Source organism: Thainema salinarum CENA647, assembly GCF_057732415.1.
Map to the genome: position 1 here is coordinate 5,812,046 of NZ_JBYJZJ010000022.1, position 230,686 is coordinate 6,042,731.

The 230,686-nt window shown below is 50.6% G+C and carries 225 protein-coding genes, 1 tRNA gene and 4 pseudogenes (2 of these 230 cut by a window edge); 122 read left to right on the forward strand and 108 right to left on the reverse strand.

The features are described 5' to 3' along the window. On the forward strand, positions 1-1,281 hold the 3' portion of the coding sequence (locus AC286M_RS32220; RefSeq protein WP_488208300.1) for a nucleobase:cation symporter-2 family protein. 180 nt of this gene lie to the left of the window's left edge; the window shows 1,281 of its 1,461 coding nt (coding positions 181-1,461); the start codon falls outside the window, past its left edge; its stop codon occupies positions 1,279-1,281. A gap of 100 nt (positions 1,282-1,381) precedes the next feature. Here the strand turns inward: AC286M_RS32220 and psbZ are convergent, their stop codons facing one another. After that, the gene (gene psbZ, locus AC286M_RS32225) at positions 1,382-1,573 is read right to left on the reverse strand and encodes a photosystem II reaction center protein PsbZ (RefSeq protein WP_488208301.1); all 192 of its coding nucleotides are present in this window, start codon (positions 1,571-1,573) and stop codon (positions 1,382-1,384) included. A gap of 335 nt (positions 1,574-1,908) precedes the next feature. Further along, on the reverse strand, positions 1,909-2,709 hold the full coding sequence (locus AC286M_RS32230; protein WP_488208302.1) for a DUF1449 domain-containing protein: 801 nt from the start codon (positions 2,707-2,709) through the stop codon (positions 1,909-1,911). A 758-nt stretch (positions 2,710-3,467) separates the two neighbouring features. Here AC286M_RS32230 and AC286M_RS32235 point away from each other — a divergent pair. From AC286M_RS32235 to AC286M_RS32245, 3 genes are read left to right on the forward strand one after another with little or no spacing between them, the layout of a single operon-like run. Continuing rightward, complete coding sequence (locus AC286M_RS32235; RefSeq protein ID WP_488208303.1) at positions 3,468-3,818, forward strand: DUF4327 family protein; 351 nt, start codon at positions 3,468-3,470, stop codon at positions 3,816-3,818. Positions 3,819-3,863: 45 nt separating this feature from the next. Next, the gene (locus AC286M_RS32240) at positions 3,864-4,661 is read left to right on the forward strand and encodes an LmeA family phospholipid-binding protein (RefSeq protein ID WP_488208304.1); all 798 of its coding nucleotides are present in this window, start codon (positions 3,864-3,866) and stop codon (positions 4,659-4,661) included. 50 nt (positions 4,662-4,711) lie between these two features. Further along, positions 4,712-5,329, forward strand: coding sequence for a GerMN domain-containing protein (locus AC286M_RS32245; protein ID WP_488208305.1), 618 nt, complete (start codon positions 4,712-4,714; stop codon positions 5,327-5,329). 101 nt (positions 5,330-5,430) lie between these two features. On the opposite strand, the gene AC286M_RS32250 is transcribed toward AC286M_RS32245, so the two are convergent. The 4 genes from AC286M_RS32250 to AC286M_RS32265 form a co-directional block, all read right to left on the reverse strand. Beyond that, positions 5,431-5,784: an ArsR/SmtB family transcription factor gene (locus AC286M_RS32250; RefSeq protein WP_488208306.1), complete on the reverse strand. Its 354-nt coding sequence runs from the start codon at positions 5,782-5,784 to the stop codon at positions 5,431-5,433. A gap of 173 nt (positions 5,785-5,957) precedes the next feature. Then, the gene (locus AC286M_RS32255) at positions 5,958-6,431 is read right to left on the reverse strand and encodes a hypothetical protein (RefSeq protein ID WP_488208307.1); all 474 of its coding nucleotides are present in this window, start codon (positions 6,429-6,431) and stop codon (positions 5,958-5,960) included. Then, positions 6,406-6,993: a transposase gene (locus AC286M_RS32260; RefSeq protein WP_488203438.1), complete on the reverse strand. Its 588-nt coding sequence runs from the start codon at positions 6,991-6,993 to the stop codon at positions 6,406-6,408. The genes AC286M_RS32255 and AC286M_RS32260 overlap by 26 nt, the downstream gene beginning before the upstream one ends. Next, positions 6,945-7,436, reverse strand: a complete 492-nt coding sequence (locus tag AC286M_RS32265) for a helix-turn-helix domain-containing protein (protein ID WP_488203817.1) — start codon at positions 7,434-7,436, stop codon at positions 6,945-6,947. Before AC286M_RS32265 ends, AC286M_RS32260 begins: the two co-directional genes overlap by 49 nt. Positions 7,437-8,170: 734 nt before the next feature. Here AC286M_RS32265 and AC286M_RS32270 point away from each other — a divergent pair. Then, complete coding sequence (locus tag AC286M_RS32270; protein ID WP_488208308.1) at positions 8,171-9,139, forward strand: glycosyltransferase family 2 protein; 969 nt, start codon at positions 8,171-8,173, stop codon at positions 9,137-9,139. Between the two features lie 34 nt (positions 9,140-9,173). On the opposite strand, the gene AC286M_RS32275 is transcribed toward AC286M_RS32270, so the two are convergent. Beyond that, positions 9,174-9,704, reverse strand: coding sequence for a hypothetical protein (locus AC286M_RS32275; RefSeq protein WP_488208309.1), 531 nt, complete (start codon positions 9,702-9,704; stop codon positions 9,174-9,176). Between the two features lie 333 nt (positions 9,705-10,037). Here AC286M_RS32275 and deoC point away from each other — a divergent pair, with 333 nt between their 5' ends. The 4 genes from deoC to AC286M_RS32295 all read left to right on the forward strand — a co-directional run bounded on the left by deoC (position 10,038) and on the right by AC286M_RS32295 (position 14,945). Beyond that, positions 10,038-10,730 (forward strand): deoxyribose-phosphate aldolase, encoded by a 693-nt coding sequence (gene deoC, locus AC286M_RS32280; protein WP_488208310.1) that lies wholly within the window; start codon positions 10,038-10,040, stop codon positions 10,728-10,730. A gap of 31 nt (positions 10,731-10,761) precedes the next feature. Further along, positions 10,762-11,814 carry a DNA repair protein RecO gene (gene recO, locus AC286M_RS32285; RefSeq protein WP_488208311.1) on the forward strand — a complete coding sequence of 351 codons (1,053 nt, stop codon included), beginning with the start codon at positions 10,762-10,764 and terminating at the stop codon, positions 11,812-11,814. A 58-nt stretch (positions 11,815-11,872) separates the two neighbouring features. Then, positions 11,873-13,648, forward strand: a complete 1,776-nt coding sequence (locus AC286M_RS32290; RefSeq protein ID WP_488208312.1) for an MFS transporter — start codon at positions 11,873-11,875, stop codon at positions 13,646-13,648. Between the two features lie 151 nt (positions 13,649-13,799). Continuing rightward, positions 13,800-14,945: a glycosyltransferase family 4 protein gene (locus AC286M_RS32295; RefSeq protein ID WP_488208313.1), complete on the forward strand. Its 1,146-nt coding sequence runs from the start codon at positions 13,800-13,802 to the stop codon at positions 14,943-14,945. Positions 14,946-15,136: 191 nt separating this feature from the next. Here the strand turns inward: AC286M_RS32295 and uvsE are convergent, their stop codons facing one another. After that, positions 15,137-16,096, reverse strand: a complete 960-nt coding sequence (gene uvsE, locus AC286M_RS32300; protein ID WP_488208314.1) for a UV DNA damage repair endonuclease UvsE — start codon at positions 16,094-16,096, stop codon at positions 15,137-15,139. A 37-nt stretch (positions 16,097-16,133) separates the two neighbouring features. Then, positions 16,134-17,297, reverse strand: a complete 1,164-nt coding sequence (locus AC286M_RS32305) for a spore photoproduct lyase family protein (protein WP_488208315.1) — start codon at positions 17,295-17,297, stop codon at positions 16,134-16,136. Between the two features lie 198 nt (positions 17,298-17,495). Here AC286M_RS32305 and AC286M_RS32310 point away from each other — a divergent pair, with 198 nt between their 5' ends. The 7 genes from AC286M_RS32310 to AC286M_RS32340 all read left to right on the forward strand — a co-directional run bounded on the left by AC286M_RS32310 (position 17,496) and on the right by AC286M_RS32340 (position 22,068). Beyond that, positions 17,496-18,143, forward strand: a complete 648-nt coding sequence (locus tag AC286M_RS32310) for a DUF1294 domain-containing protein (RefSeq protein ID WP_488208316.1) — start codon at positions 17,496-17,498, stop codon at positions 18,141-18,143. Positions 18,144-18,148: 5 nt separating this feature from the next. Then, positions 18,149-18,541 carry a YdeI/OmpD-associated family protein gene (locus AC286M_RS32315; protein ID WP_488208317.1) on the forward strand — a complete coding sequence of 131 codons (393 nt, stop codon included), beginning with the start codon at positions 18,149-18,151 and terminating at the stop codon, positions 18,539-18,541. Next, positions 18,526-18,723, forward strand: coding sequence for a YdeI/OmpD-associated family protein (locus tag AC286M_RS32320; RefSeq protein WP_488208878.1), 198 nt, complete (start codon positions 18,526-18,528; stop codon positions 18,721-18,723). Before AC286M_RS32315 ends, AC286M_RS32320 begins: the two co-directional genes overlap by 16 nt. Before the next feature lie 59 nt (positions 18,724-18,782). Then, positions 18,783-19,364: a hypothetical protein gene (locus AC286M_RS32325; RefSeq protein ID WP_488208318.1), complete on the forward strand. Its 582-nt coding sequence runs from the start codon at positions 18,783-18,785 to the stop codon at positions 19,362-19,364. A gap of 115 nt (positions 19,365-19,479) precedes the next feature. Next, positions 19,480-20,628, forward strand: a complete 1,149-nt coding sequence (locus AC286M_RS32330) for a transposase (RefSeq protein WP_488203420.1) — start codon at positions 19,480-19,482, stop codon at positions 20,626-20,628. 37 nt (positions 20,629-20,665) lie between these two features. Next, positions 20,666-21,313, forward strand: a complete 648-nt coding sequence (locus AC286M_RS32335; protein WP_488208319.1) for a Shedu anti-phage system protein SduA domain-containing protein — start codon at positions 20,666-20,668, stop codon at positions 21,311-21,313. A gap of 110 nt (positions 21,314-21,423) precedes the next feature. Further along, positions 21,424-22,068: a sulfotransferase family 2 domain-containing protein gene (locus AC286M_RS32340; protein ID WP_488208320.1), complete on the forward strand. Its 645-nt coding sequence runs from the start codon at positions 21,424-21,426 to the stop codon at positions 22,066-22,068. Positions 22,069-22,102: 34 nt separating this feature from the next. Here the strand turns inward: AC286M_RS32340 and AC286M_RS32345 are convergent, their stop codons facing one another. The 4 genes from AC286M_RS32345 to AC286M_RS32360 all read right to left on the reverse strand — a co-directional run bounded on the left by AC286M_RS32345 (position 22,103) and on the right by AC286M_RS32360 (position 23,447). Beyond that, positions 22,103-22,453, reverse strand: coding sequence for a DUF5615 family PIN-like protein (locus tag AC286M_RS32345; RefSeq protein WP_488208321.1), 351 nt, complete (start codon positions 22,451-22,453; stop codon positions 22,103-22,105). Positions 22,454-22,457: 4 nt separating this feature from the next. Beyond that, positions 22,458-22,790 carry a DUF433 domain-containing protein gene (locus AC286M_RS32350; protein ID WP_488208322.1) on the reverse strand — a complete coding sequence of 111 codons (333 nt, stop codon included), beginning with the start codon at positions 22,788-22,790 and terminating at the stop codon, positions 22,458-22,460. Between the two features lie 42 nt (positions 22,791-22,832). Further along, complete coding sequence (locus AC286M_RS32355) at positions 22,833-23,141, reverse strand: DUF2442 domain-containing protein (protein WP_488208323.1); 309 nt, start codon at positions 23,139-23,141, stop codon at positions 22,833-22,835. Positions 23,142-23,276: 135 nt separating this feature from the next. After that, a complete protein-coding gene (locus AC286M_RS32360) occupies positions 23,277-23,447 on the reverse strand; it encodes a hypothetical protein (protein WP_488208324.1) in 171 nt (56 codons plus the stop codon). Between the two features lie 129 nt (positions 23,448-23,576). On the opposite strand from AC286M_RS32360, the gene AC286M_RS32365 reads away from it, so the two are divergent. The 8 genes and pseudogenes from AC286M_RS32365 (at position 23,577) to AC286M_RS32400 (ending at position 31,907) form a co-directional block, all read left to right on the forward strand. Continuing rightward, positions 23,577-24,083 (forward strand): hypothetical protein, encoded by a 507-nt coding sequence (locus AC286M_RS32365; protein WP_488208325.1) that lies wholly within the window; start codon positions 23,577-23,579, stop codon positions 24,081-24,083. Between the two features lie 126 nt (positions 24,084-24,209). Further along, entirely contained in the window at positions 24,210-24,626 is a 417-nt protein-coding gene (locus tag AC286M_RS32370; protein ID WP_488208326.1) for a gp25 family contractile injection system sheath assembly initiator, read from the forward strand. Positions 24,627-24,979: 353 nt separating this feature from the next. Then, entirely contained in the window at positions 24,980-25,276 is a 297-nt protein-coding gene (locus AC286M_RS32375) for an IS110 family transposase (protein ID WP_488208327.1), read from the forward strand. Between the two features lie 177 nt (positions 25,277-25,453). Further along, positions 25,454-26,515 (forward strand): annotated as a pseudogene (gene istA / locus AC286M_RS32380) (IS21 family transposase); the annotation flags it as partial. A gap of 379 nt (positions 26,516-26,894) precedes the next feature. Then, positions 26,895-27,692 carry an IS21-like element helper ATPase IstB gene (istB, locus tag AC286M_RS32385; RefSeq protein WP_488203569.1) on the forward strand — a complete coding sequence of 266 codons (798 nt, stop codon included), beginning with the start codon at positions 26,895-26,897 and terminating at the stop codon, positions 27,690-27,692. A gap of 129 nt (positions 27,693-27,821) precedes the next feature. Beyond that, positions 27,822-28,523, forward strand: coding sequence for an IS110 family RNA-guided transposase (locus tag AC286M_RS32390; protein WP_488208328.1), 702 nt, complete (start codon positions 27,822-27,824; stop codon positions 28,521-28,523). Between the two features lie 66 nt (positions 28,524-28,589). After that, complete coding sequence (locus tag AC286M_RS32395) at positions 28,590-30,800, forward strand: putative baseplate assembly protein (protein ID WP_488208329.1); 2,211 nt, start codon at positions 28,590-28,592, stop codon at positions 30,798-30,800. 21 nt (positions 30,801-30,821) lie between these two features. Further along, a complete protein-coding gene (locus tag AC286M_RS32400) occupies positions 30,822-31,907 on the forward strand; it encodes a phage tail protein (protein WP_488208330.1) in 1,086 nt (361 codons plus the stop codon). Positions 31,908-32,048: 141 nt separating this feature from the next. On the opposite strand, the gene AC286M_RS32405 is transcribed toward AC286M_RS32400, so the two are convergent. Further along, a complete protein-coding gene (locus tag AC286M_RS32405) occupies positions 32,049-33,464 on the reverse strand; it encodes an IS4 family transposase (protein WP_488203605.1) in 1,416 nt (471 codons plus the stop codon). A gap of 84 nt (positions 33,465-33,548) precedes the next feature. Between AC286M_RS32405 and AC286M_RS32410 the strand changes: the two genes are divergently transcribed. The 6 genes from AC286M_RS32410 (at position 33,549) to AC286M_RS32435 (ending at position 45,182) form a co-directional block, all read left to right on the forward strand. Continuing rightward, a complete protein-coding gene (locus tag AC286M_RS32410; RefSeq protein WP_488208331.1) occupies positions 33,549-34,163 on the forward strand; it encodes a hypothetical protein in 615 nt (204 codons plus the stop codon). A 71-nt stretch (positions 34,164-34,234) separates the two neighbouring features. Then, complete coding sequence (locus AC286M_RS32415; protein ID WP_488208332.1) at positions 34,235-35,077, forward strand: hypothetical protein; 843 nt, start codon at positions 34,235-34,237, stop codon at positions 35,075-35,077. A 34-nt stretch (positions 35,078-35,111) separates the two neighbouring features. After that, positions 35,112-36,044, forward strand: coding sequence for a transposase family protein (locus AC286M_RS32420; RefSeq protein WP_488206180.1), 933 nt, complete (start codon positions 35,112-35,114; stop codon positions 36,042-36,044). A gap of 208 nt (positions 36,045-36,252) precedes the next feature. Further along, a complete protein-coding gene (locus AC286M_RS32425; protein ID WP_488208333.1) occupies positions 36,253-38,616 on the forward strand; it encodes a hypothetical protein in 2,364 nt (787 codons plus the stop codon). A 200-nt stretch (positions 38,617-38,816) separates the two neighbouring features. After that, positions 38,817-41,669: a COG1470 family protein gene (locus tag AC286M_RS32430; protein ID WP_488208334.1), complete on the forward strand. Its 2,853-nt coding sequence runs from the start codon at positions 38,817-38,819 to the stop codon at positions 41,667-41,669. A gap of 627 nt (positions 41,670-42,296) precedes the next feature. Beyond that, complete coding sequence (locus AC286M_RS32435; RefSeq protein ID WP_488208335.1) at positions 42,297-45,182, forward strand: hypothetical protein; 2,886 nt, start codon at positions 42,297-42,299, stop codon at positions 45,180-45,182. A gap of 97 nt (positions 45,183-45,279) precedes the next feature. On the opposite strand, the gene AC286M_RS32440 is transcribed toward AC286M_RS32435, so the two are convergent. Next, positions 45,280-45,738: a saccharopine dehydrogenase family protein gene (locus AC286M_RS32440; RefSeq protein WP_488208336.1), complete on the reverse strand. Its 459-nt coding sequence runs from the start codon at positions 45,736-45,738 to the stop codon at positions 45,280-45,282. A 12-nt stretch (positions 45,739-45,750) separates the two neighbouring features. Then, the gene (locus tag AC286M_RS32445) at positions 45,751-46,386 is read right to left on the reverse strand and encodes a saccharopine dehydrogenase family protein (RefSeq protein WP_488208337.1); all 636 of its coding nucleotides are present in this window, start codon (positions 46,384-46,386) and stop codon (positions 45,751-45,753) included. A 191-nt stretch (positions 46,387-46,577) separates the two neighbouring features. Between AC286M_RS32445 and AC286M_RS32450 the strand changes: the two genes are divergently transcribed. Further along, positions 46,578-47,780 (forward strand): WG repeat-containing protein, encoded by a 1,203-nt coding sequence (locus tag AC286M_RS32450; protein ID WP_488208338.1) that lies wholly within the window; start codon positions 46,578-46,580, stop codon positions 47,778-47,780. A 29-nt stretch (positions 47,781-47,809) separates the two neighbouring features. Here AC286M_RS32450 and AC286M_RS32455 read toward each other — a convergent pair whose 3' ends face one another. From AC286M_RS32455 to AC286M_RS32465, 3 genes are all read right to left on the reverse strand, one after another. Next, complete coding sequence (locus AC286M_RS32455; RefSeq protein WP_488208339.1) at positions 47,810-48,295, reverse strand: hypothetical protein; 486 nt, start codon at positions 48,293-48,295, stop codon at positions 47,810-47,812. A 21-nt stretch (positions 48,296-48,316) separates the two neighbouring features. Further along, on the reverse strand, positions 48,317-48,913 hold the full coding sequence (locus tag AC286M_RS32460) for a hypothetical protein (protein WP_488208340.1): 597 nt from the start codon (positions 48,911-48,913) through the stop codon (positions 48,317-48,319). Positions 48,914-49,071: 158 nt separating this feature from the next. Further along, a complete protein-coding gene (locus tag AC286M_RS32465) occupies positions 49,072-49,482 on the reverse strand; it encodes a hypothetical protein (protein WP_488208341.1) in 411 nt (136 codons plus the stop codon). Positions 49,483-49,599: 117 nt separating this feature from the next. On the opposite strand from AC286M_RS32465, the gene AC286M_RS32470 reads away from it, so the two are divergent. The 3 genes from AC286M_RS32470 to AC286M_RS32480 all read left to right on the forward strand — a co-directional run bounded on the left by AC286M_RS32470 (position 49,600) and on the right by AC286M_RS32480 (position 51,290). Continuing rightward, on the forward strand, positions 49,600-50,031 hold the full coding sequence (locus AC286M_RS32470; RefSeq protein ID WP_488208342.1) for a hypothetical protein: 432 nt from the start codon (positions 49,600-49,602) through the stop codon (positions 50,029-50,031). Positions 50,032-50,217: 186 nt separating this feature from the next. Continuing rightward, positions 50,218-50,904: a response regulator gene (locus AC286M_RS32475; protein ID WP_488208343.1), complete on the forward strand. Its 687-nt coding sequence runs from the start codon at positions 50,218-50,220 to the stop codon at positions 50,902-50,904. 98 nt (positions 50,905-51,002) lie between these two features. Further along, positions 51,003-51,290 (forward strand): hypothetical protein, encoded by a 288-nt coding sequence (locus AC286M_RS32480; protein WP_488208344.1) that lies wholly within the window; start codon positions 51,003-51,005, stop codon positions 51,288-51,290. 267 nt (positions 51,291-51,557) lie between these two features. On the opposite strand, the pseudogene AC286M_RS32485 reads toward AC286M_RS32480, so the two are convergent. Both AC286M_RS32485 and AC286M_RS32490 read right to left on the reverse strand, forming a co-directional pair. Next, positions 51,558-52,118 (reverse strand): annotated as a pseudogene (locus tag AC286M_RS32485) (IS630 family transposase); the annotation flags it as partial. A gap of 22 nt (positions 52,119-52,140) precedes the next feature. Beyond that, positions 52,141-52,512, reverse strand: coding sequence for a helix-turn-helix domain-containing protein (locus AC286M_RS32490; RefSeq protein ID WP_488202941.1), 372 nt, complete (start codon positions 52,510-52,512; stop codon positions 52,141-52,143). Positions 52,513-52,900: 388 nt separating this feature from the next. On the opposite strand from AC286M_RS32490, the gene AC286M_RS32495 reads away from it, so the two are divergent. Next, positions 52,901-54,610 (forward strand): phosphatase PAP2 family protein, encoded by a 1,710-nt coding sequence (locus AC286M_RS32495; protein ID WP_488208345.1) that lies wholly within the window; start codon positions 52,901-52,903, stop codon positions 54,608-54,610. 91 nt (positions 54,611-54,701) lie between these two features. Here the strand turns inward: AC286M_RS32495 and AC286M_RS32500 are convergent, their stop codons facing one another. The 3 genes from AC286M_RS32500 to AC286M_RS32510 all read right to left on the reverse strand — a co-directional run bounded on the left by AC286M_RS32500 (position 54,702) and on the right by AC286M_RS32510 (position 57,862). Then, positions 54,702-55,280, reverse strand: coding sequence for a Uma2 family endonuclease (locus AC286M_RS32500; protein ID WP_488208346.1), 579 nt, complete (start codon positions 55,278-55,280; stop codon positions 54,702-54,704). A gap of 74 nt (positions 55,281-55,354) precedes the next feature. Beyond that, positions 55,355-56,008: an SMI1/KNR4 family protein gene (locus AC286M_RS32505; RefSeq protein ID WP_488208347.1), complete on the reverse strand. Its 654-nt coding sequence runs from the start codon at positions 56,006-56,008 to the stop codon at positions 55,355-55,357. Positions 56,009-56,077: 69 nt separating this feature from the next. Continuing rightward, the gene (locus tag AC286M_RS32510) at positions 56,078-57,862 is read right to left on the reverse strand and encodes a metallophosphoesterase family protein (protein ID WP_488208348.1); all 1,785 of its coding nucleotides are present in this window, start codon (positions 57,860-57,862) and stop codon (positions 56,078-56,080) included. A gap of 536 nt (positions 57,863-58,398) precedes the next feature. On the opposite strand from AC286M_RS32510, the gene AC286M_RS32515 reads away from it, so the two are divergent. Then, positions 58,399-59,979: a cation:proton antiporter gene (locus AC286M_RS32515; RefSeq protein ID WP_488208349.1), complete on the forward strand. Its 1,581-nt coding sequence runs from the start codon at positions 58,399-58,401 to the stop codon at positions 59,977-59,979. Between the two features lie 60 nt (positions 59,980-60,039). Beyond that, positions 60,040-60,657: a Uma2 family endonuclease gene (locus AC286M_RS32520; protein WP_488208350.1), complete on the forward strand. Its 618-nt coding sequence runs from the start codon at positions 60,040-60,042 to the stop codon at positions 60,655-60,657. On the opposite strand, the gene AC286M_RS32525 is transcribed toward AC286M_RS32520, so the two are convergent. Beyond that, positions 60,654-61,142 (reverse strand): DUF8738 domain-containing protein, encoded by a 489-nt coding sequence (locus AC286M_RS32525; protein WP_488208351.1) that lies wholly within the window; start codon positions 61,140-61,142, stop codon positions 60,654-60,656. The genes AC286M_RS32520 and AC286M_RS32525 overlap by 4 nt on opposite strands. 36 nt (positions 61,143-61,178) lie before the next feature. Then, positions 61,179-61,919, reverse strand: coding sequence for a hypothetical protein (locus tag AC286M_RS32530; RefSeq protein ID WP_488208352.1), 741 nt, complete (start codon positions 61,917-61,919; stop codon positions 61,179-61,181). Between the two features lie 376 nt (positions 61,920-62,295). On the opposite strand from AC286M_RS32530, the gene AC286M_RS32535 reads away from it, so the two are divergent. After that, entirely contained in the window at positions 62,296-63,561 is a 1,266-nt protein-coding gene (locus AC286M_RS32535) for a metallophosphoesterase family protein (protein WP_488208353.1), read from the forward strand. A gap of 62 nt (positions 63,562-63,623) precedes the next feature. Here the strand turns inward: AC286M_RS32535 and AC286M_RS32540 are convergent, their stop codons facing one another. The 4 genes from AC286M_RS32540 to hemW all read right to left on the reverse strand — a co-directional run bounded on the left by AC286M_RS32540 (position 63,624) and on the right by hemW (position 67,541). Further along, complete coding sequence (locus AC286M_RS32540; protein ID WP_488208354.1) at positions 63,624-63,809, reverse strand: PCP reductase family protein; 186 nt, start codon at positions 63,807-63,809, stop codon at positions 63,624-63,626. Positions 63,810-63,867: 58 nt separating this feature from the next. Beyond that, positions 63,868-64,041 (reverse strand): hypothetical protein, encoded by a 174-nt coding sequence (locus AC286M_RS32545; protein WP_488208355.1) that lies wholly within the window; start codon positions 64,039-64,041, stop codon positions 63,868-63,870. Positions 64,042-64,082: 41 nt separating this feature from the next. Further along, positions 64,083-65,987 (reverse strand): molecular chaperone DnaK, encoded by a 1,905-nt coding sequence (gene dnaK / locus AC286M_RS32550; protein WP_488208356.1) that lies wholly within the window; start codon positions 65,985-65,987, stop codon positions 64,083-64,085. A gap of 237 nt (positions 65,988-66,224) precedes the next feature. Further along, on the reverse strand, positions 66,225-67,541 hold the full coding sequence (hemW, locus tag AC286M_RS32555; protein ID WP_488208357.1) for a radical SAM family heme chaperone HemW: 1,317 nt from the start codon (positions 67,539-67,541) through the stop codon (positions 66,225-66,227). A 137-nt stretch (positions 67,542-67,678) separates the two neighbouring features. Here hemW and AC286M_RS32560 point away from each other — a divergent pair, with 137 nt between their 5' ends. Further along, on the forward strand, positions 67,679-68,758 hold the full coding sequence (locus AC286M_RS32560) for a PIN/TRAM domain-containing protein (RefSeq protein WP_488208358.1): 1,080 nt from the start codon (positions 67,679-67,681) through the stop codon (positions 68,756-68,758). A 140-nt stretch (positions 68,759-68,898) separates the two neighbouring features. Here the strand turns inward: AC286M_RS32560 and AC286M_RS32565 are convergent, their stop codons facing one another. Together AC286M_RS32565 and AC286M_RS32570 are read right to left on the reverse strand one after the other, a co-directional pair. Next, a complete protein-coding gene (locus tag AC286M_RS32565; protein ID WP_488208359.1) occupies positions 68,899-69,726 on the reverse strand; it encodes a PD-(D/E)XK nuclease family protein in 828 nt (275 codons plus the stop codon). A gap of 22 nt (positions 69,727-69,748) precedes the next feature. Next, positions 69,749-70,306 carry a Uma2 family endonuclease gene (locus AC286M_RS32570; RefSeq protein ID WP_488208360.1) on the reverse strand — a complete coding sequence of 186 codons (558 nt, stop codon included), beginning with the start codon at positions 70,304-70,306 and terminating at the stop codon, positions 69,749-69,751. Between the two features lie 177 nt (positions 70,307-70,483). Between AC286M_RS32570 and AC286M_RS32575 the strand changes: the two genes are divergently transcribed. From AC286M_RS32575 to AC286M_RS32590, 4 genes are read left to right on the forward strand one after another with little or no spacing between them, the layout of a single operon-like run. After that, the gene (locus tag AC286M_RS32575) at positions 70,484-71,182 is read left to right on the forward strand and encodes an SAM-dependent methyltransferase (RefSeq protein ID WP_488208361.1); all 699 of its coding nucleotides are present in this window, start codon (positions 70,484-70,486) and stop codon (positions 71,180-71,182) included. Between the two features lie 58 nt (positions 71,183-71,240). Continuing rightward, complete coding sequence (locus tag AC286M_RS32580; protein ID WP_488208362.1) at positions 71,241-71,702, forward strand: cupin domain-containing protein; 462 nt, start codon at positions 71,241-71,243, stop codon at positions 71,700-71,702. Between the two features lie 59 nt (positions 71,703-71,761). Continuing rightward, positions 71,762-72,031, forward strand: a complete 270-nt coding sequence (locus AC286M_RS32585; protein ID WP_488208363.1) for a type II toxin-antitoxin system Phd/YefM family antitoxin — start codon at positions 71,762-71,764, stop codon at positions 72,029-72,031. Further along, entirely contained in the window at positions 72,009-72,266 is a 258-nt protein-coding gene (locus AC286M_RS32590; protein ID WP_488208364.1) for a Txe/YoeB family addiction module toxin, read from the forward strand. Before AC286M_RS32585 ends, AC286M_RS32590 begins: the two co-directional genes overlap by 23 nt. A 23-nt stretch (positions 72,267-72,289) precedes the next feature. Here the strand turns inward: AC286M_RS32590 and AC286M_RS32595 are convergent, their stop codons facing one another. The 4 genes from AC286M_RS32595 to AC286M_RS32610 all read right to left on the reverse strand — a co-directional run bounded on the left by AC286M_RS32595 (position 72,290) and on the right by AC286M_RS32610 (position 75,231). After that, on the reverse strand, positions 72,290-72,937 hold the full coding sequence (locus AC286M_RS32595) for a methyltransferase family protein (RefSeq protein ID WP_488208365.1): 648 nt from the start codon (positions 72,935-72,937) through the stop codon (positions 72,290-72,292). A 295-nt stretch (positions 72,938-73,232) separates the two neighbouring features. Next, positions 73,233-73,499 carry an FmdB family zinc ribbon protein gene (locus AC286M_RS32600; RefSeq protein ID WP_488208366.1) on the reverse strand — a complete coding sequence of 89 codons (267 nt, stop codon included), beginning with the start codon at positions 73,497-73,499 and terminating at the stop codon, positions 73,233-73,235. 274 nt (positions 73,500-73,773) lie between these two features. Then, positions 73,774-74,979, reverse strand: a complete 1,206-nt coding sequence (fmdA, locus tag AC286M_RS32605) for a formamidase (protein WP_488208367.1) — start codon at positions 74,977-74,979, stop codon at positions 73,774-73,776. A 93-nt stretch (positions 74,980-75,072) separates the two neighbouring features. After that, the gene (locus AC286M_RS32610; RefSeq protein ID WP_488208368.1) at positions 75,073-75,231 is read right to left on the reverse strand and encodes a hypothetical protein; all 159 of its coding nucleotides are present in this window, start codon (positions 75,229-75,231) and stop codon (positions 75,073-75,075) included. A gap of 753 nt (positions 75,232-75,984) precedes the next feature. On the opposite strand from AC286M_RS32610, the gene AC286M_RS32615 reads away from it, so the two are divergent. Both AC286M_RS32615 and AC286M_RS32620 read left to right on the forward strand, forming a co-directional pair. Next, positions 75,985-77,184 (forward strand): glycosyltransferase family 4 protein, encoded by a 1,200-nt coding sequence (locus AC286M_RS32615; RefSeq protein WP_488208369.1) that lies wholly within the window; start codon positions 75,985-75,987, stop codon positions 77,182-77,184. Positions 77,185-77,326: 142 nt separating this feature from the next. Further along, a complete protein-coding gene (locus tag AC286M_RS32620; RefSeq protein ID WP_488208370.1) occupies positions 77,327-77,755 on the forward strand; it encodes a phospholipase D-like domain-containing protein in 429 nt (142 codons plus the stop codon). A gap of 4 nt (positions 77,756-77,759) precedes the next feature. Here the strand turns inward: AC286M_RS32620 and tnpC are convergent, their stop codons facing one another. Beyond that, positions 77,760-78,932 carry an IS66 family transposase gene (gene tnpC / locus AC286M_RS32625; protein WP_488208371.1) on the reverse strand — a complete coding sequence of 391 codons (1,173 nt, stop codon included), beginning with the start codon at positions 78,930-78,932 and terminating at the stop codon, positions 77,760-77,762. A 274-nt stretch (positions 78,933-79,206) separates the two neighbouring features. Between tnpC and istA (AC286M_RS32630) the strand changes: the two are divergent. The 3 genes and pseudogenes from istA (AC286M_RS32630) to istB (AC286M_RS32640) all read left to right on the forward strand — a co-directional run. Continuing rightward, positions 79,207-80,268 (forward strand): annotated as a pseudogene (istA, locus tag AC286M_RS32630) (IS21 family transposase); the annotation flags it as partial. 499 nt (positions 80,269-80,767) lie between these two features. Further along, entirely contained in the window at positions 80,768-81,019 is a 252-nt protein-coding gene (locus AC286M_RS32635; RefSeq protein ID WP_488208372.1) for an ATP-binding protein, read from the forward strand. Continuing rightward, on the forward strand, positions 80,901-81,446 hold the full coding sequence (gene istB / locus AC286M_RS32640; protein WP_488208373.1) for an IS21-like element helper ATPase IstB: 546 nt from the start codon (positions 80,901-80,903) through the stop codon (positions 81,444-81,446). Before AC286M_RS32635 ends, istB (AC286M_RS32640) begins: the two co-directional genes overlap by 119 nt. Positions 81,447-81,508: 62 nt before the next feature. On the opposite strand, the gene AC286M_RS32645 is transcribed toward istB (AC286M_RS32640), so the two are convergent. Then, positions 81,509-81,691, reverse strand: coding sequence for a hypothetical protein (locus tag AC286M_RS32645; RefSeq protein ID WP_488208374.1), 183 nt, complete (start codon positions 81,689-81,691; stop codon positions 81,509-81,511). A gap of 48 nt (positions 81,692-81,739) precedes the next feature. Between AC286M_RS32645 and AC286M_RS32650 the strand changes: the two genes are divergently transcribed. From AC286M_RS32650 to AC286M_RS32670, 5 genes are all read left to right on the forward strand, one after another. After that, positions 81,740-82,318 carry a phospholipase D-like domain-containing protein gene (locus AC286M_RS32650; protein WP_488208375.1) on the forward strand — a complete coding sequence of 193 codons (579 nt, stop codon included), beginning with the start codon at positions 81,740-81,742 and terminating at the stop codon, positions 82,316-82,318. Then, on the forward strand, positions 82,279-83,199 hold the full coding sequence (locus tag AC286M_RS32655) for a DEAD/DEAH box helicase (protein ID WP_488208376.1): 921 nt from the start codon (positions 82,279-82,281) through the stop codon (positions 83,197-83,199). Before AC286M_RS32650 ends, AC286M_RS32655 begins: the two co-directional genes overlap by 40 nt. An 11-nt stretch (positions 83,200-83,210) precedes the next feature. Next, entirely contained in the window at positions 83,211-83,405 is a 195-nt protein-coding gene (locus AC286M_RS32660) for a DUF2281 domain-containing protein (RefSeq protein ID WP_488208377.1), read from the forward strand. A gap of 80 nt (positions 83,406-83,485) precedes the next feature. Beyond that, positions 83,486-83,809 (forward strand): nucleotidyltransferase family protein, encoded by a 324-nt coding sequence (locus AC286M_RS32665; protein WP_488208378.1) that lies wholly within the window; start codon positions 83,486-83,488, stop codon positions 83,807-83,809. Positions 83,810-83,904: 95 nt separating this feature from the next. Next, complete coding sequence (locus tag AC286M_RS32670; RefSeq protein ID WP_488205777.1) at positions 83,905-85,062, forward strand: transposase; 1,158 nt, start codon at positions 83,905-83,907, stop codon at positions 85,060-85,062. A gap of 79 nt (positions 85,063-85,141) precedes the next feature. On the opposite strand, the gene AC286M_RS32675 is transcribed toward AC286M_RS32670, so the two are convergent. Together AC286M_RS32675 and AC286M_RS32680 are read right to left on the reverse strand one after the other, a co-directional pair. Next, positions 85,142-85,729 carry a transposase gene (locus AC286M_RS32675; RefSeq protein ID WP_488203438.1) on the reverse strand — a complete coding sequence of 196 codons (588 nt, stop codon included), beginning with the start codon at positions 85,727-85,729 and terminating at the stop codon, positions 85,142-85,144. Beyond that, positions 85,681-86,172, reverse strand: a complete 492-nt coding sequence (locus AC286M_RS32680) for a helix-turn-helix domain-containing protein (protein ID WP_488203439.1) — start codon at positions 86,170-86,172, stop codon at positions 85,681-85,683. The genes AC286M_RS32675 and AC286M_RS32680 overlap by 49 nt, the downstream gene beginning before the upstream one ends. Before the next feature lie 76 nt (positions 86,173-86,248). Between AC286M_RS32680 and AC286M_RS32685 the strand changes: the two genes are divergently transcribed. The 3 genes from AC286M_RS32685 (at position 86,249) to AC286M_RS32695 (ending at position 88,109) form a co-directional block, all read left to right on the forward strand. After that, positions 86,249-86,503: a hypothetical protein gene (locus AC286M_RS32685; protein ID WP_488208379.1), complete on the forward strand. Its 255-nt coding sequence runs from the start codon at positions 86,249-86,251 to the stop codon at positions 86,501-86,503. 64 nt (positions 86,504-86,567) lie between these two features. After that, entirely contained in the window at positions 86,568-87,131 is a 564-nt protein-coding gene (locus AC286M_RS32690; RefSeq protein WP_488208380.1) for a hypothetical protein, read from the forward strand. An 18-nt stretch (positions 87,132-87,149) separates the two neighbouring features. Then, a complete protein-coding gene (locus AC286M_RS32695; protein ID WP_488208381.1) occupies positions 87,150-88,109 on the forward strand; it encodes an HNH endonuclease in 960 nt (319 codons plus the stop codon). Positions 88,110-88,486: 377 nt separating this feature from the next. Here the strand turns inward: AC286M_RS32695 and AC286M_RS32700 are convergent, their stop codons facing one another. Continuing rightward, on the reverse strand, positions 88,487-88,819 hold the full coding sequence (locus AC286M_RS32700) for a helix-turn-helix domain-containing protein (protein WP_488208382.1): 333 nt from the start codon (positions 88,817-88,819) through the stop codon (positions 88,487-88,489). A gap of 17 nt (positions 88,820-88,836) precedes the next feature. Between AC286M_RS32700 and AC286M_RS32705 the strand changes: the two genes are divergently transcribed. From AC286M_RS32705 to dndE, 3 genes are all read left to right on the forward strand, one after another. Then, positions 88,837-89,127 carry a hypothetical protein gene (locus AC286M_RS32705; RefSeq protein WP_488208383.1) on the forward strand — a complete coding sequence of 97 codons (291 nt, stop codon included), beginning with the start codon at positions 88,837-88,839 and terminating at the stop codon, positions 89,125-89,127. Positions 89,128-89,285: 158 nt separating this feature from the next. Then, positions 89,286-89,912, forward strand: coding sequence for a hypothetical protein (locus AC286M_RS32710; RefSeq protein WP_488208384.1), 627 nt, complete (start codon positions 89,286-89,288; stop codon positions 89,910-89,912). Between the two features lie 16 nt (positions 89,913-89,928). Then, a complete protein-coding gene (gene dndE, locus AC286M_RS32715; protein ID WP_488208385.1) occupies positions 89,929-90,321 on the forward strand; it encodes a DNA sulfur modification protein DndE in 393 nt (130 codons plus the stop codon). On the opposite strand, the gene AC286M_RS32720 is transcribed toward dndE, so the two are convergent. Genes AC286M_RS32720 through AC286M_RS32730 form a run of 3 tightly spaced genes read right to left on the reverse strand, consistent with a single transcriptional unit; the run spans position 90,316 to position 93,602 of the window. After that, the gene (locus AC286M_RS32720) at positions 90,316-91,713 is read right to left on the reverse strand and encodes a Uma2 family endonuclease (RefSeq protein ID WP_488208386.1); all 1,398 of its coding nucleotides are present in this window, start codon (positions 91,711-91,713) and stop codon (positions 90,316-90,318) included. The genes dndE and AC286M_RS32720 overlap by 6 nt on opposite strands. 10 nt (positions 91,714-91,723) lie before the next feature. Continuing rightward, on the reverse strand, positions 91,724-92,374 hold the full coding sequence (locus AC286M_RS32725) for a Uma2 family endonuclease (protein WP_488208387.1): 651 nt from the start codon (positions 92,372-92,374) through the stop codon (positions 91,724-91,726). A gap of 13 nt (positions 92,375-92,387) precedes the next feature. Beyond that, positions 92,388-93,602: a phosphoadenosine phosphosulfate reductase domain-containing protein gene (locus tag AC286M_RS32730; protein WP_488208388.1), complete on the reverse strand. Its 1,215-nt coding sequence runs from the start codon at positions 93,600-93,602 to the stop codon at positions 92,388-92,390. Between the two features lie 221 nt (positions 93,603-93,823). On the opposite strand from AC286M_RS32730, the gene AC286M_RS32735 reads away from it, so the two are divergent. The 5 genes from AC286M_RS32735 to AC286M_RS32755 are packed head-to-tail and all read left to right on the forward strand — an operon-like array spanning position 93,824 to position 98,087. Further along, entirely contained in the window at positions 93,824-95,947 is a 2,124-nt protein-coding gene (locus tag AC286M_RS32735) for a DNA phosphorothioation-associated putative methyltransferase (protein ID WP_488208389.1), read from the forward strand. Positions 95,948-95,970: 23 nt separating this feature from the next. Continuing rightward, positions 95,971-96,723 (forward strand): winged helix-turn-helix domain-containing protein, encoded by a 753-nt coding sequence (locus AC286M_RS32740; RefSeq protein ID WP_488208390.1) that lies wholly within the window; start codon positions 95,971-95,973, stop codon positions 96,721-96,723. A gap of 52 nt (positions 96,724-96,775) precedes the next feature. Then, the gene (locus AC286M_RS32745; RefSeq protein WP_488204802.1) at positions 96,776-97,213 is read left to right on the forward strand and encodes a transposase family protein; all 438 of its coding nucleotides are present in this window, start codon (positions 96,776-96,778) and stop codon (positions 97,211-97,213) included. Beyond that, entirely contained in the window at positions 97,213-97,611 is a 399-nt protein-coding gene (locus AC286M_RS32750) for a transposase family protein (RefSeq protein WP_488204803.1), read from the forward strand. The genes AC286M_RS32745 and AC286M_RS32750 overlap by 1 nt, the downstream gene beginning before the upstream one ends. 23 nt (positions 97,612-97,634) lie before the next feature. Further along, positions 97,635-98,087: a HEPN domain-containing protein gene (locus AC286M_RS32755; RefSeq protein WP_488208391.1), complete on the forward strand. Its 453-nt coding sequence runs from the start codon at positions 97,635-97,637 to the stop codon at positions 98,085-98,087. A gap of 9 nt (positions 98,088-98,096) precedes the next feature. Here the strand turns inward: AC286M_RS32755 and AC286M_RS32760 are convergent, their stop codons facing one another. Continuing rightward, the gene (locus AC286M_RS32760) at positions 98,097-98,675 is read right to left on the reverse strand and encodes a hypothetical protein (protein ID WP_488208392.1); all 579 of its coding nucleotides are present in this window, start codon (positions 98,673-98,675) and stop codon (positions 98,097-98,099) included. Positions 98,676-98,692: 17 nt separating this feature from the next. After that, positions 98,693-98,765, reverse strand: a tRNA-Val gene (locus AC286M_RS32765). A gap of 240 nt (positions 98,766-99,005) precedes the next feature. On the opposite strand from AC286M_RS32765, the gene AC286M_RS32770 reads away from it, so the two are divergent. After that, on the forward strand, positions 99,006-99,581 hold the full coding sequence (locus tag AC286M_RS32770; RefSeq protein WP_488208393.1) for a metal-binding protein: 576 nt from the start codon (positions 99,006-99,008) through the stop codon (positions 99,579-99,581). Positions 99,582-99,943: 362 nt separating this feature from the next. Next, on the forward strand, positions 99,944-100,807 hold the full coding sequence (gene mazG / locus AC286M_RS32775; RefSeq protein ID WP_488208394.1) for a nucleoside triphosphate pyrophosphohydrolase: 864 nt from the start codon (positions 99,944-99,946) through the stop codon (positions 100,805-100,807). Positions 100,808-101,383: 576 nt separating this feature from the next. Here mazG and AC286M_RS32780 read toward each other — a convergent pair. Next, positions 101,384-101,560, reverse strand: coding sequence for a hypothetical protein (locus AC286M_RS32780; protein WP_488208395.1), 177 nt, complete (start codon positions 101,558-101,560; stop codon positions 101,384-101,386). 17 nt (positions 101,561-101,577) lie between these two features. On the opposite strand from AC286M_RS32780, the gene AC286M_RS32785 reads away from it, so the two are divergent. Further along, positions 101,578-102,510, forward strand: coding sequence for a fatty acid desaturase family protein (locus AC286M_RS32785; protein WP_488208396.1), 933 nt, complete (start codon positions 101,578-101,580; stop codon positions 102,508-102,510). A gap of 141 nt (positions 102,511-102,651) precedes the next feature. Here AC286M_RS32785 and AC286M_RS32790 read toward each other — a convergent pair whose 3' ends face one another. The 5 genes and pseudogenes from AC286M_RS32790 to AC286M_RS32810 form a co-directional block, all read right to left on the reverse strand. Next, a complete protein-coding gene (locus AC286M_RS32790; protein ID WP_488208397.1) occupies positions 102,652-105,093 on the reverse strand; it encodes a hypothetical protein in 2,442 nt (813 codons plus the stop codon). An 81-nt stretch (positions 105,094-105,174) separates the two neighbouring features. Continuing rightward, the gene (locus AC286M_RS32795) at positions 105,175-105,681 is read right to left on the reverse strand and encodes a glycosyltransferase family 4 protein (protein ID WP_488208398.1); all 507 of its coding nucleotides are present in this window, start codon (positions 105,679-105,681) and stop codon (positions 105,175-105,177) included. Positions 105,682-105,797: 116 nt separating this feature from the next. Then, positions 105,798-106,388, reverse strand: a pseudogene (locus AC286M_RS32800) (glycosyltransferase); the annotation flags it as partial. A 93-nt stretch (positions 106,389-106,481) separates the two neighbouring features. Further along, positions 106,482-107,000 carry a hypothetical protein gene (locus AC286M_RS32805; RefSeq protein WP_488208399.1) on the reverse strand — a complete coding sequence of 173 codons (519 nt, stop codon included), beginning with the start codon at positions 106,998-107,000 and terminating at the stop codon, positions 106,482-106,484. A gap of 84 nt (positions 107,001-107,084) precedes the next feature. Further along, positions 107,085-107,294 carry a toxin-antitoxin system, antitoxin component, Xre family protein gene (locus AC286M_RS32810; protein WP_488208400.1) on the reverse strand — a complete coding sequence of 70 codons (210 nt, stop codon included), beginning with the start codon at positions 107,292-107,294 and terminating at the stop codon, positions 107,085-107,087. Between the two features lie 78 nt (positions 107,295-107,372). On the opposite strand from AC286M_RS32810, the gene AC286M_RS32815 reads away from it, so the two are divergent. From AC286M_RS32815 to serS, 4 genes are all read left to right on the forward strand, one after another. After that, positions 107,373-108,311, forward strand: a complete 939-nt coding sequence (locus AC286M_RS32815; RefSeq protein WP_488208401.1) for a glycosyltransferase family 2 protein — start codon at positions 107,373-107,375, stop codon at positions 108,309-108,311. Positions 108,312-108,346: 35 nt separating this feature from the next. Beyond that, complete coding sequence (locus AC286M_RS32820; protein WP_488208402.1) at positions 108,347-109,258, forward strand: hypothetical protein; 912 nt, start codon at positions 108,347-108,349, stop codon at positions 109,256-109,258. Positions 109,259-109,312: 54 nt separating this feature from the next. Further along, positions 109,313-109,717 (forward strand): single-stranded DNA-binding protein, encoded by a 405-nt coding sequence (locus AC286M_RS32825; protein WP_488208403.1) that lies wholly within the window; start codon positions 109,313-109,315, stop codon positions 109,715-109,717. A 419-nt stretch (positions 109,718-110,136) separates the two neighbouring features. Then, complete coding sequence (serS, locus tag AC286M_RS32830) at positions 110,137-111,417, forward strand: serine--tRNA ligase (protein ID WP_488208404.1); 1,281 nt, start codon at positions 110,137-110,139, stop codon at positions 111,415-111,417. 65 nt (positions 111,418-111,482) lie between these two features. Here serS and AC286M_RS32835 read toward each other — a convergent pair whose 3' ends face one another. Continuing rightward, positions 111,483-115,004 (reverse strand): DNA polymerase III subunit alpha, encoded by a 3,522-nt coding sequence (locus tag AC286M_RS32835; protein WP_488208405.1) that lies wholly within the window; start codon positions 115,002-115,004, stop codon positions 111,483-111,485. Positions 115,005-115,168: 164 nt separating this feature from the next. On the opposite strand from AC286M_RS32835, the gene AC286M_RS32840 reads away from it, so the two are divergent. Together AC286M_RS32840 and AC286M_RS32845 are read left to right on the forward strand one after the other, a co-directional pair. Next, entirely contained in the window at positions 115,169-115,390 is a 222-nt protein-coding gene (locus AC286M_RS32840) for a hypothetical protein (protein ID WP_488208406.1), read from the forward strand. A gap of 39 nt (positions 115,391-115,429) precedes the next feature. Next, the gene (locus AC286M_RS32845; protein WP_488208879.1) at positions 115,430-115,975 is read left to right on the forward strand and encodes a Uma2 family endonuclease; all 546 of its coding nucleotides are present in this window, start codon (positions 115,430-115,432) and stop codon (positions 115,973-115,975) included. Positions 115,976-115,996: 21 nt separating this feature from the next. Here AC286M_RS32845 and AC286M_RS32850 read toward each other — a convergent pair whose 3' ends face one another. From AC286M_RS32850 to AC286M_RS32875, 6 genes are all read right to left on the reverse strand, one after another. Further along, a complete protein-coding gene (locus tag AC286M_RS32850; protein WP_488208407.1) occupies positions 115,997-116,989 on the reverse strand; it encodes a DUF4435 domain-containing protein in 993 nt (330 codons plus the stop codon). A 64-nt stretch (positions 116,990-117,053) separates the two neighbouring features. Continuing rightward, positions 117,054-118,502, reverse strand: a complete 1,449-nt coding sequence (locus tag AC286M_RS32855; protein ID WP_488208408.1) for an AAA family ATPase — start codon at positions 118,500-118,502, stop codon at positions 117,054-117,056. Between the two features lie 124 nt (positions 118,503-118,626). Next, on the reverse strand, positions 118,627-119,784 hold the full coding sequence (locus tag AC286M_RS32860; RefSeq protein ID WP_488205777.1) for a transposase: 1,158 nt from the start codon (positions 119,782-119,784) through the stop codon (positions 118,627-118,629). 222 nt (positions 119,785-120,006) lie between these two features. Next, on the reverse strand, positions 120,007-120,372 hold the full coding sequence (locus AC286M_RS32865; protein ID WP_488208409.1) for a DUF5615 family PIN-like protein: 366 nt from the start codon (positions 120,370-120,372) through the stop codon (positions 120,007-120,009). Then, complete coding sequence (locus tag AC286M_RS32870) at positions 120,369-120,608, reverse strand: DUF433 domain-containing protein (RefSeq protein WP_488208410.1); 240 nt, start codon at positions 120,606-120,608, stop codon at positions 120,369-120,371. Before AC286M_RS32870 ends, AC286M_RS32865 begins: the two co-directional genes overlap by 4 nt. A gap of 120 nt (positions 120,609-120,728) precedes the next feature. Next, complete coding sequence (locus AC286M_RS32875; RefSeq protein ID WP_488208411.1) at positions 120,729-121,019, reverse strand: nucleotidyltransferase family protein; 291 nt, start codon at positions 121,017-121,019, stop codon at positions 120,729-120,731. 186 nt (positions 121,020-121,205) lie between these two features. On the opposite strand from AC286M_RS32875, the gene AC286M_RS32880 reads away from it, so the two are divergent. Continuing rightward, positions 121,206-121,565, forward strand: a complete 360-nt coding sequence (locus AC286M_RS32880; protein ID WP_488208412.1) for a Uma2 family endonuclease — start codon at positions 121,206-121,208, stop codon at positions 121,563-121,565. Between the two features lie 130 nt (positions 121,566-121,695). Here the strand turns inward: AC286M_RS32880 and AC286M_RS32885 are convergent, their stop codons facing one another. Beyond that, the gene (locus AC286M_RS32885) at positions 121,696-122,163 is read right to left on the reverse strand and encodes a hypothetical protein (RefSeq protein ID WP_488208413.1); all 468 of its coding nucleotides are present in this window, start codon (positions 122,161-122,163) and stop codon (positions 121,696-121,698) included. A 700-nt stretch (positions 122,164-122,863) separates the two neighbouring features. Here AC286M_RS32885 and AC286M_RS32890 point away from each other — a divergent pair. The 3 genes from AC286M_RS32890 to AC286M_RS32900 all read left to right on the forward strand — a co-directional run bounded on the left by AC286M_RS32890 (position 122,864) and on the right by AC286M_RS32900 (position 124,476). Beyond that, positions 122,864-123,337, forward strand: coding sequence for a hypothetical protein (locus AC286M_RS32890; RefSeq protein WP_488208414.1), 474 nt, complete (start codon positions 122,864-122,866; stop codon positions 123,335-123,337). A 50-nt stretch (positions 123,338-123,387) separates the two neighbouring features. Then, positions 123,388-124,131 carry a hypothetical protein gene (locus tag AC286M_RS32895; RefSeq protein WP_488204065.1) on the forward strand — a complete coding sequence of 248 codons (744 nt, stop codon included), beginning with the start codon at positions 123,388-123,390 and terminating at the stop codon, positions 124,129-124,131. A gap of 138 nt (positions 124,132-124,269) precedes the next feature. Beyond that, positions 124,270-124,476, forward strand: coding sequence for a DUF2283 domain-containing protein (locus AC286M_RS32900; protein WP_488208415.1), 207 nt, complete (start codon positions 124,270-124,272; stop codon positions 124,474-124,476). A gap of 13 nt (positions 124,477-124,489) precedes the next feature. Here the strand turns inward: AC286M_RS32900 and AC286M_RS32905 are convergent, their stop codons facing one another. Beyond that, on the reverse strand, positions 124,490-124,702 hold the full coding sequence (locus tag AC286M_RS32905; protein WP_488208416.1) for a hypothetical protein: 213 nt from the start codon (positions 124,700-124,702) through the stop codon (positions 124,490-124,492). Between AC286M_RS32905 and AC286M_RS32910 the strand changes: the two genes are divergently transcribed. From AC286M_RS32910 to AC286M_RS32940, 7 genes are all read left to right on the forward strand, one after another. Further along, complete coding sequence (locus AC286M_RS32910) at positions 124,701-124,961, forward strand: ParB N-terminal domain-containing protein (RefSeq protein WP_488208417.1); 261 nt, start codon at positions 124,701-124,703, stop codon at positions 124,959-124,961. The two genes, AC286M_RS32905 and AC286M_RS32910, sit on opposite strands and share 2 nt — an antisense overlap. Positions 124,962-125,034: 73 nt before the next feature. Then, a complete protein-coding gene (grpE, locus tag AC286M_RS32915) occupies positions 125,035-125,751 on the forward strand; it encodes a nucleotide exchange factor GrpE (protein ID WP_488208418.1) in 717 nt (238 codons plus the stop codon). A 198-nt stretch (positions 125,752-125,949) separates the two neighbouring features. After that, the gene (gene recN / locus AC286M_RS32920; protein ID WP_488208419.1) at positions 125,950-127,836 is read left to right on the forward strand and encodes a DNA repair protein RecN; all 1,887 of its coding nucleotides are present in this window, start codon (positions 125,950-125,952) and stop codon (positions 127,834-127,836) included. A gap of 22 nt (positions 127,837-127,858) precedes the next feature. Beyond that, positions 127,859-129,331: a sensor histidine kinase gene (locus AC286M_RS32925; protein WP_488208420.1), complete on the forward strand. Its 1,473-nt coding sequence runs from the start codon at positions 127,859-127,861 to the stop codon at positions 129,329-129,331. Positions 129,332-129,599: 268 nt separating this feature from the next. Continuing rightward, a complete protein-coding gene (locus tag AC286M_RS32930; protein WP_488208421.1) occupies positions 129,600-130,466 on the forward strand; it encodes a DUF2267 domain-containing protein in 867 nt (288 codons plus the stop codon). 165 nt (positions 130,467-130,631) lie between these two features. After that, positions 130,632-132,098: a GUN4 domain-containing protein gene (locus tag AC286M_RS32935; RefSeq protein WP_488208422.1), complete on the forward strand. Its 1,467-nt coding sequence runs from the start codon at positions 130,632-130,634 to the stop codon at positions 132,096-132,098. A gap of 575 nt (positions 132,099-132,673) precedes the next feature. Next, positions 132,674-132,868 carry a hypothetical protein gene (locus tag AC286M_RS32940; protein ID WP_488208423.1) on the forward strand — a complete coding sequence of 65 codons (195 nt, stop codon included), beginning with the start codon at positions 132,674-132,676 and terminating at the stop codon, positions 132,866-132,868. Between the two features lie 247 nt (positions 132,869-133,115). Here the strand turns inward: AC286M_RS32940 and AC286M_RS32945 are convergent, their stop codons facing one another. Together AC286M_RS32945 and AC286M_RS32950 are read right to left on the reverse strand one after the other, a co-directional pair. Further along, entirely contained in the window at positions 133,116-133,640 is a 525-nt protein-coding gene (locus tag AC286M_RS32945; RefSeq protein ID WP_488208424.1) for an orange carotenoid protein N-terminal domain-containing protein, read from the reverse strand. Between the two features lie 133 nt (positions 133,641-133,773). Further along, a complete protein-coding gene (locus AC286M_RS32950) occupies positions 133,774-134,706 on the reverse strand; it encodes a histone deacetylase family protein (protein ID WP_488208425.1) in 933 nt (310 codons plus the stop codon). Between the two features lie 304 nt (positions 134,707-135,010). Between AC286M_RS32950 and AC286M_RS32955 the strand changes: the two genes are divergently transcribed. Both AC286M_RS32955 and AC286M_RS32960 read left to right on the forward strand, forming a co-directional pair. Then, positions 135,011-135,973, forward strand: coding sequence for a hypothetical protein (locus tag AC286M_RS32955; RefSeq protein WP_488208426.1), 963 nt, complete (start codon positions 135,011-135,013; stop codon positions 135,971-135,973). 181 nt (positions 135,974-136,154) lie between these two features. Then, entirely contained in the window at positions 136,155-137,279 is a 1,125-nt protein-coding gene (locus AC286M_RS32960; RefSeq protein ID WP_488208427.1) for a WD40 repeat domain-containing protein, read from the forward strand. A 72-nt stretch (positions 137,280-137,351) separates the two neighbouring features. Here the strand turns inward: AC286M_RS32960 and rpiA are convergent, their stop codons facing one another. The 5 genes from rpiA to AC286M_RS32985 all read right to left on the reverse strand — a co-directional run bounded on the left by rpiA (position 137,352) and on the right by AC286M_RS32985 (position 142,961). Beyond that, positions 137,352-138,047: a ribose-5-phosphate isomerase RpiA gene (gene rpiA / locus AC286M_RS32965; protein WP_488208428.1), complete on the reverse strand. Its 696-nt coding sequence runs from the start codon at positions 138,045-138,047 to the stop codon at positions 137,352-137,354. A 216-nt stretch (positions 138,048-138,263) separates the two neighbouring features. Continuing rightward, positions 138,264-139,547: an MSMEG_0569 family flavin-dependent oxidoreductase gene (locus AC286M_RS32970; RefSeq protein WP_488208429.1), complete on the reverse strand. Its 1,284-nt coding sequence runs from the start codon at positions 139,545-139,547 to the stop codon at positions 138,264-138,266. A gap of 346 nt (positions 139,548-139,893) precedes the next feature. Further along, on the reverse strand, positions 139,894-140,529 hold the full coding sequence (locus AC286M_RS32975; protein ID WP_488208430.1) for a Crp/Fnr family transcriptional regulator: 636 nt from the start codon (positions 140,527-140,529) through the stop codon (positions 139,894-139,896). A 161-nt stretch (positions 140,530-140,690) separates the two neighbouring features. Continuing rightward, positions 140,691-142,226, reverse strand: a complete 1,536-nt coding sequence (trpE, locus tag AC286M_RS32980; RefSeq protein ID WP_488208431.1) for an anthranilate synthase component I — start codon at positions 142,224-142,226, stop codon at positions 140,691-140,693. Positions 142,227-142,532: 306 nt separating this feature from the next. Further along, complete coding sequence (locus AC286M_RS32985) at positions 142,533-142,961, reverse strand: photosystem I reaction center subunit II PsaD (RefSeq protein ID WP_488208432.1); 429 nt, start codon at positions 142,959-142,961, stop codon at positions 142,533-142,535. Positions 142,962-143,362: 401 nt separating this feature from the next. Between AC286M_RS32985 and AC286M_RS32990 the strand changes: the two genes are divergently transcribed. Both AC286M_RS32990 and mgtE read left to right on the forward strand, forming a co-directional pair. Then, the gene (locus AC286M_RS32990; RefSeq protein ID WP_488208433.1) at positions 143,363-145,762 is read left to right on the forward strand and encodes a CHASE2 domain-containing protein; all 2,400 of its coding nucleotides are present in this window, start codon (positions 143,363-143,365) and stop codon (positions 145,760-145,762) included. Positions 145,763-146,018: 256 nt separating this feature from the next. After that, complete coding sequence (gene mgtE / locus AC286M_RS32995) at positions 146,019-147,431, forward strand: magnesium transporter (protein ID WP_488208434.1); 1,413 nt, start codon at positions 146,019-146,021, stop codon at positions 147,429-147,431. A gap of 115 nt (positions 147,432-147,546) precedes the next feature. Here the strand turns inward: mgtE and AC286M_RS33000 are convergent, their stop codons facing one another. The 6 genes from AC286M_RS33000 to serA form a co-directional block, all read right to left on the reverse strand. After that, positions 147,547-147,789 carry a NifU family protein gene (locus tag AC286M_RS33000; RefSeq protein WP_488208435.1) on the reverse strand — a complete coding sequence of 81 codons (243 nt, stop codon included), beginning with the start codon at positions 147,787-147,789 and terminating at the stop codon, positions 147,547-147,549. A gap of 191 nt (positions 147,790-147,980) precedes the next feature. Then, positions 147,981-149,120, reverse strand: a complete 1,140-nt coding sequence (gshA, locus tag AC286M_RS33005) for a glutamate--cysteine ligase (protein ID WP_488208436.1) — start codon at positions 149,118-149,120, stop codon at positions 147,981-147,983. Between the two features lie 387 nt (positions 149,121-149,507). Beyond that, complete coding sequence (locus tag AC286M_RS33010) at positions 149,508-149,789, reverse strand: hypothetical protein (protein ID WP_488208437.1); 282 nt, start codon at positions 149,787-149,789, stop codon at positions 149,508-149,510. A 134-nt stretch (positions 149,790-149,923) separates the two neighbouring features. Then, complete coding sequence (locus AC286M_RS33015) at positions 149,924-151,087, reverse strand: IscS subfamily cysteine desulfurase (protein WP_488208438.1); 1,164 nt, start codon at positions 151,085-151,087, stop codon at positions 149,924-149,926. A 99-nt stretch (positions 151,088-151,186) separates the two neighbouring features. Then, positions 151,187-152,131, reverse strand: a complete 945-nt coding sequence (locus tag AC286M_RS33020; RefSeq protein ID WP_488208439.1) for a ribosomal protein L11 methyltransferase — start codon at positions 152,129-152,131, stop codon at positions 151,187-151,189. A 409-nt stretch (positions 152,132-152,540) separates the two neighbouring features. Continuing rightward, positions 152,541-154,121: a phosphoglycerate dehydrogenase gene (gene serA, locus AC286M_RS33025; RefSeq protein ID WP_488208440.1), complete on the reverse strand. Its 1,581-nt coding sequence runs from the start codon at positions 154,119-154,121 to the stop codon at positions 152,541-152,543. Positions 154,122-154,349: 228 nt separating this feature from the next. On the opposite strand from serA, the gene AC286M_RS33030 reads away from it, so the two are divergent. From AC286M_RS33030 to AC286M_RS33040, 3 genes are all read left to right on the forward strand, one after another. Continuing rightward, positions 154,350-154,868 (forward strand): hypothetical protein, encoded by a 519-nt coding sequence (locus AC286M_RS33030; protein WP_488208441.1) that lies wholly within the window; start codon positions 154,350-154,352, stop codon positions 154,866-154,868. A 76-nt stretch (positions 154,869-154,944) separates the two neighbouring features. Then, positions 154,945-156,207, forward strand: a complete 1,263-nt coding sequence (gene trpB, locus AC286M_RS33035) for a tryptophan synthase subunit beta (protein WP_488208442.1) — start codon at positions 154,945-154,947, stop codon at positions 156,205-156,207. 85 nt (positions 156,208-156,292) lie between these two features. Continuing rightward, positions 156,293-156,922 carry a ribonuclease H-like domain-containing protein gene (locus AC286M_RS33040; protein WP_488208443.1) on the forward strand — a complete coding sequence of 210 codons (630 nt, stop codon included), beginning with the start codon at positions 156,293-156,295 and terminating at the stop codon, positions 156,920-156,922. A 33-nt stretch (positions 156,923-156,955) separates the two neighbouring features. Here AC286M_RS33040 and AC286M_RS33045 read toward each other — a convergent pair whose 3' ends face one another. After that, on the reverse strand, positions 156,956-157,474 hold the full coding sequence (locus AC286M_RS33045) for a hypothetical protein (RefSeq protein WP_488208444.1): 519 nt from the start codon (positions 157,472-157,474) through the stop codon (positions 156,956-156,958). A 233-nt stretch (positions 157,475-157,707) separates the two neighbouring features. After that, positions 157,708-158,055: a DUF305 domain-containing protein gene (locus AC286M_RS33050; protein WP_488208445.1), complete on the reverse strand. Its 348-nt coding sequence runs from the start codon at positions 158,053-158,055 to the stop codon at positions 157,708-157,710. A gap of 74 nt (positions 158,056-158,129) precedes the next feature. Here AC286M_RS33050 and AC286M_RS33055 point away from each other — a divergent pair, with 74 nt between their 5' ends. After that, positions 158,130-158,621, forward strand: a complete 492-nt coding sequence (locus tag AC286M_RS33055; protein ID WP_488203817.1) for a helix-turn-helix domain-containing protein — start codon at positions 158,130-158,132, stop codon at positions 158,619-158,621. Then, the gene (locus AC286M_RS33060; RefSeq protein ID WP_488203438.1) at positions 158,573-159,160 is read left to right on the forward strand and encodes a transposase; all 588 of its coding nucleotides are present in this window, start codon (positions 158,573-158,575) and stop codon (positions 159,158-159,160) included. The genes AC286M_RS33055 and AC286M_RS33060 overlap by 49 nt, the downstream gene beginning before the upstream one ends. Positions 159,161-159,791: 631 nt before the next feature. On the opposite strand, the gene AC286M_RS33065 is transcribed toward AC286M_RS33060, so the two are convergent. Then, on the reverse strand, positions 159,792-160,637 hold the full coding sequence (locus AC286M_RS33065) for a GNAT family N-acetyltransferase (RefSeq protein WP_488208446.1): 846 nt from the start codon (positions 160,635-160,637) through the stop codon (positions 159,792-159,794). 119 nt (positions 160,638-160,756) lie between these two features. Beyond that, positions 160,757-161,305, reverse strand: a complete 549-nt coding sequence (locus AC286M_RS33070; protein WP_488208447.1) for an RNA 2'-phosphotransferase — start codon at positions 161,303-161,305, stop codon at positions 160,757-160,759. 272 nt (positions 161,306-161,577) lie between these two features. On the opposite strand from AC286M_RS33070, the gene AC286M_RS33075 reads away from it, so the two are divergent. Next, complete coding sequence (locus tag AC286M_RS33075; protein ID WP_488208448.1) at positions 161,578-163,023, forward strand: DUF262 domain-containing protein; 1,446 nt, start codon at positions 161,578-161,580, stop codon at positions 163,021-163,023. On the opposite strand, the gene AC286M_RS33080 is transcribed toward AC286M_RS33075, so the two are convergent. Beyond that, positions 163,002-164,086 (reverse strand): ISKra4 family transposase gene (locus AC286M_RS33080; RefSeq protein ID WP_488203071.1). Its coding sequence is split into 2 segments (ribosomal slippage): positions 163,002-163,900 and positions 163,900-164,086, totalling 1,086 coding nucleotides; the frame shifts between segments, so codons are not numbered across the junction. The genes AC286M_RS33075 and AC286M_RS33080 overlap by 22 nt on opposite strands. Before the next feature lie 57 nt (positions 164,087-164,143). On the opposite strand from AC286M_RS33080, the gene AC286M_RS33085 reads away from it, so the two are divergent. After that, positions 164,144-164,587 (forward strand): GmrSD restriction endonuclease domain-containing protein, encoded by a 444-nt coding sequence (locus AC286M_RS33085; RefSeq protein WP_488208449.1) that lies wholly within the window; start codon positions 164,144-164,146, stop codon positions 164,585-164,587. A gap of 171 nt (positions 164,588-164,758) precedes the next feature. Here AC286M_RS33085 and cobN read toward each other — a convergent pair whose 3' ends face one another. Then, complete coding sequence (gene cobN, locus AC286M_RS33090) at positions 164,759-168,892, reverse strand: cobaltochelatase subunit CobN (RefSeq protein WP_488208450.1); 4,134 nt, start codon at positions 168,890-168,892, stop codon at positions 164,759-164,761. A gap of 240 nt (positions 168,893-169,132) precedes the next feature. Between cobN and AC286M_RS33095 the strand changes: the two genes are divergently transcribed. Both AC286M_RS33095 and AC286M_RS33100 read left to right on the forward strand, forming a co-directional pair. Continuing rightward, positions 169,133-171,655 carry a hybrid sensor histidine kinase/response regulator gene (locus AC286M_RS33095; RefSeq protein WP_488208451.1) on the forward strand — a complete coding sequence of 841 codons (2,523 nt, stop codon included), beginning with the start codon at positions 169,133-169,135 and terminating at the stop codon, positions 171,653-171,655. Between the two features lie 357 nt (positions 171,656-172,012). Next, the gene (locus AC286M_RS33100; RefSeq protein WP_488208452.1) at positions 172,013-172,729 is read left to right on the forward strand and encodes an N-acetylmannosamine-6-phosphate 2-epimerase; all 717 of its coding nucleotides are present in this window, start codon (positions 172,013-172,015) and stop codon (positions 172,727-172,729) included. 30 nt (positions 172,730-172,759) lie between these two features. On the opposite strand, the gene AC286M_RS33105 is transcribed toward AC286M_RS33100, so the two are convergent. Further along, entirely contained in the window at positions 172,760-173,749 is a 990-nt protein-coding gene (locus AC286M_RS33105; protein WP_488208453.1) for a hypothetical protein, read from the reverse strand. 130 nt (positions 173,750-173,879) lie between these two features. Here AC286M_RS33105 and AC286M_RS33110 point away from each other — a divergent pair, with 130 nt between their 5' ends. Next, complete coding sequence (locus tag AC286M_RS33110) at positions 173,880-174,935, forward strand: peptidoglycan-binding domain-containing protein (protein ID WP_488208454.1); 1,056 nt, start codon at positions 173,880-173,882, stop codon at positions 174,933-174,935. A gap of 245 nt (positions 174,936-175,180) precedes the next feature. Here AC286M_RS33110 and AC286M_RS33115 read toward each other — a convergent pair whose 3' ends face one another. Next, positions 175,181-176,305, reverse strand: coding sequence for an NAD(P)/FAD-dependent oxidoreductase (locus AC286M_RS33115; protein WP_488208455.1), 1,125 nt, complete (start codon positions 176,303-176,305; stop codon positions 175,181-175,183). Positions 176,306-176,499: 194 nt separating this feature from the next. Continuing rightward, a complete protein-coding gene (locus tag AC286M_RS33120; protein WP_488208456.1) occupies positions 176,500-177,117 on the reverse strand; it encodes a hypothetical protein in 618 nt (205 codons plus the stop codon). Positions 177,118-177,386: 269 nt separating this feature from the next. Here AC286M_RS33120 and AC286M_RS33125 point away from each other — a divergent pair, with 269 nt between their 5' ends. Next, positions 177,387-178,583 (forward strand): Coenzyme F420 hydrogenase/dehydrogenase, beta subunit C-terminal domain, encoded by a 1,197-nt coding sequence (locus AC286M_RS33125; protein WP_488208457.1) that lies wholly within the window; start codon positions 177,387-177,389, stop codon positions 178,581-178,583. 106 nt (positions 178,584-178,689) lie between these two features. Here AC286M_RS33125 and AC286M_RS33130 read toward each other — a convergent pair whose 3' ends face one another. Both AC286M_RS33130 and AC286M_RS33135 read right to left on the reverse strand, forming a co-directional pair. Next, complete coding sequence (locus tag AC286M_RS33130) at positions 178,690-179,097, reverse strand: hypothetical protein (RefSeq protein ID WP_488208458.1); 408 nt, start codon at positions 179,095-179,097, stop codon at positions 178,690-178,692. Between the two features lie 80 nt (positions 179,098-179,177). Next, positions 179,178-180,287, reverse strand: a complete 1,110-nt coding sequence (locus tag AC286M_RS33135; RefSeq protein WP_488208459.1) for an ABC transporter ATP-binding protein — start codon at positions 180,285-180,287, stop codon at positions 179,178-179,180. Positions 180,288-180,480: 193 nt separating this feature from the next. Between AC286M_RS33135 and AC286M_RS33140 the strand changes: the two genes are divergently transcribed. Continuing rightward, entirely contained in the window at positions 180,481-180,897 is a 417-nt protein-coding gene (locus tag AC286M_RS33140) for a hypothetical protein (protein ID WP_488208460.1), read from the forward strand. Positions 180,898-181,137: 240 nt separating this feature from the next. Further along, positions 181,138-181,590 carry an endonuclease domain-containing protein gene (locus AC286M_RS33145; RefSeq protein ID WP_488208461.1) on the forward strand — a complete coding sequence of 151 codons (453 nt, stop codon included), beginning with the start codon at positions 181,138-181,140 and terminating at the stop codon, positions 181,588-181,590. 112 nt (positions 181,591-181,702) lie between these two features. Here the strand turns inward: AC286M_RS33145 and AC286M_RS33150 are convergent, their stop codons facing one another. From AC286M_RS33150 to mutY, 5 genes are all read right to left on the reverse strand, one after another. Next, positions 181,703-182,329 carry a class I SAM-dependent methyltransferase gene (locus AC286M_RS33150; RefSeq protein ID WP_488208462.1) on the reverse strand — a complete coding sequence of 209 codons (627 nt, stop codon included), beginning with the start codon at positions 182,327-182,329 and terminating at the stop codon, positions 181,703-181,705. Between the two features lie 87 nt (positions 182,330-182,416). Next, on the reverse strand, positions 182,417-182,956 hold the full coding sequence (locus tag AC286M_RS33155; protein ID WP_488208463.1) for a hypothetical protein: 540 nt from the start codon (positions 182,954-182,956) through the stop codon (positions 182,417-182,419). Next, a complete protein-coding gene (gene tnpA, locus AC286M_RS33160) occupies positions 182,953-183,396 on the reverse strand; it encodes an IS200/IS605 family transposase (RefSeq protein ID WP_488202591.1) in 444 nt (147 codons plus the stop codon). The genes AC286M_RS33155 and tnpA overlap by 4 nt, the downstream gene beginning before the upstream one ends. A 9-nt stretch (positions 183,397-183,405) precedes the next feature. Next, positions 183,406-183,555 (reverse strand): hypothetical protein, encoded by a 150-nt coding sequence (locus tag AC286M_RS33165; RefSeq protein WP_488208464.1) that lies wholly within the window; start codon positions 183,553-183,555, stop codon positions 183,406-183,408. Positions 183,556-183,596: 41 nt separating this feature from the next. Further along, positions 183,597-184,751 (reverse strand): A/G-specific adenine glycosylase, encoded by a 1,155-nt coding sequence (gene mutY, locus AC286M_RS33170; protein ID WP_488208465.1) that lies wholly within the window; start codon positions 184,749-184,751, stop codon positions 183,597-183,599. Between the two features lie 13 nt (positions 184,752-184,764). On the opposite strand from mutY, the gene AC286M_RS33175 reads away from it, so the two are divergent. Both AC286M_RS33175 and AC286M_RS33180 read left to right on the forward strand, forming a co-directional pair. Beyond that, positions 184,765-185,238, forward strand: coding sequence for a hypothetical protein (locus tag AC286M_RS33175; RefSeq protein WP_488208466.1), 474 nt, complete (start codon positions 184,765-184,767; stop codon positions 185,236-185,238). Between the two features lie 60 nt (positions 185,239-185,298). Next, positions 185,299-186,021, forward strand: a complete 723-nt coding sequence (locus AC286M_RS33180; protein ID WP_488208467.1) for a hypothetical protein — start codon at positions 185,299-185,301, stop codon at positions 186,019-186,021. A gap of 135 nt (positions 186,022-186,156) precedes the next feature. Here AC286M_RS33180 and AC286M_RS33185 read toward each other — a convergent pair whose 3' ends face one another. Both AC286M_RS33185 and AC286M_RS33190 read right to left on the reverse strand, forming a co-directional pair. Next, positions 186,157-186,732: a Uma2 family endonuclease gene (locus tag AC286M_RS33185; protein ID WP_488208468.1), complete on the reverse strand. Its 576-nt coding sequence runs from the start codon at positions 186,730-186,732 to the stop codon at positions 186,157-186,159. Between the two features lie 147 nt (positions 186,733-186,879). Then, complete coding sequence (locus AC286M_RS33190) at positions 186,880-188,370, reverse strand: CHAT domain-containing protein (RefSeq protein ID WP_488208469.1); 1,491 nt, start codon at positions 188,368-188,370, stop codon at positions 186,880-186,882. Positions 188,371-188,721: 351 nt separating this feature from the next. Here AC286M_RS33190 and AC286M_RS33195 point away from each other — a divergent pair, with 351 nt between their 5' ends. The 3 genes from AC286M_RS33195 to AC286M_RS33205 all read left to right on the forward strand — a co-directional run bounded on the left by AC286M_RS33195 (position 188,722) and on the right by AC286M_RS33205 (position 193,736). Then, entirely contained in the window at positions 188,722-188,946 is a 225-nt protein-coding gene (locus tag AC286M_RS33195; RefSeq protein ID WP_488208470.1) for a hypothetical protein, read from the forward strand. Between the two features lie 671 nt (positions 188,947-189,617). Next, the gene (ppsA, locus tag AC286M_RS33200) at positions 189,618-192,161 is read left to right on the forward strand and encodes a phosphoenolpyruvate synthase (RefSeq protein ID WP_488208471.1); all 2,544 of its coding nucleotides are present in this window, start codon (positions 189,618-189,620) and stop codon (positions 192,159-192,161) included. A 381-nt stretch (positions 192,162-192,542) separates the two neighbouring features. Continuing rightward, positions 192,543-193,736: a hypothetical protein gene (locus AC286M_RS33205; RefSeq protein WP_488208472.1), complete on the forward strand. Its 1,194-nt coding sequence runs from the start codon at positions 192,543-192,545 to the stop codon at positions 193,734-193,736. A 2-nt stretch (positions 193,737-193,738) separates the two neighbouring features. On the opposite strand, the gene AC286M_RS33210 is transcribed toward AC286M_RS33205, so the two are convergent. After that, the gene (locus AC286M_RS33210) at positions 193,739-195,061 is read right to left on the reverse strand and encodes an IS701 family transposase (protein WP_488202758.1); all 1,323 of its coding nucleotides are present in this window, start codon (positions 195,059-195,061) and stop codon (positions 193,739-193,741) included. 111 nt (positions 195,062-195,172) lie between these two features. Here AC286M_RS33210 and AC286M_RS33215 point away from each other — a divergent pair, with 111 nt between their 5' ends. From AC286M_RS33215 to AC286M_RS33225, 3 genes are all read left to right on the forward strand, one after another. Further along, a complete protein-coding gene (locus AC286M_RS33215; protein WP_488208473.1) occupies positions 195,173-196,036 on the forward strand; it encodes a hypothetical protein in 864 nt (287 codons plus the stop codon). Then, positions 196,033-197,745, forward strand: coding sequence for a hypothetical protein (locus AC286M_RS33220; RefSeq protein WP_488208474.1), 1,713 nt, complete (start codon positions 196,033-196,035; stop codon positions 197,743-197,745). The genes AC286M_RS33215 and AC286M_RS33220 overlap by 4 nt, the downstream gene beginning before the upstream one ends. A 193-nt stretch (positions 197,746-197,938) precedes the next feature. Then, the gene (locus tag AC286M_RS33225) at positions 197,939-198,151 is read left to right on the forward strand and encodes a hypothetical protein (protein WP_488208475.1); all 213 of its coding nucleotides are present in this window, start codon (positions 197,939-197,941) and stop codon (positions 198,149-198,151) included. Positions 198,152-198,354: 203 nt separating this feature from the next. Here the strand turns inward: AC286M_RS33225 and AC286M_RS33230 are convergent, their stop codons facing one another. After that, positions 198,355-198,597 (reverse strand): hypothetical protein, encoded by a 243-nt coding sequence (locus AC286M_RS33230; RefSeq protein ID WP_488208476.1) that lies wholly within the window; start codon positions 198,595-198,597, stop codon positions 198,355-198,357. A 103-nt stretch (positions 198,598-198,700) separates the two neighbouring features. Here AC286M_RS33230 and AC286M_RS33235 point away from each other — a divergent pair, with 103 nt between their 5' ends. The 4 genes from AC286M_RS33235 (at position 198,701) to AC286M_RS33250 (ending at position 203,164) form a co-directional block, all read left to right on the forward strand. Then, positions 198,701-198,931, forward strand: coding sequence for a helix-turn-helix domain-containing protein (locus tag AC286M_RS33235; protein ID WP_488208477.1), 231 nt, complete (start codon positions 198,701-198,703; stop codon positions 198,929-198,931). Positions 198,932-198,985: 54 nt separating this feature from the next. Then, a complete protein-coding gene (locus AC286M_RS33240) occupies positions 198,986-199,189 on the forward strand; it encodes a hypothetical protein (RefSeq protein WP_488208478.1) in 204 nt (67 codons plus the stop codon). Positions 199,190-199,583: 394 nt separating this feature from the next. Next, a complete protein-coding gene (gene leuA, locus AC286M_RS33245) occupies positions 199,584-201,269 on the forward strand; it encodes a 2-isopropylmalate synthase (RefSeq protein WP_488208479.1) in 1,686 nt (561 codons plus the stop codon). Positions 201,270-201,658: 389 nt separating this feature from the next. Beyond that, positions 201,659-203,164, forward strand: a complete 1,506-nt coding sequence (locus AC286M_RS33250; RefSeq protein WP_488208480.1) for a Sll1247 family protein — start codon at positions 201,659-201,661, stop codon at positions 203,162-203,164. On the opposite strand, the gene AC286M_RS33255 is transcribed toward AC286M_RS33250, so the two are convergent. Then, on the reverse strand, positions 203,165-205,048 hold the full coding sequence (locus AC286M_RS33255; protein WP_488208481.1) for an AAA family ATPase: 1,884 nt from the start codon (positions 205,046-205,048) through the stop codon (positions 203,165-203,167). A gap of 84 nt (positions 205,049-205,132) precedes the next feature. Between AC286M_RS33255 and AC286M_RS33260 the strand changes: the two genes are divergently transcribed. Continuing rightward, entirely contained in the window at positions 205,133-207,049 is a 1,917-nt protein-coding gene (locus AC286M_RS33260) for an ArsA family ATPase (RefSeq protein ID WP_488208482.1), read from the forward strand. Between the two features lie 20 nt (positions 207,050-207,069). Continuing rightward, complete coding sequence (locus AC286M_RS33265) at positions 207,070-209,766, forward strand: sensor domain-containing diguanylate cyclase (RefSeq protein WP_488208483.1); 2,697 nt, start codon at positions 207,070-207,072, stop codon at positions 209,764-209,766. Between the two features lie 212 nt (positions 209,767-209,978). Here AC286M_RS33265 and AC286M_RS33270 read toward each other — a convergent pair whose 3' ends face one another. Further along, positions 209,979-211,394 carry an IS4 family transposase gene (locus AC286M_RS33270; protein WP_488203605.1) on the reverse strand — a complete coding sequence of 472 codons (1,416 nt, stop codon included), beginning with the start codon at positions 211,392-211,394 and terminating at the stop codon, positions 209,979-209,981. 26 nt (positions 211,395-211,420) lie between these two features. Between AC286M_RS33270 and AC286M_RS33275 the strand changes: the two genes are divergently transcribed. The 4 genes from AC286M_RS33275 (at position 211,421) to AC286M_RS33290 (ending at position 216,461) form a co-directional block, all read left to right on the forward strand. Then, complete coding sequence (locus AC286M_RS33275) at positions 211,421-212,182, forward strand: MinD/ParA family ATP-binding protein (protein WP_488208484.1); 762 nt, start codon at positions 211,421-211,423, stop codon at positions 212,180-212,182. 61 nt (positions 212,183-212,243) lie between these two features. Continuing rightward, the gene (gene glsA / locus AC286M_RS33280) at positions 212,244-213,371 is read left to right on the forward strand and encodes a glutaminase A (RefSeq protein ID WP_488208485.1); all 1,128 of its coding nucleotides are present in this window, start codon (positions 212,244-212,246) and stop codon (positions 213,369-213,371) included. Positions 213,372-213,464: 93 nt separating this feature from the next. Next, positions 213,465-215,636 carry a PAS domain S-box protein gene (locus tag AC286M_RS33285; protein WP_488208486.1) on the forward strand — a complete coding sequence of 724 codons (2,172 nt, stop codon included), beginning with the start codon at positions 213,465-213,467 and terminating at the stop codon, positions 215,634-215,636. Positions 215,637-215,819: 183 nt separating this feature from the next. After that, on the forward strand, positions 215,820-216,461 hold the full coding sequence (locus tag AC286M_RS33290) for a PAP/fibrillin family protein (RefSeq protein WP_488208487.1): 642 nt from the start codon (positions 215,820-215,822) through the stop codon (positions 216,459-216,461). Between the two features lie 229 nt (positions 216,462-216,690). Here the strand turns inward: AC286M_RS33290 and cpcG4 are convergent, their stop codons facing one another. From cpcG4 to AC286M_RS33345, 11 genes are all read right to left on the reverse strand, one after another. After that, entirely contained in the window at positions 216,691-217,446 is a 756-nt protein-coding gene (cpcG4, locus tag AC286M_RS33295; RefSeq protein WP_488208488.1) for a phycobilisome rod-core linker protein CpcG4, read from the reverse strand. A gap of 191 nt (positions 217,447-217,637) precedes the next feature. After that, the gene (locus tag AC286M_RS33300; protein WP_488208489.1) at positions 217,638-218,393 is read right to left on the reverse strand and encodes a phycobilisome rod-core linker polypeptide; all 756 of its coding nucleotides are present in this window, start codon (positions 218,391-218,393) and stop codon (positions 217,638-217,640) included. 213 nt (positions 218,394-218,606) lie between these two features. Further along, positions 218,607-219,350 carry a phycobilisome rod-core linker protein CpcG2 gene (gene cpcG2, locus AC286M_RS33305; protein WP_488208490.1) on the reverse strand — a complete coding sequence of 248 codons (744 nt, stop codon included), beginning with the start codon at positions 219,348-219,350 and terminating at the stop codon, positions 218,607-218,609. 68 nt (positions 219,351-219,418) lie between these two features. Beyond that, on the reverse strand, positions 219,419-220,258 hold the full coding sequence (gene cpcG1 / locus AC286M_RS33310) for a phycobilisome rod-core linker protein CpcG1 (protein ID WP_488208491.1): 840 nt from the start codon (positions 220,256-220,258) through the stop codon (positions 219,419-219,421). Positions 220,259-220,389: 131 nt separating this feature from the next. Beyond that, a complete protein-coding gene (gene cpcF / locus AC286M_RS33315; protein ID WP_488208492.1) occupies positions 220,390-221,031 on the reverse strand; it encodes a C-phycocyanin alpha-cysteine-84 phycocyanobilin lyase subunit CpcF in 642 nt (213 codons plus the stop codon). Between the two features lie 179 nt (positions 221,032-221,210). Next, complete coding sequence (gene cpcE, locus AC286M_RS33320; protein ID WP_488208493.1) at positions 221,211-222,044, reverse strand: C-phycocyanin alpha-cysteine-84 phycocyanobilin lyase subunit CpcE; 834 nt, start codon at positions 222,042-222,044, stop codon at positions 221,211-221,213. 44 nt (positions 222,045-222,088) lie between these two features. Then, a complete protein-coding gene (gene cpcD, locus AC286M_RS33325) occupies positions 222,089-222,370 on the reverse strand; it encodes a rod-capping linker protein CpcD (RefSeq protein WP_488208494.1) in 282 nt (93 codons plus the stop codon). A 240-nt stretch (positions 222,371-222,610) separates the two neighbouring features. After that, positions 222,611-223,471 (reverse strand): phycobilisome rod-core linker polypeptide, encoded by an 861-nt coding sequence (locus AC286M_RS33330; RefSeq protein WP_488208495.1) that lies wholly within the window; start codon positions 223,469-223,471, stop codon positions 222,611-222,613. A 168-nt stretch (positions 223,472-223,639) separates the two neighbouring features. Beyond that, on the reverse strand, positions 223,640-224,128 hold the full coding sequence (gene cpcA / locus AC286M_RS33335; protein ID WP_488208496.1) for a C-phycocyanin subunit alpha: 489 nt from the start codon (positions 224,126-224,128) through the stop codon (positions 223,640-223,642). A gap of 138 nt (positions 224,129-224,266) precedes the next feature. After that, on the reverse strand, positions 224,267-224,785 hold the full coding sequence (gene cpcB, locus AC286M_RS33340) for a C-phycocyanin subunit beta (protein ID WP_488208497.1): 519 nt from the start codon (positions 224,783-224,785) through the stop codon (positions 224,267-224,269). A gap of 999 nt (positions 224,786-225,784) precedes the next feature. Next, positions 225,785-226,447 carry an ABC transporter ATP-binding protein gene (locus AC286M_RS33345; RefSeq protein ID WP_488208498.1) on the reverse strand — a complete coding sequence of 221 codons (663 nt, stop codon included), beginning with the start codon at positions 226,445-226,447 and terminating at the stop codon, positions 225,785-225,787. A 273-nt stretch (positions 226,448-226,720) separates the two neighbouring features. On the opposite strand from AC286M_RS33345, the gene AC286M_RS33350 reads away from it, so the two are divergent. Continuing rightward, complete coding sequence (locus tag AC286M_RS33350; RefSeq protein WP_488208499.1) at positions 226,721-227,710, forward strand: Sll0314/Alr1548 family TPR repeat-containing protein; 990 nt, start codon at positions 226,721-226,723, stop codon at positions 227,708-227,710. Positions 227,711-227,846: 136 nt separating this feature from the next. Here the strand turns inward: AC286M_RS33350 and cobS are convergent, their stop codons facing one another. Continuing rightward, a complete protein-coding gene (gene cobS, locus AC286M_RS33355) occupies positions 227,847-228,674 on the reverse strand; it encodes an adenosylcobinamide-GDP ribazoletransferase (RefSeq protein WP_488208500.1) in 828 nt (275 codons plus the stop codon). Positions 228,675-229,249: 575 nt separating this feature from the next. Between cobS and AC286M_RS33360 the strand changes: the two genes are divergently transcribed. Beyond that, the gene (locus AC286M_RS33360) at positions 229,250-229,708 is read left to right on the forward strand and encodes a hypothetical protein (protein WP_488208501.1); all 459 of its coding nucleotides are present in this window, start codon (positions 229,250-229,252) and stop codon (positions 229,706-229,708) included. A gap of 202 nt (positions 229,709-229,910) precedes the next feature. Beyond that, on the forward strand, positions 229,911-230,686 hold the 5' portion of the coding sequence (gene tgt, locus AC286M_RS33365) for a tRNA guanosine(34) transglycosylase Tgt (RefSeq protein ID WP_488208502.1). It continues 370 nt past the right edge of the window; only the first 776 of its 1,146 coding nucleotides appear in the window; its start codon is at positions 229,911-229,913; the stop codon falls past the right edge of the window.

Consider the following 230,686-nt stretch of genomic DNA (forward strand, 5'->3'; position numbering starts at 1 on the left):
ATCTTCGCAGCCGTTCAGCACGTGCTCGCGATGTTTGTCGGCATTATTACCCCACCGCTGATCATCAGCGGCGCATTAGGGCTGGAGCCAGTGGCTGCGACCTATATTGTCAGCATGTCGCTGTTTATTTCGGGCGTCGCCAGTTTCATTCAAGCGCGTCGGTTTGGCCCACTTGGATCAGGACTACTCAGCATTCAGGGCACCAGTTTCACCTTTCTTGGCCCCATCATTGCTACTGGTCTAGCAGCCATTGAGGGTGGTACAACACCAGAGGCCGCATTGGCTACCATTTTCGGTGTATGCTTCGTCGGTGCATTTATCGAGATGGCGCTGAGCCGTTTCCTCGATTTAGCTCAGCGGATCATTACTCCATTGGTTACGGGAACCGTGGTAACACTGATTGGCCTAACGCTGATTAACACAGGCATGATCAGCATTGCAGGTGGCGTACCGGCTCAAGGTACGGATGCCTTTGGCAGTCCCACCAACCTGGGTTTAGCCGCAATGGTACTGGTGATTATCATCGTGCTCAACATTGCCCGCAATCCGTTTCTCCGGATGGCCTCAGTTGCGATCGGTCTCATCGCAGGCTACGTCGTCTCTATCCCCTTGGGCTTAGTCAATTTCAGCAACTTAAGCGGTTTGCCCTTGTTTTCGTTCCCGATTCCATTCCGATTTGGGTTCGGGTTCAACTTCGGCTCCTTTATTCCCTTTATCTTTCTGTACCTGATCACCACCATTGAATCGATTGGCGACATGACGGCGACTTCAGTGCTAACCAATCAGCCAATCCGAGGGCCGCTTTATTTCCGCCGCATCAAAGGCGGCGTTTTGGGCGATGGCTTCAATTCCGCGTTGGCAGCAGTGTTCAACACTTTTCCAAACACCACGTTTAGCCAAAATAACGGAGTGATTCAACTTACAGGTGTGGGTAGCCGCTATGTTGGCTACTATGTTGCAGCCATTTTGGCGCTGTTGGGACTGTTTCCCATTGTCGGCGGTGTATTTCAGGCGATTCCGCAGCCCGTTTTGGGCGGTGCCACCATTATCATGTTTGGCTCAGTCGCAGTGGCAGGCTTGCGGATTATCTCTACCGTTGAAATCGATCGGCGAGCAGCGATTATCCTGGCGGTTTCACTCGGTTTGGGTCTTGGCGTCACGTTTGTTCCTGAAGCGCTCGATCAGACGCCAAGCTTGGTCAAGAGTATCTTCGCGTCGGGTATCACCACGGGCGGCATGTCGGCACTGATCTTAAATCTGATTTTGCCTGGACGAAATTAATTCTTGGATCTTGCACAACACAGCAAAAAAAGAGCGCTGAAACCTAGGGTTTTAGCGCCTTTCTTTATGAGATCTAGCTCTCAGTCTGATTCCTAGCGGTTTAGGCCACAAGATAGTTGAGTCCACCGACCAGGATCACCAAACCAGCCCAAGCAAATGAACCCAACAAAATAAGACGCTTGGATTGTTCCCAGTTTGAAGGGGAGGCGTAGGCCACTGGCACACCGACTACCATTACGAAGGACAAAATGACCAGAGCCGTTAATGCGAGTTGAAACAGAATTGTTAACATCGTTTCCCTTTCCAATACACAGCAGAGCAGTGAACCTGCATTTTTCAATTGAGACAGTTGGCAGGGAACTTAGCTGGATACAGTCCCGGCTAAATTATCCCTAAAGATTCTTGCTTCTAATAATCTACCCTGAAGCGGATCAATCGCATAGATGTTGGGTGGGTTGGAAGGTAGGGAACGGAGAGCAGGGAGTGGGGAGTGAGAGGTTGTAAAGGGAGTCGAGGGTGGAAGGGCTGTGTAGGAAATGCATGCCGTAGGGTGCATTCGCGCAATAATGCACCACGCCCAAAGGTGAGAAAGCGAGAGATACAGCAATAAAGGAAGTGCCGCAGTTCTCAGGGGTTCAGGAGATTAGAGTCTTGGGGCTGTTGGGAGGTTATAGAATCTTGGGATTGCTCGAATGTGCCGTTGAGCCAGTTTTGCTGGTCGATGCTGTTTTGGGCGATGACGACATAGCCCTTGGTGTGGCGTTCGATGACGAGGACTTTTGCGCCGCGTCGAAGAGAAATTTGAGCCCAGGTAGGTAAAACAGCGCTGACGGTAACGAGGTTGTGAGCAGCGTCGTACACATCAATTTGGCCAATTTTGCCGGAGTCACTGAAGGGAATAGAGGCCGAGATGACGGTGCCGAGGCAGCCAATTAAGCGATCGCAACTGGAGTCTTCTGTAAAGGAAGCAAAAATGCGGCCAATGGGGCGAGCAATCAGGCCACCGACATTGAGCGCAATGATTAAAGACAGGATGAGAATGCCAATTTCTGCGATCGCACCGCCAATTTCGCCCATCAGGCCAGCAATAACGACATTCAGCGTCCAGCCAGCCAACCCCCAGAGGCAGAGGTCAAGGGCGATCAGCAGAATCAGCGGCGCTTTGCCAATGCCGAACCAGCCGAGCACTTGGGCGGTGCCGAAGTCACCGTTGCTATCAACATCGCCATCGGCATCCAAATCTAGGAGCTGACTGCCGCCCGCATCCACCTCGGCATCTAGATCAAAATCGGCATCAATATCCGCATCCACGTCCATATCGGCGTCTAAGTCATCGTCGCCGCCACCGGACAAGATGACAAAGAGAAACAAAACGACACCGGAACCGAGAAAAATCCAATAGGGCAAATTCGCCAGCGCAAAGAGCATAAACAGTCTGTCCTAGTAAGTTGTAACCTGTAGCGCTTAATCTCCCAGCATCCCCAAAATAGCCAGATCAATGCTAAATGTCGGCAAGCTGATATGGTTTGTAACGTGCCTAAATGAGAATCAAAAGAGATATTTCGCTGCGGTCAGACCGTGAATACCTAACTCTTTTGGCTGACTAGAATGTCTATCCTAATCACTATCTCTGTTTCGATAACTATTGCGAAAGCTTTACGGAATAAGGGCTTCAGGAACCAGGAGGACTAACAACACGTTCCTCAATGCCATATATCAACATTCATTGCAGTGCGTGAATGATGTCTAAGTATTTCGACTTAACCAGATACAATAATTGATAATGAAATTGAGTCAGGAAATCACTACATTCAATTCCATTTGATTTTGTTTACAACCTAAAACTGGCTCAGTGTCACTCATCTTGTGGGTTCTGTATTTGTTGTTTTGTCGAAGTGTTTGATTAATCTGTGATCTGCGATCGCACCGCTTGATTGCAAAACCAAATATTCCAGCGTCATCAGCAACGATTCTAAGCAACTACCCTACAGAACAGGCGATTCGGCTCTCGGGCCTGCGCGTACGTCTATCTAATCGATTTTGTCACCATTGATCTGTTATTGATGGGCTCTGCAAGCAATCGGTTGAGGTAGAGGTCGATCCTGCGATCGCAGCTTTTAAGCCAATGATGACCAACAGCCGAACCGTCAATCTGCTAGCAATCCGCTGTCAGGAGACACGCCAGTATGAACTTTACATCATTATTTTCTGCTACGCCCACCGTTATACCTGCATCAACGACAACTACATCCGTTGCAAATATAGCCACCGCTAAAGCTAAACGGCCAACAACGACCGCTCAGCCGGACAGTGTGGAATGCTCTAGAGTCCGCTACTCCATTGACATGATCCGCGATGAAGTACGCCACCTGGTGCAGCAGGGCAAGCTCAGTCGCTATCAGCCGCTTTACGCGCTGTGCCAATACGTTCCGGCACGAGAATGGGTCTGCATTGAGCAAACCCTGGAGGAGCATGAGTTCTTGCTGCGGGAGCAAATTTTGGATTTAATCGGTCGTGAAGATTGGGAAAATGACTAGCATCTTCCCGTAGGATCTTCACTGATAGTTGGGTAACAAACGGATATGGAATTTTTGAGCGTTTTGTTGTCGGTGCTGCTGGGCATTTTGTCACCGGGCGGCTTTGCTGTGGATCAAATCGTGGAGGATGCGATTCGCGCAAACGTCAACCAGATCGAAACCTTGGATGTCCGTATCGACAACACGCCCAGCTTTCAACTGGTTCAGGGCAAAGTCAACAAAATTCGAATTGCCGGATCCGGAATCTATCCCATACCGAATCTGCGAATTGCCACAGTCGAAGTGGAAACCGATCCGATTGACGTTAATATTCGCAGCGTCCGACAGGGGCACATTCAGTTTGACCAACCGTTTCAATCGGCAGCACGGGTAACACTGACGGCTGAGGACATCAACCAGCTTCTTCGGTCGCCTCGCTTTACTGAAACTGTGCGTAGTTTTAGTCTGCGGTTTTTGAGCGCGCCACAAGCGATTCGGGCACAGCAGTATGAGTTCTTAAACCCCAGCGTGACGTTTTTGCCCAATGGCCGCATCTTAGGCGAAGTCTCGATTCGAGATACGCGATCACAAGAGCAGCTTGATATTGAACTGGAAACGGGACTGAACATTGTGGAAGGCCGACAGCTCCAGCTCGTTGATCCACGCATTGTGGCCAATGGGGAAGCGGTTCCCCAGCAGTTTATTAATGCGCTTTCAGAGGGAATCAGCCGTCGTCTGGATCTGCGATCGCTACAGGAGCAGGGCATTACTGTTCGCATTTTGCAGTTGAACATTCAGCCAGAACAGATTGAAGCAATCGCCTTTGTTCGAGTTGAGCCTGAAACGACTCTTTCCGGAAAATAAGTCACTGAGCGTGTAGATCAAGATCTAAAGATCTATAAGAGGAAGCTCCCATGGAAAGCCGTCATCGCACACATCGCATTCCCTTGGGCGTCGTGGCTGGGCTTTCAGCGGTTGTCGTTGCCGTGGGTGGCAGCACAGCCTGGTTGACTTGGCATTCGCTCACCTCAGTTGAGTCAAATTCGACCGTTACCGCAACTGATCCAACCTCAAATGCTCCCGATACTCCAATTGCAGCGGTTGAACAAACGGTACAGCTCTACTGGCTAGAGGATACCGGCCAAAGCTTAACCCTCAGTCCCGCCGACATCACCATCCAGGGCGAAAGCCAGCCTGAAGATCTACTAACGACTGCGTTCAATGCCCTTCTAACCGGGCCGGATTCCACCAACGCATTCTCCACAATTCCGCCCGGAACTCAGCTACTGGACTTACGGGTTGAACCAGACGGAATTCATGTCGATTTATCGAATGAATTTGGACTCGGTGGTGGCAGTGCAGCCATGTCTGGTCGATTAGGGCAAGTTCTCTACACAGCGACTGCGCTGGATGCCGATGCGCCCGTCTGGATTTCGGTAGAAGGTCAACCGCTAAAAGTACTCGGTGGCGAAGGTCTGATTGTTGAACAGCCGATGACCCGCAGCGATTTTGAGCGGGAATTTCAGCTCTAGGGTGTGGCAATTACATCAAGTCCGCCTATAAGAACCCAATTTATTATTTGTGAGACGCCTGCTGACAAGCGTCTCACAAACAACGAATCATAGGGGTTAGTCTACTGCTTGCTGGCCAGGCTAAAGGCGCGGAAGTGCTGGGCCTGTTGCTCAATGCGGGTCGCTAAGCGATCGCAAACCAGATTACACAGTTCAAAAATCAAATCGTCAGAAACGCTGTAGTAGGCAGATGTGCCTTCGCTTCGGCGGCTGAGGATGCCAGCTTGCAGCATCACTTTCAAGTGCTTTGAAACATTAGCCTGACTCGTTTCAGTGGCTTCAACGAGTTCTTGTACGCATTTTTCACCATCGCGCAGCAGGTTTAGTAACCGTAAACGCATGGGTTCGCCCAACACACTAAAGTATTCAGCAACCTGTTGTACAACCTCGGCTGAAACGGGTTCCTTTGGAGTCATGCCAATTTACCCTTAAACACGATCCTTTTATCGTAGCAGTTTAATAGTTAATGCCAATACAGTGATGATTGGCTCACACAAATCAAATCATGAAACTAGGGGACAATCTCACCGATTGGAACGGTAAGATTGCCCCCTGAGTTTTGATCAACGAGATTGGTTAGACTAAGTCTCTACTCGCTTTCAACTTGCAGTCGCTGCATCATGAAGCGAACAGAGTTTTCATAACCTTCGTCTTCCATTGCCATAGGTGAGAGACGGCCAGATTCGACACCTGCTGCAATCAGGTCTTCTGCATCCGTATCACCAAGTTCAATGTTTTGCAGCAGCGTGCTGTAGCTTTCAATGCCCTGGTCTTCCAGATAGCCGCTGTAAGCAAGGTAGGTTAGCTCAAACGGGCTGGTGCGATAGCCAGACATGTCGTTTGCCTCGTCACGACGAGAGAAATCATCGTAGACGCTGGGCGTATTAGAATCCATCTCGTAGTTGTTGTCACCCGTGTTGGCATCATCTACGTTGGGGGTGTCATAGGTATAACCTGGGCCACCATCAGATGGATCACCATAAACTTGGGTATCCTGTTCTGCTTTAACTGCTGTCGCAGTACCTGCTACAGCAATCTCAAACAGGACATGAACAGTAACCATACATGAAGGCTTTCTCAAAGATGAAGGTTTGCAGATGAGTCGCCAGATAAAAGAGGAGTTTGACCGAGCGAAAGGAGTGGCACAAGCGGGCAAATTTACGACTAAATCGCTTGGCCTGTAACCAAACATCTTCGACCGGATTTTGCTCGGGTGCATTAGGCGCAAGCTGAATGCAAGTGAGTTTCCAGTGCTGCTCTCGAGTACCATGATTCTGTTGACTCAGGTAGTTGCGAACCACCTTGGAACGGTGGTAGCTGGCTCCATCCCAGATGATGAAAAAGCGAGTGGACTCATCATACTGAGATTGAAGATACTTCAGAAAGGCCACGGTATTGTGCTGATTGCCTGCCTCATACTCATGAATAACAAAGCTCTTGCTCAAATAGTCCAAGGCTCCATAGTAGGTCTGCCGCTCTCGAATGGAGGCAATGGGGATGTCCACTCGCTGATTGCGCCGACTCCATCCATATCCACGGAGGTCTCCCCAGAGCAGATGGCACTCATCGAGAAACATCACTCGCACCTGCCCACTGGCAATCTCGGCTCGCCACTGGACCAGCAACTGTTGAATCTCGGCTTTTTTGCCTCGACTTTGGCCTCCTCTTGGCCCGGATGCACCGAGTGGGATTTCTTCCAGCTAAACCCTGCGTCTTTGAGCAGTTGGGTATAGCTTTGGGCTGAGCGATAGAGCACTCCATAGCGCTCTTCAATCTGCTCAACAAGCTCCTCTAGTGTCCACCAGTTTTTCTGCTGCAACCACTCAAAGATGTCCTGTTTCTGCTCGGCGCTTAAATAGCCTTGGGTGCCCCAGTAGTGGGATTTCAGTCCCTCGACTCCTCGCTCTTCATAGCGCTGGTGACTCGCACTAATAAATCCCAGAGAAACCTGTAGGATATCTCGGATCGCCCGATAGCTTTGACCTCTCTGGTGCAGTTGCACGGCCAAGGCGCGTTTCAGTTCTTGGGCAGAGGGATTACTTTGGATAAATTCTTCCAGGGAGGTCATGGCTGATTTACTTCGGTGAGGATAACTCTTTATTCTATTCTCCCTCGTTCATTACCTATTTGTGATTGCTGTACAGCAAGTACAGAAAGTATTCCGATAAATAGGCGTTTCATATGTAGTCTCCTAATCTGCGTCGTTTAGTTGGCCTGAACTGCTCATGACTAGACATTTCGAGCAATGTGTAATGCAGTCAGTACTCAGAATTTTCCACTCAAACTTCTCTGCTCAAACCTGATGGAAAAACACCAGCATTTGTCCAAGCTAGGTGCAACCAGTCTCAAGATCGAAAAGAAGGATATAGAAAAATCTGAACACTGCCACAACCTTGTCATTCGCTTGTTTGCAGCAACCGAACACTCTTATCGTGACAAATAGCGTCTAAAACGTTATCTCCCGCACTAAGTAACCTGCTTCGCTGTTAGTTCGGTCAATAGTCACAGCAATGAATCATTCTATTGGGCATGGTTAATCATGCGCATTCGATATTACACGCTATATCTAGTAGTCTGTCAGCTTTGTTTTGATAGTTCCCAGGGTTGAGGAGTCGCGCAAGGCGCGACTCCTCAACCCTCAATCCAAACCTGACACAGCACTAGTGCGGGTTGGGGTACTGGTTTGGCAAGATGTCAAGTGAGAACCAGTATGAGATGATTCGTTCGGGCAAGGATCAAAATACCAGTTGCAGATGGGCACTCTATGGAAGATGTGAACAGATGGGCTGAAGGATAGCAAACGTGGCAGTTTCAAATGCGGCTTTAACTCAAGTGCAGGCTTCCGTCATCATTCCCATTTACAACGGAGAAGCGGATTTACCCGATCTGCTAGCAGGGCTGCGATCTCAATCCTATCCGCAATCAGCGGTTGAATATTGCCTGGTCGATAACGGCAGTTGCGATCGCACCTTGGAACAGCTCAAAATTGCCCAATCCCAATTCCAGGAATTGGGCTGGACGCTACACGTTTTGAGCGAACCTAATATTCAAAGTTCTTACGCCGCCCGCAATGCGGGCATCCGCGCCGCAGCGGGTGAAATTCTAATTTTTACCGATGCCGACTGTCGGCCTCAGCCCGATTGGGTTGAGCGCATGGTGCAGCCGTTTGCCGATCCACAAGTTGGGTTGGTCGCAGGCGAAATTAAAGCCCTACCGGGCCAAACCTGGCTGGAGCACCATGCTGAGCAGCAGGAAACGCTGTCGCAGAAGCATACGCTGGCCCATTCATTTTTGCCCTATGGTCAAACGGCCAATCTAGCTGTGCGTCGGGCCGCATTCGAGCAAGCAGGGCTATTTCGGCCCTATTTAACGACGGGTGGCGACGCTGATCTATGCTGGCGGGTGCTGCAAACAGGAGACTGGCGAATTGAATTCCAGCCAGATGCGGTTGTGCGCCATCGCCATCGCTCTAATTTGTCTGACCTAGTGAGCCAATGGCGGCGCTATGGACGCTCCAATCGCTATCTGCATGAACTGCACGAGGTTGATCTGATGCGGGATTTAACTCAGCAGGAATATCTACATAGTGTGGGCCGTTGGCTGCTCAAAGAACTACCCAAAGGTTTGCTCAAGAGCACTACAGGCCGAGCGACCCGAGCGGACTGGCTGGGTACTCCGGTATCGCTCCTATGTGCCAATGCGCGATCGCAGGGGCAGCGACAGGCTAAGCTACCCGAAAAAGCGGCTCAAATTGAGTGGCTTGAGCCTTAATCATTGGAGTCCTAACCCTTAACGATGGCAAGTACTAATTCAAAAATGCCGCCATTGTTGCCTCATCGAACCAGCCGCGAGCGACCAGGATTTCTTCGATCGCCATGCCGGTTGCGGCTTGATCATACTGCACTACCTCTTTCTGCACAGCACTCAGTAAACCCGCCTGCACCAGTTGTTCAATGGCATTTGCAGGACTTTGAGTTTGACTTTCAGGTTGATGATGAACTTGATAATTCAACTGTGATTGAGAGCCGGGAGCTGGTTGAGCCAGTGATGCTGTCTGAATGGGTACTGTCTGAACGGGTACTATCTGAGTGGGGGTTGTGTGAGCAGGGATAGCTAACTGGGCGGGTGAAGTTGAAGAAGCGGGTGACGGCGATTCTGTCTTAGGCTGCGACTCACGATGTTCACTGGGAACCTGACCACGTTTAACTTGAGCATTTCCACTGGGGAAAACATAGATGACGGTTTGACCCGTTTTACCCAAAATCTCGACATCTGGCTGTTCTGCCTGATGGGCTGGATCATGCCGCCTTGCCGCCGTATATTCTTTATTTTTCATACCTTCTAGCCGTCCATTCCGGGAATCTCTCTATCTACCATCTTAGGTAGCCTGCCGAATTTTGAAGTATTTATTCAATTAAGATAGCTTTCTGGCATGTAAATTTTCGGTTTTTCGCATTCGTATTAAATGCTACATCAGAAGAATAAATCAGGTCATAGCAGATAGTGAGTAAAATCTGCTTCAGGAAAAACCCGGATTTTTGGGGTGCGATCTCAGAACGAATTCTACCCTCAGCGTGATTTAGATGAGAAAAGTTTAAATTTCATGAAAATATTTGGTAGAAGTGAGAATAAGTCTTTTATCCGTGTAAGTTCACCTGTGTAAATCATTATGGCTATTGGTGCTGCTGCCGAAATCGATATTGCTCCATTTATTGACCATGCCCTGCTGATTCCGACAGCAACGCCGGAGCAAGTCGAGCAGTGCTGCGCCGAAAGCGAGCGGTTTCGGTTTGCTGCCGTGTGCGTCTTACCCGCCCACGTCCAGCGGGCCGCCACGCTATTGCACGGTAAAGCGCCTAAAGTATGCACCGTCATTGGGTTTCCGCTAGGGGCCTCAACGTCAGCTACTAAGCTATATGAAGCGCAGGAAGCCGTTGAGTATGGCGCAGCCGAGCTGGATGTGGTGATTAACTTAGGCTGGGTGAAAGCCGGACTAGCCGATAAAGTGCATCGCGAAATTGCAGAAATCTGTGATGCGACGGGCGTTGTGGTCAAGGCTATTTTGGAAACGACCCTATTGACACCTCCAGAGAAGCAGCTGGCCGCAGAATTGTGCTTGGACGCAGGCGTCAGCTTTTTGAAGACCAGCACGGGTTGGTATGGTGGGGCCACCATTGCTGATGTTCGTTTTCTGCACGATTTGACGAAAGGTCGCATTGGCATCAAAGCATCGGGCGGCATCCGCACCTATCAGCAGGCCACCGATTTAATTTTGGCCGGAGCCACTCGACTGGGCACATCCCGTGGCCCCGACTTGATTCGTTCGCGCGATAATGTAAAAGAAGAACGCGAGGAACAGTAACAGTAAAAGTTAAGCCCCTCTCCATCTATTCATGAGTCGAACATACAAAGCAACTGGTATCAATCTGAGAAGCATACCCTTTGGTGAGTATGATCGATTGCTGACGGTACTGACACTAGAACACGGGCTGCTGCGTGCGATCGCACCTGGCTCCCGCAAGCACAATTCCCGCCTCAGTGCCCGCAGTGGGCTCTTTGTAGTCAATCAGCTTCTAATTGTTAAAGGTAAGAGCCTCGATAAAATCATTCAGGCTGAGACGGTGACCTCCTATCCAGGGTTAAGTCAGGATTTGTGCAAGCTGACGGCCAGCCAGTACTTGGCTGAGCTGGTGCTGTATCAGGCGCTAAGTGATCAGCCACAAGAAGACCTGTTTGATCAGCTTCAACGCTATTTGCAGCAGATTGAGCAGGCCTCTTCAGCAACCAGCCTGGTGTACTTGGTACACGGCGTTTTTCACTTGCTGCTGATGGCTGGGGTGGAGCCACAGATTTTTGACTGCTGCATGACGCAGGAACCGATTGTGCCCAATTTCGATATTGCAGATTGGCAAACGGGATTCAGCGTCGCTGCGGGCGGCGTATTGAGTCTGCCTGCCTTGGAGCAGCTTGAAGCTGAGCGATATCAGCACATGCAGGCAGAAGGCATAAGCAATCCGGTAGGGGCAAGTAATCCGGTAGGGGCAAATAGAGTGGCCCATCGCGATCGCACATCCATCCCAGCCACTCAAGCCGTTACCAGATCCACAGCGTCTGCCATGCCATCTGCGATCGCAAATGAAGAAACAGGGCGGTATCAAACTGAGCATCACGCTCAGCCGCTCGCCGACGTTGATTATCGTCTCAATGCGCGCGAACTCAAAATCTTGCAGGAAATGGCCCAAACCGAGCTAAGCGAATCTGTTTCTTTAGCGGCAGTGGCAACTGAACTGCGCGATCGCTTTAGCTGTCGCGGCCCAGACTGGCTCAAAATGGAGCAGCTTTTGCGCAAATACGCTCAGTATCACTTTGAGCAGCCGATTCGTTCCGCTGCGCTCGTTGAAACTTGTTTCTTACCCTATGTCACAAAGTCCGTGAATCCCCCATAATCATGGAAGAGGATAAATTTCTTTCAATGATTTGATTTTCTAAAAAGTATTGTCAGTCATGGCGCTGTCTACAGGTCATGCTGGCAGGCAATCATTAACTCATCTGTCGCATATTTATATTTCGGTGATGCAATTGTTTGATTCAGAGTCTAAACAGACCCGTTCAACCCGTGGAGCAGTCTCCAATCGGCGGGGTGAGCTAGATTCGTCGCCAGACTTCGAATCCGACCGCTTTTCTGATCATTCGTTCTCAACAACCAAACCATCCTCGCCCAGCCGTTTTGCATCACCGCCCCAATCCCCTCGTTCAAATACCAACCCCAATCGATCGCCGAGCAAGTCCGATCATTCAAAATCAGCCACGCCAGATTCCAAGACTGTATCAGCGGCAGCTTCTGCCAAATCTAAAGCGACTGCAGAGGTTCAACCTACCCATAAAAAACAGCAGCCAGCTGTCGCTCAGAATAGAGACGACGGCAACGGCCATCACCCTTCAGCCCCCCCGACAGAACCGGCTTCGGAAGTTGTAACCAACTTAACGGAATCCAGTGGCTTTCTGGCTGTCTTAAAAAATCGCAATTTTTTAGCCCTTTGGAGCGGCCAGGTTTTCTCGCAATTAGCCGATAAGGTTTACCTGGTGCTGATGATTGCGCTGATTTCCACTCGATTCCAGGCCGCTGACCAGACGATTAGCGGTTGGGTTTCGGCGATTATGATTGCGTTTACGATTCCAGCCGTGCTGTTTGGCTCCATTGCGGGGGTGTACGTTGACCGCTGGCCTAAGAAAGGGGTACTCGTAGCCACCAACTTAGTGCGAGGCGTACTCGTGCTGGCACTGCCGTTCCTGCTGTGGCTGTCCCAGGACTGGGGTGCGATCGCAGGTTTGCCCATCGGTTTTTGCCTGATGCTGGTGATTACGTTCTTGGTATCCACCCTGACCCAGTTTTTTGCCCCCGCTGAGCAGTCGGCCATTCCCCTGATCGTCAAGCGCCAGAATTTACTCTCGGCCAATTCGCTCTATACGACGACAATGATGGCGTCAGTGATCATCGGTTTTGCCATTGGCGAACCGCTGTTAGAAGTGGCCGATCTGTGGCTGGATAAGCTGGATGGCGGTAGCGGCATTGGTAAAGAACTGCTGGTGGGCGGCAGCTATGCGATCGCAGGTTTAATCTTAGTTGTGATCAACACAGGCGAGAAGGCTCAACACCGCGATCAAGAGCAACCCCACGTTTGGGCCGATATTCGCGATGGCTTGCGCTATCTCGGCAAGCAACCCCTGGTGCGTAACGCGATTATTCAGCTCGTTTTGCTGTTCTCCGTGTTTGCGGCATTGGCGGTATTGGCGGTGCGCTTAGCGGAAGTGATACCGGAAATCAGCTCGTCTCAATTTGGTTTCCTGCTGGCCGCTGCGGGCGCAGGTATGGCCGTAGGTGCAGGTGTTATTGGCCAGTTCGGCCAGAAATTTTCGCGATCGCAGCTTAGCCTCTACGGTTCGATTGGCATGGCTGCATCATTAAGTGGATTGGCCTACTACACTGAACGACTCTGGCCTGCACTGATTCTGATTGGCATCCTGGGCACCTTCGCCGCCATTATTGGCATTCCCATGCAGACCACCATTCAGGAAGAAACGCCGGAAGCAATGCGGGGTAAAATCTTTGGCCTGCAAAATAATGCCGTGAATATCGCGCTGAGTCTGCCGCTCGCGCTGGCAGGTGTAGCCGAAACCCTTTGGGGATTAGAACCCGTTTTGCTGGGATTAGCCACCATCGTGCTCACAGGCGGACTGCTAACTTGGTATATTTCCGATACAAGGACTTCTACCTTGTAAGTGAGTCGTCATAAAAAACTCAAATTAAATGCCGGGAAGCGCTTTGGACAAACGTTTCCCCGGTTTTGAGTGGGCCGCGGGCAGCGACTAATCCCTTTTGCAGGAGTCGTTCCTCCTCTAATATATTTAGCAATCCTACAGTGATCCCTGAATGCACATTGCATGGCTCGGTAAAAAATCCCCGTTTTGCGGCAATGTTACCTACGGTCGAGAGATAACCAATGCTTTGCTAGAACGCGGACATCAAGTGAGTTTTCTTCATTTTGCCCAGGAAAGCGATAATTCCCAGTCGCATTCTGAGTTCAATGAGGTATCCATCCCATTTCTCTACAAGTCGCAGATTTATACCATTCCATCCCTAAAATCTAGTAAGGTTTTAGCCCAGTCTCTCAAAAACCTGAAGCCGGATCTGGTTCACGCCTCCTTAACGCTTTCTCCGCTGGACTTTCTGCTGCCAGAAATCTGTGAGGAACTCAATATTCCTCTGGTAGCGACCTTTCATCCGCCGTTTGATCACAAGCGTCGCAATTTGACGTCAGGAACTCAGCACCTGACATATCAGGTGTATGCGCCCTTCTTGGCTCGCTATCAGCGCGTAATTGTGTTTTCCAAAATTCAGCAAGACCTGCTGGTGCGACTGGGAGTCCCCATCGAGAAAGTAGCGGTGATTCCCAATGGCGTGGAGCCAATGAAGTATATGCCCGGCCCTTCTACGCTCAAACACGAACTCAATGCCGATCGCGTTTTTGTTTACCAGGGACGCTTGGCACCCGAAAAAAATGTGGAAGCGATGCTGAAGGCTTGGCGACAGGCGGAGATGCGTCCTGGCAGCAAACTCGTGATTGTTGGCAACGGCATTCTCGCCGCTTCTTTAATGTCCCTCTATGGTGCCGAAGATGGCATCGTGTGGCTGGGGTTTGTGGCCGACGAACAGCGGCGGATTGAGATTTTGCAGGCGGCAGATGTGTTTATTTTGCCGTCACTTGTAGAAGGGCTATCCCTCTCGTTACTAGAAGCGATGTCCTGTGGAGCGGCCTGTCTGGCGACCGATGTCGGAGCCGATGGTGAAGTGCTGGAAGATGGCGCAGGCATCATCCTGAATCCGCAGCGAGTCACGTCTCAGCTCCATACCCTGTTTCCAGTTCTGCAAGATCATCCTGAAATTACGACTCTGCTGGGTCAGAAAGCCCGTCAGCGCGTCTTGGAGCGGTACACCCTAAGCGACAACATTCGCCAAGTCGAGGCTATGTATTATCAACTGCTTGACCGCCCACAATTGTCTCTAACTCAAACTTGATGTTGATCAGCGACAAATCGCTTTTAGCACTTGAACAAGTGAGGTGAGAGGAGTGAGGGCGTTGCTTAATCTGGATGTGAATGTGATGTGGGGGCGGTGCTCCCACATCACAATTCATACTTAAAATCAGCAATCCCGAGTGAGAGGGTAAGAACCAAAAAGGGCTGTAAAGGATTTCCCAGAGCGCAAACTCAGGATGCGTTCTGAGCAGGTTGCCAATTCTGCCGCAGGTGCTCAATTGCCAATTCCTTTTGTTTTGCTTCTACCTCAATCCAAGGCACAAACTGAAACGATTGCGGCATATCCCAAATTAGATCACTGTGGCGTGGGTCGTGGAGTGAATCGCGTCCGTTCGAAATATGCACCAGTTGCCAAGCCGGATCAGGCCAGGTGTCACGCGCTAATGCCAAAGCCTGTCCTACACTGGCATCGTCGTAGCTATCAAGCTGCTCATGTACCAGGTGATGGTGAGCGTCAAACACCATCGACACGCCAGCCGCCTGACAAATTTGCGCGATCGCAGTTGCACTGTAGGTGTACTCGTCATTTTCCAGCGTCAGCCGAGAGCGAACTGAATCCGGTAACTCATGAATGGACGCAATCAGCCGCTCCGCCCGATCGCCCTTGCCGCCGTGGATGTTAATCGCCGCCCAAGGCGTTTGCGGCAGTCCCATCCGGTCAAACACCTGCGCGTGAGTACTCAAAATTTTGACGCTGTTCTGAATCACCGTAGGCTTATCAGAGTTCAACACCACAAACTGGTCGGGATGCAGCACCAACCGAATTTCCAGCGCCTGCGCCTGCTTGCCAATTTCTCGGAGCTGATCCTGACGTGATTCCAGTACGGGCTGACCAACCTCCGTATCCGCGAAGGGAAACAGATTGGAAATCATCCGATACAGATGGATCTGGTTGCGATCGCAAAATTCAACCGCTCCCCGCAGCCGCCTCAGATTTTCGTCATACAGCACCGTCAGCGCCTCCACCTGCTGGGCCGGACTCATCGTCAACAGCCGCTTCCGGGTCAAGGTCTTAAACCGCACATCCGGAGACGTGGTAATGCAGACCAAGCCGAGTTGAGGCTGAATCGCCGCCTCATCGAACGGAGGAGTTTGAATAACGGGTGTTTGGGAAGGAATCGTTGAAATCATATTTGGGTGGATGGATGATGGGGTAGATGGAGTGTCTTCACGTCCAGTACAAAATCTCGGCTTTGGGAAAACGATTTGCGATCGCAGTTTCAAAGAACGACCGTAAAACTTTCATCGTGTCTTTGTCGTAGACATACTTGGTGCCGCCGAATTTGTTGCGCTTGACGGTGCGGGTGGATTCGTCTAAATCCAGCTTGCTGTTGGGATACCACTCCTGCAAAACGCCTTTCGAGCCGGGAGTGAAGCGGTGTGAAATCAGCTCGAACGTCAGGTCGCAGTCAAAATCGAGTGCAGCAGCGGCCATGTCCAGAAGCTGGCTGTATTCGTCTTGCCAGTTTTCAATCGGCATGATGGGTGCAACCACGAAGCCAATTGGATAGCCGCCGCCACCTTGGTTTGTAGGTAGTGCTAGCTTACGCGCTGCTTGCAGTCGCTCTACCACTGAAGCCGTTCCACCCTCCAACGTGCGGGAAATCGGTAGGGCATTAATGCTAAACCGACAGCGGGTGTGGCCGTTATGGTCGAGATTGAGCAGATCATCTATCGCATCGAACTTGGAAACCCAGCGTAATCGGGCGCGATCGCGGGTGCCAAAATAGCGAATGCATTCCGCCAAACTGCCCGTCAAATGTTCAATGCCCAACGGATCGGTGTAGCAGCTTACTTCGTAAGTCGTGATTGGCTTTTCGGGATCTTCGTAATCCTTTAGGTTCTCCAAAACCTGCGGCAGGTTGGCATAGACCCGAATCACGGGTGGCCCCTGCAAGCTGCCAGCTAGATAGCAATATTGGCAGTGAGCCGGACAGCCCTGAGCTAGGTGAAACTGCCAATCGGCAGAGGGCGGAATGGGACTGAGTTTGAGCTGGCTAGCAGGAGCCGTAACAACCGCTAGCGTTCGCTTGGCATTTGCATATGTCTCGCGCTCTGTTTCGCCCCGCAAACCCGTAATTCGATTCTGCTCCAGCTTCTGCACAGGTAAGCCTAGCGTCTCTACTCGTTCTAAAATTTGCTGTCCCCAAGCCTCATCCAGTGCTGCTGGAGTAAACAGTACCTGCTCTGGCATCCAGCGGCGACGCCGATAGGCCGTATTCATCACAGCGGACTGCGTTGCAGGCAGGGTTGGCGCATAGGGCACATTTTGCAAGTTGGCAGCGCCAGAAGTATTTGCGATCGCAGATTCAGACAAAGCGGATTCAGACAAAACAGTATAGGGAAATAACAACGATGGAACTTGTTCTTTCAATGTGCCGATTCTCAGCGTTCCACCCATCCATAACTTGAAAGAAACTCTCTTCGTCCAAAGAGGGAGTTTCCTAACAGCACAAGTTAGAGACGCAAATTTTGTAGTACTGTCTGAATTTGGGCAATCTAATCTGAGCTATTAATCAGCCGCTACGCTATGAAACCTGTCCTGAATCAAGGCATTCTCATCACCTGGAAAGACGAAAAAGGCTTTGGATTTATTCGCCCTAAAAATGGCGGCGAAGATATTTTTCTGCATATCTATGAGCTAAAAGACGCAACTCGTCGGCCCCAAGAAGGCGACACTATTTATTACTACGTCACAACGCAAGATGGCAAAACGCGAGCTTGTAATGCTTTCATCGCAGGTGCCCGACGTAAGCAAACTGAGTCCGCTGCAAACAAAAGCTCAAATCAAGGCAGTGGGGCTTATGTCTTACAGAAAGCTCCTTTCCCAATCCTCGAAGTATCTCTACTTTCAATTTTTCCAATAGTTAGTTCAGTCATCCTTTTAATTACGACAGCTAATCCGCTCCCGCTAGTTCTGTACCCTGTAATGAGCGTTGCAGCCTTTTATATTTATGCAAATGATAAGCGGCGAGCCAAAACCAACCAGCGTCGAATCGCAGAAAAAACTTTGCATTCCTACGAAATTCTAGGTGGGTGGATTGGTGGGTTTGCCGCTCAGCGCTGCTTTCGGCACAAGAATAAAAAGAAATCCTATCAATTAGCGTTTTGGATCATTGTGGTCGCCCACTATATAGCTTGGATCTATTGGTGGTTATGGTTCTTATTTGCTAGTTAATCGGCATGACTGACAACTGCGATCGCATCCAAATCGAGCATCGCCAAGAACTACGCGCTTGGTTCGTGGCAAACTATGATCGCGTGGACGGTCTCTGGGTGGTCACGTTCAAGAAACACTGTGGCGAGAAATATGTGTCCTACGATGACGTGGTTGAAGAAGCGCTTTGCTTCGGCTGGATCGATAGTCTACCGCGTAAGCTAGATTGCGATCGCACAATGCTGTGGCTCGCGCCGCGCAAACCGGGTAGCGGCTGGTCAAAGTTGAACAAAGAGCGGGTAGAAAAACTGCTGGAGGCTGAGCAAATGACGCCTGCGGGGATGTTGAAGCCGCGAAACAAGACGGATCGTGGTCTGCGCTGGATGAGATTGAAGCACTTGTCATTCCAGATGATCTAGACGCGGCGTTTGCCACCTATGATGCCGCACGCCAAAACTTTGAAGCGTTTCCTCGCTCAGCTAAACGCGGCATTCTAGAGTGGATTGCCAATGCCAAACGTCCGGCAACTCGCGCCAAGCGCATCGAAGAAACGGCCCGCCTTGCTCAGGACAATATTCGTGCCAATCAGTGGCGTTACTAGAAGTTTGTTTAGTATGATCATCAAGGCTTGATTCTATTTAATTTTATTTCTTACAGCATATGGATGAAGAGTTTATTAGACGCTTATGCGAAAAAACCAGTCGATTAAATAATCTTACTTTTAGAAAAATCCACAACTCTCTACAAGAGAATCCTAGTCTTAGATCTATCCTGAATCCAGCCTTTCCTTTTCCTAAGAAAATTCGTTTCGGTTTACTAAGAGGTTATCTAACTGTTGAATATATTGGGCCAAATCAACCAGAAAGCGCTTATTTTACCGTGACGGCTGATTTCCATGATAATCTGCTTGACTTCTTAGACATCAGTATTTCTCATCTCCCATATAGAACCATTCCAAAAGGTATTCCAAAATTAGACAGATTTTGGGATCTTGATAACAGAGTAGAAAATATAAATTTCTTCTTGGGCAATTCGATTGATAGACTATGTGACTATTCATACAAGTTTTTTCACGAGAATGAAAGCGCTGTATTTGAGGGTATACCCGATTTTAGGACAGCGGAGAACCCTTTTTATATTTCCAACTCTACTTTTTTCTGGACAGATGAATTAGGAAATCTAAAAGTAACAACAGTCCGGACAGTTTTTGGGAGAGTGCGAAGAAAGCTATCCACCGTGTAGAGTGCGAATGTACCTAACATGTCGCACCAATGGATAGCCTCAATCGGATTCTAACCGGTTTGCTGGAGACAGCAGGCCATTTGGTAAACCCCAACAACAGTTTTTGTTGACCTTGATGACCACAATTTTCGTGGTCTGTGGCAAGGTGAACTACGCCAACCTCAGTCGTTACAGTGACTTAAGCGAGCGAAGTTACCGTCGACACTTCGAACGGGGTATTGGCTTCGAAGGACTCAATCAAGCACTGATAGAACCATTAAGACGAGACGAGGCGGTTCAGGTCGCAGTGGTCGATTGCACCTTTATGGAAAAAAGTGGACGGCACACCTACGGTCTAGACCAGTTCTACAACGGTAAAACCCAGCGTCCAGAACGGGGCTTAGAACTGTCAGTGGTGGCGATTGTCGATCTGGAGCAGAATACAGGGTACACGCTGTCTGCCCAGCAAACCGAGGCAGACTTACCTCATTTGAGAGCGTCTTCGAAACAGGGAAAGGGCGCGAAGGGCAACCGGATTGACTTCTATCTGGGGCATCTGGCCTACTGCCTGACGTTCTTCCCCACTTGGATTCGCTACATTGTCGCCGACGGGTTTTACAGCAAGTACAAGTGGGTCACTGGCGTGGTGCAACTCGGGTTTCATGCGATTGGCAAACTGCGCTGTGATGCCAACCTCAAGTTCCTCTATGAGGGGCCATACCAAGGGCGAGGTGCTCCTCGACGCTTTGACGGCAAGGTCAACCTGCAAGACCACCGACGATTTCAGTTGGTCAAACGCTTGGACGATGGAGTTTATCTTTATACCGCCATCGTTTGGTCGGTCAGCCTCAAGCGCAACATCCGGTTGGCCTATCTGCTCAAAGAGCATCGGGGTCGCCGCAGTTATGTCGTGCTGTTTTCTACCGACCTCAACATTGACCCGTTCCTCCTTTACCGGTGCTACACGGCCCGATTTCAGATTGAATTTATTTTCCGTGATGCTCGTCAGTTTACCGGGTTAGTGGACTGTCAAGCTCGCTCTGCCGAAGCGATAGACACCCATGTCAATGCCAGTTTGATGGCACTGAACCTGGCTAAAGTCGCGTTGCAAAACAACCAGAAAGACGATGATTCGCTGAGCTTCTCGCTCGCCTCTTTCAAACGACTGGCCCTCAACCAACATCTTTTAGACCGATTTATTGACCAGTTTGACTTGGAGCCGACTTTAATTAAATCCCATCCTAATTACCAAAAGCTGCTTGATTACGGGGCGATAGTCTCCTAAATCTGTCCGGAGTGTTGAAGTAAGGCGTGTTGATTTTTTGGAAGCATGGCCTTTAGAAAATGGGTACTGGGTTTATCCTACTAGACCAGAGAAGCTAGCTGATCTCATATTAGCTTGTACTTTGCCTAAGTATGACATAGAACTTCATGGAAAACTCAATCAATTTATTGAACTTGTTGGTGATACAAGCAATAGTGAAACACAACTAACAAAATTCATCGAAAAGAATCCAGAAATATTACAGCTTGGGCTTGGTGTGCGTGAAATCAACCCACAGATTTTGCTTAAGTGGCAGTATCCTAACGGAAAACCTAACCTCAAGCCAGATTTTATGCCTACTGATAGCGATGGATATGCAAATATTTTAGATTTCAAGCTACCTAAACTCCAATCTAGACCTTTGGTTGGAAATAATATACGTTCACATCCATCGTTCGAGGTTGATCATGCATTAGCGCAAATTGATGAATATGAACAATGGTGCTCTCAAGAAATCAATCAGAAATGGCTTTTTGAGACAAAAGGCATCAGAGTTAAACATCCAAGAAAGTATCTAGTAATTGGGCATAGCAGCGACTTTCCTCCTGAGGAAAGACAAAATTTGCGAAGGACAAGAGATGCATCAATTATCACTTATGATGAATTAATTTCTATGGCTAGGTTTCAGTTATACCGTATCAAATAAAAATATTGATAAAGTGCATACTAATCATTTTTGACCTTTTGATTGATTTTGATTAGCATATTGGGCACTCTAAAGCTGTTAGCAGTTCACTCATCTCACGTAGGACGCTCATGATGGCGCAACTCAAACAGTTGATTCCGGTTGCATTGAAAGATCGGGCCCGCGAGTTTTACTGGCATCTCAAATCTGATCCAGCCTCAGTCGATTACATCTTTGTTCATATCAACAAAAACGGTGGCACCAGCATCGAACGCGCCATCCGTCTCCCCCAACGCCATCGCACCGTACAGGAACTGAAGGCCGAAATCAGCGAAGACCGCTGGCAGAAAGCGTTTAAGTTCACCATCGTCCGTAATCCCTGGGGGCGGGTTGTGTCGCTTTACCATTACCGGATGCGCAATAACCAAACGGGCTTAGGAGAAGAGAACGTCAGCTTTGAGAATTGGCTCAAGCGTACCCTGGTTGAGCAAGATCCGCAGTATTACGACAAGCCCAAGATGTTTCTGCCCCAGGTAGACTGGCTCGTCAATGAGAACGACCAAATCGACGTGGATTTCATTGGTCGCTTCGAGCGCTTAAATGAAGACTTTGATGTGATTGCCCAACGGATCGGCACCAAGGCCAAACTCCCCCACGTCAACGCCTCCCAGCACAAGCACTACAGCGCCTACTATTCCGACGAAGCAGTAGAAATCGTCCGCAACTGGTACGCCAAAGATATCGCCGAATTTGGCTATCAGTTCGAGCGAGCATGACACTTGCGGTCAGTCGTGATTAGAGCTTGAACTGTTATAGCGGTAGATACAGTACAATCCCCTGCCACTCTGCCTGCTCACTACAGTCGATTAGCAGCAGCAATTCATCTATTGCCTGTCGAATTGGCATTCGATCATTGACGACAAACATCCCTGCCATTGCCTCCCCTCCAACCAAACGGTTGTAGGCAAAATCTGGCATTGTTGCTCGGTCATGTGTCAGAAGAATACGCTCGTTGTCTGCTGCCCAAGCTAAAATTGCCGGATCATCGATTTTTCGCAAACCAACATCTTGAACTCGCAATAGATCTAGATCAGGTTGGCGCAGAAACAATCCTCGAACGATATCACCATTGAAGTTCTCATCGCTCAACAATTTCAGCATACCCCTACTGCTGTTTTTGCCGAGAGAGTAGACGAGCACGGATCGACGTTAAATCTGGCTGAATACTAGATAGACGTTGCTGCACTGCTTCAGCCATCTGTTCTCTCTGGTTTAAATACACTTCGACAGAATCCTGATGTCGCAGATAATAACCAATAGTGTTATAAACATCTGCTAAAGAAAGAGTTGAGTACCGATGAACAATCGATTCAGGTGATGCACCATCCTGAAACGCTCGCACGACAGTCTCCAGCAGCACTCTGGAAGTTCCGACTCGAATGGCTCCGGTTTCATCCTCACGCAGCGGTGGTGTTTCGCGTTCCAAAATGAGACTCATAAATCAAGCTTCCTGATTTCTGATACTTTTACTCAAGCACGATTAAGTCATTGCTGCGCGATTTTCTAGCCATCGTTGAAATGATTTTTGACTTTCTCCTGATAGTTGTCCAAGAATAAGATTTTTGATGCTGATATCTTCGTCGAGTTCTGCCCAGTGAATGCCTTCACCGTTGCCAATCAAACGCCATTGGCTGCGTTCTTCCACGGAACCATGCAGAAGACGTGGATACCATGCTAGTGGAACAGATATCGTACGCCCATCAGACAAATCGGCAGATAGCGTGTCCTCTGTAATCGTCACGCTTTGAATTTGAGGTATTTCGAGCAGTTCAATCGTTAAAGAGTTCATCACGGTCGCCCGCGTAACAGAAGAAGCGATAGGGGCCGACTATTAACAGAGTTGGCATTCAAAACAAGTGATTGGGATGTTTCAAATATAGCTGACACAGCAGATGTCAACTGTTCTCGATTGAATGGCTAGAACTTAAAACTTCAATGCTTCTGTTCCGGCGAAGTGCCCGAAGATACGTTCGGAATAGTCCCAGAGTTTTGGGTGCTGGAAGAGCTGACGGTAGCGTTCATCGTCTAGAAAATGCTTCCAGCGGTTGGTGACATCCATTTGGTGGGCGCGAATGTAGTGTTTCAGGATAATCATCGCATCCCAAGATCAAACGCTGATTTCGTTCATTCATGCTCCAAGACCAGCTTCCATCATTCAAAGTAGAAATTAGAGGCAAGTGCGATCGCACTTCCTTTTTTATCGATGTTGAATCAGGAGGCAGTCATGGCAATAGATAACGGACTGGTGATAGCGCTATTTATTGCGATCTCAACTAGCATCGCCATTGGTTATGGCTACGGCGTTAAAACGCAACGGCTGCCCTTTTCCGCCGAAATTGGCTTCAACGACAAACAGGGGGCATTTCTGAAAGCTTGGGTCAAGCTGGCGTCGGTTTTGGGAGTTTTAGTCCCACTGGCCTTGTGGATTCAAGCTCGGCAGCAACCTGCCGCTTTGTCATTCTGGAGTAGCTATGTTCTAGTCGTAGTCGTACAGCTCCTCTCAGAGTCAACGTTCAGCCGCTGGCTCGTTGCTAGCGTCGTCGTGCCCATCGGCTTTTGCTATACCGCGTTTCGACTGTGGCAGTTATTTGATGGCTTCAACCAGCTCTCGCTCTCCCATTTAGAGTTGCTTGGCTTTACCAGCATCGTGCTGTTCTGGCTCGCCAACCTGATGATGTTGCTAACAATAGCCATTCCGACCATCTATCAAAAACAGACGGTTCAAAATTAGTATGCTCACATCTTGCACCAACCAAGGGTGATTACCCTCACCTCCGTATTCGACTTTTGGCGAATAGGAACCCAGAAACCAGATGGCTAAGCTGGCGGCAGTCAGTGGTATAGGTGGCCGTCAGCAATGCCGAATTTTGCCGAGTCTACACAACCCGATGCCCATCTGGGGCGTGGCTGGTGTTTCCCCATGCGGATAAGCGTCCAGGGTGATTTACAGCTCAGCGCAGGTCGCACAAATATCGAAGAATCGATTCAGATTATTCTGCGAACGCGGATTGGCGAACGAGTTTATCGGCCCGACTTCGGCTGTCGGCTGTCCGAACTCACCTTCATGCCCATGAGCACCGAAACCCTGCTGCTAGTAAGGCTCCACGTCCAAGAAGCTCTCGAAAAATGGGAACCGCGCATCATCCTTGACCAAATCACCACCGAACCCGATCCGCTACGCGGTCGCGTGGACATCATCATCCAGTACCACCCCAAAAACAACCCTGTCCGCCGCAGCATTGTTTACCCCTTTTATCTCATGTCTCCTGAGTGAAGGGGTGAGGAGTAAGGCGAGAGGAGTGAGGCTTAAGAAGTCTGGTGCGTTACGGCTAACGCCTAACACACCCTACACAACTCCTACCCATCTACCTTCCCACCCATATACCCCCCTCTCCCTTAGTCTCCCACCCATCTACCCCCTCACCCATCCACCCTCCCACTCCTTGTATGTTGAGAGAAGAGAGGTAGACCGACCCTCCTGAGATGCGAGACATCGTGCGAGAGCCAGGGTCGCCTCTCAACTTGATACCCCAAACTCGGATCATCGGCAGGGACAAAGAGATCCCGAATGACGCAAGGCTGAGTTGTGTGTATCGTCCATCTAGAATTCGCTACAAGGAGAGTACTATGTGCGCGCAATCAACCGACTCAAGGTCATCAGCCGTCAAGCAGTGGGTCGGCATTGATGTGTGTAAACGGTGGCTGGATGTTTATGTTAGACCGTCTGGAGAGAACTTCCGAGTGAGCAACAGCAGTGAGGGAATTGAGGATTTAACCCGTCGGTTGGCCAAGCCGTCGCAGGTGGGTCGCATCATCGTTGAAGCCACAGGTGGCTATGAGCGACACATCGCGCTTGCAGCACAGCAGCAGGGCTATGCACTAGCGGTGATCAACGCCAAGCAAGCTCGCAACTTTGCCTATTAGACGACAATGACATAGGCGGGTGAGACCTGCCGACGACAGTTACACAGCCGGGTAGAGAGCACCATTTTTTATCACCTGTTCCAGTTGTCGTCATAGAAAAAGACACTAGAGGCATCTCCCAAGAATGTGGGGAAGCCACCAGTGCCCAAACAAACTATTCAAAGTTATCAAATCAAAGTGTATAAGAAAGCGCGAGAGCTCGGCCTAACGCAGAGTGATGCAGCTGCGATTGCCGACTTTTCAGACCGAACCGGTCAACGAATTGAAGCAGGGACGCATCAACCCAATCGAGGTCGCTTGCGGGATTGGCGCACCAGCGCCGACCCGTTAGCTGGGGTATGGGAAGACGAGTTGGAACCGATGTTGCGGCGTGAGCCAAGACTGAAGCCAATGACGTTGTTCGAGTACTTACAAGAGCGCTATCCCGGTCAATATCCGCAAGTGCTGCGCACCCTGCAACGGCGAGTGAAAACGTGGAAAGCATTGTATGGTGAAGCACCGGAAGTGATGTTTGAACTACGCCACGAGCCTGGGGTGATGGGCATCTCCGACTTCACGGAACTCAAAGGCGTTGAGATTACGATTAACGGTCAACCGTTTGAGCATCTGCTCTACCACTACCGCTTGGCCTATAGCGGTTGGCGCTATGCCCAAGTGATTCAAGGGGGCGAGAGCTTTATCGCTTTATCGGAAGGGTTGCAGAATGCGCTGTTTGCCAGTGGTGGAGCCCCCAAGGAGCATCGCACCGATAGCCTGAGCGCCGCCTATCGCAATACCGGTGGCACAGGTCGCAAACCGTTGACTCGCCTGTATGATGACCTGTGCCACCACTACCGTCTAGAACCGACGCGCAATAACAAAGGGATTGCTCACGAGAATGGCGCGATTGAGTCTCCGCATGGCCATCTGAAAAACCGCATCACCCAAGCGTTGTATCTGCGGGGCAGCCATGACTTTGAGAATGTGGCCGCCTATCAAGCGTTCATTGCGGCTTCGGTTGATAAGCTCAATCAGCAGCACCAAGCCAAGTTTACCGAAGAGCAGAAGCATTTACAGCCCCTGCCCAATCATCGGGTGGCTGATTATGAAGTCCTCACCGCCCGCGTGAGCACGCGCAGCACCATTGACGTGCGCTGCATCCTCTACACGGTGCCCTCCCGGTTAATTGGTCGTCAGCTCGAACTGCATCTGTATCATGACCGCATCTGTGGCTACCTGGAGCGCCAGTTGGTGGTGGAACTGCCACGGGTGCGCGTGACGGCCAACGATAAACGGCGCGCCCGGTGCGTCAACTATCGCCATGTTATCGAAGGTCTCAGGCGCAAACCCCGCGCCTTCCTCTACTGCACATGGCAGCACGACTTATTGCCCAATGACCACTATCGCTCTCTATGGCACCAACTGGAGACGTCTTTTGACCGCGATTCTGCCGCTCGGTTAATGGTTGAAGCACTCTACATTGCGGCCACGCAAAACCGAGAAGCGGCAGTGGCTCAGTATCTAGACGCGCAATTAGCCGCTGGCACAGTAACGCTGAGCGCGCTGCGTCAACACTTTCAACTCCTGAGCGAGTCCGTCCTGCCGAACATCCAGGTGCAACAACATAACCTCCAAGACTATGACCAACTCCTCCGAGCCGACGCCACCGATCAGTCCTTACCAGAGCCTGAGTCTGCACCTCAAACAACTGCGGCTTTCTCACATGCTCCAGCATTGGGAAAGCCTCGAACATCAAGCCATGCAAGACCAGTGGTCTTACGCTCAATTCTTGCTGGCACTGTGCGAATTGGAGGTGGAGCGGCGCTGGAGCCTGCGCCTCCAACGCGCCCTACAAGAGGCCCAACTGCCCCCGGCCAAAACGGTTTCCAACTTTGAGTGGGACCATCTTCCCCAGCTCAATCCGGCTCCTTTGATGCAACTGACCACCGACACCCGCTGGTTGGAGCGAGCCGAAAACTGTTTGATCTTTGGCCCCTCTGGCGTGGGTAAAACCCATCTAGCAACTGCGATCGCTCGCGCCATTGTGGAACTGGGCAAGCGGGCTAAGTTCTTTGCCGCAACCACCTTGGTTCAGCAGTTGCAGCAGGCTAAATTACAACTGCAACTGCCCGCTTTGCTCAAGAAACTCGACCGCTTTGACTTGCTGGTGATTGATGATCTCGGCTATGTCAAAAAGTCAGAAGCCGAAACTTCTGTCCTCTTTGAGTTGATTGCTCATCGCTATGAGCGGCGTAGTCTGCTCATTACCGCGAACCAGCCCTTCAGTCAGTGGGACGCTGTCTTTGCCGACACCATGATGACCGTTGCCGCTGTCGACCGGCTGGTTCATCATGCTCTGATTGTTGAAATGCAGGCCGATAGCTATCGCAAACGGTCGGCCGCGACGCGCTCCGCTCACGCTTCATCTCAGGCTTAATCCTCATTTGGTCAGCGATCATAGCTGTCGTGACAGCTATGATCGATTATTCATTCCGTTATTCATCGGCAACGGTTCAACTGACGGATTCGCCTATCTAGCTGTCGCGTCACGCCAAAAGCTTGACATTTGATATTTGCCAGAGCTGCCAATCAACTGGCTAAGACCGACCGAATCGATGCGGCGATCCTCGCCTGGTTTGGCGAAGCGATGCAGCCTCCGCTACGACCGTTGGCCAGTGAGGCTCACCAACAGTTACAGGATGCGGTGACCCGTCGCCGCCAATTAGTGGAGATGCTCACCATGGAGCGCAACCGTTTAGCTGGACTGCGAGGTCCCGCTCAGGAAGACGTTCAAGCCCATATCGACTGGCTCAAAGACCGCATCAGCGACCTTGACCAAGCGATTGATGAGCAAGTGGAACACAACCAACAGTGGCAGCAGCACCAGGCTCAACTGACCTCTGTTCCAGGTGTCGGTCAGGTGGTTGCCAACACCCTGTTGGCTCTGCTGCCGGAGCTAGGAACGCTCTCACACCGTCAAATTGCCGCTCTCGTTGGGGTGGCTCCGCTCAATCGCGATAGTGGGCAAAAGCGAGGGCAGCGCTCGATCTTTGGTGGCCGCAAACCCGTTCGGCAGATGCTCTACATGGCCACTCTAGTTGCAGTTCGTTACAACCCTGTCATCAAAGCCTTTTATGAGCGGCTGCAACAGCGTGGCAAGTTAGCCAAAGTCGCCCGCATTGCCGCTATGCACAAGCTGCTGACGATCCTCAATGCCATGCTCAAGCACGGCACGCACTGGCAACCACCGGAGGCTGCTATGACGTAATTGACCTCCTTTCGACTTGACTTTTAAGATAATCGCTCTCGCCTTCCTCCTCACTCCTCACCCAACATGGACTTCGACTTCCTGCCCAATCTGCCCAAATCCGACCTCGACGACCGCGCCTTTAAAGACCTGGTCGAAGAGTGCATTCTACGGATTCCGCGTTACTGTCCCGAATGGACAAACTATAATCCGGGCGACCCAGGCGTAACAATGATTGAGCTGTTTGCCTGGTTGACTGACCAGATGCTGATGCGGTTCAACCAGATTCCGCGCCGCAACTATGTGGTTTTTTTAGAACTGTTGGGGGTTCGGCTCCAGCCACCTGCGCCCGCGTTTACCGAAGCAACGTTTTACTTAACCGCTAGCCTACCGACGGTGTATCAGATTCCGGTAGGCGTGGAAGTGGCAACCGAGCGGACGGAAACCGAAGAGGCAATTATCTTCAGCACCGAGCGAACACTGACGATTGGGCTACCGGAAATCAATCACCTGCTGACGTCGGAACTACTGGAGACGCAGCCAACGATTTTGCGCGATCGCTTTGCTAACCTGTGGTCGCGCCAGTCCGATGGCACCTGGTCGGGGCGAGAGCAGATGATTTTCAGTGAGCGCCCGCAGCCAGGAAACTGTCTATATATTGTGTTTGATCCCGATCAGCCAATTGAGGGGAATGTGTTGGCGCTAGCGCTGTCTGGGGAAGCGGCTACCTCCACGGGTATTAATCCCGACCGTCCGCCCCGCCGCTGGGAGGCCTGGGACGGGGGACGCTGGGTGCCGATTTTGCTGCGGGAAGCGGATGACCATACGAAGGGATTTAGCTTCCATGAGATCGGTGACGGGACAACGCCTGTGCAGGAAGCAGAGGTGGTGCTGCACCTGCCGCAGCAGTTTCCAGTCACGTCGTTCGCCACCTATCAGGGCCGCTGGGTGCGCTGTGTGTATACGCCACCGCAAGCAAATCAGAATCAGACGGGGTACAGTAGTTCGCCGCGCTTGCTGCGGGTGTCGGTGCGCTCGATTGGCGGCACGATTGATGCCAGTCAGTGTACGGTGGTTCGGGATGAGCTGCTGGGTGAGAGTAACGGGCTAGCAGGGCAGAAATTCCAGATTCAGGGAGCGCCGATTCTGCCGCGTCGGGAGGGGGAACATCTGATCGTGACGCCACCGGACGGGCTGCCACAGATTTGGGCAGAGGTGAACGATTTTGCTGATTCAGGGCCAGAGGATCGCCACTATACGCTAGATTCCTTGACGGGAGAACTGCAGTTTGGGCCACTAATTCGAGAGCCGAGCCAGTTGAAGGAGCAAACCCAGATTCGGGCGATTACCCAGATGGATCAAGGCTCGCCGCTGAATCAGATGTCGTCTTTAAGAGCGCAAGGAAGTGCGATCGCAACTTTGATGGAGCGCCAGTATGGTGCGGCACCTCCACGCGGAGCCATTCTGCGCATGTCTCGCTACCGGACAGGCGGTGGACGCAAGGGCAATGTCCAGAGCCACAGTTTGCGGATCGTGAAATCAGCGGTGCCCTACGTGTCGGCAGTGACCAACCACACTCCGGCCCGCAACGGAGCCGATGCCGAATCGCTGGAAGATGCCGTGCTGCGCGTGCCCCGGATGTTGCGAACTCGCGATCGCGCGGTGACACCAGAGGATTTTGAGGCGCTGACGCTCCAGGGGGGGCAGGGCGCGGTGGCTCGCTGTCGCTGTCCCAAGCAGAGTCCTAAACCAGGTGTGGTGGATGTCTATGTGGTGCCGCAGACCAACATTATGGGGATCGAGCGGGGCGTGGGCATTCCGCCCGATCAGTTTTTGATGACGCCGCAGTTGCGCCAGCAGATTGAGGGGTATCTGAACGAGCGGCGACTGTTGGGGATTGAGGTGCAGCTCAAGGAGCCGGAATATGTCGGAGTAGGGGTGCAAACAGAGGTAGGCATCGACCCGGAATATGCCAATCCCCAGGCGCAGCAGGCGATTTTGCAGCAGATTCAGGTGTCGCTCTATCGGTTTTTGAATCCGCTGACGGGGGGACGAGACGGCAACGGCTGGCCGTTTGGGGCACCCGTTTACCCTTCGGACATTATTTCTCTGATTCAGGGCACTGCTGGGGTGCGCTACTTGGGAGCCGTGCTGCTGTTTGAGTTCCGGCGGCATCAGGATCAGTGGCGACGCTCGCCTGCGCCGGATAATATCGTGCGGCCCGGCAGCTTGGGGCTGATTTGCTCGTGGGCCGATAATCAACTGCGCTCAACCCACACCATTAGTCTGATTAGTTAAAGGTTAGTTAAGGGTACCTGGATGACACAAGCTCGCTCCGGTCAAACCTATCGCCTATTGCTGACGCCGATGCAGGTGCCAGATGCGGTGCCGTCGTCTGAATTGGCGGTGGCACTGGCAGACGATACGTTTTTCCAAGCGCCAGATCTGGCGCATCCACTCAGCTTGCTGATTCGTCCAGGAGAGCCAAGCGAACTAATTGTCCAGGTGCAAAACTATGGAGCCAATCCACTTCAGATCAACTTGCAGGTGAATGGCGATTTTCCCGCCGAGTGGTGCCGGATTGGTGGAGTTGAAGGATCAGAACTGCCGCCGGATCATCAACTGGATGCGGTTCTATATTTTGCGATCGCAACTGACTTTTTTGAGCAGTCTTACTCTGGTCAGCAGGTGCCGCTCAAGTTAGACTACCAAGGACAGCTCACATTAACCCTTCGGGATGGGGAAGCGGGACAGCCCCAGCGAGAAACGCGACCGTTTCAGCTTCACATTCGGCCTCGCAGTCTGTACCTGAATTTCCTGCCCGATTTGTACCGCGATATTGATTTTGTGGGTCGTTTTCTCAAGCTGTTTGAGGAAACGTTTGAGCCGTCGGTGAACACCCTGGAAACCATGTGGGCGCATCTTGATCCGCTCACTGCACCGACGGCTTTTTTGCCTTTTCTGTCTCACTGGGTCGGCTGGTCGTTCCAAGCTCCGATTTCCATAGAGCGCCAACGGTTTCTCATCCGCCACGCTATGCAAATCTATCGCTGGCGCGGCACTCGGCGTGGTCTGCGCTTTTTCCTGCATTTAGCGACGGGCTTGCCGCTGGACGAACATCTGCGGGATGAGGCGAGCAAACACATCAGCATTACCGAAAACTTTAGCCAGGGCTTTGTGCTAGGCGTCGCCCACATTGGTCAAGATGCCACCCTGGGCGGCAGTCGGCCTTTTCACTTTTCAATTTGTTTACGTCCAGAAGGAGATTACCCAATTGATGAAACCTTAGTCCGCTCCATTATTGAGCAAGAAAAACCCGCCTTTTGCTCCTACGATTTGCAGGTCGAACGGCTCCCTGCTCCCGTGATGACCATCACGAACGTTCTTTCTATAGGTGAAAACTAACTTAATTTCAATTAATTTCAGCCATTTTGATGATGTCATTAGGTTACGCTAGCGCTAAACCTATCCCGATCTTCTCGGTTGAACGGGTGGACAACGCCCATCCGACAACACTTTAATCGAATGGCACTGACATAAGCTGTATCAAGCTAGCAACCTGGCTTTCAAGACGGAGCGAGGTTCCTGCATTCTTGGGAACGGTTTGGGACGGCGCTTTACAACTCGGGGTTCTGAACGGTTGGGTCGAAACGGAATCACCAACTCTCGCACCACGTTTAACAAGGCCTGGTAGCCTCGCCGTCGTTCGGATGGAGCTAGATGCAGCAACTCAGGCCGGAAGTGATTGAACTGTTGCCGAGCACCTTGTAGAGAGACTCGCAACACCCCGACCTCGCCGTCGGCTGTCGCCTCCCACATCAGGGTGCGAAGCAGATTGTAGGCCAACAGATGCACCCAAATACTTTTGCTCACCATGGTGGGTGTTTTGGCAGCAATCATCTCCATGGCTAAGGTGGTTTTGAGATGCCGGAGATTAACTTCGGCGGCCTGCCAGCGGAGCTGATAGAGTTCGGCAAGTTTAGCTTTGGGATAGCGGTTGGGATCGAGTAGCGTCGTTACCACCACAAAGTTGGTCGGGCGAAACCCAGGAACCTGAATGAAGAGATACACTTCCCGCACCTCAATGGATGCCGCCAGAGCCTCGAACTCCTGCGGCTTGAGGGCTTGAGGGCATTGCTTCGGGCGCTGCCAGCGGACGATGTGATCGCCAATGCCCAGTTTTTTGCCCCGTCTGAAATCGCAGCGGCGCTGATGATGCTTGCGAAAGACAGCATCGGCTCCCATCCGGGCGACCCAGGCCAAATCTACATAGGTGCCATAGGCTGAATCGGCCACCACCACATCCTCGGGGCGCAGTTTCTGATAGAGTTGGCGGGCTAGACGCCATTCACTCACCCGCAACGGAGCCATCGCCACGGCCATAACCGCTCCCGTGGTGACACAAAACCACACTTGGAGTTTGAGAATCGGAAAGCCGCAGCCCTCTTTCTGATTGCTGTGTTGAGGATACTCGGCTTGGTTGGCCTGCGTGTCACTCATCAAGACCGTCGTCGCATCAAAGGCTTTAACCGGACGGCCACACCAGCGTTGCTCTGGGGAGACTTGGCGCTGCAACGCCCTCACCACCCGCTCGAACAGGGGCGGAAATATCGACTCGGGAAGGCGTTTTCGTGCTTTACTATAGCCCCCGGTATCGGCTGAGGGCACCTCCAATCCCGACACGCTCATCCAGGTCACCACTCGCTTGACTGCATGGCTGAGACTGCTGTCGGCATCCAGCACTTGGGAGAGCCAACTCCACAGGACGACCATGGGAGTGTAGAGGACTTGTCGATATCGGATTCCCTGCTCGCTCAGCACAGTTTCAATCTCTGCTTCCGGCAGCATCTCAGCAAAGGGTAGACCGATGCTGCTCTGATAGTTGGCCTTGAGAACGTCCGCACGATTCGGCATCATAGAGGCAAGGTTATGGGCTTCAACGGTTTGATTCTGACAAATCAGGCGCTTGAAGCCTTTTTTGCTCTCTTATGTCAGTGCCATTCCACTTTAATCATCCTTTGTTTAACAACACCATCAGTCATCATCATGTCTACGCCTCCGATTCAGCCACTCGAACGCCTCCAGGTTAGCGACGGTCTGCTGCTCACCGCCGATCGCTGGCAGGTGGCCCACGCCTATCATCGGCAGCGACAGAACCTGCATTTTCAGGCGCTGAACCAACCCGGTATTGTCTGCGGCCTGCATGTGCAGGTGATTCCTGCGCCCAGTGAAATCAGCTCCCAGTATCGCGATGGGCGTTGGCTCCAAGTACAGCCGGGGATGGCAATTGATGCCAAGGGTAATCCAATTGTTGTGCCGTCACCTGTCACCTATCGGATTGCAGCCACGCCAGTTTCATCAACGATTACGGTTTATCTTGTCCTCAGCTATGTTGACCCGGATCAGCTAAAGGCAATCACCAGCGAAACGACGGTTGTGCAAGAAACATTCCGGCTGGATGAGCGTAATTCGCCACCGGATGAATTAGACGTGGAGCTGTGCCGCATTGAGCTACAGCCGGGTGTCGTGGAACTGCAAATGCCAACGGACTGCTTTTTCCCAACCGCCAATCAGGTGGATCTGCGCTTTCGGCAAATTGTGCGATCGCGACCTCAAGGTTTAATCTCTGTGGGTCTAATTCCCCGTGGCTTGCCACGTTAGTGGTAGCGCGGGAGTGCGTCCCGAAGGGCAAATTCCGTAATGCCCCGTCCGCTTGCGGCGGGGATAGGAATTTGAGCGCCCCGCGAGATTTACTCAAGGTCGCCCAACTGGAAACTAACGAGAGTGAGACCTGGAAGACGGAGCTGGATTTTGCGGGGTTGTTTGAGTCGCTAGAGGTGCTGTATCCCCAATTGCAGAGCGGTGGCTCAGTGACCAATCTATCACTGGAAACGCTCTCCCTTGGCGGATTAGAACCAACCAATCCTGGACAAGTGACGACCGCCGCCGCCCAAGCGCTCCTCGCCAACCATGATCTGCTGTATATGCGCCATAGCCAGCTAGCAGGTTTAACGGCTGTCCAAGCGCAACCGATTGGCCAGTATCTTCAGCACGGCGGCACACTGATCATTGAAGTACCTGCCTATCAAACCAATTTGGATGAGCTAATGCAGGTGCAGTATGACGTGCGCAGCGCCCTCGCGGCCATCCGCACGGAATCGGCTCAGCTGCCCCATCTGGAGCGCGAATTTGTAGCGGAGCTGGGCGAAATTCACACTTGTGTGGCCGAAGAGGTTGAGACATTGGTGAGTTCCATCACCACCTTTGCGGAACAGGTGGGCATTCAGCTTTCGGGAACGGGACAGCTCAACGGTCAGCATCCACTACGCAGTCGTCCGTTCCGCTTTGTCCGCTATCCGGTGCTGAATCAAACCACGATTGAAGTGCTGAACTGGGGCGGCATTATTCTGGTCATCGGCAGCTTATCCAGCGGCTGGGGCTATGACGAAAATCTGGCCCTGACCCGCGACCAAATTCGCGGTGCTCAAGAATTGGGAATTAATATTCTCCACTTTGCTTGGCGGCGGCGCATGATGATGCAAAACAGTAAACCTTATCGGAAATTGAGCCGATAGAATTGGTATTAGGAGCATCGACCCAGGTGAGCCAATGAGAATGACCTATGCCGAGTTGCGGACAAACCCCCGAACCTTGTGTAGCTTGACGGGACTGAGGGTGCAGGAGTTTGAGGCGTTGTTACCCAGCTTTGCTCAGGCATGGGAGAGCTTTGTGAAAGCCACCTTTGAGCGTGAGGGACGCAAACGGGGGATAGGAGCAGGTCGTAAAGCTCATTTGAGGGAGCTAGAAGATAAGTTGCTGTTCATCCTGGTGTACTTCCGCCTCTATCCGACACAGGAGGTTCAAGGCTTTCTCTTTGGGATGAGCCAAGCGCAGGCCAATGAATGGATTCATCGACTGACGGGAGTGCTCAACCAAGCATTAGGATATGAACAACAGTTACCCGAACGTGAACCCGCGAAACTGGAGGCGCTCTTGAGCGCCTGTCCCAGTTTAGAGTTCATCATCGATGGCACTGAACGTCGGATTAACCGACCAAAAGATAAAGCCGACCGCAAGAGGTATTACAGCGGCAAGCGCAAGGCCCACACCGTCAGGAATCTAGTTATCCAGGAGCGTGGGGGCAAGGTGCGCTATTTGAGTGACACCTATGAAGGCAAGAAACATGACAAAGCGATTGCCGATGAGGAGAACCTATCGTTTCCGGACGGGAGTACGCTCTGGCAGGATAGCGGGTTTCAAGGCTTTGCCCCAGACGGGGTGAGCCTTCAGCAACCGAAGAAGAAACCGCGCAACGGGTCGCTCACCGCGATTGAGAAGATGAACAACCGCAGTATTTCCAGCGTTCGCGTCGAAGTGGAGCACCACATTGGCGGCATCAAGCGGTGTCAAATTTTGGTGCATCCGTTTCGTAATTGGGTTGACCATTACATCGATGATGTGATGGAAACCGCCTGCGGATTGCACAATTTCCGCTTGACCCATCGGGCACAGCAACGGAGTTCTCTGAACCAAGCCGCTTAATGCCAAACAACCACGGGTGAAGTTGGTTCGCAGCGACTGCTCTCCTATTTCCGATAAAGTCTAGTTAAAACCCCAACTTATTTTTTGTCAGCAGCTTGCTGAGCAAGCTGCTGACAAAAAATAAGTTGGGGTTGCCCATGCGATTCTCTTCGAGACGGCACAGCCGAACCCACCTCACCCATTCAGAGGTTTAACCTGGTCTTCAACCATGTCTAAATTGCTCACTACTGATTTATCTACGCAAACGCTGCGGTTTCAGCCAGGGGGCCAGCCGCAGGGGTTTGAGGTGGCCGTGTCGAATCTCAGTTCGTCGTTTGCCACCTTTCAGCTTGAGCTGCTGGCCTCCGGCGTCGATATCAACGCCACCGATCACTGGTATCGGCTCGCCCCTGACCTGTCGGCCAAAATTCCAGCGGGCGATCGCACCCAGTTCTCAATTTCGATTCTGGACGTGCCGCCCGTTCCCGGCGGATTCGTCGGCAAGATGACGCTGACCGTGCGCGTCTTTTCGCTGGAGCTGCGTGAAGAAGATCGGCGGGTGGTAACGCTGATTATCGAAGGCAGCGGCGTTTTTCCACCCCAGCTCGAACTGGCTGCACCCCAGCTAAGCGGCTTACCGGGACACAGCGTTGAAATTCCAGTGCGCTTGCTGAATCCGAACCGGACGATGGGTAACGTGCTGCTGCGGCTGAAGGGCTTACCCAGCGACTGGCTGGTGGAGGGCAGCGAACGACGGCTGCAAATTCCACCCCAGAGCGAATCGCGTATGCTGTTTGTCTGCCAGATTCCGGCCTCTACGGAAGCGATTAGTCAAACCTACGCCTTTCAGGTGGAGGCACTCCAGTCGCTCTCATCCTCGGTGCAGGTGGGCGGTACGCTGTATGTGCAGCCTTGGGGCGTGATGGAGCTGGATGTGGAGCCGATTCAGTCCATCATTCCGGCGGCAGCAGTGGCATCAGACGACATCACCATTGATGCTGAACTGGACGAGAGAGCCAACCGCGATCGCACTCAGCAGGGCATTTACACCGTTCAGCTCAACAACCAAAGCAACTGGGCGCAACCAGCCAGTCTGCGGATTATACCGCCCCCGATTCCAGCTTGGCGACGCTGGCTAAAGCGAGATCGCACCGCGTCCGATTTTTGCGATCGCATCACAGTCATGCCAGCCCGGATTGATTTGAAGCCCGGATCGGTCAGCACGGCTCAGGTTTACATCCAGGCCAAACGACCGCTGCTGGGCTGGCCGCACCAGTATCAGTTTCGCGTCACGCCCGATCTCGATCCGGACGGACGATTTGCTCCAGCCGCTAGTTCTCTCGCGAGCAATGATCCCCGGCTTGCCCCTTCTGCGCCGATGGCTAGTCCGCCGCCCAATCCGCTAGAGGCCAATCCTGCCGAGGAAAACAGCGTTAACTTACTGAGCAATATTGAGCGTCGCCCTGTTTCTGAAACCCTGACGCTAACGGCTCGCCCCCACGTGGCGTTTTGGCTCCAGCTTTTGGCCTTGGTGGCGCTGGTAGGACTCTTCTTCATCCCGCCACTGCTGCGCAACCAGCATCGCGGCCCAGTCAACTCGGTGCGCTTCGATGGTCAGGCCAATGAATTAGTCAGCGCCTCCGATGATCAGACCGTGCGGCGCTGGCTGCGAACAGGCCGGATGAAGCGCAGGCTGGGCAATCCACTTAAGTTTGATAAGGCGGTGCGAGTTGCCAGTTATCGGCCCATTAATAATGATGCGATCGCACTGGGATTTGAAAACGGCGAGGTGGAAATTTGGGATTTGCTGCGCGATCAGCAGGAATTTGAGCTCCAGTTCCGTCCCGGTGGCGAACCGCAGGCGGATGACCGCGTGTTTGCGCTCCAGTTCAGCCCCGATGCCCGCTACTTATTCAGCGGCCACGGCAGCGGGGCCGTGGTGCAGTGGGATTTAGGTGCTGGTAATCGGCTCAATCGAGCTAATCCAAATCAGGCTGATCCGGTTGTCCTGCAATCCGTGGCTGAAAAGTCGCTGAACTTTGCGGTGCAGGCGATTGCGCTGGTGGGCAGTGAGCAGGAGACACTTGCGATCGCAGGTCGATTCAACCGCCTTGTTCTGTGGCAGACTACCGAACCCAGCTCCAACCCCATCTCCCTCAGCTATCCGGCTGGCGACGCGAATGACTACATCGTTAGCCTATCCAGCGCCACCCGTCGGCCTAGTCATCTAGCCACCGCTGACACCCAGGGCCGCATTACCCTCTGGGATCTCAACGACTGTCTAGAAAATCAAGGACGCTGTACGAATTTAGATAGCTGGTCGGACGGTCATGATGGCCAAGCAGTGCGTTCGGTCGCGCTGAGCGATGATGCCTGCTATCTGGCCAGCGGTGGCGAAGATGGCACAGTGATGCTGTGGTCACTGGATGCCGATGGTAGGGTTCTGAAAGGAAAACGCCTGGGTCGCTCCCGTGAACCGATCAACAGCGTCGATATCATTCGCCTGCCCAATCGAGTGTTAGTAACCAGCGGAGGAGATAATCATCGGGTCAATTTGTATTCAAGTGCTGACAAATCTAGTAGCTGTCCATAAATCTGTGGGGTTGGGCAGTGCCCACCGTGTTAATCCCCTAAAAAGCACTCCAACGTCGCGTTTTGAGATCGCTTAACCCACCTAGTTTAAGCTCAATGTACCAGGACAATAGGCACTGCCTACCGTGTGATACAAATAAAGACCTGAATCGAAATCCTGAAACTTGAACTCACCAATCCGCTTGTACCCATGCTTGTAAGATGACCGGACGCCAATTCGATTCCGATCCCTCCCAATCTGCTGTCGGCCAGGATCGCTCTACTGACATGAGCGTTGCTGATCTATTTGCGCTACCCGAATCTCATCGACAGGTTGTCTTGTGCCTGGTGCGGCAGGGAGCAGCAAGTGCCCAACAAATTGAGGCCGCGTTGGGAGTTGATGACTACACCGATCTTCGATTACCGACTGTTTTAGACGATCTCGTCCAGCAGGGCTATGTCAAGATCGTCACCTCTTCAGATCCAGGCAATCCACTATATTACGTCGATGCCGAGCTACTGAATCGCGACACCAGCAGCAGCATTGTCTCGACCAACGCGGCCCCCGAACAGCCCATCACTGTCATCCTCAACTCCTCCGGCGAAGATGTGGTGACCCCCGGTGCCAGCCTCGATCTCAGCGCCACGATTACGAATAAAGGCAATCAGAGCGCGATTATTGACATCTTTATCGATGATTTGCCACCCGCGCTTTACGCCTGGTGTGAATCCACCCAAGAACGGCTGGCCCTCAGTCCCGGTCAAAGCGGCGAAGTCCTCTTCCGGTTCCAAATCCCCGTTGATGCACTGCCCGATACCCATCGCTACTGGCTGACCGTTGACGCCCCGCGCCACTATCCCAACTATCCGCCGCTGCGCTACGCCCAGATTTTGCAGGTGCTGCCGCCCGTCGAAAGTGAAATCCAGGTCAGCGATCCCACCTTTGCTCTCCAGCCCACCACAACCACCGCTCAGCCCGCCAGCTTATTACCCGGCACCGTCCTCCAATTTCAGGTGATGGTCTATAACCGGGGCGATCGGGTTGATCGATTTCGGTTGCGGTGTAGTGACTTACCGACCAACTGGTTTTCCATTACCTATCCAGAAGGGGCACAAGATATTGGCCTATCGCTGCCAGAGGACTATTTAGACCTCAACCCAGGAGCGCGCGGCATCATTCTGCTGATGATCACCCCTCCGGCTGAAGCTCTGGCTGGCAGCTACATCGCGACGTTGCGCCTCCTGTCGGAAAACAATCCCAATTTAGCGCTGCTCGATCTGCTCTATTTGGAAATCCAGCCGATTTACCAGGTGGATCTGAGCTTTCGCACCCTCATCAGTCGCGTACAGACCAATGCCGGACTGTTTGCCGTTCAGGCCACCAACCAGGGCAACATCCCCCGTCATCTGCTAATTGCCGTCATGCACCTCGATGGCGGCGACCAGTGTGAATACAGGCTGGAACCGTCAGAGCTGCATTTATCGCCGCGTCAAACCTTGACGAGCGAGATCTATGTACAGCCCAAGAATCAGTGGAAGCGCCCGCTAATTGGTGGTGGGCGGTTGCTCAACTTTGGCGTCCAGGTGACTGATGCCGATGGTCGTGCCCTCCCCGATATTCCCATGCAGGGCTACATCGTCTGGGAGTCCCGCCCCTGGTGGCAAATTCTACCGCTGATTCTGCTAGCGATTTTAGGTTTGGCGACGTTTGTCTGGCTGATCTGGTGGTTTCTGCTGCGACCGCCCCCGTCCCCTGCAATTGTTCGCTTTGCGCCGGAGGATACCGAATATGCTGTCGCCGATGGCGATGCGGTGCGGCTCGGCTTTCAGGTCAGCTATCCCAAACGCATTCAGTCACTCGAAATCATCGGCCAATCGGCAGAAGGCGAAGTGATCAGTGGCCCCTTAACCTATGAGTTTGCTGGCAACCAAATACCTGAAGATCTGGAGCCATTTTGCAGCATTCAGGCGCAACTGCTCACCTGCCGCAACTTGCGCACCGATGCGCGTCGCGCCGGCAACTACACCTTTGTCCTGACGCTAATTCCAGAACCCAGTCGGCGGGGAGGTCAGCCGCTCCAGCAGCAAACCCCAGTAGTAACAGTTACGCCCGAACCGCTACCAGAAATTCTGGTGTTTGAGTCCACCCAACCTAGCTATCCGGCGGCCCCTCCAGTTGCGATCGCAACCACTACCACCACTAATTCAGCTAACGCTCAAGCACCCGCAGCTAGACCCACCAACGACGCCAATCCATTTACCCCCGAAAAGCTCAGCGTTAATCCCGCCGCCGATCCTTATACGGTGCGCTTAAACTGGGCGCTGTCTCAACCGGAGCAAATTCGCGCCATTCAGATTGTGGGCAAAAACGCTGAAGGAGCAGTGGTTCTGCCGCCTGTCCAGATTGACCTGCGCGAGGGACTGCCAGAGATCCTGGAGCCGTTTTGCGTGGTGGAAGTGAATCTGATCTGCCGCAACATTCCCACTGCTGCCCGACAGGCTGGGAACTACATCTTTGAGCTGACGGTGATTCCCAAATCGGGGATGCCGGAAGAACCGATTGCTGGCACGACCGATCCGGTCAAAATCGTGCCCCGTCCCCCCCGGATTCTCACGTTTCAACTAAATGGCGAAACAGCCCGCACCAAATATGTGATTCCAGTCGATCAAGGCCGACCGTTACCCAATTTGGTGCTGTCTTGGGCGATTGAGCCGAACCCCGGCACCACCGCTCAGCTCCAGCCTGCACCCGGCACTGTCCCGCTTCAGGGAGCCATTCCGCTACCGCTGAGTCCTCAGCCAAACACCACCGTGGTCAGCCTCCAGGTAAGCAATAGCGCAGGCGAACAGGTGGTGCGCTCGGTGACGATTGAGACCTTTGACCCAACACCGGAAGAACCCGATACAGTCGTTGTAGGTGGCGAAGAAGATGCCGCTGGTGGAGCCAATGGCGGCGCGGCTGGAGCCAATGGGGCAGCAGCAGGGGCTAATGGCGGTGCTGGTGGTCTAGATGCACCTCGCCCCTCAGTTGAAGATCAGTTGTCCCCCCAGGAAGTACCACCTCAGTTCGACTAGTGATATTAGCTTAAGCCCAAGTCGAGACATGCTCGATAACTGCGATCGCACTTTTCAGCAGTAAATCTAATAACAGATTGTTATTGTTTCAAGCTTGGCTTTGGCCAAGGCATCGTGGCTTGGTAACAATGGATTTGCGATATGCCTGCGGGTAGATAAAAATCTCTTCTAGGGTAAGTATTGCCCTAAACACTGTGATAATTTCACCGTACATTTGTCGATTAAAGCTTCAATGAAGTATCAACACATTCTTACCTTTAGTTCTCGAAATCTTAAACCGCTTCAGATAAAGCACTAACGAACATATTTCATTTAGAAATAAATAGAAAATCAATTTAGCAGCCTCCGCCGCATTGTGACGTTGATCACAGGCAAAAAAGCAACCTATCACACCTATTGCATTCAACTATCACACAAAAAGGCAATATCAATCACTCTATATTTTCAGCGCTTAAAATCAAGGACGGCGGCTGATCAATATCACTCAAAAGGGTAATAAATCTGTCGGGAACAAGAATGTAAATGCTTGATGTATTTAGCATCAAGTATTCATCAAGCAACAATCAACGAGATATAAACTCAGTTGCGCTTGCCCCCCAAACACCATGTAATTGACAGATTTCAGCCATGAAAAGAATCGCCCCCATCTCCCAAAAAGCTGCTTATACCTTTTCAACTTTATTGCTTGTTTCAATAGGAATCAACTGCCCTCAAGCCGTTAATGCTCAAACCACTTCTGATGTATTTATCAATCAGGATGGTTCAATTCAAGTTAATCGAAACGCTTTTGATATCATCACAGGTTCTGATAGGAACTCCTCTGGCATTCCTTTGCCTCAAGAACCAATCTTTAATATTCAAGAACGGCATAATCAATCTGTTATTGAAGGCCAATTGGCTCCTAATAGCATTGAAATTCAAGCCGATACTGACAATATTAATGAGCAAGTTAATGAGGAATTACAGCAGGTTGCACCTGGCTTTGAACTGCAAACTGAAACTCTACGAATGAGAACCCGGTTCGCTATTCAGCACAGTGCAGGCAACCATCATTATGGTGAAGGCATTGAAGTTAACGTGTATCGTCCCGATGGCACCTTGCAGAGTTCTGAAAAGGTTTTTGTCAGCGGCGATCGCGTTCGAATTGATCCAAATGGTCAATCCTTGCCCCAGAACGCTCATGTTGACGCGGTTTACGGTGCAGAAGATACAGTCGAACTGCGCGTGCTCAACTTAAGACCAGGGAAGAATGGTGGACAATCCACTGAACATGAATCTGCCATCTACATCGTGAATGATGGGGATTTGGCTGTCGAAGATGGATTTGACCACGACTTTAACGATGGCGATTATCTTCTGTTTCCAGAAGGTGATGGTGAAGCTCACATCATCAAGAAGACGCAAGAGATTAGTAGCAGGATTAGCTACTACACTGAAGTCATCGAAACGACGCTTAACCCATTCGTTCGGCAAGAGCAAACCGTCGATGAAACGACAACGGTTTCGACACAGCAATTCACTGAGGTTGAGGAAAGCCGTGATTATGGAGAAATAGAGCTATCTACAACAAACTCGAATACGCTATTCCATGCCGCAGGCGTTAGGACACCCGAAGACGAGCAGCTGATCTACAGTCAGTATTCTGCCGCTGCCCAACTTCGGCTCGGAACCGATGGGGCCAGCCTGACAGGTCAGTTGGCTCCCCTCAATGACAATCCGGATGCAGCTCCTACGTTGCTCACAGGCTCTGTCAGCGTTAACCCCTCGGCTGGCAACAATCAGGCTGGTTTAGTTATGAGCGTCAGCCTCACACAGTTTTTCAACTCTACCCATCAGGATGCGATCGACATGTATGGCAATCCCATTGTCAATCCTGATCCAGATGGCCCTCGCTTGCTGCAGCCAACTGGGCTCAACCACAATACTCGCATCGTTGGCTATGTACCTGCTATACCCGATGAAGTAGTTCCGGGTGAGCAACTGTCGCCTATCAACGGCGTGTTGGAGCTGCCCACAGACAAAGATGTCATCATTGCCCCTCCGAATCCAAACTTAGTGGGCCGGGGAGATTCTGCCTATGCCGACAACGTGGGCGGCCTGATTATTGAATGGAGCGATGGCCGGATTGAATTTATGCCGCAATGGAATCAGGATGGTTATGTAACAAATGCCCTAACCATCGAAGCGGGTCAAGCTCAGCGTGTGATCTATGCGCTCGTTCCCCAACAGGATGGCCAAGCGCTGCAATTGAATCAGGCTTATGCCGTCAATCTAGATAAAGCAGCAGGCTATTTAATTGCAGATGGTGGATTCCGAGTCATTTCTGCCACTCATCATCCTGGCAACTTTGTGCCCGAAACAACCGAAGTCTATGCCGTAGAAGATACACTGCCAAGCAATAATGCCGTTACCAACAATTTCAATGGCATTCAAGGCAGCTATGTCCAGACTCCGGGTGGTGACCCTGTTGCAACCGTAGACAATAGGAACCCTGGCGACGCTGATGCGCGGGTTGGCACTATTCTCTCTACCCCAGACGAGTTGATTCCGGGTGCTCCTGGACAATCAGGTTACTATGCCACGACTGTAGCGGGAGGACTGTATGCGCGGGGTTCTCTGACGCTGGGCTTGGGCAATCAGGAAGATGTGATTACGACAACCACATCGTTTTATGAAGCACAAGTCGAAACCCTGACTCGGACGATCACAACCGATACCTTCCATACCCCGGTTACTCAGGTTGATACCATCACGACCGAAACCACAGAAACCACCTTTACAACGACCCAGCAAGAGGGAATTGCGAGCTTCGATGTTAATTCTGACGGCATACTGTCTAATTTGAAAGTGACCTTAGACCCTGAACAAGTCTTTGAAGAAGTTGTAACCGACAGATCACAGGAGCATAGTACTGAAATCCTGCATGGTACTGAGTTCTTGTATGACTCCACGATTGATGCTCAATCGACTAGCACGGTTGGAGATCCGGTGCTAGTGAATCGCCAAGCTGAAGCGAGCACTGACACGTATCCCAATTTTTCACCCCTAATGGGAGAACTGGCGCTTGGCTATGTCCTCAACTTTGGTAACACCCCTTGGACTGCTGCGGCCAATACAATACGGGCTGAACTCTTTGCCAGAGGGGTCGTTCTTGGTCAACAGAGTGATGGTGGCGACGTCGGTTTACGCGCCGAGCTGGTTGTGAATCCCTTTGGTGAGCAACAGCGTCCTGCTTATGGATATGATGCAGACGGCAACCTCTTTCCCATTTATAAGACAGCGCCCCAGCTTGATGAGAATGGCGATGCGATGTTCACGTTGATTGAAGATGTGAACGGCAATCCGGTACAGGTGGCCCTCAACCAGTTCATCTATGACGAAAACAGCGATCGCATTCAAGAGACGGTTGGGACTGGCGATCCTGTAGAGCCTGGTATCTTCCTACGCGTAGAAGAGGTTCTAACTGATGATGATGGCCCGCTTGTCTCTGGTGGTTTGCAGTTTACCTTCTAAAAAGTTGAAACGTGAAACCCAATGATTTACAGACACTGGGCTTTAGTAAACCACAAAAAGCGGCAATTGCTATTGGGTTTCACGTTGCTCTACCCACCTACAGGACTGGTTGTGAGGATTGTTCAATCACCAGTCCTCGTTGAGCCATTGTTGCTTCAAACTGCTCTGTTGTCAGTGCTTGCTCCACGGGCCAAACCCCCGGTTTATCGAGTTGGCCCGACAGAATGAGCTCCGCTATGCTGCCCGTTCCGTAGCCAGCCGACGTTGCCGTATCCTCATGGACAACGGTGCTGACATGGCGCATCGGTTGACCGTCCTTCGTGCCCTGAGTTTCAATTCGCATTGCCACGCCAATCCCGGTAAACCGATCGGTTGCTTCCGTCATCCGGTAGCTGACTTTGGCCAGAAACTCAACCGTGCTGGGACGCTGCAAAACGGGCTTCGGTAGCCAGTGCGCCATCATCCAGGTCAGGTGGTTATAAAAATCGGGCGCAGAGCCGAACTTGGTAATCACCGTTTGCAGCGGAAACGACATTGGTAGCGTTAGCGCTTCCACCGTGTTGAACCATTACACTCCACAGCGACCATAGGGATCTGGCAGATCAACCACTTCCCGCTGGCTGTAGGGCTTTACGGGTTGCCACTGGCCATCGATCCAAGCATTAATCGGGTGCTGCAGCTCTAAAAACGTGGTTCGCATCACCGTCACGCCCGCGCCGCCGGAACCGGAGACGACATAGCTGAGATGCAAGCGTTCGGCCTTGTCCAACTGCTCAACGCTCTGCCGCGCCATGCTATTGGAAATGCCGGGGAAGACTCCGGTGCTGACCACTGCCGTCACGCCTGCTGCCTCTGCTGGCTGAGACTGCGCGATCGCACTTTTTACATAGGCCGGATTGTCGGCCACGTCAATGTAGTTCACCCCGTGGCGAATGCAGGCATCCAGTACCCGGCCATCCCGATAGCTAAACGGCCCCGCACAGTGGATGACGAGATCGGCATCTGCGATCGCAGTTTCCAGCACAGCAGTCTGCTCTAAATCCAGCGTGAGGGATGACACCGGACGGGAAAACGTCTGCGGGTTTGACTTCGGGACACGCCCCGTCACCGTCACCTCAGCCGTCGTATACTGCAAGACATCTGCCGCTACGCTGCTGCCAATGCGGCCCTGTCCACCTAAAATCAAAACCCGTTTACTCATCATTCTCTGACAACGTCAACTTTTGTAGGCAATTTGTTTGCCCCTTTCTCCATCATGCCGTCCTCTCCGGCATCTTGGGAAATAGCTATCTAGCGGCTGTGTTGCTGCGTTCACCTGCCAGTTCTATCTCCTGAAAGAGGAAAACCTGCGCCCCGTTCGCTACGAATCAATCATTGCTCATCACACTACCGCACATGTCACCTCACTTTCACACCGTTCGTTCTGCCTTGGGATGCCTGATTGTTGCCGCAGCCGGGATTACGGGTTGCCAAGACCGCATTCCAGAACGCCCCGATGGGCAACTGTCTATCCTCAGACTGGGGCTGGGTCGAAAATCGGAAGTTCAGCCACCGAACTCGTCAACTGAAACGCCCGAAACATTGCCCGAAACGTTGGATGATTTAGAGGATACCGATTCGTCACCGTCTTCATCCTCAATCATGCTGCAGTTTGATTTTGCCTCCGACTTTGCTGAAGGAATCGCCCTGGTTCGCGTGGAAGACCGACTGGCTTATATTTACCCCGACGGGAATCTTGCGATCGCAGTTGATCCCAACGTCGAAGAAGCATCCGCCTTTGCAGAAGAACTGGCCATCGCTAAAGTTGGCCTTGGCTACGGCTATCTGAACCGGGCAGGCGAACTTGCGATCGCACCTCAGTATCAGCAAGCTGCGCCATTCTCGGAAGGGCTAGCAGCGGTGAAGCTCCAGAAATATGGCTACATCGATCCCAGCGGCAACATGGTGATTTCACCCCAGTTCGATCTCGCCGCTAAATTCTCTGAAGGACTAGCCGCCGTCAAACGGGGTTCCAGCTACGGCTACGTGGATAAAAGCGGCCAGCTCACCATCTTGCCCGGACTCACGGATGCCTGGAATTTCTCCGAGCAGCGAGCCGCCGCCCGCAACGCCAGCGAAAAGTGGGGCTACATTAACCCCACTGGCGAATGGGTGGTGGAACCCCAGTACGATGGCGTCTTTGAATTTGCAGAAAGCCTGGGCCGCGTCCGGCAAGGAACACAATGGGGCTTCATTGATGCCAATGGCAATGTGGTAATTGATTTGCAGTACAAATTCGCCACCGATTTCTCGGAAGGGCTGGCGGGCGTGATGATCGACAACCGCTGGGGCTATATCGACAAAACGGGAAAAGTTGCGATCGCACCTCAATATGACTATGTGGAAAACTTCTCGGAAGGCAAAGCCGCTGTCCTCGTCGGCAGCCAATACGGCTACATCGACCAGTCCGGCCAGATGATTATTGAACCCCAGTTTGATCGCGCCGGAAAATTCTCCAACGGCCTCGCCTCCGTCAAACAAGGCGACCAATGGCGCTACATCAAGCCCTCCGGCGAATTCGCCGTCATGTCGCCTACCGCATCATCGCCCGCTGAGTAGTTTGCTTTAACCCATCCAGAAACTAGCGATTATCTGCTTGCCTCTATGAAATATGCCCGAACAAAAGCTTCGTATGCCCAAGTCATCTCGGCTTCGAAGTGTTTATCTGGGGTTGAACGTTGAGACAAAATAGCTAGCCCGTGACCGACGAGAGATGAAAGACGGAGCATATCGCTATCCTCAGGGATGAAGGCGTTGATTTCCTTAATTGCTGCTTCAAGATGGCGCGAAATCCAACATATAGCGCCATCAAATTCAGCATCTAGCATCGCTAACATCAGAATCAGGATACCTCCGCGAATAAAGCGGTCGTCATCCCGTAGAGGTGTCTCAACTCGATTCAGCAAACTCCAATAAGCGAGAGGGTAGTCTGTGGCGTAATCGAGATCGCCCATGATGTAGCGATACTGAGAAAGCTGGTGATACAAAAAGCAAACATCACGAGTTAGGCGAATATACAAGGTTGAATCATCATCTTCACGTTGTGATCCATCAATTCTGAGGGGACGCTTCATTTCACTATAGGAAAACTCACTTTATGCGGCAGGCTGTTTCATCGCGTCAAACAGCGCCGCAAGTGCCTGATCTTCCGAGGAATTGACCTGCCGATCTAGCAGCGCAATACTTACCGCCATTGGCAGCGCCACTGCGGCCACATCTGAATCTAAGTCATCCATTAGCACGTCCAGTGACTGGGGAATTTTCGCTGCCGACTGAATCCCACGCTGCATCATCTCGTCAAAGCCCAGCACCTGTAAATGGGGCTGCACTTCGGCCCAATTCACATTCTGATCCGGATAGCCTGCCCGCACCACGTAGGCAAGTAAACGCTGGAGCTGTCGCGTCTGCTGGGGTGTAAAGTCGGCTGTTTGCGGTGTCGGTGAATTGGCTTCGGAATTCAGCTTGTCTAAAATGCACTGCCAATCTGAACCATCACAGGATTCTGGCTTGCCCACCGTCAGCGACACGCGGATTTCGCCCGAATTGGCATCAAGCTGCGTTACATGTGCCCTTACTCCCAGAAAACCCAGCCAGTGAGCAATTGTCTCAATCAGCGTCGCACGGGTTGCGTGACTGTTGGCTAGAAGCCGAAGCTGGGTGCGTACCATAGGGCGAACGATTTGTGTAAGCATAGCAGCCGCTGTGAACTCAACAGTAATTTTGGGTCTTGCCATCGTTTTGTAGTGAGCCTGACAAGAGGTTCTGCTTTATACGTTAAGCGATCTTCTGCCAAAGCGACTGCTAGCGGTTTATCAGTTTTATTCAAGTTTTGTGATCGGCGAGCAAACGATTACGGACATGAATTCGCTAAATCAGGTCGCTGTCGATCAATCTCATTCCACGCCGCGTCGAAAACTTCATCCGCCAATTCACGCGCCTGAGATACTGTTTGCGGTGATCGACCTTGTTGCTCCACATATGCTTGCGCTTGCTGCATGGAGATGGAACGTGCTAGCGAACCTGAGATCGCACAATCTCTCAACTGTGGATTGTCTAACTCTTGAGCGGCTTCAACCGCTTGATCATAACTAGCTTGTGCGGCTGCAAAATTGTCGCTTGCTTGATGCTGAGCACCTTCTGACCAAAGCTCACCCACCCTGCCATAAATATTTTGTTGGGCTAGTGCAGGATTGGCCAAAATACTGGGTGCGATCGCAGATATAGCGGCTACGGACAGCAGTGCAGTGATCGTTTGCCTCATGAATTGTTCCTCATCGGGTTGTGAATTTAGTGTTCACCCGAATTTGTGAAAGGGAACGCTAAATCTATCGGTTTTGCCGAATTTCTAGCCTAAGTTCCTGACACAATAGGTTTTCCGATGTTCAAATCATTCACCTACATCACCTCCGGACTGCTGCTGACGCTGTTAATCGCTGCACCCAAAACTGCGATCGCATCAGCATCGGCATCCTCACAGCATCCTGCCGAAACCAGTAGCACCGAATACATTGCCCAAACGTATGCACCGCTGGGCACTTTCCAAAGCTCAAGCTGGTACGTCAACATCAGTTATTCCAATAACGCGCTTGTGTATTACGGCGAAGAGAAAGGAACGAGTAACTGGATTGAACTGGTTGGCGCAAGCGTATCCGGCAGCAGCGATCGCAGAGTTTACACCTGGAATAACGGCGGCTATCTCTATCAAGTCGCATGGCGGCCTTCCGATCCACGGGTAATTCGCGTCCAGGTCTTCACCCCTGGCGGCAGGGAAATTCTCAATCAGCTAATGTATCAAGACTGGGATATCTGAATCTCAACCAAAATTCCAGCATAGAAATTTTGCGAGAGGGGTTGCGCGGCAGTGCCGCGCAACCCCTCTCGGTTTTCCCACATTTAAATCTGCTCTTAGGTTGATTTTGTCGGAGAATCGCGCGAAGTTCGCTAGATTTGTTATATAGAAAAGAAATTTTGATTGATTGCACGCGAGAGAACCACGATGACAGGAAAGTTGCTGCTAGTCGATGATGAACCCGGACTGCGGGAAGCGGTACAAGCCTATCTAGAAGACAGTGGGTTTGATGTTCGCGTTGCCAGTAATGCCAAAGAAGGCTGGGAAAAACTGGAGCAGGATGCGCCCGACCTAGTCATTTCGGACATCATGATGCCCCAGGTGGATGGTTATGCCTTCCTCAAGCAAATGCGGGAAGATGCCCGCTTCAAAACCATGCCCGTGATTTTCTTGACGGCGCGCGGTATGACTAGCGATCGCATCCAGGGCTATCAAGCGGGGGCCGATGCCTATCTGCCCAAACCATTCGATCCGGATGAGCTAGTGGCAATGGTGGAGAACATCCTGGCTCGTCGCCAAGCCGCTCGCTCAGAAGCCGGTGATTTGCCTGATTTGGCCGACATGGCTCGGCAGATCGCCGAAATCAAGGCGATGCTAACCCAGAAAAGCAACATCAACAAGACGCCTGCGCCGATTCAGATCGACTTTACGCCACGGGAGCAGAGCGTTCTCGACCTCGTCACCGAGGGGCTGATGAATAAGGAAATTGCTAGCCGCCTAGAAACCAGCGTCCGCAACGTCGAGAAATATGTAAGCCGCTTATTTAGTAAAACGGGCACCAATAGCCGGACTGAACTGGTACGCTATGCCCTAGAGCATGGTCTTGTTGAGTAGTGGCAAAAATCGATTCATGTGTATAAAAAGCTTGTCAGGCAAGCTTTTTATACAAGGACACAGCGTTGCAACTTTAAAACTTACGTATAGGAATTCTTGTGGGACAGCAAAATAGTCAGCCCGTCCGTTCATCCAACTCTCATGCGATTCAACCGAGTTCTCGCTCGTCTGAACTGCAGCTCAATACATCAGGTTCCGTCGCCATCACGGTGACGCTGGATGCGGATTTGCTGGCCAAATTAGATTACTTAACCGAAGATCGCGATCGTGCGATCGCATCTGGCATTAAACTCTGGTGTGATCGACAGTCCGGCTATCGGCTGCGTCATGCTGTCGAAGCCCAACAGCGCCGCCACGACGAAGACGAAACGGGCTGGTTGGTTTAACGGGTTGGTTTGAGTCAACTTGAGATGCCTAAAGATTAGGCTGCGAATGCCAGGATAGCGCTCCAAGGGACTGCTGAAGCTGAGAATGGATTGGATGTAGAGGTGTTTTCTCTACATCCAATTGCAACATATTTCGAGGTTTTCAACAGTACCCACATGGGGCATGTACTTTTTATGACAGCGCCATTAAATTAGCGATATTGAATCAACAGCAAAACAGCGTCGCTGCGTAGCTCTGGTCAACATCTATAGCGGTGTGCAGATTGATTAAGCACAGTAGCACCCGTGGGTGAACCAGTGACGCACATCTTCTAAGGTGATCAGAGAAAGCCCCTGAGCGATCGCCTCATGCAAGGCTTGCGGAGTTCGTGCCTCAACGGCTCTCAAATACCCTTTCAACTTTGACCACAGGTTTTCAATCGGATTGAAATCTGGGGAATAAGGAGCCAGATAAATCACTCGTGCCCCCACGGCCTCAATGGCTTGCCTGACGCCGTCCACTTTATGGGCAGGCAAATTATCCATCACCACGACCGCTCCCGGCCATAGGAGTGGACAGAGAAGCGTTTCGATGAACCACAAAAACACATCGCCTGTCGTGCCACCCGTAAAGCTGAGGCCCTCAAGGAACCCAGCCTTGAGGCTCATGGCACCGAGGATCGTGAGGTTTTTGCCACGGCCTTTCGGTTGCTGGGCATAGGCCCGTTGACCTCGTTGAGCGCGCGCATACAGCAACACCATGGCCAAGTTAACTCCCGTTTCGTCAAGAAACACCAAATCTTCGACGGCTACATTCCGAATGCTTTGCCAGTAGTCATAGCGTTGCTGCTGTTTTGCTTCGCTATAGACCTCACTGGCCTTGAGACTTTTTTTTTCGCGTGATGCCCAGTTTGCTGAGGGTGCGACTGATGGTGCTACCGCTCACCTGGATGCCGGTTCGGGCGGCTAAGCGCTCAGCCAGTTGGGCCAACGTGGCATCATTATCCGCTTCTACTAGCTCCCGTAACACCTCATGGTGACTGGCTTGAAGCGTGGGTTGAGGACCGCCGACATAGGGTTTGGGGGCGATGCTTCCGGTAGCTCGATACTGTTTCACAAGCAGACGGACGCTATCTTGACTCACTTGAAAGCGCTTGGCTAATTGTCGAATGGATCCTTCACCTTGCTCGTAAAGGGTGACGATACGGTGACGTAAATCAGCGGAGTGGGGACGCATAGGCATGACCAAAGCAGTACAAACGAGCGTACTGCATAATTTTGCAAACCGCTATATTTCGTTTATCTCATCAGGGTAGCTGCACAGACTCAAGAACCTAGATTGATGTCGAGTCGGTGTGTAGAAATCCAATACTTTTCTGTGAAAAGCGGACGAATCCGGCCTTTCACAAAAAGTAATGCCGATTTTTAACTAGACCTGATACGCAAGGTTCTGCTACTCCCCTCCTATCTGTCCTATGGATCTCAGGAAGATATTTGGACTATTACGGCTGCAGTTCCCCCCGGAAGAGCCGCCTCTGCTTGCACTACCTCCGGCTTATTTAGAGCCTAAAGTAAGCCTGCCTTTTTATAACGATAGCGATTTACAAGCTGATTCCTTGAGGAGCCCCTTTATGCAAGACTGCCAGCAAGATCATCTGCACCCGCAAAACCTTGAAGACCGTCGCAGCAATGCCAGCACCGTTCGTGACCAGCAGCGGGATGATGCGTTTGACGATTTTGACATTTGTCCGCCAGAGGCAAATGGAGATGAGCAACGGTTTAGAAAACTGGGCTTTCCAGGGTTTGCATCCTACACCAAGGCTCTGGCTCATGATGCCAATGGTCTAGTCAACGCTACATCGTTGGATTCACTACTGGATGCCATCCGAACAGGCACTCAAGCAGCCTTTGAAAAGGTTCAACTGGGCGGCGGTGTACGGAAGCAGGTGAATCCGCTCAATGCCTACTCCTATCAGTCCATTGGCAATGACTCGAACGGGGCGCGGATGGCACCTGCGCCGACATTCGATAGTCGCAGCACGGCCATCGACATGGTAGAACGCTACTGGATGGCGCTCTGCCGCGATATTCCGTTTGACCAGTACACCAACAGCGCAGTTAACGGCTTGATTCTGGCAGCCTGTGAGGATCTCAACAGTTTGGGATTTGAGCAGGAGTTTGGCTTCGAATGCACGCCACAAACGCTGTTTCGGGGGCCGTATGAAGGTTGCGATCGCGGCCCGCATGTCTCACAGTTTCTGCTCCAGGATTTCAAATTCGGCAACCAGCTAATCCGCCAAATTCAGCACTATCCTCGGCCTGGTCTGGACTACATGACCGACCTGGACACCTGGAATCGAATCAACAATGGCAACGACGATCCGTCCGGCAGAGATGTACTGGATGGCAGCCGCTACATCACGACTCTGCGAGATGGCGGACAGTGGGTTCATATCGATCTGCCCCATCAGGCTGGGCTGTGGGCAACGCTGATTCTGGCTGGATTAAATGCTAAGCCTTCTGCCGCGATTCCCTACGGTCGCGATCGCAGTATTACCACCTCGGTTCCATTTGGTAGCCTGGGTGCGCCAGATGTTTCCATTCAGGCTGGATTGGCTGGAGTATATGCGCTCAAGCACGCCTGGTTCCAGAAGTGGTGCGTCCATCGTCGTTTGCGGCCTGAAGTCTATGCTCAGCGGCTGGAACTCTTCCGGCGCGGCGTCCTGGGCGGCGCATCGGCGAATCCCCTGAACAACGAGAAGTTCAACGATCTGTTTGGTGCAGGGGCCGATGTTTGGCGCAAAACTCGGGTTCTGGATCTGATTTTTGAGCATAACCGTCAGCAGAATATCACGCACGATCGGGGCGATCGCAATGGCACTTGGCTGTTGCCGATGGGCTTTCCAGAAGGTTGCCCGACTCACCCCGCTTATCCGGGGGGTCACTCAGCCTTCATCGCAGCGGCGGCAACTGTAGCAAAAGCCTACTATGCGGATGGGCCATTCCCCTGTCCTAAAGTGCCCGTCGAGGGTGGCCAGCGGCTATCTGACTACAGAACCCCTGATGGCGCTGAACCGCTGACGATTCACGGTGAACTTAATAAGCTAATTGCCAACATCACCCTATTCCGGGATGGAGCGGGTATGCACTGGCGCACAGACGGTACGATCTCTGGCCCCAACGCTGGCGCAGATCGCTGCGGTATCGGTATTCCAACTGGTGGCAACCTGCTGGGCGAGACGCTAGCCGTCAGTATGCTGCGGGATACCCGACGTACCTATCGAGAAGAGGTCGGCACCTTTGAGTTCAAGAGCATCAATGGCAACTTGATTCAGTTTTAACCGAGGCTGACCCCAAAACGCTGAATAATCCACGACAAAAGCCCCGCTGAGCGGGGCTTTTCTCATTCTTGGTACTGGTTCCTATAATCGCTTATCCCGCAAAAACATCCTTCACCGTCAGGCCAAATTTCGGCACTAGCTCAGATTTGATCGGTTCGGCTGCTTGAAAGACGGTGTCTTCGTAGAGTCCATTCACCCAGCGACACAGCGTCACCTGTCGCGTTTCTGGATCGACAATCCAGTATTCATCAATTCCCCGTGCAGCATACTCAGCATACTTGTAGCGGTAGTCGCGATCTCTATTCGTTTGCCCTGGTGACACAATTTCAATCACTAGCGCCGGGGGTGGCATATCCCGCGTAATGGTCGCTCGCTTTGCTCCAGCCAGCGCTGCTTTTGACTCCTCCGTATGCACCAGCAAGTCCGGCAAACGACAGCGCGCCCGTTTCCCCGTGACTTCGACTTCTGTACCCCACACCACTCGCTCAGGTGGCAGATGCTTGATCAATTCCAAAAACAGCCGTCTGGCGATGTTCAAATTCTCATCTGATTCCGGTGGCATCTCGGCCAGTTCTCCATCCACTAATTCATAGCGAGTATCCGTGCCATCGTCATAGGCCAAATACTCCTCCATCGTTAGATATTTGGTTTGGTCTAAAACGCTTGTCATGGGAGTTATGCCGTTGCTGCTGCTATTTCAACTTTAAACCCAGTTTAGAAAACAGGCGAAATACGGAGCCTAACTTACATGATTTGGTCTTTCAATTGAATTCCTAGCTTCTTGAGATTTTGGTGTCGTCTGATTTGAGCGACTTCTTGTTCATCTGCAACTAGATACTCAATAACAGTACCAAAATTATCAACTACCTCTGTTTCAAAGTAGTAAGCATCTGTTTCATAGCATTCCGCTGTGATCAATATCAACTCGGACAGGTTTTGGTATTTCAGGCTAATTGGACTACCTCCTTCAATGTATAAGTCAAATATCGGCGAAGTTTCTTGGGGCGCTACATCACCAAACACAACCAAGTACGAGCCATCGCTGCCGAAAAGAGGAAACCAGGGTCTACAAGCATTTTCATCTTTTTCGTCTATAGAAATAACTAATTGTCGGTACTCATCAATGTGTTGATAAGCTTGTAATGCTTCTTCAAGCGATAAAAAAATTAACCCACCCGGCAAAAAATCCGTATTCGCACCAAATGCTTTTAACTGGTTGACACCATTTCGCCATCGATAAAGCTCATATACTTCTTCGGGTAGTTGAAGTGAAAATTTGGAAATTTGCTCTTGGATTTCCTCAGTAGAAAGACCTGGCTGAAGATGCGGAATTAGGTCTTCTCTGTCTTCTTGCCAAATGTCTAAAATTCTAGCCAAGGATTGTCTAAGAGATTCCATAGTGAAATGCAATTGCGGAAACTAGAATTGCGATCGCAAAGCTAATAAATATATTTGTAATGTTTCAAGTCAGGCAACTGAAGCCATGATCCAGAGGGTTGTCAGGGAAAGTGCGATCGCGCCTATCAACACCGCAAAGGACGCTGGAGCAGTGGAAAGTAGATTAGATTTTGCGGGTGCAATCTCGAATGCGTCAAATTTCTCGACTGGGGAATCCGGTTTTCGAGTATCAAACCGATAGCTGCTGATGGTTCCGGTTTTGGTTTCTAAGATGCTGAATACGGTGATGTCGTTGCTGGCGATGAAGGGCAGTGGCTGATTAGTTGCTTCGTCGAGTACTGGACTAATGGTTGGCATGATTGGCTCTAGACCATTCGGATCGCCCACTGCCGCATACTCTTCCTGCCAGCGCTGATCGGGCACTTCGCGCGGATTGTCTTCTAGATGCGCCTGGTAGGTGTTGCCCACGTTGGATGATTCTAAAAAGTGCAGACCGTTGGGGCTGACAAAACGATTCCAAATGTGGGAGTGGCCGAAGTACACCAGTTGAACGCCTGATTGTTCCAACAGTGGCACCACGTCGCGAATCAGGTAGTCCTGATCTTTGGGGTACTCGTAGCGAACGGCGGTAATGTTGCCCGTGCTGTCCCGCTCAATGATCTGCACCGGGTCAGTATAAGCAGGGACGATGTTGCCGCCGAGGGTATGAGGCGGATGGTGGAACATGACGATCTTGTAGCGAGCCTGCTGAAACTCAGGCCGATTCAGCTCTTTGACCAGCCAGTTGTACTGATCGCTGCCTTTACCAATGGGTTCAAAAATATGCTGCCCATAACCCCATTCTTCTGGTTGATTGAGCTGCGCTGATGCCTCAACATAGCGACCGCTACCGTTGGGCGATAAGTTGGGAACCCGCCAAATATTGGTGGCATAGAGAACGATCAGTCGAATGTCTCCAAAGGTGACAGCATAGTAGTTCTTGCCCTCCGGTCGATCGGGCGGCAGGGAAAAGATTTCCTCAACGGTATCGGTATTAAACGAAGCGGATTTAATCCAGGCTTGACGGATATCGGGATCTTTTCGAGGATTAACAGCCTTTTCCTGCTGCTGGTATCGTTCCGCTGCAACCCATTTGGGAACAGGATCATTAAACTGCTGACCTAAGAGTTTCTGATCCGAAAACCGCCCCATTACCTCATGATTGCCCACGGCAATAAACAGCGGCGCATGTTGAATAATTTCTCCACCCCGATAGACCCTCGTCTGCTCCTCTTTCTCCAGTTGATAGTGACCACGCCCCTGCAAAGCCGGGAAAAATGCACCGCCTCGCTGATCGTCAAACCACTCGGATGCGCGATCGGGGATATTAATCAAATCGCCCGCTAGAAACACCGCATCGACTCGGCCAACGGTTTCCTCCACCTTTTGCAGATTAGCAGCCGTCATCGGCATCAGTTGGTGATCGGAGGTGAGCAAGATCTTCAAGTCAGCCCCCGTCCGTGGCGCTGGCGCTAGGGTAAACGTTCTGCTCTGAATCGTTTCGCCCTGATCGGTAATGCTGGTGACTCGATAGGGGATGCGGTTTTTTGCGCCCAACCCTGTTACCGTCGCCTCATGTCGCCAAATCGGTCGTGGAGTCGGCGTTGCGGGGGGATTACTGATCTTAGATTTACTGTCTTCACGGGTGCGACTGAGCTGAATGGTAACGGCTTCAACCGTTTGCTCCAGGTCTCTGCCGTAGGCCACCGTATGCCCTTGCCCTACAAACTCCGTAAACCAAACCACGTTGACGGAATCAGCAGTTGGTAGCTGGAGAAAGGGATCCGTTAATAAACCAGGGGTTGAAGCAGACATAGCCAAAGGATTAGTGACAGAATTCAAACCGATAATAAGAGCCGTGAGCAAAAACAGTCCAACAAGGCACAAGCGTCTAGAAAGAGAACCAGGACTGCCCTGCCAAAAACCGATTTTGGGATGACGCATAATCAGGAATCGGTACTCAAATGCATTCAAATAATGTTCTTGCTCTCAATCATGGCGGCTGTCTCGTCAGAATCGGTGTTGTAGGGGCTACATTGCCGACTGCGATGATGCAGCATGCTTGGACGTAGTCATTTTAGGTCAGTTCATAGTCTGCACCCAATAACCGCTTTGAGTGCTGAGTCGGGAAAGTGCAAGTTGTGAGTTCGCATTTCTGTTACCTATCCAAAGTCTCCTGTCTAAATGGCAGATGCCAGATAAAATGCGGGGTGTGGTAGTAGGTTGCAGCAATAAATGCATTCAAAAAGCCGGGGAAGTGCCCCGGAGGAGCGCTTCCCCGGCTTTTTGGAACTCTGCATTTATGGTCATGCGGCCACTCATCTGGCGGAATGTGAGGAGAACAAACGCTTATGCACGAAATTATCACGCTGGCGACTGCCGCCGTTAATGATGCAGCCATTGAACAAAATCTGAAGCAGTTTTTGCTGGTGCTGTCCGTCTCGCTGGGCGTGGCAACGCTGTCGCGGGTCTCTAGCTGGTTGCGCAATATTCCCTACACATTGCTGTTGCTGATTGTCGGTCTCGCACTTGCGATCGTAGATGTGCGGCTGGTCAATTTATCACCGGAGTTAATTCTATTTATCTTTTTGCCTCCGCTGCTGTTTGAAGCCGCTTGGAATATCAAGTGGAGCAACCTGAAGAACGACCTGATTCCGATTACGCTCTATGCAATTATCGGCGTGATTATTTGCATTGTTGGACTGGTCGGCGGTCTACAGTATCTGGCGGGTGCATCGCTGGCAACAGCGCTGTTGGTTGGAGCCAGCCTGTCAGCGACCGATCCGGTTTCCGTCGTCGCGCTCTTTCGAGAACTGGGGGTCAGCAAGCGGCTCACGACCCTGATGGAAGGGGAAAGTCTGTTCAACGACGGCGTTGCCGTTGTCGCGTTTAATCTGTTGTTGGGTCTAGCGCTGGGAGTCGAAAGCTTTGATATTCCCGTTAGCCTAGCCCGCTTCTTTGTCTTTGTCGGCGTGGGCATCAGCATTGGTGGACTGATTGGCTTCGGCATTTCGTTCTTGACCCAGCGGTTTGATTTGCCCCTAGTCGAACAATCCCTGACGCTCGTCTCCGCCTATGGTACGTACCTAATTGCCGAAGAACTAGGTGGTTCTGGCGTCATCGGCGTTGTCACGGTTGGCTTAATCCTAGGTAACTTTGGCTCCCGCATCGGTATGAATGCTCGCACTCGCCTGGTTGTGTCTGAGTTTTGGGAGTTTTTAGCCTTCTTCGTCAACTCGATTGTATTTTTGCTGATTGGCGATCAGGTGCGCTTTGCCAGTTTGGGTGAGAACTTAGATTTAATTGCGATCGCAATCATCATCCTCATTGCTACTCGTGCGCTCAGCATCTTTGCTCTGGGACTATTCAGCAACTGGGCTGTTGATTCTAAAATCACCATCCCCGATCAAACCGTTCTCTGGTGGGGTGGTCTGCGCGGTTCCGTTTCTGTAGCACTGGCGCTGAGCGTTCCAGAAATCCTGGAGCAGCGAGAAGAAATTATCGCCATTGTTTTTGGTGTGATGCTGTTTACCCTGTTGGTACAGGGTTTAACCACAAAATCCCTGCTGGAACGGCTTAATCTGCTGGGCGATCAGCCGCTGCGGTTGGCCTATTCCCAAGCGTCCGCTCGGCGGGTTGCCATGAATCGCGTTCTGGATCGGCTCAACCAAATGATGACTCGTCAAGAAATCGACGAAGAGTTCTACAACTATCAAAAAGCGCTGGTGCAGGGACAGATTACTGATGTAAAAGAAGACTTAGCCAAACTGAGGCGCGAACATCCGGATCTGGCTCAATACGAAGAAGAAGAAGTGATGGAGGAACTGCTGGCGATTGAGTCTGATACCTACGCCCAGTTCATTCGCGCTGGACGGCTCAAAGACGAGTTAGCCCCATTGATGCAAGAGGTTCAACCCAAATCAGAATCCTAAACGCCAGCCTTGGCAAAAGTGATATGGTCAAAGCGTAAACCTCCTGAGGAGAGTTACATCATGGTTGCTCAAGCCCAAGCCTCCCGCACCTATTCTGCCGATGAGTATTTTGCACTGGAACTGGAGTCCGAAATCCGCCATGAATACATTCGGGGAGACATGATCCCAATGACAGGTGGAACACCGAATCACAATCGCATTATCCGCAATCTATGCACAGCGCTGACGATGGGTTTGCGTGGACAATCCTATGAGGTATTTGTAGCCGATCAGCGGCTCTGGATTCCTGAGCCGCAAATTTACACCTATCCAGACGTGATGGTAGTCGCGGGAGAGCTGGCTTATAAAGAAGGGCGGCGAGACACGATTACCAATCCCGTGCTGATCATCGAAGTGCTCTCCCAATCAACCCGCAACGACGACCGGGGCGACAAGTTTGCCGCCTATCGCACCATCCTTGGTTTTCAAGAATATATCCTGGTCGATCAGTATGCTTATCTGGTCGAACACTACGCCAAAACAGGTGAGAAGCAGTGGGTGTTTCAGGAATATAATCAGCCTGACGATACGGTTGAGTTCGCGGTGATGGAATTTGCGATCGCGCTGGCCGATATCTACGACAAAGTTGAATTTGAACCCGCTGAACCCGTTGAATCACCTGAGTCTGTGCAGGATTAAGTCATCCTTGTTTCTTGGCGAACCTGAGATCCGGTGGCATCTGTGCGATAAATCCAGGTTGTTTCACCGTCAGTTGCTTCGATGCGCCAGCCTTCGACGAGCATCTGGGTACAAAATTCATCGGCGCTGGCTAGTCCTAGACAGCCATTGGGCCAGGTTTGAGGTTCGGCGCTGGTAATTTGAATGGCCTCAGTAGAGACATCCGCTGACTGCGCGATCGCAGTTTTAACCTGATTAACCACCTGATCCGGTACGTTGGCACTCTGGGACAGGTCTGAAGACATATTGTCTGGTTGGGGTGTTTCAGACGGTGTGGGAGCGGGTTCGGTGGCAGCAGGGCTCGTCTCAGCGGATTCAGTCGGCTCACTGGGAACGGTCGGTTGCGTGGAATCGGTGGGAGGACTGCCACAACTCGACACTAAAACTGCGATCGCAATCATGGCAATCCCCAGGTAAAGGGGGGGAGACAGTCGCAGAGGTTTCATGGATTTACCTTGAGCTACTTGTGCTCCCAGTGTGGCTTATGCCTTCAGTTTTTTGCCATAGTCGCCCAGCCATTGAGATGGAGGATTGAGTTCAAATCTGGCCACATTGAGCATACCTAACAATAAATTCGTCCGCTTCAAAGCTTGGTTACGATGAACTACTCCGTACCGCTCGAGCTGCACATACGCGTCCCAAGAGGAATCTGGAAGAACTGAAATACTCAGATCGCACTGCATGCGATCGCGAAATTGCAGGTGGGCATCTAACAAGCTTGCCAGTGTGGGATGTACTTGCACGACAGAGAGTGATTTGGGATGTCGCCACAGACAGAGCATGCTATCCGATAGCAGATTCACATCGCGGTTGACGTGGACAATTGTCCAATCATCCGTCAGCACACTGGTAATCACAACAGTCTCGCTAATTCGTTCGCCTGCAGGACTGTAGACAGCCCCAATTTCGGCATAGCACTGATGCTGTGGATGAACCATGCAGCGACCAAAGGTGGGCTGTTCGGGGATGCGATAGTCTTGGAGGTGCTGAAAGCCGATGTTTTCTAGCGCTTGGGTTTGCTGTCGTAGCCAGTCTTGATCTAGCCAAAGACAGTCTTCGGGGCGAGTCAGTTCGCCGTTCCATTCGTTTGGTAAGGCATTGAGCAAGGCGGTTTTGACAAATCCGACAAACCAGATAATGACAAACCCACCCAAAACCAAAACTGCGATCGCGGCTATCCAACTCCACAGCGAGGCTACGACAGCGGTTAGGAATACCGTCATGAAAACCAGTGAACTAACTTGAAGCCAAAAATTCTTCGTACCGTCACTAAGGGCTAGATTTTTCACCCAAATAGAAAAAAATCCGCACAAGAGGGATATCAGTGCAACGATCCAATTCAAGGTCACGTACAGAAGTCCGGCCATTGCGATGTCAATCAGAACGGATAAGACAATGCGTCCCCCGAACTTTCTTGTCCCCTGAGTTAATTTCATAATGACGATTCCCGCCGAATTGACCTTTGAGTTTAAGATTTCCCAGTTGCGACTGGGCGAGTAACAAAAAGGTTTTGTTTGAAACAGATGTACTTTCTGGGAACAAGCTTGCTACCATTTAGCTTGACTGATTCAGCTTGTCGAACTCATTGAGCTTTGGCTTATGGCACGTTTCTTGCACCTCGCAGATATTCATCTGGGATTCGATCGCTACCAGAATAAAGAGCGCACCAAAGATTTCTTTCTGGCTTTACGCGATGTCCTTGAGCGATATGCCATCGAAGCAGAGGTTAATTTTGTGCTGATTGCTGGCGATTTGTTTGAGCACCGCAATATTCAACCCTCGGTGCTGAACCAGGCACAGCTTTGCTTACGCATGCTGCAAGCGGCCAACATTCCGGTAATTGCGATTGAGGGAAATCACGATAATCGTCCCTACGGCATCAACACAAGCTGGCTGCGCTACCTGTCGGATTGGGGCCAGTTGATTTTGCTCGAACCTGGTGATGTTGCTGTAGGTGAGCCATTTTATGAACCGTGGGATGGCCGCAGGGGAGGCTATATTGACTTGGATTGCGGCGTCCGCGTCATTGGGGCCTACTGGTATGGCGCAACTGCACCGAAAGCGATTGAGCAAATTGCCGCAGCCGTACAGGAACTGCCCGCCCATGCTGGAACCAACATTTTGATGTTTCACCACGGGCTAGAGGATCAAATTGCTCGCTATGCCGGAGCGCTGCGCTACAGCGAACTGCTGCCACTAAGAGACGTCGGCATTGACTACCTAGCACTGGGGCACATCCACAAAAATTATGAAATGGAGGGCTGGATCTTTAATCCAGGATCGCTGGAAGCGAACAGCGTCGAAGAAGCCAGCTATCAGCGAGGCGTTTATCTGGTTGATGTGCAGCCACAAACGAAAACGATTAAAGCCACGCTCAAGCAAGATTACTATCAGCGTCCGGTTGTGCGCCTGTCGCTGCAAACACGTGGTCAAGAAACGATTGAAGACATTGAACAAACTGCGATCGCAACTGTTGAACAGGCTGTCCAGAGCGGCAAGATTCCGGCGGAACCTGCTCCCGTCGTGGAATTCAGGATTCAAGGACAAGTTGGCTTCGAACGGCTCGATCTCGATGTGCGATCGCTCCAGGATCAGCTCCAGGAAAAAAGCGGCGCACTCATTTTTCTGCTCAAGTATGAAGCCAGCAGCACAGCCTACGCTTCACCTTTGTCCGAGACTGCCGATCGCAGCCAAATCGAGCGAGAAGTGTATCTCGACTTGCTGAGCGCGCATTATCTCTACAAAAAGCAGGCCACCAATCTGGCGGAGGGTCTGCTGGAGCTGAAAGATCGGCAGCTTAGCGGTCATTCCGAATCGGATTTATACGAATTTGCTGAAACGCTACTCGAACCTCACAGTGACTGAGAACAGTCAAGGTGCCGCGCTGTGCGCGGCACCTTGACTATCAGCGCTGATTTGGCACAGCGTTACTGCCCGAACTGGAGACGTACTCGTTCGACCAGTTCAACTGTGACCGTTTGCTCGTCCGCAGCTCTGGCAATGGCCTCAATTCGCTGGCGTGCCTGCGATCGCGCAAAAAACGGGATGTTTTTGAGTTTGGCCTCCGCTTCGGGAGTCCAGATGATGACATCAGTGAGATCAGAATCGCGCATTAGTTAATCGGGTACGACAAAGTATTTCCACTTATCTTTTTACTGTAGAGGTTTCGGTTCACTGAATCGAATTTTGCAAACACACCTTAATACGACCAAACTTAAAAAGCTCAATACGCCCCAAAAAGAGGAAGCGCAGCTGCACTTCCTCTGCAAAATTTTTAAGCATGCAATTTGCACCCAAACCTGACGAGGTTTTTGCCGCCGCAATGCGGCGGCAAAAACCGTTCAAATTCCTAATCAGCAAGGTGCAAGCGTGATGGCCGACACTACCTACTTCGACTCGACAAAGTCAGCGTCAATCACATCGTCATTGCTGCCGTTGGCAGAACCCGCTTCACCCGTGCCAGTTGCACCGTCAGCTTGGGCCTGTTGTGCCTGACCGTAAACAGCGCTGCCCACTTGCATAAGGGCCTGTTGCAGATCATGGGTGAGGGACTGAATGCGATCGCGATCTTCGCTGTTCACCGCTTCCCGCAGATCCTTGACCAGGGCTTCGACGCGGGTCTTATCGGCTTCAGGCACTTGACCATTGAGATCCTTGAGCTGCTTCTCGGCCTGATAAGCCAGGGCATCGGCACTGTTCTTAGCGTCAACTAATTCACGGCGCTGGCGGTCAGCTTCCGCATTCGCTTCAGCATCCTTGACCATGCGGTTGATTTCGTTGTCATCCAGCGTGGATGCGCCAGTGATCGTAATCGACTGCTGCTTACCGGATGCTTTGTCCTGCGCGGAGACAGACAGGATACCGTTGGCGTCAATATCAAAGGTGACTTCAATTTGCGGTACACCACGGGGTGCGGCAGGAATACCGTCGAGACGGAACGTGCCCAAGCTCTTGTTGTCATTAGCCATTTCCCGCTCACCCTGGAGGACGTTGATTTCAACGCTGGTTTGGCCATCCTGAGCAGTCGAGAAGATTTCAGACTTCTTGGCCGGAATGGTAGTGTTACGTGGGATGAGTTTGGTCATGACGCTACCCATCGTTTCTACACCGAGGGACAGCGGCGTCACGTCAAGCAGCAAAATATCTTTCACTTCGCCACCGAGGACACCCGCTTGGACTGCGGCACCAATTGCAACCACTTCGTCAGGGTTCACGCCTTGGTTCGGATCTTTGTTGGTAATCCGCTTCACCAGTTCCTGTACTGCCGGAATCCGGGTTGAACCACCCACTAGCACGACTTCATCTAGGTCAGACGCTGACAGCTTGGCATCCTTCAGCGCCTGCTCCACGGGGACGCGGCAGCGATCCAGCAGATCAGAGCAGAGGGACTCAAACTGAGCGCGGGTCAAGGTCATGTCAACGTGCTTCGGCCCGTCCTGCGTCGCCGTAATGAACGGCAGGCTGATGCTGGCCTGGGTTGCGCTAGATAGCTCGATCTTGGCTTTCTCAGCGGCTTCAGTCAGTCGCTGGAGCGCTTGCTTATCTTTGCGTAGATCAACGCCTTCATTGCGCTGAAACTCTTCGGCGATCCAGTCCACAATCTTCTTGTCGAAGTCGTCACCACCTAAGTGAGTGTCACCAGAGGTAGACAGGACTTCAAACACACCGTCGCCGACTTCTAAGACGGATACGTCGAACGTACCACCCCCCAAGTCAAAGACCAGAATAGTTTCATTGCTCTTCTTGTCTAGACCGTAGGCCAGTGATGCAGCAGTCGGTTCGTTGATAATCCGCAGCACTTCAACACCCGCGATTTTACCTGCGTCTTTGGTGGCTTGCCGCTGCGAGTCGTTGAAGTAGGCCGGGACGGTGATGACCGCTTGGGTCACGGTTTCACCGAGATACTTACTGGCATCATCGACCAGCTTGCGAAGTACCTGAGCAGAGACTTCTTCCGGGGCGAATTTCTTGCCCTGTTGCGGACAGTCGAGTTTGACATTGCCGCTGCTGTCTCGCTCAACGGTGTAAGAAACTTCAGTCGTTTCTTGCTTCACTTCGTCAGATTTCCGACCGATGAATCGCTTAACTGAATAAAAGGTATTCTGTGGATTCATGACGGCTTGGCGCTTGGCAATTTGCCCAACTAAGCGATCGCCATTTTTGGCGTAGGCGACAACGGATGGGGTTGTGCGTCCGCCTTCTGAGTTAGCAATTACAGTCGGCTTACCGCCTTCCATAACCGCTACACAGGAGTTGGTTGTACCTAAGTCAATTCCAACAATCTTAGCCATATTTGTTCTCTAACTTCCCTAATCTGCGTCCTAATCTAAAAACTGCGGCTCAAAAAATGAATTGGTAAGAATTACAGTGAGGTTGCTTTTTGTGAGCGCTTAATTATTAGGATAGGCAAGCCTTCGGGGTAACCCAATTCGGCTTTAATCACATATGCAGTCGAATTGACCGAACCGATTGGAAATGAATGGGAGGAAAACCGATCAATTAGTAGAGAGATCCGGCCAGAGTTGACCTCAGGTCTCATCATCCAATGCCTGAAACAAACTCGACAACACCACATTTGAGAACAGAAAGCCTTCTGGATCGCTGAGGCAGAGGTGGAAATGAGTTAAATCGGGGTTGCGATCGCACGTCTCGTTCCGATTCGCCAAAGTTGTGAGCAGTTGTTGAGTAGCTTGGGGGGAGAGCGCGGTCGGGGTTAATGATTGATGATGTTTGAGGATGATCCAATTGCGATCGCAAAAGGGCAGTAAGATTTGGCTAACTTGACGCAGGCGCTCTGCACCAAAGCGATCTTGCAAATCCACCAGTGGGATGCCGTCGGCCAGACGCAGATTGAGCATTAGCGTATCCAGCATTTGCTCCGTTGGGGATGTGCGATCGCACTCGATTTTGCCGTGATTCTGCTGATAAGCTGCGACCCAGTCAAAATACTCGCGGCGGGTGCGGGGCCGGGAGAAGCGCTGGTTGTTGATATAACTGGCGGCTCCCATACCGAAGCCGTAGTAAGGCTGATTGTGCCAATACACCAGATTGTGGCGGCATTCATATCCGGGCTGGGCATAGTTGGAAATCTCGTAGTGGCGATAGCCAGCCTGCGTGAGAACCTGCTGCGCCATCCGATACATCTCGGTGGTGGCTTCATCAGACGGCAGAGGAGCAAGGCCCGGTTCATACTGCCGCCCAAACGGTGTCATCGGTTCAATCGTCAAATCATAGACAGAGATATGGGCAGGCTGAAGTGCGATCGCGTTTTTTAGAAATGTCTGCCACTGGGTCAAGGTTTGAGTCGGCAGACCCGAAATCAAATCAAGGCTGAAATTTTTCACCCCCGCCGTCTTGAGTAGATCAACGGCTTGATACACATCCGCAACCCGGTGAAAGCGACCACAGCGTTCCAGCAGATCATCATCAAATGCCTGCACGCCCAAGCTAATCCGATGTACTCCGGCCTCTCGATACCCCGTGACATGGGCTAAATCGAACGTGCCAGGATCCATTTCCATCGAAATTTCGGCAGGGGCCGCAATGCCAAACTGCTGGTGCAACGTATCCAGTATCTGCTGGACTTGCTCAACGGCGAGTAAAGATGGGGTGCCGCCACCAAAAAACACGGTTCGCAACGGACGGTTTGCAATCTTTGGTGTTGCTATGATTTCCTGACATAACTCGTCAACATACTGAGCAATCGTGCCTGACGTTTCACCTCGTTTGCGATCGCCCACCACCGAAATCGGGAAATCGCAGTAAAAGCAGCGCCGACGGCAAAACGGAATATGCACATAAGCAGCCTGAGGATTGCCATGCCAGCGTGTGGGGTCATGATTCATCGTTGATCGCGATGGAAGGTAAATTGTGTCTATACGCTACAATTGGCCACGCTGAACAAGTCCTGGGAATGAGAGCGATATAATGAGGCCAAGAATTTGACTACGGTTTCAGACCATTGTCCAAGGGCTGGGAAACTATGCTTGATACCATTATTATTTTCTCATTCATCCTAGCAGGGGCAGGCATTGGCTTTTATGGCGTTGAACTGCTGCCAGAAAATACTCTCGCCCAAGTCACCAATCTAGAAGGCTTAAGCTTAGTAACGGCAGGTTTTGGCGGTCTGCTGGGCTTAGGAATAGGCATCACCGCTCAAACCACCTATCGTCGAGTGGAAGCCCAAGTTCGGGACATGCCAGTCGATCAACTACTCAGCCGTGCGGTGGGTCTCGTGCTGGGTTTGCTGGTCGCGAATCTAATGCTGGCCCCGCTGTTCTTGCTGCCCATTCCACAAGAATTTGCCTTTATTAAACCCCTAACCGCCGTCCTTGGTAGCGTTATCTTTGCGGTGACGGGAGTTAATCTGGCCGATGCTCACGGTCGGGCGCTGCTGCGGCTGATTAATCCCAACAGTGTTGAAACCATGCTGCTGGCTGAGGGCACCCTCAAGCCTTCAACGACCAAGGTGCTGGACACTAGCTGCATCATCGACGGTCGGATCGAGGAGTTGCTGCAAACCGGCTTTCTCGAAGGTCAAATTCTCATCCCCCAGTTTGTGCTGCAAGAGCTGCAGTTGATTGCCGACGGTTCCAATGACCAAAAGCGAGTGCGGGGTCGGCGGGGACTCGATATTCTCAAACGCATGCAAGAGGCCTATCCCAACCGCCTTGTCATCAACACCACGGATTATGACGACCTCACGACCGTCGATGCCAAACTGGTGCGGCTGACGCAAGAAATTCATGGAACCTTGCTGACGAATGACTATAACCTCAATAAGGTTGCCAGCCTACAGCAGGTAGTAGTCCTCAATATCAACGATCTGGCCCAGTCGCTACGTCCTGCCTATTTGCCAGGTGATGATCTGGAACTGCGTATTCTCAAAGAAGGGAAAGAAGCCTCGCAGGGCGTTGGCTATCTGAATGATGGCACGATGGTTGTGGTCGAGGAAGGTGCAGATTATATCGGTGACGAGATGGGCGTGGTCGTAACGGGCTCTCTACAAACATCGGCAGGCCGCATGATCTTCGCACGTCCGAAAACGTCAATCGTGGCGTAAAGCTCTATCTGATAGCAGTACATCGGTCATGATTTTAAGAACGAGAGAGGAGAGTGCCTCAGGCTGAGGCACTCTCCTCTCTCGTTTTCTCACTCTTAACTGGAATCACTATAGTCTGGGTTTTCCTGGTAGATTTCGTCCTAGAGAACGACCTCTTCGATCTCATCTAGAGACATGGACATTGCCGCGACATCAAACGGTTGTGGTTGGGCATCCAGCCGATAACAGCGAATGGCATGAGAACAGCGATCGCAGTTGCCATCCTCTAGATCAACCTGGGGAAACTCAACACCGTTTTGATAATCCTGCTGCCACTGTGTCAGCTGCGTGAGCAGAATCGTTAGCTGCTGGCGGGTTTGCTCATGCCAAGTGTGACTGTAAGAAAAGCGATCGCACTGCGGTTTATAGGCAGGCCGATCAGAGGCATCAGCTTCGTCTGATTGTCCGGCTCTGGTAAACCAGTAGGTCATCGAAATCTGCTCTGGCTCTAGATCAGTGGTTTCTGCCAACACGTACAGATAGAGCCGCGTTTGCCAATCTCGCGCTAAGCGATCGCGATTGTGCGGTCTGGGATAGGTTTTCCAGTCGAGAATTTGAGCTTGATGCGGCTCCAGCAGCACCAGGTCATACACAACGGTCAGTAGGTAGTCTTGCACTTCCAGCGTACGGCGATGTTCGCTCTGGCGAAACTGATCGGGAGTTGGCGTAAACACATCGGGGGCCGCCGCAATCAGAGCCTGCATGGCCTGAGAGAGATCCGGTTCTGTCTGAGCCGGGACATCCAGCGGTAAACCCAACTCGCGCTGCTGCATGAGCAAGTGAAAATGCTGCCCCCACTCCATGCGCTGCTGCTGCTCCGGCGTCGGCGGAGTCCGCAACTGATCCAGGTACGTATGCTGAAACTTGCGGGGACACTGCTCTAACAGGTTGAGATGGCCTTGAGACAAATGGGTGAGGGGTTGGCTCATCGTTCAGTTCACGATTGTGGGCTTACGATTTTGGGGTTAATAAATGCGCGATCGCAACATTCAGAGCCGGCAGTGCCAACGGTGACACGCTTCCTGATGCTTGACGAGTCACAGATTGGTAGCGCCCATCCATCGGTTCGCGATGCAGCCAAAGTTGCTGATTAGGAACATCAATGACCCAGTATTCGCGAATTTCAGCACGGGCATATAGATTTGCTTTGTCACCTAAATCGTAGGCCAGCGTAGAATTCGAGACTTCAATCAGCCAGTAGATATCTGCTGGCATTGGATGGCGCTCATCATAGCGGCTTTCGGGTGGTACAGCTATGCAGATATCCGGCTGGGGTTCGCTGTTATTAGATAGCGTAATCGGTGCGGTTGTGAAGACAACGGCGCGATCACACAATATGGATTCTAAGTAGCGAGCGCCACGACGATAGGTTGCTCGATGAATCGGCAGTTCTGGAGCCATATCAACAATGTCACCATCAAGTAGCTCAACTTGGCGACCTGCTAACACACCAGCCGCAATCATGCGATGGTAATCTGCTGTTGTCCATTGGGTTGAGGTTCTAACCATTCTGGTAAGTGTGAGGGAAATAAAGCTGCGATCGCGAGTACAGCCGACGGTGTTTACTTGTTAATTGTTTGTCAATCAACTTACAAGATGCATTTCTATTATCAAAACACAACGATTCAGGCGCTGTCGTTACTGTAAGGCTCGCTACACTCTATTGATAGCGTTTTGTCATCACAAATGGTTGTAAAACTTCAACAGGTTGTCCCCTTTGGTCGCTCTCTGGATGAATATCGCAAGATTTTTAATCTAACCGATGCCGACTTGCAGCGGCGCATCATTGGCGTAGGCGATGGGCCAGCCAGCTTCAACGCCGAAGCGACCGCGCTGGGCGCGTCTGTCCTGTCAGTTGATCCCATTTACCAATTTAGCGGAGCCGATATCCTAGAGCGCTTCAATACCGTCGTGGACGACATTATTGAACAGGTGGCAGCAACGTCCAATGATTATGTTTGGGGCTATCACCGTTCCCCCGCAGATTTGCGCCAGAGTCGCAGCCAAACCATCCAGCGGTTTACTCAGGACTACGACCAGGGCCAACGCGAGGGACGCTATCAGGTGCAGACGCTGCCCAGTTTGGATATTGCCGACAATGCGTTCGACCTAGCGCTATGTTCTCACCTGCTGTTTCTGTACTCTGACCATTTTGATACAGCGTTTCATATTGACTCGATTCGCGACATGCTGCGCGTCAGTTCAGAAGTGCGAATTTTTCCGCTGCTGACGCTGGATTTACTGCGATCGCAACACCTTGATCCCGTCATCAAAACCTTCACTGAAGCGGGATGCAGCGTTGAACAGGTGCCAGTGGCGTATGAGTTTCAAAAGGGCGCGAACGAGATGCTAAGAATCGTACGGCCTGAGTTCAGCAGCAGATGAGCTGATTAAAATTAATGCGGTTGTGGTTGTCGCAATTGCCCCATTAATAAAAGGTCTCATGTCTTTACCGCTAATTTTGCAGCCTGGCGAAGGTCGCTCTGTGCAGATTCGCACCAGTACCTGCACCTTCAAAGTCACGGGTGACGATACCCACGGTCACTTCGGCTTATTCGAATTCACGATGGCACCGGGTAGTGGTGGTGCCAGCCCCCACATTCACAAGCAACTGACGGAAATCTTTTACGTCGTGGAAGGGGAAGTTGAGCTGGTTCTCAATCAGGAACGGATATCGGCTGCCCCAGGCGCACTCATGCTAGTTCCCGAAAATACGCCGCATGGCTTCTCCAATCCAGGAGATGTACCCGCAAAATTGTTGATTATGTTCTGTCCTGCCGATTCACGTGAACAATATTTTGAAGGACTGGCTGAACTGACAAAAGACGATCGGCAACCCACACAGGAGGAACTTCTGGATTTGATGCATCGCTTTGATCAGTATCCAGTTCTGCAAGAGGACTAATACTGGCAGTTCTCAAATTCCCCACAGTACAATAAGTCGTACATGAATTGAGGTTGTCAATGGAGTCTCTCAGTGCAAGTCAGGCTAGAGCTAACCTGTTTAACCTAGTTGAGCAAGTCAACAAAGATCACATCCCCCGAGAAATTACCAGTCGCAAAGGAAACGCTGTTTTGCTGTCCAAAGCTGATTGGGATAGCTTGCAAGAAACTCTTTACTTGCAGTCAATTCCAGGTTTAGTAGCCTCGGTAAAGGCGGCTGAACAGGCGGATGAGTGGGTTTCAGAAGAGGAGTTTTTGGAAGAATTAGATGGAATGGACGATTCAGTTTAGTCGTCAAGTTCTGAAGGACGCGAAAAAGCTAAGAGCAGCCAATCTAGAGACTAATCTTAAGAGTTTACTAGACATTCTCAGGCGCAATCCTTATGAGCCACCCTATGAAAAACTCGCAGGAAATCTTCAGGGGTACTATTCGCGGCGCATCAATATCAAACACCGCTTGGTTTATTCGGTAGACAATGAAACGAAAACCATTCGCGGCGTTTCCGTGTGGTCGCATTATGAATGAAACGGTTGCGATCGCACCTCTACTTATGCTGATTCCCCAGTTATCTGCTGCTTATCAACAAACAGCTTCGGAATAATCAGTCCCGATCTCGCTTTGTACGCTTCGAATTCCGGATAGCGAGACAGCGACTGATCCTTTTTCCGCATGTTGGGCACGAAGACACCCGCAACAAATCCGCCCAGAATCACAAACGGTAGCCAGTGCATCGTCAGCATGGCAAATCCCAAATAAATGAAGATTTCGCCGAGATAGTTGGGGTTGCGGCAACGGGCAAAAAAGCCCTCTGTAATTAGCCCAGATTTGTACTTGAGGGTGTAATACTTCTGCGCATCACTGCCGTAGTGCAGAAACACGCCCAGAATATTAGTTGCGATCGCAGCCGCAATGAAAGGTAATGGTGGTTGAGCGCCAGTGCTAATCAAAATAAACGGCGCAACCCAATACAGATTCACCACAGCAAACGTTATCAACCCCATTGGCAAAGAGATTTCTTGTTCCCACTGCTTATCGGGATAGAGTCGATCTTTCAGCAGCCACAACATCCCGTATGTGCCATGCAGCGCTAGATAGACCCAGGCTGCTACTGAAAAATTTTGATAAATCATCATCAGGCCCAGCACAAAAGGAGCCGTTAATCCTTTACTGAGATTGATGCTGTGCTTAACTTTCATCTCGTTTTTGCCCTGCTGACTTTCACTAGTACTGTGTCAACTCAGGTTTGATGGTTGATATGTCGCGCTTCGCGCGACATATCAACCATCAAACCCCACCAAAACAACGTTGACAAACCACTAGATTAGCAGGACAAACTGATAAGTCGGCAAACATTAACACGGTGCAGCCCAATTACCCTGTCAATAATTCGTCAATAGACTTTATTGGAAATAAAGTTTTGGGGTTGGAAACTGTTTTGTAGCGCGGCTGAGCCGCACTACAAAACAATTTCCGATAAAGTCTAATGATTCGTCAGTGATTCAGCATCCACGGGCGACCACAGCGTTGACCTTGGAATTTGGGTTTCTCTGGCTCACGGTTTGATTGCGTTACGACTTCTGGTTCTGAACGACGAGACCGGCTAGGTAGTGCCGATGAAAGATTGATTGCGGGCGGTGAGTAGATTCGCTTTCCTTGCACATCACAGGTTGGGCAAAAAGCAGGCAGACTGGATTCGGCCATTGAGCGCCACTGGTCAAAAATACCGCAGGTGGTGCAGCGAAATTCGTAGAGAGGCATGGAGAATAAGTAAAACTGAAAAGAGCTGGAAAAGTCTGTAGTAAAGGGCTGTAGGGTAGGCAATGCTCACCTTCTTCTTCAACACCTTGACTTGTTTTTTGCGGATTGAGTTGAGCAACGTGAAACTCGTGACCTAAACAAATTTGAGGCCCAAAATCAGCGGTCGCTCACCCACCCCACAAAAATGATGGGGAGTGGTCGTTAGGTAATAATGTTTTGTTATGTGAACGCTGCCCATATAACAAAACATCATTACCTTTTGAGAACTACCAAACTATTTGGGTAGGATATCCATATCAAAAATGGCAGTGGGAATCGCCAGCGTGCAGCAGGCATTGGGTATATCGACGATGCCGCTGACTCGGCCTTCAACCGGAGCACAACTGAGCATCAGGTAAATTTGCTCACCAGTGAAGCCAAAGTTTTTCAGATACTCAATTGCATTCAAACAGGCCCGTCGGTAGGCAATATGCACATCCATGTAGTACTGCTTGCCGGAATGCTCGTCTACCGAAATCCCTTCAAATACCAGGTATTCCGAATAGTGCGGTTCCACGGGGCCGGGTTTAAAAATGGGATTCACCAGGTTATATTTCTCGACGCCGCCTTTAATGATGTCTACGTGTAGGTCAATGTAGCCGGACATCTCAATTGCGCCGCAAAACGAGATTTCGCCATCGCCTTGGGAGAAGTGAATATCACCCATCGATAGCTTGGCTCCTTCTACATAAACCGGAAAGTAGATGCGGGTGCCCTTGGACAGGTTTTTGATATCGCAGTTGCCACCATGTTCACGCGGTGGCACGGTACGAGCCGCTTCGGCTGCTACCCGCTCATATTCGGACTTCGGCAGCGTGCCCAGGATGGCATTTTGCGGATTGGGGAGAGCCGCATAAACAGGCATATCCCCTGCTAGCCCCGTACCATAGGTCCGCAGATCTGGTGCAGAATCAACCAGTTCACGTTCTCGCTGATTCCAGGTGGCGAGTAGCTCATGGGAGGGGGCACAGCCAATTAGACCGGGGTGAATGATGCCCGCAAACTTGACGTTGGGAATGTGGCGCGACGAGGTATAAATTCCTTGAAAATCCCAAATGGCCTTGGCCGCTTCCGGAAAGTGATCAGTCAAAAAGCCACCGCCGTTTTCTTTGGCAAAGATGCCAGTAAAGCCCCACTCATCACCTTGCAGCGCCCCAATATCCAGCAGGTCTACCACCAGAATATCGCCAGGTTCTGCCCCATTCACCCAAATGGGGCCGCTCAGCACATGCACCACAGTTAAATCGACATCTCGAATGTCATCAGGGCTATCGTTGTTTTTGATCTGGCCGTCTGTCCAGTCTTTGCACTCAATCCGAAAAACATCGCCAGGATTGACCGACACAACCGCTGGAATGTCGGGATGCCAACGGTTATGTCCCGGTAGCTCCTGTTGATCCATTGGCTTGGTCAAGTCTACTTTGAAAAGCGTTTGCGGCATGGGAGTCTCCTGTCCACGGTTCCTATATAGTTGGGCAGTGTTTGGGCAGCGTTGATGGCGCGATCGCAAATCTGTGGAGTAGTCGTTATGCGATTAAATTGCGATCGCACTCAAGATGTTGCTCAAGTTGCTCAAGCTGATTAAGAGTGTTCTCTGACTGACCAGAGCCATCTGTAGCTTGGATGACACTTTGCTGGCTGGGGAACGGTGGAATAGGAGCCGATAGACTGCAATCAACGAGTTTCCGTCCATCAGCAAATTCTGATGAAATCGTTAAAATTCACCGCCTATCGTTCAAATTTCGTCACAAACGTTTGAATCTGGGCAATAGCATTCGCTGGTTTGGATTTCAAGTGCGACTTGGAGAATGCGATCGCACTTTCTAGACGACTTTCTAGGCGTGATGAATATCACCATTATTAACTGTATGGTGTCACGACGTGCTAATTGCTGCATCACCAATTAATTTATTGCTTCTCACAAATAACTTCACCTAAAGTCACATAAAAAGATGGGAAATGGTACCTATTTAATTTGATTTCTAAGGGAGTATAGCGAACACAAGCTATTTCAAAAGTGGGGAAAGCTGCAAAACAGTCATTAAACTCTTCTCGCATGTTTGACCATTTTCGAAATATGGCAAAAAGACAGAAACCGTTGATGCTGCTGTGACCAGCACACAAAACTTGCAGCTTCAAACCGCTCACCATCAGTTCACCATGTAGATATTAAGGTTATCGATCTAATGATTAAGCATACAAATCGGATTTTTGATCGTGCGAATCAAAAGAGCAATTGTATTATTTTAGGTTTATCGATTGGCTATTGTTTAGTGACGATTGGTACCAACCTTATTTTTTTAGTTAACTCTCATCTTGATGCGCCGCCGATATTGCTATCAACACCAACTGCTCAAGTGTTGAATTAAAATAGTGTGATTAGAGAATAATACCTTTCCAAGGTAAGTTGGTAAAACAGTCTCCCCTAGCTCTTGCATCAATTCCGATGAATAATTTAGATGAAACGGCCCATTTTTTCTTACTGCTTCCTAATATTTTTGGCTTCAAAGGTGGAATTCAGGTCTACTCCATTTTTCTGCTGAAAACGCTCCAGCAGCTTTACCCAGACGCTGAGTATGACTTATTTCTCAAATACGATCGGCTGGATCATATCCATAATCGATTTGGTTTACTACCGCAAACCCGATTTCATTGTTTAGGCGATCATCCCCGGATTGTGCAAACGGTGCTGATGGCGGGCCGAACGCTGCAACGGGGGGTTCAGGCTCAGCCTTCGCTGATCATCGCTTCTCATGTCAACTACAGTCCTGTCTGCCAGTGGCTGAAGCAGATTTCTGGGATTCCCTACTGGGTGATTGCTCACGGGCTGGAGGTTTGGGATTTGCAGCGGCCTCACTTGCGAAAAGCACTCCAGCAGGCCGATCAGGTTGTTGCCGTCAGCCATTTTACCCGCGATCGCATTTTGTACGAACAAGACTTACGGGCGGAACAGGTTGTTGTCCTGCCGAATACGCTCGATCCGCAGCAGTTTCAGATTGGGCCAAAGCCCGACTATTTGCTAGAGCGTTATGGATTGCAGCCACAGCAGCCTGTGATTTTTACGGTCAGCCGTTTGGGCAAGCTCGATACGTATAAGGGGTATGACCAGATTCTGCGGGCGTTACCGACCATTCGCCAGCAGATTCCCGATGTGCATTATGTTCTGGCGGGCAAAGGGGATGATACGCCGCGCATCCAGCAGTTGATTGATCAGCTTGGTCTGGAGGACGCTGTGACGTTGACTGGCTTCATTCCAGATCAGGAGTTGTGCGATCACTATAATTTGTGCGATGTGTTTGCCTTACCCAGTAAAGGCGAGGGCTTTGGCATTGTTTATTTAGAAGCTTTGGCGTGTGGTAAGCCAGTGCTAGCCGGAAATTGCGATGGAGCTGTTGATCCACTGGAGCACGGCAAGATGGGCTATTTAGTCAATCCGGATGATGAGTTAGAGATTGCTCAAACGCTGATTGACATTTTGTGCGATCGCAACTGTTTAAACAGCCATGCTCAGAAGATGAAATTGAGAAATCGGGCAATCAGCAAGTTTGGCTTGGCGCAGTTCCAAAAGCAGCTTGCCTTGATGCTGGAGCAACAAAACCCAATTCAGCCAAAGGCCCCAACCAATCCAGAACGAAGTACTCTGTGACATGCTGTTAATGCTTCACGCCGCGAGGCTATAGGTTTGACCAAAATGCAGATAGTAGCTTTGTGACAATTGCTTTATATTTCAGGGTTAAGAGATGATTAGTGCATTTATCCTAGGGGAAGTATGGATTTGAGGTTCTAACTTGAATCTGAAAGCGCTAAACCTTCGCAAGAGATATCGCAGTAGTGAGTCCAACTTAGTTGAGGATTTCTATATTCCTTGTTTGAAGCAGGCAACCGTCTACAACCGTGCGGTGGGATACTTTTCGAGCTCGGTGCTGGCACTGGTGGCGAGGGGATTAACAGCATTTATTCAGTCGGGTGGGCGGATGCGGTTGGTGACATCACCACAATTGTCTGAAGCGGATGTGGAAGCAATTCAGCAGGGTCTCCAGCAGCGAGATGAGGTGATTAATCGGGCATTGCTGAGAAGCTTTGATCAAGAGGATATGCCCGATTTTGTGAAACAGCGATTCGCAGCTCTGACTTGGTTGCTGGCGCGGGGAAATCTAGAGATCAAGTTAGCTGTACCTGAAGCGTTACGGGGCATCTATCACGAAAAGCTGGGGTAATTGCTCAACCCAGTAGCCAATCGGACTGCTGAGAGGTAAGGGCACGAGAAATGGCATCAAAGGCAGACATGCCCTGACGTTGTGCAGTATTGATCAGAGATCGCACCTGAGCGAACAACTCGGCTCCCCAGTCGGATCGAAATCCGTTAGTCACCTTGCGAAAGACCACACTCCAGCGCAACGCTTGCTCACTCGCATTATTGGTCGGCGGGATGGTCTCATCGGTCAAAAACAGCAACAGATGAGAACGAATCTTTCGATAACGTTTGAGCAACCGCTGCCCCTCAAGCGATTGAGGGTTGAGATTCAAAATCTCCCGCAGTGAACCGCGAAATCGAGCGCCATACTGCTCGACGGTCGAGGCCGCCAGAGTGTGTCGTCGTCGTTGCAGAGCAATGGCTTTGAGCAACAGCCGTTTCATCCGAGGAGCAAATAGGTCATCGCCAGCATCGATGGCATACTGACAATCACGCAGTTGATGGGCCAAACACACTTGCCACTCGTTTGCCGGATGGGCTGTCTGAGCACTGAACAAATCCGAGACCCACACCTGAGGCCGATGACCGTCCATCACCTCGTCAATGACAGCTTTTCCTCGGCTCGGACGAATCACATGCAAACAGACCTGCTCGTTTTGAAACACCCACTCCCACTGGTTGACTCCATTTACCCGTGCCCCCGTCTCATCACTGCCGACTAGACGAGCACTGCGTAAGCGCTCCACAATCTGGGCCACCGGGGATTGAAGTTGAGCCTGCACTCGTTTCAGTAGATTGGCAATGGCTCCTTCCGACAAGCTCAGACCCCAGAGGTCGCTCATCAACTGGCTCAGCCGCTGATAGCTGATGGCATGACGGTAGCGCAGATAGGTGACTAGACTTGCCACACTCGTGCCAAAGGGAGAACCGGGTTCCAACCCAACTGGAACGGGAGCCTCATACGTCTTTTGACAACACGGACACACCCCGCCATAGCGTTCCACCCGCGTGATGTCAGGGGTGAGCTGAGGCAATTCAATCCGCTCGTAAATCCCGCTCAAGCGCTGCGCCGAACGGTCAACCTCAGCTCCACAGTGGGGACAGCTCTTGGCTTGTGCCACCACCACTTGATTGGGCTGTTGACTTAATTCTCGCCCACCGTCACGGTGGCTTCCCGTTTCTTCCGATGGACTAGCCATGGGTTCACAGCGGCTCTGATTGGGTTTGAAGCCCTTGGAGGGAGGCAAACTCGAATTGCGCGACGTTTTCTTTACCCGCTTTTGCTTCAGTTATTAGACGACAATGACATAGGCGGGTGAGACCTGCCGACGACAGTTACACAGCCGGGTAGAGAGCACCATTTTTTATCACCTGTTCCAGTTGTCGTCATAGAAAAAGACACTAGAGGCATCTCCCAAGAATGTGGGGAAGCCACCAGTGCCCAAACAAACTATTCAAAGTTATCAAATCAAAGTGTATAAGAAAGCGCGAGAGCTCGGCCTAACGCAGAGTGATGCAGCTGCGATTGCCGACTTTTCAGACCGAACCGGTCAACGAATTGAAGCAGGGACGCATCAACCCAATCGAGGTCGCTTGCGGGATTGGCGCACGAGCGCCGACCCGTTAGCTGGGGTATGGGAAGACGAGTTGGAACCGATGTTGCGGCGTGAGCCAAGACTGAAGCCAATGACGTTGTTCGAGTACTTACAAGAGCGCTATCCCGGTCAATATCCGCAAGTGCTGCGCACCCTGCAACGGCGAGTGAAAACGTGGAAAGCGCTGTATGGTGAAGCACCGGAAGTGATGTTTGAACTACGCCACGAACCTGGGGTGATGGGCATCTCCGACTTCACGGAACTCAAAGGCGTTGAGATTACGATTAACGGTCAACCGTTTGAGCATCTGCTCTACCACTACCGCTTGGCCTATAGCGGTTGGCGCTATGCCCAAGTGATTCAAGGGGGCGAGAGCTTTATCGCTTTATCGGAAGGGTTGCAGAATGCGCTGTTTGCCAGTGGTGGAGCCCCCAAAGAGCATCGCACCGATAGCCTGAGCGCCGCCTATCGCAATACCGGTGGCACAGGTCGCAAACCGTTGACTCGCCTGTATGATGACCTGTGCCACCACTACCGTCTAGAACCGACGCGCAACAACAAAGGGATTGCTCACGAGAATGGCGCGATTGAGTCTCCGCATGGCCATCTGAAAAACCGCATCACCCAAGCGTTGTATCTGCGGGGCAGCCATGACTTTGAGAATGTGGCCGCCTATCAAGCGTTCATTGCGGCTTCGGTTGATAAGCTCAATCAGCAGCACCAAGCCAAGTTTACCGAAGAGCAGAAGCATTTACAGCCCCTGCCCAATCATCGGGTGGCTGATTATGAAGTCCTCACCGCCCGCGTGAGCACGCGCAGCACCATTGACGTGCGCTGCATCCTCTACACGGTGCCCTCCCGGTTAATTGGTCGTCAGCTCGAACTGCATCTGTATCATGACCGCATCTGTGGCTACCTGGAGCGCCAGTTGGTGGTGGAACTGCCACGGGTGCGCGTGACGGCCAACGATAAACGGCGCGCCCGGTGCGTCAACTATCGCCATGTTATCGAAGGTCTCAGGCGCAAACCCCGCGCCTTCCTCTACTGCACATGGCAGCACGACTTATTGCCCAATGACCACTATCGCTCTCTATGGCACCAACTGGAGACGTCTTTTGACCGCGATTCTGCCGCTCGGTTAATGGTTGAAGCACTCTACATTGCGGCCACGCAAAACCGAGAAGCGGCAGTGGCTCAGTATCTAGACGCGCAATTAGCCGCTGGCACAGTAACGCTGAGCGCGCTGCGTCAACACTTTCAACTCCTGAGCGAGTCCGTCCTGCCGAACATCCAGGTGCAACAACATAACCTCCAAGACTATGACCAACTCCTCCGAGCCGACGCCACCGATCAGTCCTTACCAGAGCCTGAGTCTGCACCTCAAACAACTGCGGCTTTCTCACATGCTCCAGCATTGGGAAAGCCTCGAACATCAAGCCATGCAAGACCAGTGGTCTTACGCTCAATTCTTGCTGGCACTGTGCGAATTGGAGGTGGAGCGGCGCTGGAGCCTGCGCCTCCAACGCGCCCTACAAGAGGCCCAACTGCCCCCGGCCAAAACGGTTTCCAACTTTGAGTGGCGACCATCTTCCCCAGCTCAATCCGGCTCCTTTGATGCAACTGACCACCGACACCCGCTGGTTGGAGCGAGCCGAAAACTGTTTGATCTTTGGCCCCTCTGGCGTGGGTAAAACCCATCTAGCAACTGCGATCGCTCGCGCCATTGTGGAACTGGGCAAGCGGGCTAAGTTCTTTGCCGCAACCACCTTGGTTCAGCAGTTGCAGCAGGCTAAATTACAACTGCAACTGCCCGCTTTGCTCAAGAAACTCGACCGCTTTGACTTGCTGGTGATTGATGATCTCGGCTATGTCAAAAAGTCAGAAGCCGAAACTTCTGTCCTCTTTGAGTTGATTGCTCATCGCTATGAGCGGCGTAGTCTGCTCATTACCGCGAACCAGCCCTTCAGTCAGTGGGACGCTGTCTTTGCCGACACCATGATGACCGTTGCCGCTGTCGACCGGCTGGTTCATCATGCTCTGATTGTTGAAATGCAGGCCGATAGCTATCGCAAACGGTCGGCCGCGACGCGCTCCGCTCACGCTTCATCTCAGGCTTAATCCTCATTTGGTCAGCGATCATAGCTGTCGTGACAGCTATGATCGATTATTCATTCCGTTATTCATCGGCAACGGTTCAACTGACGGATTCGCCTATCTAGCTGTCGCGTCACGCCAAAAGCTTGACATTTGATATTCAGTTGTTCGACTTCTGCTCGCAACCGTTGCAGCTCCTGCCACAGCCCTTGAATCAGGGCATCTTTTTCGGCGGGGCTTAATCCATCGAGTGGGGGCAGTTCTGTCATGGCAAAAGCTTATCATCTTCTCTCAAAGCCGTGCTTGGGTCAACCGAGTTGAGCAATTACAAGCTGGGTATCTTTGCTGATGATGAGGGGAATTTAGTAACTTTCAACGGCTCAGCCAATGAAAGTGAAAATGGCTTACAGCATAATTTTGAGGTATTAGAGGTTTGTGCGTCTTGGCAACCCGGACTTGACGAATGGGCACGTATGCGAGCAGAGGCATTTGAGGAGTTGTGGCAGAATCGCACGCCCAAGGTTGATGTGATGCCGTTTCCGGAGGCGGTAACGCGATCTCTGATCCAAAAGTACTGCCCTGATAAACCACCGACGCGAGAGCCTTATGCTGCTAGTACTAAAGGAGATTATGAATTAGATTTTCCTGATGAAGTAGCCACCAAACTTCAAGGAATCCCAAGTAAATCTCGCGGGGCGCTCAAATTCCTATCCCCGCCGCAAGCGGACGGGGCATTACGGAATTTGCCCTTCGGGACGCACTCCCGCGCTACCACTAACGTGGCAAGCCACGGGGAATTAGACCCACAGAGATTAAACCATTCTGGCTCAATCTACGGGATTACCAAAAGCAGGCGGTGGAGAATTGGTTTGCAAATAATGGGCGCGGCACACTGAAAATGGCAACAGGAAGCGGAAAGACAATTACCGCTTTGGCTGTTGCCGCAGAGCTATACGAGAAAATTGAGCTGCAAGCGCTGATTGTAGTGTGTCCTTACCGTCACTTAGTGCAGCAGTGGGATCGGGAGTGCCGGAAGTTTGGGCTAGAGCCAATTTTGGCCTATGAGAGTTTGAAGCAGTGGCAGAGCAATCTGTCGAATCAGTTGCTTAACCTGAAATTAGAACTGCAGCCGTTTGTCACGGTGATTACAACGAATGCGACGCTGACTAGTCAGGGCTTTCAGTCGCAGCTTGGTTCGTTTCCCAAGAAGACGCTGTTGATTGGGGATGAGGCGCATAACTTAGGAGCGCAACGATTGGCGGCCAGTTTGCCAAAGACAGTGGGGTTGAGATTAGGACTGTCGGCGACACCGGAGCGGTATTTTGATGATCGGGGCACCCAGGCGCTGTTTGACTATTTTGGCGAGGTACTGGAGCCGGAGTTTACCCTACGGAATGCCATTGAACAGGGGGCGCTGGTGCATTATCGCTACTACCCGATTTTGGTGGAACTGACGGATGACGAGGTGCTGGAGTATGCCGATTTATCAGTCAAGATTGGCCGTGCGATCGCAATTGGTGGTGATGATGAAGATAATGAGAACCTGACTTTGTTGCTTTCTAAGCGGGCTCGGCTGATTGGCGCTGCGGAGAATAAGATTTCAGCGTTACGAGCTTTAATGAAAAATCGGTTGAATACGGATCATACGCTGTTTTACTGCGGTGATGGATCAGTTGAGGATGGGGTCACGCAAGAAACGTTGCGGCAGCTAGAAGCAGTGACGCGGCTGTTAGGGAGTGAACTAGGGTATCGGGTGAATACTTATACTGCGATGTAGGAGGTTGAGAAGTGACGATTAAAGATTTAATTTTGCAGGAGTTAGAAAAAGCTCCTGAAGATGTTTTGACAACAGTATTGTCGTTTGTTCAGTTTTTGAATATGACTCAGGCACAGGAGAAGTTCGAAACTGCTTTATTGAGTGAGTCTGCCTTAAATCAGGACTGGTTGTTACCGGAGGAGGATGAGGCTTGGCAACATTTGTGAGAGAAGTAGGTTCCGTTAATCAGGTTGGTGCGGCAGAGTGTAAATGAGTTTGAGTGGACTGAGGTTTTGGAAGTGATGTGATGCGAGACTCCAATCTAGAGGCTTCTAGGGTGAATGATCTACTGGCTCGATTAAGAGCGCAAAAGGCAGATCTTGTCTCTATTGCCGCACAACATGGAGCATCTAATATTCGGGTATTTGGCTCGGTAGTGCGAGGAGAAGCGAATGAGCAGAGTGATATTGATTTGTTAGTAGACCTGGAGCCGGGGCGCAGTTTGCTTGACCACATTGGCCTAATACAGGATCTGGAGGATTTATTGGGGAGATCGGTGGATGTGGCGACTCCATCGGCTCTGCACGAGCGGATTAAGGATCGGGTGCTTAGTGGTGCAGAAAAGCCTTGAAAGTGTGCTGTGTCGGGATTCTCATCATAAGACAAGGAGACGGGAAGAGGTGTTCCATGAGACGCTAAAAAGTTCCCCAACTCATAGCGACTCTTATGGAAGCACCTCTTCTCTATCGTCAACTGATGTCCCAACTGCGTCAATGGGTCAAGCCCAAAGACCAACGTCATTTGCAAGGCGTGGCCGAAACGGTCGCCGCGATTCTTTTGTCTAGCAGTGCCTGTCTCGGGAAATGGCTGGCCTACCTGAGTCATCGAGGCTGCCAAGCCCGAGCCCATATGGAACGGCTCAGTTACTTGCTGCACAACGAGCACATCAGTGCAGAACGATTCTATGCTCCACTGCTGCGTCATGCGCTGCAAGCCTTTCAAGACAGTGCGCTCACGCTCACGTTGGATACGAGTCTGCTGTGGAATCGATTCTGTCTGATTGAGGTCTGTCTGGTCTGGGGTGGACGCTCGTTGACACTGGCCCAAACGGTTGTAGAACATGGCAGTGCGACCGTCAGCTTTGAGACCTACTATCCGGTATTAGTGGCCGCCAAAGCCGTTCTGCCGCCGGGGTGTTCGGTCACCTTATTAGCCGACCGGGGCTTTGAACATGGAGAGTTGCTGCGATGCTTGGAGGACTGGCAGTGGGATTGGTTCATCCGAGCCAAGAGCGATTTGACGGTCACGTTAGCGACAGGGCACTCCTGTTGTGTCCAACAGTTACTGCCTCCACCGCAACAGGCTCATCTCTTTCATCAGGTGACAGTCTTGGAGACTGTTCACTGTCATCTGGCCACTGCACAGCAATCGATAGCTGCCGACCCATGGGCCGTTCTCTCGAGTCAACCCCCGTCTCTACAGACCTTTGCTCGCTATGGACAGCGCTTTGGCGGCATTGAGCCACACTTTAAGGATTACAAATCCGGCGGATTTGATGTCCTTGACTCGGGTTTGCGAGAGGCCCAAGCGCTCACCCGTCTCGTCATGCTGCTCGACATCGCCAGTTTGATTGCTCTGATGGTGGGCTGGATGCTGGTAAAAGCTGGGCAGCGCTCGAAACTGGACTGGCATAGTCAACGGGGACTGAGTTTTCTGCAACTGGGTCTTCGAGACCTGGCTCGACGCTGCTATCAACGGGTTGCTATTCCCATTCTCAATGCACTTCCCCGGCACAGTCCACCCACCGCTTGTGCCTCGCGGGGCAAGCAGGCCGCTCTCGACTGCCGCTTCGAGTTCTCTAAAGTGGTTGTATTCTCATCTTGAGACTCAAAACAGTTCATCAAAAGTTTTCTGCACCACTAAGGGATCGGGTGATGCAGGACGCAATACCGCTACAGCAATCTCAAACAGGACATGAACAGTAACCATACATGAAGGCTTTCTCAAAGATGAAGGTTTGCAGATGAGTCGCCAGATAAAAGAGGAGTTTGACCGAGCGAAAGGAGTGGCACAAGCGGGCAAATTTACGACTAAATCGCTTGGCCTGTAACCAAACATCTTCGACCGGATTTTGCTCGGGTGCATTAGGCGCAAGCTGAATGCAAGTGAGTTTCCAGTGCTGCTCTCGAGTACCATGATTCTGTTGACTCAGGTAGTTGCGAACCACCTTGGAACGGTGGTAGCTGGCTCCATCCCAGATGATGAAAAAGCGAGTGGACTCATCATACTGAGATTGAAGATACTTCAGAAAGGCCACGGTATTGTGCTGATTGCCTGCCTCATACTCATGAATAACAAAGCTCTTGCTCAAATAGTCCAAGGCTCCATAGTAGGTCTGCCGCTCTCGAATGGAGGCAATGGGGATGTCCACTCGCTGATTGCGCCGACTCCATCCATATCCACGGAGGTCTCCCCAGAGCAGATGGCACTCATCGAGAAACATCACTCGCACCTGCCCACTGGCGATCTCGGCTCGCCACTGAACCAGCAACTGTTGAATCTCGGCTTTTTTGCCTCGACTTTGGCCTCCTCTTGGCCCGGATGCACCGAGTGGGATTTCTTCCAGCTAAACCCTGCGTCTTTGAGCAGTTGGGTATAGCTTTGGGCTGAGCGATAGAGCACTCCATAGCGCTCTTCAATCTGCTCAACAAGCTCCTCTAGTGTCCACCAGTTTTTCTGCTGCAACCACTCAAAGATGTCCTGTTTCTGCTCGGCGCTTAAATAGCCTTGGGTGCCCCAGTAGTGGGATTTCAGTCCCTCGACTCCTCGCTCTTCATAGCGCTGGTGACTCGCACTAATAAATCCCAGAGAAACCTGTAGGATATCTCGGATCGCCCGATAGCTTTGACCTCTCTGGTGCAGTTGCACGGCCAAGGCGCGTTTCAGTTCTTGGGCAGAGGGATTACTTTGGATAAATTCTTCCAGGGAGGTCATGGCTGATTTACTTCGGTGAGGATAACTCTTTATTCTATTCTCCCTCGTTCATTACCTATTTGTGATTGCTGTATGAATGATTAATGGGCTTTATCTCTGCAATATTAAAGTAGTCTCTGGAGATCGAGAGTTAGTAGTATATCTAGAAGATATGTTGAAGCTTGGGTATTTAGGAAAAACAGCTTTGCGTGAACCGCTGAGTTCTGTAGAACAGATTCAACAAGAATTAAAGGAGTCTTTAGTTGCAGAAGGATACGAAACTCGGCAACAGATTATAGACTTGATACAAGAAATTAAGAGAGAGATGCTAGATGATAAAAGATCAGATTAGTCTCATGAGAGAAATCTTTCGTCTATCATTCATTCTGTAGTACAAGCCACTAAACTTAAAGCAAGTGGATTTAGAAAGAATTAAGCTTCTTGCATATTACTCAAAGAAATTTGAGAGGATACGGGTAGATCGTGCTCATGGCGTTGCGCCTCACAAGCCAATTCTATTGCTTTCAGTTATTGAACTCTTTGAACGCGAAGTAATTCATGAGAATCGAATTGAATTATCTAGACAAATCAATCGAACGTTTTTAAAGTATTGGAGCTATTTAGGATCGGCTAGTCATTATCCCGATATCTCACGACCGTTTTTCCATATGAAAAGCGGTAAATTTTGGCACTTATACGCCAATCCAGGTTTTGAGAAAGTTTTAGCTAAAAAGATAAAGTTAAAGACTCTGGCAGAGGTGAAACGTGCAATTAGCCATGCTTACTTAGATGAGGACTTGTTTGATTTTTTACAAGAACAATCTTTGCGTGATAGTTTACGGGCGGTTCTAGTCGGTCGATGGTTTCCAGGTAAACTGGATCAAGTTAAACAAATTTCACAGACTGATAGTTTTCAAGAGCCACCGGGGTACTTTATGAAAATGTACAGCACGTACATGAGAAAACTTGATGAAGCATAGTTAGTCTGGTTTACATTTATGAAAAAAGATTTGCACTACTACGCGAGAAAGTTCGCAAATCTCAATGTAAACCGAAATCGAGAGCGAGGAAGCGCTCCACATAAACCTATTTTGCTTATTTCAGTTCTTGAGTTGATTGAACAAGGAAAAATCTATAAGAACAGAATTCCTTTATCACCTGAACTAATTTCAACCTTCCTAAAATATTGGCGTAGCTTAGTAACAACTGATCATCGTTCTGATATATCACTTCCTTTTGTTCATTTAACAGGTGATAAATTTTGGCATCTTTACCTAGATTCAGACAGCGAAGCTACATCAGCTACTAAGTTAGGCCGTAAAGGAGTTACAGCAGTCAGAAAAACAGTTCAACACGCCTATTTTGATTCAGAGCTATTCTTTCTTTTGCAAAATCCTGAACAAAGAATAATTTTGCTAAAGGTTTTAATTGATACTTGGTTTTCTGAGCAAACTTCCGAAATTGAGCAACTTGCACTTGTAGATGAATTTGAAATCGTTAAAAATCGGCTTTTAAAAGAAGGAGGTGCGACATATAGCATCAAAGATCTAAAGAATGAAGAAAACATTGTTGTGAGGAATGGTGCGTTTCGAAGAATCGTAGTTTCCCTCTATGATCAACGTTGTGCATTTTGCCGTTTAAAAATCATTAGCTCTGATGCTCAGAATATTGTTGATGGAGCACACATTAAGCCGTTTTCGGAATTCAGAGATGATCGCTTTATTAATGGTTTAGCGCTTTGCAAAAATCATCATTGGGCTTTTGATCATGGTTGGTTTGGAATTAGCAATGATTATCGTATAGTTATTCCAAGAGATCGATTTACAGAAGAAATAGCAATAGAAAGCCGAGGAATGATGGATTTCAAAGGTGAGCAAATTGAGTTACCTACTGAGGATAAATTTAGACCCAGTTTAGAAGCGCTGAGTTGGCATAGAGAACGATGGGAAATCGCTTGATTCCTCAATCCAAAATAGTTATTTGAGTTAAGTGGCGTTATGAGATTCTTTATTCAACTGATTGGTTTTGCATTGATTCTGCTTGGAATTTATTTTTTGGGTCGAAACATATTCTTTACTACGAATGTTTATCCTTATTTTTGGCGTGGAATTGCTGCTGATCTCTCCATCTTGCTCTTAGTGCTCGGAACTGTATGGCTAGTTGCGTTGCCCATGAGTCTCAAAAGCTATGGTTGGATCTTTGTGGGAGTCAGCATCGTTTTGATCTTCGCTAGCAGTCGAGCCGTATTAAATCCAACTAGTTTATGGCAATTCTTCGTTTCGTTTGCATCAATGGCAATGGGTTATCGAATGCTTGCTACAGGTAGATTGCGGTTTTAGTCTAAGAGTTCATCTCCTAAATATAAAGAAACAAATGTTTCTGCTGCTTCAGAATTCATAGACTTTAGTGCTCTAACAATTTCAACGATTCTTTCACCAGATGGATCACGCTTTTCGTTGACCCATCGATAGACGTTGTTGCGTTCTACATCAAGAACCGCAGCAAGACTATATTGACTGATTTCATATTGCTCAAGTACCTGCTTGAGTGCTGCTCCTGCTTTTCCCATGCCTCCATCTTTCCAGAGGATGAAAAATATAATGGCATCAAAAGGGTTGACGCAGTCAGAACTGACGCCTATGATTATTGGCATCCAAATTGATGCCACACTTTAAGGCGACAACTATGCAAACCCAATCCTTCCTCTCCAACTCATCCGACTCCCCAGAAACCGTCTCTCTTTCCGTTTCCCTCAAACTCTACTCCTATCCCAAACGAGATCGCGAACCTGTCAAAATCCTCGTCATCGGCTCCAAACAATCCATCACCACCATCATCAACACCCTCCACCAGCTCGGCTTCGCCGAAACCTTCGAATGGACAGACTTCCTCTCCGCCCCCAATGCTGACCGTCCCCTGCAATTTCAACCCGGAGAAGTTATGAAAGCCCTGGTCAAATACCTGCCAAAAGAGTAGAACTGCTCTCCACTGATACCGAAATTCGTGCCGAAGAAGTGGAACAACTGCGAACTACAGGTGCGATCGCACAGGAATACCTGCTCCACTACGACCTCGCCACCCAGCAAACCACAGTAAAATCAGGATACTTCTGGTAAAGACAAACGAGCCATACCATGTCTTACAAAGACTTTACGCTGCCGCAGCTAGAAAAAAGCTTTGGCCTTGCCATTCAGAGCAGTCTAGATTTGTTTTCACGTCAAAATTTGGCACTTGAACTCAATCCTGCCTTTGTGAGTTCTCTGGAATACAGCACCACACTAGCCCTCTCCATCAATACCGAAAAAGCTCGTTCAGAGATGCTGATTGCCCCGATGTTGATTGAACTGAAACGCATGAGTTGCGATCGCATCAGTTTGTTTTCTGGGGTGGAATTTAATGTGGACACAGCCCAAGGTTTAAATGGGTTCTGCGACTTTATCATTAGCTTGTCAAGCCAGCAGCTTTATATACAAGCTCCGATTGCGATCGTATTTGAAGCCAAAAACGAAAATATCAAAGGTGGACTAGCTCAGTGTTTAGCGGCAATGCTAGCAGCTCAGCGCTTTAATCAAACCAATGAAAACGCAATTGACACCATTTATGGAGCTGTCACTACGGGTAATCAGTGGAAATTTCTCACCCTACAGCAAACAACCGCCTGCATTGACACCAAAGACTATTACATCGACCGTCTGGATCTGATTATGGGCATTTTGCACCGCATGACCGCAGACAACCGACCACTAACCGTTTCTGCCTAGAGCGAGTTTTACACCTATGCAAGCCCCCGTTGATCGCATCAAGCTTTCCCAATCCGCCAAAGACCAGCTCATCAAACTCAAGCGCGTCACCAAAATTAGCCAGTGGAATGTCCTCTGCCGCTGGGCTCTCTGCCGTTCCTTAGCAGAACCGTCGATTCCCTCACCTGTGCCGATCCCTGCCGATAGCAACGTCGAAATGACCTGGCAAATCTTCGGCGGCCCCATTGCCGATCAGCTTTTGCTCGCTCTCAAACAGCGCTGCCACAACGATGGCCTCGGTACCGACCCAGAAACACTTGCCACCCAACTCCGCCTCCATCTCCATCGCGGCATTGGTTATCTAGCAGGCGATCCAAACTTGAAGAGCATTGACGACTTGTGTCAGCTTGCGCTATCCAAATCGTCATAGTTCCACCAGATGACGTTCAATCTGCCAAAGCTGATCAGCTGTAAGCCAACGCTCATCTACCTGGCGTAAATCAACAATGTGTCGATCCGGGTCGATGTCTTTTAGGGCTTCGTAAGCCTGCCAGGAATTCTCCAGTTTCTTCCAATAGACCAGGGTGATGCCTGACCAGTAATTCAACGGTTGCGGCATCGCCAAGTCACCAATCACTCCCAAGCGCCCCACCGAAAAATCAGTGCGGAGTATCTCTGCTGCCTGTCGCGCAATCGCCCACCACTCGGCTTTTCTTGTTACATCGTGTCGTTCCCATTCCAGCCGTTGCTGCAACCCTTGCAGCCAAGCTTGAGGAGGCAATAACTTTGCTGCACTGGCGAGGCCAAACGTCATCAATAACATCGCCAAAACATTGCGGGTACCCAGTGTTGAGTCTATCAGCGGCTTCCCTTGCATGAACTCAAACTTTGCTCTGGGAGACCAGCTGATGTACTCCTCAAAGCTAATCGGCACTGGATTAACCTGAATATTGGGAATAAACAGCAGCGACCCCCATTTTGGCCCGTCGTCGCCTGCTAGCCGCTCAAAATCCTCAACCCGTTGCTCTACAACGAAAAAAGCCGGATCTATCGGATTGGGATCTTCTGCTGGCCAGAGTGCTGCCGGACAAAACGCCAACCCCGGAACACTGCTGGGGCGGTAAAAACCATCGGCTGCTACTGGTTGTAGCCGATAATGACCGTCGATGAGCCGATAAAACTCTACCCGCTCCCCTACCGGATCAATCAGCCAATATTCTGGCACTCCTGCTGCTTGATAGTATTCGTACTTCTGAGCGCGATCGCAGTCTTCATGTCCTGGCATCAGCACTTCTATAATGAGTTCTGCCGGCCCACTGACAAAAGAGCTGTAGAGTCGATTTAATTCAGCATTCTTAAAAAAGACTAAATCTGGAGTGAACCCGTTGTTCCCCAAACGCATTACGAAATCACGTCCTAGGGCTTCTCCACCAACGGCCTTGGCCAACCGAAACAGGCCCATCGTCAAATTTTGGCGAATGCGATGGTGTGACCAGGTGTTATCTGTGCTCCCAACGGATAAATCTTCTGGCGTAAACTCAACGTCTCTGGCCTGAGATTCCAGCGCCGTTAATTTTTCATCGATCGAGGCGACGGAGGAAATGCTCCATCCATAGCCTGTTGCCAATGCTGATAACCAAGTTTCAATGGGAGCCAGCGAGATCGCAGCCTCAGCGCCCCAGCTCTGTAAGATCTGTCGTAACAGCAGGCGGCTGCCAATCAGGGAATTGCCGACAATCAGTTGCCCGTCAATTAGCTCCAGCTTATTTTCCGGATGATGACGGGTGAAGTCTTCAAACCGCTCTTTTGGAGTTGGGTACATGGTGCGATCGCTATCCCTGAAACGTCTGAATCAACCACCGAGTTAGTGCCCCATCATCTTCAGTTTGACTGCGCTGCATGGCCTCTTCCACTGCTGACAATGCCAGTCCTGGTAAAACCTGAGAATCCTGAATCTCCCGGCTCCCACCATTTTCAACTGCAAACGAGATAACTTCTGACATTGCCACATTGACAACCCAATATTCCTGCACTCCCAATCGCTCATACAGAAGCCGCTTGCGTCCGAGGTCATCACTTAGGGTGGTTGAAGCAATTTCTACAGCAAGTTGAGGAGCGCCATACACTTCAATATCAACGGGCTGATTATTTCTGGGTGGCAGTTGGAAACTCTGTCCTAGATAAAACGCAATGTCGGGCTGAGCTTCTCGCTCTCCAGGTTTGCAAAAACTGGTATTGATGAGTTCGACGGCTCGGAGGTTTGTCAATCCGGCAAATAAACCAATAACCTTCAACACCACGGCATTATCCCGCCCATGCCAAGGGCCTAGCGCTGCCATCTCAATTCGCATCCATCCCTTGTCGTAGTAGCATCGAGCTTTTTCAAAATTGGGTCGGTCGCACAGCGCCACATACGATTCCCAGGTGGCAGGTACCCAGGAATCGGTTTCAATGCCCTGTGGACGTGATGCAGTATCGATCATGATTTTGATGTACTCAGCTATCACTCATGCTATCTAATTTCCCAAATAGCAACGGCTGCACGCTTCCATCCGGCAGAATCTCCTCAAACCATTCATCTCCTCTAGGGTCGTCACCGCTCCATTTTTCTGGATAGGTATTTGCCGCAATCAGCTCTTCGATTCGTGCTAATTCTTCCTCATTAATCAGGTCAATCTTCGGCATTTCCAACCGCTCAGCCGCCTGATTCACCTCAGCCTGAATCGCCAACACCTGCTCCAGCATCCAGCGCCGTGCGTCCATATGCAGTGGCCCTAGCCGATTTTGCTTGGCGGCAAGCGTACCGTCTTTTTTCACTTCCCCATGCTTGCGATGGCGATACTGAGGTTTCTTAATTTCCCAGTACAGGGGTCTCAACTTTTGCAGCGGTGCTAGGTATGACCACTCCGGCTGAGCCACCACCCGCTCCAGTGCTGCATCTTTTTGCACTAGGGGACAGCCGATGCAGCCCGTGCGAGCATTCAGCGGTTCTTCTCCCTCTGCCGTATCCTGACCGTAGACTTTTGCGATCGCATCCGTCGAAAAGCCCAGCATCGGAGCCTCAAACATCAGCCAGTCCCAGACATGGCACACTCGCCAGTGAACAATCGGTGCTAGCGTATCTGCCACAGCATTGGCCGACGTGTACTGAAACCAGCCCTGGCCGCATTCTCCACCATCCTTGGTGCAGCTCACGGCGATCCGCTGATCCCGAGCCGCACTTTCACCAATCCGCACGCCCGTCAGCATCAGGAACTTCTCACCCCGCTCCTGCCGCAGCGTTTCCAGTTCCCGCTCCATGCTCATCACTTTCAGCTTCGGAGTACACCAGCGAAACGTATTCGACGGCGGCGGCACTCCGCGCCCCAGCATATACACGAAATAGCGATGATCTAACTTGGGCAACACCACCCGCGTATCCATGCCGCGATCGCGCAGCTCATCTAAAATTTTCATTGCTGCCGAGTGCAGCGGCGGCAACTCCTGTCGCGTATCGGCATAGAGCACTGTAATACTTTCTGGTTGAGGAACACGCCCTGTTTCCAGCAGATGTGCCAGCAGCGTGACCGTAGCGGTGCTATCCTTGCCGCCCGAAAATGCGATCGCCCAGTGCCGATACAGTTGTCCATATTGCGTCAATGACTCCACCGTTAGCTCAATACTTTTCGGCAGCGTAAGACGGTCTTCTTCAAATAGGCTCAACGTTCGCATAGCAATCGTCCGATAACATCTGCTTAAATTACGGATTTAATATAAAACTTTGAAGATTGTAAGCCACTGGCAGCAAATCTTTATCTAACCACCATTAGTGCTTCAACGTGTATCTAGTCTACTAAACTTTCTATATATAGTGGCAAACGCTTGCACTAGTAGGTCTTTGTAGAACTGCACCCTATTTGTGGGGTAGTACAACCTCATCTCAACTCGGTACGGTGAGAAGAAACCTGTACGGGTGCCGCATTATGACTGCGATCGCATCGTCCCTGCAACTTCCCAATCTAAATGCTGTTTCGCTTCACGATATCAAACAGCACTGCCAGCAGAGCACTATCGGTAAACTTTTGCCAACCGCGCTCTATGTCCATCACTCAGCCTTAACAGCGCTGCACCCCTACCTGCAAGCCTACGAACAAGCCGCTCGAACCCGCTTATCAGCTCAGTGGGAACAGCTCAACGTTACACTAATCAAGTTCCAGTTTGACCAACTCAAGCTGTCTTACCTCACCTATCCTGACTTCGACGACGATCCCCATCCTGCTCTCGCCCACAGCCTACAAGTCGATTTGGTAACTGGGCAGGTTTGGTCACGCTCCTATGCCGATACCCAAAATCCACCTGTTCTGCACCGCAAGGAAGCCTTTGTCACCCCAGACTATCCTCACTACGACAAGTTTCAGTACTTAACCCGTCAGCAGGAAGCACTGGGTTTACTGGATAACTCTCGCGAAATTGGCTTTACCGATGCCTGGGCACAGCGTCTGATCCAAAGAGGAATTGAAATTCATGATCACGCCCTAGCTTGTGCGATCCAGTCAGCCAGAGCCAATCCTAAACCCAAAATTCAACGCCACAAAGCTGCGATCGCACGTGTCACTGCTTCCAAACCCGTTCGCCTAGCCGTTGAAGCTGGGTTATTTCCTTCCGGCACCACCTACTTCGACTACGGTTGCGGTCATGGAGCCGATATCGAGTATATCCAGCGACTCGGCCACATCAGCAGCGGCTGGGATCCTTACTTTCGCCCCGATCAGCCGAAGGTTTCTGCTCAGGTGGTCAATCTCGGCTATGTAATCAACGTAATTGAAGATACCGTCGAACGCCGAGAAGCCTTGATTAATGCGTGGCAACTGGCTGAAACCGTTCTCATCGTCGCAGCTCAAGTCCTGATCGATGACCGGACACGGGGCGTCATTGCCTATGGCGACGGCATCATCACCAGCCGCAACACCTTTCAGAAATACTACGAGCAGGAAGAACTGAAATTCTACATTGACCAAGTTCTTGGCGTAGACGCAATTCCAGTTGCGCTTGGCATTTACTTTGTCTTTCGGGATGAAGCTCAGGCTGAAACGTTTCGTGCTTCTCGCTTCCGTTCCCGCGCCAAAGCACCTCAGATTCGCCTCAAGGTCAGCAAGTTTGAGCAATACCGCGACCAGCTCCAGCCGCTGATGGACTTCTACACGGAGCGGGGCCGTTTACCGGCTGCCGATGAGCTAGGCACCGATGCCGTCAGTCCCATCCAGTCTCAGTTTGGCAGCATCAAACGAGCGTTCAAGCTGGTTTTACAAGCAACTGATGTCAATGAATGGGATGCGATCGCAGATAAGCGCCGTAATGACCTAATGGTGTATTTAGCACTCAGTCATTTTGGCAAACGCCCTAAGTTCAGAGATTTGTCTGCCACTGTCCAGCACGATATCAAAGCCCTCTTCGGCAGCTACCCACAAGCCTGCACCGCTGCCGACCTGATGCTAATGAGCCTGGGACAAACTTCGCTGATTGAAGAACGCTGTCGGCAGAGCCCCATTGGCCAGCAGCGACCTAACTCTCTTTGGGTACATGTCTCAGCGCTTGAACAGCTTGATCCACTGCTCCGCCTCTATGAAGGTTGTGCGTCTCGTACCATTGGCCGACCGGATGAAGCAACGGTCATCAAATTCCATTTGCAAAAGCCTCAGATCACCTACCTGTTCTATCCGGACTTTGATGATGAACCCCATCCGGCTCTCCACACCAGCATGGCAATTGGCCTACGGGATTTGCAGGTGCGATACCGCGATTACGACCTCGATAATCCGCCGCTGCTGCATCAGAAAGAGCAACTGATCACTGCCGACTATCCAAACTATGATAAGTTTGCCCGACTCAGCCAGCAGGAGCGGAAGTGGGGACTGCTCGACGATGTCAAAGCGATCTATGACCGTCGTGGCTGGCAGCACTGTTTAGCCGAGCATGGCGCAGAACTGCGGGGGCATCGAGTTGGGTGGCGAAAAGATGCTGATGAATATCAGAAAAAAATAGTGCGATCAGCTATTCGTACAAAATACAATAGCTAAGCGAGCTTATTTTTCTACAAAAGATGGCAAGAAGCGGCAAGAGAACAATAATAGAGGCAATTAAAGAGGTGATGACTCAACATGGAAAGCCCATGTCGGTCAAAGAAATATATAATTCCATTTTAGAAAAAGATCTTTATCAGTTTAAGGCCAAGAATCCTACGCATGTTGTAAATAGTCAGATCAGAAGACATTGCCAAGGACTAGAACAACAAGGCTCTTATTCAAAAACAAAATATTTTCGCAAAGAATCTAATGGAAAGTATTTCTATCTTGATAAGCCATATTTTGTCGAGGATTCAGAGAGTTCAGATGCTCAACAATCTCATCAAGATAACAAAGAAATACAGCAAGACGAATTTAGTTCTTATCAAACAGTGAGATCCATCATTGATTGGTTTCTATCTGAATTTGAGCCTTTATATGAAAGCAAGATTAATAGCTTTGAAGATTCTGAATATATAGATGTGATTGATGGACCTTACTTAACTCTTGATGTTATTAAAGATAAATTCTGGGATGAAGCATCTCCAACAGTCATCTCAAAGGCTGTAGAAAAACTGGAAGATGATTTCGAATGCTTTGAATGGTCCAAAATACCTAAAGATAGAGATATTAATAACTATTACCTTGAGAAACTTGGAACCAATCTTTATAAAGAGTTCATAACTTCTATCGGGTGTATAAACAAGCTGAGTCGCCCCACCGACGGCCCCTACACTTTAAGAAGTGAATTGGAAGCTCCGTTAAATAGACCTCTTGCACGAATAACTTGACTGGTTGAGAGCACCTGACAGAGACTCATAAAAGCCCTTAGTTCCAACCGCAATGACGTACGAACGGATCAGCCAACTCAAGCCGAATGACTTTCGCCGCTACTGCGGGGTCAGCCCCGAGTCCTTTGCCACAATGGCCAAAACCATTGCCCCTGGACTTCCTCAAGCCGGTCAGCGTGGAGGACAGCCCGGTTTCAGCGTGGAAGACCAACTGCTGATGACCCTGGAATACTGGCGAGAATATCGCACCTTCTTTCATCTGGCCGTGAGTTGGCAGACCTCTGAAGCAACGGTCTGCCGCACCATCACTCGAGTGGAAAATGAGCTGGCTGCCTGCGGTTACAGCAAGTTGCCGGGGCATAAGAGTCTCACAGAGGAGACAGACGCCACCTCAGAGGTGATTGTCGTGGATGTGAGCGAGTCACCGATTGAACGTCCGAAAAAAAACAGAAGCACTACTTCAGTGGCAAGAAACGCAAGCATACCTTAATGGTGCAGTTAGTCATCGACTTGGCCACATTGCAGGTGCTGCACACGGTCTATGGCAAGGGGCATGAAAACGACTTTGGTCTGTACAAACGCTCGAAATTACAACTCAATGAGAAGTTGGAGTTGCTGGCTGATAAGGGATACCAGGGAATTGCAAAGCTTCATAGCAAGAGTTTCATCCCCTGCAAAAAGCCACCCGGTGGGAAGCTGACTCCGACGCAGCGGGCTTACAATCGGGAGCTGGCCAAACTGCGTATCAAGGTCGAGCATGTTATCCGTCGGTTGAAAATATTTCGCATCTTGGCAGAACGCTATCGCAATCGTAGGAGACGCTTTGGGTTGAGGTTCAATCTGATTGCTTCGATTTACAACTGCCAGCTTGCTCAAACCACCGCTTAGATTCGTGCAAGAGGTCTAATAGAATGCTCTACGCAAATATTATTACTGCAATGGAAAGCTATTTATCGGATACTTTTAAGAAAATCGTGCTTTCAAAAGAGGATAAATTAAGATTATTTGTTGAGACAACAAAAGAGTTTCAACACCAAAAGATAAGTTTAAGCGATATATTCAATAGGATGGACAAAATAAAGCAAGAGGTTTCTGACTATCTTGCTGGAATTTCTTTTCATAATATTGGTAAGGTAGAGGCTTTGTATAGAGGAACTCTTGGGATAGAATTTCCGAAAGATTCCATGCGACGAATACATAAGGCGATTGCAATACGCCACGACATTGTCCATAGAAACGGTAAGAGTAATAATGACGGAAAAATTCATGATATCAATCATGAAGATATTAAATCTTTGTCTGCGGAAATTAAGTCGTTTTTGAGAGAGCTTGACAAAAAACTACGTCCTTTATTAAAGACATGATTTTCTACACTAAAATTTCCTTTGGCTAGGCGGCTGCCAACGTTCTGTTCCTCTACGAGTTGGTGTTCCTTGCTCTGTAAAAGTCCACACATCCCGCTTACGCTGTGGTCCATAGCTGATGTGAATGGGGCGTTCTGCACCGTAATAGTAAAGCGAATCAAACGGCAACTGCTGAGCGACGATCCAATCCACTAGCTGATCACTGGGCAAATCGCAAATCTTGAAATCACAGGCAGCTCCAGCGCGATCGCAAAAATATTTCCCATTACGATTCAACTCATGGGCCATATGCTGATCTAAATTGGGACTGACCTTACCGTTCTTCAACCCTGTTACTGGATCTTTTTGGGCTAGCCACCGCTTCAAATCCGTTGAGCAAAACCCATAGGTAAGCTGAAACCTCTCCCGTCCAAATCGATCAATCACCGGATCGACAATATGTTGACACAAATCCTCTATTGCCGGAATCGTTTCATCCAGGTTACTGGGAAATGGATTAATTTTGTCAGCGTACTTGCGATAGGTCTGTGTACAGCGACAAAACTCATCTAGTGTTAGGTATCTCCCTAAACACTGTGCTGATTTCACTGTACATCTCCTTATAATGGGCGGTACTGGGCTCGAACCAGTGACATCCTGCTTGTAAGGCAGGCGCTCTACCAACTGAGCTAACCGCCCGTATCGGGTGGCGTGCGTTTCCTGCGCACAGTTATAAACTATAACAGACCTTTGGCGCAGTTGTGCAAGAGAATCGAGAAATTTGAGCAATTTTTTTGACAAGTATTGGTTTAAAATCCCCAAAAGCCTTTAGCTAGAAGGCTTTCAGCTTCGCTAATTCAGCCCAAAAAAATCTGCTGACTACAGAGTTTGATACAATTGCACCATTTTCAGACGCGCCTATACGGCGAACGTACAATCATGCCCTCTGGTCGCACCCACGATCGCATTACCCTGTGGTGTTTACCCATCGTTGCCGTTGGCACCTACGTGCTGACACAGCAGCTCACATGGATGCTGATTGCCTCTGGCGGATTTCTGTTTGGCGGCCTGATGTTTGGCCCCGACCTGGATATTCATTCCGTGCAGTATAAGCGCTGGGGCATTCTACGCTGGATTTGGCTGCCCTACCGCAAGAGTATGCACCATCGCTCATCCCTCTCCCACGGGCCAATCCTCGGAACCGTGCTGCGGGTGGTTTACTTTTTGCTGTGGCTGGTGCTCTTTGGGCTAATTGCGATCGCACTTCTCCAGTCCCTCGGCATCGCCAGCGTCACCCACGCCGATCTAGGCGATCAGCTAGAGCAGATGGTGCGTCAGCATCCCGCAGAATGGCTAATTGGGCTAATTGGCCTGGAGTTGGGAGCCTTGAGCCACTATGTCAGCGACAGTACGCTTTCAACCTATAAGCGGGTACGTAAACAGGGGCTAGCAGGATTGAAGCCAAAAAAAGCAAAAAAATCGCGCCGCAAATCATCACGCAGTAGAAAGCGATAAATTAGAAACGGCTTGTTTCGCAGTCATCACCCATCCCCTTCTCCTTACAGGTGAAGCAGAGCCGGATCGGAAGTCCCTCTCCCTGTGGGCTACTGCTTATACACATCTAAATAGTCCTTCTAAATCCCGGACTGATCCCCCTAAATCCCCCTTAAAAAGGGGGAACTTTGAGCAGGTTCCCCCTTTTTTAAGGGGGGCTAGGGGGGATCTCAACGTTGAAACGGAGTCTAGAGACTTGTGTGTACACAGTAGCCTTGTGAGAGAAGCAGAACCGGATCGGAAGTCCCTCTCCCCGTGGGAGAGGGATTTAGGGTGAGGGCAATCGCAATCTTTCCCATCCCAACCACTAATCCTTTTTGCCCATGTCTAATCCTCCTTTCAATCACCAAGCTTTAGAAAACAACGCTGCGCCAGATTCCACCCTGCAAGCGTTGCAGCGCTTAATTGATGTCGTGGCACAGTTGCGTAATCCCGATGGCGGCTGCCCGTGGGATTTGGAGCAGACGGCAGAGACGCTGACGCCCTACGTGATTGAGGAAGCCTATGAGGTAGTGGATGCGATTCAGGGAGGCAACCCAGCCGATATCGCCGAGGAACTGGGCGATTTGCTGCTCCAGGTGGTTTTGCAGGCTCAGATTGCGCGGGAGCAGAACCAGTTTGACCTGGGCCAGATTGCCGATGGCATTGCCGAGAAGCTGGTGCGGCGGCATCCCCACGTGTTTGGAGATGAGTCCGTAGACAATGTGGACGACGTGCGGCGCAACTGGGAGCAGATTAAAGCCGAGGAAAAAGCCGATACGGAAGATCCCACCAAGCTAACGCCCAAACTGACCCGCTACGCCCGCAGCCTGCCGCCGCTGATGGCCAGCATGAAAATCTCCAAGAAGGCTGCCAAAGCGGGCTTTGAGTGGGACGACGTGAATGGTGTGTGGGACAAATTCCATGAGGAACTAGACGAATTTAGAACTGCGATCGCAGATGAACCTCAGGAAAATCAGGAAGCGGAACTGGGCGATCTGTTATTTACGCTAGTCAACATCGCCCGCTGGCACGACCTTGATCCTGCCGAAGCCCTCCAGGGCACCAATCGGCGCTTCATTCAGCGGTTTGGTCTAGTCGAGTCCGTGGCGACTCGTCCGCTGGAGGATTATTCAATTGAAGAGCTAGAGGGACTGTGGCAAAAAGCCAAAGCTAAAATTCTGGCGGAGCGATCGCAGGCTGATTGATTCGAACTCGCAATGCAGCGATTTAGATTGCCATCTATCTCAAGATTAATTTCGATAAATATTTGCCCAACGCTGATCCAGATTGCGATCGCTTGGGTAGAATTAAGCCCAGTTAATGGTTTAAATGGCAAATCTGGGGGTCGGATACCAGATTTGGCCCAGATCCAAGATATTCTCTGGATCTGCACTCAATGGATAGCGTTTCGAGATCAATACCTGAATTTAAGGTGTGCTTGTCGGTTGGTTATGGCTGCTTGTTTCGGCTTCAGTTTTGCAGTTGAAGTCGTTTGAAGTTGTTGAAGGTTAAATTGCTGCAGTGTTGGCTGTTTAATTTGATTTGCTGATTAAGTTTGACTATTAATTTGAACTGGATGGATAGACGCTTGGTGATGGTGTAATTAGCACCATCTCGTGTCGCGAAATTTTGAGTGAAATTTTGAATTTTCTGTGCTGGTCTGGAGCCTTCTAGATCAGGAATTGTGATTCATCGGGTTACTCACTGATTTGAAGTCCGGTTGAAACCCATGATTGCGCATTGACATAGGACCTTGGAGCATCGCGGGATATCTATTGCGATTAACCATTCGCGGAGATAGAGACGGTTGGACAACCTGCGATCGCTAAAGTCGCAATTGCATGAATAAACCTCAAGATGGCTTGCCAGAGAGCGGTGTACCGATGGTGTAACCGTTGTGAGCAAGTTGTCTCCTGTGGATTCGATTCTCCACCGTCGAATCTGCGTTTGTTATTCATTCAACGAGATTCCTCCTATGTTTTGGCGATATACCTGGCGGGATAGTGTTCCGCTCACCATTACGTTGCTACAGCTAGTGCTGAATATTTGGCTGGCCGTTACCTGGGCTAGTCGTCCGCTGGCTCACAATTTGTTTTTTCTGCCGCTATGCATCTTTTTGTTTTGGTATAACGGGCTGGTTTCTAGCCATAATTTCGTTCATACCCCCTGGTTTAAGTGGGATGTGCTGAATCGGATCTATGCCATTTTGAATTCCGTGAATTTGGGTGTGCCGCAGGTTCACTATCGCTACGAACATTTTGCTCACCACCGCTACAATAACGACCGCCAAGGGCCAGATGGTCGCACCCTCGATCCCACCTCGTTGTTCGCCTACGGCAAAAATGGCGCACCCGAAGCGCTGCTGTCCTACTGCTGCCTCGGCCCGTTGCGGATTGATCTGAGCGAGTATCTGGACGAGATTCGGCGCAACAACGACACCGATCAGTTCATCGTCGAGCTGATGGCCTGCGGGTTCAGCATCGTGGCCTTCTTCATTGTGTCCTGGCAGTATGCGCTGTGCATTTGGCTACCCGTCATGTACGCGGGCTGGGTGCTAGAGCACGTCGAGAACTATTACGAGCACTTTGGCACCACGCCAGAAGACCGCTACGCCAATTCCACCAGCTACTACGGTCGCTTGTATAACCTGCTGTTTTGCTACGAAGGCTATCACCAAGAGCATCACCTGCGCCCCAACATCCACTGGATGCACCGCCCTAAAGTTCGCCAGGAACTTGCTGTTCGCTTAGCCCAAAGCGATCGCGTGATTCTGCGCGTCCCGCCCGCCCTGGGTATTTTCGATCATCAGCGGATTCGTCGCCGCTATCAGATGAGCCAACCCGTTGAAGTCTTTGCCGCTGATCAAACGGTATCGACCTCAATGCGAAGTACCAAAGTAGACGCGTGAGGGTGATATCAAGTTTGTGTATCAGAACCCAATTGATTTTTCGTGAAACGTTTGCGGAGCAAACGTTTCACGAAAAATCAATTATGGGTTTTCAACCAGACTTGATATGAGGCGTAGGGACACGGCATGCCGTGTCCCTACCTAGTTGAACCTTCGCTCCTCAGCCGACCAGGTTTTGAGCTGAAATGTATTGGCCTGACGAACGACCAGCGTTGAGCCACTGGAGTCGCTCAATTGTGCGATCGCAGTTAGGGTTTGCCCCGGTTGATTCAGGTCGCTATACAGTAGCAGTCCATTGGCTGAAAAGATGAGCGTGCGGGAGGCGACTGTCTCAAGCTGAGCGGCGCGATCGCTGACGTACGAAAGCTGATGTAGGTCGGGAGAGGAGAGGCTGAGCACCAATTCATCCTGACCATCTCCGGTTACATCGAATCGGCGAATCGGCCAGCTTTGCATCTGTTGCAGAACCGCCATAACGTTTTGTACGGGGACTGACACAACATATTGAGTCTGCTGGAGATGGGGCCACAGTACCGTCCACAAATCCTGGGCCAGTTGAGGATTCTCCTGATAGAGCGCTCCGAACGAATCCGGTGCGGGAATCGATTGCCAGTTGAAGGCAGTAGCAGTGGCCGCCAGCGCGGTACTCGCAGTCGGCACGTCCGCAGGTGCATCGCCCAACGCCAGGAGCTGCAAGCGATTGCCCTGTTGCTTAACTGCCTGTATCTGAGCATTCACGCCGTAGGAATCCAGCATGGAGTCCCAACTGGTCAGGCGCATGTAGCTGTCCTGATGTAATCCCAGCGCTTTCCAGAGAGGCGTCGCCTGCTTCGGTAGCGTGGCGCTGGCGGGTAGCTGCCAGCGCTGTCCATCGTGAAACTGCGTAACATCAATGACGTACCAGGTTTGTCCAGCAGGTGGGGTTGATGATAGCGGCTGGCTAGGCCAGAGCCACTGGTTCAGTTGGAGAGTTCCAGGTGCGATCGCACTTGCTGTCCCGACGATCCGACTGGTCGTGGGTAAATTGGACGTGCTGGCCGTATTCTTTGCCCCTGTGGTTGCAGCGTCAGACGCAGTAGACGCATTGACTAAAACCGTGCCGTCTGACTCATCAATCAGGCTCAGCAAATGGCGAACCCGCGCTTCGGTTGCGGCGGAAGGATTGGGCTGCTGTTTCAACCAGACATAGGCCGCATTCGGGTCATCCTGAATCGCCAGCAGCAGGCCGCCCCAAGTGCGGATATCAAGCTGGTTGGGGGAGATTTGCAGCGCCGTCTGTACACGACCCCACAGCTTACCAGAGTCCGATTTGAGTAAGCTGAGCATGTCCTGACGAGCGCTGTCCGGCTGCTGCTCAAATAGAGTCAGCCCATCGTCCCAGCGACCATCCACCAAATAAGCCAGTAGCTGCTGGCTGGGGCTTGACCACTGGCTATTAGCTTGCGCCTTGGTTTCCTGGGCGTGTAGCTCGATAAGCTGATACTGAGCTTCGGTGGCTTCTGTCCAGTTTCTGGCAGCATCTTTGACGGGGCGCAAGGTCTGAAGTGCGGCTGACCATAGGCCTTTCTGGGCCAGTCGCAGCGCGTTGTGATAGGCTTTGTCGTTCAGAATTTGATTGGTAAAGGAAATCTCTTCTAGCTGATCGAGCCGCTTGACGGTCGGCACATCCACGAGCTGATACCCTTTGAAAGTTGGCTCTAGGGCAACGGTCTGATTCACCACCAGTTCCGGCGGCGCTGCACCCGATAGTTCCCGCCAAGTCGGCAGCTGATCGGCTGGACTCGTCCAGGAGAGCTGAAAATTGAGCCGTCGCTGGTCAGCATCATAGTGCAAGACTTGACCATACAGCACCGGATCGCCACTGAGCGTGTATTTCCCCTGCAGCGTAAACCAGCGGCCTGTATCGGGCGCGTTGTCCTGCAAGGCGACTAATTCGGTGAGGGACAAGATGCGATCGCTCCCTTCCGGTAATCCCAGCGCCTCCTGACGCGGACGTAAGACAAAGTTTTCGCTCAGTCCGTTGACGTAAAGCTGATCAACGGGGATAAATCTCTGGTCAGGCTGGGGCGGCCAGCTACTGGGCTGAGTAGGCCGATAGACGCGCAGTTCGGCGATCCGGGTGCAGTTCGTTTCACAACCGTTCCGACGATCTAGTAGCGGCAGAAGAAACGGACGAGGTTGGGTCGGATCAAAGCCGTCTTCATGCAGCGAGATAGGTTCACCAACCTCTAGCTCGGCAGTTTTGATACCCGCCTCAATGTCTGACCAGAGCTGAGCTTGGGGTTCTGCCTTGTTAATGTCGCGCCACTCGGGCCACACCTTGTCCAGCAGCGTATCGGCACTAGGATTCATCACCAGTTGATAGCCCGTATAAAGCCCTGCCCCGACCAAGGCCAACATGCCCGCCACGCTGGAGATCAGCACCGTGCTGCCGATCATGCGCCAGATGATCCGAGCGGCTGAGTTCGTTGGTGGCTGCTTTTTAGACGCGGCTGAACGCTGGGCGAGGGCAGATCGATTGGGTTTTGACAGAGAGCGGTGGGGAGGGACGGGAGCGCGCGATTTGTCAGGAGAACCAGGCATGACGAAAGCTTAGGAGATCCTAGGGAACATGGGCGTAGACAAGTGGAATTTTGCCGCTAAATGTCCGATTGGTGACTAAAATTAGCCACTCGTTAATACTTGTTCATACAGATGCCCCGCTGCTTCCCAGGTATAGCACTGTTCAATCAGTTCGCGCCCATTCCGAGACAGATCTTGTCGTAACGTTGAATTTTCGAATAAATGCGCGATCGCAGCTACATATTCTTCAACAGTATTGGCGCGTAAGGCCCGCAGCGGCTGATTCGGCAAATCCACCTCTAATCCCTCTAATCCGCGATCGCTGCCGATAACCGGAATTCCAGCCGCCATTGCTTCTAACGTTTTGTTTTTGATGCCAAATCCCGTCCGCATGGGCACGACGCAAACAGTGGCCCGATGCAGATAATCCACCATTGACGGCACGCGACCCGTAACGGTAATTCCGGGCTGCTCCCCAAACGCCTGAATCTCCGGCACTGGACGGGAGCCGACCAGCGATAACTTTGCATCCCCATAGCGCTGCCGCACCAGCGGCCACACCTCCCGACAGAAAAACAGCACCGCGTCAATATTGGCAATGTTATCCATCGCGCCAATGAAGACCAGATGATGCCCCCCGGATCGCTTTGCCGAACGGGAAATGCTTCTAGATCCACGCCATTGGGAATCACCGCAATCTGGCTACCGGGACTAAACGCCTGCATCTGCTGCTGATCATCTTCGGTTGTCACCACAATCCGGGAAAACTTCTGGCAGTACTGCTTTTCGTATCGCCAGAGCAGGGGAAGATTAATGCGATCGCGGATTGGATTTTCGCTGGTGCCCGTACTGAGCTGATTCTTGCAGGTGCCGTAGACGGAACTGTGAATATTCACGACGGTGCGAACCGTTTTCTGAAACGCAGGCCGCACATAGATTTCGTTGACGCTATGTTCGCAGGTGATTGCGTCTACCTTTTGATCCTGGACGGCCTGATCAACCCAGGCTTGAATTTGTGGCGAATAGAGATGCTGCACATGGGGCGGAACACCCTGAACGGCAAACTGACCGAGCCGCGCCAGCTTATCCCACTTGCCTGAAGCGGGTTCCGCTGTTGGGGCTTCCGTCAGGCGCAAATCCGTCACCCACTGCCGCAGTCCCGCCACTTCCTCATCGGTCACATCGGTTGTGCGCTGGGTAATCAGCGTAATCTCGTGCCGCTGACTCAAGTACTTCAGCAGATTAAACGTCCGTACCTGCGTGCCTCCCCGCGTGGGCGGATAGGGAAACGTGGACGACAGCATCAAAATTCTCATGGGCAATCGAGGATAATTAGAACGCCACTTTCATAGTTCCCTATAACAATCGCAATCACCGAACTTACCCAAGCTTTAGCCTGAAGAATCAGCTTACTCTTCTTGGAGTACTGGAGCTTGAAATGTTGAACTTTCCAGAATCTCGATGATTAGGTTTTGTAAATCCTCAAATTCTGAGTAGTTCTCACATTCTGATGCAACAACACCTTCCGGCTGGAATGAGACCAAAGTGATTGGTTCATCATAAATAGTATTTTGGTAATAACCAATTAATCCGCTAGATGAACTAATCGAAAATAACCAGTCCGGGAATTCGATCCAAGTATTCCAGAAGGGATCTTCATGAATTACACCTCGAAACGTTACTCGGTTGTCAGCAAAGACACTACCACAGGGTGCTCCTATTATCTCTTCATCATAGACACGTAAATTGGAAATCAAATATGTCCACTCTGTGGTGAATCCTTCAATATGAAAAAAAGGATGATCCAGAAGCGGTGGTTCATCGCTAACGCTGCCCGAACGAGTCATATAAATCAGTGTCTCTCTAACTTCTTGTGGTAAATCTTGCTTTAATTCAAACGTAAAACCTAGCTCATACAGATCACTCATGCCCTTTCTTTTCATCCTGCTGACCGCAGGGCTATTATTCCCAGCCTTTTACAGGGAAACGGTACTAATAAGACATCACCAAGTTCATAGGTCATCATAGGCGGCATCCTCTGGATTGTCCCAAACGGCAGCAAAAGCAGGCTCAGATGCTTGTGCAGCGGCGTTTACAATTTGTTGATCTCGGTATCGTTGGCTCAGAAAATCGATGAAATCCTCAATTTCGGCGAGTTGAGTAGGAGAGAATTGCCGAATCTTCTCGATAATCTTCTGTTCTTGTTCCGATAACACTTGCATAAATTCCTCTAACTCTAGATGGGTTGGGCTTGTTTCTGGGAAACCTATCTTTAAGTTTATTAAACGTCTGCGCTGGCTATGCCCCCCAAAGTTTCGATCACGATCCCGACGCATAATCGCCGTGATTTGCTGGAAAATGCGATCGCAAGTGTCTTGCGTCAGACCTACACAGATTTTGAGCTAATCGTGTGTGACGATGGTTCCACTGACGATACGGCGGATTTCATGGCGAGTTTAACCGACTCGCGCATTCGCTACCTTCGGCATGTGAACAACATCGGCAAGAGCAACAACATGCGCTCCGGCTTTGATGCAGCGCAGGGTGAGTATTTCCTCAAATTCGACGACGACGACCGGATTACGCCCGATTTTCTCAGCCAAACGGTGGCGGTACTTGACTCCCATCCCGACATTGACTTTGTCAGTACCGATCACTGGATTATCGACATCCACAATGCGCGTCAGCTAGAGGCCACCGAGGCCAATAGCCAAAAATGGCAGCGCCACCGCTTACCCGCAGGCCGAGTCGAAAACCTGCTGCACATCACCTTCGTTCGCCAAAGTCTGCAAATTGGTGCCAGCCTATTTCGGCGGCAAGCGCTGATAGACGTGAACTACATGCGCCCCAACCTGCAAAACTGCGAAGACAATGATTTGCTAGTGCGACTTGCGATCGCAAATAAGCAGGCTTACTACTTACCTGAGCGCTTGATGGAGTACCGAGTCCACGCCGGACAGCAGGGCTTGAAACGTGCGATTCAGTATTTAAAAGACGAAATTCAGTATCTGGAAAACTTCCAGTTCGACGTGAAAACCATTGAAGCCTGTCGCCTCAATCGTCTGCGGGATACCCAACTGACGCTGGGACTGCGCCTGATTGAACTGGGCCAAATCGAACAGGGACGGCAGTATCTACAAGCCGGACAAAGTTCGTCTGCGAAGAAAGCCAAAGTTGGCCTGATGCTTTCGTACTTGCCGCGTCCATTACGGGCGGCAGCGTTTGGCGTTCTCCGATAACTGTTGTTCTAGTTGTTCGTTCACAGATTTGACCTATGACTCTGCTGCTGAAAGCGCTCCGTTCACCGCATAAGGCCATTCGCAAAGCCACTGTTTTGCTAGAGCACGAGTGGCAGGATTGGCTGCGATCGCAAACCCAACAGGACACATTTAGTCAGGTCATCAACCAGCACGAAATTCGTATCGTCGGTCTGCGGCGAACGGGTAATCACGCCCTGATCACCTGGATTCAAGAACAGGCCACGGGCACCACGCAGCATCTCAACAACCTGATTCCGCTGGAAAATCCCTATCGCTACAAGTACGAGCATCTGCGGGACTATTACCCAGAACACGGCTGGCAAGCGGAACGCTATCGGCAGGAAGCGATTGGCAACTTCGTCAAGAAAGACTGGTTTCTCTACAGCTACGAAGATCACGACCTCACGCAAATCACCAGCGACTCGTTTGAGCGCAAGCACGACCTCTATGTCGGATATAGCCAAGCTCGCTGCGACCTGCTGATTCTGCGCGATCCGTTTAATCTATTTGCCAGTCGGCTCAAGAATGAATACCTGGACGTAGCCGCACCGGGCAAAAGCATGGTGGAGCTGTGGCTGGACTACGCCAGAGAATTCGTCGGTGAGACGAACTACCTGACGCATAACAAGCTTTGTGTCAACTACAACCAGTGGGCTAACGATGTCGCCTACCGTCAGCAAGTCGCGGAGCACTTGGGACTCGACTTTACCGATGCGGGCATTAACAAAGTCGGCTCTTGGGGTGGTGGCAGCTCATTTGAAGGCCAGGAATTTTGCGATCGCGCCCACAAAATGGACGTTACCAACCGCTGGAAGCATTTCCTCAACGATGAACGCTACCGTCAGCTCTTCCAGCACCCAGAACTCTGGGACTATTCCGAGCGCATTTTTGGTCATATTGCAGGGACGGAAGATCTGAAATCTTAGATTGGGGCATGGTGACTTGGCTCAAAAACAGCCATAATCAGTACATGAGTTCTGATGCCGACCATGAAGAATGAAGAATTTTACGAGCGCTGGTTGCTTCTCCAACAGCAGCAGACTGCGCTAATGGAGCGAATTGCGATCGCACTAGAGCGAATGGCTCCGGATGATGGAGCGCCTAACCTGCAAAAGTCGATCGAGGAGTTTAAGGGCTTTGACTGGCCCTCGATTGGAGCCAGGGTTGTGCAATCGGATCAGTATGGGCCTGCGATCGTCGAGTGGGGTGGAAAACAGTTTACTCGGCGGAGTCCGCAGAACAAGTTTAGTGCGGCCATCTGGTTCAGCCGCAGCACTGGCGTCAAGGACAGCGAAGGTCGCCCCATCTATGAGCGCTTAGTCAGTTTTAAGGTATTGGAAGGAGCTGACCCGGTCAGCGCAAAAGCCGCTCAGCATCTCAACTAGCCATCGGTATTGGTGTCAACTCCGGCTGAAAGTTCAGGATTTGTTTTAATGAAAGGCTGGCAAGGTAACCTTTCATTAAAATGAGTTGAGTTTTATACACGTCACTAATCTCAGATAATGACTGCGTGCTGTGTGAGTCACATTCACACAGCACGCAGTCATTATGCTTTGAACTACATGCTTTGAACTGCTGCTCAGCCAACGAACGGGCCGCGTTTGGGCCAAACAGTAGAGGATTGCGATCGCACAAACCCATTTTCTGAACGTGATTTATGGTAGTAAATAGGCTGGCATAAATTAACAAACTCCAAAATCGGGGAACGTTTCTCCGGAGCATGCCTCCCAGTTTTGGGGTTTGAGCTGAGTCGCATTGAGTGACTCAACCAATAGGCGGACATCGAAAAACTAGGGAACCAACGGTGATTGATCTCAAACTGATTCGGCAACAACCAGAAGAGGTGCAGCGGCGGCTGAAGCTGCGGGGTGATTATGATATCCACCCCATCTTAGACCTCGACCAGCGACAGCGTGATTTGGAGACAACGCGATCGCAACTTCAGGCTCGCAGTAACGAGATCGGTAAAACCGTCGGTCAAAAAATCAAATCCGGCAGCGATCCCAAATCCGCTGAAATTATGAATTTGCGGGAAGAGGGCAATCAGGTTAAGCAGCAGCTTGGTGAGCTAGAACCCCAAGAGCGGGAGATTCGCGCTGAGCTAGAAGCGCTGTTGCTGATGATTCCTAACTTACCGAGCGAGTCCACGCCAAAGGGAGCCAGCGAAGAGGAAAATGTCGAGGTGCGCCGCTGGGGGGATGAGTATTTACCAGCCAATTCCGATTCACTGCTGCCCCATTGGGAAATTGGTGAAAAGCTGGGCTTGTTTAACTTTGAGCGGGCAACAAAAGTCGCGCAAAGCCGCTTTGTGGCGCTGATGGGAGCCGGAGCTGCACTGGAGCGGGCGCTAATTCAGTTCATGCTGGATCAGCAAATTGAAGCTGGCTATCTCGAAGTGATCCCGCCCTTTTTAATCAATACCGACACGCTGACCGGAACGGGGCAACTGCCAAAGTTTGCCGACGAAAGTTTTAAGTGCAGCCAAGACGATCTGTGGTTGACGCCGACCGCTGAAGTGCCCCTGACCAACCTCTATCGTGATGAGGTACTCGCCGCTACGGATTTGCCAATTAATCACTGTGCGTTTACCCCCTGTTTCCGTCGCGAAGCAGGCAGCTATGGTCGCGATACCCGTGGTCTGATTCGGCTGCACCAGTTCAACAAAGTGGAACTGGTGAAAATTGTTCATCCCGATCAGTCAGAGACCGAGCATCAAAAGCTGGTGCAAAACGCAGAAGCCATTCTGCAAGCGCTGCAGCTGCCCTATCGCGTCATTGAGCTGTGTACGGGGGATTTGGGCTTTTCGGCAGCGAAATGCTACGACCTGGAGGTGTGGCTGCCGTCGTCGGGAACCTATCGCGAAATCTCCAGCTGCTCCAACTGTTGGGATTTTCAGGCCCGCCGCGCCAATATCCGTTTTAAGGAAGCGGGACAAAAGGGCACCCAGTTTGTTCACACGCTCAACGGTTCTGGTTTGGCCGTTGGCCGCACGATGGCAGCAGTGCTTGAGAACTATCAGCAGCCGGATGGTTCAGTGAAGATCCCGGAAGTGCTTCAGCCCTATTTGGGCCGGGAAATTTTGTAAGTAGTTGAGGGCTGATTACCGCGCGAGGCGCGGCGATCAGCCCTCAAAGCTGGTTGGTCACATCCCTACGAAACGGATAGCGCCTCCGCACGAGCCGTAAAGCCAGCTTTCACTAGTGCATTGACTGCCGCCTGATGATCCAAGACGCGGAACTGGGAACCGAGGCGGACAAACTGGCGGTTTGCGCCATCGCCGACAATTGCCACCACCGGGGTTTTCGCGGCATAGTCATCCTGACCGCGCTGATTCACCAGAACGGTGCGTAGCTGATGCTGAAACTGGATATTGCCAGCTTGCTGCGTAGACAATTCCACCATCACCATCCGTACCGCTTCAATCGGTTCGGCATCGTCGATGATCAGCTGAATTTGGTCATCGCGCCGATCGACTTTGCCCCAGATCATCAGACGGGCATCGGGTTGAATCACTTCGCGAATCCGGGCATAGGATTTAGGAAAGACGATCGCATCGGATCGCCCGGTCAGATCTTCCACCTGCAAAATCGCCATGCTGTCGCCCTTCTTCGTCACCTTAGGCAGGACGACGCTGAGCATCACAATGGCGCTGATCGTTATATTGTCTGGCTGATCGGCAAACTCGCTGACGCTGACTGGAGCCAGAATGCGGGACGGGCGCTGAATCGGCTTCAGCGGATGGTCGGAAATGTAGAAACCGAGGAGGTCTTTCTCTAGCTTCAGCTTTTCCTGCTTGGGGTAGTCTGCCATAGGGGGTGCTTTCGGCACCGCCTCGAAGCCGTTGCTGTCCGATGTAGTTGTATCGCCACCGCCTAGCATCATATCGAACAGGTTGCCCTGACCGACTTCGCGATCTTTGGCACGGGACTGTGCCCATTCCAGCACCAGCTCCAGATCGTGCATCAGCTGATTGCGGTTGGTGTCGAAGGCATCCATTGCGCCGGACTGGATGAGCGCTTCCAATGCGCGGCGGTTGACGGTACGGGTGTCAACGCGATCGCACAAGTCGGCCAGGGACTCAAACGGTTTCTCGGCCCGCACTTCCAGGATATGCTCGACGGCTCCGGTGCCCACGTTCCGCACCGCGCCCATGCCGAACAGGATGCTCCTCTGGGTGTCCGTCACCTGGGGCGTAAAGTCCACGCCGGAGCGGTTGATATCCGGTGGCAGCACTTCAATGCCCATCGCAATACAGCCTGCAATGTACTGCTGCGCTTTTTCCTGGTCGCCGCTGTTGGCGCTCAGCAGCGCGGCCATGTACTCGACCGGATAGTTTGCCTTCAGAAACGCCGTCTGGTAAGTGACATAACCGTAAGCGGTGGAGTGGGACTTGTTGAAGCAGTACTCCGCGAACTGCACCATCTTTTCCCACAGGCCCTCGGCAATCTTCTTATCAACGCCGTTTTTCTGCGAGCCTTCCAAGAAATTGTCCTTGTGCTTCAACATCTCGGACATTTTCTTCTTACCCATCGCCCGCCGCAGCAGGTCGGCCTGTCCGAGGGAGTAACCGCCCATATCCTGAGCGATTTTCATGATCTGCTCCTGGTAGACCATGATGCCGTAGGTTTCTTCCAGAATCGGCTCCAGGATTTTATGCTCGTAGTCAATTTTTTCGCGACCGTGCTTGCGGTTGATGAACTTGGGAATTAGGCCCGCGTCCAGTGGCCCCGGTCGATAGAGGGCCAAGACCGATGAAATATCTTCCAGACCAGACGGCTTCAAGTCCCGCACAATCTGGCGCATTCCCGACGATTCCAGCTGAAAGATGCCGCCTAGTTCCCCACGAGAGAGCAGTGCGATCGCAGCTTTGTCATCCAGAGGCACCCCGTCTGGATCAACGGTTACACCGCGCGTCTGCTCAATTAGGTCGATGGTCTTCTGGATCATGGTCAGGTTCTTCAGTCCCAGGAAGTCCATCTTCAGCAGACCCATCGACTCGATGTCTTCCATCGAGTACTGCGTGACGGCACCGTTGCCCTCTTTGTTTAACTGTAGGGGCACCACCTCATCCAGCGGTTCGGCAGAAATCACCACCCCCGCCGCGTGGATGCCGACGCTCTTGTTCATGCCTTCAATTCGCATCGCCATATCCAGCCAGCGGCGGACGGTGGCGTCATTGTCGTATTTTTCCTTAAATTCTTTCGAGGGCGTGTCGTCGGAAATCATCACCTTCAGCTTGGCGGGCTTGCCGCGCACGACGGGAATCATCTTCGCCATCTTGTCGGCTTCGCCGTAGGGAATATCCAGCACCCGCGCTGTGTCTTTCAGCACCGCCTTCGAGGTCATGCGGTTATAGGTGATAATCTGGGCGACCCGCTCCTCGCCGTACTTCTCGGTGACGTACTGAATCACCTCCTCCCGCCGCTCAATGCAGAAGTCCGTGTCAATATCCGGCATTGACTTCCGTTCGGGATTGAGGAACCGCTCAAACAGCAGGCCGTGATGCACCGGGTCAATATTGGTAATCCCCATCGCGTAGGCCACCAGCGACCCCGCTGCCGAACCCCGTCCCGGCCCCACCGGAATCTTGTGGTCGCGGGCAAACTTGATGTAGTCCCACACCACCAAGAAGTAGGTGGAGAACCCCATCTGCTGCATCATGTCCAGCTCGTACTCAATGCGATCGCAGTATTCCTGCTTTACCTGATCGCGACTCTGCACCCCCAGCCGATCCAGCAGCCCCTCCCAGGCTACATGCACCAGATAGGTATCTGCCGTGAAACCCTCTGGAATTGGATAGTCGGGAATGCGCGGCTCCCCCAGCAGCCCCGTATATTCTTCTACCTTATCGGCCACTTCTACCGTGGTTGCGATCGCAGTTTCGACAATCTCGGCAGGCAGGTGATCGCGGAACAGCAGCCGCATCTCATCAGCGGATTTAATGTACTCGGTGCCCGTGTAGCGCAGGCGCTTCTCCTCCGACAGCAGCTTGCCTGTCTGAATACAGAGCAGCGCATCGTGGGCTTCTACGTCGTTACAGGAAATGAAGTGAGAATCGTTGGTGACGACAATCTTGATGTCCAATTCTTGGGCAATGCGGACAATCTCTGGATTGACAATCCGCTCCTCTTGCAGACCGTGATCCTGAATCTCTAAATAGTAATCGTCGCCCAGCAAATCCTTGTACCACTGCGCCACCCGCCGCGCCACGTCCGGTCGATTCTGTAAAATCGCCTGGGGAATCTCGCCGCCCAGACAGGCACTGGTGACAATCAGCCCTTCGTGATACTGCTCCAGCAACTCTTTATTAATACAGGGTCGCGAGAAAATGCCTTTGCCCTGCACGCCCTTCAGGTGCGAAATCGTGGTCAGCTTGACCAGATTCTTGTAGCCCTGGGTATTCTTGGCCAGCACAATCTGGTGATAGCGAGGCCGTTTCTCCTGCTTAGTAATGTCGCCGTTGATGATGTACATCTCGTTGCCGATAATCGGCTTGATGCCCTTGGCCTTGCACATCTTCAGCAGTTGCAGCGCACCGTACATCACTCCGTGATCGGTGAGTGCGATCGCAGGCATACCCAACTCAATCGCGCGATCAACTAAGTTCGGCAACTGACTCGCCCCGTCGAGCAGGCTGTAATCGGTATGAATATGTAGACCAACGAAGGACATCGCGTTTTACCCAGGCAAAAGTTGACTCCAGCGTAGCGGATTCTTCGCTCTATATCTAGGGATGTTTATGGGATTTAATCCAGGGGCACGCCATATATGGAATCGCTAATATAATGGAGAATCTTTGAATAATACAATACTAGCGTACTAATTTGAGCAGTAACATGAAAATAAAGATACAGATTGCTAGCCCTCCTGATCGGGAAAGGCTCGTAGCAGAACTATTTGTTGGTAATCAGCAGTTTGCCGAAGTGTCTTGGGAGGACGACAAGCCAATGCTAGAGGTTTATCCTAAATCGACTACAAATCCTCAAGACTTTTGGATGCTTGAGCTAGATGAGGTGATAGAAGCCTTAAATATAGCTAGAAATTCGCTTCAGGATTAACAGGATGAAATACTTGGTTATTAGCGGAGGTTTCTGACCATAACCCAAACGTCATCATCCCTCGTTCTCAGTTTTGAAGAATTTCTCGCTCGCTATGCCGATAATCCTCGCTATGAACTGGCCGATGGGGAGCTAATCGATATGGAACCCACTGGCACCCATGAAACGGTGGCTGGCAAAGTTGCTAGTCGGCTGAATATTGAGTGCGATCGCAAGGGGCATCCGTGGATTATTCCTCGCACCTGTTTGCTACGTCCTTTTTCGGATACTGCAACTGCGCGTCGGCCAGATGTGGTGGTGCTGGATGAACCAGCTTTAGTGGATGAACCGCTTTGGGAACGAGAACCTGTGATTGTGCTGGGTGCATCGGTGAAGCTGGTGGTAGAGGTCGTGAGCACAAACTGGGAAACGGATTATGCCCGCAAGGTGGAGGAATATGCGCTCTTTGGCATCCCAGAATATTGGATTGTGGATTATCGCGGGCTAGGCGGCAGAGCGTTTATTGGCAACCCAAAGCAACCAACGTTTACCGTCTGTCGGTTAGAGGGCGACACCTATGAACAACAGCAATATCGCTTTGTTTGACTTATGAGAATTGGCATCTTGCTAATCGTTTTCAATCTCCAAAGGCAACTGATGAGGCTTTTGATGCACTAAATTTCGCAAAAACTCTTTTAAGCACTCTGGCGTTTCTGCATACTGAGATAACTCAGAGATGACGTTTTCTGACAAACGAAAATTCATTTTGCAGCGCTCTGTAAAATATATACGACTTTTCTTGGAGCTTCTATCTTGCGCAAGTAAGTTAAGAAATTTAACAAGAAAGAAAATGAGATATTTGCCACGATACATCATCGTTCGATCTGTTTGCCGAAATTCATTAACGGTTCTAGATATTTCATTTCTGCTAAATTCTGTTCCGCTCTGACAATCCATTAAATTTTGAATATCATATCTCTTGACAACCCTTGCAAGGGTAACCTCAAAGAGATTGTTTTCTCTGTGGTTACTCAAATTCAGCCTATTCTCGTTTGTAGTCTGTGATTGTTGTTCTTTCTCTTTTTTTCTGTTTAAAAAAATCCAAGCGTTAATTTCATCGGAAGCATTATTAAATTCTTCTAATCGACATAAAAATAGATCAGTTGCCATCGAAAAATCGCTGTTTTCTTCTAAAAGACAAAACTCATCTCTCAATATTTTTTGAATAGATGCTTTGCTCAAATAAAAGTTTTCAATTGAGTAGCACGGTGTAACATAAATATTCTCAGCGTCAGGTAGCTCTTCAATTGAGTCAAAATCTTTATCTATAAAAAAAGCAATCCAAGCATTGGAATAATTGGAGTTTTCGCTTATCAATTTGAAAAATTCTAAAACATTTGTCTTTCCCTGGCACCATAAATTTATTAGACTAGCTTGAGAAAGAGCAGTTCCGCCGAAGACATACGTCTCAATTCTTGGATTGTAGTATCTAGGATCTTCCTGCCCTTCAAAACAACAGAAAAGGCGATTTGGATCTTTTTTATATGCTGTCAGAAAATCTCTCCAAGCTCTTGCGTAACTCCCACTAGATACCTGAAGCTCTTGAACCCTATCATTCATGACTAAGTTAAGGTCTTAATGAATACAAATTAACACAATCAAGCACAGCCTTTATATTTTTTGGTTAGGAGTCTTCTGGATAGCTAATATCCAAAACATCAGCATATTTGGCAAGTGAGTTTTCAAATATAAAAGGTGAGTGTGTTGCCGCAATCAGGAAAGCACATCGTTCTGAATCAACAATATCTTGCAAAAGTTTTTTCTGCCATTCAATTGACAAAGAAAGTTCTGGCTCGTCAAAAAAAATTGCATACTTCCCTGGGACTTGACCTAAATCCTCTAAATACAATTTTGAGAAAATAGATATTATTTGCTTTTCCCCAGATGAGAGCTTTTCTAAACCAACTTTAGCTCCTGTCCTTTTATTAAAGATGCCTATATCAAGCTTATTCTCATCATACTCAACTTCTTTGTCCTCAAAATATCCATTAACAACTCTTGCAAAGTTTTTAATAGCGTTATCATTGTCTTTTTGTTGATTATATACTTTCAATAGATTGGTAATAAAATAAGCTAGAGGCTCATAGTCTGGTTCTTTTATTTCACCTGAACTGACTAATTCTAGTATTCTTTGCTTATCTTCAGGAATAATATTTTCTCCAATTCTGTCAAGCACAATTTTCAGTGCTTCAGGGGATTCAAGGCTGGTATAATCAATAGATTCTCTTTTGATTCCGCCTATTAACTCGCTCAACATTCCTCCATTTACTTTCGAAAACCATTCAACAGAGGATTTTCTAATATCATCTATGATTTCGTCAAATTTTTCCTTAACATTTAGCATTCCAAACTGAATTAGCTGTTCTGATTTAAAAACTGCTTCACCCATCTCTCTGTCTGAATAGACCAAATTTTTCAGATTTTCTTCTACCAGCCTATATGTAGGAAAATACAATTTGTGGTAAGGGAAAAACTTCCTTATTTCTTCCACTTTTTTGTCTACTTCAGAGAAGTCATCAACCTCAAACAAGGAGGTTTGCTGCCAATTATTTTTCTGCCAGTTATAAGGATACTTTTTTGCGATAACATCAAGTGAATCAGAGTGAAAATTTCTTTGATTTCTTGTCTCTTTAAGTGCCATATAAATTAGCTGAGAATCTATGCCGAATTGGTCAGCTACATCAACTAGCAATCCTTTACTTCGCATCCTCATATAGCTCATTGAGTATGCTTGCTCTAATAATGTTTGGGAGATTTCTGTTGGCAAGAAGTCTAACAACTTGTATATGTCATATATGATTTTGCGACTAGGGGTTTTTTGAAATTCTTGCCGCTTAATTGTTATTAATTCTTGATTAGAAAAGAGAAGATCAATTTTTTCATACTGGTATCTGTTAACTTTTTGCCAATTTCCCTTAAGAATATTTACTAAGATATAAAGAACGGTTGTTTTACCTGTTCCATTCTTGTCAACTAAAATTTTGATAGGAGACTCAAACTTCAAGGAAATATCGCAATTCCCGTGTAGCTTGTGAATTTTAATTTCCCGTATTGGAGCTCGGTCAAAATTCATAATTGATACTGGTTGCAATAATTTACAGGTTTGTGGTGCTGAAGTATTAATATCTTAATATCTCAAAATTCAGAGGGCAATCGCCTTAGTGGTGCAGAAAACTTTTGATGAACTGTTTTGAGTCTCAAGATGAGAATACAACCACTTTAGAGAACTCGAAGCGGCAGTCGAGAGCGGCCTGCTTGCCCCGCGAGGCACAAGCGGTGGGTGGACTGTGCCGAGGAAGTGCATTGAGAATGGGAATAGCAACCCGTTGATAGCAGCGTCGAGCCAGGTCTCGAAGACCCAGTTGCAGAAAACTCAGTCCCCGTTGACTATGCCAGTCCAGTTTCGAGCGCTGCCCAGCTTTTACCAGCATCCAGCCCACCATCAGAGCAATCAAACTGGCGATGTCGAGCAGCATGACGAGACGGGTGAGCGCTTGGGCCTCTCGCAAACCCGAGTCAAGGACATCAAATCCGCCGGATTTGTAATCCTTAAAGTGTGGCTCAATGCCGCCAAAGCGCTGTCCATAGCGAGCAAAGGTCTGTAGAGACGGGGGTTGACTCGAGAGAACGGCCCATGGGTCGGCAGCTATCGATTGCTGTGCAGTGGCCAGATGACAGTGAACAGTCTCCAAGACTGTCACCTGATGAAAGAGATGAGCCTGTTGCGGTGGAGGCAGTAACTGTTGGACACAACAGGAGTGCCCTGTCGCTAACGTGACCGTCAAATCGCTCTTGGCTCGGATGAACCAATCCCACTGCCAGTCCTCCAAGCATCGCAGCAACTCTCCATGTTCAAAGCCCCGGTCGGCTAATAAGGTGACCGAACACCCCGGCGGCAGAACGGCTTTGGCGGCCACTAATACCGGATAGTAGGTCTCAAAGCTGACGGTCGCACTGCCATGTTCTACAACCGTTTGGGCCAGTGTCAACGAGCGTCCACCCCAGACCAGACAGACCTCAATCAGACAGAATCGATTCCACAGCAGACTCGTATCCAACGTGAGCGTGAGCGCACTGTCTTGAAAGGCTTGCAGCGCATGACGCAGCAGTGGAGCATAGAATCGTTCTGCACTGATGTGCTCGTTGTGCAGCAAGTAACTGAGCCGTTCCATATGGGCTCGGGCTTGGCAGCCTCGATGACTCAGGTAGGCCAGCCATTTCCCGAGACAGGCACTGCTAGACAAAAGAATCGCGGCGACCGTTTCGGCCACGCCTTGCAAATGACGTTGGTCTTTGGGCTTGACCCATTGACGCAGTTGGGACATCAGTTGACGATAGAGAAGAGGTGCTTCCATAAGAGTCGCTATGAGTTGGGGAACTTTTTAGCGTCTCATGGAACACCTCTTCCCGTCTCCTTGTCTTATGATGAGAATCCCGACACAGCACACTTTCAAGAGTTTTCTGCACCACTAAGGGGCAATCGCACTTACGGCACCTGATTGAAGATTGGGGCTGCGATCGCAACTCAATTTAGCTGATGAGTGGGATCTGTGGAGTGGAAAGTGCGATCGCACTGCTTAAATTAGTGGCAGTGGTCTAACTCGGAATGCCTCGCTACTGACCGAAATCATAGCCCCCTTCATCAATACTTCTTCGCATTGATTTAGGACATCGGATAGCCTCTCTTCAAGTGCTGCACGAGTAGCATTGTCTAACCGAAAAAGAATGACACTTGGTAGATTTGCCCTACTTACTGCCAACAAATACCCAAAATCTAAATCAACCGTCAGTAAGATACGATTCTCATTTCGCGCCTTGATCAGAATGTCTCCATCAGATAGCCGCTCCAAGCCTCCTTCCAGCAAATGAATAGCATCATGGCCTTGTTGGCGCAACAGATTGACCGTTTGCGGTGAGATTCCCATATCTGCAAGAAATTTCATCCTGCTTTTGGAGTAACGCTGGGATAAACTCGCTCAGTTGCTAACCAAGCAGCATATTTCAAAGATTGCTGAATATCTTCCGGCTCTAAATAAGGATAGTCCGCAATGATGTCCTCAGTAGACTGTCCGTTGGCAATAAGGTTCAGTACAAGAGAAACCGGAACGCGCATTCCGCGAATGCAAGCCTGTCCCGCCATGATATTAGGGTCAAATGTAATTCGGTCAAAACCCAGCATGATGAATCCTCACCAATAGCTCCTCTTGCTCCATTATCACCGCTTAAACACATTATGGAACTGAGATCGCAGCTCAATCTCGCTGATGTTTGGGATGGGTGATGTGGAGAAGTGCGATCTCTAGAAGACACATACCACATCCTTCGTAACAGATTCCCGTAGATGCTCTTTGAGAGCAGTGCGGGTTCCTAAATCAACTTTATGTCCTAACAGGTCCTCAAGATAATGACGTACCCGAAACACATCAAATAAGGTCGCCTCAATTGCAAACTCGACCACGAAATCAACGTCGCTTTCGGGCGTTGCTTCGTCACGAGCAACGGAACCGAACAGCTCCAAGGATTTAACGCCGAGTGCTTCTAAATCAGCGCGATGAGTTTGGGTAAGGGCAACAACTTCCTGACAGTTCACAGTGGAGGTTAGGTAAGGATGATGTTCATAATATAGAGGAACGTCTATATGGATTAGCTAAATATTTAGGATAGATTCTGGTGCGCCATTACATTAAATAGCACTGGCGTACGATGAGATCCAAGCCTCTTAAATTATTTAGGATGCTTGGATGGTAATCAATCTTGCTTTGTTTCAGACGGTTTTTTGACCATAACCCAAACGTCATCATCCCTCGTTCTCAGTTTTGAAGAATTTCTCGCTCGCTATGCCGATAATCCTCGCTATGAACTGGCCGATGGGGAGCTAATCGATATGGAACCCACTGGCACCCATGAAACGGTGGCTGGCAAAGTTGCTAGTCGGCTGAATATTGAGTGCGATCGCAAGGGACATCCGTGGATTATTTCTCGTACCCGTTTGCTGCATCTTTCTACCAATAAACTCTACGTTTCATTAGGCAGATGCTCAGTTTATAGCGCTTCTTGCGCTAGTAAAGGGAGATTATTTTTTGGAAGCCGCACTTCGCGCGGCTTCCAAAAAATAACTGGTACCTCAGTAGCCTAGGAAAGGCTATAGCGTAGTGGGATTTGACACAATAATAGATTTAATCGGCGATTATTAAACCAAATCCAGGTTGAAAAGTAGAGTTTTCCCTGAGGGAAAACTCTACTTTTCAACCCTGTTGGGGTTTATTTTATGTTTTTTCTTTTAGTGAAACTTCATTTTTGTTGATCAGAATTTGGATTTCATCTCCGTATTTAATATTAGAAATAGGCGGCGCAATTATTTCTAGTATTGAAGGGTTTTGGAAATGAGACTTTTTAGTCTCTGGATGAGGATAGTAGATCCAACCGTTGAATTCAATACCTTCAAACAAAAGTTTGCAGGAAGAAAAGGAAAAGTGCTCAGGTGGATGCAATGATGTCCATTCAACATTAAAAAACGTGAACTCTGGATTCTTCATCGTAAAGCAATATGGTTCGATTGAGATATTCAAGGTGCCATCATAAAAATCAACAAGATCAAGACCTAGTTGTTTAAAGAAGGGCTTCTGTATTTTGATTGAACTATCTGCATATTGACTGCTTCTCGATTTCCCTGAAGCAACCTGATGTCCTTTTTGGACGACACCTTTCACCGCGATCCATACACTATTATTCATGAATTTTCATCCCATAGTTGAGTTCAATTTGTTACTTCACTGATGAATTTGATTTACTCCTAAGCCTACGAGCTTATCTCGCGCGTTCCCGACCTCAAGTTTGATGTCTATATCTGAAACTGAATTGTTCCAAAAAGTATAAAAAGTTCTGTCTAAGCTCTCAGAAAAAACTTGAGAAGCCGGCTGATTTGATTGAGCCATTATAGCCGCATTATTATGTCCATATAACCAAGGTGATTCATCTAAATCGTTCCTTACTCTGTATGTATACCACCCCATAAGCAATATTTATCGTCTAACTTAACTCCTCGTAGAGAAGCTGGTTCGCTATAGTATTTAACAGAAAGATTCTGTAAGTTTCCAAAGTCAGTAGTGGCTCCTTGATGAAATAAAGCAATTTTTCCTAGCTGATCTAGATTCACAGCATTATATGGATGTTGTAGTAACAGTTCAACTTTTATATTTTTTCATGTACTTTTTTTCATACAATTTAATTACTACCCGCCTTGCCATGTCTTCTGAATAATGGATTATTTTAGCCTTTGAAATATTATTTATCTGCAAATAGTTAATGATAAAATCTGTATTCAAATCATCATCCGAGCTAATTATAATCTCATTTTGATCTAACTTCCTTCTGGTTCCACCCAAGTTTGTGTTGAATTAAAATTGAGACAGAGAGTTCAGCAGGCCAAAGCCGATGGCTCAGCAACGACGCAAGCGTGGCACAGCAGGCGATAAAACGATTTGTCTGCCCATTGCAGACGACCTTGACTACGAGGTCTTAGTAGAAGACCGTGAGTCCTTTCGGCAGTATCTCAACGAGCAGATCGAGGCTCACCCAGAACTGTTTCCCGACGGGATTGAAGCGGGCTATCGCTTTCATGGATGGGTCGAGTCCTCTCGTCAACAGCTCAAGACCCGGCGGATTTTGCTGCCGAGTACCGGAGAGGCTTATCAACTGCGTCCCGATTTGGTGATGCCGTACATGAGCGAGACGGCGGAGATGGCCGACAAAGCGCTCTATTTAAGAAAGCATGGCCTGTCGTATGAGGGGATTGCCTATGTGCTGGGCCGTTCTGAGATGCACTGGTATCGGCTCTGTCAGTCGTTCGGTCGAGCCTCGATTGTGGGCAGTACCCTCAAAAGGGAAACGGCGCTCCCCCCCATCTAGTTGCCGATGAGAAGCATTGTGATTGGCACGGGCAGCGAGTCTATCTGGCAGTGACAGCGGCGCAAGGGTGCGTCCTGGGAGCCAGTCTCAGTGCCAATGCGGGTCAGGATGGATTAACCGCAGCCTATGGGGTATTCCAGCAGGAAGCTGCCCATCATGTTCCCGACTATGCGCCCGAGACGGTGACGACTGATGGTTGGGAGGCCACCCGAGCCGCTTGGGAGGAGCTATTCCCTGGCCTGGTCTGGATTCTGTGCTTCCTGCATGAGGTGATTAAAATTCGCGATGGGTGCCGCTCTAAACCAGTCCTGGGTCAGCAACTAGCCGACAAGCTTTGGCATCTGTATCGGGGCCAGAGCAAACGTCACTTTGCTCAACGATTGCGTCGGTTGCTGGAGTGGGTGAACACCCACGCGTTGCCCCAGGCCATTGACGCTCGCTTGCGACGCCTCAACGACAAATCTCACGTCTTCCAACGCGCCTTTGACTTCCCTGACGCCTATCGCACCAGCAATCAGGTTGACCGTCCCATGAACTATCTTGACCGTACCCTGTATGCCATGCAAGATTTTCATGGATTCTGGGACTCGGCGGAACAGTCGGTGCGCTCGATGGCGCTACTCTGGAACTTCCATCCTTTTTGTCGCAAGACTCGCAAAGCGATGGGCGGGTGCTTATGCCCCTTTGAGCAACTCAACGGATTTCGTTATCACGACAACTGGGTTCGCAATTGGCTGATTGCCTCATCATTGAATGGCAGAAGACCGTTGCCAAGGAAATCTGACACAAAATAAGTTGGAACTAGACTTCCTTTTTTAAGAGGCAGAGAATCGCGTACTGCAAGTCATGACTCTAGAAGATGGCGAAACTGTTCACAATGCGTTCTTTGATCGCAACTTTTACAAACGGCAGCAGCGAGGTGAAGAACCCCAATGAAAATCCAGTATTTCCCTGAAACAGACACTCTGGCCATTGAGCTGACTACCCAAACAGTCGCCGCAACAGACACCATCACCAACAATCTAATTGTGGACTATGACAGCAGCGGCAAAATCGTTGCGATCACTTTAGATAATTACTCAAAAAACGTAGAAACCATTGATCTTCAAGCTCTAGGTATACCTGTTTTAGCGGCTTAAGTGCGATCGCAGTTCAATCTAGCTCATGAGTAGTATGCGTGAAGTGGAAAGTGCGATCGCACTTTTGGGCTTTTCCAACGATAAACAAATCTGGATTAGCGCCACAGAGCAAAGCCTGTGCCCATTCAGTCACCTGGCCAAACTCATTATGAGTATGAACTGCCGAGATAAAATAGAATAGCAATCCATGTCGCGACTGCTCAGTCCAGACTCGCAATTTCGCCATGCGCATTGAAGAGATTCCGATTCGCCAGATTATTCGCCCGCTGTATTGCCAAAATGATGCCGCAAAAGTCGAGCAACTGATGGACTCGATTCAAGAGATTGGCCTACAAGAACCCATTGATATCTTAGAAGTAGAAGGAAAGTACTACGGATTTTCCGGCTGTCATCGCTTTGAAGCCTGTAGTCGGCTGGGGCATGACACCATTCGCTGTCGGGTGCGACGTGCGCCGAAGTCGGTGTTGAAGATGCATTTGGCGTAGGGGTGGATGGGTAGGAGGGTAGAAGTGTGGATGGGTAGATGGGTAGGTGAGTTTTGTGGATGGGGAGAGGGGTATGGCGCGAACTCATATAGATAAGCCGGAATACGATTGTAGTGAGAAGTTGCGATCGCGCATGCAAGCGGTTGGTCTACCGAGTTTCAGAGCATTAGCTGAAACGGCGGGGGTTTCCAATTGGCAGGTGCGGCAGTTACGGCGCGGCAACGTCAGCGTTATGCGACTGGCGGCGCTGCAAAAATTGAGTCAAGCGCTGAACCTGTCACTACCGGATTTTTTGCAGCAGTTTACTGATGAGCTATCTGATCAATCGTCAGTGCAAACTGCGGTTCCCACCTCGACCGTATCTGCAACCTCTCAAGCGAGTCCAACAGCCGCTGCTGAACCCGACGCATCACTCAAGCGCGAGTATGAACGTCTCCAGCGACAGCTTGAAACCCAAAAGTCTCAGCTCGAAGAAGCCTTTCAACGAGAAAGCTTACAGCAAATTGAATCCTGGCTGACCTTTTGGCCAACTGCCGTTCGCCGTGTTCAAGAGAATCCAGATGATATCCCTATAGATAAACTTCTGCTATTGCTCCGTCCAATTGACAAGCTGCTCGAAAGCTGGGGCGTCAGCACAATTTCAGAAGTAGATGCAGAAATTCCCTATGATCCACAGCAGCATCAATTGATGAACGGTGACGCTGAACCGGGCGATCTCGTCAAAGTGCGAAATGTGGGCTATCGACACGGCGATCGGTTGCTCCATCGGGCCAAGGTCAGCCCAAAATAAGACAAAAGTATTTGAATCACCCTCTAAACTGGTGAAAGAGCATAGGATCTAAATGATACGAAGTCCAGTTGAAAACCCATAATTCAATTTTCTGTGAAATGCTTGCTGAGCAAGCATTTCACAGAAAATTGAATTGGGTTCTTATCCACAGACTTCATATTAGTCAGCTTTCACCTGTATCCCCATCAGCCCAACTTCATGTTGACCTCCCTTCAAATTGAAAATTTTGCCTTGATTGATGCGCTGACCCTCAATTTTGGGTTGGGGCTGAATGTCCTCACTGGAGAAACAGGAGCGGGCAAGTCGATTATTCTGGACGCGATCGATGCCGTCTTGGGCGGTAAAGTGTCGCGGCGATTTGTGCGGACGGGAGCAGACCGGGCACTGATTGAAGCCACGTTTCACATTAATCCGGAGCTGATGGCAGGCGATCTAGATGCCGACATCTCGCTGGAAAACAATCAGCTTGTTTGTACCCGTGAGATGACCGTCAGCGGCAACAGCGTCCGCAATCGTTCCAAGGTGAACGGCATCCAGGTGAATAAGCAGCAGATGGAAGCCCTGCGCGATCGCTTAGTCGAGATCACCGCTCAGGGCCAAACCATGCAGCTCGGTCGCGCTTCTCTCCAGCGCGAGTGGCTAGACGGCTTTGGCGGCAGTGAGGTACTACAGCAGCGGGATAAGGTAGCAACAGCTTACGCAGCAGCACAGCAGGCGCTTCAGCGATTGGAAAAGCGGCGGCAGGCAGAGCAAGAGCGGCTCCAGCAGCTTGACCTATTTGAGTATCAGGCCAAAGAGCTGGCTCAGGCGGCGCTGACGGAGCCGGATGAGCTAGAGCAGCTAGAGCAAGAATATCAGCGGCTGTCCCACAGCGTTGAGCTACAGCAGCAGAGCTATGAAGTCTATCAGGCGCTGTATCAAAACGAGCATGGCGGCGATGCCTGTGCCGATTTGCTGGGTCGAGCCGAAGACCTGCTCAGCGATATGCTGCAGTACGATCCGCAGATTCAGTCTGTCCTTGACATGGTGGCGAATGCCCTGGCACAGGTAGAAGAAGCGGGACGCCAGATCAACGCTTACGGTGCCGACATTGAAACCGATCCGGAACGTCTCCAGGAAATTGAACAGCGAATCAGCGTCTTGAAGCAAATTTGCCGCAAGTACGGCCCAACCCTGGCAGATGCGATCGCATATGACCAAAAAATTCGCGCTGACCTGGACGAGATTACGGGCGGCAGTCAGTCTGTAGAGGAACTGGAGCAGACCTATCGCGAAAAGCAAGCCGTACTGGAGTCGGCCTGTGAAAAGCTGTCCCAGATGCGCCGCCGCACGGCTCAGCAGCTTGAACAGCGGCTGATTGAAGAGCTGAAGCCGCTAGCAATGGACAAGGTGCAGTTTACGGTTCAGCTTGTGTCAATTACACCCACCAGTCACGGTGCAGATCGGGTGACGTTTCTGTTTAGTCCTAACCCCGGTGAACCGCCACAGCCGCTGGACGAGGTGGCATCCGGGGGTGAAATGAGCCGCTTTTTGCTGGCGTTCAAAGCCTGCTTCTCCCAGGTGGATGCCGTGGGCACAATGGTGTTCGACGAAATTGACGTGGGTGTATCCGGTCGCGTCGCCCAAGCGATCGCAGAAAAGCTGCATCACCTCAGCCGCAGTCACCAGGTGCTTTGCGTTACCCACCAGCCCCTGGTCGCCGCAATGGCCGATCAGCACTTCCGGGTCAACAAGCAGGTGATTGAAGAAACCTCTGCCGCTAGCTCTGCCAAAAACGGCAAGGCCAAGAAAGCCACAGCCGAAGACATTCGTACCGTTGTACGCGTCGCCCCGCTGGATACTGACGAGCGGCGGGAAGAACTGGCCCAGCTAGCGGGTGGCCCCACAGCGCAGGAGGCAATCACCTTTGCTGATGCCCTGTTGTCCCAGGCCAATACGATACGGGAATCGCGCTCATTCGAAGTGGCAGAACAGAACGGCAACGGGTCTGCCAACGGAAACTCCAGTGCAGCATCGGCATCTAGCTCGACTTCCACCCAATCCCGATCTAAGTCCTCCCGCTCCCGATCTAAATCCAAACGCTAGTCGCCACCGTACCGTCGCCTTCATGTTTCAAGCTACCCGTCGTCGATTAGCGCTTTGGTATGCTGCCGTGACCGCCGTCCTGCTGCTGCTGTTTGCTAGCGGCTTTTACTGGTATGTGCGGACAACGCTGGTCGAGCGGATTGACGATACGCTGAGCCATGTAGTGGAAGTGGTGCAGCGATCGCTCGTGATTGAGCCCGATCAAGACCAGTTATCTGACTCAATGGCCTACCCGCTGATGCACGTCAACGTCGAGGCCAGCTTCCGCAACAACGCCGACACGGTCGAAGATGACCACATCGACCTAGAATGGTTTAGCCCGACCGGAGAGCTACTGTGGACGACGTTTTCAACCCCGATCGACGTGCCCGTTCACGTCAATCCCAAAGGTGAGACGATACATACTACGCCCGATCATCTAATGCGGCAGGTAACGCAGCGGCTGCAGATGGGGCGGCAGGTGCTGGGCTATCTGCGGGTCAGCCATCCCTGGTTTGAGGTAACGAAACCAACTCGTCGGCTGCTGCTGGATTTGGGGATTGGCATTGTGCTGATTGTGGCAACCGTCGGGGGGCTGGGCTGGTTTTTGTCTGGACTTGCGATCGCACCTGTACGGGAGTCATATCAGCAGCTCAAGCAGTTCACGGCGGATGCCTCTCACGAACTGCGGAATCCAATTGCGGTGATCCAAACCAATGTGCAGGTGGCGCTGGCTGATCCAAAACTGGATGCCGATTTTCAGCGCTATCAGCTCAAGGTGATCGAGCGATTAACTCGACGGCTAGGGCATTTGGTAGACGACCTGCTGTTTCTGGCCCGTCAGGATAGCGGCATGAGTCCGCCTCAGTTTCAGCCTGTGGAGATGGATGCGCTGCTAGTGCAGGTGCTGGAGGAACAGCAGGCCATTGCCCTGGATAAGTCCATTACTCTGTCGCTTCAGTTAGACGAAGAAGCGAAGGCTGAACCCGCTGCCCCCCGTTCGTCCTTGCCCGTTTCGGCGACGACCACCGTTGGAACGGCTGCTAGCCCCGCTGTTGAACTGGATGCGGCTCTGACAATTATGGGCGATCGCGATCAGCTAATTCGGCTGCTCACCAACTTAGTGAGCAATGCCATTCAATACACTCCGGCTGAGGGAGACGTAGAACTCATTGCCTGCTGGATAATGGCACCACAGCCAACCCTACAGGTGCAGGTTCGCGATACGGGAGTTGGCATTCCGGCAGAATCATTACCGCTGCTGTTTGATCGGTTCTACCGCGTTGATCCGGCGCGAACTCATAACCAACAATCCCAAACGGCAAAGAGTACTGGCTCAGGTCTCGGACTTGCGATCGCACAGGTAATCGTGACCAATCATCACGGTTCCATCCGCATTGACAGCGTGGTGAATCAAGGCACAACTGTAACCGTAACGCTGCCCCAATCGCAGGAAGCTGCTCGGAATGGCTTGTCTAATTCCGTGAAACCAAAGGTCAAGCAAAATCTGGATTGAAATTAATCCCTGCCCGTAGAAAGAGATCAGCCGCTCAAAATATACCGGAAGTAGAAGCGCATTGATCCCCATTGATAGATGTGGTCGAACTTTAAGATTTGTAATATTTGGTCAGGTTCAATCTAGTTGCACCTGCAATTCGTTAGGTAATTGGCAACTGCTAACAATTGCGATCGCTGGATGAAAGCTGAGTGGTAGTCGTATGGGCTACGCTCCCCCTTACGTCTTAGGTGAAAGACGTTCAAACGCAACGTTTAAGAGGTTTTCTATGACAATTGCAATTAAAGAAGACATTGTATATATCCTGCTGCAAAAAGTTCGGGAATCTGAGGGCGAACAGGGGTTAAATATTTCCCAAACAGACTTTGCAGGTCGGCAAGTTGGCACCCGTGATCTGCTTGGACACCTCGATTTTTTGAATCAAAAGCAATACATTGATGCTGACTTTGCGGGAAACGCTTATGCGACCCAAGCGGATGTGCCATCGGTCGTCAATCCAGATGAGTTTGATCTGCGGATTGCGAATACGCTCGGATCAAGCGATGGCCCACTCCCCCACCTGATTGCTTTCAAAAAAGCCGATCTGACTGAGAAAGGCCGCAAAATGCTGCAAAAGATGGAAGAGAATCCACCTAAAGCACTGAAAGAAGGTCCTAGTATCCCGATTGTTGACGAGCACATGCCCTTTTTAGAGAAGGTGATGCTCAAAGGCAATCTAGAAGACATTTTTGATGCTAGAGATGCAACGAATGTTGTGTTTCGCGTGATGCGAGATTTGATGACGACTGAGACATCGGATCGCGTTGCAGCCGATCTATCGGGAACAGACGCGGCAGAAAGCAAGGACAAGTCCCTACAAATGGATATGTCCGAGTTATGGAAAGATATGAATCCGATCGTAGGCTTTTTAAGTCGGGTTCGTCCGCCCTGGCAAGGCCCCGGCATCTTCAAAATTGAAGATCACGACTTCTTTTTCCGAGTCGCCCGTGAAGGGGGTTTACCTCCCTCAACAAATGGCGAAACTGTGACAGCGGCTGTGTTCTCTGCTACTAAAGAGCAGTTGTCACCAGAGCGCATTGAAGAAGTTGCCAGTTGGTTACCCGGCAAGGTCAGAACCTTGTGGGAAAAATCATAAGCGTAGACATAAGCGTAACTTTGAGACATAGCCCAACTCACAGCTCAATTGAGAGAGATCCGATCGCCGTGTGAATGGATTCCTCGCTTATCGCCCCAATGGGGCGATTTTTTTGTTGCGTTTAAAATCACTAGATTGAGGTTTTCATGTCAAGATCGAAAGGGTTTGATTGGGGAGGGAGATGCGATCGCACCCATGACCGCAACACCAAGACTACCGCTAGGCAAAATCGTGGGTGGGCGGTATCAAATCATGGCGCATTTGGGCGGTGGTGGGTTTGGCCAAACTTACCTCGCCCTTGATCAGCATTTGCCCTACAACCCCAAATGTGTGGTGAAGCACCTGCAGCCGGAACTGTCGGATCAGGTAAGTTTGGAAACGGCTCAGCGACTATTTGAAGCTGAAGCCGAAGTGCTGTATCACTTTGGCGATTGCGATCGCATTCCGCGCCTGTTTGCCCATTTTGAAGAAGGCCCAGATTTTTATCTGGTGCAGGAGTATGTTGACGGTGATAACTTGGGGCAAGAATCGGTCTTGGGCCAGCCCCAGACGGAGCAGTACACCATGCAACTGCTGCGGGAAATTTTAGAAATTCTGGTCGTTGTCCATCAGCGCAATGTGATTCACCGCGACATCAAGCCCTCGAATCTGATCCGTCGTCGGGCCGATGACAGACTGGTGCTGATTGACTTCGGCGCAGTGAAGCAGTTGGGAACGCGCGTGATCGGGGTGCAGGGCAACACGACCCGCACGATTGCAATCGGTTCACCCGGTTACATGCCCAACGAGCAGTCTGCTGGACGGCCCCGCTTCAGCAGCGACATTTATGCAGTTGGCATGATTGGCATTCAGGCGTTGACGGGCAAGCATCCCAAGACGCTGCCCGAAGATCACCACACCTGCGAAATCCTCTGGCGAGACGGCATTCAGGCTAGTTCAGCCCTGTGCGAAGTGCTGGATCGGATGGTGCGCTACGATTTTCGCGATCGCTATCCCACGGCGGCGGAAGCGTTGGCGGCGTTGGATCAGCTCATGCCACTCCAGTCCTCTCTGATTCATCAACCGGGCAGCACTGCGCGAACCGCCCAGTTTGCCCCAACCAGTTTATCCAATCAGGTGTTTCTTGATTCCGCCTGCAATATTGACTATCGCCCCCTACAAGCTTTGCTGGAAGCAGGTCGTTGGCAAGAAGCGGATCGCGAAACCTACCAAATGATGCTGGCGGCGCGTAGCCTCCAACCTGGAGCCCGACTCAGCGCGGCTGATCTGGAGGCATTTCCCTGTCGCGATTTGCGGACGCTGGATTATCTCTGGGTGAACTGGAGCGGCGGGCGGTTTGGCTTTAGCATTCAAAAGCAAATCTGGCGTGAGGTGGGTGGCCGCACCGACATGAACTACGCTAATTTGCAGCTTCTGGGACGCGGTGGTCGCTCAGGCTGGCGGATCAACGGCCCCATTGAACGCTTTGGGAATCGAGTCGGTTGGCGCGATCGCAGTGAATGGCTCGGCTTTGATGCTCTCGAATTTAACACCAGTGCTGTCGATGGACACCTACCCGCTTGGCATTTGGGTGCCATTGGCCTAGCCCAAATGGTGCGTTTTTTTGCTCGGCTTGATGATTGTTTACTGTAGGAAGCGAGAGGTGGGGCGAGAGGAGTGAGAAGTAATGGAGGCATACAAAAATAGTGAATTTGTCATACTTCGATAGTCTTTTGATGAAGGATGGGCAAATTAAATGAAGCTACCTATAAATTTGTTCAAGATGCAAAATATGGTGCCAAATGCAACAGTTTATCTTTGTATTCTTGGACAAGATTAAGTTGCTGAGCGATGTAAACACTCAACTCAACCAGTCGTTTGATGGCAGTGGTTTGATCGCTGGATCTCACTAAACTCAATAACTGCAATTCGGTTACTCAACCAAATTGATGGTGCGCGTTGTGGCGCTATTTAGGACGTTCAATGCTCATCCTGCTGATCAGCTGGATTAAGGTACAAGTGATTGCGTCAAGCCAGCAACTACCAACAGGTTCTCACGGATTCAGCATCTGATGGCTTTGGTATATGCAGACTTAATCAAATATTTCTGTTACGTACTATACAAATGTGTTATGGTTTCAGCATAAATGGTCGCCTAGCCGTCACGCTAGACTCCCTCAGGTTGATGATCCGGCTTCAGTTACCTGCTTCAGTACAAGGAGATTCCCATGACCAGCTTTGATTCTGTCCCCAAAGTTCCCGCTACACAGCAAGAGCTCGATAATCTCATTCAGCGTTATCGGGCAGCCGATCCAAAGGATGGCAACCTCTATCGAATTTGGGAAGTAATTCGAACTGCGGCACTCCAGCAAAAAGGGAAAGAAATTCCCAATGATCATGTCAGCGGCGAATCCAGCTATTAGTGCAAATTTCCGTATGGAACTTTATTGAACTTTGCGATCGCAAAGTTACCCAATAAGTTGTTGTAAAAGTTGCGCATGGTGGGGCTTTCACAACAGCTTGTTGTTTGACATCAGTCTCCAAAAATATAAGAACATTTAAGAGGGAGGTGCGATCGCACCTCCCTCTTAAATGTTCTTATCTCGAATTTATCGCTATCAACGACCCATTTTGACAGCTTCTGGTAGTTGATACTGCAAGTGACCAGTCTTACAAACTTGGAGTTTTACCAGTTTCTTTCTGGCTGGGAATATCACCAACCTCGCTGTAGCCCATGTTGCCAGCAATGGTGCGCAGCATAGAGATTTGCTCTTGAAATTCCAGGTTTTCAATTCGCTTCAGCGCATCTTTAATCGCTGAGCTGGCTTTATAATCAGCCGGCATATCGACCACATTATTGCCCATTTCTTTGGCCCAAGCGTACCAAACCAAGAGCTGATTATTTTCAGTCAAGCCACCATAAGCACGAGAACATTCAGAGTCTTTTCCTTCTACAATTTCTCGCATGATTTGCAGTTGCTCATCATCAGACAGCTCCAGATAGTCACCGATCAGGGTGGGTACCAATTCTGGATTAGCGGCGGAGGGAGCAGCGGGCGTAATCGATTCACCCATATGCTCATATGCGTAGTAAAGCAGCGCTAGTTTCTCGTCTGTGCCTAACGATTCAAATGCATCTACGACTTTTTGAGTTCCTTCGGGTAAAAAAGTGTTTTTGTTAGCACTTGCAGTCATATAAGTTCCTATGTTTATCGTTCGTACCCTACAAATATCAGGAGCCGCAGATTGGATCTCCCTTCAGTGGGTAGAAATTAGGCAGGCATATGACTGTGTCAAAAGACAGGTTTTTGACTACGCTGCCACCCAGTTACGCGATGCCAGCAACGGCTAGGCAGGGTTCAACAGTTGCGAGTACCGAATTTGCCAAAGCCGCAAAATGATAGCCACCCTCCAATCCAAATACGATGCGGGACGTGAGCTGTAGGCAGTACTGCGTCAGGATTTTATAGTCGTCGGGTTCAAGGTCAATGCTCGCTAGTGGGTCGGCAGCATTTGCGTCGTAGCCAGCACTGACCAAGAGCAAATCCGGCTGAAAATTCTGCAAAAACGGCATGACCTTTTGCTCAAATGCCAGCGTGTAGTCGGTAATGGTGCTACCGGGTCGCATAGGAATATTCAGCACATTGTGGTGTTCACCCTGATCGGTGGCGCGCCCCGTGCCGGGATAGCAAGGAGACTGATGGGTAGAGCAGTAGACAATGCGGGAATCATGCTCCACGATGTCTTGCGTTCCGTTGCCGTGATGAACATCCCAATCCAGAATGGCCACGCGTTCAATGCCCGGTTGCTGGAGGGCATAGTAAGCTGCGATCGCAGCATTGGATAACAAGCAAAATCCCATGCCTGTGCGCTTGACGGCATGATGCCCAGGCGGACGCGCCAGGACAAAGGCTGGCCCATTGGTTGTCAAAGCGCTATCTACTCCATCAATCCAGGCACTGACCGCCAGTAGCGCCACCTCAAAACTGCGGGGTGACACACGCGTATCGGCATCGATCCGTCCTCCGCCACCATTCGCCAGTTGCCGCAGTGCTTCAACATAACTTGCATCATGTACGGCCAGTACCCACGGCATCACGTCCCGCTGCTGTACTGGAGTCGGTGTTTGCCATTTGAGCTGATTGGCCCAAGGCGCAGTCTTTAAGGATTTGACAATAGCCGTCAGGCGTTCTGGACATTCGGGGTGTCCGTAGCCTGGATCGTGCTGCAAAAATTCATCGGAGTAAAAAATAGGCAGCATGGCAAATTTGCTTTGGGATTCAGTCTATGCATTCAATATCACTCCTCTATTCTAGGGCGCAAATTCTTCTAGAAGAGCCATTTTGTCGCGTTGTATCGAAGCACGGCACATCCACGATCAAAACCTACCGAAATCAAGCTGGCAGACGAGCAGAATTCACCCGCAGACAAAAATATTGTGAATTGTCGGGATATGGCTCTTACGGAGAGTGCAAGACGATCGCTATAATGCTGGCGTGCAATAACCACTTGCCGTAGAGCATAGGCTGGAACGCTCTACCATCTTGATTTTTGCAGTTGCTACCATGTCATATATCATGCAGGCCAATTGCTATCCGTGTCTGGTGCTCAATTCCTTATCGCCGAAAGGCTGGAAAATTCAACTATCGCTGCTGACATTTGCGATCGCACTGGTCATGTCTGCTTGCACATCTGCCCAACCTGGTCAATCTGGCCAATCTGGGGCCGATCCGCAATCGCCGCCAAATTTGACCAAAGCAGACTCGCCAGCGCTGGCATCACCGAATCATGCCGTTCAGAAATATAGCGAAACGACCCGTGGCGTCAAAGTCGCCACGCTACATCCTGAGCCAATCTCAATTACGGGAGAGATCTCCTTTGAGCAGGCGGTGATGAAGGCCGCTAATGCGACGGAACTGGCCGATGTTGCCCAAACAGTAGATGATTGGGAACGGGTTGTGCAGCATTGGCAAACGGCCATTGCTTTAATACAGGCTATTCCCGCTACGGATGATAAATATGCGATCGCGCAACAGCGCCTGCCTGCTTATCAACAGCAGCTGCAAGTTGCCCAGCAGCAGGCTGCTCAACTGGCCGAACAACAAGCCACCCAGCACAAGCAACGCGCAAAGCAAGGTGAACACATTTTTCGAGAGGTGCGTGGAAACTACCAGTTGACCAATGTTTTGCAGGGCACCCCGACCCTCCAAATCATTGTTCTGGATGAGCAGTGGAAATCACTGTCCAAAACAGAACAAATCAATCTGGCTGAATACGCTAAATCGCTGGTTCAATCGGCCCGTTCAGCACCAGACGAGTATGTTGATGTTTCAGTCTCGAATCCCATTTACGATCGCTTTGTTTCGAAAGCGGCTGGACTATGCGATGACTGCTGGGCAATTGTAGTCAGCGAACAGCCCAGCATCAGCAGCTTTTCCGATCTGAAAACAGTTGTCCAAGGAGATGAACTGTGGGAGAAGGAAGACCCCTGCTGTCGGGGGAAGAAGGTTTCAGAGTTTGTCAGGTAGGGAGAGGCTGTAGAGGGTCATAGAGGAGTTAATCGGGCAGAGAGGAATTGGCAGTGGTTAGTAATTGATGGTTGATGATTGGAGGGATCTGATTTTGGCGGGGTTGATTGCATAAGCTGGCGAAAGTGAGAGATAAATCGGGATGTTCATTCGTTCTTGGTTTATTTCCAGCACAGTATTTATGAATAAGCCCTCATTCTTTGGATTTAGCCGAATTGCGATCGCAGTTTCCCTGTCAATGACGAGTCCACTTCTACCGTTGACTGCTAGCCGAAGTGCGATCGCGGTTGAAGTGCCAAACCCGCCGATCCAGTTAGCTCAAGCGAATACCATTTCCCTCTTACGCAATCTTCAGCATGGCAATAATGTGCTCGGTTTAGCCTTTAGTCCCAATGGTCAATATCTGGCGAGTGCAGCTAGCGATCGCAGTTTGCGGGTGTGGAATGTGGATGCGGTGCTGCAGGGAGATGAGCAGCGATTTGTGCGTCATGTAATTGATTTACCGAGTAGCGATCGCTATGGCACGTCGCTGGCCTTTAGCCCAGACAATCGCTATCTGGTCTCTGCAACGTTTAACGGCGATGTGCGGGTGTGGGATTTGAATGCTTGCGATCCGGAGCGGAATACCTGCGCGTCAGAGGTAATTTTGGATCGAGACTATCGAGGTGTTTCGCCGACGGTGCAGTTCAGTCCCAACGGTCAGTATCTGGCGGCCAGTAATTTTGACGGCAGCATCACGCTCTGGAACTGGGGAAGTCGTACCGTCTTGGCAACGCTGGAAGCGGAAACGGGACGGCACAATGGCGAGCGGCAAGACGGTCGCTTCTCGTCGCTGACCTTTAGTCCCGATGGCAAGTATCTGGTTGCGGGCAGTCACGACACAACCATCACCGTTTGGGATCTAGAAGATGATTTTGAGCGAGTGGAAGTCATCAAAACTCGCCTGGGTGTTGAGTCGGTTAAGTTCAGCCCCGATGGTGAAACGTTAGCGGCAGGGAATCTAGATGGAGTTGAACTGCGCTCGTTTAAGGAAGTGCGCGGTCGTCTACAAATTGGTGAACCTGTCGAAATGCAGGGGGCTGGACGGGTGAATTCTCTCGTCTATAGCCGCAGTGGTCAGCTCATCTTCAGTGGCGACAATAGCGGCAATGTGATGGTTTGGGATACGGAGGAGGAAGAATCCCTGGGGACTGCACCTGCCGACCAGCAGCATAATGCACCCGTTCTGGCAGTCGTGATGAATTCAAATGGCGATTTGGTAGCAACCAGCAGCTCCAACGGCGAAATCAAGCTCTGGCAACCCTAGTCATTTCATAGCAACGTAGGGGCGAATGGCCATTCGCCCCTACCAAATGTATAACGAGAATCAGGAAATAACCTACATTTCGCGAATGGAAACTTGGCCGTCTTTGACTTCGCCGATCAGGACGAGGTCGGTGACATCGACAAACAGGCCGTTTTCTAATACACCCGGAATATTGTTGATCCGCTGCTCCATTGCGGCTGGATCGGTGATAGCTTCAAACTTCACGTCCAGCACCATGTTGCCCTGGTCGGTGATCACAGGGCCATCTTTCTTGACGCCCATCCGCAGTTCAACCTTGCCGCCGAGGTTTTCTAAGGCGCGAGTTACAGGCGCGATCGCAATTGGCAATACTTCAACGGGTAGGGGAAATGCACCCAGCTTATCGACGATCTTAGAGCTGTCAACCACGACGATAAACTGCTTGGCCAGCGAGTCAACCACCTTCTCACGGGTATGAGCTGCGCCGCCGCCCTTAATCAAATTGCGCTGCGGATCGACCTCATCCGCCCCATCAATGGCAACATCAATGCCACTGACTTCATCCAGCGTTGTCAGCGGAATCCCGTGCTGCTTAGCCAATACAGATGCCTGAAACGAAGTCGGAATTCCCTTGATGTCCTTGAGTTCACCAGACTTCAACCGCTCACCCAAAAACTGAATTGCAAAAGCGGTGGTTGATCCCGTCCCTAGTCCTACGATTGAGCCGGAGGTGACGCGGGCGGCTGCCGCTTTGCCGACTTCTTGTTTCATCAACTTAACAGGATCCATTCCTTCGGTCATTCCAACACTCCTTCTGTTTATATGTCTATGTAAACCACGATGCTTGGTTCTAGAATGACGGAAAGTGGAACAGATGCCTAGTCTTTTGCTGAGAAATTCAGAGCCATTCCTCAGCCTTATGACATGCATTGAAAGCTAGAAGGGTAAGCATACTGCGACCTTGCGGTAGCATCATTATCTTTTTGGTTTTTGATAAGAAATTCTTTATGAACCGATAAGAAAAGCATACATATTGCTGCTGTCGCCCATGTAAGATTCCTTCTTGCGAGCGGCAATATAGTCCGCCAGATGCATGGCGTCGCGGGCAATCCCCGAAAAGCGACCCGACCCCCAGGTGTAAAGCCAGGGTAAGCCCAGAAAGTACAGTCCCCAGATCTCGGTAACGCCGCGATCGTGCCCCGGATAACCTTTGCCGTCAAAAACGGGCAGCTCAACCCAGCGAAAGTCCGACTCGTAGCCGATACTCCAAATGATGGTGCCAATATTGGCCTGCTCGTAATCGAGTTCCAAAACGGGTTTGGTCGGCTCCCAAGCAGGAACGTAAGGCGGTTCGGTCGGAGCTGGAATCTGGTGCTTATCAATAAACTGGTCGATGGTGCGCTTAATGCTTTCAGCTACGGCATCGGCCTGATCGAGGTTCTGCTTCAGGTCGTTCTGAAATTCAAGCTGAGTGCCTTGGATATCTTTCAGCCTGCCGTAAAGCTGCATCCCGTCTAGCGCTAGCTGCCGCAGGTCGATTTCACGCCCGCCATCCCGTCCGGTAACGTAGTGATTGGTTTTATGACGGGCCTGTTCTTTTTGGGGATGCTGATCAATCGTTAGGTCGTAGTAGCCCATCTGATCCAGCCAGGCAACTACGTCTTTGCCGCGATAGGTACGAGCCGAGCGGGGTGCGCCACCGACGCAGAGATGAACCGGCTTGCCCGCAAAGTGCAAATCTTCGGCAATTTGACAGCCGGATTGGCCAGTTCCCACAACGAGAACGGCTTTATCCGGCAGCGATTGAGGATTTCTGTACTCCGACGAGTGAATTTGGACAATGTGCTCCGGTAGCCGAGTTGCGATCGCAGGTATCTTGGGCTTGTGATAATAACCCGCCGCAATTACCACCTGATCAGCGGTATAGTCGCCAATTGTGGTCGAGACTTCGAACACGTCCTGAGCTTTGTTCTTACGCAGCTTCAGCACTTCCACCCCTTCTTCAACCGGAGCGGCAAACGCCGCTGCATAGTCCTTGATGTACTGCACGATGTCATGCTTGGGCATGAAGCCGTGCGGATCGGGGCCAGGATACGAATATCCAGGTAACTGACACTGCCAGTTGGGCGTGACCAGACAAAAGGAATCCCAGCGCTTGGCTTTCCAGGAGTAGCCAATCTCTTTCTTCTCAAAGACGATGTGGTCAATCCCTTTTTGTTTCAGGCAGTAGCTCATGGATAGGCCCGACTGCCCACCACCCACAATGATGACCGAGTAATGTTGCTGCATGAATCGTACCAGCCGTGTGAGGTCTTATTGCCACACTACGAACGATTCACTGAGGGCGTTTGTATCTCTAACTACGAAAGCCTTGAGAACCCGCCAAGTTTAGCAGTAAGCACAGGTGCGATCGCAGTTCTCTCCAATCGCTGAACCACGAATATGCAGAACATCTATTTGCACCTAACAATTGATCCAGGTAACACCAATCCCCTCGGGTGGGCATCGTTCACCCTTATCTACCGAAGTACTAGTGCTTTGTCCAGTGTGTTTTGAGGGGTAGAAGAATTTTGAAAATATTGCGGCGCAATATTTTCAAAATTCTTCTACCCCTCATTTCTACTTTGACAGACTACTAGGATGCGATCGCAGTTGATTGCAGAATCAGATGCCGACCGGAATCAATCAACAGCCAGTTTTCATCCCGCAGTTGACCCAGCAACCGAGTGACCGTAACGCGGGTTGTTCCAATGGCATTAGCAAGCTGCTGATGCGTTAGACGAGTATTGATGCGAATACCTTGGGCGACGGGTTGTCCCATTTCCTGGGCCAGGAGCAGCAGCAGATGACGCAGTCGATCTTCGACTCGGCGCTGGCCTGCCATTGCCAGTACTGCCTCCGTTTGCTGGAGGCGACGGCTTAACTGGCGAAAGAGTCCCTGAGCCAACAGTGGCGACTGCTCAATTTCCATCTGATTGAGCCGCATCAGATCGACATCGGTGAGTGCGATCGCACTATAGGGGCGCAGTCGAGTGAAAGCAGTACCAAAAGGCATTGCAGGGCAGGCTAGACCCAAAATCGCTTCATCACCAGTGGGGTATAGCGTACTGAGCTGAACCACCCCTCGGCAGACAATCCAAATATCTTGAGGACGCATGGGGATAGTCTGGCCGGTGCTGAAGGGATGCAACTCCCTGCCTTGATAGACGTTTTCTAGAACTTGTCGCCATTCAGCAGAGGGAGGTTGTGTGGGAAGCTGAGCCTGAAGCATGGGAGTTTCATGTATACTACCGCACAGTAAATGTAGAAGACGAAGCTCAAATCCCGGTAATTAGCAGGTTGTCCTTAGGTTAAGATTTTTTTCATATTTGTGGGTGCCAAATAAAAATAATTAGGTCGCCGCAATGCGGCAACCTAATTATTTTTAGGGCTTTACTTTTGTAGGCAGCGAATCGCTTCTAGCATGCCGCGTGCCTTATTTAGCGTCTCCTGATACTCTTTCTCCGGTTCAGAGTCGGCTACTAAACCCGCTCCAGCCTGGACACTGACCGTATGACTACCGTTTCCGCTGCCCCGCACCACCATCGTCCGAATTGCGATCGCAGTATTGAGCTGACCTTCAAAGTCGTAGTAGCCGTAGGCCCCTGAGTAAACGCCTCGGCGGCAGGGTTCTAGCTCGTGAATAATCTGCATGGCGCGGATTTTAGGTGCGCCGCTAACGGTACCCGCTGGGAAGCAGGCTTTCAGCAGTTCCCAAGCAGTTTTGCCAGGAGCCAGCGTGCCAACCACGTTGCTGACAATGTGCATCACGTGGGAGTAGCGCTCAATCACCATCAGCTCATCAACTGAAACCGATCCGTTGTCGCAGACGCGCCCCAGATCATTGCGACCGAGATCGACCAGCATAACGTGTTCGGCGATTTCCTTCGGATCTTGCAGCAGGTCGTTGGCCAATGCCATATCTTCGGGAACGGTATGACCCCGAGGTCGAGTCCCTGCAATTGGACGTAAAGTTGCGATCGCGCGATTATCTTGGGCTTCATCCCGCTCGGCTTTGACCATCACTTCGGGGCTGGAGCCAATGATTTGCCAGTCGCCAAAGTGAAAATAGGCCATATAGGGCGAAGGATTGATCAGCCGCAGCGAGCGGTACAGCGCAAACGGATCGCCCTCGTATGCCGTCGTTAATCGCTGGGAAATCACCACCTGGAAAATATCGCCAGCGTGGATGTAATCTTTTGCTTTTAGAACATTGGCGCAGAACTGTTCGCGAGTGGTATTGCTGGTGTAGGACAGCTCCGCTCGCTCTCTGCCATTGGGCGGCGTCCACTGCAAGACGGCATCGCGACCGGAGAAGGGGATTTGCAGCTTGTCGATCAGATTTTGCACCTGGCCGCAGGCTTTATCGTAAGCCGTTTGCAGATCCACCGTCTCGTCCCGCAGATCGGCATAGGCAACTGCCCAAATCTTACGCTTCACTTGGTCAAAAATCAGCAGGTGATCCACCTGCATCCACAGCCCATCCGGTAAATCCGCCTCTGTGGTTGGATAGACGGGCACCGTCGGCTCCATCCAGCGAATTAGCTCATAGCCCCAGAAGCCAAACAGACCGCCAATTCCCGGCGGCAGTTCCGGCAGTTTGACGGGAGTATAGGGAGCTAGACATTCACTTAGCGCAATAAAGGGATCGCCTTCAAACACCTGCTGCTGGCCATCGCGGTGGGTTTGCACGGTGCGATCGCAGCGCGTTTCCAGCGTCCACAGCGGGTCACAACCCAGCAAACTGTAGCGACCAATATTTTCGCCCCCTTCCACCGACTCCAGCAAAAAGCTGTAGGGCTGTCCGGCGCAGACCTTGTACCACGCTGAAACGGGCGTATCGAGATCTGCTACCCACTCTTGGTAAACCGGAATAAAGTTACCGCGCTGGGCCAAGGCTTTGAATTCAGAAAAACCAGGGGAAACCATGAGTGAAAACAGCGATAGGTATTAGGGTCAGGTGCAGAGTAGTGATACTATCTCACATCTTGCCGCAAAAGCTGAGACTTCTGACATGTGAGACTTCTGACATGAATATAGGACTTACGCACTTCTTGGTTCAAAATGAAAGACAGCCATCAACAGAATGCACAGAATGCATCGATGGCTGTCTCTATGGCTAGTCAGTTCAACTACAGTAGGGCCAGAATATGGTGCTTCCAACAACCTACTGTTGATCAACAGACGAAGGATTAGAACAAAGGGCGAAGGGCACAAATTTATGCGATCGCAGATTTACACCTCGAAGGGTGCCTTACCGCTGAACTTGATCGTAGCAGGCTCAGGATTGCTGCCAATGTTGCGATCCTTCTTACCAGCGTAAGAACGGCCCTCTTTGGCATTTTCAGGAAATTCACCATCCGCAGGGTGGATGTACTGCGTTTCGCCATTCGGATAGATGCGATAGATTTTGTAATCCTGCATCTTGGGTTTGAAGTTGGTGCGCAGCTTCTTGCCAAGTGCAAGACAATGCTCTTTACGAGGTAGATACAGCAGGTTCTCTCCCTCATGCATGATGGCTGCGCCTCCGGTTGGCAGTTCGAAAACTTGCTCTTTGGGGCTGGTCCAGGTAATGGCGTATTTTTCTTCAGTCTCTGCTTTAGAAAGTAATCCGCCGGTGTTACCACCGTAGGATGGGGTTTGTCCAGTCAAGGTTTCTGTCATAGGTCTTTACTCTCAACCGTTTTTAGGGGATCGTATCACCGGGTTTTGATGCTACTACCGACTTCGTGAGGATCTGTTACAGTTCTACAAACTTAATTGTTGCAGGACTTAACGTTTTAATCTGTTCTCGAATGGTAAGGCCATCTCATACCGCATTGGTGCACTACGACCAGTTCTAGTTTTGCGTGAAATGCACACGAGACAAGCTTTTTGAACAAAAATTATTCTGAGATTTTACAACTTGCTGCCATCCGGCTTGGCATTTTGCGAAAATGGAACCTGGATTAACCAGCTCACATCGCATCGTTCTGCCTGCAGCCGTCTACTGCATAGTTCCTGCTGTACAGGTATTGCAGCCGTCTATTGCCCCAGTTATTGCCCCCAGTTATTGCGTAAGTTTGGTGACTGAAACTCGTCCCGATCCGACTCCAGTTCGCACTCCTCTGTTAACCAACACGGTTACCCAAAAAGTTTCGAAACCGTGGTGGTCACGCTTTTCTTTTGGGCAGGTGACAGTGGCCATGATTGGCGGCTGGACATTGCTGGCAACCTATGCCACCGGGTTCAACATTGGCTTGGCTCAACTGTTGGAACGGCAGGTGCACACTCTTTTCTTCAATGTGCGGGGAGTCGTTGAACCACCCAGCGATATCGTCATTCTGGCGATTGATGAAGAATCCCTGGGGCAGGGACAGTTTTATGCGGCTGATCCAGAGGGGCAGGCGGACTTAGCACCGATTGCCGCTTGGCCGTGGCAGCGCACCGCCTATGCACGTGTGATTGAGCGGTTGATGGAGGCGGAGGCATCTGCGATCGCACTTGACATCATTCTGGATACGCCCAGTACCTATGGTGATGCTGACGATGCCCAACTGACGCAGACGCTAGAACGCTACGGCGATCGCGTGGTGTTAGCAGCAGACTTAGTGGGGGATGATAATTTATTAAGCCAGTTTGGTGAAGTAGAGAGTTCGTCTCCTACGTCTGGCGTCAAGACTCAGGTGGGGCTGGTTTCACCACAAGAACCGTGGCGATCTCTGGCTCATAATGGTCTGCTCGACACACCAGTGGAAGTTGATGGACGGATTCACCAACTGGGCCAGATTGCGATCGCACGGTTCGCGCTGCGCAATCCAGCCTCCTACGAAGCACTGCAGGACGCGACTACGATTCCAGACACGTTTGCGGCAGCAACGCTCGCAGCCGCCCAGCGAGAGCATGAACCGCCGACGGGAACCAGTATCTTCTTTTACGGAGGGCGTAACACGTTTACCTACGTCCCCTTCTGGATGGCACTGGATCCAAAAGCGTGGCAGGGCGAAAGCCAGTTGCGGGAAATCTTTGCCGACAAAATTGTGCTGGTGGGCGCGACGGCTCCCAGCCTACAGGATATTCACGATACGCCCTTCGGCCCCATGCCGGGGGTGGAAGTGCAGGCCAATGCGATCGCAACTTTGATGGACAATCGCTCGATTGGGGCTGCCCTACCCGCAGTTTGGCTAGAGGGACTGCTGGTACTCGTAACCCTGTCTGGGTTTGGCTATGGGATTGTGCGATCGCGCCAGCCGCTGTATCAGTTTGGCTGGACGTTTGGAGCCTGTGTGCTGTGGTATGCCGTGGGCTACGGCGCATTTGTTCTAGGTTCGCTGACGCTGCCCGTGGCGGTTCCTTCAACTGCGATCGCACTCATTGGCATCTCCCACATCACGATCAGCGCCATTCGCGAGCAGATTCGCAAGCAGCAGTTGCGCCAAACCCTGAAGCAGTACGCCGCTCTGCCCATCGTGCAGGAAATTATCAGTCAGCAGGACGATCTGCGGGACTTGCTGCTGGAGCGGGAAGCTGCCATCTTCGGCAAAATCCTGGGCGGACGGTATCGCGTTGTCAAGGTATTGGGAACCGGAGGCTTCAGCGAAACCTATATTGCCGAAGATACTCAGCGCCCCAGCAATCCCCCCTGCGTGGTCAAACGGCTGCGGCTGATGAGCGACCAGCCCAACATGCTGAAGCTGATGCGACGGCTATTTATCGTGGAAGCCGAGAGCCTGGAACGACTGGGACAGCACAGCCAGATTCCTCAGCTCTTGGCTTACTTTGAGGAAGACCAGGAATTTTACTTGGTGCAGGAACTGATCGTTGGTCGGTCACTGCATGGGGAGTTGGCGATTCGAGGCGTTTTGCCGCCGGAAAGCGCCGTGCAGATTCTGGTCGATCTCTTGCCTGTTTTGGAATTTGTCCATAATCAAAACGTGATTCACCGCGATATCAAACCCGTCAATATCATTCGCCGGGGGGCTGATGCCAAATTAGTGCTGATTGACTTCGGTATCGCCAAGCGGATTTCTCATCAGGTAGCCGAATCTGACCCCACTACCAAATTCACCATCGGTCTGGGAACCAAAGGCTATATGCCCAGCGAACAGGCTGCTGGCATGCCCCAGTTCAACAGTGATCTGTATGCGCTAGGCATGACGGTGATTGAGGCGCTGACTGGACTGCGCCCCAGCCAACTGCCGCTGGACAATATGGGCAATTCTCGCTGGGAAGACCAGGTGCCTACTATTAGTCCTGAATTCAAAGCGCTGCTGAATAAGATGGTGCACTACAATTTTGCCCAGCGCTATCAGACCGTGCGCGACGTGATGGCCGCTTTAGAAACGCTACCTGAACTGTTGCAGTCAGCTATGCCAGCCACTCTCCTTGCTGATAGTGGCGTAATGAACATCCAGGACATCATAGAGAACTCCGATCAGGATCTAGAGGAGGCCAGTTCTGAAACTCAGATTTGGGACGAAGAATAAAGCGGGTTTGCTGGGCAATATTGAAATAATTCTAGAAACCTACTTAGAATCATGGCGGGCGAGAAAATTTAGCGTCTGATCCCCAATCCGGCTGTGAAGAATCAGAGTAATTGTTTGTGAGCGGGTGCGTTCAGCGCACTATTCATTAACAGCTCATCAACAGCCAAAACTGATTTCGTCGGCGGATTGCAGATGACTCGCCATTGCCGTAAGCTTTGCGGCAGTGGCTATAGTGCGACATATCTTGGGCTAGGGCGTGGCGTTAACCGATAACAACGATTCACCAACAGCAGCACAATCCACCATTTCGCGGCGAGAACTGCGAGAACTGGTGCGATCGCAACTGCAAGCGCTGCTGGAACAGCAAAATCTCCAGGGAGCCAAAGCGCTCTTGGGGCCAGTTCAGCCTGCCGATATTGCCGAGGCCATTGAGGGACTCCCCGAAGCCATGCAGGCCATCGCCTTTCGGCTACTGCCCAAAACCGAAGCAATTGAAGTTTACGAACATCTCGAATCCAGCGTCCAGCAAACTCTGGTTGAAGAATTTAAGCGCCAGGACGTGATCGACATCGTCGATAAGATGTCGCCGGATGACCGAGCGCGCCTGTTTGATGAGCTACCTGCTAAGGTGGTGCGGCGGCTGCTCCAGCACCTCAGCCCGGAAGAACGCCGCGCCACCAACCTGCTGCTCGGGTATGAACCCGACACGGCAGGGCGGATCATGACGCCGGAGTATGTCTCCCTGAAGGAGAACTGGACGGTCGGCCAAGCGCTGGACTATATCCGCACCAAAGCGGGCGTCAGTGAGACCATTTACTACCTCTACGTCACAGATGCGGCCCGACAGCTGACGGGCATCTTGTCCCTGCGCGCCCTCGTCACCGCCCAACCGGAACAGTTCATCGGCCAGATCATGACCCGCGAAGTGGTATCGCTGCGTACTGATGCTGACCAGGAAGAAGCAGCCCGCATGATTCAGCGCTACGACTTTCTGGCCGTGCCCGTGGTGGATACGGAGCAGCGGCTAGTGGGGATCATCACCGTTGATGACGTGATTGACATCCTGGAAGAGGAAACCACGGAAGATATCTATACCCTGGGCGGCGTCCAATCCGGCGGCGATAACTACTTTCAAACCAACTTGCTGACCGTGGCTCGCAAGCGGGTGGTGTGGCTGTGTGTCCTGCTGCTGACCAACACCGTCACGACCGCTGTGATTCGCAGCCAGCAGAGCATCATTGAGCAGGTAGCCGTGCTGGCCGCTTTCATTCCCCTGCTGATTGGCACAGGCGGCAACGTGGGCGCACAGTCGTCTACCGTCGTGATTCGCGGCTTGAATACCGATGAAATTCAAACCGATAAAGCCGGACGCACAATTATGCGAGAAGCGATCGCAGGTGCGTTTCTGGGACTCATGCTCAGCGTGATCGTCACCATCTGGGCGTATTTCCTCCAGGGCAACTTAGCCGTGGCGCTGACGGTCGGCATTAGCTTAATCGGCATTTCGGTACTCGCCTCCACCGCTGGTTCAGCACTACCCTTTCTTTTCCAGACGCTGAAGCTCGATCCGGCACTGATGTCTGCTCCCTTTATCACCACAGCTGTGGACGTGCTGGGCGTGTTGATCTACCTCAGCTTGGCCCGACTGATTTTGCGAATTAGTGCCTAATATGAAATCCGGTTTTCAACCGGATTTCATATAAATTTCGAATCTGCACCAAAAGAAAGGCTCTGCGATCGCAGAGCCTTTCTCCGTTATTTGGCTGTTCAGTTACTTCGACAATTTATACAACCTGTTCAACTTCCGCAATTTCTGGAATGAACTCACGCAGACGGCGCTCGATGCCCATGCGGAGAGTCATCGTTGAGCTAGGGCAAGAACCGCAAGCTCCCTGTAGCCGTAGGCGAACAATTGGCCCATCCAGTTCAACGAGTTCGACGTTGCCACCATCAGCCATGAGATAGGGACGAAGCTCGTCCAAAACCTTCTCAACGTTCTCCTCTGTCAATGCCATTGTTGTAGTCATGGTTGATTCCCTTGTTGTATAGCGCTAGTTCTCATTCTAAAAGACAGACTCAACAGTTGCGGTGGGAATTCATTACGGATATCTATAGAGGTTGTAGAAGCGTAGAGGTTGCGATCGCGAGGTGGGTGGATGGGTAGATGAGTAGATGGGTGGATGGGTAGATGAGTAGATGGGTAGGCGCTATGGTTATGCTATGCGACTAGGGAGTGACAGAGTTGGTCTTCTAGGGCTTGTTCTTGAACGTAGATTGACTCGATCGCTTGCTGAATGATGGGTTCGACCTGCTGAGTCGTTTCATACTGCTGAATCCATTGCTGGGCTTCGTTACCCTGGCGCAGTAAGCGCTTGAGCGGCAGCAGGAAGCAGCTAATGCCGTTGGCCTTGGCGGTATCCCACACTTCGTCATAGAGCGACTGTATCCACTCTTTGGCGATCACTGAACGGCCATCCTGCCAGTGACGTAATTCAGCATCCAAGCTGTTTTTGGCAGCGGCCATTTCATTATCATCAGTCAGTGTGATCATCTCATCATGGGAAAGTTGGCTAACCACCAGCGGATCAAGATTGGGATTTTGCAGCAGTTGTAGAATCCGGGCTTCTAGTAGAGCAGTTACGGCCAGTAAGATCACCGGATCGCTTACCAAGTCACAGATTCGTAACTCTAACCGATTGAGCTGATAGGGTCTGCGATCGCCATTGGGGCGCACCGATGTCCAGAGGTGACGCACGTTTTGCATGCCGCCAGATGTCAGTTGCTCCTCGACCCACTGAATATGATGGGCGTGGCTTTCAAACAGCGGCACATAGGCTGGCGTTTTGGGGAAAACGGCCCAGCGGGTGGAGTGATTACCCGTGAATTGCCTATCTAAAAACGGCGATGAGGCAGTCAGCGCTAAGAACAGTGGCGCTTCAAGCCGCACCAGCCGACAGGCACGAATTAAATCCTCATGGTTGGCAATGCCAATATTGATGTGAATACTGGCGGTGACCACCTTTGTGCCGTAGGTTTGCTCAATATAGGCGTGGTAGGGATTATTGGGGTCAGAGCGATAGAAGTGCTGGCTGTCGCCCAGAGAGAGGGTGCTACCTGGAATGAGGGTATAGTCGCCGAGCTGTTTCAAGTAGGTTCTTAGCTTCTGACGGGGTCGCACCAGTTCACACAGCAACCGCTCATAGCGGCAGGAGGGTGCAGTGGTGTACTCCACGTTGCGGCTGTCAGGTTCTCGGACAAAACCGTTGAGATTGGCCACAATTTTGTCGGACAGGCCGACAATTTGCCCTTGGGGGGTGCCAGTGTACATCTCAACTTCGAAACCTTTGGATAACAGCACAGCTTTGCCTCAATAAATGGAAATGGAAATGGGGGTTGGGCGGCGTTGATGGCGAAAATAAGCGAATTCGCAAATCACGCCAGTTGTATTTTCTTATGAAAATGCTAGCAATTCTTGTATTTCATCGAACGAGATGCTTGAGCGGTATCTTATCTTTTCTAATCCTTTTCCACCGGATAGGTATCTTATCTTTCATCTCCTGTCCCTGATCAGAACAATCAGATCAGAATCAACATCCCAACTGGAAGGAGCGATCGCAGCCATGTTGAGAACGGCAAAATGGCTAATTGCAAGCTATCACCACCTGATTGAAGCAGGAATTTTGAGCAAGCGGCAGGTGGAGTTAATAAAAGGGGAGAGCGTCGAGATACTGGGTCAAATGTATGCTTATTGCACTGGTCTTGCGGGCAATAAATCGCGGTAGCATTCCACAAAATTAGGTTCTTCTAACTTAGAGGACATTTGAGCCATATCGCCTTGATAGTTCTGATTAATCTGCTGTGCTTTGGTCTGAAGGTGGGGTGGCACATACTTCAAATCAACTGGCAAGCCATGATGGAGCAAGAACTCAGCCAGTTGCTCATGATGGATATAGATGCCTTCATCATGCAAACGCTTCAAAATGTCGGTAAATGTGGGCCAGTCGCGAGACTGGTGCGGTGAAGTCATAGATTTAAGTGCAGACCTGCTGCAATCGGTGATAGTTTCTATTTAATCTCTTTTAGCATTGAAAAATATCTATCGAGAACCTAGCATTTCTGCGCAAATGAGTAGAAATGCTTAAGCAAAATGACCAATTTGTCTCAGTATGTTTGAACTTGACGTAGAGACTGAATCGTTGCGATCGCGCTTTCTGCTACGGTATCAATCTCTTCTGGCGTTGTAAAACGACCGATGCCCAATCGAATGGACGCATAGGCTAGCTCTTTGGATCGTCCTAATGCTGTCAGCACATGGGACGGTTCCATTGAGGCAGAACTACAGGCGGAACCGGATGAGACGGCTACGATGGGCTGCAGTCCCAGCAGTAATGCCTGTCCGTCTACGCCAGCGACGCTGACGTTGAGATTTCCCGGTAGCCGCTGAGTTGGATGCCCATTCAGGTAGATCCCTTCGAGTTGACTCAGGGATTGCCGCAGCCGATCGCGGAGCTGCTGCTGGCGCTGTCCCTCGGTTGCCATTTCGGCCAGCGCGAGTTCCACCGCTTTAGCAAAACCGACAATCTGCGGCGTGTAGAGCGTTCCCGATCGCAGTCCCCGTTCTTGACCACCCCCGTGCAGCTGAGGGGCCAGCTGCACTCTAGGACGGCGACGCCGGACGTAGAGCGCACCGATCCCTTTCGGCCCATAGATCTTGTGCGCCGTGAGCGACATCAGATCAATCTGCATCGCTTCCACGTCGAGCGGAATTTTGCCCAAGGCTTGAGCGGCATCGGTATGGAAAAGAATATTGCGATCGCGGCAAATTTGACCAATTTCGGCCAGCGGCTGCAAAACACCAATCTCATTATTGGCCGCCATCACAGAGACGAGAATCGTATCGTCCCGCAGCGCTTTCTCAAGCGTATCGAGATTGAGTAAACCGTCCGGTTGCACGTCCAGGTAAGTCACCTCAAAGCCTAGTGACTCTAGATAGCGACAGGGATCGAGTACGGCACTATGCTCGGTTTTGACCGTGACGATATGCCGCCCCTGCGAGAAATAGGCTTCCGCGACGCCTTTAATTGCCAAGTTATCAGCTTCAGTCGCGCCGCTAGTGAAGATAATTTCTTCAGGTTCCGCATTGATAGCAGATGCGATCGCAGCACGCGCTTGTTTCACGGCGGCTTCCGCTTCCCAGCCATACTGATGCACCAGGCTGGAGGGATTGCCAAAATGCTCTGTGAAATAAGGCAGCATTGTTTCTAGAACAACGGGATCGACGGGCGTTGTCGCGTTGTAATCAAGATAAATGGGTCGATGCGCCATTTAGAATTCGCCCCTATACCTTGCCCCTACACCTTTATGTTATCGGCATACTAATTTTGTTGACGTAGAGGCGAGCGCCGTTCACCCTTAACCCATTGCTTACATGCGGCGAATATTCATACAGCACCATTCGCCACGTCGCCAGAGCGTGGCCACCGTCCAGCCATTCTGCTCCAGCACATTGGCCACATCGGAAGCTTGCTCCAGCAAAATACCGCTGAGAATGCCCCAGGTAGACGGTTTTGAAATTTCGACCAGTTGAGGAATCAGCTTGACGATCACCTCGGCCAGGATATTGCAGACAATGCCATCGGCAGGAGACGGCATGTTTTGAATCAGTTGATCAATGCTGCCGGGATAAATGGTGATTTGCTCGTCCGTCATCTGGTTGAGTTCGCGGTTTTCTCCCGCCGCTTTCACCGCCAGGGGATCAACATCTACGGCATAGGCTCGCTTCGCCCCCAGCAAAACTGCCCCAATGGACAAAATGCCAGAACCACAGCCAATATCTGCAATAACGATATTATCCGGATCAGTATCCTTATCTGGCTCAGCACCCATGCCAAAATCAGTCAGCGTCTGGATGCTCTCCAATCGCATCTCTAGCGATTCTAGACAAAGCTGAGTTGTCTCGTGGGTGCCTGTGCCAAACGCGACTCCCGGATCGAGCTTCAGAATTAGCCGATCCGTTTTGTCGGGCAGGGGAATCCAAGCGGGATTAACTAAAATGCGATCGCCAATTTCTTGAGCGTGCCAGTGGGTTTTCCAACTGCTGGACCAGTCTTCTTCGTCAATCAAATTCCACTGCATGGCGGGCACGGGCAGCTCGGCACAGAGAGCATCTTGGCGTAATTTCAGCGCTAAGGCGGCTAAGTCCAAAAGCTGCGCCTGTATCTGGGGCAAAAAGGCCCGCACAAGCTGAGTGTGCGCCCCTTTCTTCTCGCTAGCTGCCCCGTGACAGCCAAACTCATCCAGCCGCCAAAAGACTAACTCTTCCGCCGACTCATGGCATAAAACTTGAATTTCCCACCAGCTATTTGCCAACGCTCACGTCCTATACGGCTCACCCTTGTCGTCCGAAGTCCAGTTAAAACCCGATGATTTATTTTTATGAAAGCTTGGCTAGGCCAAGCTTTCATAAAAATAAATCGGGTTCTTATACACGGACTGGATATCACTTCCAACAGGTTAGTACCAATCGGAGATCTCAACACATTTGGTAAAGGCAGATGTTATGTCTCAACACCATGTCGGGTCGGGGCAGGTTGCGTCTGTTGGTTTAGCTCAACCATTAACGTAACTTCTAAACCTAACCCTTGGGATTGTGAATTTAAATAACCTGTGAATTATCCCATCTGTAGAGGCATGGCAATGCCATGCCCCTACTCCAAGAATTTCACCTTGCTAAATTCGCGTTCCTTACAGCTCCTTTACCTCATGCTAGAGCGCCTTCCTAGAGCGTTACCGTGTAGGCATCCCGAATACCGGGCACCTTGGTAATCTCAGCCAGAATGCCTTCGGGTAGGGGATCATCAATGGTGAGCACCATGACCGCATCGCCCCGGACGATCTTGCGACCGACCTGCATACTGGCGATATTGACATTGAAGCTGCCGAGCAGCGAGCCAATCTTGCCGATGATGCCGGGCATATCGCGGTGCAGCGTAAACAGCATGTACTTGTTCGGCGGCACGTTGACCGGGAACTCATCGACATCTGTGACGCGGATTTCATCATCACCGAGTAGTGCTCCAGTAACGGAGTGGGTACCCAGGGAACCCTTCACTTCCAAGTGCAGCGATCCGGTGTAGTCTCTCACGTTGGGATCGCGAGTTTCGGTAACGCGAATGCCGCGTTCCTGAGCTTCCAGGCTGGCGTTGACGTAATTGACCCGCTCTTGCAGCGCGTGAGACAGCAAACCCTTCAGCGCGGCGACGACGACAGGCTGACTATCTTTGGTCGCCAAGTCTCCTTGGAGGCGAATATTGAGCGATTCAATCCGGCCACCGCCGAGCTGGCCCACCAGATTGCCCAGGGTTTCAGCCAATTGGAGATAAGGCCGCATTTTCTCCAGAATGTCAGGCCGCAGACCGGGAATGTTGACCGCAGAACGAGCAGGTAATCCGAGTAAGACATCGCGAATCTGCTCGGCTACATCAATGGCGACGTTGACCTGAGCTTCCTCAGTAGATGCGCCTAAGTGAGGCGTGAGGATGATTTCTTTATTCAGCGATCGCAGATTGGATTCACCCAGCGGTTCCTCTTCGTACACGTCCAGTGCCGCACCCGCAATCTGGCCGTCCTTCAGTGCTTCGACCAGCGCATTTTCGTCGATAATGCCACCCCGCGCACAGTTGATAATCCGAGCCGTCGGCTTCATCTGAGCAAACATGTCGGCGTTGAATAGATGATAGGTTTCCGTCGTTTTCGGGATATGCAGCGTGATGTAGTCGGATTCCTGCACCAGCACATTCATTTCGACTAGGCGGCAACCGAGCTGCTCTGCCCGTTCGGTCGAGATAAACGGATCATAGGCCAGGATCTTCATCCCCATTGCCTTAGCCACAGTGGCAACATGGGAGCCGATCTTACCCAGACCAACGACACCCAACGTTTTCTTGTAGACTTCAACACCTGTATATTTCTTGCGATCCCAGTTGCCTGCTTTGACAGACTGATTGGCTTCTGGAATATGGCGGGAGAGCGACAGCATCATCGCCAGCGCATGTTCTGCCGCTGCAATGGTGTTGCCCTCTGGCGAGTTGACGACCACAATCCCCTTACGCGTCGCCGCAGGCACATCGACGTTATCCACGCCAACTCCCGCTCGACCAATAATCTTCAGTTGGGTGCCCGCTTCAATCACCTCACCGGTGACGCGGGTTCCAGAGCGAATCATTAAGGCATCGTACTCTGGAATAATGCGAACCAATTCTTCGGGGGGAAGCCCTGTTTTGATATCAACCTGAGCAACCTGATTGAGAATCTCAATTCCGGCTTGGTCAATCGAATCCGAGACGAGAACCTTTGGCATGATAACTACGATGATGAAATGCTAGAGCGCAAAATGGAATTTGCCACGGTATGTCATTTTACTGCAAAGCGGAAAACCCTCTCATGGGATACTGAAACTTTTTGGGATTGCGCTGGCAGTAACTTGTGCATGAAACACATTCATTCAGCGTCATAATAGGGGCAATTTGCTCTGCATGTTTTGTTTCAATTATTTATTTCGTTGTTCATCGGTTCATAACATCCGTTTATGTATTATCTTGTTGCCGTTTTTCGCGATCGCATCGAAGCCGAAGCTGCTTATACCAAATTGGAAGAAGGCAATATCCCTACTGACGCAATGGCCATTTTGGGCCAGGGCTACCAGAGCGCTGACGAATTTGGCCTAATTGATCCCAATGAGCAGGCTTGGCGACAGGCTAAACTGATGGCAACTTGGCTGATCCCGTTTGGCTTTGTTGGTGGCGTCACGTTCAATGCGATTACCGGACTGGATACGTTCCCCTGGGCGGGTGAACTGGGCAATCGTCTCCTCGGTGGTCTGCTAGGTGCGATCGCAGGGGCAATGGGCAGCGTATTCGTCGGTGGCGGAGCCGGACTCGTGTTTGGTAGTGGTGATGCTCTGCCCTATCGCAATCGGCTGCGGGCGGGTAAATATTTACTGGTCGTGCGCGGCACTGAACGGATTACCAACCAGGCAACGCTGATGATGCGTCCGTTTAACCCCGAAAACCTCCAGGGTTACGAAGCCCCCAGCGATGCAGTTTAGATAGAGAATTTTTTCTATAATAGAAAGCCTAGCGAAAGCGCGCAAAAACTGTACTGTCGTTATTCCGTAAGCATCCGTGACCCAGACTCCTATCTCTCCTCAATCTGCTCCTTCTCCCACGTCCTTATCTGTGCGACCTGATCCGCTAGGACGCTACGGCCAGTTTGGCGGCAAGTACGTGCCGGAAACGCTGATGCCTGCTCTCAGTGAGCTGGAGGACGCCTACAATCGATACAAGGCCGACCCCGCATTCCAGGAAGAGCTGAACGGACTGCTGCGGGACTATGTGGGACGCGCCAATCCGCTGTATTTTGCCGAGCGGCTGACGGAGCATTACGCTCGACCGGATGGTACAGGGCCGCAGATTTATCTGAAGCGGGAAGACCTGAATCATACAGGTGCCCACAAAATCAACAACGCTCTCGGCCAAGTTTTGCTAGCGAAACGAATGGGCAAACAGCGGATCATTGCCGAGACCGGAGCGGGTCAGCACGGTGTTGCAACAGCAACGGTCTGCGCTCGCTTTGGTCTGGACTGCGTGATTTACATGGGCGTCCACGACATGGATCGGCAGGCGCTGAACGTCTTCCGAATGCGGCTGATGGGGGCTGAGGTGCGCCCAGTTGAATCCGGTACGGGCACGCTCAAGGATGCGACATCGGAAGCGATTCGTGACTGGGTGACGAACGTTGAGACGACGCACTATATTCTTGGTTCCGTGGCTGGGCCACACCCCTATCCAATGATTGTGCGCGACTTCCACGCCATTATTGGGGAAGAAACCCGCGCCCAAGCTCAGGAAAAGTGGGGCGGACTGCCGGATATCCTGCTGGCCTGTGTCGGTGGTGGCTCTAACGCAATGGGCCTATTTCATGAGTTTGTTCAAGACGAATCTGTGCGGCTGATTGGCATCGAAGCGGCAGGTTATGGCGTCGATACTGACAAGCACGCCGCCACGCTCACCAGCGGTCGCGTTGGGGTACTGCACGGTGCCATGAGCTATCTATTACAGGATGCTGACGGACAGGTGATCGAACCCCATTCGATCAGTGCCGGATTGGACTACCCCGGTGTTGGGCCAGAGCATAGCTACCTCAAAGAAATTGGTCGAGCTGAATACTACTCCGTCACCGATGACGAGGCTTTGGAAGCGTTCCAGTTGCTATCTCGCCTAGAAGGGATTATTCCCGCATTAGAAACCGCTCACGCTTTCGCCTACCTCGAAAAGCTTTGTCCCACGCTAGAAGGCAGTCCCCGAATTGTAATCAACTGTTCGGGACGCGGCGACAAGGACGTGCAGACGGTTGCTAAGGTTCTGAAAGAAAAAGAGCAGCAGTAGATCGCTTTCCCCTTCAACCAGCAGAGTGCTGCTAGAGTCAGCACTCTGCTATTTTGATCTTGACGTGACAAACAGCAGGTGAAACATGGCTGACGAGAATTTTCAGGTGTGCGATCGCGATTTGCCCAGTGAGGCTCTAGATCGCTATCTGGAGGCGGATACGCTGGCCGTAGATACGGAAACAATGGGTCTGCTGCCCCAGCGCGATCGGCTCTGTCTCGTGCAGCTTTGTGATCCCTCCGGTTTTGTATCCGCCATTCGGATTGAACGGGGACAGACGGCAGCGCCGAATCTAAAAAAGCTGCTGGAAGCGGAGCATGTGACCAAGATTTTTCACTTTGCCCGCTTTGACGTGACGACGCTGCGTTATTACCTGGGCGCAGAGACAAATCCGATTTTTTGCACCAAGCTTGCCAGCAAGCTGGCTCGCACCTACACGCCACGTCATGGTCTAAAAGACTTGGTCAAGGAACTGGAAGGGGTGGAACTAGACAAGAGTGCCCAAAGTTCCGACTGGGGCAACTGGGATAACCTCACAGCGGAGCAGTTGGCCTACGCCGCTAATGACGTTCGCTACTTGATTCCCATGCGGGAGAAGCTAATCCAAATGCTGCAGCGGGAAGAACGCTGGGAACTGGCGCAGCAGTGTTTCCAGTGCATTCCGGTGTTTGCCCAGTTGGATATTATGCAGTACTCCAATGTGTTTGAGCATTAGAGTTTAACGCTTTGGATGAAGCATGCGATCGCACTAAAATCCTCGCAGGACGGGTTCACGTAGTAGCTCTTGAGTCCCTTGGGTAACGGTGAGAAATTTGCCCCGTGGCGTGTCGGCCAAAATGTAGAGGTAGTCTCCATTGGCGGCTTCAAAGTAGCGGCCTTGGGGGTCGTAGTCGCTGAGGGGCAAACGAATTGAATTGCCATTACTCTGATCGACGCCAACGTAATGGGATGGGAAATCGCCTCCACAAATGCTGACGATAAAATTCTGGGTTTGAGCTGTGATAAAGACGCTCTCATTCGGTCCACAATAATGCGGGACTTGAGCAATCAGTTGAGCAACAGAATTTGGCTCTGAGAGTTGTTCCTGTTGTAGGGTTTGGGCTTGTCCTGGTGCTGTCGTCAGCTGAAGAATAATTGATGCGCTTAGGCTACCTATTAATAACCGCTGGAGGGTTTGCATTTTGCGGGGCTGAGCAATTGTATGAGCTGTTGCGCGGGTTCGGGTTGTGATGATGGAGCGGGAGAATAAGCGCGTAAGATGCGACATATTTTGTGTCCTTAATAACATTAAATGGTGATCATATTGATGAGGGAACTACTCTAGATTTTCCAGTATGTTTCGCTCTTAGAAACATTTAAAGGGGTGAAGATACACAAATCGTATGATCTCCACCCCTTGGAGTGAGTAACCTGTTTTTTGTCGATTGGAGTGACGAAGGAAACCCAATCTGTCCCGAATACGCGATCGCACCCTCAGCGCGATCTCACCCTTAGATAGATCTATTCTGGGGTTGGGGCAAAGTCGGGTACTGTTCTTGCCTCTGCTTCGGTTAGCGTGGTTGCCAATCCATTTTCTCGGATGTCTTCAATCAGCCATTCCATCTCTTTAATCTCTAAGCGCTGCGATGTGATAATTTGATCGGCCAGTTCTTGAACGCGCAGATCCTCAATCTGAGCGCGCTCACTAGTTAAAATTGCAATCGAATGGTGAGGAATCATGCCTTCCATGTAATCCACATCATCGACTGTAACTTGGCTACGCACCAGCCACAGTGCTGCCCCAAAGAGCAGAATAGCGCTTATGTAGATGGCAATATTTACTCTCCTGTTTTTATACATGTTCAGCATGTACAGCAATCACAAATAGGTAATGAACGAGGGAGAATAGAATAAAGAGTTATCCTCACCGAAGTAAATCAGCCATGACCTCCCTGGAAGAATTTATCCAAAGTAATCCCTCTGCCCAAGAACTGAAACGCGCCTTGGCCGTGCAACTGCACCAGAGAGGTCAAAGCTATCGGGCGATCCGAGATATCCTACAGGTTTCTCTGGGATTTATTAGTGCGAGTCACCAGCGCTATGAAGAGCGAGGAGTCGAGGGACTGAAATCCCACTACTGGGGCACCCAAGGCTATTTAAGCGCCGAGCAGAAACAGGACATCTTTGAGTGGTTGCAGCAGAAAAACTGGTGGACACTAGAGGAGCTTGTTGAGCAGATTGAAGAGCGCTATGGAGTGCTCTATCGCTCAGCCCAAAGCTATACCCAACTGCTCAAAGACGCAGGGTTTAGCTGGAAGAAATCCCACTCGGTGCATCCGGGCCAAGAGGAGGCCAAAGTCGAGGCAAAAAAGCCGAGATTCAACAGTTGCTGGTCCAGTGGCGAGCCGAGATTGCCAGTGGGCAGGTGCGAGTGATGTTTCTCGATGAGTGCCATCTGCTCTGGGGAGACCTCCGTGGATATGGATGGAGTCGGCGCAATCAGCGAGTGGACATCCCCATTGCCTCCATTCGAGAGCGGCAGACCTACTATGGAGCCTTGGACTATTTGAGCAAGAGCTTTGTTATTCATGAGTATGAGGCAGGCAATCAGCACAATACCGTGGCCTTTCTGAAGTATCTTCAATCTCAGTATGATGAGTCCACTCGCTTTTTCATCATCTGGGATGGAGCCAGCTACCACCGTTCCAAGGTGGTTCGCAACTACCTGAGTCAACAGAATCATGGTACTCGAGAGCAGCACTGGAAACTCACTTGCATTCAGCTTGCGCCTAATGCACCCGAGCAAAATCCGGTCGAAGATGTTTGGTTACAGGCCAAGCGATTTAGTCGTAAATTTGCCCGCTTGTGCCACTCCTTTCGCTCGGTCAAACTCCTCTTTTATCTGGCGACTCATCTGCAAACCTTCATCTTTGAGAAAGCCTTCATGTATGGTTACTGTTCATGTCCTGTTTGAGATTGCTGTATGACAGCATGATTACCATCATTGCGGCACCCATGATTAGAGCCATAAAAACTCGTGTTTCGCTAAACCAGGCGTGGTCGAGAATTTGGTAGGAATGCAGGTACATCAAGAAGAACATAACAACGATTGAGGTACCAATCATTGCGAAGAACCTGATATAGCTACTTGGCATTCCGTTATGATGCGCAGTGTTTTGATCGTTTCCAATTGCGTTTTCTTGAGTAGGCATCGATTTTTTAGGGAACAAACAATACAGAAGTCTTTTGAATATGACTTAAGACTTAGCGAATGATGGCTAGCCCTTACACCTATCAGAAGCATGAATTAAACTTCCATCAGATGAGATAGAGTCATTCCATCTGTGTTTCTTTCATCTGTGTTTCACTGAGCCATAGCTATCCGCTGTAGAGTGGGCGCTGCCCATCAGCATTAATTCAAACTGATTTGACACAGCACTAGCTGACTTGTTTAGAAATAAGATCCAAAAACAGGATTGTAGGAAAAACCCGCCAGCTCAGTTGATCCATACAGCTAGAAACCGAGTTCCTATACAACGAGAAACCCGGTTTCTGAAGCTCAACCTAGTACCCAGCATCTAGCACCCAGCACCAATACCCAACCCTCAGCACTCACGAAACACATACTCATACCAATCATCAACCGGACAATAGCCAATCTCTTTATAGATATGATTGGACGTTGGATTCGTCAGATCCGTAAATAAGTAGCAGCGTTGGCAGCCCTGATCCAGCAGTTTTTGGCTCAATGCCGCAACGCAAGCAGTCGCATAACCTTTACGGCGATGCTCCAGCGGCGTATACACTGGCCCAATTCGTCCGGCTGATGGAAGTGACTGGCTACCGCTAGCCCAGGAAACGGGAATGCCATCCTCCCAGATATGTATACTCTGCCGTTTGATACCCGCATCAACCGATTTCTGCGGATCTGGCTTCACAATGTCACCAATCTCGGCATTGAAATCCATCATCCATTGGATCAGTAAATCGCGATCGCACTTCGTCGCAACTCGTAGCCGACCACTGGCCATCGCCACAGGTTCAACCCGCGTCAGCCGATGAATCCGCATCTCCATCGACCGCTGCGCCGCGTATCCGGTCATCGCTTGCCAGGTTTTGACAAAGCTTTCTGCTTCCTCAACCAGTCCACTCACTCCTGGTAGGGGTTCCGCAGTCTGCTGCCAATCCTGAGCGATTAGTGCGATCTCATCTAAATCCTGCGCTTTTGAGAGCAGCAGCTTATGGGGAGGCGTTCGCATGGCCACGGCTAGGATTTTGCCAGCGGCAGAAGTTGCGATCGCAAGATAGGGCGGATCAGGATAGCGGTCTGGATAGTGTAGCAACGTATGTGAAATCCCCAGCAGTAGGTTACTCTCAGCTTCGTACTGGAGCAGATAGTCCTGTGCTTCCTGCCAAAAGTCTTTGATGTCAATAAAACGGCGCAACTGCATGACGCACCTCCATTTCAGGCTTGGATCAAGATAATTGTTTCAGTGATTTTGTAGGTTGGGTAGAGCAACGCGAAACCCAACAGATTCAAGGTCTTAAGGGCTTAATCAACAATGCCACCCTACGCAATTTGAGTTAAGTACTGCGGCGGCACCTGATCTACGAGCCAAACGCCATTTGCGGAACAGTAGAAAACAAAACCTGCTGCCTGCATTGCGGTGGCATCAATGACAAAAATCGCGGGCCGACCGTGCCGCAGTCCGACTTTGCGAGCGGTTTCAATATCGGTGGACAAATGCACATGGTGCCGCGCCATTTTCATCAGTCCAGACTGCAAAATGGCCGATACTGATTTTTCGCCTGTGCCGTGATACAGCACAGCGGGCGGCGTTTGCGGCTCAAGCTGGAGGTCGATGCTGACGCTGTGGCCTTGATTGGCCCGAATTCGCGTATGGGTGGTGTCAAAGGCAAAGCGTTGTTTGTCGCTAGCAGCCACGACTTGCTCTAGCTCAGTGCGAGTCACGGCAAACTGATGGGCCGCACAAGCGGCTAGCAGATCATCCACGTTGACCCAACCGCCTGCTTCTAGGGTTAGCCCAATCCGCTCAGGGGTATGGCGCAGGTGCTTGCTGAGATATTTGCTGATTTTGACCTGTCGAGCGTTGTCCATGACTGACAGCCTTTGCTAAGTGGCGAATACTTCGTATTACAGGAATACTACACATCATAATTAGCGATTTCTGAATATTGCTGCGGAAAGGTGCGCGATCCCAATCCCAATAAGAATGTAGATCCTGCCTCAAAATAGATTTAAGCGAGAAGAGAAATCATGCTGCTTCTCATCAAATTGCAGACACTGCAAGAGTCGATTTATTTGGAAAAATAGGGAACTCTTATAACAAAGATATCAGCTTCTATGATTTTATACAGAGGAAATAATTAGTGAAAGAGATCCGAGGAGATGCCAAAACAATTGAGCAATTACTTAAGGCCGCAAAATACTCAGTTGATGACTATCAACGAGAGTATAAGTGGCAACAAAAACAGATTCAAGAACTTATTGATGACCTTACTTCTGCCTTTCTGGAAAATTATGATCCCCAGCATGAAGGCGGAGAGATTGCTGAATATGCTCACTATTTCCTCGGTGCAATTGTGGTTAGCCTGAAAGACGGAAAAAAATTTATTGTTGATGGGCAGCAGAGGCTAACTAGCCTTACATTGCTCTTGATATTTCTCAACAATACTCAGAGACAACGAGAACGAAAAGTTAATATTGAAGATCTTATCCTTTCTGATGATTTTTTTGATAAAAGCTTCAATATTGATGTTGATGATCGTAATTCCTGTATGGAAGCATTGTTTGAAAATCAACCATTTGATAAGGTTGATACATCAGAATCAGTTCAGAATCTGATAGGCCGCTATCGTGATATTGAAGAGTGCTTTCCCCAGGACTTGATGGACGAAGCATTACCCTTTTTTATTTTTTGGCTTAAGAGAAATGTCCATTTGGTTGAAATAACAGCCTATTCTGACGAGGATGCATATACTATCTTTGAAACGATGAATGATCGAGGCTTATCACTAACGCCTACCGAAATGCTGAAGGGATTTTTGCTTGCTAAAATTTCTGAGGGTCAGAAAAAGAAACTTGTTGATCAGCTTTGGAAGCAGCGTATTCGGGAATTGTCTGAATTTGGCAAAGATACCGACGCCGACTTTCTCAAAATTTGGTTCCGTAGTCAATATGCTGATAGCATTCGGGAAAGAAAGAAAGGCGCAAAGCCACAAGAGTTTGATCGAATTGGAACCGAATTTCATCGATGGTTACGTGAAGCAGAAAACAAAATTGGTTTGACCGGAAGTAATAGCTATATTCACTTTATCCAACAAGATTTCGATTTTTATTCTCGCCAATATTTACGTTTATTGGAGGCTTCTGAAAAATTAGTAGAGGGCCTTGAGCATGTCTACTACAATGCTCAAATGGGCTTTACGACTCAGTATCAGCTTCTGCTTGCACCATTAGAGCCAAACGACTCACTAGATGTTGTGGATAAAAAGCTGCGTTTGGTAAGTATTTACATTGATATATTACTTAATCAGAGACTGTGGAATTTCAAGCTTATTACCTATAACGCGATGCAGTACTCGATGTTTTTGGTAATGCGAGAAATTCGCGGCAAACGACCAGAGGAACTAGCAGGTTTTTTACGCAATCGGCTCGACAATGATACTGATACAGTTCCTCTTTTCAGTCATAATGATCGGCTGCGTTTACATCAACAAAATAAGAGGGCAATTCATCGCATTTTGGCGCGAATTACAGACTTCATTGAACGAAGATCAGGGCTGGGAGCACGTCATCCGCTGGCGAGAGAATAAAGGTTGAGCTGGTTGTTCAGGTAAGCGCAGCGGAGCGCCAGAATTTGAGGAACATTCTGAGGGTTCCACTGCGCACCTGCGACCTGCACTCTGGCATCAATCTGCTTGATGAGTGATTCGACCGGGCCTGAGCCAATCGGCATCCCCTCTTGCTGGTAGTACCTGTAGTTGACAATCCGAGCGCGATGTCGCTCCAGATACCTCCCAAATCGTTGAGACTGCTGAGAGTTGAGCCCCGCAAACAGGGCACTGGCCTCATCGACCTGACCGTGCCACAGAAGGTGTCTGGCCTGGTTGAGCCGTTGAAGGGAACCGCCCACTTTATACAGGTTCTCCATCAGGTGATACCAGTCCAAGACCTCCTGGCGAGTGAGCCTCTCCATCTGTTGGTAGAGCGACCAAATGCCGCTGTGTCCGTCTCCTAAGCAGAACACAACACTGGCCCAGCAAAGGCTCCTGAGCCAGGCCAACAGCGCATCATTGTCGTCAAACCAGGCCATACCCACACCGTCACCGTCCAGCCGCACCGCCTTGTACTGCTTCCACTCGCTGGGCTCTCCGCTCGGAGTCACTAGGCGAACCATCCCGCCATCGAGAGCCATCTCCTTGACTGTCTCCTCTGGAGCCGATGACTCAATCGGATTGCGCCCTACGATGCGCTCGACACTCTTGGCGCTCACGGTGACCCCGGTGAGCAGTTCAACATCCCGACTCGCCTGCACGAAGGACACCGTTGCTCCCATCTGCAGACAACACAGCTCGACCAGGGGGCTGAACTGGACTCTGGGCTTGACTCCAAGCCGCTTGGCCTGCTGTCGGCCAACCTGCAATATGCCAAGGATGCTGGTTAGCTTTCGGGTTTCTCCTTCATCTTTGCCGACGCTTGTGTCGATAAAAAAAGACCTAAGTTGGGTGACACATGACGGTGCACTTGCTCACGGACCGTTTGCTCGATTTCGCCTAAGCTCGTCATCCTCATCCCCTGTTCCTTGGCGTCGTCATAGAGGATCTGTGCTAAAGCGTTGACGTGATGCTGCATTTGGTCGCGCTGGTCTGGAGTCATGTCAGGATCCGATAAGGGCACTCACTCCATTATATTTTCATCTCCTCAGCGGATGACGTGCTCCCATCAGGGCTTCCCTCTAGATTTGAGGAATATATAACTGCTCAAGGAAATGCTCGATATGAAATTGAACATATTTGGGCAGACCATCCGGAACGACATAGTGATGAATTTCAGTCTGAAGGAGATTTTCAAGAGCACCGCAATCATATTGGAGGCTTACTATTGCTTCCTAAAAGCTTCAATGCGAGTTATGGTGACTTGCCGTATAGCAAGAAATTACCACATTACTTTGGACAAAATTTGTTAGCAAAATCGCTACATCCTGACTGCTATAGTCATCATCCTGGTTTTATCGGTTTTTGTAAAAATACGGGTATACCCTTCAAACCATATCTCGAATTCAAGAAAGCCGATTTGGATGAAAGACAGATACTCTATCAGAAGATAGCTGAACATATCTGGAATCCTGAACAACTTACTCATAAGGTAGGGCAATGAAATATTATCTATTTTTGAGATTGAATATCGCTCTCTAAATTAATCGCAGTAGAAGGTCAGAATCGTATAGCTGTAGCCATGTTGGTTAGGACGTGGCATGGCTACAGCCATGCATTCAAAACCAATACTTGTAAAATTGAAAAATGGCTATGAGTCATCATAGTCCAGGTATTAGGCTCTGGCTTCGATGTCGGCTTCGGCTTGATGTGCGATCGCACGGAGTTGTTCCAGCATGTCAGACGGTGCCGATTGCCATAAACCTCGCTGCTCTGCTTCGAGTAGCCGTTCGGCCATATCGCGCAGTGCCCAGGGATTGTGCTGCTGAATAAACTCCTGTACGTGAGGATCGAGCATGTAAGCCTCGGTTAGGCCCTCATACATATAGTCCGCGACGCAGTGCGTGGTGGCATCGTAGGCGAAGAGATAGTCCAGCGTTGCCGCCATCTCAAAGGCTCCCTTGTAGCCATGCCGCATGACGCCGCTGATCCACTTGGGATTGACCACGCGAGAGCGGTAGACGCGGGCAATTTCCTCCTGTAGGCGGCGGACTTTGGGATTTTCGGGTTGGGCATGGTCGCCAAAGTAGGTGACGGGATTTTGCCCTTGGGTGGCGCGGACGGCGGCGGTTAAACCACCCTGAAACTGATAATAGTCATCGGAATCGAGCAGATCGTGTTCGCGGTTGTCCTGATTGTGCAGCACAATTTGCATTTGCTGGAGGCGCTGCTGGAATGCTTCCGGGGCGGAGCGGCCTTCGGCTTGGCGACCATAGGCATAGCTGCTCCAGTTGATATAGGCACGAGCGAGGTCTTCGTCATCCGTCCAGTTTTGGGCTTCGATCAAACCCTGGAGTCCGGCTCCGTAGGCTCCTGGTTTTGAGCCAAAAATGCGAAACCGCGATCGCACATTGGCCTGTTCTTCACTCAGACCCTGGGCGATCCAGTCTGCCGTTTCCTGCTGGACACGGGCAGCGAGGGGATTCAGGTCTGCGGGTTCGTCTAGATTAGCCACGGCTTCCACGGCTTGATCGAACAAGTCAATCAAATTGGGAAAGGCATCGCGAAAGAAACCGGAAATCCGCAGTGTCACATCTACTCGGGGTCGCCCCAAAATCGACAGCGGCAAAATCTCAAAATCAACCACTCGCCGCGACGGGCCATCCCAAACGGGCTGCACACCGAGGAGTGCAAGAGCCTCAGCCCAGTCATCGCCGCCGGTTCTCATGGTGGACGTGCCCCAGACGGAAAGACCCAGGGTTTTTGGATATTCGCCCTGTTCCTGGGTGTATCGAGCGATGAGGACTTCAGCCGCTTTGCGACCGACTGACCAAGCGCTTTCGGTGGGAATGGCGCGAATGTCCACCGAGTAGAAGTTGCGTCCGGTGGGCAACACCTCTGGGCGACCCCGCGTTGGCGCACCGGAAGGACCACTGGGCACATACTCGCCACTGAGTCCCCGAATTAGCTGGGTAATTTCCTGGCGAGTTTGCTGGAGCGCAGGCAGAAGATGGGTAGCGATCCATTGGAGTTCGCGTTGGAGATTGCCCTCATCCCCTCTAATAAGCGGAACTTGGAGCCTGTCTCCCCCCTTATTAAGGGGGGCTAGGGGGGATCGAGCAGCAACTTGGCGGTTTTCTATTTCTATTGCAACCTGAGGTTGGCCCTCATCCCCCAACCCCTTCTCCCTAGGGAGAAGGGGAGCCGGAGAATCCTGTTTGATTGCCTCCCCCTCGCCCCGTGGGAGAGGGGGACTGAGGGGGTGAGGGCCAGATACGTTGGCCTGCTCTTCCAGTAAGCCCTCTACCAGTCGCGCAGCCTCTATCTCCAACTGCTCCACCACGTCGCCGACCGTGCGGCAGTGTTCTCCGTTCAGCGTCACGCTCGGCTCTAGAATCTCGCTAAAATCCTGCGTTAGCGGATCGATATCGACATTCCAGGACTGCGCGATCGCACGTGTTAAACCCATCCGTCCACCCGCTGGCGATCGGGCAATGGCGATCATCAGATCGCGCAACTGCCGTCCTTGGGGACATTGGCCATAAATATGTAAGCCATCGCGAATTTGGGCTTCTTTGAGTTCACAGAGATAGCCGTCAAGCTGGGTGAGGAGAGCAGCCGGATCGGCAGGTTGATCCGTCGGATCAGCAGTCGAGTTAGACAACTCTTCTATTAAATGTTCGGTGGTGACGAGGTTGAAAATGCGATCGCGGATTAACCCCAAGCGCGATGGATCGAGCGTCTGGGCTTCGTAATACTCGTCTACCAACTGTTCGAGCTGTTCTAAGGGGCCATAGAGTTCCGCGCGGGTGAGGGGCGGCGTCAGGTGGTCGAGAATGATCGCTTGGGCGCGGCGTTTGGCTTGGGAGCCTTCGCCGGGGTCGTTGACGATAAATGGGTACAAATGGGGCAGCGGGCCGAGCGCCACTTCGGGATAGCAGCTTTCCGATAGCGCAATGCTCTTGCCCGGTAGCCATTCCAGATTGCCGTGCTTGCCGACATGGACAATCGCCTGAGCGCCAAAGTGGTGGCGTACCCAGTGGTAGAACGCCAGATAGGTGTGGGGTGGTTCTAAATCTGGAGCGTGATAGTTGAGCGCTGGATCGAGGTCATAGCCACGCGCGGGCTGAATGCCGACAAAGACGTTGCCTAAGTGGATACCAGGAACCGGAAAGACAGGCGCATTGGCATCAGGAAGCTGCACGGCATACTGAGCGGCATCGCCCCAGCGATCGCAGATCCCCTGCTGAGCGGCTTGGGGAATTTGCGAGAAATAGGACTGGTAATCTGCGATCGCAACTTGCTGCCCCTCGCGCCGACCTGCTTGCCAGAGCGCTCGACTTTCGGCATCGTTGGTCACTCCAGCGGTTAGTCGCTGAATCAGGTCTGCGGTGGATGTAGAGATCTCGGCATTGAGCGTGTAGCCTGCTTCCTGTAGCGATTTGAGAATTTCCAAACAGCTTGCAGGCGTGTCCAAACCGACACCGTTCGCTAACCGACCGTCGCGGGTGGGATAGTTAGCGAGGATGAGGGCAATTTTGCGATCGCAAACCGGAGTCTGGCGCAGGTTTACCCAGTTCAGCGCCAGATCGGCGACGAATTGCACCCGGTCGGCCAGTGGTTCATAACCGACAATATCGGTTTCCAGGGCTTCACTGCGACCTTGCACAGCTTTAAAGGAGACAGCACGAGTGACAATTCGCCCGTCCACTTCCGGCAGCGCCACATTCATGGCCGTGTCGCGGGGGGACAAACCCTGAGTTTGCGCCTGCCACTGATCGAGCGTGCCGCCGCTGAAGATAGTTTGCAAAACGGGCACGTTCAGCTGTCGCCAGAGATCGAGATTGGGTGATTCGTCCTGAAGCTGGGCAACGGAAAAGCTAGTGGCGTTGAGTAGAACCTGAATCGGCTCAGCATCCTTGGGCTGGAAGAGCTGTAGCAGTTCGTCCTGTACGTCCAGATCGCGGGGCGATGAGACAAAAATGGGCACAGGTTCTAGACCGCGTTCGGTCAGCGCATCGCAGAGGGCATCAACGGGCGCGGTGTTGCCTGCTAAATAGTGGGCGCGGTAGAACAGAATGCCGACTTTAGCAGAGGTGGCCCTCACCCTAAGTTCCTCATCCTCGGGACTACTGTCCATACACACCTTGGATAGGTTCTCAAAATCCCGCACTGATCCTCCTAAATCCCCCTTAATAAGGGGGAGCTTTGAGTCAGTTCCCCCCTTTTTAAGGGGGGCTAGGGGGGATCTCTGGGATGAGGACACATAGCGCCCCACTTTGGGAATCATCTGGGGCGACGGTGGCTGATAATTTGTCCCCAGTCCTAAATCTGCCAAATACAGCAGCATTGACTGCAAATTCTCCAGGCCGCTCTCCGTGAAGTAGCGCCAGATGCGGTTGGCCTGAGCCAGCGGCACAGTGGAATGGCTGATTAAATCTGGGTCAGGGCGATCGTCCCCAGGCAGTACTACTAGCTTGGCTCCTGTGCGCGTCACCGTGTCCTTCAAGACTTCTAGGCCGTAGCTCCAGTAGGTGCGCCCACCCAGCAGCCGCAACACGATGATCTGAGCCGCTTCCAGCACGTCTTCGGCATAGGTGTCAATCGTTAATTGTTGTTGAAGATTGAGCAGACTGGTCGTGCGCAGGGTGGGGAAATCGTCGGGAAGCTGAGAGAGTGCCCGTGCCAGCAGTTGGATCTCAGTGTCAGCAGCGGTTAAAACTGCGATCGCAGCCGGAGTTTGGTCAATAAAAACGACACCCTCTTGGTCGGGATTCCATCCACCGGGAGTTGCGGCAATACGATGCATTGAGGTTTCCTTAACAAATTCGATAGTGGCGGCTCAGCAAAAGTGAAGGAACGCTGATCTTCTCTTAGATCCAGAAAACGGGCAAGATAACATGAGATCTTAGTTTGATTTCAGATATTCCTCCCTGGCTTCAAGTCAGAGATTTTTATAACATCTACGCCTTAAAGTATTTGCTTTTATTCACGTTTAATCAGACGCCCTATGCAATCAGTCGTGATGTGTTGCCATCCTTTCTAAATCATGCCTAATTCTTCCGCGTCAACACTTTATCGGGTTTTGCCGCAGGCTGTATTGCGTCAGGTGCAACAGCTTCTGGTGCAAATGCAAAGCGAAATCGATGCATCCTGTTTGGTCACCCCGCAAGATGTGCGATCGCAGTTTGCTCTGATCGGCCAGCCAACCGATCAAGCGGATCATCAGAATCAGTCGTTTTTGCTGTTGCTATCCCCCCAATTTCGCATCCTGTTGCAGTGGGGTGTAGCAGCTCATTCAGATCAGACTCAGGCGGAGCAATCTCAAGCTGACGCAGATCAATCAAATGACCAGACTCGCTATCCGGTTTCGCTAATATTCGATCCAGGTGCGATCGCGCAGTTTGTGACCGACATCGTGCAGCAAACTCAGCTCTCGTCGGATACGGAATTGGGGCAACAGCTCATACCGCATCAACAAGCCGAAGAGCCCAACGATCCGACGCTCCAAAGTGATTTTACACTGCGGCTTCTGGCTGAGCTGGAATCGGCCCCTGCCAGGGCGCCCGCCGCCGCTGTTAACGGGTCACATGAATCAATTGACCTCAACGAGTGGGATGACCCTCCTCTAGCCTGCCGCCCCTACCAGATTGCCCTAATGAAGGAAATCGAGCAGGGACTACTGCTGGGCCGAGTCGCGAATCAAATTCGCCAGAGCCTAGACTTGAACGAGATTCTACAAACGGCAGTCGAGCAGGTGCGGCAACTGCTCCAGGTGGATCGGCTGGTCATTTATCAGCTCGACTTGAGCGACCAATCTATTTCCTGGGCGACAACCCCAACCCAGCCATCGCCGCAGAACTCATCACAAATCGACCAGATCTCACGCAATGGCGCAGCGCTTAGGCCTGCTGCATCTGTTGCGAAACAGGCGGACGCTAAACAGACAGAACAAAGCAGTTCCTCGGCCCAAATTGACATTCGCCACGCCGAAAAAACCGGATACGTGGCCTATGAATCCAAGGCTTCTGAGCAAATTGTCTCCGTGCTAAACGTCACGGAGCAGCGCTGCTTTCTCGATATTCATGCCCAACAGGCGAAATATCAGGTTGGACAAGTAACCGCCATCGCCGATATCGAAACAGCCTATGCCAAATTGCCCTGTCTGCGCAATTTTCTGCGGCAGGCCCAAATTCGCTCAAAGCTGATTGCCCCAATTGTTGTGCAGGAGCATCTTTGGGGTTTAGTAATTGCCCATCAGTGCTTTGAGCAGCGGCAGTGGACGCCCCAGGAAGAAACCTTCATGCAGTTGGTTGCCGATCAGCTTGCGATCGCAATTCGCCAGGCCCGCCTCTACTCCCAACTACAGCAGCAGAAGCAGACGTTAGAACAGCGGGTGATTGAACGGACACAAGATCTGCATGATGCCCTCTTGGCTGCTCAAGCTGCCGATGCTGCCAAAAGCGAATTCCTGGCCACCATGAGTCACGAGTTACGTACGCCGCTCACCTGCGTCATCGGCATGTCCGCGACCCTATTGCGCTGGTCATTTGGTGAACTCAACCCCCGGCAGCGCAGCTACATTCAAACCATTCACGACAGCGGTGAACGGCTGCTGGACTTAATTAATGACATTCTGGATATGTCTCAAATTGAGGCCGGTCGGATCATTTTAGATATTCAACAGTGCTCAGTTACGGCATTGGTTTCGCGAGTCATGCAGTCCGTGCAAAACCAGGCCGAACGCAATCAGGTGCAGCTAGAGTGCAATCTCAACCTCAAGCCTGAGCAAGATTCATTTTCTGCCGATCCGCGTCGTCTACAGCAAATTCTGCTCAATTTGCTGACCAACGCGATTAAGTTTACGCCGGCGGAAGGAACGGTCAACCTCAAGGTGCGTTTAGAGAAAGAAGCGGCCATTTTCCAGGTCGAAGACACGGGAATTGGCATTTCGGCAGAGCAACAACCCTTTCTCTTTCGCAAATTTCAGCAGCTTGATTCCTCCCGCCAGCGTAGCTATGAGGGAACTGGACTGGGCCTGGCTTTGACCAAGCAGCTAGTCGATTTACATGGCGGTAGTCTGGATGTGAAATCTCAAGTGGGAGTTGGCTCCGTCTTTACCGTGCGCATTCCCACCCAACCCTACAGCACAACGACTAAAGCCGCCAATAGTAGTCCCGAAGTGCTGCCGCTGACGCAGCGCGTCCTGCTGTTCGAAGAGGATGAAGATGCCGCCAATATTATCTGCGACATGCTAATGGCGGCGGGACATCAGGTGATCTGGATGATGGATGGCGACGCAGCGGTCGAGCAAGTGAAGCTGATGGAACCAGCATTGGTTATGGTCGGCATGGATCTCGCCAACATCGATCGCTGTCAGCTCATCCGCCAGTTTCGCGAGACAGCCAATCATTCTCCCCTCAAGATACTGGCCATTATGGCCGATGGGTCAACCGACCTTTGCCAACAGTGCCTGAATGCGGGGGCTGACGACTGCATTGTCAAGCCCGTTCGGCCCAGACGACTGCTGGAGAAAATCGATAAGCTTTTCTACTCAGCGCCCGTTACCTAAATCAAATCCAGAATCGGTCAATGGCTCTGCAATATGAATGTGGGGCATAAATATGGCGCATAAATATGGGGTATCAACCTCTTTGGGATTTTGACGTCGCGTGCTTTTTGCGATCGCACATTTCAGCGTTCTCATCCATGTATTTGATGGATGTAACAGGCAATACTTACACTAAGTGAGATCATCCGTCTCAGCGTATGACCATTAGACTTTATCGGAAATTGTTTTGTAGCGCGGCGGAGCCACGCTACAAAACAATTTCCAACCCCAAAAACTTTATTTCCAATAAAGTCTATTCATTCAGTCTAATCCAGTGAATTCAATGCCTACCCCTTTGCTCAGAGAGCCAATTAATTTATGACGGATATGACGGAAACCGCATCATCTCAAGCTGCCATTAAAGACCTACAGGGCGGTTTGGTGGTGTCCTGCCAAGCCCCCGTAGGTTCACCTCTGCATCAGCCAGAGGTTATTGCTGCGATCGCACAGGCGGCAGACAATCAAGGTGCGGTTGGGGTACGCATTGACTCACCCGATCATATTCGCGCCGTCAAAATGAACGTTTCAGTACCGATTATCGGCCTCTGGAAACAGGTCATTCCTGATTATGAGGTGTATATCACCCCCCAGTTCCACCACGCTCAAGCCGTAGCTGAAGCCGGAGCAGACATTATCGCAATCGATGCCACGCTGCGCGATCGGCCCGCAGGCGAAACGGTGCCGGGGCTGATTCGGCGGATTCATGAGGAGCTGGGTAAACCCGTCATGGCCGATGTGGATAGTCTGGAAGCTGCGATCGCAGCCGCAGAAGCGGGAGCCGATCTGGTCGGCACGACACTGTTCGGCTATACGGCCAATACCCAAATGGAAAAGCCGCCCGGATTTGACCTGCTGGCGCATATGGTGCAGCGGCTGTCTGTCCCCGCCATCTGCGAAGGCGGCATCGCTTCCCCAGAAATGGCCCGCTATGCCCTCGATCTAGGAGCCTATGCCGTCGTTGTGGGCACAGCGATTACTGGCATCGATGCGCAAGTGCGCAACTATTGCGATGCGATTGTGCAGATTACGCTTTAAACCAGCGTACATTTGACCAACGGCCAATCCTCAACCTGTACGTTGAGGAATATAGGCTCCTGCCCAAGCTTTCCATAAGGTTTGGCTGATGGTGGTTAGAGTCGTAGAGGAAGGCGGAAACGTCAGCGCCTTCACCGCTGTATGCCAACTCGCAGGAATGCTCAGAGGAGCAGCAATACCCAGTACGATGCCCGTCAGTGCGATCGCAGATTGAGAGTGGGGCTGTAGCAAATGGGCACAGCGCAGCGCCTGCGTAAAATCATAGGCAAAATGGGTGAGAACATACAGCGCAGTTGCGATCGGGTGCAGTTCAACGGGCAGTGACTGCATCAGAGAACGCGCCACCATCACAGTTGGCGCTTGGCTCACCACGGCGACTAGCTGCTCATCGTGGAGCTGAGATTGTTGCAATTGAGGATTCTGCAGCCCATTCACGACCCAGTCCAGATCGCTGCGGATCTGGTTCAATAACGGATTCACTGCCGTTGGCGGACTGTAGCCGCAACAGGATGAAGCAAGGGGATGAGCAAGCAAGTAACGCAGGGTCAGTGCCGTTAATGTCAGGGACAAGGCTGCATCTGAACCGGCATCCGCAGCCTGAATTTGCTGAGCAATATATGCGATCGCAGCGGGTCGATCTGAAACCAGCAGCCAGAGGGGCAACAGCGTAACGGCCTGCTCGGTGAACACAGCGGATTTGGGTTCTGCAGACCGCACATATTTGGTCTGGATATCCAGCCACGACAGTCCCGGCTGACGGGGATGCAGGCTGTCAATCAGGTGCTGACTCAGCCGTACCGCTTGAGCCGTGAGCGGCAGATGAGCGCTACAATCAGACGCTAGCGGTTGACTCAGTGCCGAACTGGGCCTGGGAGCAGCCCACTGTCTAGCAGGAACGCTGGAACTGGATGCGTCCCAATCCGATTGCCCCGCTATCATGGCTTCTGCGATCGCAAGTCCCAACCAGGCACCCTGAAACTGCCGCTGTGTCCAATTGTGTCCGCTCTGTTGTGTCATCATAAAGATTTTCATGATTTTTACGAGTTTTATCCCTCAATGGCGTAAACCCGGTAGAGGACAAACCCAAGTTTAGGTGATCCGTTCAGTCAAAATTTGGGGTTGATATTTGTTTGGAGGAAGGGGAATCGCGATGCATCAAAAACGGTACTCAACACCTACACCCGTAACTGCGCCAGCATCTGTATCAGAAACTAGATCAGAATCAAAAACTGCACCAGAAACTGCGATCTCGCCTCTAGTTGGGCGTCTGTTTCTCATTAGCAGTTTAATCGGCGGCGGTTTCAGTCTATACCCATTGCTGCCCGCAATGGCCCAAACGGCGACCCAAACAATGGCCCAAACGGCCGATGAATCGGCAGATGCCGACGACACGGCTCCAGCCGCTGCTGAATCCTCCGAATCCGACACCACGACCGAATCATCCGAATCATCGGAGAATGCTCCCGCTAATGACCGACGTTCACCGCTTTCCACCGCTCGCCCCAATCTGCGCGTGGGCAGCGAGGGACAGGCTGTTGCCGAACTCCAGGCATTGCTGAAGCTCTTAGGCTACTACACAGGAGCCGTGGATGGTCTCTACAGCGAAGAAACGGCCCGCGCCGTTTCCGCCTTTCAAACCGCTGCCGGATTAGCAACAGACGGCGTAGTTGGCCCTGCAACCTGGGGCACACTGCTGCCTGCTGCTCCAGTTGCTTCCCCTACAGCGGCTAACCAAACGCCGGACTCTGCAGCAGTTACGGTGACTGATTTTCCCAGGCCCGTCCTGACGCCGGGTGAGTTAGCCAGCGGCGCGTCCTCTACTACTGAGACGGCGACCGATAGCGCAACCTCCAATTCCACGACCAATCCAGCCGCACCCTCTACACCTGCAGCAGCCACTGATTCCGATCCAGCACCAGATACACCTGCCGCTGAATCGGCTGAAACGGAGCCAACGGAAACGGCCAGTTTGCCTACCGATGACAGCGATCCGGCGGCCTTCCCGACCCTGCGCCTTGGGGCATCCGGGCCCGCTGTAGAACGGCTCCAGGAACGGCTCCAGAGTTTGGGGCATTATCAAGGCGCAATTGATGGCATTTTTGGCGAGCGCACGCAAGAAGCGGTGAGAGCCGCCCAGCAAAGTAATCAACTGAGTGTTGATGGGGTAGTTGGCCCTGCCACCTGGGAAGTCTTGCTCGATCGCTAGGGACACGGCAATGCCGCGTCCCTAGCCCAAAGATCTCACCTTGTATCACGTCCGCATGTAAAAACCCAGTTATTTTGTCTGAAGCGCTTGCGAAGCAAGCGCTTCAGACAAAATAACTGGGTTTTCAGCCGGACTGAATATTATTAAATCCGCGTTTCTAAGCTTGCCGATCGTCCGGTGGGCGATGCCCATCAGCCTCAACTCAGCGCTATTGCACGTCCGATGGACAGCGCCCACCAGATAGGTTAGATCATTGTAGCTAATTGCATTGCGGCGGCGACTCCAGACTGGAGGGCATCTTCAATGCTGTTGCCCAAACACCAGTCCCCGCAGCAAATCAGCGGTAGGGGCACACTGACCGCTAGACAAGCTTTCCCAAGGGGTTGGCGGGTAAAGGCGTAGCGCCAGCGATGCGCCTGCATCCAATCCGGATTAGCCCACTCAGGCCGATCAAGTTCAGCCAGTGCAGCTAGAAGCTCTGCACCAGCGGACTGTAGGTCATCAGCATCCAAATATCGTTTGGCAAAGGTTGCCGTACTTTGGAGCAGCAGCAGTGGCTGCTCAGATTGATGAGCTTTCGACTGCTCCAAGCTGATCCAGGACAGCATCGGATGATCCATTAGCTGGAGCGCCTGCCACTGCCTCAACAGTTGTGCGTTCTCAGTCACTTGCGCACTGGCATATCCAGCCATAACGCTGACACAAGGATCAAACGCTACAGACTGAATATGCTGCGGCACATCTGGCGACAGCCCATCTTTAACCAGTGGAGCTAACAACGGCAGAGCCTGCGGTGCTGGAACAGCTAGCACAACGGCCTTAGCACAGGCCAAGTTCTCCGCGTCAGAACTGGATGCAAACTGAATTTGCCATTGACCCGATGACGATTGGCCTAGTGATGCCAGAGCGATCGCAGTTGCACGTCGGCTTCGATGAATAGTCAAATCTTGAGCGATAAACTTTGCGATCGCAGTTAAGCCCACACGTGAAACGTAAATGCCATCCGACTGGTCAGCATCCTGGTTGAGCGGCAGCACCGGCCCAGTTTGCTCCCACTTGCCGATAGAACCTGTCCAAGGCTGCAGGATGTCGTGATTGAGCAATATGCGGAGCAGAGATTGACTCTGTTCGCCTTGAGCCTGCCAGTAGCGAACTCCATGATCCATCCAGGCGGATTGAATGCGCCGAGTCGCTAGCCGTCCCCCCAGACCACGCGATTTATCAAAGACTTCAACGGTCAAACCACTGTGCTGAAGCTGTCGAGCACAAGTTAAACCTGCTAATCCTGCACCAATGACGGCTACATCCACTACTCCATCATCTGTCGATCTCGATTGTGTCATCCGCTGCTGACCGCTAATTGATCCCATGTTGCCTTTTATTCTAGGAACTTACCTCGAAAACGAACCTAGCGATGTGTAATGCAATCCCTAAATGGCTGGGTAGCCATCTAGGGATTGAAGGGCCATGCCTGGTAGGATGCCAAGCACCACGCCGCCGCATAAAGGGATCAACACAGGCACCAATAATTCAATAACGCAGCAGATGAATAACGCAGCAAAACTTACTCTGCATCAGCTTGAAAATAAGACTTGATGCCGCCCCAGAAGCTTTTGAGTAAATCACCTAATCCTGGCGGAATCTCCGCTTCAACATCCAGGAACTCAGCAATGCTCTCGGCCAGCAGCTTTTGATGCTCGCGATTTTCGTAATAGCGACTCGTGAGCGGCAACTGCTGTCTCTCATCCAACACCAAAACAATCCGGTAAGCCGGAGCAGGGACTTCCACAACCTCATTTTCGACCAAACCGTTGGTGGATGAGTTCCCCGCAATTGATTTCAGGGGCTGTTCTAGCTTGACTTTCGTAATATCCTTCAGCCGCAAGCGCTCACAGTTGGTACGCAACACGCCTCGATTGATCATCGTCAACGTGCCAGTCGCCTTATCAAAATCGCAGCGCAGCAAACAGCCTCGTCGCAAAATCATCAAACCCACCAGCAAAAACAGGCCACCAAAGAAACCGTTAGCTGCCGTTGAAATCGCTAACTCACTGGTGCCATAGATAAATCCACTGGTGATGATATAAGTGCCCAACACCGCAAAGACGCTGCCGAAAATCCAGGTTTCTAGCGGCACGTCTCGAATTTGTAAATGCGTTGAAGTGCGTTTGGCAATCTTCATCGGGGTTCAAAGGGGTGCTTAATCTAGTTTTACCAAATGTTTTCAACCTGCGATCGCAGTTGTTGAGGGGATCACAGTTTCTTTCAAGAACGATGACAGACTGGCTCGTGATCCCACGTTTCTTTACAAAACGCATCAATCTGTTTAGTTGGATTAAATCTTTGAGATATGGTGATCAAAGGCTAATTTTTGGGTTGCTCCAGTATGTGCTGGGGCAGATGTGTAATCCACTACTGAGTACTGGCTGTTCTAGCTTAACGTTTCCTTTTATGACCCTGGCATATCCTCACAAAAAAGCGAAAGCGCTCCGCCCAGGGGCGCGTCGTCCGGCCAAAGAACTCTGTAGTGAGTGCGGCCTCTGCGACACCTATTACATTCACTACGTAAAAGAGGCTTGTGCCTTTATCAATCAGCAGATTCCCGACCTAGAGCAGCAGGCGCACGGGCGCAGCCGCGATTTAGAGAATGAGAAAGATGTCTACTTCGGTGTGCATCAGGACATGATGGCCGCTCGCAAGCAGCAGCCGATTGAGGGTGCTCAGTGGACGGGGATCGTGAGTGCGATCGCAATTGAAATGCTGAACCGCAAGCTGGTGGAAGGCGTGGTTTGCGTCCAGAACACCGAGGAGGATCGGTTTCAGCCGATGCCCGTGATTGCCCGCACACCAGAGGAGATTTTGGCCGCGCGGGTAAACAAGCCAACGCTGTCGCCCAATTTATCGGTGCTGGAGCAAATTGAGCAGTCTGGCATGAAGCGGTTACTCGTAATCGGCGTCGGCTGTCAAATTCAGGCGTTACGCGCCGTTGAAAAACAGCTTGGCTTGGAAAAGCTCTACGTGCTGGGCACGCCCTGCGTCGATAACGTGACCCGCGCCGGACTGCAAAAATTCCTCGACACCACCAGCCGCTCCCCAGACACCGTCGTCTATTACGAGTTCATGCAGGACTTTCGGGTTCACTTCAAACACGAGGACGGTTCCCATGAAACGGTGCCCTTCTTTGGCCTCAAAACCAATCAGCTCAAGGATGTGTTCGCGCCCTCCTGCATGAGCTGCTTTGATTACGTTAATTCGCTAGCCGACCTAGTTGTGGGCTACATGGGCGCACCGTTTGGCTGGCAGTGGATCGTGGTGCGGAATCAGACCGGACGCGAAATGCTGGATCTGGTGATGGATCAGCTCGATACGCAGCCCGTTGAGTCAAAAGGCGATCGCCACAATGCGGTGCAGCAGAGCATTCCCGCCTATGATAAGGGCGTAACGCTGCCCATGTGGGCCGCCAAGCTGATGGGCGTCGTGATTGACCGGATCGGGCCACGGGGCTTGGAATACGCTCGGTTCTCGATTGACTCGCACTTTACCCGCAATTACCTCTACACGCGGCGCAATCATCCCGAGAAGCTGGAGGAACACGTGCCGGAATATGCCAAGCGCATCGTCAGTCAGTACAAGCTACCGGACGAGTAGTAGAGTTTTTTGCTCATAACCGAGGATTAGGTGCAAGGGAGCAAAGGAGCTTTTTTGATGGCTCTAGCTAATTTTGATCGCATGAATTGGTAGAAGGAATCTTTTTCTAATTCCAATTTGTGCGATCAAACCATGCTGATCCCTTATTAAATGGAACGTGGTAATACCACCAATGATGTTCTTTGCTGTATGTGTGCTTAATTTCACTCTTCCTGCCCCAAATACAGCCTTCAGCCGGAATAGTACAATCAGAATAAGCTTTATCTGCGGCTCGTAGACGGTCGTAATACTGGGCAATTTGCTCGTCCGAAGCTAACGGCAACACTTCATCAATGATCCTGCGAACATCCATATCATTTAAGTACTCTTCCCTCGTTAAAGGGTAGCCAGCCTTAATCCTAAGAATGATGGTTTCCCACTTTGGAATTAGATAGTCCAGCCCACCTTCAATGACAAAATCAGCAAACTTTCGTTGCTTGCAGTATTCCTGAATAGCAGTCTTTCCTTTGTGCATTTTTATGTGCAGATCTCGTCAACAGTCTCAAATTGCCATAGATGGGTTATTTGTTTCCTTCGTCAACCCGATCTACGAGGCTAGATATCAATTCGCTGTCCGGTGTTGGGATCGAAGAGGAAAAGCTGGTCAATGTCTAGCGCGATCGCAAGTCGATCCCCAACTTTAGGAACACGATCTGGCGTTGTTAGCAGATTCAGCGAATATCCTGTGCCGTTCGTTTCAGGTAATTTTGCTCGCACCAGCACCTCGCGGCCCAAGAGTTCAACGAGGGTGACTTCAACTGTGAGGTGGTTGGTGGGTGATGCTTGATCATCGAGGTCGCTGACTGAACCCACCCTGATCGCTTCCGGGCGGATGCCGAGCGTAAGTTTTTGTTGCGGTTGGAGATGCGATCGCAGTTTCTCCACACACCCTACGAATTGCTGACCGACCTTAAACTGCTCACCATCATAAGTGGTAGGCAGCAAGTTCATTGGCGGATTGCCCAGAAACGTCGCCACCATTTGATTTTTGGGACTGGCGTAAACCTGCTGCGGTGAACCAATTTGCTGAATTTCGCCTCGATCCAGCACCACAATCTGATCGGCCAGCGTCATTGCTTCCACCTGATCGTGGGTGACGTAGATCGTGGTGATGCCGTAGCGCTGGTGGAGCTGCTTCAGTTCGGCACGGGTGTCATCCCTCAACTGAGCATCCAGGTTAGACAGCGGTTCATCGAGTAAAAATACGCGGGGTTGACGTGCGATCGCACGTCCTAAAGCCACCCGCTGCTGCTGTCCACCGGAGAGCTGCTTGGGTTTGCGATCCAGTAGATGGCGAATGCCCAGTGCTTGCGCCACCTGTTCGGTTTGCTGCTGAATCTGGCTGTCGTCTGCGCCGCGCATTTTGAGGCCAAAGGCCAAATTTTCGGCCACGGTCATGTGGGGATAGAGCGCATAGTTTTGAAACACCATCGCCACGTCGCGCTGACGGGCTGGCACGGCATTGACTAGTTGATCGCCAATGTAAAGCTGTCCGTCTGAGACGGGTTCTAATCCGGCAATGGTGCGGAGAATGGTGGACTTGCCGCAGCCGGATGGCCCAACCAGCACCCAAAATTCACCGTCTGGAATGGTGAAGGTGATATCGCGGATAGCAACTGTATTTTCGAATCGTCGGGTGATGCGATCGCACTTAACTTCAGCCATATGTGTTCGAACCTCGTAGGTCAGGCATCTTGCCTAACGCTGAACTGAGCCGCCAAAATGTCTATTTTATGGTTTTATCCGAAATCTGTTCAGAAGAACCAGTTTTACTTTGTGAAAGTGCGATCGCACAGGTCAGCAAAGTACCTTAATAAGATCTGCGATCGCACTGTCGCCAATTTTTGAGGTAGTCAAAATGTCAGACGTGGCAACCTTCGAGTTTCAAACAGATATAGATCTAGAATCTATTCACCCAAAAATCTCAAAATATTGGACTGGGAAAGGACGCCAAGTTGATGTTTACACCTGGAAACCAGACAGAACTTTCTGCGTTTTGGAATATTTTTTTGGTGCATCCGAAGAACGAATCATGTTGTATCAAGCCGCTAAATGTTTACTGGATTTAGCAAGAGATAATTGTGTTTATTATTATCGCTGCATAGATTTTGTGGGTTTCCTTGATCTGGAAAATTATGAGAATTCAGAAGTAACAACTAACTATCAAGCTCAATCTGTTCCGATAGACGTCGCGGAACTCCTTCTGGATTCTTACCAACCTTCAATGTCAGCACGCATAACGAGAAAATATGTTCTGAGCACTACAAATAGCTAAATCGAATATATTATTGCGAATATGCATTTATAAACGATCGCACCTCTTGCATAGGTTGCTGTTAGGCAAAGTCGTAATGCACTGTTCCACTGATCAGCAATGTAGCTGCAAGATCTGCGATCGCGCCTCTTGTACAGCGGTCGCAACGTTCAACGCATTGATGGCAGATAAGGAAACTGCAATTGCAGTTTGCACAAGTTGCGTTGAAGAATGGAAACTCACTAGCAGCAGAAGTACAGAATGGAAGACATTTTGAAGCTAGCCGGAATTCAAAGACAGATCCCCGAAGTGCTGCTCATCAAAGCTAGAGAGCTGAGAAAGAACCAAACAGTAGCGGAAGAAATTCTGTGGCAGTGTCTTCGAAGTCGGCAACTAAACGGATTAAAGTTTCGGCGACAGTACAACATTGGTCAGTACATTGCCGATTTTTACTGCCATGATACTCGGCTTGTTGTTGAACTAGATGGAGCGGTTCATGCGTCTCAAAGAGAACGAGATCAGGATCGCGATCAGTGGATGAGGGCAAACGGCTTCACGGTTATGCGTTTTCGGAATGAGGAAGTTTTTGAGGATGTTATAGGTATTTTAGGCAAGATTTTAGAGGTGGCAAAGGTTGAGGCTCTCATCCCTAGCCCCTCTCCCGCAGGAGAGGGGAACCAGAAAATGAATCAAAACGAAGACTCGGATAAGTAACTTGCTCAAGCTCCCTTCTCCTGTGGGAGAAGGGTTGGGGCTGAGGGCCAGTGCCTTGATTGCGGCGCTAAATTCTTTTATGCATAGGCCAACTGCAATCGCGTAGGGTGCCTTAGGACTTGTAGGCACAAATCACTTGGAGACTTCCGCCTGCTGGAAAGTGAGTTTGTTTGAGCTGAAATCCTGCATTCTGAAGCACGTGAGGGAGGTCAAGCCCAATCAGATTCCAAGCAGACTGATTCTCAAACAGCCATAGAAACAGATAGAGATTCCACCTCAGCAGTCTATGCGTCGGGCGATGAAAATCGACTAGCGTAAAACACCCGCCGGGCTTCAAAACCCGATGAACTTCTTGGATAATTTGCCTGAACTGCTGTGGGGCCATTTCATGCAGAGTTGCACTGGTATGGACACAGTCAAACGAATTATCCTCGAAGGGCATATTCTCAGCCCACGCTTCGACATAGTCAGCCTGTGGCACCCGTCTCCGCGCCCGTTGAATGGCTAAGGGGTCACAGTCTAAACCCACAACAAATTCAGACCGTTGCACCAAATATTGAGTAGCTTGTCCACTACCACAGCACAGATCTAAGATGCGATCGCAGGGCTGAAGCGTAACGGCTTGAATGGGCAGCAGCCGAAATTTTTTCTCTCCACCAACGGGCAAAGATGAAATTCCCACAATCAAGTCAAATAGCCACTGATAGCGATAACACCAATTCCGCAAGATCGTTGCCACATCGGCCTCCTAACTGAATAGGGTTTACGGGATTTATCACGCTTCGCTTTAACCAAAGGTTGAATCAATCCGCTTTCCTAGCAGAAACTACGCTGCCTCAACCGTTAGATCCTGCGTCGCTAGATCAAACAACCCGTTCAGCACATTGAATAATTTTTTTAGGTCAGTAATAGTATAACTCGCCGTATTCTTCGTAAATACCTGATGATTTAAGCGGCCAAATTCCCAAAGTTTTCCGTCCGTGACAATGCCGTAAATCGGTCGAGCGCTAGCATTGAGGCGATCAGCCGCAATCATTTCAGCCAAGCATTGTCCCCATCCTTGTTCAAAGTCATTCCGCTTTGCTTCAACCAGCAAAACGAGTGGAGTTTCTAAGATCGTCTTACCTAAATTTGACTTACGGGAAAGCATATAATCTGGAGTTCCATTCAGCTTGCCATCGACTACAAACGACTTTTGTATCCAGAGGGCAGCTTTATTTGAATAGCGTTTGTAGACTTCTCGAATGACTGGAAAAATCACTAGTTCGCATCGAGCGGCTTCAGATGAAAAAGCATCCATTACCGTCAGGTTAAAGTCAAATTCAATGAAATACCCCGCCGCAAGCGGACGGGGTATCAGAATCAAAAAAGAGCAAGTTGATTATCCCGATGCAATTTGAGGTAATCTTTGCCTTGGGCTTGAACATATTTGGCGATCATTCCTTCATCCCCGTGGCGGCCTACTGTACTCGCAAAATATCCATCACTCCAAAACTCGCCTCCCCAAAGTTTCTGCTTCACTTGAGGGCATCGTTTGAAGACTTCTCGTGCAGTTAAACTTTTCAGCATCGTTACCAGTTTGGTCACACTATAGGTCGGCACGGACTGCACTAGAAAATGGACATGGTCTTTGTCCACTCCAATTTCGACAAACTTCACCTCGTAGCGTTTCTCGATTTCGAGGCAGACCTCTCGCAGAACCGCATCTACTTGCTCATCAAACACAACCCGTCGATACTTTGCTGGAAACACTAAGTGGTATAGCAAAACTGTTACGTTATGACTCTTGTGGATGTACTCACTCATTCTTAGATCTTACGCCGCAGAGCGGCGGGGAATGGACCCCAAGAGATTCAAAAACAGCGCTGGAACATCAGTCCACAATTCCGGCACAAAGTCTTCTTCTTGATATCGGATTTGGAATTCTTGTTGAACTTGCTCAAGACTTTTATAGTCGCTAAACACCACAATTGTCCTCCTGATCTGAAGACTGATGCCCTTAACTATCAACCCTCCTGCCGAATCGCTTCAATGATTTTGACATTGGCATTCGGAAACGGATATTGATCTAATTCTGCCGCTGTCACCCACTTAATTTCATCGCACTCAATCGGCTGCGGTTCGCCGCTTAGGTGGCGGCAGTTGTAGACATTCAGTACCACGTGAAAGTGCGAGTAGGTATGCTCAATTGTGATCAGGTGATCGTCAACGGCAATTTCGATCCCCAGTTCTTCTTTAATCTCCCGCTGAATGCAGGCTTGAATCGTTTCATTGGGTTCAACTTTGCCGCCCGGAAACTCCCAGAGGCCGCCGAGCAGACCTTTCTGAGGCCGACGATCAATCAGGATTTTGCCCTGGTCGTCACGGATGACAGCGACGCCAATGGTTTTGGTCGGTAAGGGAGAACGAGTTTCGCGCATGGGAAGTTGCTGCTGGAGGTTGAGGGAATGAGCTTGGCAAAAATCCTGCCACGGACAGGTCGGACAATTGGGCTGTTTGGGCGTACAAATCGTCGCACCCAAGTCCATCAGCGCTTGGTTGAAGTCGCGCGGATTGTCTGGGTCGAGCAGGGTTTCGGAATATTGCCACAGGGATTGTAGCGCTTTCCGGGGCGGCACGGGCAAGGCCATCACTCGCGCCAGCACCCGCTTGACGTTGCCATCGAGAATCGCCACTGGCTGATTATAGGCTGAGCTTAAAATGCCGCCTGCGGTCGTGCGGCCAATGCCAGGAAGCGCCACAACGTCATCAAATGTGGTTGGGAACTGGCCGTTGTGCTGCTCCACAATCATCTGGGCGGCCTGGTGCAGGTTGCGGGCGCGGGCATAGTAGCCGAGTCCCTGCCAGAGCTTCAGCACCTCCTGCTGATCGGCTTTGGCGAGGTCATGCACGGTGGGAAATCGCTCTAGCCACCGTTCGTAGTAGGGCATGACGGTCTTCACCTGGGTCTGCTGGAGCATAATCTCCGAAATCCAGATGCGATAGGGATCGTCGATATTGCGCCAGGGTAAATCGCGCCCGACTTGCTGATACCAGGTTAATAAACGCTGACGCATTTGAGATAGGCGGGTGCTTGTCCACTTCTGAGCCGATCCGGTGGCATCGCTGACGCGGGCTGAGCGGTTGGGAGAGTGATTGGAGTATTTTGAAGGTTGGGACAAGGACTTAAATCACATGACTGAAGTGGTCGAGTATTGTATGATAACAACTTTTGACTATCCCAATGTTTGGGAAGAAGACACCCTATTCTGTGACAATTTCCCAGCAGTTTTAAACTGTATCAATGAGATATGGATGTCATTTTTAGATAAAAAGGCTCTCTATCAAGAACAGCTAGAAGAGCGATTCGATGCTGATGCTCAAGAAAGAGAAGATAATGCAAAAGTCAACACATCTGTGGTAATCGAAAACCGTTGGAGCAATAAGATTCAAGTAGGTCTTAGTCATCACGGCTGGCTATTAGCACTATCAGTCGAAGGAGAGAATACCCGCATTTTATATAATGAAAGTCAAACAGAGATGGGTGAGGTAGTTTTCTTAATACCTGAATGGACAGAGTTTGAGATGAAAGAACTAGTGCCTAGCGACGCTGCCAAAGGAATTATTAAACGTTGGCTTGAAAACAACGTCTTTCCTGAAAATATTTAGAGATACCACAGAGACCGCACCTACTAATAATCAATTCGATTCAACTATTGAGCAGTATTTATGAGTAATCATTGGCCAGCGATTGGAATTTGCTCTCAAGAAGAGCTTGTAGAAGTTATAAAACATGCTGTGAGTTTGTCATCATCACGATCAGAAATTTTAAGCGAGCATACTCATTTGTTAACTGATGGTTCTGTAGAGGTGTGGGTACATACTGACTCAGCCTGTGCTGTTCCATCTTTTTTATCACCAACCACGCTTAAGGCAATCCCTAAGAAATGGGTCGAGGCTCAAGATGGTTGTCCTCACTGTGCAACTCTGCATATACAAGTTTTGAGTGCAACTGATGAACCTTTATATCCCCTTGCCGTTACGTTTGTGAATGCTGTTCATACCCGTCAGATAATAGAACTTGATTCACCGATTGAGCTTGCTTTATCTGCCTTTGTTGAAAATGGAATGTTCTGGAGCAGTTTAGAAGCCTACAAGTACGAATATCCTGATCGCAAAGTAGGCCCAGGTTGGTTTCTCCCACTCGGTGCTTATGCTGCGATGGAAAGAATGCGGGATGATAAGCCACGAGCAGCTTTTTATGGGGTAGTACAGCAAGTACAAGTCAAATTAAATCCGTGGACAGGACAGAACTATCGTCAACTTTCAGTTGAGTGTGCAGGTGTAACTTACGAAGCAGTTGTGCAACATGAAATCTTAACGGATGTTTCCGTTGGTAATGTTGTTTACGTAGAGTGTTGGTTATGTGCTCATTATGTAATGTCGAAATAAGATAAAACACATTTCCTCCAGCTTAAACTAACTGGTATAAAGTTCAGCAAATAATGGTACATTTGCCCACGAACAATGTAATTTAAAGGATTCGTGATCGCACTTTTCTCGCAACAGACCAGATCTGCGATCGCACTACCAAACGAGTGCCATATTGAGCTGAAAACCAGGCAAAATATTTTCTCCAGACAGTTTCTCTGGATCGTCTAACCGCTCAGGTATAGCATCTGATCGATAAATCCAGACCTGACGCTGTTTGCGATCAATCAACCAGCCCAAACGAACACCACTCTGCCAATACTCTTGCATTTTGGCTTGGCTCTCTGTTAATCCGTCAGACGGAGACATCAATTCCATCACAAAATCAGGAGCAATCGGTGGAAATTTCTCCTTTTGGTTTGGGGTTAGAGCATCCCATCGATCTTGACGAATCCATGCTAAATCGGGAGAGCGATCACCCCCTCTAGGCAGCTTAAAACAGGTTGATGAATCAAACACTTTACCCAATTGAGTTTGACGATTCCATAGAACAAACTCCGCATTGATCTCGCTATTGCGATTACCCGTTTCACCGCCTGTCGGTGCCATAATCAGCAGTGAACCTCCGGGTGTTCGCTCAAACTTAATCTCTGGATTAGTCCGGCACAGCTCATAAAACTGTTCATCGGTGAGGTTCAAAAGGGATTTTAAGTCTGGGCTAAAAGCAGTCACGGCAAATTCCTCGTTGATACCGTTGTAGAACTGAATCCCGACTTCTAGCTAAGCACTGGTTACTCTGATCTTGCCAGAAAATCTTAAACTACGCGATCGCACTTTTCTCGTAGCAGACCGGATCTGCGATCGCACTTTCCAGTGTACTTACCAGGGGCTTCCCACTAAGACAAATGCAGCCCAGTAAAACGGGTGCGATAAGTCGGTGCTGCTGGCCATATTTTGTAGTGAGGGCGGAAGTGCGATCGCAGTTCCGCCCGAATTTTGCAATTGCTGATCGGTAAGCTGCACCTCACCGTGAATCATTGCTCGCTGGGTCAAGCCCAAAACGTTCGCTTTGGTTGCGCCATTGGCCTGAGCCAACTGCGAGTAAAACTCCCGCATCAGCGCCAGCGTGCCAACATCGCTCACCGACCAGAGGCTGGCCAATGTGGATTTGACGCCCGCTTGATAGGCCAATCCTGCAAATCCCAGCTCCGCTTCAGGATTGCCCAATGCCGTCTGACAGGCGCTCAGCACCAGCAGCTCAACGGGCAAATTTTCCCAGTCCAAATCGCGAATTTGAGCCAGCGTAATCTGCTCATTTTGCCAAAGCTGAATGAAAGACTCACTCGGCGCACCAGATCGAAACTCCGCATGGGTCGCCAGATGCACAATCTCAAACTGCCTTTGCTCTAGTTCCTGCTGGAGATTTTGCCGTGTGAACGTATCGTTGAGATAAATCTCGCCCGGCCAGATATCAGATGCGATCGCAGATAGCTCAACGGGTACGGCAGGTAGATCACCCAGCGTTTGAAACTCCGATGCACCCATCGCCAAAACGTCAACTGTTCGCATGGATCGATAGCGCTGATCGGTCAGCGTAAACGCTGGAATTAGGCCAACGTCATACTTTTCAATCAGAAACTGCTGGCCATCGTGGAGAACAGAGAGAGGTAGCGATCGCACACCTCCGCCGACGCAGAAGACCAGCGTATCGATTTGGGCTGCCTGTAACTCAGGTTCTATTGGCGTAATAATCCACTCATAAAGCTGCTGGGCTGAGGGTAGATAGCGCTCAGCGGGAGCCAAGCGAGCAATCATCTGCTTGAGCTGATTGGCTTCATCCAGTAACCGACTTTGCGGAACATCTGGAAACAGATGACGGCTTGATGCGCCATCCGGTGTCACCAGCAGCAGTTCCAGCCCTTCCTCATGCGGAAAAACATATACCAAGCCCAGCTGATGATTGGTTGCCGTGCTGAGCTGAGCCAACGTAGCCGCAACATCTACACCCGTTTGAGGCACCAGATCCGATGGCGAACCGAGATACTCAGTATAGTCGGTTTTCCAGGTCTGCTCGATTTCCTGCACCCGCTCTACGACGGCAATTCCGCGCGTGATGGTGGGAACTACGAAAGGCAGATCAGTTGTGGTCTGAGCAATTTGCTGGGGGATAGCTGGGGACTGATGTGCGTGAGGCGTGAGGCGTGAGGCGTGAGGCGAGGGAGTTGGATGAGTTGCGATCGCAGGTGCTAGGCCAACGACATGGAACAGCAGCACCACCAAACAGGCTGCCCCCGCCCCCACCAACCGCCGATACTGCCGGATCCAGCGCAGTTTCCTTCGCTTTTGTTTGGAAGCAGATTGCCGATACATGGCTCACGAACCTGTTTGGGTAAATTAATTCAGTCTTCGATACCAGGGATCATCCCATTAACAACACCTTGCTAACATTCTATTCCTCACGACTTGTTCAAAAACAGGATGTAAAGGGTTTAGAGGCTGTAAAAACATAGCACTCAGCCCTCAATCCTCAATTTCCAAGTTCAAGATGCGAGGACAACAAACCTGAATGGGAACCATAGGGAAAGAGATACGTCGAGTCTGTATCTATAATCATGCGTTATTACAAGCCAGTGCCAAACGCCCTTTCGCTTCACACTTTTTCAAATTTGGCTTTGGCCTCCATGCGATAGCGTGTCAGCCAGACTGCGGAGGAACTTCGCTATGTATTGGGTTTGTATTCTGCTAATTGCGATCGCGCTGCTAGCCAGCTATTGGGCTTGGCGAGTATCCGATGAGATTGAAAGCATCCTGATCGGCATTCCAGCCACCATTTGCTTAATCGGGGGCATCATCATTGCGCCGATTTCGATCAAGCTAACGATTCTGACTATCGTTCTCCTCGTTCACCGGATTGGCCAACCGAACTTTCATCGATCTACTAAGTAGTCAAACGAGACAGCAAAAGAATACCGGAATTTATACTTTCCTCAGCATTTAATCAATGGGCGATAGATTTCTCCAGGTGTTTCAGTCGCGAAATAAACAACATTTTTATTGTCTTAGTTAACATTTATCTATCGTAAATGATCAGATTATTTTAATAATTCATCCTTCTAGTTTATCTACACTCTAAAGTCAGCATTTCACTACCGCAAAGCAACGGAAACGCCGATTTTGGGACGGATAAATTAGCAGCCATCAATTGTTCTACGTTAATCGCTCAAATATATAACAGATAAAGGTTTGCGCCTTTCAAGTCAGCCTATCACAGGAATCCATTGCACAACTTTCTTTATGATTTTGCATTTTGTAAAAGCAAACACAATCAGCCGCATTCTATCTATAAACTGATAAGTAGAGATGCTTATCCAGCTTGGCTTGATTCATTCTCCTAATGACAGAAAGCTCAATAGAGAACCAAGCCAGTCCTTCATCAACGCGATTTATTCAGGATTTTTCCTCTACAAAATCGCCATCTTACGTTTGAATCGAATTAGTTTCAAACTAAATTTGTCTTGATATTTAGGCTGATTTCGCCACTAAAAAGTCTGAAGCTAATTAGAGACTAACGACCATAAATGAAGGATATTCACCATTAATTTTCAGGAGTGGTCAACATGGTATTGGCTCATAATCGTCCCGAAGGTGATGCCCGCAATTACCCCTCTGGTAATGCAGTGGATCGAGAACATGCATTTGTGCTGTGGTTTGAGGAAGTTGGCATTGACGATATCCCGATGGTTGGCGGTAAGAATGCCTCCCTCGGTGAAATGATTCAGCAGCTCGGCACCAAGGGCGTTTCTGTTCCAACTGGTTTTGCCACAACGGCCTATGCCTATCGCTATTTCATTGAAAAGGCGGGTCTCGAAACCAAACTGCGGAACCTGTTCTCCGATTTAGATCTAGATGATGTGATGAATTTGCGCGATCGCGGGAAGCAGGCGCGGGCAATGGTGCTCAATACTCCCTTTCCTCCTGAACTAGAAGCGGCAATCAGTAGCGCTTATTTACGATTGTGCGATCGCTACAATGCGGTTAACCAAGAGTGCGAAACTCTCAGTGGCGCAGATGCCGAGGAATGCCGCAATATTACCAGCGATCTTGACGTAGCCGTTCGTTCATCGGCAACAGCAGAAGACTTACCCGATGCCAGTTTTGCCGGACAGCAGGAAACCTATCTCAATGTCCACGGTGTGAAAGAAGTAGTCGAATCCTGCCACAAATGCTTCGCTTCGCTATTTACCGACCGGGCCATCTCCTATCGGCACCAGTATGCAGAACGGATTGAAGGCTTTGACGAATTCAGTGTGGCTCTCTCCGTTGGCGTTCAGAAAATGGTGCGCTCTGACCTGGCCTCTTCCGGCGTCATGTTCTCCATTGATACAGAAACCGGATTCAAGAATGCTGCCTTGATTACAGGTGCCTACGGCTTGGGTGAAAACGTGGTTCAAGGTGCCGTTAACCCCGACGAATATTTTGTTTTCAAGCCAACGCTGAAAGACGGCAAGCGCCCCATCCTCGAAAAGCGGCTGGGCAGCAAAGAAATCAAGATGGTCTATGACATCGGCGGCGGCAAGCAGACCAAGAACGTGCCCGTAGCCGAACCCGATCGCAAAAAGTTCTGCATCACTGACGATGAAGTGATCACCCTAGCGAAATGGGCCTGCATTATCGAAGACCACTACAGCGCCAAACGGGGCAAAGACACCCCAATGGACATCGAGTGGGCTAAAGATGGCCTGACAGGTGAACTGTTTATCGTCCAGGCTCGCCCCGAAACCGTCCAATCCCAGAAGTCGGGCAGCGTGATTAAGCACTACCGACTACAGGGCACAGGCGATGTCCTGACCACCGGACGCGCCGTGGGCGAAATGATCGGCGCAGGCAAGGCTCGCGTGATCATGGATGTCCATCGAATTGCTGAATTCCAGGAAGGAGAAGTGCTAGTCACAAACAAGACCGACCCCGACTGGGAACCGATCATGAAGAAGTCCAGTGCCATCATCACCAACCAGGGTGGACGCACCTGTCACGCTGCCATCATTGCCCGTGAAATGGGCATTCCGGCCATTGTTGGCTGCGGCAACGCTACGGAAGTGCTGAAGACGGGTCAAGAAGTGACCGTTTCCTGCTCAGAAGGTGAAGAAGGCCGTGTTTATGCTGGGCTAGTTCCCTTCGAGATTCAGGAAACTCAGCTCGACAACCTGCCGCGCACCCGCACCCAAATCCTGATGAACGTCGGCAACCCGGAAGAAGCCTTTGGCCTAGCCGCTATTCCCTGTGACGGTGTTGGCCTTGCCCGCCTAGAGTTCATTATTGCCAATCACATCAAGACGCACCCGCTGGCGCTGATGCACTTCGATGAACTGGAAGACAAGGCGGCCAAGTGGGAAATCTCCCAGCTCACGGCCAACTATGACGACAAGCCCGAATTTTTCGTCGATAAGCTGGCCACAGGCGTCGGCATGATCGCTGCTGCCTTCTATCCCAATCCAGTCATCGTGCGGATGTCGGACTTCAAGAGCAACGAGTACGCTAACCTGATCGGCGGTCGCGAGTTTGAACCGAAGGAAGAAAACCCGATGATCGGCTGGCGCGGCGCATCCCGCTACTACGATCCAAAATACACAGCAGCCTATGGCCTAGAGTGCAAGGCGCTCAAGCGCGTCCGTGATGACATGGGCCTGACCAACGTGATTCCGATGATTCCGTTCTGCCGCACCCCCGATGAGGGTCGCAAGGTACTGGAAACAATGGAAAAATACGGCCTGAAGCGGGGTGAAAATGGCCTCCAGGTCTACGTGATGTGCGAAATTCCCAGCAATGTGATTTTGGCTGACCAGTTCAGCGAAGTCTTTGACGGCTTCTCGATTGGCTCCAACGACCTGACCCAGCTCACCCTTGGCCTCGACCGCGACTCGGCTCTCGTTGCTCACATCTTCGACGAACGCAACGAAGGCGTGAAGGAAATGGTGCGCCAGGTGATCACTAAAGCAAAAGCCAACGGTCGCAAGATCGGTATCTGCGGCCAAGCACCCAGCGACTATCCTGAGTTTGCCTCCTTCCTGGTTGAAATGGGCATTGACTCGATTAGCTTGAACCCGGATACGGTACTGAAGACGATGCTAGAAATTGCCAAAACGGAGGAAAAACTCGGTTAATTCTGATAAACAGCTATTTTGAATAGCAAACTGAGGGTTGGGTAGTTATTAGCGACTATTCAACCCTTTCAGCAATAGGCTGATTTAATGCAAGTTGAGCTAGTGTAACGAATATTCCAACTCATTGACGGGTGGTTAGCATTCTACGCACTAAGGCACCTCAAGATGAGAGAAATTGACCCTGAAAGCTGACTATCTGTACTTACTGAAATCCAATCTAGCTCTTTTAGGTATTACACGCTATATGCAGCGGAAGCCTTAACATTTATCCCCCAAACCTGCCCAACCTTCAAAAGTCAGTTAATATGATTAAAAGTACAAACGTTCCTTTGTGACAGCGCTTGAAAAAGGATTTTTTGAGTACAAGTTCTGTACAAGTCTATGATGCAAAGCAATAACAGCCCAGGTTCGTGGCAATCCATCAGTGCAGATCTGCCAGAAGTTCATGAGACTTTACAACAGATTGCCAGGGCTATCTATGTAGAAAAAAAAGGCGATGTCTCTGTAGACCAACAAAAGATTCAGGTTGAGAAAGCGATTACCCTCGGCTTCTTAAAACAACAAGAGGACAAAGTTGCTTTTGCCGAATCAGCCCTGCAAGCTGATTATCTGGCTGAATATGCAGTAAACCAACTGGTCTCGACTTGGGATGATATCGACATTTTCCTAGAGGCTGTTAATCATCTTTATCATTGCAGTTTTTTGCTTGAATACGACCTTGATCTTGGCGCTCAGTCACTATGTACATTAGCAAAAGAGCACAATAAAGATTTAATCAGTCGTATTATTGAAGTTGCGACCCTGAGAAGCACAGAAGATGTTTCCCATCAGTATTTCTGGAATTTATATGAGTTGTTCTGTGCAACATTACCGAACCTTTGCCCTAAACCTAAACCTTTAGCTGATGCGCTAGAAGTCCTTGCAAGCATTAATCTTGGAGCCGCAAAGCTTCAAAATAAGATGGAGGATTTACTAAAGCAGTCACAAGATACTGTTGAGTCTTTCTATCAAGAATTCACAGGTCGCTCTAATCCACTCTTTACTGAACTTGTATTTACGACATTACTAATTCTCAGTCAGTTTGATTTCGATATAGCTCATCAAAGAGCGTTATCATTTACCGACTCTAGTGATTTAGTAAAAGTTGATTTAGGGCTTTCGGTGTTAGGACGGCTTAATTATTTTCATGCCCAACAATCAGAGTTATTGGCTATAACGCTTGCTCGTTTCAATGAATTTCTATTACAACACAACACCAAAATAGATTCAATATTAGCTAAAGCCTATGGGGATTTGTTAGATCGGTCTGATGAAGCTATCACAAATTTCGTAGAGTTATCTTCTCGATCAGATTTGGCTATACGTAAAGAAGTGGCTCAAGTTCTATTACGCCGCTCAGAGAAATCATTTCAGGAAGATTGGTACAAAAATGCTTTATTAACGCTTCTGCATACCCCACTTCTGCTTCCAGAAGTCCTAGAGCGGTTGGATTTTGCAATTCGCCGCTATGTCCATAGCGAACCTAGTTTTGCAGTCCAACTCATTAAGATATTAGCTCTTAACGCTCTTCAATGACTCTAGGCAGAGGAAATATTTTGTAGGATTGTAGTTGGAACTCCCCGAAATTGATTCATGAGCCGGATGAGCATCTGAAAACCTCGCGCCAGTTCGGGAATCGGAAACACGTCCAGCCAAGGTTGTAAACGATTTGAACTCACCCAAGGCAAGAGAATTAACCGTAGGTTATTGAGCCAGTTCTTCCATCCGTTGCCCATATTCCAATCTGAATGCTGCGTGAACGAAGACACCACAATCGAGTCATCCTGTTCCGGTGGAATCGCCCCCTGAGGACGCATCGGGGGGGTGTTTAAGGTGACCATCAAATAGGCACTCATCACGACTTCCCACCACTTTTCAATCACAGCATAGTCGGTGACGCGAAAGTCCGCCCAGCCCAGTTCATTTTTGCTTTGCTTGAGACCATATTCCACCCAATTTCTTAGACCATAGAGGTCTCCAACCTGGTGGTAAGAAATGTCCTTAACCCACGTCATCACCATCCAGGTTGACGCGCTAGGTAACGTTTGTGGATCCGTTGTCAATTCCCAGTAGCGCTGGGAACGACGTTGGCCATAAATAATCTCTCGAATGAAGCGAGTTTCACAACGACCATCACTCAATGTTCGCTGATACTGACGCCAGCGATTGCTTCTGACCCGTTGCTCTTTGGGCAAGAGCACCGCATGGTTTGAGCGAATAGCCAACACATACGGGAGCTCTAATTGATGTAATGTCCGCACAAAGCTGCTGCCGCTTTCTCCATAGGCACTATCGGCCAAAACAAGTTCAAACTGAAATCCCAATTCACAGAGTTCTTGAACCATTGCTGCCGCAATTTCGGGTTTGGTGTGATGAGAGTCTCCTGCTTTTAATCGCTCTTTCGGCTTGTAAATTCTAAAACTTAACGGGAAGGTCAAATTGTCAATTACCCCATAAGCATCCACCGAAACAATGCCGTTTTCGATCTTACCTAAGTTGCCGATGTACTGTCGTTTCACATAGTCGGTGGTCTGTCCCTTTTTGCGGTCGCCCGTTTCATCAATGACTAGGATCAATTTTTGTCCCCCTAAGAGACCTAAAATCAGCTCAATGCGTCGTTGCCTGAGGTCTTTAGCCTGCCAAGGTGAGCTGACTAAAAACTGTTGTAATGACTGAGCATTGGGTAGTCCTGTAACCTTAGCAATGGTTGGTAGCGACTTACGCTTGACTTCCGATATCATCCCGACATGCAGATGCTTAAAGGCTTCAAAGCTTCTGACTTCTGCAAACAAGTCTTGGTAATAGTCACAATATTCATCAATGAACCGGACGGTTGGCTTGGCTTGTCGGGGAGCTACCATTGATTCTCTCTACCATTCAGCCCTTTTACTCTAATTTATCTCTGCCTAGAGTCATTGAAGAGCGTTAATTGGGACTATGCCAACAGTACTTACAAAACGTTTCCAGATGTTGTGAATTATACGCTCACGGAGTTATTCAATCGCTCTCCCCATGAGTTGAACGCTGCTCTTACCCACTGGTTTGCTTCAAAAATTCCTCGTTTACATAGTGCTGCATCTGAAATTGAGCGTTTTTTTGCATCAATGCCATCAAATAATCCCAATGAAGGTGCTGACAGCAATCTAAAGCCATCAATTCTACTCAGCAGATCTGTGTTGGATTCCCTTGATGAAATCACTGTTCAGCAAATGCTATATCGTATTGCAGGATATGTTACGGGTGGAATTTCACTTTCAGCACTAATTTTATCTGCCTCTCAGCGGGAACCCATTTCTCGATCGCTTGCAGAGTTAATCGTAATGCTGCTGAGTAATAATGTTATCTACGATTATCCAATCAGGGCAAAAGAGTATTTAAACAATCGGCTTGGTGAAGAGGCAACTACAGAAGTAGAAAAGCAAATCATTCAAGCAGCATTAGAGCGGTTTGATCGCTATTTTCAGTCTCGGAAATCACTGCCTCCACTTAAGGAGTTACAAACGCCTCCTAATAGAATTTATGCTTATTACCAAGCCCAGTGGAAGCAGAATGTAGACATTGTAGAACAGGCTAAAGAATGCTCAATCTTCTGGACTCTATTCAGTGGGCGGGAAATCCCCATCAAATATGGGAAGGCATCTGCTCATTTTGATAATGCAGCCCAGAAAATCTCTGAGCCTACGCGCTTTGCGCCTCTCTCTTACGAATATGATGTGCCCCAAAGCGATGTCATTGATCCTGTTGGTCGTGCTTATCAACGTTGGCGATGGAGGTTAGTAGGGCTTGAGCAAGCTATGGATACTTTTGAGACAGATCCGGCAGAGTCAGAAGCATGAAGTTAGTCATCCGCGAATATCTAAGTATGTTGAGAGAAGCGGGCGAACTCGATTCGCTGCTCTTCGATCTACTCATGAACATGAAAATCATCCCTTTGAATCCTGCCGAAAGAGGAGGAAAGCAAGACGGTGTTGACATTCCTGCTGTAGGAAATGATCCAGAGGATGGAAGGAGAAAGCTTTTTCTATTCACAGCAAAACGTGAGGATATTACACGGCAGGATTGGTATGAGACTCCAAATGGTATTAGCGCATCTTTAGATCAAATTCGAGTATCCTACTTACGGAAGCGTGTTCAGCCAAAACACACACAACTTCCGAAAAAAATTGTTTTAGTAACAGGTGGTGCTTTAAGGCAGAATGTTGCCCCAGACTGGACTGATTACGTTCACGAACATACGCAAACTCACCCTAAATATGGAGAAATCGAGTTTGCCTTCTGGGGCGGCGAAGAACTAGCACCTCTGATTGAGAAGTATTTATTGGATGAGTACCTATTTCCAGAAAATTCCAGAAAAAATTTACGAAAGACGATCGCCTTAATTGATCAGAATGAAGATCAACCGAAGTATTTTTATCAGTTGATCGATGAAATTCTGTTCGATGGAAATTTACCAAATGATAAAAAGCCGGGTTCAGTAAAGAAGCGTCAAAAGGTTCTACGCCTTCTCAATCTCAGCCTGAATATTGTATTTCACTGGAGCGAGGAAGCTAATAACCTCCGTCCCGCATTTCTTAGCGCTGAATATTTGATCCTCCGATCGTGGGACTGGCTAAGACAACACGACTTGTTTAAGTGCAAGAAAACGGTGGCAGGGTATAGCTCCTTATTATCCACTTACCTAACAATTGGTGCCCGGTATGCAGGAAAGCTTCAACCCTATTGCTATGTTCGCGACGGGTTATTTGGCTACAACATGGCAGATGAGGTGGAATATCCCTTAAGGACTTTCGAGACAATTGGGATTTTAGGGAGCATTGTTTTAGTTTATTGGTATGGATCACAAGGGTTTAGAGAGGATGTGGCTAAACAAGCTTACTTGCAACAGTGCTCTGCGATCGCCAAAATGCTGGCAGCCCTAATCAACAATAATCCATCGGCTTGGGCACCACTCTACGATAGTCATGCAATCGATATTGCAATTGGTTTGCTTGCTTTGACCGCAGCGGATGAACAGGAAACAGCTTCAGAGTGGGTAAATGGAATCGCAAGCCGTATCTTCTATGCTTACAATCATTTGGGCAAGCATTTTCCAATTGCTTCAGATAGCCATGAAGAGTTAATTGCTCTGCAATTCGGAAAAGCCCCTCCCAAAGAGATGTTGACGAAGCTTTCAACACTCTTGCCCTTGCTCGCGGACTGGTATGCCATTTTGAACCTCGATGAACAGTACCCAAACTTTTATGAGTCCGTCGTTCATGTCTTTCCTCATACCAATCTTCAAATTTGGTTTCCAGACGATGAAACTGAAAATTACCTTTATCGTCAGAATGCTGGTTATGCAAGTGGACTAACAGTTGACTCCATTCAATTGCCACCAACTCTTGATGAATTAAGAGCTTTTATCATCAACCTACGTGAGCAAAAACAAGAATTTAGAAGCTTTAGCTGTTTTGCTGAGGGGCATTTTGCATTAGGGCTAATTGCAAGTCGTCACTTTCGTACTCCTATCATTCCTGCTTACTGGCAATATGAGATTAAGAAATAGATTTGTGTTGAAACGCTTCTTAGTGAGATCGCACCTTACATTCTCTACAAATTAGTATCTTGTGAATGGCTGATAACTGCGACCTATCACTGCGATCGCAAAAGCTGAAATAGTAAACCAAACGGCTTTAAGCCTGATTAGCTAGGTGTAGAGTACTCTGGAGAGGTGACTTCTTGAGAAGAGGAAAGGAATCATGACGCTTGCTGAAGTGCTTCCGGCTGCCCGACAACTCTCCGCAATAGAAAAACTGAAGCTGATCCGAATTCTGGCTGAGGATTTGGACATGGCTCAGGATATTGCACCACTGGAACCTTTCAAGACTTATGACTTACCCACTCCATATGATTGTTTTGGAGCAGGCGCAGCTTTAATGGAATCTTTCAAACAGCCAGATGTTAGTCAGTGATTGATGATAAGTACAGCGCCCAAATGCCCCATTGATTTTAGGGCAGACGAACTTCTTTCTTGAATTTGATGTTTGCTTCTACCGTTCCAAGATGGAGTTTGAAGTCAAACCGAAATCTCCGTAGCAGCCAGCTAACAACTCTGTAACCTCGACTGAATTGCTGATAAGTGCGATCTCACATCCAATCTAAACAGCTTCATTGACTAATACCGAATCCATTTAGTGAGAACTCGCATGGGTTTGCCGCTTTGGGGATCGATTTGCGGTTTGCTCCAGGCTCTGGCTTCGGCAAAGCCGAGACGATGCAGAATTTTGACCACTAAATCGATGCCTGTGGCTGTGCCGACGATTGTGATTAACACAGGTTCACGCGTTGGTGCAGCAGGAGCAGAGCTACCAGGAGGAGCCGAGTAGACTTCTGTGTTGGGAATGAATTCTTGCGACATAATGATGCGTCAGGATGTAGTCACAAGTGTGACATTAGCATAAAACCAATGTATCCACAAGTGTGACATTTACCTTCTTAAGATCCTCTGACACGATTAGGATATGGGAAGGGCAAGCGACGCACTGAAGCAGGTTTTAGATACCTACAGCATTAGCCAGAATAAACTGGCTGTAACGATGGGTATCAGTCGAGCCAACGTAGGCCGTTGGTATCACGGACTTGACCCTAGCGCTGAAAATATTGCTCAAATTACCCAGGCGCTCAAAACGCTAAATCCCCTAGCAGCAAAGGAATTCGTGCGGCTTTATCTCGGAGTGATTGTTGAAGATTAGTTCATAACAGCGATCGCAGTTCTCGTTGCCAATTAGATCAGGGAAATTAGGGGCGTGAAAACTGACTATCTCTTGCATGATCAGGCTTACAGCGCAAACGACACGATGACGGCATTGCAACTCGCTATATCGGAGATTCCAACGAGATTTTGCAGGAGATCATGGCCACAAATTTTTAGAATCCAAGACGTAAAGCTAGTTCCACCCAGCCATGCAGAAGACTTTGCCGATGTGCAGGTGATTGCCGCAAAAGAATAATTCAATTCGACAGGCTTATTTTTTGTGTTACGATGCGTAGCATTGCAGTAACGAATTCAACGTTGCACTCAACCTTCATGCAATTTCAGCAGCTACTTCTCTCCACCCTAATCGGCCTACTGCTAGGTCTGGGGCTGCTGCTGCGCCTTGGGCGCAAATAATTTTTGACATAAAGGCAAATTGCCCTGAATAGTTTTTGAGCTTGTGCTGAGGTACCTGTTGCTTTTGCGCTGGTCTATAGCGGTGGTTTCCGTTGGTGGGGACTAGTGCGACGGGGCAACGGAGCCTATTTCTCCCTTTCGCCCCTGCTCCCCACTCCCCTGCTCCCTCCTCAGCCACCCTAAAGCACCCACAAATATCCCAAATAACTAGAAAACTCATAGAGATTGTGACTATGTTGACTCATCCCAATCAAAAATATCGTGCCTTTGCCCCGATCGAATTGCGCGATCGCACTTGGCCAAATCGCACCATTACTCAGCCGCCGATTTGGCTCAGCACTGACTTGCGGGACGGCAATCAGGCGCTGATTGAGCCGATGTCCGTGGAGCAAAAGCTGCGCATGTTCGAGATGCTGGTGGCGATTGGCTTCAAGGAAATTGAAGTGGCGTTTCCGGCAGCATCGGAGACCGATTTTCAGTTTGTGCGGACGCTGATTGAAGAAGATCGCGTGCCGGATGATGTGGAGATTCAGGTACTTACCCAGGCGCGGGAAGACCTGATTCGGCGCACGTTCGAGTCATTGCGCGGTGCAAAGCGGGCGATTGTGCATGTGTATAACGCGACGGCTCCGGTGTTTCGGCGGGTGGTGTTTCGCAAGAATCCGCAGGAGACGATTGAGTTGGCAGTCAATGCGGCCAAGCTGATTCGTGAGTTGGCAGCCGAGCAGCCGGAAACCGAGTGGCGCTTTCAGTATTCGCCGGAAGTGTTTTCGCAGACGGAGCTGGAGTTTGCCCGCGATATCTGCAATGCGGTGCTGGAGGTGTGGCAGCCGACGCCGGATCGGAAGGCGATTATTAATCTGCCCGCTACTGTTGAAGGTTCAACGCCCAACGTGTTTGCCGATCAGGTGGAGTGGATGCACCGTAAGCTGATCTACCGGGACAGTGTGGCCTTGAGCGTGCATAACCACAACGACCGGGGATGTGCGATCGCAGCCGCAGAATTAGCGCAAATGGCGGGTGCTGACCGGGTTGAGGGCTGTTTGTTTGGCAACGGCGAGCGCACAGGCAATGTCGATATTGTGACGCTGGCGCTGAATTTGTATACGCAGGGGATTCATCCCGGTTTAGATTTCTCGCAGATTAATGAAGTGGCGCGCACCGTTGAGGACTGCACCCAACTGCCGATCCATCCCCGTCATCCCTACGTCGGTGATCTGGTCTTCACCGCATTTTCTGGTTCGCACCAAGACGCGATTCGCAAGGGCTTTGCGGCGCGGAATCCGGATGAAATTTGGGATATGCCCTACTTGCCGATTGATCCAGTCGATTTAGGCCGTTCCTATGAGTCAGTGGTGCGGGTCAACAGCCAATCCGGCAAAGGCGGCATTGCCTTTTTGCTGGAGCGCGACTATAACTTGAGCCTGCCGCGCCGCTTGCAGATTGAGTTTAGCCGGACTGTACAGCGGGAAATGGACAACAGCGGTCGGGAAATGACCGCGCCCATGCTGTGGGAACTGTTTGAGCGGGAATATCTCAGCGCAACGACACCCTACAAGTATGTGTCGCACCACTGGCGCGATGATGAAGACGTGCCGACGATGGTAGCAACGGTGATCCGCGATCGCAAATCTCTCACGTTAACGGGTACGGGGAATGGGCCGATTGATGCCTTTGTCGCCGCGCTCGATTTGGATATCCGGGTGCATAACTACGAAGAACGCGCCATTGGTCACGGCAGCAACGCAAATGCGATCGCAATGATTGAAATCGCGGCGGACTGGCTGGAGAGCACGATTCACGGTGTCGGTATCCACAGCAGCATCGTCACAGCATCCTTACTGGCTGTACTGAGCGCAGTTAACCGAGGGTTGGCCATGTCGCCCAGTCAGAGCGGCATGGCTATGCGCTTGGTTTAAAGTTATAGAACAATTGATTAGGATCTTTTTTGCTGATCAAACCCTTGAATAGTGGTCATGAAATGTATGAACTCATAGATCTCATGAAGCTATTTGGGGGTTTGATTGCAATTAAGCTTTAGCTGAATTTTAAGTAGTTTCACGATTTCGAATATATAAATAATAAAAAGTCTGTGTAAAGCTAAATAAAATCACCTAGCACGTTATCGCTCCGTATAAACATCAACAAAAGTTCAATAAATTCACAAAAACATCTAAGTAGAAAGAATATTAATGGCAGGTTTAAATTATTCTCAAAAATATAAACTGATCATCAAAATTAGAGGCTGTCATTGAACTGAGGCACCTCTATATGGGTAAGTTTATCCAAGACGGAGTTCTGAAGTCTTGTGAGCGCTATTGTGGTGCAACTGGCAACTAATAGCTGTGGTATCGAGTCCGTCAATCGAATATTTGTACATAAAGGTGCAAACATGATTGCAGGTCAAAATGAGACAACGATCATTCAGAGCAACGCCACAATAGAAGGCAGTGAGTTAACCAAAGCTGAAACACAGTCTCAGACTTCTAGAATTATCAATCTGAAAAAGGCGCAGGAGTTAATTTACAAATCCCTACTAGATATAGTCAGAACTAGCTCTCCAGATGCCGCTTTAATCGAATTTAAGCAACTGTTTATCTATAACGGCGGATGTAACGAAAGCCCAGATATTTCATCTGCAATGCATGAAATTATATTTGCCAATCAAGAGCATGAATTTCGCTACACGCTAAAGCGCTCTTGCTATATTTTAATTAATAACTGGGAAACCAAACGCCAGCATCAAGCTATACAGGAGCTTGTTGATTCTTTTCAAGATCCCGTTATTTCACATCCAGCGATTTCAATATCGCGTCAACGCCTCCGAACTTGGCTGAGTAACTTTGTAGAGAGCCAAGATTATCGGGATTTGCAGGCTTTTGTATCTCGTCGCCTCAAACAAGATAGTCAAACGGATGTCCAGGAGCAACACTGGACAGAGCGTTATGCATTCTATCAGCTCATGGCTCAATCCACCGATTTAGATAATCCGACTGAGCAGCAAGAAGCAGCTCGTAATAGAGCCGTAATGCTGAAAAATCAGTTTCGCTTTGACCTAGCAATGTACATTGCTAAATCTCAAGCTTCGTCTAAGCTGGAATGCGTGATTCCCAAAAATCCAACTGGCATGGGAGACGAAGTACTGCGTTTGATTAAGTTGATTACGCTACGCCGTGGCATGTTTAGCCATGAGAATCTAGCTAATATTTTTCTCAAGCAGACCACTCAAGTTCAGTATCGGAACTTCAAAACCAGCTTGATTAAATATTTAAAATTTGGTTTACCTCAAGCGATGCTCATAGAACGGGCGTTGTCTGATATTGAGGAAAAACTAAACGTACTCTATATCAACCATCATGAGAACCCGATTGACGATGCTTTGCTACTGCGTACTTGTAATCGATTGATTGATTATCTGACAATAGAGGATCGAAAGACTCCATCCTCTATCTTTACGATGCTGTCATTTAATCATCCGTTTGCACTGATTACAATGTTGCTAAAAATATATTTGGTTTGTCGCAACACAGCCTCTCATTTGGAATCTAAAATTGGCAAGTTGATTCAGTTCTATAAAGACAGCGAAGAAAGCAGCAGCCATTCAGACATGAGTAATCCAATCAGCTTTTTTGAAGTATTCAATGTCGTCTTAACCATTCATACTGGCAACGTCGAATACAATATTGTTCGGGCCAAAAAGATCGCCACGAATACTCAATTCGACAATAGAATCCCCTTAAGCGAGTTAGAAAACTACCGAATTTTTTCTCGATTCAAACAGCCAATGCAGGATCAACGATTTGGGCTAAGCTGACTAAGCTGAACGATGTGCCAACAAGGCGTAATAGGCTTGTTCAAAGTCATTGGCGTCAATATAAATCTGGCTGGGATCATCCTGTCCTAATGCCCGGTAGCGACGAACAGCTTCTAGGGCGGCTTGGTTACTCAACAGCGCCAAATCTGCACCATTCCAGCCCTCCGTCCGTTCAGCCCAAAGCGCCAAATCTACAGCTTGCAGAGGCCGATCTTGATTGTGGACTTTCAGGATAGCTAAGCGGCTGTCTTGGTTGGGCAGATCGACTTTCAACTGAAGATCCAGCCTTCCAGCCCGCAGTAGAGCCGGATCAAGGGCATCGCGGCGGTTGGTGGTACCAATCAGGATGAGATTGGGGCAATCCTGCATACCGTCGAGTTCAGTCAGTAACTGACCGACAACGCGATCGCTAACGCCCGAATCGCCACTGGCCTGTCCCCGTGCGGGGGCTAGCGTATCAATTTCGTCGATAAACACCACGCAGGGCGACGCCTGCCGCGCTTTGGTAAACAGTTCTCGCACGGCCTGTTCGGCAGCACCCACCCAGCGACTCATCATCTCTGGGCCTTTGACGGAAATGAAGTTAGCACGAGCTTGAGCGGCGACCGCTTTGGCCAGCAGCGTTTTGCCCGTTCCGGGCGGCCCCCAGAGGAGGATGCCTTTCGGTGCCTTTGCTCCCGTCGAGCGATACAGATCGGGATAGAGCAGCGCGCCTTCCACCGACTCCTGAAGCACTTGCTTCGTATCGTCTAGACCGCCGATGTCATTCCATTTCACATGGGGCGTTTCCACTTCAACTGCCCGCAGCGCAGAAGGTTTAATTGCCTTGATCGCTTCGAGAAATTCCGCCTGCGTAACGGTCATGACATCAGGAATTGGGCTGTTGAGTGACGGCACCTGACGACGCAGAGCCAGGTAAGCCGCTTTCTGACAGAGTGCTTTTAGATCAGCACCGACTAGCCCAACGGATAGATCGGCAATTTCATCTAGGCTGATATCTTGAGCCAGCGGCATTTTGCGGGTGAGGATGTGCAAAATTTCTAGGCGACCGTTGCGATCGGGGACGCGAAACTGCACTTCGCGGTCGAGTCTGCCGGGACGACGCAACGCTGGATCGAGGTAATCAGGCCGATTGGTCGCCGCCAGGACAATCACGCCATTGTTTTGAGCGAAACCATCCATTAGGCTCAGTAACTGCGCGACCAGCCGCTTTTCAACTTCACCTTCCACCTTGCTACGATCGGGGGCCAAGCTGTCAATTTCGTCAATAAACACTAGGCAAGGTGCCGCTTTAGTCGCTTTCTCAAAAATGCTGCGCAGCTTACCTTCGGCTTCACCGTAATATTTGCCCATCACTTCCGGGCCGACGATCGCAATGTAGTTCACGCCCAGTTCTTCTGCCAGAGAGCGAGCCGTCAGCGTTTTACCTGTTCCCGGTGGGCCAACGAGTAACACGCCACGGGTCGGTTCCAAACCCAGTCGTGCCAATAAGTCGGGACGCTTGAGCGGAATTTCAATCAGCTCCCGCAGTTCCTGTAACACTTCGCTCAGACCACCGACATCTCTTAACGATGGCGTATCGGGCTCAGCATCAGAAGGAGCAGAGCTGAAATCGCTAGCAGGTGCTTGATTACGATTACCCGCTGGGGGTGGGGTGACGATCACCGTGTCATCAGTATGATGGGAGCCTGGTGAAGTAGCATTTGGGCGCGATCGCATTTTGACCGTACCGATATCGTTGGGAATGTTGCCTTGTCTGGGAATACTACTCATAGTGCGCGAGTTGATTCGCACATCGGCTTTCAGCTCACCCTTTTCGGCTTTTTCTTCCAGGGTTTTGGCCAGCTCTAGCAGTTGCTCAAATCCCTTAAACAGGTCACTCATCGGCTTTGCCCTCGTCGGTGCATCCAGTATAGCTAGACGTTTTTAGCGTTCCCGAATCGCATGATGCAATTGCAGGATCGTCCTATGAAGTTTGATAACGCTCTTAATCTCGCCATGTTCAGCGGCAAAGGTGGCGTCGGCAAGACGACTCTGTCCTGTGGATTTGCCCGCCATTGGGCGCAACAGTATCCCCAAGAGCAAATTTTGTTGATTTCCACTGATCCAGCCCACTCGGTTGGCGATGTGCTGCAAATAGCGGTGGATGACACGCCGAGTCCAATGGCCGATCTGCCCAATCTACAGGTGCGGGCACTGGACGCACAGCAGCTCCTGCAATCGTTTCGCCAGCAGTACGGCCACGTGCTGGAGTTACTCGTCGAACGCGGCAGTTTTGTCGAAGGTGATGACCTCAGCCCCGTGTGGGATCTGAGCTGGCCGGGACTGGATGAGTTAATGGGCATTCTAGAAATTCAGCGTATTTTGCGGGAGGGCGATGCCGATCGGGTCGTTGTGGACATGGCTCCCAGCGGCCATACCCTGAACCTGTTCGGCCTGATGGACTTTCTCGATCAGTTCCTGGCCGCGCTGGATCTGTTTCAGGAAAAGCACCGCTTCATGGTGCAGCGGTTCAAAGGTAAGTATCAACCGGACGAAGCCGACCAGTTCTTGCAGGACATGAAGCAGGACTTGGCTCAGGGGCGGGCCATGCTGCAAGATCCGGAGCGCACAGCCTGCATGGTCGTCGCCATTCCAGAACCGATGAGCTGGCTAGAGAGCCAGCGCTTTATTGATGCGCTTAATGAACTGCAAATTCCAATTGGTGGTGTTTGGGTGAATCATGTTTTAGCTCATCCCGATGACTATCAGCGCTATGTGTCTGAACAGGCGTTGCTCAAGCAATTTGTGGAGATTGCTCAGCCTCACTCGGTCTGGATTGCGCTACAGCAGGCCAAAGAACCTGTAGGGGTTACTGAACTCGATCAGCTCTTTCAACACGCCACCTCGTTTTCGCCAAATCCATCAGCGGTTTCAGAAACTCGTCAGCTTAACATTCGCTGGCCGGAACGTATCCCGCCTGGGTTTCCAGACTTTTTGGAGGAAGGTCGTCGCCTAATTTTGGTGGGTGGCAAAGGCGGGGTCGGAAAGACCACGGTTTCAGCTGCGATCGCATGGGGCATCGCCCAGCGTCATCCCCAAAAGCAAATTCGGGTTATCTCCATCGATCCAGCCCATTCTCTGGGAGATGCGTTGGGACAGTCTTTAGGCCACGATCCAGTTACCCTCACACCGAATCTCAGCGGTCAGGAAATGGATGCAAAAACCCTGCTGGATCAGTTTCGGGAAGACTATCTCTGGGAACTGGCCGAAATGATGAGCGGCGATAATGGACTCGGCGAGATTCAAATCGCCTACGGCCCAGAAGCGTGGCGACAGATTGTTTCGCAAGCTTTGCCGGGAATCGATGAGATGCTGGCGCTGATTGGCATCATGGAACTACTGGAAACTCAGGCGCAGGATTTAATCATTCTCGATACGGCACCCACCGGACATCTACTGCGATTTCTAGAAATGCCTACCGCCCTGAGCGACTGGCTAGCCTGGATCTTCAAGCTGTGGATCAAATATCAGGACGTCGTCGGTCGGGTGGACTTTATGGGACGACTGCGCAATCTGCGGCAGCGGGTCGTTCAAGCACAGAAAAAATTACAAGATCCGGCCTACACTGAATTTATTGGCGTCATACAAAATCAATCAGCCGTGTTGGCGGAGGCTCAGCGATTAACAGCTTCCTTGCAAATGATGAACATTCATCAGCGGTACATCGTACATAATCGCTGCGAAACGAGCCATGAACTATCAGATGCCGTTTTTCCTGAACACACCCTAGTCCGCCTACCAAGCTTGCCCTGTGCCGTGACACCATTAGAGCAAATCCAAGGTGCGGCCCGTTTGTTGTTTGAAGCACGAGAAGCGATCTCAGCCAGTTCCCAACGCTGTTAAGGCCAATCTAAATTGATGATGTGAAGTTCAAATTGCCCCATCCAGTTCGACTCCGAACGGTACTCGCAGTCCCGCTGATTCTGCATGTGGTTGGTGTGGTTGCCCTGGTGGGATACTTTTCCTTTCGCAACGGTCAGCAAGGGGTGCAGAATCTGGCCCATCAGCTCATGATTCAGGTCGGGCAGCGCATTACAGCTAAGCTCGATGTTTATCTGGAAACGCCCCACCGTTTGAACCGCTTACATGTCAGTGCAATCCAGAATGGTTACGTAGATGTCAATGACCGAGAAGCACTGCAGCGCTATTTTTATGCACAGCTCCAGAGCTTTGACACGCTTTCGACAACAAGCTTTGAAAATCGCCAAACAAGCGTTCTTTTGGAGGTACAGCGCCAAGCCAACGAGCGGTTTTATGTGGGTGAATCGGGAGCGGCCAATCGATTTACGCTCTATGAACTGGATGCCGCAGGCAATCGGAATGACCCGTCCCAAACGACGGATTCCAGTTGGTTTAGCTATCCCTGGTATGCGGATATTCCGCCTGCTGGCGTAGCGGCATGGAATCCAGTGCAAGTCTGGAGGACAGCTAAATATCCAATGCAGCTGACGGCGACCTTGCCGCTCTATGACGAAGCAGAGAACCTGCACGGCATTTTCAGTACGGGCGTGTCCATTGAGAGTATTAATCAGTTTTTGCAGACGCTTTCAGTCAGCCCCACGGGGCAAGTCTACATCGTTGAGCCCTCGGGTTGGTTGGTGGCCAGTTCGCTGCCGGAGCCGCCCTTTTTGACAGATGGGGAGCAAATGGTGCGACGGCTGAATGCGTTGGACAGCCAAGAGCCGCTCATTCGCGACAGTATGAACAGACTGACGGAGAAGTTTGACTCCCTGGCGGCAATCGATACAGCTCAATTTTTTGATTTAAAGCTGGAGCGTGAAGCCTATTTTTCGTACCTGATGCCGTTTCAAGATGAGCATGGTTTGGATTGGTTGGTCGTCATTTTGGTGCCAAAGTCGGATTTTATGGCCCAAATTTATGCCAATACCCGCCGTTCCGTTTTGCTCTGCGGCTTAGCGCTATTGGTTGCGATCGCAAGTAGCAGCATCATGGCGTACTGGCTGAGCCAGCCGATTCTAGATCTCAATCGCGTCGCCAAACAACTAGCAGACGGTGCCTTTGATTCCTGGACACCTCTAGAAGCAGGGACGCTCAGCCAAAACATTTATGAACTGAATCAGCTCACCCAATCCTTTGACCAAATGGCAGCGCAGCTGATCACAACCGTGCAAGCGCTGAAACAGGATGAGCAGCGGCTCACTCGCTTTCTAGAAACGATCCCAATTGGGGTTGCAATCCACCATGCCGATGGCAGCATTCACTACGTTAATCAGTCTGGGCTGAGCCTGCTCCAGCAGCATGACATGCAACCAACCCAGCAGAACGCCTTGAACAACACCTACGGAATTTATCGTGCTGGCACCAATCAGCTCTATCCAGTTGAACAGTTGCCCTCGGCCCGAGCACTCACTGGCGAAGAAGTGGCCACAGAGGACATCGAAGTTCGTGATCAAGGCCGATCTATCCCCTTGAGAGTCCATGCCAAGCCAATCTTTGCGGCAACGGGCGAGATTGAATATGCGGTTGTGGTGTTTGAAGACATCACCATGCAGCGGCAGGCCCAGCAAATTCTGCGGGATTATAACCAGCGGCTGGAACAAGAGGTAGCGGAACGGACTCAAGCTCTGGAAAGCGAAATCCAAGAGCGACAGCTAATTGAACAAGAGCTGATCCGCAGCCGCAACGAGCTAGCGTCAATCACCGATTCCATTCAAGCGGGCATTGCCTACATTGATGCTGAACGGCGCTATCGGTTCGTCAATCGCTACTATGAAGTGCGGCTGGGTCTGTCTCCAACCGAAATTCTGGGTCGCCACGTCTGGGATATTGTCGGCCATCAGAACTATCAGCGAGCCAAACCCTATATCGACCGGACGCTGGCGGGCGAGCAAACTGACTTTGAGTTTTCGTTTGTTTATCCACCTAAGGGCGAGCGCATTTTACACGCGACGATGACTCCGGATCAGGATGTGGATGGCACAATTCGGGGATACTATCTCTTTTTCTTTGACATTACAGAACGCAAGCAGATGGAGGAAGCGCTGCGCCAGGCTAATTCTGAGCTATCTTTGCTGGCCTCCCTGGATGGCCTCACTCAGGTGGCCAATCGGCGGCGCTTTGATGATTATTTGGCGCAGGAGTGGCGGCGGCTGATGCGCGATCAGCAACCGATTTCTCTGATCATGTTTGACATTGACTTTTTCAAAAAGTACAACGACCACTACGGGCACCTAATGGGGGATGAAGCCTTAGTGGAAGTCGCGCAGACAGCGAAAGACTGTATTCGGCGGCCAGCGGATCTGCTGGCGCGCTACGGGGGCGAAGAATTTGCGGTGATTTTGCCCAATACCCATCTTGAAGGTGCGATCGCAGTTGCGCAACAAATTCAACAGGCCATTCGCGATTTAGGAATTCCTCATGCCGATTCTGCGATCGCGCCTTGTATTACCCTCAGCCTGGGCGTCGCCACCCTGATTCCGGCTTCTGATCAAAAGTCAGACGAGTTGATTCACCAGGCCGATATGGCGCTGTATCACGCCAAAAATCAAGGCCGCGATCGCGTCGTTGCAGCGACTAGCTCTGAATCTTTACACGGATAAGTAGCTGTAGTCAGCGATAGAACCGGATACTTTTTTGTTGCGAAGACGACAGACGTTGATCTTCCGTAACTATTTAAATCGTTTTACACAGAATCGTTTTACACAATCTCTACCTACCAGGTAGGCTTGAGAGAAATTCTTTCTTTAAATAGTGGTCTTGCCTCACCATGCTCAGAGTTGTCTCTATTCGAATGGCACTGACATAAGCTGTATCAAGCTAGCAACCTGGCTTTCAAGACGGAGCGAGGTTCCTGCATTCTTGGGAACGGTTTGGGACGGCGCTTTACAACTCGGGGTTCTGAACGGTTGGGTCGAAACGGAATCACCAACTCTCGCACCACGTTTAACAAGGCCTGGTAGCCTCGCCGTCGTTCGGATGGAGCTAGATGCAGCAACTCAGGCCGGAAGTGATTGAACTGTTGCCGAGCACCTTGTAGAGAGACTCGCAACACCCCGACCTCGCCGTCGGCTGTCGCCTCCCACATCAGGGTGCGAAGCAGATTGTAGGCCAACAGATGCACCCAAATACTTTTGCTCACCATGGTGGGTGTTTTGGCAGCAATCATCTCCATGGCTAAGGTGGTTTTGAGATGCCGGAGATTAACTTCGGCGGCCTGCCAGCGGAGCTGATAGAGTTCGGCAAGTTTAGCTTTGGGATAGCGGTTGGGATCGAGTAGCGTCGTTACCACCACAAAGTTGGTCGGGCGAAACCCAGGAACCTGAATGAAGAGATACACTTCCCGCACCTCAATGGATGCCGCCAGAGCCTCGAACTCCTGCGGCTTGAGGGCTTGAGGGCATTGCTTCGGGCGCTGCCAGCGGACGATGTGATCGCCAATGCCCAGTTTTTTGCCCCGTCTGAAATCGCAGCGGCGCTGATGATGCTTGCGAAAGACAGCATCGGCTCCCATCCGGGCGACCCAGGCCAAATCTACATAGGTGCCATAGGCTGAATCGGCCACCACCACATCCTCGGGGCGCAGTTTCTGATAGAGTTGGCGGGCTAGACGCCATTCACTCACCCGCAACGGAGCCATCGCCACGGCCATAACCGCTCCCGTGGTGACACAAAACCACACTTGGAGTTTGAGAATCGGAAAGCCGCAGCCCTCTTTCTGATTGCTGTGTTGAGGATACTCGGCTTGGTTGGCCTGCGTGTCACTCATCAAGACCGTCGTCGCATCAAAGGCTTTAACCGGACGGCCACACCAGCGTTGCTCTGGGGAGACTTGGCGCTGCAACGCCCTCACCACCCGCTCGAACAGGGGCGGAAATATCGACTCGGGAAGGCGTTTTCGTGCTTTACTATAGCCCCCGGTATCGGCTGAGGGCACCTCCAATCCCGACACGCTCATCCAGGTCACCACTCGCTTGACTGCATGGCTGAGACTGCTGTCGGCATCCAGCACTTGGGAGAGCCAACTCCACAGGACGACCATGGGAGTGTAGAGGACTTGTCGATATCGGATTCCCTGCTCGCTCAGCACAGTTTCAATCTCTGCTTCCGGCAGCATCTCAGCAAAGGGTAGACCGATGCTGCTCTGATAGTTGGCCTTGAGAACGTCCGCACGATTCGGCATCATAGAGGCAAGGTTATGGGCTTCAACGGTTTGATTCTGACAAATCAGGCGCTTGAAGCCTTTTTTGCTCTCTTATGTCAGTGCCATTCGTCTCTATTCATTCCTATCGTGGTGGTACGGGTAAATCGAACTTTACGGCCAACTTAGCTGCCACCATTGCCATGCAGGGATATCGGGTGGGGGTGGTAGACACAGATGTGCCGTCGCCCGGTATCCATAACCTGTTTTGTTTAGAGCCAGAGCAAATTCAGAATACGCTCAACAGCTTTTTGTGGGGCGAAAGCACGATTGAGGAGGCGGCCTACGATGTCAGTTCCAACATTGGTTTAACGGGGCCCGGTCAGCTCTTTCTAGTCCCCTCCAGCATCAAAGCCGACGACATCGCTAAAATCTTGCAGGAAGGCTATGATGTCAAACTCCTAAATGACGGCTTTCGCAAGCTGGTGAAAGGCTTAGAACTCGATTATCTCTTTATTGATACCCATCCGGGACTCTCGAAAGAAACGTTTCTGTCGATTGCCATCTCCCACGTGTTGATTTTAATTCTGCGGCCCGACAAGCAGGACTATCAGGGCACAGCAGTCACCATCGATGTAGCGAGGCAGCTCAAGGTGCGCAAGATGCTGCTGGCGATTAACAAGGCCTTGAGCAAACTCAACTTTGAAGCGCTCAAGCAAAAGGCAGAAGAAACCTACGACGTTCCCGTCGCGGGCATTTTTCCGCTGTCGGAAGATGTGGTGCAGCTCGCCAGTGAAGGCGTATTTTGCACGAAATATCGCGATCATCCAATTAGCCAAGAGTTCCAAAAAGTGGCAGCTCAAATCATGGCGAATTGATTGGCGAATTGATTCAGAACGGGTTACTGGAGTCATCGAGTAATCCAACGGTAGGTCAGGCATGATGCCTGATCGGGACGGCCCAGACGGCTATCCTGCGGTTTCGATAATCCTTAGCAGTCCAGCCCAAACGCGAACGCGAACGACCGAGGACATCATGACTCAAAAACCCGGTATGCAGTCTTTAGCCAGTTCCATTCAGGCTGCAACGTCTCCCTTTCGACAATACCTGAACGACTTGTATGAGCAGTATCAGGCACTGACGGACGGAGCGGTTGCCGATTATATCCCTGAACTGGCGACGGCAGACCCCAACTGGTTTGGCGTTTGCGTGGTGAGTACCGATGGTCAAGTGTTCGACGTGGGAGATTGCGACCAACTGTTCACGATTCAGTCTATTTCAAAAGCGTTTGTCTACGGTTTAGCACTGGAGGATCACGGGCGGGAATACGTCAACAGCAAAGTCAGCGTCGAACCCTCCGGTGAAGCCTTTAACGCGATTGTGCTGGATGAGGAAACCAATCGCCCCTATAACCCAATGGTCAACGCAGGTGCGATCGCAACTGCCGATTTAGTCAAAGGCAACAATGCCACCGAACGGCTCAAGCGCTTATTAGACATGTTTGGGCGCTATACCGGACGGGAACTGGATGTGAACGTGCCGGTTTTTTTGTCGGAAAAATCCACTGGCTTTCGCAATCGTGCGATCGCATATTTAATGTTGAACTTTGGCATGGTGACGGATCGAATTGAAGAAACGCTGGATCTTTACTTCCAGCAGTGTTCAATTCTGGTCAATGCCAAAGATTTAGCGATGATGGCCGCCACCCTAGCCAATAAAGGCATCAATCCGGTCACGGGCGTGCGGGCGCTGGATGAGCGCTATGTGCAGGACGTAATCAGCGTCATGCTCACCTGCGGCATGTACGACTATTCCGGCGAGTGGGTCTACAAAGTCGGCATGCCCGCCAAGAGCGGCGTGGGCGGCGGCATCACTGCCGTCGTGCCGAATACGCTGGGGATTGGCACCTTTTCGCCGCCGCTAGATGCCAAAGGCAATAGCGTTCGAGGCATTCGCGTCTGTGAAGACCTGTCGCGAGATTTTGGCCTCCACCTGTTCAACGTGGCGGGCGCTGAGCGCAACATCCACGACTGGATCGCTGGCAGCGCAACGGCAGATGACTGGTAAAGCCCGTCACAAAAAGCCGAATGGATTTTCAACTGGACGTATTATAAGAATGGATCAGGGTAGAGGAGACTAAAAGACCTGAGAATGCGCCACTTGCTGGATTGGTTGCCGCCTTGGCAAACGGGACGAACAGTTCCGCTACAGCGAGCATTAATCGTCCCCTTTGTGCTGCAAATCGTGGCGGCGGTTGGGCTAGTCGGCTACATCTCATTTCGCAATGGTCAGCAAGCGGTTTACAATCTGTCTTCGCAGTTACGAACAGAAATCGTAGAGCGAATTAAGCAGCAGCTCCAGTCCTATATTGAAATCCCCCATTCGATTAACCGGATCAACGGCAACTCTGTCTTCAAGGGCGACATTGATATCAGTCGCGCCACTGGAGAACATCAGTTTTGGCAGCAAGCCAAGATTTTTTCCTATACCAATCTGATTTACTGCGCGACGGACATCGACGGTTCCTTTCTGGGTGTGGGGCGCAACGAGACGGATCAATCGCTCCAGTTGGTGATTTACAATGATTCGACCGATCATATCGCCAACTACTACGGGATGAATATTACGGGCGATCGCACCTATCTGCTCAGCACAGGCGACCGTCCCTTTGATCCGCGAGTGCGCCCGTGGTACACAGCCGCCAAAGCCGCAGGTGGGCCAACCTGGAGCGATATCTATCTGGACTTCGACACGCAACTGCCGACAATTACGGCCAGTCTGCCCGTCTATGAAGAATTTGGCAATGGCTTCATCGGCGTCTGCGCCACGGACTTTATTCTGCCGGAGGAGATGAGCCGCTTTTTGCGGACGCTGGAGGTTGGCGAATCGGGCGAAACGTTTATTATCGAACGCTCAGGCACGCTGGTGTCCACATCAACCGCAGAAGATTTATTGATTGGTAGCAACGATGCAGCTCGGCGGCGTGAGGCTGTGGAAAGCGAGAATCCCTTGGTTCGAGGTGCGGCCCAGTATCTGAATCAGCAGTTTCGCAATCTCAACAATATTCAGCGATCGCAGCAGCTTGATTTTACGGTTGATGGCAAGCGCCAGTTCTTGCAGGTCTTACCCTTCAACGATGGCCGGGGGCTGGATTGGCTGATTGTCGTGGTGGTGCCGGAAGCCGACTTTATGGGGCAAATTCACCAGAATACACGCATCACCATTTTTTTATGTGCGATCGCACTTTTGGTTGCCATCTGGTTAGGGTTACACACCTCCCGCTGGCTGGCAAGACCAATTCTCAAGCTTGACCAAGCGTCTCGGCAGATTGCCAATGGCAACCTGGATCAAACGGTCACGGTCAAAGGTGTGGATGAGCTAGAAGCTCTCGCCAATTCATTTAACAGCATGGCACAGCAGCTCCAGCGATCGTTTACCAATTTGCAGGACAGTGAAGCGACCAATCGGGCTCTGGTGCAGGCAATGCCTGACCTGTTGCTTCGAGTCCGCCAGGACGGTCTGTATCCCGATATTCAAGGCGAAGGCCGCACTCAGATCCATAATGCTAATCATTTCAAAGTCGGCAGCTCGGTGCATGAATGTCTACCGACAGAACTGGCCAATGAGTGGATGCATTATATTCAGCAAGCGCTCACCACCGGGAAAATTCAAGTTTATGAACAGCGGCTTCAAGCCGCTCAAGGTCGCCGGATTGAAGAAGTTCGCATGGTTGCCCTGTGCGAGAGCGAAGTGCTCATCATTGTGCGCAACATTACTGAGCGAAAGGAAGTTGAGCAGGCGCTACAGATTGCCGAGGAAAAATATCGCAGCATTTACGAAAATGCACTAGAAGGGATTTTTCAGTCCAGTCCCGCTCACCGCTATATCAGCGTTAACCCAGCAATGGCCCGTATTCACGGCTATTCCTCACCGCTCGATATGGTGGAGCAGATCACTGACATCAGCAAACAGATCTACGTCGATGCGATCGCATATCAGCAGTTTCGCCAGCAGATCGAAACTGCCGGACAGGTTGAAGGGTTTGAATATCAAGCCTACTGTGCCGATGGAGTCATCATTTGGCTATCAGAAAATGCCCGCGCCGTCTATGACGATAGCGAGACGTTGCTCTACTATGAAGGCATCGTGCAGGACATCACCGAACGCAAACGCAAAGAGCGCGACCTCAAACGCCAACTGGAAGAATTGCAAATCGAAATCGACCATCAGAAACGGGAACGGGACGTAGCGCAAATTACCCAAACAGATTATTTTCAGGAAATTCAAGCTGCCGCCAATAGCTTTAATCTCGACGACTTTTGGGACGAATAGGGGATTTACTAGGCTGCATCACCTTAAACCATAGTGCTGTATCAAATCAGTTTTGATGGTTGATATGTCGCGCAAAGTGCGACACATCAACCATCAAAACCCACCAAAACGACGTTGACAAACCAATAGCCTATGGAAGGCTACCGGATTGAAAATAGCTAAATATTTGAGTAACAGAGCAACATGATTCAATCGCATGATCCGCAAGTCGCGCCGACTGATGCTGCGATCGCAGTTCTCAACCAGGTCGCGGCCTATTACACTAACCAGTCCCGCTCTCGACCACCCGCGAAAGCCGTGGTGCAAGCGCTTGTCCAGCTTGAGAAAGTGGCCAAGAAACAGTCCACCACCTATGAATCAGCAGACATTTTGGGCAAATGGCGGCTGCGGTTTGTCGCGAATCAAAAATCTCGCAGGCAGGCAGGCACAATACAAGGGCGAGGATTTTATGTGCCCAAATTCGTGACCGCGCAGATTCAGTTTCAACCGTCTGAGACTCAGAATTCAGCTAGTTCAGCTTCAGAACAGTCTGCGATCGCAATTGGCAATCAGCTCCGACTTGGCCCACTGGCGTTTAAGGTGAATGGCCCTGCCAGGCGCGATCGCAAAAATCTTGTCGCCTTTGACTTTACCCAAATGCAGCTTCGGCTCTTCGGACAGTCGCTGTACCAGGGCAACATGCAAAACAAAGCGCGCTCCGATCAGCCGTTTGCCCAACAGCCCATTGCCAAGCTGCCGTTTTTTAACTTCTTCTACATCAGCGACACCCTACTTGCCGCCAGAGGTCGCGGGGGCGGATTGGCTATCTGGAGCCGTGTCACCTAGCAAAAGAAGCGACCAATGGTCGCTTCTTTTTATCCACAGAGGTTAGCTTTCAAAAACAATCGCTGGGTTTGGATCAAACCTGAAAAACAAGGTAAAGCCAGAGCCTCACGCAGTTTTACCAGACAAAATCTAAACCCAGCGATTCATTGAATTCACGCTATTCTATAAATCTATGAACCAGCTCCCAGAGCAGAACGAGTTATAGATAATATAGCCGTGAGTTAGCGGTTTAGCGCCGCTTGGGCACCTTGTTCAGATAGTCAATCTGATAGGCCGATACACGAGAACCATAGTTACCGCGTGCGCCGATAGAAGATGCCATCGCCTTGAACTTGCGCGGATCGCCTTCGCTCATCATCCGCTCTTGGTACTTAGCGGAGTAGAACTTCTCGATAACAAAGCGCCAATCGGTCTTGGTGGTACCTGCAATCTCGCGGTAGTCTTCACCGTAGCGAGGAGTAACGAGATTGAAGGGACGGCCTTCCATCCGCTTGCGCTGATAAGGAACAGTATTCTCACCAAACGCTTCGGTGTACTCGTCGCTATCGAGCAGAGCATCAACAAAACCGTGGAAGCCCAGCGTCCCAATTTTGATCGACCAAGCGATTTTCTCATCTTGGTTGTAAGCTGCACGACCCAAGAAGCGGCGCAGGCATACGTCAACTAAGCGGTAGTTGTCGTTCACGGCAACAACGGTTTCGTAGAAACGCTCAGACTTGGCGAGTCCACGGATGAAGTCCCGCACAGAGACTGCACGATTCCGGAGCTGTGACTCTAGGGTGATTTGACGGTTGAACTTCAGGGTTTCATGCTCGCTGAAGACTTGGCGATAGGATGCCCAAATCACTTCTTCAATGCGATCATTATTCGGCATATCTTCGAGCCGATAGATATAGGGGGTATCTTCGTTCAGATCCGCCTTGCCGAAGCTCTCTACCCTTTGGTTTTGAGTCGTTGGACGATATTGAAGCAGTGGCAATGCCATGCGATTTTTCTCCCTTATAAATGAACGATGAGTTAACAACCTCAGGTAAAAAAAGAGGAACACTAGTAACTGTTGTGGATGTCTCTAATTCTGATTATCTGAAACAGCAACGGATAAAAACTAGTGTTCAAAATAGCTTTGGGCTTATTATCGCGTGTCTTTGGTGCGATCGCACGTTCAAATTAGACAAATTAGCCGCCCAAACTGCCTGTTACCGAGGCCAGCACCAGCAATCCGGTGATGATGCCAACCACCGATACCAAAACAGCCGCCAACCGAGACCCATTGGTACGCTGCAAAATCGTTTGCCAATCATAAGGTTCAAATTGGCCAAACGGCTCAAAGCCAGCACGATTCAGCGATTGTAATCGACGCGGATCTGGTTTTGGCATGCGATCGCGGTAGTCAGCCCCATAGCGTGGTGTAAAGCTAAACGGGCGCTCAGCAAATCGCTTCCGCTGATACGGCACCGTATCCTTGTCAAAGGTGCGGATATATTCGTCGCTATCCAGTAGCCAATCCACAAAAGCTGCCCAGCCCAACGATGCGATTTGAATTGACCAGGCAATTTCCTCATCCCGCCCATACGGTTCCCGCCCCAGCAGACGCTTACAGCATATTTCTACTAAGCGATAGTTATTATTGGGCGCAACGACCAGCTCATAAAACCGCTCAGATTTTGCCAATCCCCGAATGAAATCGCGCACTGAAATCGCGCGATTGCGGAGCTGAGTTTCTAACGCAATTTGACGATTAAAATGCAGCATTTCCTGCTCATGGAAGACCTGCCGATAGGCAGCCCGAATCAGGGCATCCACCTCATCTACATGCTTCGCATCATCGAGTCGATAAACAACAGGGACATCCCCATGAGTATCGACAGTGCCAAAACTGTCAACGCGCTGATTTTGAGTAGCAGGCTTGTACTCCAATACGGGTATAGTCATGCTGACTCTCCTTCGTTTGAATATAAAATTCCGGAGCTGTCAATCTATGAGATCAATCTACGTTGGCTGTACTTAAACTGGGCCACGATTTGGGCCAAATTCGCTAGTTTGGCAGTGCTAAGTAAGGGTAGTAAGTCATGTTTCGTTCTGTGATTAAACTCACAGAACGAAACATGACTGTCTTTTGAAAACTGCCCAACATTAAGCGTGTGATTAGCGCACTGGGAAACTCGCAGAGGAGCTAATCGATGCCAAAACACCTTCGGGTTTGGTTTCCCGTGTGGTATCAGGAATCTTGATGTTGTCAGTGCGAACCGTTTGATAAGTAACAGGCTTCACATAAACATCCTTGGCCATGTCGAGGAAGTTGCGCACGTCGCCCCACTTGTAGCGAGACGCTTCTAAGCGATCGCGCCAGTAGTCGCTATAGCGAGGCGTGACCAAATTAAATGGGCGCTCGTTGAACCGCCGCCGCTGATAGGGAACGGTGTTCTCACCAAAGTTGCTGAGATATTCGTCGCTATCCAACAGCGCATCTATGAAACCGTCCAGACCCTGGGTGGCAATCACAATCGACCAGGAAATTTTCTCGTCGTTGCCATAGGGCGCACGACCCAAAAGACGCTTCAGGCAAATCTCAACCACTCGATAGTTGGAGTTTGTCTCTACCACCAGCCGATGAAAAACATCCGATTTCGCTAAGCCACGGACAAAGTCGCGCACCGTAATCGCATTATTCTTAAGCTGAGACTCTAGATCCGGCAGGCGGCTGCTCTTAAGAATGACATGTTCGCTGAACACTTGACGATACGCCGTCCAGATTAACGCTTCTACATCGGAGTTATCCGTGCAGTCTTCTAAGCGATAGATCCAGGGACTATCCTCGTTGGGCACTTCGTAGCCATCAACCCGCTGGTTCTGGGTTGTTTGGCTATAGGCTAAAAGGGGCAGTGTCATACAGATATTCCTCTAATCTTCCTTAAAACATCGAGATACAGCTCGATGACTGCATCGAGCTAGCAAACCTAAACTTTTTCCACACCTGGAATATAGTCGTAGGGCAGCGATGTGCGGGTCGGCTGAATACGGCGCTGTCCTTGCTGATTGGTATGGCTGGTATCCGGAATACTGAGGGTCTTAATCTGGGATGTGACACTGGCAATCGTGCGCTGATAGTTACGCTCTTGGGGTAGCACACGGCTAGCCATCGCCAAGAAGTTAGCCGGAATGGCTTGACGAACCACGGCTCGATCCAGATCCCCAGACCGATATTGACGAGCCTGGTAGTAGGAACGACCCGCATTCTGGAGCTCTTTGTTGCGCCAGTAGTCGCTGTAGCGGGGAGTCACAAGGTTGAAGGGACGACCATCAAACCGCCGCCGCTGATAGGGCAGGATGTTGTTACCAAAATTTTGCCGATATTCATCACTGTCTACTACGGCATCAATGAAGCCGTGCAGCCCCTGGGTTGCGATCACAATTGACCAAGAAATGCGCTCATCTTGACCGTAGGTTGCCCGACCTAGAAAGCGCTTAAACGTTACATCGACCAGGCGATAGTTGGAGTTGGTGTCGCTCACCAGTTCCCGATACACATCTGACTTACCTAAGCCGCGAATGAATTCGCGAACGGAGATAGAGCGGTTGCGGAGCTGAGATTCCAGTGCAACTTGGCGATTGCTTTCTAGAATGAGATGCTCACCGAAAATTTGCCGATAGGCCGCCCAGATCAGATCGTTTACCTCGGATTCAGAACTCACGTCGGTCAGACGATAGACCAAGGGAGTATCTTCATCGGGTACTTCGTAACCCGAGACCCGATGGTTCTGGGTTGTCGGTACGTTGTTAAGTAGAGGAATAGCCATATAGTCTTTAAATCCTGTAAATCAACGAATCAATCGATGGAGAAACTGGGCCGATGGAAAACTAGGCGATTTAGCTGATGTCATGCAGCTTCTGCTGTTGGGAGCTAGATTTAGTAGCAGCGGTTCAGCAGTTATTCCGGTGCCGACTCGATCATCTCTTTGGCAAACTGAGCACGGGCCTGCACCGCCAACTCATTGTCTTGAGCCGTGGTTTCCGCTAGAGCTTGGCAAATTGCAGTTCTCAACTGCGGTGCATGAGCTGCGATCGCAAGTCCAGTCATGCCGCATAGGGCTGCATAGCGGATTGACCAATCAGCATCCTGAATCACCTGCTGCAGCGTTTCCCACGTCTGCTGCTGACGATCGGCAATCTGCTCCGGCAGCAGGCTCGACCAAGTGATTAAGCCTAATCCCTTTGAGGCGGCCCGCCGAACGCTGGGTGCAAAGTCGGTAGCCGCCGCTTTTTGCAAAATATCCAAGGCGCGTGGATCTGCGATCGCAGCTAAAGCACGAATGGAATAGGAGCGAGCACCATAGTTGTAGTCATCAATCTGCGCCAGCAGATGCGGCACAACGGGTGGCCCCATGCGAATCAATCCCTTCATTGCCATGACAGCCGCTCCCGGATTATTAAATCCGAGTGCCCGAATCAGCGTTTCCACGCCCGATTCAAGCTGAGCATCTGCCAGCGCTTTCACCGCCGCAATGAGCCGTTCGGGAGAATCGGCCTCATCAACCGCACGAATCAGTTGATTAGGGGTTTGAGTATCCATTCGTTAGCCAAACAGTTTGCAGCAATCAGAAATGAGAGAAAAAGCGAGGGTTTGCATCCGTCTGGTGTTGGATTGATTAGGTGACAGGTGCGATCGCACTCTAAACATCGCCCCCATCAACTAATCACTTACCAACCCAGTCAGTTACCTTATGCTCCAAAACCAGGTACCAATAGCACCTAGAGCAAATCATCCATCAGCGGCATCACCCGACGGGCATCATCTGACAGTTGGCGCTGCTGCACAAAGCCACTACGCCGCAAATCGGCATCTAGCAAACCTTTGAGCGAAAATAGCTTAAAGCTGCTTTCCACTGCCGCCTGTGCGATCGCATCGGCAGCAGGCATGTAGCCTACCGCCCCCAAATCAGATAGAGCTACCCGCCGCAATTGCAAGTCACGACCGTTCAGCGCCTCCACCAATTGCTCACCATACTCAGCCTCACCCGTCAGCTGATACATCGATCGAGTTGCAGCATAGCGAACCCGTTCCGTTGGCGCATCCAAAAATGGGCGCAGCAAATTAACAGCTTCGGTCGCCTTCAAAGCACCCAGGGCTTCGAGTACCGCTTCACAAGGCTGAACCAGATGAGGCTGTCCAGGAACTCGCTCGGCAACCGCTAAACCATCAGCAATTAGCGCCATTAGCGGCGCAACAGCCTGCCGATCACCCAATGCCCCCAAAGACTGAGCCGCTGCCTCACGCACATAAAAATCTTCGCAACTCAAGCACTCAATCAGACCAGTTACTGCCCGCTGATCCCCAAGCTTGCCCAACGCCCGCGCGGCATTGCGCCGCAGGGGATAGCCGCCCAATTCAGTTCGATCGTCTTTGTCACCCAAGGCCTGAATCAGCGCCTCAACTGCCGCAGACTCCTGAACTCGAAATCGGCCCAGCCACCACGCTGCATAGTAGCGGAGACTCGTATCCTCATGTCGGAGATTTGCGATCGCTTGTTCAACCGTCAGCTGTTCAGCCGCCGTATCCATAGGACGATCAGTTGAAGATTCCATATCCGACATGAAGAAATCCAATGCTTAACGAGTCACCAAAAAAACTATTCGTCAGAAGATTTAGACTTAGACGATTTAGCAGGAGCCGCGGCTGCACCAGCCAACGGCGTGATATTCACAATCGTGCCGCCCATCCGATTAATGCGCTGCATCTCTTCATTCATCCGGTTATAGGGAACCGTCAAGAAAATACTGCCACTGCGACGAATCGGATAAGCATTTTGATCCGTTTCATCACTTTGACGGAGGCCTTGCACTTCATAGCGAAACATCCGCGCACCAGACGACGTATTTGCAGTCCGTCCTACAGCAGTTTGACCAAACATACATTTCTCCTTTGCGTACTCTTTGGCGCAGCCAACTATCAACCATCAACTTTGCCCACCGATGTATACCCACCAATGCACTCAGAGCAAGTCTTTAGACCTGCCGTGGAAATACGACCGTAGCCAATCGGTGAATCTGAATCAGCCACGCTGCGCTGAAGTAAATAAGTTTTAGGGATTTCTTGATGCATGAATCGGCAGCGAGCCCTTGCTAGCTCACTGCCGATAGACGAAAAATGATTAAGCAGGATTAACGCTTACAACCGTACCGCCTGCCCGCTTAACTTGCTGCAGCTTCGGCAAAAGTTGCTCGTAAGGCACGATAAAAGCCGTGCTGCTCCGACGAACGCCCGGATAACCCGGCTGACGAATACCTGCAACCTCAATCCGATATACCCGACCGCTCTGACCATAGGAACCACCTAAAGCCTTAACCGGCGGTACATCGTTAGTAGCACGATAATACGCACCACTACCGCCTTGAGTTGGGTTAACAATGCTGGAAGCAGTGTTGCTTGCTAATTCCCGAGCCAAGCGAGAATTATTGCGCTCTGCTTGCGCACGGGAACTCGTCGCATATCCCCGATAGAGCCGGAACATCCGGCTAAACTCAGTGGTTTGAGCACCAGTGTGGAACTCAAATCCCCGATAGAAGGGCACGACATTTTCGCCAAATGCGTTACGATACTCTTCTGAATCAATGTAGGAATCGATTTCAGCGTCATATCCTTGGGTCTCATACAGGTCAAGGTGGAAGATCACCTCAGCCTCACTATGAGGAGCCCGTCCTAATAGATGCTTATAGTTCAGCTCAATTAGGCGAGTTTGAAAACTGTTATAGAAAAACTTAGTTTTGTATAGCTCCGATTTGGCCACGGCACGAACAAACTCTCGTACCGTGATACTGCCATCGCGCAGAAGCGATTCTGCACTAACCAGGCGTTCCGATTTCATCAGATAGTCATTGCCGAGCACCTGACGGTATACGGCCCGAATCACGCCTTCTTTTTGTTCAACCGTAGCATTCGGGCGAAGCTCAATCCGCGCGGCACTATCAAACGCAGAAATGCCTAATCGGGAAGCTGCTGCTGTAACGGCCATCTACCTACTCCCTCTAAACACAGCAAGGTACCAGTCAAATGACGATCTCGCTCCAAGCGCAGCCGCCCACAGCGAATCGCCAACGAATAGATACAACAATGCCCGGAAAGATAAGCAACTGCGACCCACTTGCCAGCACTTGCCTACCCTCCCGGGCTAGAACATCAACTAGCTGAGTGCGTTGATCGCGTAGTCGATGTAGGTGTTAGCTTCGTTAGCAGCCTGGCCGCTTAGACCGTGGTTAGCCTTGACGTGCTTCAGAGCTTCAACATACCAGCTAGGAGATAGGTCGAAGGTGCGGTTGATCTCATCGAGACCAGCAATCAAGTACTCATCCATGGGGCCAGTGCCACCAGCTACTAGGCAGTAGGTAACCATGCGCAGGTAGTAACCGATGTCACGAGAGCACTTGGACTTACCTTCTGGGCTAGAAGCGTACTGAGAACCCTGCATGGAGGTGGTGTAAGGGAACTTTTGGTAAACAGCATTTGCTGCACCATCAATCAGGCTCTGTGCGTTGTTGGTCAGAGCACGAGCAGCTTCCATGCTAGCAGCAGCACGCTCAAAACGACCATTAACAGCTTGTAGCTCGGTGTTACCCAAGAAACGACCTTGAGTATCCGCAGCAGCAATTGCTTCAGTAATCGGGGTCTTCATTGTTTAAAAATCTCCCTAGTGCTTGAATTTTGACCTAGTGCAAAAAGGTGTTGAGATTATTGCCTGCTTATACGTATCTATATATAAGTAGGGCAATAAAGCTCGTTCAGACTAATTTGAGCCGGAACGACGTGACTACTATGCAACAGCAGAAGCTGCGCGATCGAAGTAGCTAGCCAATTCGGACATCAGCGCGCTGCAATCACCAGGAGTGATACCAGCGGGATCGTTAGCAATTGCAACAGCAGAATCTTTCATCTTGCTGACGCCAGTTGCAACAGAACCACCAGGAACACCTAGAGCTTGGTAGGTCTCACGTAGACCATTGAGGCAACGATCATCAAGCACGCTTGCATCACCAGCCATCATGGCGTAGGTCACATAACGCAAGATGATTTCCATGTCACGCAGACAAGCAGCCATGCGGCGGTTGGTATAAGCGTTACCACCGGGCTGGATTAGTTGGGGCTGCTCAGCAAACAATGCACGAGCTGCATCAGCAACGATCGTGGAAGCATTGCTGGTTACACGGTTAACAACGTCAAGGCGCTTGCTGCCTTCCTTGACCATGTTCTGAAGTGCATCAAACTGAGCACCGCTGAGGAATTCACCTTTTGCGTCAGCCTGGGAAACAACCTTGGCGAATGCATCTAACATGAACTCAATCTCCTACTTGCTTGGTTGAGTGTGCTTTTAATAAATCAGAATCTAGCTGAGCTGAAAATCCAAACTTATCGTTAAACAGATTCTCATAAAAGGATCTGTCGTTAAGTTTGGTGGAAGGCTCGGGTAGGCATCCACTCCTACCCTTAACGCTGGAGACTCCGATAACCTATCTCTTTGAAATTGGCTCAGGTCTCAGCACTTTGACTATTAGAACAGAGGTAAAGACTCTTTTCTTAAAAAACCTGAGAAAAATTAACATTTTTATGAGAAGGCCGGAACCCCAGGTAAAACAGCATTTTATTTAGGCTTTGCCTGCCATTTGTACCCTTCGCTAATCTTTATACAATGCGATACAGCCTTTATCCATTACGAGTTATTAAGTTGTATCAAGCGGTGTAGCGAAAGCTCAAGCACGTTTGCACATAAGGCTTTTGGCAGCTTAGAGCATGTCTTGTCTTGTAACATATTCTTTACATTAGAGAATTGGTCAAGCTGCTGTCAAAACGCTGTTCAGATCATAAGAAGTCGTCAATGCACCTCTCATCAATCACTCTAGGCGGATCTCTAAGCTCGCCATCACGTGGGGAAGGAAGATTAATTTCATGAACAAATGTAAATAAGTCGCCTTTGTTTTTCAAAAAATCCGTATTTTTCACGTTTGGATTGAGCTGCCTGCGTGAATTGTTGTGCAGCGGTGCCGCGTATCATTTCATGCTCTTTTGTAAAGCATTCATGTAAAGCGACTCATGTAGAGAGGCTATGGAAACACTAATAGAGGTGCGATCGCAGTACGGTGACACCTCTATTAGTGTTTCCAGTTATGCAGTGCAGTATATTGCAGCAAACGAGATGGTTGAGTAGGAAGCTATTTTTGAAGCCCTTGCTGTGCAAGGGTTTCAAAAATAGCTGATGCCCTAACTAACCTTTCAAGTGCAATAGGACGTGCAAAACAGTGCAAGATTGCCAAGTGCTTTACGAGTGGCAGGAACTCTATGCAACTGTCTGGGGTGATGTGGGCAAACCTTCGCTGGCCTCGGTGAGAACGCCGTGATTGAGCCGCCAGTAGCGATCGGCGATGCCAACGAGTTCTTCTGGATCATGAGAAACCACCAGCAGGCTCCAGTTTTTCTTCAACTTGGCAAGCAAGCGAATGAGCTGACGGCGAATTGACCAGTCTAAGCCAGCGGTTGGTTCATCCAGCAGCAGCAGGTAGGGTTGGCGAATGAGTTGAACAGCAAGTGCCAGTCGCCGCTGTTGTCCACCGCTTAAAAGATGGGGTGGCGTTTGTAACGATAGGTGATCGAGGCTGACTTCGCGCAGGGCTTGATAAATTTGCTCGGACTTGAGTTCTGGATGACCAAGCCGCAGTTCCTCTAGAATCGTGCCACCACAAAAGTGCCGTTCTGGAAATTGAAAGACTAATCCAGCTAATTGCTGTAAATGTTCGCTATCAAGTTCCTGGCTACGCCAAAGAATATCGCCGGAAGAGCGGTTGGCCAACCCAGATAATATTTCTAACAGCGTGCTTTTACCTGATCCACTTGGCCCGACGATTAATCCCATTTGCTGTGGAGCCAAATCTAAGCTGATAGATTTGAGAATTGGATTTGGGGTAGCCGTTGGATGATAGGAAACATTTTTGAGGTGTAGCATTCAGCAAGTTCAGAGTTAAAAAGCAGGTTGAGCGTCAAAAATTGATTGGTGCCTGTTTTTATAGTGCCGCAATCCAGTTGGAAAACTACCAGGTTGGTTAATTTCTTCTGTGCATGCTGATCTCAAACCCATCATCAGTATGAGTATCACTGGGTATCACGTGGAGAGTTTGGCACAATGGTTCTGGAACGCTTGGAACTCCATATGAAAGCGATCCGTCAAACGGCAAAGCGCAAATTGTCCTTGTTCGATATTCAGAGGCGATTTTCAATCATGGTTTTACATTCGGTTCGTTCCGCTCAGCCAGTATCAACTCCGCCGATCCATAGTTTTCAGTCACGCCAGCGTTGGTACCAAAGAGTACGACGATCCATTGCTGCGATCGCAACTTCTGCGATCGCAGTTACCGCGATTGCTGGGGCAGGTTGGTCAGCCGATCCCTTTCGAACGGATGCCCCACGCAATATTGATGCGGGGACGGAGGCAGCCTTTAATGCTCTATTTCAAGACGGCGATTATCGGGCTGCTCGCGAGGCACTCCAGTCTGCAGATGAGAGCGAACCGCTATCCCACGCCATGAAAGCGGCATTTGCCTACCTGAGCGAAGACTGGGACGCAATGGCAGAACAGGCAACCAAAACGCGGACAACCGCCGAGGCCATGCTTGAAACCGATCCGCTGCGGGGCAATATTTACGTCGCTGCCGGACATTTTCTAGAAGGAGCCCATGCGTTTGTGACGCAGGGGGCCGTGCGTGGCACACCTGTCGCGTTGTCTAAACTGCAGCGGGTGTTTAATCATCTTGATGAAGCAGAACGGATTGACCCTAACGATCCAGAACTGAATTTGCTGCGGGGCTACATGGATTTGATGCTGGCGGTTAACTTGCCGTTTTCCGATCCCAATGATGCGATCGCACGTCTAGAAAACTATGCCTCACCTGCTTATCTAGCTCAGCGCGGAATTGCTGTGGGCTATCGCGACTTAGGTCAACAGGACAAGGCTATGACCGCAATCAATCGGGCTTTAGAACTGGCTCCAGATAATCCAGAATTGCACTATCTCAAAGCTCAAATCCTGGTGCGGCAGAACAACTATCCCGAAAGTCTCCAGTACTTTGCCACCGCAATAGAGAAGCTCAATCAACTGCCCTATGCAACAGCTCGACAACTAGCTTGGGAATATTGTCGGGCTCAGCTTAATGTGGACGGTCAAGCGCGAGACTGCGATGCCGAGCGGGATCAGATTGTGTCGGAGTTTTAAGAAATTTGGTGGTGAGGCGTAGGGCGCAAAAGGACGAGATCTAGCTGTTTAGACGTTGGAACGTTCAAACATTTAAACGTTCCAATGTTGGATCTCGTGAATGTCTCGACCCCTCATGTCTCAACTTGTTAACTGTCTAAAATACGGTCAGCGCACCTAAGAGCAGGGCTTCTGTCCATTCAACGACCGCTCCGTAGGTATCCCCGGTGTGACCACTCAGTTGGCGATTGAACCAGGCTCCGGTCAAAATTGCGATCGCAAATCCTGCTAGAGCCGCTCCCACAGCCTCACGCCAGAGGAACGGATCAAGCCAGATCTGCACACCACTGATAGTAATTAGCAGCAAAAATCCCGGCACAATGTCCCAAACCGAGCGGATTGCCGCTTTGTGAAATGCCCCTTTGCCCTCTGCTTTTAAGTAGGGAAAGCGTGCGATCGCAACCAGTTGACCCCAGCGACCCCAGCCAGCCGCCACAATTAGGGCAAAGTTAGCTGAGAGATGCAAATCCGACAGTGCAGCAACTTTGAGGAGCAGAATTGCAACAGCGGCCATTGCACCAAATGCGCCCGTGGCGCTATCGCTCATCACCTGAAGCCGACGATTGGGATCTTGTACTGCTAAGCCATCAGCCGTATCCATTGCACCATCCAAGTGCAGTCCCCCCGTCACCGCCAGCCACAGTAAAACCAGCATCACGCAGCGCGTCAGATCTGGAATTCCCCAGCGAATCAAGAGCCAATTCAATCCGGCCAATCCACCACCAATCAAAGTCCCAACTAAAGGCGCAAATCGGGCAATTCCCTGAAATAAAATCGGCCATTTAGCGGGAATGGGAATGCAGGTATAAAATGCGATCGCACCCAGGAAAGTAGCCAACAATTGCAACAGCCAGATCTGAACCACTATCCACATCTGCCGAAGTTGCAGCATCTTACGTTCGCCCGGTGGCAATCGGCTACTCATAGTCAACACAACCTTGAATATTCAGATTTTTGCAAGATCTAGACCTGGAATTATAGACTCGCCAACAGCCAACAGATCCAACTATGATAGAGGAATGTATTTTATGTGACACTTTTGCGCTGCACAACCACGATTCAAATCAATCCTCTAGTGAGGCTGATTGAGAGTAAATCATTCTGCTTGATTCATTCTTCCTGAACTAGGTTAGGCTAGAACTAGAAAGAATGAGTTATTCAATCCTGATTTACGTCTGGTTGATTCGCGCAGCATGCCTAGACTGAAAGCGGTGAGCATTTATGCCCATCAAGCGTGGTCTATTACCGCCGTTGTTCAGTTCAGAGCATTGCTTATCGCTTGGCAGATATAGCAGAGCCGATGGCCAACTGCTGTGCAGCATATTCTGACTTCGGTTGGCGCATAGACTCATTAGCTGCCAGAATTGTAGATGAATCTACACATGATGAATGTAGTGCATAAGATATTGCATGAAAGCTGCTTGCTTTCGTGTGGCGGTTATGAACCTGTTGACTGTACCTTCGGCGTAAATCGAAGCCTCACTTATTAGGGCCTCTTCTATGAGCTATAATCGTTTCCCAACCAATCGATCATTCCCAGCTCCCTGTATTGTTGATTCTGGCGTCGTTGTCAGCAAACGAGATATGCAGCGACTCCTATCGGATCTCAGCCGAGTGCAGTACGCTTATCTAGAAGAGGACACAACTCTCAGCAAAGGTGAGGGCTTTATCCTAGATGTCTATGCTGATCCCTGTCAATCCACTCTGGTAGCAAATCAGACGCTCTACATTAACGTCCATAGCTTCGACTACCTAGAGCTAACCCGTTCAGAAACTGGGCAATGCTGTTTCGACCTCGTTCAAGACCAGCGCCGACTGAAGCTGATTCCCCTTTCTAACCCCATACAAGATCACGCTAATCGTGACATCAACACTGCCGCATTAGAAGCAGTCGTGGCCGAAGTCCTCTCGGCAAACTGGGATGTTTGCATCGACGACGACGATAATTTCTCTTTTTAGCAGGTCTGACCTGGAAAGGCTTGGTACGGGCAGGTTTGATTAACCCATATTGATTAAGCATCATTATCTACGGCTAAACCTACCCCAAAGATTTGGCACGTTCTTCTGTGGAATATTTTTAGGCAAGTTTCTCAAAACTTGCACTGCGTGACATCTAAGTCTAGAATTTTGCCCTGTTTCCTCTGCGTTATCTGACCGTATATTGAATTCTTCTTTTTCCTATTCTCTACAAGCGCGATGCCGCCATACCCAGGCGCGCGCAGGCGTGTTTACGACTCCTCACGGCATTGTGGAAACCCCTCGGTTTATGCCCGTGGGCACTCTCGCCAATGTCAAAACCGTAACGCCGGATCAGCTTAAGTCGGCTGGTTCTCAGATGATTTTGGCCAATACCTATCACCTGCATCTGCAGCCAGGTGAATCGATCGTGGCGCAGGCGGGCGGGTTGCACCGTTTCATGGCTTGGTCAGGGCCAATTCTGACGGATTCCGGCGGGTTTCAGGTGTTTAGCCTCAGCGACATTCGCACGATTACTGACGAGGGTGTTACCTTCAAATCGCCGCGCGATGGTCAACTGATTCACATCTCGCCTGAGCGCTCGATGGAAATTCAGAATACGCTCGGCGCAGACGTGATTATGGCGTTTGATGAATGTCCGCCCTATCCAGCTAGTCGGGCGGAAGTGGAAGATGCCACCGAGCGCACCTATCGCTGGTTGAAGCGCTGCATCGCGGCGCACGATCGCAAAGATCAGGCCCTGTTTGGCATTGTCCAAGGTGGGGTTTATCCGGATTTACGAGCCGAAGCAGCGCGATCACTAGTTGACTTTGACTTACCCGGTTATGCCATCGGTGGCGTCAGCGTCGGCGAACCCGCTGAACTGATTGAATCAATCGTCAAAGCAACCGCGCCGATTCTGCCAGAGAACAAGCCACGTTACCTAATGGGCGTGGGAACCTATCGAGAAATGGCACAAGC

Excerpts from the sequence above, each read along its gene's own strand:
- AC286M_RS32710 (WP_488208384.1), top strand. The coding sequence starts at position 89,286 with ATGTCTTACAAAGACTTTACGCTGCCGCAGCTAGAAAAAAGCTTTGGC.
- AC286M_RS32610 (WP_488208368.1), bottom strand. The coding sequence starts at position 75,231 with ATGGACGGAAACTCGTTGATTGCAGTCTATCGGCTCCTATTCCACCGT.
- AC286M_RS33095 (WP_488208451.1), top strand. The coding sequence starts at position 169,133 with ATGCCTAATTCTTCCGCGTCAACACTTTATCGGGTTTTGCCGCAGGCT.
- AC286M_RS33180 (WP_488208467.1), top strand. The coding sequence starts at position 185,299 with ATGAGTAATCATTGGCCAGCGATTGGAATTTGCTCTCAAGAAGAGCTT.
- AC286M_RS32340 (WP_488208320.1), top strand. The coding sequence starts at position 21,424 with ATGATGGCGCAACTCAAACAGTTGATTCCGGTTGCATTGAAAGATCGG.
- AC286M_RS33195 (WP_488208470.1), top strand. The coding sequence starts at position 188,722 with ATGTATTGGGTTTGTATTCTGCTAATTGCGATCGCGCTGCTAGCCAGC.
- AC286M_RS32540 (WP_488208354.1), bottom strand. The coding sequence starts at position 63,809 with ATGCGCGATTCTGATCTCACTGATGTCATCATCTGGACTCCCGAAGCG.
- AC286M_RS33350 (WP_488208499.1), top strand. The coding sequence starts at position 226,721 with ATGGTTTTACATTCGGTTCGTTCCGCTCAGCCAGTATCAACTCCGCCG.
- AC286M_RS33230 (WP_488208476.1), bottom strand. The coding sequence starts at position 198,597 with ATGTCGCAAGAATTCATTCCCAACACAGAAGTCTACTCGGCTCCTCCT.
- AC286M_RS32530 (WP_488208352.1), bottom strand. The coding sequence starts at position 61,919 with ATGACGGTATTCCTAACCGCTGTCGTAGCCTCGCTGTGGAGTTGGATA.
- AC286M_RS32755 (WP_488208391.1), top strand. The coding sequence starts at position 97,635 with ATGCTCTACGCAAATATTATTACTGCAATGGAAAGCTATTTATCGGAT.
- AC286M_RS33330 (WP_488208495.1), bottom strand. The coding sequence starts at position 223,471 with ATGGCCGTTACAGCAGCAGCTTCCCGATTAGGCATTTCTGCGTTTGAT.
- AC286M_RS32860 (WP_488205777.1), bottom strand. The coding sequence starts at position 119,784 with ATGGAAGCACCTCTTCTCTATCGTCAACTGATGTCCCAACTGCGTCAA.
- AC286M_RS33225 (WP_488208475.1), top strand. The coding sequence starts at position 197,939 with ATGACGCTTGCTGAAGTGCTTCCGGCTGCCCGACAACTCTCCGCAATA.
- AC286M_RS32370 (WP_488208326.1), top strand. The coding sequence starts at position 24,210 with ATGCCGAATTTTGCCGAGTCTACACAACCCGATGCCCATCTGGGGCGT.
- AC286M_RS32950 (WP_488208425.1), bottom strand. The coding sequence starts at position 134,706 with ATGCTGCCTATTTTTTACTCCGATGAATTTTTGCAGCACGATCCAGGC.
- AC286M_RS33130 (WP_488208458.1), bottom strand. The coding sequence starts at position 179,097 with ATGCACAAAGGAAAGACTGCTATTCAGGAATACTGCAAGCAACGAAAG.
- AC286M_RS33135 (WP_488208459.1), bottom strand. The coding sequence starts at position 180,287 with ATGGCTGAAGTTAAGTGCGATCGCATCACCCGACGATTCGAAAATACA.
- AC286M_RS32255 (WP_488208307.1), bottom strand. The coding sequence starts at position 6,431 with ATGGTTACTGTTCATGTCCTGTTTGAGATTGCTGTAGCAGGTACTGCG.
- AC286M_RS32400 (WP_488208330.1), top strand. The coding sequence starts at position 30,822 with ATGACACAAGCTCGCTCCGGTCAAACCTATCGCCTATTGCTGACGCCG.
- AC286M_RS32595 (WP_488208365.1), bottom strand. The coding sequence starts at position 72,937 with ATGAAAGTTAAGCACAGCATCAATCTCAGTAAAGGATTAACGGCTCCT.
- AC286M_RS32740 (WP_488208390.1), top strand. The coding sequence starts at position 95,971 with ATGGCAAGAAGCGGCAAGAGAACAATAATAGAGGCAATTAAAGAGGTG.
- AC286M_RS33140 (WP_488208460.1), top strand. The coding sequence starts at position 180,481 with ATGTCAGACGTGGCAACCTTCGAGTTTCAAACAGATATAGATCTAGAA.
- AC286M_RS32520 (WP_488208350.1), top strand. The coding sequence starts at position 60,040 with ATGGTTGCTCAAGCCCAAGCCTCCCGCACCTATTCTGCCGATGAGTAT.
- AC286M_RS32475 (WP_488208343.1), top strand. The coding sequence starts at position 50,218 with ATGACAGGAAAGTTGCTGCTAGTCGATGATGAACCCGGACTGCGGGAA.
- AC286M_RS32855 (WP_488208408.1), bottom strand. The coding sequence starts at position 118,502 with ATGAATTTTGACCGAGCTCCAATACGGGAAATTAAAATTCACAAGCTA.
- AC286M_RS33220 (WP_488208474.1), top strand. The coding sequence starts at position 196,033 with ATGAAGTTAGTCATCCGCGAATATCTAAGTATGTTGAGAGAAGCGGGC.
- AC286M_RS32905 (WP_488208416.1), bottom strand. The coding sequence starts at position 124,702 with ATGGCGAAATTGCGAGTCTGGACTGAGCAGTCGCGACATGGATTGCTA.
- grpE (WP_488208418.1), top strand. The coding sequence starts at position 125,035 with ATGGCGCGAACTCATATAGATAAGCCGGAATACGATTGTAGTGAGAAG.
- AC286M_RS32425 (WP_488208333.1), top strand. The coding sequence starts at position 36,253 with ATGTCTAAATTGCTCACTACTGATTTATCTACGCAAACGCTGCGGTTT.
- AC286M_RS32565 (WP_488208359.1), bottom strand. The coding sequence starts at position 69,726 with ATGAGCCAACCCCTCACCCATTTGTCTCAAGGCCATCTCAACCTGTTA.
- AC286M_RS32500 (WP_488208346.1), bottom strand. The coding sequence starts at position 55,280 with ATGACAAGCGTTTTAGACCAAACCAAATATCTAACGATGGAGGAGTAT.
- AC286M_RS32465 (WP_488208341.1), bottom strand. The coding sequence starts at position 49,482 with ATGAGGCAAACGATCACTGCACTGCTGTCCGTAGCCGCTATATCTGCG.
- AC286M_RS32315 (WP_488208317.1), top strand. The coding sequence starts at position 18,149 with ATGACTGACAACTGCGATCGCATCCAAATCGAGCATCGCCAAGAACTA.
- AC286M_RS32535 (WP_488208353.1), top strand. The coding sequence starts at position 62,296 with ATGGCACGTTTCTTGCACCTCGCAGATATTCATCTGGGATTCGATCGC.
- AC286M_RS32960 (WP_488208427.1), top strand. The coding sequence starts at position 136,155 with ATGAATAAGCCCTCATTCTTTGGATTTAGCCGAATTGCGATCGCAGTT.
- AC286M_RS32975 (WP_488208430.1), bottom strand. The coding sequence starts at position 140,529 with ATGCTTCAGGCTCAGCTTCCCACACAACCTCCCTCTGCTGAATGGCGA.
- psbZ (WP_488208301.1), bottom strand. The coding sequence starts at position 1,573 with ATGTTAACAATTCTGTTTCAACTCGCATTAACGGCTCTGGTCATTTTG.
- AC286M_RS32570 (WP_488208360.1), bottom strand. The coding sequence starts at position 70,306 with ATGGTTAGAACCTCAACCCAATGGACAACAGCAGATTACCATCGCATG.
- AC286M_RS32245 (WP_488208305.1), top strand. The coding sequence starts at position 4,712 with ATGGAAAGCCGTCATCGCACACATCGCATTCCCTTGGGCGTCGTGGCT.
- AC286M_RS32670 (WP_488205777.1), top strand. The coding sequence starts at position 83,905 with ATGGAAGCACCTCTTCTCTATCGTCAACTGATGTCCCAACTGCGTCAA.
- AC286M_RS32435 (WP_488208335.1), top strand. The coding sequence starts at position 42,297 with ATGAAAAGAATCGCCCCCATCTCCCAAAAAGCTGCTTATACCTTTTCA.
- AC286M_RS32575 (WP_488208361.1), top strand. The coding sequence starts at position 70,484 with ATGGTTGTAAAACTTCAACAGGTTGTCCCCTTTGGTCGCTCTCTGGAT.
- AC286M_RS32785 (WP_488208396.1), top strand. The coding sequence starts at position 101,578 with ATGTTTTGGCGATATACCTGGCGGGATAGTGTTCCGCTCACCATTACG.
- AC286M_RS33105 (WP_488208453.1), bottom strand. The coding sequence starts at position 173,749 with ATGATGACACAACAGAGCGGACACAATTGGACACAGCGGCAGTTTCAG.
- AC286M_RS32420 (WP_488206180.1), top strand. The coding sequence starts at position 35,112 with ATGAGAATGACCTATGCCGAGTTGCGGACAAACCCCCGAACCTTGTGT.
- AC286M_RS32730 (WP_488208388.1), bottom strand. The coding sequence starts at position 93,602 with ATGCGAACGTTGAGCCTATTTGAAGAAGACCGTCTTACGCTGCCGAAA.
- AC286M_RS33045 (WP_488208444.1), bottom strand. The coding sequence starts at position 157,474 with ATGTCGCATCTTACGCGCTTATTCTCCCGCTCCATCATCACAACCCGA.
- cpcG2 (WP_488208490.1), bottom strand. The coding sequence starts at position 219,350 with ATGACACTGCCCCTTTTAGCCTATAGCCAAACAACCCAGAACCAGCGG.
- AC286M_RS32985 (WP_488208432.1), bottom strand. The coding sequence starts at position 142,961 with ATGACAGAAACCTTGACTGGACAAACCCCATCCTACGGTGGTAACACC.
- AC286M_RS32680 (WP_488203439.1), bottom strand. The coding sequence starts at position 86,172 with ATGACCTCCCTGGAAGAATTTATCCAAAGTAATCCCTCTGCCCAAGAA.
- cpcG4 (WP_488208488.1), bottom strand. The coding sequence starts at position 217,446 with ATGGCATTGCCACTGCTTCAATATCGTCCAACGACTCAAAACCAAAGG.
- AC286M_RS32705 (WP_488208383.1), top strand. The coding sequence starts at position 88,837 with ATGCAAACCCAATCCTTCCTCTCCAACTCATCCGACTCCCCAGAAACC.
- AC286M_RS32360 (WP_488208324.1), bottom strand. The coding sequence starts at position 23,447 with ATGATTATCCTGAAACACTACATTCGCGCCCACCAAATGGATGTCACC.
- AC286M_RS32375 (WP_488208327.1), top strand. The coding sequence starts at position 24,980 with ATGTGCGCGCAATCAACCGACTCAAGGTCATCAGCCGTCAAGCAGTGG.
- AC286M_RS32275 (WP_488208309.1), bottom strand. The coding sequence starts at position 9,704 with ATGAAAAATAAAGAATATACGGCGGCAAGGCGGCATGATCCAGCCCAT.
- AC286M_RS32750 (WP_488204803.1), top strand. The coding sequence starts at position 97,213 with ATGGTGCAGTTAGTCATCGACTTGGCCACATTGCAGGTGCTGCACACG.
- AC286M_RS32835 (WP_488208405.1), bottom strand. The coding sequence starts at position 115,004 with ATGTCCTTCGTTGGTCTACATATTCATACCGATTACAGCCTGCTCGAC.
- glsA (WP_488208485.1), top strand. The coding sequence starts at position 212,244 with ATGATGCCTGATCGGGACGGCCCAGACGGCTATCCTGCGGTTTCGATA.
- AC286M_RS32560 (WP_488208358.1), top strand. The coding sequence starts at position 67,679 with ATGCTTGATACCATTATTATTTTCTCATTCATCCTAGCAGGGGCAGGC.
- rpiA (WP_488208428.1), bottom strand. The coding sequence starts at position 138,047 with ATGGATCCTGTTAAGTTGATGAAACAAGAAGTCGGCAAAGCGGCAGCC.
- AC286M_RS32395 (WP_488208329.1), top strand. The coding sequence starts at position 28,590 with ATGGACTTCGACTTCCTGCCCAATCTGCCCAAATCCGACCTCGACGAC.
- AC286M_RS32790 (WP_488208397.1), bottom strand. The coding sequence starts at position 105,093 with ATGCCTGGTTCTCCTGACAAATCGCGCGCTCCCGTCCCTCCCCACCGC.
- AC286M_RS33070 (WP_488208447.1), bottom strand. The coding sequence starts at position 161,305 with ATGGACAACGCTCGACAGGTCAAAATCAGCAAATATCTCAGCAAGCAC.
- dnaK (WP_488208356.1), bottom strand. The coding sequence starts at position 65,987 with ATGGCTAAGATTGTTGGAATTGACTTAGGTACAACCAACTCCTGTGTA.
- istB (WP_488203569.1), top strand. The coding sequence starts at position 26,895 with ATGACCAACTCCTCCGAGCCGACGCCACCGATCAGTCCTTACCAGAGC.
- AC286M_RS32745 (WP_488204802.1), top strand. The coding sequence starts at position 96,776 with ATGACGTACGAACGGATCAGCCAACTCAAGCCGAATGACTTTCGCCGC.
- AC286M_RS32295 (WP_488208313.1), top strand. The coding sequence starts at position 13,800 with ATGCACATTGCATGGCTCGGTAAAAAATCCCCGTTTTGCGGCAATGTT.
- deoC (WP_488208310.1), top strand. The coding sequence starts at position 10,038 with ATGGCTATTGGTGCTGCTGCCGAAATCGATATTGCTCCATTTATTGAC.
- AC286M_RS32590 (WP_488208364.1), top strand. The coding sequence starts at position 72,009 with ATGGAATGGACGATTCAGTTTAGTCGTCAAGTTCTGAAGGACGCGAAA.
- AC286M_RS33190 (WP_488208469.1), bottom strand. The coding sequence starts at position 188,370 with ATGTATCGGCAATCTGCTTCCAAACAAAAGCGAAGGAAACTGCGCTGG.
- AC286M_RS32365 (WP_488208325.1), top strand. The coding sequence starts at position 23,577 with ATGGCAATAGATAACGGACTGGTGATAGCGCTATTTATTGCGATCTCA.
- AC286M_RS32865 (WP_488208409.1), bottom strand. The coding sequence starts at position 120,372 with ATGAAATTTCTTGCAGATATGGGAATCTCACCGCAAACGGTCAATCTG.
- cpcE (WP_488208493.1), bottom strand. The coding sequence starts at position 222,044 with ATGGAATCTTCAACTGATCGTCCTATGGATACGGCGGCTGAACAGCTG.
- AC286M_RS32725 (WP_488208387.1), bottom strand. The coding sequence starts at position 92,374 with ATGATCGATACTGCATCACGTCCACAGGGCATTGAAACCGATTCCTGG.
- AC286M_RS32525 (WP_488208351.1), bottom strand. The coding sequence starts at position 61,142 with ATGAAACCTCTGCGACTGTCTCCCCCCCTTTACCTGGGGATTGCCATG.
- tnpA (WP_488202591.1), bottom strand. The coding sequence starts at position 183,396 with ATGAGTGAGTACATCCACAAGAGTCATAACGTAACAGTTTTGCTATAC.
- AC286M_RS32495 (WP_488208345.1), top strand. The coding sequence starts at position 52,901 with ATGCAAGACTGCCAGCAAGATCATCTGCACCCGCAAAACCTTGAAGAC.
- AC286M_RS32825 (WP_488208403.1), top strand. The coding sequence starts at position 109,313 with ATGCCGACCATGAAGAATGAAGAATTTTACGAGCGCTGGTTGCTTCTC.
- recN (WP_488208419.1), top strand. The coding sequence starts at position 125,950 with ATGTTGACCTCCCTTCAAATTGAAAATTTTGCCTTGATTGATGCGCTG.
- AC286M_RS32805 (WP_488208399.1), bottom strand. The coding sequence starts at position 107,000 with ATGAGTGATCTGTATGAGCTAGGTTTTACGTTTGAATTAAAGCAAGAT.
- AC286M_RS32235 (WP_488208303.1), top strand. The coding sequence starts at position 3,468 with ATGAACTTTACATCATTATTTTCTGCTACGCCCACCGTTATACCTGCA.
- leuA (WP_488208479.1), top strand. The coding sequence starts at position 199,584 with ATGTTGACTCATCCCAATCAAAAATATCGTGCCTTTGCCCCGATCGAA.
- AC286M_RS32585 (WP_488208363.1), top strand. The coding sequence starts at position 71,762 with ATGGAGTCTCTCAGTGCAAGTCAGGCTAGAGCTAACCTGTTTAACCTA.
- fmdA (WP_488208367.1), bottom strand. The coding sequence starts at position 74,979 with ATGCCGCAAACGCTTTTCAAAGTAGACTTGACCAAGCCAATGGATCAA.
- recO (WP_488208311.1), top strand. The coding sequence starts at position 10,762 with ATGAGTCGAACATACAAAGCAACTGGTATCAATCTGAGAAGCATACCC.
- AC286M_RS33030 (WP_488208441.1), top strand. The coding sequence starts at position 154,350 with ATGTATTATCTTGTTGCCGTTTTTCGCGATCGCATCGAAGCCGAAGCT.
- AC286M_RS32695 (WP_488208381.1), top strand. The coding sequence starts at position 87,150 with ATGAAAAAAGATTTGCACTACTACGCGAGAAAGTTCGCAAATCTCAAT.
- AC286M_RS32890 (WP_488208414.1), top strand. The coding sequence starts at position 122,864 with ATGGCTCAGCAACGACGCAAGCGTGGCACAGCAGGCGATAAAACGATT.
- AC286M_RS33015 (WP_488208438.1), bottom strand. The coding sequence starts at position 151,087 with ATGGCGCATCGACCCATTTATCTTGATTACAACGCGACAACGCCCGTC.
- AC286M_RS33000 (WP_488208435.1), bottom strand. The coding sequence starts at position 147,789 with ATGACTACAACAATGGCATTGACAGAGGAGAACGTTGAGAAGGTTTTG.
- AC286M_RS33210 (WP_488202758.1), bottom strand. The coding sequence starts at position 195,061 with ATGGTAGCTCCCCGACAAGCCAAGCCAACCGTCCGGTTCATTGATGAA.
- AC286M_RS32970 (WP_488208429.1), bottom strand. The coding sequence starts at position 139,547 with ATGCAGCAACATTACTCGGTCATCATTGTGGGTGGTGGGCAGTCGGGC.
- AC286M_RS32635 (WP_488208372.1), top strand. The coding sequence starts at position 80,768 with ATGCAAGACCAGTGGTCTTACGCTCAATTCTTGCTGGCACTGTGCGAA.
- AC286M_RS32580 (WP_488208362.1), top strand. The coding sequence starts at position 71,241 with ATGTCTTTACCGCTAATTTTGCAGCCTGGCGAAGGTCGCTCTGTGCAG.
- AC286M_RS32345 (WP_488208321.1), bottom strand. The coding sequence starts at position 22,453 with ATGCTGAAATTGTTGAGCGATGAGAACTTCAATGGTGATATCGTTCGA.
- cobN (WP_488208450.1), bottom strand. The coding sequence starts at position 168,892 with ATGCATCGTATTGCCGCAACTCCCGGTGGATGGAATCCCGACCAAGAG.
- AC286M_RS33300 (WP_488208489.1), bottom strand. The coding sequence starts at position 218,393 with ATGACTATACCCGTATTGGAGTACAAGCCTGCTACTCAAAATCAGCGC.
- AC286M_RS32925 (WP_488208420.1), top strand. The coding sequence starts at position 127,859 with ATGTTTCAAGCTACCCGTCGTCGATTAGCGCTTTGGTATGCTGCCGTG.
- AC286M_RS33065 (WP_488208446.1), bottom strand. The coding sequence starts at position 160,637 with ATGCAGTTGCGCCGTTTTATTGACATCAAAGACTTTTGGCAGGAAGCA.
- AC286M_RS33275 (WP_488208484.1), top strand. The coding sequence starts at position 211,421 with ATGTCAGTGCCATTCGTCTCTATTCATTCCTATCGTGGTGGTACGGGT.
- dndE (WP_488208385.1), top strand. The coding sequence starts at position 89,929 with ATGCAAGCCCCCGTTGATCGCATCAAGCTTTCCCAATCCGCCAAAGAC.
- AC286M_RS32780 (WP_488208395.1), bottom strand. The coding sequence starts at position 101,560 with ATGAATAACAAACGCAGATTCGACGGTGGAGAATCGAATCCACAGGAG.
- AC286M_RS32310 (WP_488208316.1), top strand. The coding sequence starts at position 17,496 with ATGAAACCTGTCCTGAATCAAGGCATTCTCATCACCTGGAAAGACGAA.
- AC286M_RS32355 (WP_488208323.1), bottom strand. The coding sequence starts at position 23,141 with ATGAACTCTTTAACGATTGAACTGCTCGAAATACCTCAAATTCAAAGC.
- AC286M_RS33345 (WP_488208498.1), bottom strand. The coding sequence starts at position 226,447 with ATGCTACACCTCAAAAATGTTTCCTATCATCCAACGGCTACCCCAAAT.
- AC286M_RS32350 (WP_488208322.1), bottom strand. The coding sequence starts at position 22,790 with ATGAGTCTCATTTTGGAACGCGAAACACCACCGCTGCGTGAGGATGAA.
- AC286M_RS32910 (WP_488208417.1), top strand. The coding sequence starts at position 124,701 with ATGCGCATTGAAGAGATTCCGATTCGCCAGATTATTCGCCCGCTGTAT.
- AC286M_RS32685 (WP_488208379.1), top strand. The coding sequence starts at position 86,249 with ATGATTAATGGGCTTTATCTCTGCAATATTAAAGTAGTCTCTGGAGAT.
- AC286M_RS32930 (WP_488208421.1), top strand. The coding sequence starts at position 129,600 with ATGACAATTGCAATTAAAGAAGACATTGTATATATCCTGCTGCAAAAA.
- AC286M_RS32720 (WP_488208386.1), bottom strand. The coding sequence starts at position 91,713 with ATGTACCCAACTCCAAAAGAGCGGTTTGAAGACTTCACCCGTCATCAT.
- cobS (WP_488208500.1), bottom strand. The coding sequence starts at position 228,674 with ATGAGTAGCCGATTGCCACCGGGCGAACGTAAGATGCTGCAACTTCGG.
- AC286M_RS32940 (WP_488208423.1), top strand. The coding sequence starts at position 132,674 with ATGACCAGCTTTGATTCTGTCCCCAAAGTTCCCGCTACACAGCAAGAG.
- AC286M_RS33110 (WP_488208454.1), top strand. The coding sequence starts at position 173,880 with ATGCATCAAAAACGGTACTCAACACCTACACCCGTAACTGCGCCAGCA.
- AC286M_RS32820 (WP_488208402.1), top strand. The coding sequence starts at position 108,347 with ATGACTCTGCTGCTGAAAGCGCTCCGTTCACCGCATAAGGCCATTCGC.
- AC286M_RS32290 (WP_488208312.1), top strand. The coding sequence starts at position 11,873 with ATGGCGCTGTCTACAGGTCATGCTGGCAGGCAATCATTAACTCATCTG.
- AC286M_RS32505 (WP_488208347.1), bottom strand. The coding sequence starts at position 56,008 with ATGGAATCTCTTAGACAATCCTTGGCTAGAATTTTAGACATTTGGCAA.
- AC286M_RS32615 (WP_488208369.1), top strand. The coding sequence starts at position 75,985 with ATGAATAATTTAGATGAAACGGCCCATTTTTTCTTACTGCTTCCTAAT.
- AC286M_RS32460 (WP_488208340.1), bottom strand. The coding sequence starts at position 48,913 with ATGCTTACACAAATCGTTCGCCCTATGGTACGCACCCAGCTTCGGCTT.
- AC286M_RS33125 (WP_488208457.1), top strand. The coding sequence starts at position 177,387 with ATGACCCTGGCATATCCTCACAAAAAAGCGAAAGCGCTCCGCCCAGGG.
- AC286M_RS32455 (WP_488208339.1), bottom strand. The coding sequence starts at position 48,295 with ATGAAGCGTCCCCTCAGAATTGATGGATCACAACGTGAAGATGATGAT.
- AC286M_RS32770 (WP_488208393.1), top strand. The coding sequence starts at position 99,006 with ATGCCCTCTGGTCGCACCCACGATCGCATTACCCTGTGGTGTTTACCC.
- AC286M_RS33205 (WP_488208472.1), top strand. The coding sequence starts at position 192,543 with ATGATGCAAAGCAATAACAGCCCAGGTTCGTGGCAATCCATCAGTGCA.
- AC286M_RS32330 (WP_488203420.1), top strand. The coding sequence starts at position 19,480 with ATGACCACAATTTTCGTGGTCTGTGGCAAGGTGAACTACGCCAACCTC.
- AC286M_RS32265 (WP_488203817.1), bottom strand. The coding sequence starts at position 7,436 with ATGACCTCCCTGGAAGAATTTATCCAAAGTAATCCCTCTGCCCAAGAA.
- AC286M_RS32510 (WP_488208348.1), bottom strand. The coding sequence starts at position 57,862 with ATGTCTGCTTCAACCCCTGGTTTATTAACGGATCCCTTTCTCCAGCTA.
- AC286M_RS33235 (WP_488208477.1), top strand. The coding sequence starts at position 198,701 with ATGGGAAGGGCAAGCGACGCACTGAAGCAGGTTTTAGATACCTACAGC.
- AC286M_RS32815 (WP_488208401.1), top strand. The coding sequence starts at position 107,373 with ATGCCCCCCAAAGTTTCGATCACGATCCCGACGCATAATCGCCGTGAT.
- cpcG1 (WP_488208491.1), bottom strand. The coding sequence starts at position 220,258 with ATGGCTATTCCTCTACTTAACAACGTACCGACAACCCAGAACCATCGG.
- AC286M_RS33115 (WP_488208455.1), bottom strand. The coding sequence starts at position 176,305 with ATGGGATCAATTAGCGGTCAGCAGCGGATGACACAATCGAGATCGACA.
- AC286M_RS32600 (WP_488208366.1), bottom strand. The coding sequence starts at position 73,499 with ATGCCTCTCTACGAATTTCGCTGCACCACCTGCGGTATTTTTGACCAG.
- AC286M_RS33040 (WP_488208443.1), top strand. The coding sequence starts at position 156,293 with ATGGCTGACGAGAATTTTCAGGTGTGCGATCGCGATTTGCCCAGTGAG.
- cpcB (WP_488208497.1), bottom strand. The coding sequence starts at position 224,785 with ATGTTAGATGCATTCGCCAAGGTTGTTTCCCAGGCTGACGCAAAAGGT.
- AC286M_RS32900 (WP_488208415.1), top strand. The coding sequence starts at position 124,270 with ATGAAAATCCAGTATTTCCCTGAAACAGACACTCTGGCCATTGAGCTG.
- AC286M_RS33290 (WP_488208487.1), top strand. The coding sequence starts at position 215,820 with ATGATTCAATCGCATGATCCGCAAGTCGCGCCGACTGATGCTGCGATC.
- uvsE (WP_488208314.1), bottom strand. The coding sequence starts at position 16,096 with ATGATTTCAACGATTCCTTCCCAAACACCCGTTATTCAAACTCCTCCG.
- AC286M_RS33145 (WP_488208461.1), top strand. The coding sequence starts at position 181,138 with ATGGAAGACATTTTGAAGCTAGCCGGAATTCAAAGACAGATCCCCGAA.
- AC286M_RS32490 (WP_488202941.1), bottom strand. The coding sequence starts at position 52,512 with ATGCCTATGCGTCCCCACTCCGCTGATTTACGTCACCGTATCGTCACC.
- AC286M_RS32445 (WP_488208337.1), bottom strand. The coding sequence starts at position 46,386 with ATGATGAGTAAACGGGTTTTGATTTTAGGTGGACAGGGCCGCATTGGC.
- cpcA (WP_488208496.1), bottom strand. The coding sequence starts at position 224,128 with ATGAAGACCCCGATTACTGAAGCAATTGCTGCTGCGGATACTCAAGGT.
- AC286M_RS33010 (WP_488208437.1), bottom strand. The coding sequence starts at position 149,789 with ATGACTTCACCGCACCAGTCTCGCGACTGGCCCACATTTACCGACATT.
- AC286M_RS32810 (WP_488208400.1), bottom strand. The coding sequence starts at position 107,294 with ATGCAAGTGTTATCGGAACAAGAACAGAAGATTATCGAGAAGATTCGG.
- AC286M_RS32885 (WP_488208413.1), bottom strand. The coding sequence starts at position 122,163 with ATGAATAATAGTGTATGGATCGCGGTGAAAGGTGTCGTCCAAAAAGGA.
- cpcD (WP_488208494.1), bottom strand. The coding sequence starts at position 222,370 with ATGTTTGGTCAAACTGCTGTAGGACGGACTGCAAATACGTCGTCTGGT.
- serA (WP_488208440.1), bottom strand. The coding sequence starts at position 154,121 with ATGCCAAAGGTTCTCGTCTCGGATTCGATTGACCAAGCCGGAATTGAG.
- AC286M_RS33100 (WP_488208452.1), top strand. The coding sequence starts at position 172,013 with ATGACGGATATGACGGAAACCGCATCATCTCAAGCTGCCATTAAAGAC.
- AC286M_RS32645 (WP_488208374.1), bottom strand. The coding sequence starts at position 81,691 with ATGACAGAACTGCCCCCACTCGATGGATTAAGCCCCGCCGAAAAAGAT.
- AC286M_RS32850 (WP_488208407.1), bottom strand. The coding sequence starts at position 116,989 with ATGAATGATAGGGTTCAAGAGCTTCAGGTATCTAGTGGGAGTTACGCA.
- hemW (WP_488208357.1), bottom strand. The coding sequence starts at position 67,541 with ATGAATCATGACCCCACACGCTGGCATGGCAATCCTCAGGCTGCTTAT.
- AC286M_RS32450 (WP_488208338.1), top strand. The coding sequence starts at position 46,578 with ATGTCACCTCACTTTCACACCGTTCGTTCTGCCTTGGGATGCCTGATT.
- tnpC (WP_488208371.1), bottom strand. The coding sequence starts at position 78,932 with ATGGCTAGTCCATCGGAAGAAACGGGAAGCCACCGTGACGGTGGGCGA.
- mazG (WP_488208394.1), top strand. The coding sequence starts at position 99,944 with ATGTCTAATCCTCCTTTCAATCACCAAGCTTTAGAAAACAACGCTGCG.
- AC286M_RS32945 (WP_488208424.1), bottom strand. The coding sequence starts at position 133,640 with ATGACTGCAAGTGCTAACAAAAACACTTTTTTACCCGAAGGAACTCAA.
- AC286M_RS32955 (WP_488208426.1), top strand. The coding sequence starts at position 135,011 with ATGTCATATATCATGCAGGCCAATTGCTATCCGTGTCTGGTGCTCAAT.
- AC286M_RS32795 (WP_488208398.1), bottom strand. The coding sequence starts at position 105,681 with ATGGATAACATTGCCAATATTGACGCGGTGCTGTTTTTCTGTCGGGAG.
- AC286M_RS33260 (WP_488208482.1), top strand. The coding sequence starts at position 205,133 with ATGAAGTTTGATAACGCTCTTAATCTCGCCATGTTCAGCGGCAAAGGT.
- AC286M_RS32870 (WP_488208410.1), bottom strand. The coding sequence starts at position 120,608 with ATGCTGGGTTTTGACCGAATTACATTTGACCCTAATATCATGGCGGGA.
- trpE (WP_488208431.1), bottom strand. The coding sequence starts at position 142,226 with ATGGTTTCCCCTGGTTTTTCTGAATTCAAAGCCTTGGCCCAGCGCGGT.
- AC286M_RS32665 (WP_488208378.1), top strand. The coding sequence starts at position 83,486 with ATGCGAGACTCCAATCTAGAGGCTTCTAGGGTGAATGATCTACTGGCT.
- AC286M_RS32230 (WP_488208302.1), bottom strand. The coding sequence starts at position 2,709 with ATGCTCTTTGCGCTGGCGAATTTGCCCTATTGGATTTTTCTCGGTTCC.
- AC286M_RS33255 (WP_488208481.1), bottom strand. The coding sequence starts at position 205,048 with ATGAGTGACCTGTTTAAGGGATTTGAGCAACTGCTAGAGCTGGCCAAA.
- AC286M_RS32515 (WP_488208349.1), top strand. The coding sequence starts at position 58,399 with ATGCACGAAATTATCACGCTGGCGACTGCCGCCGTTAATGATGCAGCC.
- AC286M_RS32470 (WP_488208342.1), top strand. The coding sequence starts at position 49,600 with ATGTTCAAATCATTCACCTACATCACCTCCGGACTGCTGCTGACGCTG.
- AC286M_RS33050 (WP_488208445.1), bottom strand. The coding sequence starts at position 158,055 with ATGCTGAACATGTATAAAAACAGGAGAGTAAATATTGCCATCTACATA.
- AC286M_RS33120 (WP_488208456.1), bottom strand. The coding sequence starts at position 177,117 with ATGAAGATTGCCAAACGCACTTCAACGCATTTACAAATTCGAGACGTG.
- AC286M_RS33055 (WP_488203817.1), top strand. The coding sequence starts at position 158,130 with ATGACCTCCCTGGAAGAATTTATCCAAAGTAATCCCTCTGCCCAAGAA.
- AC286M_RS32840 (WP_488208406.1), top strand. The coding sequence starts at position 115,169 with ATGAAAATAAAGATACAGATTGCTAGCCCTCCTGATCGGGAAAGGCTC.
- AC286M_RS33360 (WP_488208501.1), top strand. The coding sequence starts at position 229,250 with ATGAGCTATAATCGTTTCCCAACCAATCGATCATTCCCAGCTCCCTGT.
- AC286M_RS33175 (WP_488208466.1), top strand. The coding sequence starts at position 184,765 with ATGACTGAAGTGGTCGAGTATTGTATGATAACAACTTTTGACTATCCC.
- AC286M_RS32240 (WP_488208304.1), top strand. The coding sequence starts at position 3,864 with ATGGAATTTTTGAGCGTTTTGTTGTCGGTGCTGCTGGGCATTTTGTCA.
- AC286M_RS32430 (WP_488208334.1), top strand. The coding sequence starts at position 38,817 with ATGACCGGACGCCAATTCGATTCCGATCCCTCCCAATCTGCTGTCGGC.
- cpcF (WP_488208492.1), bottom strand. The coding sequence starts at position 221,031 with ATGGATACTCAAACCCCTAATCAACTGATTCGTGCGGTTGATGAGGCC.
- AC286M_RS32325 (WP_488208318.1), top strand. The coding sequence starts at position 18,783 with ATGGATGAAGAGTTTATTAGACGCTTATGCGAAAAAACCAGTCGATTA.
- AC286M_RS32410 (WP_488208331.1), top strand. The coding sequence starts at position 33,549 with ATGTCTACGCCTCCGATTCAGCCACTCGAACGCCTCCAGGTTAGCGAC.
- AC286M_RS32250 (WP_488208306.1), bottom strand. The coding sequence starts at position 5,784 with ATGACTCCAAAGGAACCCGTTTCAGCCGAGGTTGTACAACAGGTTGCT.
- ppsA (WP_488208471.1), top strand. The coding sequence starts at position 189,618 with ATGGTATTGGCTCATAATCGTCCCGAAGGTGATGCCCGCAATTACCCC.